At 71.6% G+C, this 181,072-nt stretch carries 182 protein-coding genes, 1 tRNA gene, 2 rRNA genes, 3 pseudogenes and 1 riboswitch (1 of these 189 running past the window's edge); of the genes and pseudogenes, 97 read left to right on the top strand and 91 right to left on the bottom strand.

Features of this window, described 5'->3' with window-relative positions; genetic code table 11:
- The 3 genes from AB0D93_RS08530 to AB0D93_RS08520 form a co-directional block, all read left to right on the top strand.
- Positions 1-1,174, top strand: a 23S ribosomal RNA gene (locus AB0D93_RS08530); the annotation flags it as partial.
- A 70-nt stretch (positions 1,175-1,244) separates the two neighbouring features.
- Positions 1,245-1,361: ribosomal RNA gene (gene rrf / locus AB0D93_RS08525) — 5S ribosomal RNA — on the top strand.
- Positions 1,362-1,499: 138 nt separating this feature from the next.
- Positions 1,500-2,066, top strand: a complete 567-nt coding sequence (locus AB0D93_RS08520; protein ID WP_362115038.1) for a GNAT family N-acetyltransferase — start codon at positions 1,500-1,502, stop codon at positions 2,064-2,066.
- Here AB0D93_RS08520 and AB0D93_RS08515 read toward each other — a convergent pair.
- The 8 genes from AB0D93_RS08515 to AB0D93_RS08480 form a co-directional block, all read right to left on the bottom strand.
- The gene (locus AB0D93_RS08515) at positions 2,063-3,532 is read right to left on the bottom strand and encodes a type IV secretory system conjugative DNA transfer family protein (protein WP_362115035.1); all 1,470 of its coding nucleotides are present in this window, start codon (positions 3,530-3,532) and stop codon (positions 2,063-2,065) included. The genes AB0D93_RS08520 and AB0D93_RS08515 overlap by 4 nt on opposite strands.
- A gap of 23 nt (positions 3,533-3,555) precedes the next feature.
- Entirely contained in the window at positions 3,556-4,968 is a 1,413-nt protein-coding gene (locus AB0D93_RS08510; RefSeq protein ID WP_362115032.1) for an ATP-binding protein, read from the bottom strand.
- A 14-nt stretch (positions 4,969-4,982) separates the two neighbouring features.
- Entirely contained in the window at positions 4,983-6,542 is a 1,560-nt protein-coding gene (locus AB0D93_RS08505; RefSeq protein WP_362115029.1) for an SCO6880 family protein, read from the bottom strand.
- Positions 6,539-7,882: a hypothetical protein gene (locus AB0D93_RS08500; protein WP_362115026.1), complete on the bottom strand. Its 1,344-nt coding sequence runs from the start codon at positions 7,880-7,882 to the stop codon at positions 6,539-6,541. The genes AB0D93_RS08505 and AB0D93_RS08500 overlap by 4 nt, the downstream gene beginning before the upstream one ends.
- A complete protein-coding gene (locus AB0D93_RS08495; protein WP_362115023.1) occupies positions 7,872-8,702 on the bottom strand; it encodes a hypothetical protein in 831 nt (276 codons plus the stop codon). The genes AB0D93_RS08500 and AB0D93_RS08495 overlap by 11 nt, the downstream gene beginning before the upstream one ends.
- A gap of 108 nt (positions 8,703-8,810) precedes the next feature.
- Positions 8,811-9,119 (bottom strand): hypothetical protein, encoded by a 309-nt coding sequence (locus tag AB0D93_RS08490; RefSeq protein WP_014673544.1) that lies wholly within the window; start codon positions 9,117-9,119, stop codon positions 8,811-8,813.
- 748 nt (positions 9,120-9,867) lie between these two features.
- Positions 9,868-11,235, bottom strand: a complete 1,368-nt coding sequence (locus AB0D93_RS08485) for a S53 family peptidase (protein ID WP_362115020.1) — start codon at positions 11,233-11,235, stop codon at positions 9,868-9,870.
- A gap of 241 nt (positions 11,236-11,476) precedes the next feature.
- Complete coding sequence (locus AB0D93_RS08480) at positions 11,477-12,091, bottom strand: TetR/AcrR family transcriptional regulator (RefSeq protein WP_362115017.1); 615 nt, start codon at positions 12,089-12,091, stop codon at positions 11,477-11,479.
- Positions 12,092-12,154: 63 nt separating this feature from the next.
- Here AB0D93_RS08480 and AB0D93_RS08475 point away from each other — a divergent pair, with 63 nt between their 5' ends.
- From AB0D93_RS08475 to AB0D93_RS08455, 5 genes are all read left to right on the top strand, one after another.
- A complete protein-coding gene (locus AB0D93_RS08475) occupies positions 12,155-13,060 on the top strand; it encodes an oxidoreductase (protein ID WP_362115014.1) in 906 nt (301 codons plus the stop codon).
- A gap of 224 nt (positions 13,061-13,284) precedes the next feature.
- A complete protein-coding gene (locus AB0D93_RS08470; RefSeq protein ID WP_362115011.1) occupies positions 13,285-14,055 on the top strand; it encodes a trypsin-like peptidase domain-containing protein in 771 nt (256 codons plus the stop codon).
- Positions 14,056-14,266: 211 nt separating this feature from the next.
- On the top strand, positions 14,267-15,274 hold the full coding sequence (locus AB0D93_RS08465) for a bifunctional lytic transglycosylase/C40 family peptidase (protein ID WP_362115008.1): 1,008 nt from the start codon (positions 14,267-14,269) through the stop codon (positions 15,272-15,274).
- 239 nt (positions 15,275-15,513) lie between these two features.
- Positions 15,514-16,209 (top strand): phosphatase PAP2 family protein, encoded by a 696-nt coding sequence (locus tag AB0D93_RS08460; RefSeq protein WP_362115005.1) that lies wholly within the window; start codon positions 15,514-15,516, stop codon positions 16,207-16,209.
- 76 nt (positions 16,210-16,285) lie between these two features.
- Positions 16,286-16,696 carry a hypothetical protein gene (locus AB0D93_RS08455; protein ID WP_362115002.1) on the top strand — a complete coding sequence of 137 codons (411 nt, stop codon included), beginning with the start codon at positions 16,286-16,288 and terminating at the stop codon, positions 16,694-16,696.
- A gap of 15 nt (positions 16,697-16,711) precedes the next feature.
- On the opposite strand, the gene AB0D93_RS08450 is transcribed toward AB0D93_RS08455, so the two are convergent.
- Positions 16,712-18,268, bottom strand: a complete 1,557-nt coding sequence (locus AB0D93_RS08450) for an FAD-dependent oxidoreductase (protein ID WP_362114999.1) — start codon at positions 18,266-18,268, stop codon at positions 16,712-16,714.
- A gap of 349 nt (positions 18,269-18,617) precedes the next feature.
- Between AB0D93_RS08450 and pstS the strand changes: the two genes are divergently transcribed.
- From pstS to pstB, 4 genes are all read left to right on the top strand, one after another.
- A complete protein-coding gene (gene pstS, locus AB0D93_RS08445; RefSeq protein ID WP_362114996.1) occupies positions 18,618-19,748 on the top strand; it encodes a phosphate ABC transporter substrate-binding protein PstS in 1,131 nt (376 codons plus the stop codon).
- A gap of 115 nt (positions 19,749-19,863) precedes the next feature.
- Positions 19,864-20,871, top strand: coding sequence for a phosphate ABC transporter permease subunit PstC (pstC, locus tag AB0D93_RS08440; protein WP_362114993.1), 1,008 nt, complete (start codon positions 19,864-19,866; stop codon positions 20,869-20,871).
- Positions 20,868-21,929, top strand: coding sequence for a phosphate ABC transporter permease PstA (gene pstA / locus AB0D93_RS08435; RefSeq protein WP_362114990.1), 1,062 nt, complete (start codon positions 20,868-20,870; stop codon positions 21,927-21,929). The genes pstC and pstA overlap by 4 nt, the downstream gene beginning before the upstream one ends.
- 49 nt (positions 21,930-21,978) lie before the next feature.
- Positions 21,979-22,755: a phosphate ABC transporter ATP-binding protein PstB gene (pstB, locus tag AB0D93_RS08430; protein ID WP_362114987.1), complete on the top strand. Its 777-nt coding sequence runs from the start codon at positions 21,979-21,981 to the stop codon at positions 22,753-22,755.
- A gap of 113 nt (positions 22,756-22,868) precedes the next feature.
- On the opposite strand, the gene AB0D93_RS08425 is transcribed toward pstB, so the two are convergent.
- The 4 genes from AB0D93_RS08425 to AB0D93_RS08410 form a co-directional block, all read right to left on the bottom strand.
- Positions 22,869-23,249: a hypothetical protein gene (locus tag AB0D93_RS08425; RefSeq protein ID WP_362114984.1), complete on the bottom strand. Its 381-nt coding sequence runs from the start codon at positions 23,247-23,249 to the stop codon at positions 22,869-22,871.
- Positions 23,246-23,503 (bottom strand): hypothetical protein, encoded by a 258-nt coding sequence (locus tag AB0D93_RS08420; protein ID WP_362114981.1) that lies wholly within the window; start codon positions 23,501-23,503, stop codon positions 23,246-23,248. Before AB0D93_RS08420 ends, AB0D93_RS08425 begins: the two co-directional genes overlap by 4 nt.
- An 88-nt stretch (positions 23,504-23,591) precedes the next feature.
- The gene (locus AB0D93_RS08415) at positions 23,592-24,590 is read right to left on the bottom strand and encodes an inorganic phosphate transporter (protein ID WP_362114978.1); all 999 of its coding nucleotides are present in this window, start codon (positions 24,588-24,590) and stop codon (positions 23,592-23,594) included.
- Positions 24,591-24,597: 7 nt separating this feature from the next.
- Positions 24,598-25,218 (bottom strand): DUF47 family protein, encoded by a 621-nt coding sequence (locus tag AB0D93_RS08410; RefSeq protein WP_031173265.1) that lies wholly within the window; start codon positions 25,216-25,218, stop codon positions 24,598-24,600.
- 243 nt (positions 25,219-25,461) lie between these two features.
- On the opposite strand from AB0D93_RS08410, the gene AB0D93_RS08405 reads away from it, so the two are divergent.
- On the top strand, positions 25,462-25,815 hold the full coding sequence (locus AB0D93_RS08405) for a metal-sensitive transcriptional regulator (RefSeq protein WP_362114974.1): 354 nt from the start codon (positions 25,462-25,464) through the stop codon (positions 25,813-25,815).
- Positions 25,816-25,819: 4 nt separating this feature from the next.
- Here AB0D93_RS08405 and AB0D93_RS08400 read toward each other — a convergent pair whose 3' ends face one another.
- Both AB0D93_RS08400 and AB0D93_RS08395 read right to left on the bottom strand, forming a co-directional pair.
- On the bottom strand, positions 25,820-25,975 hold the full coding sequence (locus AB0D93_RS08400; protein ID WP_362115132.1) for a hypothetical protein: 156 nt from the start codon (positions 25,973-25,975) through the stop codon (positions 25,820-25,822).
- A gap of 101 nt (positions 25,976-26,076) precedes the next feature.
- Entirely contained in the window at positions 26,077-26,925 is an 849-nt protein-coding gene (locus AB0D93_RS08395; RefSeq protein WP_362114970.1) for a hypothetical protein, read from the bottom strand.
- Positions 26,926-27,067: 142 nt separating this feature from the next.
- Here AB0D93_RS08395 and AB0D93_RS08390 point away from each other — a divergent pair, with 142 nt between their 5' ends.
- The gene (locus AB0D93_RS08390; protein ID WP_362114967.1) at positions 27,068-27,253 is read left to right on the top strand and encodes a hypothetical protein; all 186 of its coding nucleotides are present in this window, start codon (positions 27,068-27,070) and stop codon (positions 27,251-27,253) included.
- Positions 27,254-27,274: 21 nt separating this feature from the next.
- Here AB0D93_RS08390 and AB0D93_RS08385 read toward each other — a convergent pair whose 3' ends face one another.
- The 6 genes from AB0D93_RS08385 to mshD form a co-directional block, all read right to left on the bottom strand.
- Complete coding sequence (locus AB0D93_RS08385; protein ID WP_362114964.1) at positions 27,275-28,303, bottom strand: hypothetical protein; 1,029 nt, start codon at positions 28,301-28,303, stop codon at positions 27,275-27,277.
- Entirely contained in the window at positions 28,300-28,710 is a 411-nt protein-coding gene (locus AB0D93_RS08380; RefSeq protein ID WP_362114961.1) for a peptidase inhibitor family I36 protein, read from the bottom strand. Before AB0D93_RS08380 ends, AB0D93_RS08385 begins: the two co-directional genes overlap by 4 nt.
- Before the next feature lie 136 nt (positions 28,711-28,846).
- Positions 28,847-29,260: an NUDIX hydrolase gene (locus AB0D93_RS08375; protein WP_362114958.1), complete on the bottom strand. Its 414-nt coding sequence runs from the start codon at positions 29,258-29,260 to the stop codon at positions 28,847-28,849.
- 19 nt (positions 29,261-29,279) lie between these two features.
- Positions 29,280-30,398, bottom strand: coding sequence for a CHAD domain-containing protein (locus tag AB0D93_RS08370; RefSeq protein WP_362114955.1), 1,119 nt, complete (start codon positions 30,396-30,398; stop codon positions 29,280-29,282).
- The gene (locus AB0D93_RS08365; protein WP_362114952.1) at positions 30,379-32,733 is read right to left on the bottom strand and encodes an RNA degradosome polyphosphate kinase; all 2,355 of its coding nucleotides are present in this window, start codon (positions 32,731-32,733) and stop codon (positions 30,379-30,381) included. Before AB0D93_RS08365 ends, AB0D93_RS08370 begins: the two co-directional genes overlap by 20 nt.
- Before the next feature lie 737 nt (positions 32,734-33,470).
- A complete protein-coding gene (gene mshD, locus AB0D93_RS08360; protein ID WP_362114949.1) occupies positions 33,471-34,397 on the bottom strand; it encodes a mycothiol synthase in 927 nt (308 codons plus the stop codon).
- A 632-nt stretch (positions 34,398-35,029) separates the two neighbouring features.
- Here mshD and AB0D93_RS08355 point away from each other — a divergent pair.
- A pseudogene (locus AB0D93_RS08355) lies at positions 35,030-35,418 on the top strand (ABC transporter transmembrane domain-containing protein); the annotation flags it as partial.
- Between the two features lie 36 nt (positions 35,419-35,454).
- Positions 35,455-35,673, top strand: coding sequence for a hypothetical protein (locus tag AB0D93_RS08350; RefSeq protein WP_362115129.1), 219 nt, complete (start codon positions 35,455-35,457; stop codon positions 35,671-35,673).
- Here the strand turns inward: AB0D93_RS08350 and AB0D93_RS08345 are convergent.
- Complete coding sequence (locus AB0D93_RS08345) at positions 35,663-36,586, bottom strand: NmrA/HSCARG family protein (protein WP_362114946.1); 924 nt, start codon at positions 36,584-36,586, stop codon at positions 35,663-35,665. The genes AB0D93_RS08350 and AB0D93_RS08345 overlap by 11 nt on opposite strands.
- Before the next feature lie 110 nt (positions 36,587-36,696).
- On the opposite strand from AB0D93_RS08345, the gene AB0D93_RS08340 reads away from it, so the two are divergent.
- On the top strand, positions 36,697-37,185 hold the full coding sequence (locus tag AB0D93_RS08340; protein WP_362114943.1) for a MarR family transcriptional regulator: 489 nt from the start codon (positions 36,697-36,699) through the stop codon (positions 37,183-37,185).
- 61 nt (positions 37,186-37,246) lie between these two features.
- Here the strand turns inward: AB0D93_RS08340 and AB0D93_RS08335 are convergent, their stop codons facing one another.
- The 6 genes from AB0D93_RS08335 to AB0D93_RS08310 form a co-directional block, all read right to left on the bottom strand.
- Positions 37,247-38,713, bottom strand: a complete 1,467-nt coding sequence (locus tag AB0D93_RS08335) for a HAMP domain-containing sensor histidine kinase (protein WP_362114940.1) — start codon at positions 38,711-38,713, stop codon at positions 37,247-37,249.
- Positions 38,710-39,444, bottom strand: a complete 735-nt coding sequence (locus AB0D93_RS08330) for a response regulator transcription factor (protein WP_362114937.1) — start codon at positions 39,442-39,444, stop codon at positions 38,710-38,712. The genes AB0D93_RS08335 and AB0D93_RS08330 overlap by 4 nt, the downstream gene beginning before the upstream one ends.
- A gap of 597 nt (positions 39,445-40,041) precedes the next feature.
- Positions 40,042-40,290 carry a hypothetical protein gene (locus AB0D93_RS08325; protein WP_362114934.1) on the bottom strand — a complete coding sequence of 83 codons (249 nt, stop codon included), beginning with the start codon at positions 40,288-40,290 and terminating at the stop codon, positions 40,042-40,044.
- Positions 40,291-40,322: 32 nt separating this feature from the next.
- The gene (locus AB0D93_RS08320) at positions 40,323-41,384 is read right to left on the bottom strand and encodes a trypsin-like peptidase domain-containing protein (protein ID WP_362114931.1); all 1,062 of its coding nucleotides are present in this window, start codon (positions 41,382-41,384) and stop codon (positions 40,323-40,325) included.
- A 113-nt stretch (positions 41,385-41,497) separates the two neighbouring features.
- A complete protein-coding gene (locus tag AB0D93_RS08315; protein WP_362114928.1) occupies positions 41,498-42,523 on the bottom strand; it encodes a LacI family DNA-binding transcriptional regulator in 1,026 nt (341 codons plus the stop codon).
- 127 nt (positions 42,524-42,650) lie between these two features.
- The gene (locus tag AB0D93_RS08310; RefSeq protein WP_362114925.1) at positions 42,651-43,430 is read right to left on the bottom strand and encodes a response regulator transcription factor; all 780 of its coding nucleotides are present in this window, start codon (positions 43,428-43,430) and stop codon (positions 42,651-42,653) included.
- Between the two features lie 170 nt (positions 43,431-43,600).
- Here AB0D93_RS08310 and AB0D93_RS08305 point away from each other — a divergent pair, with 170 nt between their 5' ends.
- From AB0D93_RS08305 to AB0D93_RS08295, 3 genes are read left to right on the top strand one after another with little or no spacing between them, the layout of a single operon-like run.
- Complete coding sequence (locus AB0D93_RS08305) at positions 43,601-44,452, top strand: alpha/beta fold hydrolase (RefSeq protein WP_362114922.1); 852 nt, start codon at positions 43,601-43,603, stop codon at positions 44,450-44,452.
- Between the two features lie 46 nt (positions 44,453-44,498).
- Positions 44,499-44,753, top strand: coding sequence for a MoaD/ThiS family protein (locus AB0D93_RS08300; RefSeq protein ID WP_362114919.1), 255 nt, complete (start codon positions 44,499-44,501; stop codon positions 44,751-44,753).
- 4 nt (positions 44,754-44,757) lie between these two features.
- Positions 44,758-45,909 (top strand): hypothetical protein, encoded by a 1,152-nt coding sequence (locus tag AB0D93_RS08295; protein WP_362114916.1) that lies wholly within the window; start codon positions 44,758-44,760, stop codon positions 45,907-45,909.
- A gap of 266 nt (positions 45,910-46,175) precedes the next feature.
- On the opposite strand, the gene AB0D93_RS08290 is transcribed toward AB0D93_RS08295, so the two are convergent.
- The 5 genes from AB0D93_RS08290 to AB0D93_RS08270 form a co-directional block, all read right to left on the bottom strand.
- Positions 46,176-46,829 (bottom strand): hypothetical protein, encoded by a 654-nt coding sequence (locus tag AB0D93_RS08290; RefSeq protein WP_362114913.1) that lies wholly within the window; start codon positions 46,827-46,829, stop codon positions 46,176-46,178.
- Between the two features lie 419 nt (positions 46,830-47,248).
- The gene (locus AB0D93_RS08285) at positions 47,249-47,536 is read right to left on the bottom strand and encodes a DUF1416 domain-containing protein (protein WP_362114910.1); all 288 of its coding nucleotides are present in this window, start codon (positions 47,534-47,536) and stop codon (positions 47,249-47,251) included.
- A gap of 25 nt (positions 47,537-47,561) precedes the next feature.
- Positions 47,562-48,407, bottom strand: coding sequence for a sulfurtransferase (locus AB0D93_RS08280; protein ID WP_362114908.1), 846 nt, complete (start codon positions 48,405-48,407; stop codon positions 47,562-47,564).
- A gap of 120 nt (positions 48,408-48,527) precedes the next feature.
- On the bottom strand, positions 48,528-48,608 hold the full coding sequence (locus AB0D93_RS08275; protein ID WP_350751515.1) for an Ms5788A family Cys-rich leader peptide: 81 nt from the start codon (positions 48,606-48,608) through the stop codon (positions 48,528-48,530).
- A 219-nt stretch (positions 48,609-48,827) separates the two neighbouring features.
- Positions 48,828-49,565, bottom strand: a complete 738-nt coding sequence (locus AB0D93_RS08270; protein WP_362114905.1) for a DUF2993 domain-containing protein — start codon at positions 49,563-49,565, stop codon at positions 48,828-48,830.
- Between the two features lie 158 nt (positions 49,566-49,723).
- Between AB0D93_RS08270 and AB0D93_RS08265 the strand changes: the two genes are divergently transcribed.
- Positions 49,724-49,987, top strand: a complete 264-nt coding sequence (locus AB0D93_RS08265; protein ID WP_362114902.1) for a DUF3099 domain-containing protein — start codon at positions 49,724-49,726, stop codon at positions 49,985-49,987.
- Positions 49,988-49,993: 6 nt separating this feature from the next.
- Here the strand turns inward: AB0D93_RS08265 and AB0D93_RS08260 are convergent, their stop codons facing one another.
- Complete coding sequence (locus AB0D93_RS08260) at positions 49,994-50,356, bottom strand: DsrE family protein (RefSeq protein WP_362114899.1); 363 nt, start codon at positions 50,354-50,356, stop codon at positions 49,994-49,996.
- A 143-nt stretch (positions 50,357-50,499) separates the two neighbouring features.
- Between AB0D93_RS08260 and AB0D93_RS08255 the strand changes: the two genes are divergently transcribed.
- The 6 genes from AB0D93_RS08255 (at position 50,500) to AB0D93_RS08230 (ending at position 55,153) form a co-directional block, all read left to right on the top strand.
- The gene (locus AB0D93_RS08255) at positions 50,500-51,216 is read left to right on the top strand and encodes a hypothetical protein (protein ID WP_362114896.1); all 717 of its coding nucleotides are present in this window, start codon (positions 50,500-50,502) and stop codon (positions 51,214-51,216) included.
- Positions 51,213-52,079, top strand: coding sequence for a hypothetical protein (locus tag AB0D93_RS08250; protein WP_362114893.1), 867 nt, complete (start codon positions 51,213-51,215; stop codon positions 52,077-52,079). Before AB0D93_RS08255 ends, AB0D93_RS08250 begins: the two co-directional genes overlap by 4 nt.
- Positions 52,076-52,900, top strand: coding sequence for a hypothetical protein (locus AB0D93_RS08245; RefSeq protein WP_362114890.1), 825 nt, complete (start codon positions 52,076-52,078; stop codon positions 52,898-52,900). The genes AB0D93_RS08250 and AB0D93_RS08245 overlap by 4 nt, the downstream gene beginning before the upstream one ends.
- Before the next feature lie 233 nt (positions 52,901-53,133).
- Complete coding sequence (locus AB0D93_RS08240; protein WP_362114887.1) at positions 53,134-53,709, top strand: FABP family protein; 576 nt, start codon at positions 53,134-53,136, stop codon at positions 53,707-53,709.
- A 30-nt stretch (positions 53,710-53,739) separates the two neighbouring features.
- Complete coding sequence (locus tag AB0D93_RS08235; protein ID WP_362114884.1) at positions 53,740-54,177, top strand: Fur family transcriptional regulator; 438 nt, start codon at positions 53,740-53,742, stop codon at positions 54,175-54,177.
- Positions 54,178-54,187: 10 nt separating this feature from the next.
- The gene (locus AB0D93_RS08230; RefSeq protein WP_362114881.1) at positions 54,188-55,153 is read left to right on the top strand and encodes a folate-binding protein; all 966 of its coding nucleotides are present in this window, start codon (positions 54,188-54,190) and stop codon (positions 55,151-55,153) included.
- 17 nt (positions 55,154-55,170) lie between these two features.
- Here AB0D93_RS08230 and AB0D93_RS08225 read toward each other — a convergent pair whose 3' ends face one another.
- Positions 55,171-55,950, bottom strand: a complete 780-nt coding sequence (locus AB0D93_RS08225; protein ID WP_362114878.1) for a maleylpyruvate isomerase N-terminal domain-containing protein — start codon at positions 55,948-55,950, stop codon at positions 55,171-55,173.
- A gap of 56 nt (positions 55,951-56,006) precedes the next feature.
- Positions 56,007-56,432 (bottom strand): D-aminoacyl-tRNA deacylase, encoded by a 426-nt coding sequence (gene dtd / locus AB0D93_RS08220; protein WP_362114875.1) that lies wholly within the window; start codon positions 56,430-56,432, stop codon positions 56,007-56,009.
- A 159-nt stretch (positions 56,433-56,591) separates the two neighbouring features.
- Here dtd and AB0D93_RS08215 point away from each other — a divergent pair, with 159 nt between their 5' ends.
- From AB0D93_RS08215 to AB0D93_RS08205, 3 genes are all read left to right on the top strand, one after another.
- Positions 56,592-57,194, top strand: a complete 603-nt coding sequence (locus AB0D93_RS08215; RefSeq protein WP_362114872.1) for an aerial mycelium formation protein — start codon at positions 56,592-56,594, stop codon at positions 57,192-57,194.
- A gap of 48 nt (positions 57,195-57,242) precedes the next feature.
- Positions 57,243-58,481 carry a GNAT family N-acetyltransferase gene (locus AB0D93_RS08210; protein ID WP_362114869.1) on the top strand — a complete coding sequence of 413 codons (1,239 nt, stop codon included), beginning with the start codon at positions 57,243-57,245 and terminating at the stop codon, positions 58,479-58,481.
- Positions 58,482-58,786: 305 nt separating this feature from the next.
- Positions 58,787-59,698, top strand: coding sequence for a winged helix-turn-helix domain-containing protein (locus AB0D93_RS08205; protein ID WP_362114866.1), 912 nt, complete (start codon positions 58,787-58,789; stop codon positions 59,696-59,698).
- On the opposite strand, the gene AB0D93_RS08200 is transcribed toward AB0D93_RS08205, so the two are convergent.
- Positions 59,693-59,881, bottom strand: coding sequence for a hypothetical protein (locus AB0D93_RS08200; protein ID WP_362114863.1), 189 nt, complete (start codon positions 59,879-59,881; stop codon positions 59,693-59,695). The genes AB0D93_RS08205 and AB0D93_RS08200 overlap by 6 nt on opposite strands.
- A 140-nt stretch (positions 59,882-60,021) precedes the next feature.
- Here AB0D93_RS08200 and AB0D93_RS08195 point away from each other — a divergent pair, with 140 nt between their 5' ends.
- From AB0D93_RS08195 to AB0D93_RS08160, 8 genes are all read left to right on the top strand, one after another.
- A complete protein-coding gene (locus AB0D93_RS08195) occupies positions 60,022-60,903 on the top strand; it encodes a GntR family transcriptional regulator (protein WP_362114860.1) in 882 nt (293 codons plus the stop codon).
- On the top strand, positions 60,903-61,640 hold the full coding sequence (locus tag AB0D93_RS08190; RefSeq protein WP_362114857.1) for an HAD-IA family hydrolase: 738 nt from the start codon (positions 60,903-60,905) through the stop codon (positions 61,638-61,640). The genes AB0D93_RS08195 and AB0D93_RS08190 overlap by 1 nt, the downstream gene beginning before the upstream one ends.
- A 367-nt stretch (positions 61,641-62,007) precedes the next feature.
- Positions 62,008-64,113: an aminoglycoside phosphotransferase family protein gene (locus AB0D93_RS08185; RefSeq protein ID WP_362115123.1), complete on the top strand. Its 2,106-nt coding sequence runs from the start codon at positions 62,008-62,010 to the stop codon at positions 64,111-64,113.
- A gap of 49 nt (positions 64,114-64,162) precedes the next feature.
- Positions 64,163-64,777, top strand: coding sequence for a TetR family transcriptional regulator (locus AB0D93_RS08180; protein ID WP_362114854.1), 615 nt, complete (start codon positions 64,163-64,165; stop codon positions 64,775-64,777).
- Positions 64,778-64,827: 50 nt separating this feature from the next.
- A complete protein-coding gene (locus tag AB0D93_RS08175) occupies positions 64,828-66,858 on the top strand; it encodes an AAA family ATPase (RefSeq protein ID WP_362114851.1) in 2,031 nt (676 codons plus the stop codon).
- 18 nt (positions 66,859-66,876) lie between these two features.
- Complete coding sequence (locus AB0D93_RS08170; RefSeq protein WP_362114848.1) at positions 66,877-67,509, top strand: RraA family protein; 633 nt, start codon at positions 66,877-66,879, stop codon at positions 67,507-67,509.
- 12 nt (positions 67,510-67,521) lie between these two features.
- Positions 67,522-68,004 (top strand): HAD domain-containing protein, encoded by a 483-nt coding sequence (locus AB0D93_RS08165; RefSeq protein ID WP_362114845.1) that lies wholly within the window; start codon positions 67,522-67,524, stop codon positions 68,002-68,004.
- Between the two features lie 127 nt (positions 68,005-68,131).
- Positions 68,132-68,671 carry a DUF6817 domain-containing protein gene (locus tag AB0D93_RS08160; RefSeq protein WP_362114842.1) on the top strand — a complete coding sequence of 180 codons (540 nt, stop codon included), beginning with the start codon at positions 68,132-68,134 and terminating at the stop codon, positions 68,669-68,671.
- Position 68,672: 1 nt separating this feature from the next.
- Here the strand turns inward: AB0D93_RS08160 and AB0D93_RS08155 are convergent, their stop codons facing one another.
- Complete coding sequence (locus AB0D93_RS08155; RefSeq protein WP_362114839.1) at positions 68,673-68,843, bottom strand: hypothetical protein; 171 nt, start codon at positions 68,841-68,843, stop codon at positions 68,673-68,675.
- Positions 68,844-68,873: 30 nt separating this feature from the next.
- Positions 68,874-71,243 (bottom strand): excinuclease ABC subunit UvrA, encoded by a 2,370-nt coding sequence (locus AB0D93_RS08150; RefSeq protein WP_362114836.1) that lies wholly within the window; start codon positions 71,241-71,243, stop codon positions 68,874-68,876.
- A gap of 134 nt (positions 71,244-71,377) precedes the next feature.
- Here AB0D93_RS08150 and AB0D93_RS08145 point away from each other — a divergent pair.
- From AB0D93_RS08145 to AB0D93_RS08130, 4 genes and pseudogenes are all read left to right on the top strand, one after another.
- A pseudogene (locus AB0D93_RS08145) lies at positions 71,378-71,620 on the top strand (carboxymuconolactone decarboxylase family protein); the annotation flags it as partial.
- 157 nt (positions 71,621-71,777) lie between these two features.
- The gene (locus AB0D93_RS08140) at positions 71,778-72,269 is read left to right on the top strand and encodes a helix-turn-helix transcriptional regulator (protein ID WP_362114833.1); all 492 of its coding nucleotides are present in this window, start codon (positions 71,778-71,780) and stop codon (positions 72,267-72,269) included.
- 79 nt (positions 72,270-72,348) lie between these two features.
- Positions 72,349-72,945 (top strand): hypothetical protein, encoded by a 597-nt coding sequence (locus AB0D93_RS08135; RefSeq protein ID WP_362114830.1) that lies wholly within the window; start codon positions 72,349-72,351, stop codon positions 72,943-72,945.
- A gap of 103 nt (positions 72,946-73,048) precedes the next feature.
- Positions 73,049-73,399, top strand: coding sequence for a DUF2516 family protein (locus tag AB0D93_RS08130; RefSeq protein WP_351544255.1), 351 nt, complete (start codon positions 73,049-73,051; stop codon positions 73,397-73,399).
- A 73-nt stretch (positions 73,400-73,472) separates the two neighbouring features.
- Here AB0D93_RS08130 and AB0D93_RS08125 read toward each other — a convergent pair whose 3' ends face one another.
- The 4 genes from AB0D93_RS08125 to AB0D93_RS08110 all read right to left on the bottom strand — a co-directional run bounded on the left by AB0D93_RS08125 (position 73,473) and on the right by AB0D93_RS08110 (position 77,945).
- A complete protein-coding gene (locus AB0D93_RS08125; protein ID WP_362114827.1) occupies positions 73,473-74,771 on the bottom strand; it encodes a fused response regulator/phosphatase in 1,299 nt (432 codons plus the stop codon).
- Between the two features lie 281 nt (positions 74,772-75,052).
- Positions 75,053-76,120, bottom strand: a complete 1,068-nt coding sequence (locus AB0D93_RS08120) for an NlpC/P60 family protein (protein ID WP_362115119.1) — start codon at positions 76,118-76,120, stop codon at positions 75,053-75,055.
- Positions 76,121-76,307: 187 nt separating this feature from the next.
- A complete protein-coding gene (locus AB0D93_RS08115; RefSeq protein ID WP_362115116.1) occupies positions 76,308-77,093 on the bottom strand; it encodes a class I SAM-dependent methyltransferase in 786 nt (261 codons plus the stop codon).
- A 150-nt stretch (positions 77,094-77,243) separates the two neighbouring features.
- Positions 77,244-77,945: an LAETG motif-containing sortase-dependent surface protein gene (locus AB0D93_RS08110; protein WP_362114824.1), complete on the bottom strand. Its 702-nt coding sequence runs from the start codon at positions 77,943-77,945 to the stop codon at positions 77,244-77,246.
- Between the two features lie 255 nt (positions 77,946-78,200).
- On the opposite strand from AB0D93_RS08110, the gene mshA reads away from it, so the two are divergent.
- The 3 genes from mshA to AB0D93_RS08095 all read left to right on the top strand — a co-directional run bounded on the left by mshA (position 78,201) and on the right by AB0D93_RS08095 (position 81,813).
- Entirely contained in the window at positions 78,201-79,538 is a 1,338-nt protein-coding gene (mshA, locus tag AB0D93_RS08105; RefSeq protein ID WP_362114822.1) for a D-inositol-3-phosphate glycosyltransferase, read from the top strand.
- Positions 79,531-80,031, top strand: a complete 501-nt coding sequence (locus AB0D93_RS08100; protein ID WP_362114819.1) for a YbjN domain-containing protein — start codon at positions 79,531-79,533, stop codon at positions 80,029-80,031. Before mshA ends, AB0D93_RS08100 begins: the two co-directional genes overlap by 8 nt.
- Positions 80,032-80,130: 99 nt before the next feature.
- The gene (locus AB0D93_RS08095; RefSeq protein ID WP_362114816.1) at positions 80,131-81,813 is read left to right on the top strand and encodes a glycoside hydrolase family 55 protein; all 1,683 of its coding nucleotides are present in this window, start codon (positions 80,131-80,133) and stop codon (positions 81,811-81,813) included.
- On the opposite strand, the gene AB0D93_RS08090 is transcribed toward AB0D93_RS08095, so the two are convergent.
- A complete protein-coding gene (locus AB0D93_RS08090; RefSeq protein WP_362114813.1) occupies positions 81,792-82,589 on the bottom strand; it encodes an AraC family transcriptional regulator in 798 nt (265 codons plus the stop codon). The two genes, AB0D93_RS08095 and AB0D93_RS08090, sit on opposite strands and share 22 nt — an antisense overlap.
- Positions 82,590-82,638: 49 nt before the next feature.
- Between AB0D93_RS08090 and AB0D93_RS08085 the strand changes: the two genes are divergently transcribed.
- Positions 82,639-83,079, top strand: a complete 441-nt coding sequence (locus tag AB0D93_RS08085; RefSeq protein ID WP_362114810.1) for a DUF2000 domain-containing protein — start codon at positions 82,639-82,641, stop codon at positions 83,077-83,079.
- 10 nt (positions 83,080-83,089) lie between these two features.
- On the opposite strand, the gene AB0D93_RS08080 is transcribed toward AB0D93_RS08085, so the two are convergent.
- Positions 83,090-83,563, bottom strand: a complete 474-nt coding sequence (locus AB0D93_RS08080; RefSeq protein WP_362114807.1) for a carboxymuconolactone decarboxylase family protein — start codon at positions 83,561-83,563, stop codon at positions 83,090-83,092.
- A 485-nt stretch (positions 83,564-84,048) separates the two neighbouring features.
- On the opposite strand from AB0D93_RS08080, the gene AB0D93_RS08075 reads away from it, so the two are divergent.
- The gene (locus AB0D93_RS08075) at positions 84,049-84,258 is read left to right on the top strand and encodes a hypothetical protein (RefSeq protein WP_362114804.1); all 210 of its coding nucleotides are present in this window, start codon (positions 84,049-84,051) and stop codon (positions 84,256-84,258) included.
- 72 nt (positions 84,259-84,330) lie between these two features.
- Here the strand turns inward: AB0D93_RS08075 and AB0D93_RS08070 are convergent, their stop codons facing one another.
- Complete coding sequence (locus tag AB0D93_RS08070) at positions 84,331-85,587, bottom strand: MFS transporter (RefSeq protein ID WP_362114801.1); 1,257 nt, start codon at positions 85,585-85,587, stop codon at positions 84,331-84,333.
- Between the two features lie 178 nt (positions 85,588-85,765).
- Here AB0D93_RS08070 and AB0D93_RS08065 point away from each other — a divergent pair, with 178 nt between their 5' ends.
- Both AB0D93_RS08065 and AB0D93_RS08060 read left to right on the top strand, forming a co-directional pair.
- Entirely contained in the window at positions 85,766-86,527 is a 762-nt protein-coding gene (locus tag AB0D93_RS08065; protein WP_362114798.1) for a phosphoglyceromutase, read from the top strand.
- Positions 86,528-88,112: 1,585 nt separating this feature from the next.
- Positions 88,113-88,544: a hypothetical protein gene (locus AB0D93_RS08060; protein ID WP_362114795.1), complete on the top strand. Its 432-nt coding sequence runs from the start codon at positions 88,113-88,115 to the stop codon at positions 88,542-88,544.
- Positions 88,545-88,681: 137 nt separating this feature from the next.
- Here AB0D93_RS08060 and AB0D93_RS08055 read toward each other — a convergent pair whose 3' ends face one another.
- Positions 88,682-89,029 (bottom strand): hypothetical protein, encoded by a 348-nt coding sequence (locus AB0D93_RS08055; protein WP_362114791.1) that lies wholly within the window; start codon positions 89,027-89,029, stop codon positions 88,682-88,684.
- 238 nt (positions 89,030-89,267) lie between these two features.
- Between AB0D93_RS08055 and AB0D93_RS08050 the strand changes: the two genes are divergently transcribed.
- The gene (locus tag AB0D93_RS08050) at positions 89,268-89,651 is read left to right on the top strand and encodes a hypothetical protein (RefSeq protein ID WP_362114788.1); all 384 of its coding nucleotides are present in this window, start codon (positions 89,268-89,270) and stop codon (positions 89,649-89,651) included.
- A 134-nt stretch (positions 89,652-89,785) separates the two neighbouring features.
- Here the strand turns inward: AB0D93_RS08050 and AB0D93_RS08045 are convergent, their stop codons facing one another.
- The 4 genes from AB0D93_RS08045 to phoU form a co-directional block, all read right to left on the bottom strand.
- Positions 89,786-90,133 (bottom strand): hypothetical protein, encoded by a 348-nt coding sequence (locus AB0D93_RS08045; RefSeq protein ID WP_362114785.1) that lies wholly within the window; start codon positions 90,131-90,133, stop codon positions 89,786-89,788.
- A 374-nt stretch (positions 90,134-90,507) separates the two neighbouring features.
- On the bottom strand, positions 90,508-91,146 hold the full coding sequence (locus AB0D93_RS08040) for a serine hydrolase domain-containing protein (protein ID WP_362114782.1): 639 nt from the start codon (positions 91,144-91,146) through the stop codon (positions 90,508-90,510).
- Between the two features lie 44 nt (positions 91,147-91,190).
- The gene (locus AB0D93_RS08035; RefSeq protein ID WP_362114779.1) at positions 91,191-91,346 is read right to left on the bottom strand and encodes a hypothetical protein; all 156 of its coding nucleotides are present in this window, start codon (positions 91,344-91,346) and stop codon (positions 91,191-91,193) included.
- Positions 91,347-91,610: 264 nt separating this feature from the next.
- Complete coding sequence (gene phoU, locus AB0D93_RS08030; RefSeq protein WP_362114776.1) at positions 91,611-92,300, bottom strand: phosphate signaling complex protein PhoU; 690 nt, start codon at positions 92,298-92,300, stop codon at positions 91,611-91,613.
- A gap of 255 nt (positions 92,301-92,555) precedes the next feature.
- On the opposite strand from phoU, the gene AB0D93_RS08025 reads away from it, so the two are divergent.
- Both AB0D93_RS08025 and AB0D93_RS08020 read left to right on the top strand, forming a co-directional pair.
- Entirely contained in the window at positions 92,556-93,815 is a 1,260-nt protein-coding gene (locus AB0D93_RS08025) for an ATP-binding protein (protein WP_362114772.1), read from the top strand.
- Positions 93,812-94,492 (top strand): response regulator transcription factor, encoded by a 681-nt coding sequence (locus AB0D93_RS08020; protein WP_362114769.1) that lies wholly within the window; start codon positions 93,812-93,814, stop codon positions 94,490-94,492. Before AB0D93_RS08025 ends, AB0D93_RS08020 begins: the two co-directional genes overlap by 4 nt.
- 88 nt (positions 94,493-94,580) lie before the next feature.
- On the opposite strand, the gene AB0D93_RS08015 is transcribed toward AB0D93_RS08020, so the two are convergent.
- Entirely contained in the window at positions 94,581-95,288 is a 708-nt protein-coding gene (locus AB0D93_RS08015; protein WP_362114766.1) for a DUF461 domain-containing protein, read from the bottom strand.
- A gap of 603 nt (positions 95,289-95,891) precedes the next feature.
- On the opposite strand from AB0D93_RS08015, the gene AB0D93_RS08010 reads away from it, so the two are divergent.
- The 7 genes from AB0D93_RS08010 to AB0D93_RS07980 all read left to right on the top strand — a co-directional run bounded on the left by AB0D93_RS08010 (position 95,892) and on the right by AB0D93_RS07980 (position 102,762).
- A complete protein-coding gene (locus AB0D93_RS08010; RefSeq protein WP_003953493.1) occupies positions 95,892-96,374 on the top strand; it encodes a CarD family transcriptional regulator in 483 nt (160 codons plus the stop codon).
- A gap of 357 nt (positions 96,375-96,731) precedes the next feature.
- On the top strand, positions 96,732-97,484 hold the full coding sequence (gene ispD / locus AB0D93_RS08005) for a 2-C-methyl-D-erythritol 4-phosphate cytidylyltransferase (protein WP_362114763.1): 753 nt from the start codon (positions 96,732-96,734) through the stop codon (positions 97,482-97,484).
- Positions 97,474-97,971 carry a 2-C-methyl-D-erythritol 2,4-cyclodiphosphate synthase gene (gene ispF / locus AB0D93_RS08000; protein WP_362114760.1) on the top strand — a complete coding sequence of 166 codons (498 nt, stop codon included), beginning with the start codon at positions 97,474-97,476 and terminating at the stop codon, positions 97,969-97,971. Before ispD ends, ispF begins: the two co-directional genes overlap by 11 nt.
- Positions 97,972-98,025: 54 nt before the next feature.
- The gene (locus tag AB0D93_RS07995) at positions 98,026-98,430 is read left to right on the top strand and encodes a PPOX class F420-dependent oxidoreductase (protein WP_362114757.1); all 405 of its coding nucleotides are present in this window, start codon (positions 98,026-98,028) and stop codon (positions 98,428-98,430) included.
- Positions 98,431-98,488: 58 nt separating this feature from the next.
- Positions 98,489-99,889 carry a cysteine--tRNA ligase gene (gene cysS / locus AB0D93_RS07990; RefSeq protein ID WP_362114754.1) on the top strand — a complete coding sequence of 467 codons (1,401 nt, stop codon included), beginning with the start codon at positions 98,489-98,491 and terminating at the stop codon, positions 99,887-99,889.
- A gap of 86 nt (positions 99,890-99,975) precedes the next feature.
- On the top strand, positions 99,976-100,917 hold the full coding sequence (gene rlmB / locus AB0D93_RS07985) for a 23S rRNA (guanosine(2251)-2'-O)-methyltransferase RlmB (RefSeq protein ID WP_362114751.1): 942 nt from the start codon (positions 99,976-99,978) through the stop codon (positions 100,915-100,917).
- A 153-nt stretch (positions 100,918-101,070) separates the two neighbouring features.
- The gene (locus tag AB0D93_RS07980) at positions 101,071-102,762 is read left to right on the top strand and encodes a DoxX family membrane protein (RefSeq protein ID WP_362114748.1); all 1,692 of its coding nucleotides are present in this window, start codon (positions 101,071-101,073) and stop codon (positions 102,760-102,762) included.
- Between the two features lie 53 nt (positions 102,763-102,815).
- Here AB0D93_RS07980 and AB0D93_RS07975 read toward each other — a convergent pair whose 3' ends face one another.
- From AB0D93_RS07975 to ugpC, 3 genes are all read right to left on the bottom strand, one after another.
- The gene (locus AB0D93_RS07975; RefSeq protein WP_362114745.1) at positions 102,816-103,547 is read right to left on the bottom strand and encodes a nucleotidyltransferase family protein; all 732 of its coding nucleotides are present in this window, start codon (positions 103,545-103,547) and stop codon (positions 102,816-102,818) included.
- 140 nt (positions 103,548-103,687) lie between these two features.
- Positions 103,688-104,149: a hypothetical protein gene (locus AB0D93_RS07970; protein WP_362114742.1), complete on the bottom strand. Its 462-nt coding sequence runs from the start codon at positions 104,147-104,149 to the stop codon at positions 103,688-103,690.
- A gap of 209 nt (positions 104,150-104,358) precedes the next feature.
- Positions 104,359-105,495 (bottom strand): sn-glycerol-3-phosphate ABC transporter ATP-binding protein UgpC, encoded by a 1,137-nt coding sequence (ugpC, locus tag AB0D93_RS07965; protein WP_362114739.1) that lies wholly within the window; start codon positions 105,493-105,495, stop codon positions 104,359-104,361.
- A 206-nt stretch (positions 105,496-105,701) separates the two neighbouring features.
- Between ugpC and AB0D93_RS07960 the strand changes: the two genes are divergently transcribed.
- Positions 105,702-105,775, top strand: a tRNA-Thr gene (locus AB0D93_RS07960).
- Positions 105,776-105,850: 75 nt separating this feature from the next.
- Here AB0D93_RS07960 and AB0D93_RS07955 read toward each other — a convergent pair.
- Positions 105,851-106,102, bottom strand: coding sequence for a hypothetical protein (locus tag AB0D93_RS07955; protein ID WP_362114736.1), 252 nt, complete (start codon positions 106,100-106,102; stop codon positions 105,851-105,853).
- A gap of 30 nt (positions 106,103-106,132) precedes the next feature.
- On the opposite strand from AB0D93_RS07955, the gene AB0D93_RS07950 reads away from it, so the two are divergent.
- Positions 106,133-106,432 carry a hypothetical protein gene (locus AB0D93_RS07950; RefSeq protein WP_362114733.1) on the top strand — a complete coding sequence of 100 codons (300 nt, stop codon included), beginning with the start codon at positions 106,133-106,135 and terminating at the stop codon, positions 106,430-106,432.
- 120 nt (positions 106,433-106,552) lie between these two features.
- Here the strand turns inward: AB0D93_RS07950 and AB0D93_RS07945 are convergent, their stop codons facing one another.
- The 3 genes and pseudogenes from AB0D93_RS07945 to AB0D93_RS07935 form a co-directional block, all read right to left on the bottom strand.
- A complete protein-coding gene (locus AB0D93_RS07945; RefSeq protein ID WP_362114730.1) occupies positions 106,553-109,018 on the bottom strand; it encodes an N-acetylmuramoyl-L-alanine amidase in 2,466 nt (821 codons plus the stop codon).
- Between the two features lie 161 nt (positions 109,019-109,179).
- Entirely contained in the window at positions 109,180-111,090 is a 1,911-nt protein-coding gene (locus AB0D93_RS07940) for a hypothetical protein (protein ID WP_362114727.1), read from the bottom strand.
- Between the two features lie 215 nt (positions 111,091-111,305).
- A pseudogene (locus AB0D93_RS07935) lies at positions 111,306-112,045 on the bottom strand (aminoglycoside phosphotransferase family protein); the annotation flags it as partial.
- Between AB0D93_RS07935 and AB0D93_RS07930 the strand changes: the two are divergent.
- From AB0D93_RS07930 to AB0D93_RS07920, 3 genes are read left to right on the top strand one after another with little or no spacing between them, the layout of a single operon-like run.
- Complete coding sequence (locus tag AB0D93_RS07930) at positions 112,044-112,697, top strand: rhomboid-like protein (protein WP_362114724.1); 654 nt, start codon at positions 112,044-112,046, stop codon at positions 112,695-112,697. The pseudogene AB0D93_RS07935 and the gene AB0D93_RS07930 overlap by 2 nt on opposite strands.
- A 10-nt stretch (positions 112,698-112,707) precedes the next feature.
- The gene (locus AB0D93_RS07925; protein WP_362114721.1) at positions 112,708-114,114 is read left to right on the top strand and encodes an FAD-dependent oxidoreductase; all 1,407 of its coding nucleotides are present in this window, start codon (positions 112,708-112,710) and stop codon (positions 114,112-114,114) included.
- A 42-nt stretch (positions 114,115-114,156) separates the two neighbouring features.
- Complete coding sequence (locus AB0D93_RS07920) at positions 114,157-114,636, top strand: GNAT family N-acetyltransferase (protein ID WP_362114718.1); 480 nt, start codon at positions 114,157-114,159, stop codon at positions 114,634-114,636.
- Here AB0D93_RS07920 and AB0D93_RS07915 read toward each other — a convergent pair.
- The 3 genes from AB0D93_RS07915 to AB0D93_RS07905 form a co-directional block, all read right to left on the bottom strand.
- Positions 114,625-116,139: an MFS transporter gene (locus AB0D93_RS07915; RefSeq protein WP_362114715.1), complete on the bottom strand. Its 1,515-nt coding sequence runs from the start codon at positions 116,137-116,139 to the stop codon at positions 114,625-114,627. The two genes, AB0D93_RS07920 and AB0D93_RS07915, sit on opposite strands and share 12 nt — an antisense overlap.
- A gap of 89 nt (positions 116,140-116,228) precedes the next feature.
- Entirely contained in the window at positions 116,229-117,209 is a 981-nt protein-coding gene (locus tag AB0D93_RS07910; protein ID WP_362114712.1) for a zinc-binding dehydrogenase, read from the bottom strand.
- A gap of 46 nt (positions 117,210-117,255) precedes the next feature.
- Positions 117,256-118,428 carry an FAD-dependent oxidoreductase gene (locus tag AB0D93_RS07905; protein WP_362114709.1) on the bottom strand — a complete coding sequence of 391 codons (1,173 nt, stop codon included), beginning with the start codon at positions 118,426-118,428 and terminating at the stop codon, positions 117,256-117,258.
- A gap of 142 nt (positions 118,429-118,570) precedes the next feature.
- On the opposite strand from AB0D93_RS07905, the gene AB0D93_RS07900 reads away from it, so the two are divergent.
- Positions 118,571-119,260, top strand: coding sequence for a pentapeptide repeat-containing protein (locus AB0D93_RS07900; RefSeq protein ID WP_362114706.1), 690 nt, complete (start codon positions 118,571-118,573; stop codon positions 119,258-119,260).
- Positions 119,261-119,262: 2 nt separating this feature from the next.
- Here the strand turns inward: AB0D93_RS07900 and AB0D93_RS07895 are convergent, their stop codons facing one another.
- Positions 119,263-119,763, bottom strand: coding sequence for a hypothetical protein (locus AB0D93_RS07895; RefSeq protein WP_362114703.1), 501 nt, complete (start codon positions 119,761-119,763; stop codon positions 119,263-119,265).
- A gap of 77 nt (positions 119,764-119,840) precedes the next feature.
- Here AB0D93_RS07895 and AB0D93_RS07890 point away from each other — a divergent pair, with 77 nt between their 5' ends.
- On the top strand, positions 119,841-121,229 hold the full coding sequence (locus tag AB0D93_RS07890) for a M1 family metallopeptidase (RefSeq protein ID WP_362114700.1): 1,389 nt from the start codon (positions 119,841-119,843) through the stop codon (positions 121,227-121,229).
- A gap of 51 nt (positions 121,230-121,280) precedes the next feature.
- Here the strand turns inward: AB0D93_RS07890 and AB0D93_RS07885 are convergent, their stop codons facing one another.
- Entirely contained in the window at positions 121,281-122,237 is a 957-nt protein-coding gene (locus AB0D93_RS07885; RefSeq protein WP_362114697.1) for a GNAT family N-acetyltransferase, read from the bottom strand.
- A 142-nt stretch (positions 122,238-122,379) separates the two neighbouring features.
- Positions 122,380-122,955, bottom strand: coding sequence for a TerD family protein (locus AB0D93_RS07880; protein ID WP_362114694.1), 576 nt, complete (start codon positions 122,953-122,955; stop codon positions 122,380-122,382).
- A 167-nt stretch (positions 122,956-123,122) separates the two neighbouring features.
- Here AB0D93_RS07880 and arfB point away from each other — a divergent pair, with 167 nt between their 5' ends.
- Together arfB and AB0D93_RS07870 are read left to right on the top strand one after the other, a co-directional pair.
- Positions 123,123-123,560, top strand: coding sequence for an alternative ribosome rescue aminoacyl-tRNA hydrolase ArfB (gene arfB / locus AB0D93_RS07875; RefSeq protein ID WP_362114691.1), 438 nt, complete (start codon positions 123,123-123,125; stop codon positions 123,558-123,560).
- Between the two features lie 72 nt (positions 123,561-123,632).
- Positions 123,633-124,487 carry a sigma-70 family RNA polymerase sigma factor gene (locus AB0D93_RS07870; protein WP_362114688.1) on the top strand — a complete coding sequence of 285 codons (855 nt, stop codon included), beginning with the start codon at positions 123,633-123,635 and terminating at the stop codon, positions 124,485-124,487.
- A gap of 41 nt (positions 124,488-124,528) precedes the next feature.
- Here AB0D93_RS07870 and AB0D93_RS07865 read toward each other — a convergent pair whose 3' ends face one another.
- Positions 124,529-124,987: a GNAT family N-acetyltransferase gene (locus AB0D93_RS07865; protein WP_362114685.1), complete on the bottom strand. Its 459-nt coding sequence runs from the start codon at positions 124,985-124,987 to the stop codon at positions 124,529-124,531.
- 49 nt (positions 124,988-125,036) lie between these two features.
- Entirely contained in the window at positions 125,037-125,609 is a 573-nt protein-coding gene (locus AB0D93_RS07860; protein ID WP_362114682.1) for a flavin reductase family protein, read from the bottom strand.
- 313 nt (positions 125,610-125,922) lie between these two features.
- Between AB0D93_RS07860 and cdgB the strand changes: the two genes are divergently transcribed.
- Positions 125,923-127,578: a diguanylate cyclase CdgB gene (gene cdgB, locus AB0D93_RS07855; RefSeq protein ID WP_362114679.1), complete on the top strand. Its 1,656-nt coding sequence runs from the start codon at positions 125,923-125,925 to the stop codon at positions 127,576-127,578.
- Between the two features lie 116 nt (positions 127,579-127,694).
- Positions 127,695-128,636 carry a carbohydrate-binding protein gene (locus tag AB0D93_RS07850; RefSeq protein ID WP_362114676.1) on the top strand — a complete coding sequence of 314 codons (942 nt, stop codon included), beginning with the start codon at positions 127,695-127,697 and terminating at the stop codon, positions 128,634-128,636.
- Here the strand turns inward: AB0D93_RS07850 and AB0D93_RS07845 are convergent.
- The 3 genes from AB0D93_RS07845 to AB0D93_RS07835 all read right to left on the bottom strand — a co-directional run bounded on the left by AB0D93_RS07845 (position 128,633) and on the right by AB0D93_RS07835 (position 131,799).
- Positions 128,633-129,562 carry a 1-phosphofructokinase family hexose kinase gene (locus tag AB0D93_RS07845; protein WP_362114674.1) on the bottom strand — a complete coding sequence of 310 codons (930 nt, stop codon included), beginning with the start codon at positions 129,560-129,562 and terminating at the stop codon, positions 128,633-128,635. The two genes, AB0D93_RS07850 and AB0D93_RS07845, sit on opposite strands and share 4 nt — an antisense overlap.
- Before the next feature lie 135 nt (positions 129,563-129,697).
- Complete coding sequence (gene nagA, locus AB0D93_RS07840; RefSeq protein WP_362114671.1) at positions 129,698-130,843, bottom strand: N-acetylglucosamine-6-phosphate deacetylase; 1,146 nt, start codon at positions 130,841-130,843, stop codon at positions 129,698-129,700.
- On the bottom strand, positions 130,843-131,799 hold the full coding sequence (locus AB0D93_RS07835) for an ROK family protein (protein ID WP_362115113.1): 957 nt from the start codon (positions 131,797-131,799) through the stop codon (positions 130,843-130,845). The genes nagA and AB0D93_RS07835 overlap by 1 nt, the downstream gene beginning before the upstream one ends.
- A gap of 142 nt (positions 131,800-131,941) precedes the next feature.
- Here AB0D93_RS07835 and AB0D93_RS07830 point away from each other — a divergent pair, with 142 nt between their 5' ends.
- From AB0D93_RS07830 to otsB, 3 genes are all read left to right on the top strand, one after another.
- Complete coding sequence (locus AB0D93_RS07830) at positions 131,942-133,204, top strand: extracellular solute-binding protein (protein WP_362114668.1); 1,263 nt, start codon at positions 131,942-131,944, stop codon at positions 133,202-133,204.
- Positions 133,205-133,239: 35 nt separating this feature from the next.
- Positions 133,240-133,464 (top strand): DUF3263 domain-containing protein, encoded by a 225-nt coding sequence (locus tag AB0D93_RS07825; protein ID WP_362114665.1) that lies wholly within the window; start codon positions 133,240-133,242, stop codon positions 133,462-133,464.
- A gap of 143 nt (positions 133,465-133,607) precedes the next feature.
- Entirely contained in the window at positions 133,608-134,441 is an 834-nt protein-coding gene (gene otsB, locus AB0D93_RS07820) for a trehalose-phosphatase (protein WP_362114661.1), read from the top strand.
- Here otsB and AB0D93_RS07815 read toward each other — a convergent pair.
- A complete protein-coding gene (locus AB0D93_RS07815; protein WP_362114658.1) occupies positions 134,429-135,916 on the bottom strand; it encodes a trehalose-6-phosphate synthase in 1,488 nt (495 codons plus the stop codon). The two genes, otsB and AB0D93_RS07815, sit on opposite strands and share 13 nt — an antisense overlap.
- A gap of 72 nt (positions 135,917-135,988) precedes the next feature.
- Positions 135,989-136,933, bottom strand: coding sequence for a glucosyl-3-phosphoglycerate synthase (locus tag AB0D93_RS07810; protein ID WP_362115110.1), 945 nt, complete (start codon positions 136,931-136,933; stop codon positions 135,989-135,991).
- 161 nt (positions 136,934-137,094) lie between these two features.
- Positions 137,095-137,242: riboswitch (SAM riboswitch) on the top strand.
- A gap of 17 nt (positions 137,243-137,259) precedes the next feature.
- On the opposite strand from AB0D93_RS07810, the gene thrC reads away from it, so the two are divergent.
- From thrC to AB0D93_RS07780, 6 genes are all read left to right on the top strand, one after another.
- Positions 137,260-138,543: a threonine synthase gene (gene thrC, locus AB0D93_RS07805; RefSeq protein WP_362114655.1), complete on the top strand. Its 1,284-nt coding sequence runs from the start codon at positions 137,260-137,262 to the stop codon at positions 138,541-138,543.
- A complete protein-coding gene (locus AB0D93_RS07800; RefSeq protein WP_076087077.1) occupies positions 138,540-138,815 on the top strand; it encodes a MoaD/ThiS family protein in 276 nt (91 codons plus the stop codon). Before thrC ends, AB0D93_RS07800 begins: the two co-directional genes overlap by 4 nt.
- A 431-nt stretch (positions 138,816-139,246) precedes the next feature.
- Positions 139,247-139,453 (top strand): cold-shock protein, encoded by a 207-nt coding sequence (locus AB0D93_RS07795; RefSeq protein ID WP_019057200.1) that lies wholly within the window; start codon positions 139,247-139,249, stop codon positions 139,451-139,453.
- 325 nt (positions 139,454-139,778) lie between these two features.
- Positions 139,779-141,401, top strand: a complete 1,623-nt coding sequence (groL, locus tag AB0D93_RS07790) for a chaperonin GroEL (RefSeq protein ID WP_031170937.1) — start codon at positions 139,779-139,781, stop codon at positions 141,399-141,401.
- A 250-nt stretch (positions 141,402-141,651) separates the two neighbouring features.
- Complete coding sequence (locus tag AB0D93_RS07785) at positions 141,652-142,776, top strand: NADH:flavin oxidoreductase (RefSeq protein ID WP_362114650.1); 1,125 nt, start codon at positions 141,652-141,654, stop codon at positions 142,774-142,776.
- Positions 142,777-142,841: 65 nt separating this feature from the next.
- Positions 142,842-144,395, top strand: coding sequence for a carboxylesterase family protein (locus tag AB0D93_RS07780; RefSeq protein WP_362114647.1), 1,554 nt, complete (start codon positions 142,842-142,844; stop codon positions 144,393-144,395).
- On the opposite strand, the gene AB0D93_RS07775 is transcribed toward AB0D93_RS07780, so the two are convergent.
- The gene (locus AB0D93_RS07775; protein WP_362114644.1) at positions 144,392-144,961 is read right to left on the bottom strand and encodes a hypothetical protein; all 570 of its coding nucleotides are present in this window, start codon (positions 144,959-144,961) and stop codon (positions 144,392-144,394) included. The two genes, AB0D93_RS07780 and AB0D93_RS07775, sit on opposite strands and share 4 nt — an antisense overlap.
- Positions 144,962-144,998: 37 nt before the next feature.
- Here AB0D93_RS07775 and AB0D93_RS07770 point away from each other — a divergent pair, with 37 nt between their 5' ends.
- On the top strand, positions 144,999-145,658 hold the full coding sequence (locus AB0D93_RS07770; RefSeq protein ID WP_362114640.1) for a methyltransferase domain-containing protein: 660 nt from the start codon (positions 144,999-145,001) through the stop codon (positions 145,656-145,658).
- Here AB0D93_RS07770 and AB0D93_RS07765 read toward each other — a convergent pair.
- From AB0D93_RS07765 to AB0D93_RS07750, 4 genes are all read right to left on the bottom strand, one after another.
- A complete protein-coding gene (locus tag AB0D93_RS07765) occupies positions 145,631-145,900 on the bottom strand; it encodes a hypothetical protein (protein WP_362114637.1) in 270 nt (89 codons plus the stop codon). The two genes, AB0D93_RS07770 and AB0D93_RS07765, sit on opposite strands and share 28 nt — an antisense overlap.
- Before the next feature lie 389 nt (positions 145,901-146,289).
- Positions 146,290-147,690: a PTS transporter subunit EIIC gene (locus AB0D93_RS07760; RefSeq protein ID WP_362114634.1), complete on the bottom strand. Its 1,401-nt coding sequence runs from the start codon at positions 147,688-147,690 to the stop codon at positions 146,290-146,292.
- A gap of 16 nt (positions 147,691-147,706) precedes the next feature.
- Complete coding sequence (murQ, locus tag AB0D93_RS07755; protein WP_362114631.1) at positions 147,707-148,630, bottom strand: N-acetylmuramic acid 6-phosphate etherase; 924 nt, start codon at positions 148,628-148,630, stop codon at positions 147,707-147,709.
- A 46-nt stretch (positions 148,631-148,676) separates the two neighbouring features.
- A complete protein-coding gene (locus AB0D93_RS07750; protein ID WP_362114628.1) occupies positions 148,677-149,582 on the bottom strand; it encodes a MurR/RpiR family transcriptional regulator in 906 nt (301 codons plus the stop codon).
- 56 nt (positions 149,583-149,638) lie between these two features.
- Between AB0D93_RS07750 and AB0D93_RS07745 the strand changes: the two genes are divergently transcribed.
- Both AB0D93_RS07745 and AB0D93_RS07740 read left to right on the top strand, forming a co-directional pair.
- Positions 149,639-150,022 (top strand): hypothetical protein, encoded by a 384-nt coding sequence (locus AB0D93_RS07745; protein WP_362114625.1) that lies wholly within the window; start codon positions 149,639-149,641, stop codon positions 150,020-150,022.
- Positions 150,019-150,300 (top strand): DUF4031 domain-containing protein, encoded by a 282-nt coding sequence (locus AB0D93_RS07740; RefSeq protein WP_362114622.1) that lies wholly within the window; start codon positions 150,019-150,021, stop codon positions 150,298-150,300. Before AB0D93_RS07745 ends, AB0D93_RS07740 begins: the two co-directional genes overlap by 4 nt.
- Here the strand turns inward: AB0D93_RS07740 and AB0D93_RS07735 are convergent.
- Together AB0D93_RS07735 and AB0D93_RS07730 are read right to left on the bottom strand one after the other, a co-directional pair.
- Positions 150,282-151,388 carry a GNAT family N-acetyltransferase gene (locus AB0D93_RS07735; RefSeq protein ID WP_362114619.1) on the bottom strand — a complete coding sequence of 369 codons (1,107 nt, stop codon included), beginning with the start codon at positions 151,386-151,388 and terminating at the stop codon, positions 150,282-150,284. The genes AB0D93_RS07740 and AB0D93_RS07735 overlap by 19 nt on opposite strands.
- A 27-nt stretch (positions 151,389-151,415) precedes the next feature.
- On the bottom strand, positions 151,416-152,063 hold the full coding sequence (locus tag AB0D93_RS07730; RefSeq protein WP_362114616.1) for a hypothetical protein: 648 nt from the start codon (positions 152,061-152,063) through the stop codon (positions 151,416-151,418).
- A gap of 46 nt (positions 152,064-152,109) precedes the next feature.
- Here AB0D93_RS07730 and AB0D93_RS07725 point away from each other — a divergent pair, with 46 nt between their 5' ends.
- Both AB0D93_RS07725 and AB0D93_RS07720 read left to right on the top strand, forming a co-directional pair.
- Positions 152,110-152,778 (top strand): maleylpyruvate isomerase family mycothiol-dependent enzyme, encoded by a 669-nt coding sequence (locus tag AB0D93_RS07725; protein WP_362114613.1) that lies wholly within the window; start codon positions 152,110-152,112, stop codon positions 152,776-152,778.
- 68 nt (positions 152,779-152,846) lie between these two features.
- A complete protein-coding gene (locus AB0D93_RS07720) occupies positions 152,847-153,539 on the top strand; it encodes a copper homeostasis protein CutC (RefSeq protein ID WP_362114610.1) in 693 nt (230 codons plus the stop codon).
- A 12-nt stretch (positions 153,540-153,551) separates the two neighbouring features.
- On the opposite strand, the gene AB0D93_RS07715 is transcribed toward AB0D93_RS07720, so the two are convergent.
- Entirely contained in the window at positions 153,552-155,597 is a 2,046-nt protein-coding gene (locus AB0D93_RS07715) for a UvrD-helicase domain-containing protein (protein ID WP_362114607.1), read from the bottom strand.
- Positions 155,598-155,897: 300 nt separating this feature from the next.
- Between AB0D93_RS07715 and AB0D93_RS07710 the strand changes: the two genes are divergently transcribed.
- On the top strand, positions 155,898-156,080 hold the full coding sequence (locus AB0D93_RS07710) for a hypothetical protein (RefSeq protein WP_362114604.1): 183 nt from the start codon (positions 155,898-155,900) through the stop codon (positions 156,078-156,080).
- Between the two features lie 41 nt (positions 156,081-156,121).
- Here AB0D93_RS07710 and AB0D93_RS07705 read toward each other — a convergent pair whose 3' ends face one another.
- Positions 156,122-157,765 (bottom strand): DNA repair helicase XPB, encoded by a 1,644-nt coding sequence (locus AB0D93_RS07705; protein WP_362115107.1) that lies wholly within the window; start codon positions 157,763-157,765, stop codon positions 156,122-156,124.
- 65 nt (positions 157,766-157,830) lie between these two features.
- Positions 157,831-160,449 (bottom strand): helicase C-terminal domain-containing protein, encoded by a 2,619-nt coding sequence (locus AB0D93_RS07700; protein WP_362114601.1) that lies wholly within the window; start codon positions 160,447-160,449, stop codon positions 157,831-157,833.
- 133 nt (positions 160,450-160,582) lie between these two features.
- Between AB0D93_RS07700 and AB0D93_RS07695 the strand changes: the two genes are divergently transcribed.
- A complete protein-coding gene (locus tag AB0D93_RS07695; protein ID WP_362114598.1) occupies positions 160,583-161,629 on the top strand; it encodes a hypothetical protein in 1,047 nt (348 codons plus the stop codon).
- Positions 161,630-161,667: 38 nt separating this feature from the next.
- Complete coding sequence (locus AB0D93_RS07690) at positions 161,668-162,291, top strand: HAD family hydrolase (RefSeq protein ID WP_362114595.1); 624 nt, start codon at positions 161,668-161,670, stop codon at positions 162,289-162,291.
- Here the strand turns inward: AB0D93_RS07690 and AB0D93_RS07685 are convergent.
- Positions 162,270-162,518, bottom strand: coding sequence for a hypothetical protein (locus AB0D93_RS07685; protein WP_362114592.1), 249 nt, complete (start codon positions 162,516-162,518; stop codon positions 162,270-162,272). The genes AB0D93_RS07690 and AB0D93_RS07685 overlap by 22 nt on opposite strands.
- A 177-nt stretch (positions 162,519-162,695) precedes the next feature.
- On the opposite strand from AB0D93_RS07685, the gene AB0D93_RS07680 reads away from it, so the two are divergent.
- Entirely contained in the window at positions 162,696-163,079 is a 384-nt protein-coding gene (locus AB0D93_RS07680; RefSeq protein ID WP_362114589.1) for a cold-shock protein, read from the top strand.
- Positions 163,080-163,086: 7 nt separating this feature from the next.
- Here AB0D93_RS07680 and AB0D93_RS07675 read toward each other — a convergent pair whose 3' ends face one another.
- The 4 genes from AB0D93_RS07675 to AB0D93_RS07660 all read right to left on the bottom strand — a co-directional run bounded on the left by AB0D93_RS07675 (position 163,087) and on the right by AB0D93_RS07660 (position 166,694).
- Positions 163,087-163,941, bottom strand: coding sequence for a 1,4-dihydroxy-6-naphthoate synthase (locus tag AB0D93_RS07675; RefSeq protein WP_362114585.1), 855 nt, complete (start codon positions 163,939-163,941; stop codon positions 163,087-163,089).
- Entirely contained in the window at positions 163,931-164,677 is a 747-nt protein-coding gene (locus AB0D93_RS07670) for a futalosine hydrolase (protein WP_362114582.1), read from the bottom strand. Before AB0D93_RS07670 ends, AB0D93_RS07675 begins: the two co-directional genes overlap by 11 nt.
- On the bottom strand, positions 164,650-165,123 hold the full coding sequence (locus tag AB0D93_RS07665) for a DUF2771 domain-containing protein (protein ID WP_362114579.1): 474 nt from the start codon (positions 165,121-165,123) through the stop codon (positions 164,650-164,652). Before AB0D93_RS07665 ends, AB0D93_RS07670 begins: the two co-directional genes overlap by 28 nt.
- Before the next feature lie 164 nt (positions 165,124-165,287).
- Complete coding sequence (locus tag AB0D93_RS07660) at positions 165,288-166,694, bottom strand: MFS transporter (RefSeq protein WP_362114576.1); 1,407 nt, start codon at positions 166,692-166,694, stop codon at positions 165,288-165,290.
- 291 nt (positions 166,695-166,985) lie between these two features.
- On the opposite strand from AB0D93_RS07660, the gene AB0D93_RS07655 reads away from it, so the two are divergent.
- The 4 genes from AB0D93_RS07655 (at position 166,986) to AB0D93_RS07640 (ending at position 172,448) form a co-directional block, all read left to right on the top strand.
- On the top strand, positions 166,986-167,912 hold the full coding sequence (locus AB0D93_RS07655; protein ID WP_362114573.1) for a DUF3027 domain-containing protein: 927 nt from the start codon (positions 166,986-166,988) through the stop codon (positions 167,910-167,912).
- Between the two features lie 92 nt (positions 167,913-168,004).
- Complete coding sequence (locus AB0D93_RS07650) at positions 168,005-171,154, top strand: molecular chaperone Hsp90 (protein ID WP_362114570.1); 3,150 nt, start codon at positions 168,005-168,007, stop codon at positions 171,152-171,154.
- Between the two features lie 108 nt (positions 171,155-171,262).
- On the top strand, positions 171,263-171,445 hold the full coding sequence (locus tag AB0D93_RS07645) for a hypothetical protein (RefSeq protein ID WP_362115126.1): 183 nt from the start codon (positions 171,263-171,265) through the stop codon (positions 171,443-171,445).
- Between the two features lie 67 nt (positions 171,446-171,512).
- Positions 171,513-172,448, top strand: coding sequence for a hypothetical protein (locus AB0D93_RS07640; RefSeq protein WP_362114567.1), 936 nt, complete (start codon positions 171,513-171,515; stop codon positions 172,446-172,448).
- Between the two features lie 78 nt (positions 172,449-172,526).
- Here AB0D93_RS07640 and AB0D93_RS07635 read toward each other — a convergent pair whose 3' ends face one another.
- Together AB0D93_RS07635 and AB0D93_RS07630 are read right to left on the bottom strand one after the other, a co-directional pair.
- Positions 172,527-174,923: an HAD-IC family P-type ATPase gene (locus AB0D93_RS07635; RefSeq protein ID WP_362114564.1), complete on the bottom strand. Its 2,397-nt coding sequence runs from the start codon at positions 174,921-174,923 to the stop codon at positions 172,527-172,529.
- A gap of 94 nt (positions 174,924-175,017) precedes the next feature.
- Complete coding sequence (locus AB0D93_RS07630) at positions 175,018-175,284, bottom strand: DUF2530 domain-containing protein (RefSeq protein ID WP_362114561.1); 267 nt, start codon at positions 175,282-175,284, stop codon at positions 175,018-175,020.
- 170 nt (positions 175,285-175,454) lie between these two features.
- Between AB0D93_RS07630 and AB0D93_RS07625 the strand changes: the two genes are divergently transcribed.
- A complete protein-coding gene (locus tag AB0D93_RS07625) occupies positions 175,455-176,906 on the top strand; it encodes an NCS2 family permease (protein ID WP_362114558.1) in 1,452 nt (483 codons plus the stop codon).
- Positions 176,907-176,925: 19 nt separating this feature from the next.
- Here AB0D93_RS07625 and AB0D93_RS07620 read toward each other — a convergent pair whose 3' ends face one another.
- Complete coding sequence (locus AB0D93_RS07620) at positions 176,926-177,108, bottom strand: ribbon-helix-helix protein, CopG family (protein ID WP_362114555.1); 183 nt, start codon at positions 177,106-177,108, stop codon at positions 176,926-176,928.
- A gap of 155 nt (positions 177,109-177,263) precedes the next feature.
- Here AB0D93_RS07620 and AB0D93_RS07615 point away from each other — a divergent pair, with 155 nt between their 5' ends.
- The 3 genes from AB0D93_RS07615 to AB0D93_RS07605 all read left to right on the top strand — a co-directional run bounded on the left by AB0D93_RS07615 (position 177,264) and on the right by AB0D93_RS07605 (position 180,352).
- Positions 177,264-177,701: a MarR family transcriptional regulator gene (locus AB0D93_RS07615; RefSeq protein WP_076087155.1), complete on the top strand. Its 438-nt coding sequence runs from the start codon at positions 177,264-177,266 to the stop codon at positions 177,699-177,701.
- Between the two features lie 101 nt (positions 177,702-177,802).
- Positions 177,803-179,074: an MFS transporter gene (locus tag AB0D93_RS07610; protein WP_362115104.1), complete on the top strand. Its 1,272-nt coding sequence runs from the start codon at positions 177,803-177,805 to the stop codon at positions 179,072-179,074.
- A gap of 126 nt (positions 179,075-179,200) precedes the next feature.
- On the top strand, positions 179,201-180,352 hold the full coding sequence (locus AB0D93_RS07605) for a TIGR03118 family protein (RefSeq protein WP_362114551.1): 1,152 nt from the start codon (positions 179,201-179,203) through the stop codon (positions 180,350-180,352).
- 34 nt (positions 180,353-180,386) lie between these two features.
- On the opposite strand, the gene AB0D93_RS07600 is transcribed toward AB0D93_RS07605, so the two are convergent.
- Positions 180,387-180,908 (bottom strand): GNAT family N-acetyltransferase, encoded by a 522-nt coding sequence (locus AB0D93_RS07600; RefSeq protein WP_362114548.1) that lies wholly within the window; start codon positions 180,906-180,908, stop codon positions 180,387-180,389.
- 39 nt (positions 180,909-180,947) lie between these two features.
- Between AB0D93_RS07600 and thpR the strand changes: the two genes are divergently transcribed.
- On the top strand, positions 180,948-181,072 hold the start of the coding sequence (gene thpR, locus AB0D93_RS07595) for an RNA 2',3'-cyclic phosphodiesterase (RefSeq protein ID WP_362114545.1). Its footprint extends 448 nt past the window's final position; 125 of the gene's 573 nt are visible here — the first part of the coding sequence; its start codon is at positions 180,948-180,950; its stop codon lies beyond the right edge, outside the window.

Raw genomic sequence — 181,072 nt, 5'->3', positions numbered from 1 at the left:
CTGAGCTGGGGGTGGCCGCAGAGACCAGCGAGAAGCGACTGTTTACTAAAAACACAGGTCCGTGCGAAGCCGTAAGGCGATGTATACGGACTGACGCCTGCCCGGTGCTGGAACGTTAAGGGGACCGGTTAGCTCCATTTCGGTGGGGCGAAGCTGAGAACTTAAGCGCCAGTAAACGGCGGTGGTAACTATAACCATCCTAAGGTAGCGAAATTCCTTGTCGGGTAAGTTCCGACCTGCACGAATGGCGTAACGACTTCTCGACTGTCTCAACCATAGGCCCGGTGAAATTGCACTACGAGTAAAGATGCTCGTTTCGCGCAGCAGGACGGAAAGACCCCGGGACCTTTACTACAGTTTGATATTGGTGTTCGGTTCGGCTTGTGTAGGATAGCTGGGAGACTTTGAAGCAGGCACGCCAGTGTTTGTGGAGTCGTCGTTGAAATACCAGTCTGGTCGTGCTGGATGTCTAACCTGGGTCCGTGATCCGGATCAGGGACAGTGTCTGATGGGTAGTTTAACTGGGGCGGTTGCCTCCTAAAGGGTAACGGAGGCGCCCAAAGGTTCCCTCAGCCTGGTTGGCAATCAGGTGTTGAGTGTAAGTGCACAAGGGAGCTTGACTGTGAGACCGACGGGTCGAGCAGGGACGAAAGTCGGGACTAGTGATCCGGCGGTGGCTTGTGGAAGCGCCGTCGCTCAACGGATAAAAGGTACCCCGGGGATAACAGGCTGATCTTCCCCAAGAGTCCATATCGACGGGATGGTTTGGCACCTCGATGTCGGCTCGTCGCATCCTGGGGCTGGAGTCGGTCCCAAGGGTTGGGCTGTTCGCCCATTAAAGCGGTACGCGAGCTGGGTTTAGAACGTCGTGAGACAGTTCGGTCCCTATCCGCTGTGCGCGTAGGAGTCTTGAGAAGGGCTGTCCCTAGTACGAGAGGACCGGGACGGACGAACCTCTGGTGTGCCAGTTGTTCTGCCAAGGGCATGGCTGGTTGGCTACGTTCGGGAGGGATAACCGCTGAAAGCATCTAAGCGGGAAGCCTGCTTCGAGATGAGGACTCCCACCCACTTGATGGGGTAAGGCTCCCAGTAGACGACTGGGTTGATAGGCCGGATCTGGAAGCCAGGTAACTGGTGGAGGTGACCGGTACTAATAGGCCGAGGGCTTGTCCTCAGTTGCTCGCGTCCACTGTGTTGGTTCTGAAACCACGAACAACCATTGCCGGTTGTCAGTTTCATAGTGTTTCGGTGGTCATAGCGTGAGGGAAACGCCCGGTTACATTCCGAACCCGGAAGCTAAGCCTCACAGCGCCGATGGTACTGCAGGGGGGACCCTGTGGGAGAGTAGGACGCCGCCGAACAATTCTTGGGAAAGGCCCACGCCACACGGCGTGGGCCTTTCTGCGTTTCGGGGACGGTATTCGGCCGATCTGGCAGAGTTGTCATGGCGTCCGCAATATGGGATGCCGTTGCCGGGGGGCCGCACTACGGTGGCCCCCATGAGCAGCTCGACCAGTGATGACTACGTCATCCGCGCCATACGACCCGACGACTGGCCCCGCGTGAAGCAACTGCGGCTGGAAGCGCTGGGAGACCCTGACGCGCACCTCGCCTTCCTGGAGACGTACGAGGAAGGAGCCGCCAGGGCGGACGCCTTCTGGCAGGACCGGGCCGTCGGCTCCGGCGAGGGTTCCACGACGGCCCGGCAGTTCATCGCCGAGGCGCCCGACGGGACCTGGGTCGGCTCGGTCACCGTCCTCATCGAGGAGGCCGGTACGAAGGACTGGGCCGGATATCCGGTGGAGCGCCGGCAGGGACATGCGGTCGGGGTGTACATCCGGCCCGAGCACCGGGGGAACGGGCTGATCAAGGCCCTGTTCGACGCCGGTGTCGGCTGGGCGCGGGAGCGGGGTGCGGAGCGGGTGCGGCTGCTGGTGCACGAGGAGAACGCCCGGGCCCAGGGCGCGTACCGCAAGGCCGGGTTCGTGCCCAGTGGGGTGGTCGTGCCGTTCTTCAAGAACGAGCTGCAGACAGAGGTGGAGTTCGTCCTGGAGTGGCCGTCCTAGACCGGCAGTTCCTGGTGCGGCCAGCGGGAGCGGGCCTGTTCGCGGGAGCGGAGCAGGGCGAGGGTCGGCAGACCCTGGTCGGCTCCGGTGGCGAGCAGGTCCGGGAGCTGAGGGAGCGGGGCCACGGCCGCGACGTCGTCCAGGACCAGGGTGAGTGGTGGGTCGAGCCGACCGGAGGATGACCGTTCGGCCATGCGCCGGCCGCGCTCGACCACGCTGGAGACGAGGGCCGTCAGGAGGGGCATCGCGCCCGGGGCGCTCCTGGGGTCCTCGATGGATTCACCGACCACATAAAGGCTGCCCCCTTCGTGGATGAAGGAATCCAGGGTGAGCGCATCAGTTCGGTTAGGTGTGCAAGCCTCGCGGACGTTCACCGTGAACAGGGCCGACAGGGCGCGGCTGGTCACCTCCTGGGCGATGTCCCGTCGTTCGGGGTGGGCGGTGAGCGCGGCCTCGAGCTCGCCGGCGGCGCCGGGAGCGGCCTTGGGGTGGGTACGGAGGGTGCGTACCGCGTCCTGCACCTGGGTGCCCTGGGACCAGCGGTGGACGTGGCGGATGGTGCGGTTCTCCAGGGCGGCGGCGTGCAGATAGCTCCGTAGGAGTGTCAGGGCGGTGTCGGCGACCGCCTGGTCGATCTTGGCCGTGGGCCGTACGGGGGCGAGGAGCGCGGTGGCCGTGTTCAGCGCGGTCTCCTTGTCCTCGCAGCCGGTGGTGGGCGACCAGTGGAGGCGGGCCGGGGTGTCGCAGAGGTGGGTGGGGTCGTAGAGGAGGGTGGGGCCGAGTTTGGCTCTGGCGTCCTTGGTCTCCGCCCAGAGGGTGGGGTTCGAGGTGACGACCAGGGTGGGGCCCTCCGCGTCGCGTACCGCCTGGGCCGCGGCCGTCTGGCGGGCCGCGGGGGGTGCGTAGAGCACCGGGCCTTCGGTGCGGTTGGTCTCCCACTCGCCCTCCCGTTCGCCGTCGGCCGGGAGGGTGCCCGATGCGTACGGCTGCGGTTCGCTGCGAGGCGCGGGGATCTCGTGCGGGGGTACGGGGAGCGGAAGGTCCGGTGCCGTCCTTGGGATCTCCTCGACCGCTCCTGGCTGCTCCTTCCTCTGGGCCCGCCTCGTGCGCCACCGCGCCACCGCTCCCATCGTGAACATGGTGAGGACGAACAGGACCATCAGCTGGCCGATGAACAGGCCCCAGAACAGCCCCCAGCCGGACAGCTGGGCGGCGGGGGTGTCCGGCCACGCGCCGGTGATGTCGTGGGGTTCACCGATGAGGTGGCGCATGGCCAGGGGGGTGCGGGTGAAGGTGACGCCGTGGGGCCAGGCGCCCTTGGCGAAGAGGGCGGCGAGGCCGGTGGCCGTCCACACCAGCAGGGTCATGCCGAGGAGGAACGCGAGTATGCCGATCAGCAGGCCGTCGGGGATGCCGCCCTGGCCCTCCCGGTGGTCCTCGCGGCGATCACGAGCGTCCGGTCTCACCCGTTCCTCCCCTGCCTCTGCCCCTATGCCACCGTCGACTCGGAGTCGCCCAGGTGCTGTTCCACGAAGGCCGCCGCCCGCTGCTCGGCCTCCAGCTCGGCGGCGTGCAGGGCGTCGTCGGCCGCGAGGTCGCTGGAGGACTCGGTCATCGCGCGGTCGGTGAAGACCAGCGGGCGTTCCGTCTCCGTGACCAGGTGCTTGACCACCTGGACGTTGCCGTTGACGTCCCACACGGCGATGCCGGGCGTCAGTGTCGGGATGATTTCCACGGCCCACCTCGGCAAACCCAGCACCCGGCCGGTGGCCCGTGCCTCGTCCGCCTTCTGGGCGTAGATCGTCCGGGTGGAGGCCATCTTCAGGATGGCCGCCGCCTCCTTCGCCGCCGCGCCGTCGACCACGTCGGACAGGTGGTGGACCACCGCGACGAACGAGAGACCGAGGCGGCGGCCGAACTTCAGCAGGCGCTGGAACAGCTGGGCCACGAACGGGCTGTTGATGATGTGCCAGGCTTCCTCGACCAGGAAGATGCGCTTCTTCCGGTCGGGGCGGATCCAGGTGTGCTCCAGCCACACGCCGACGATCGCCATGAGGATGGGCATGGCGATGGAGTTGCGGTCGATGTGGGAGAGGTCGAAGACGATGAGGGGGGCGTCCAGGTCGATGCCGACCGTGGTCGGGCCGTCGAACATGCCGCGCAGGTCACCGTCGACCAGCCGGTCCAGCACGAGCGCGACGTCCAGGCCCCAGGCGCGTACGTCGTCTATGGCGACGTTCATCGCCTCGGCCGACTCCGGCTCGGGGTGCCGTAGCTGCTCGACGATGTCGGTGAGGACCGGCTGGCGGTCGACGATCGTCTCGTTGACGTAGGAGTGGGCGACCTTGAGGGCGAAGCCTGAGCGCTCGTCGAGCCCGTGCCCCATGGCGACCTCGATGATCGTGCGGAGCAGCGCGAGCTGGCCGGTGGTCGTGATCGCCGGGTCGAGGGGATTGAGCCGGATGCCGTGGTCCAGGGCGGCCGTGGGGTCCAGCCGGATGGGAGTTATCCCCAGTTCCTCCGCGATCAGGTTCCACTCGCCCACGCCGTCCTCGCCCTGGGCGTCCAGGACGACGACCTGGCGGTCCTTGAAGCGCAGCTGGCGCAGGACGTACGTCTTCTCCAGCGCCGACTTGCCGTTGCCGGACTCGCCGAGGACCAGCCAGTGCGGGGCCGGGAGTTGCTGGCCGTAGAGCTGGAAGGGGTCGTAGATGTAGCCCTTGCCGGAGTACACCTCGCGGCCGATGATGACGCCGGAGTCGCCGAGGCCGGGCGCGGCCGTGGGCAGGTAGACGGCCTGGGCCTGGCCCGTGGAGGTGCGCACCGGCAGCCGGGTCGTCTCGACCTTCCCGAAGAGGAAGGAGGTGAAGGCGTCGGTCAGGACGGACAGCGGATCCCGCATCGGCGAATCAGCCCCTACCTTCGGATGCCGGTGGCGAAGGGAAGTGTGTTCACGAAGGCGCGGTGGTGCTCTCGGTCGCACCACTCCAGCTTGAGGTACGACTTGCCGGCGGAGGCTCTTATCGTGCGCTTGTCGCGGGCGAGGGCGTCCGGGGTGCGGGAGGAGACGGTGATGTAACCGACGAGGTTGACGCCCGCCGCGCCGCTCGCGAGGTCCTCGCCCCTCTGGTCGAGCCGGTTGTGGGCGGCGATGTCGCGGGGGTCGACGGTCCGGTTCATCTTGGCGGCGCGGGAGGCCTCGGCCTCGTCGTTGGTCTTCTCGGTCAGCATGCGTTCGATGGCTACCTCGGTGGGTTCGAGATCCATCGTCACGGCGACCGTTCGGATGACGTCGGGGGTGTGCACGAGCAGGGGGGCCAGGAAGTTGACGCCCACCGGGGTCATCGGCCACTCCTTCACCCAGGCCGTGGCGTGGCACCAGGGGGCGCGGGTGTTGGACTCGCGGGTCTTGGCCTGGAGGTAGGTGGGCTCCATGGCGTCGAGCTCGGCCGGCCAGGCGTTGCGCTTGGTCATCGCCTGGATGTGGTCGATGGGGTGGTCGGGGTCGTACATGGAGTGGATGAGGGAGGCCAGCCGCCCTTGCCCCAGCGGTTGCCGGACCCGGATGTCGGCCTCCTGGAGGCGGGAGCAGATGTCGGTCAGCTCGCGGGCCATGACGACGGCCAGTCCGGCGTCCCGGTCGACCTTGCCGCCGCGGGCGCGTACCGCGCGGGCCATGGCGTTGGCCTCGGCGGCCAGCTCGCGGGTGTAGTGCATGCAGGCGACGAGGTAGGCGCGGTGCTGCTCGCTGCTGGTGGACACCATGGACTGCAGCTGGTCGTACGACTGCTGGAGCCAGTCGGGGGAGCGGGAGTCACCGCGCTGGGTGACGTCCTTGGCGTGGGCGTCGGGGTCCGCGGGCAGGGTCCGGGCGAGCATCTGCAGCCGGGTGACGAACCCGTCGCCGTTGGCGACGTGCTTCAGCAGTGTGCCGAAGCGGTCGACCAGGGCCTCCTGGTCCTCGGAGTCGCGCAGGCCGACGCCCGGGCCCTCGATCTCGATGGCGGCGGTGACGGTCTTGCGGTCGGCGTGCAGCAGTACGGCGATCTCGTCCGGCCCGAAGGGCGCGGCGAGCCAGGTGATCCGCCCGATGCCGGGCGGCGGCCCGATCTCGACCTCGCGCCCGTCGAGCGTCGTCCCGGCCTCCATGACGCCGGACCGGTAGACGGCGTTGCCGCCCTTGACGGTGCGCTTGTAGCTGCGGTTGATCTCGAACCACTTGTAGAAGGTGCGGCGCTTGTACGGCACGTAGACCGCGGCGAGCGCGAGCAGCGGGAAGCCCGTCAGCAGCACGATCCGCAGGGACAGGACCGGGACGAGGAGGCCGCACATCATGCCGAGGAACGCGCCCAGGATGATCAGCGCGATCTCGCCGGACTCGCGGTTCCGGCCGACGATCGCGTTCGGCCGGGCGCGGCCGATGAGATACGTACGGCGGGGCGTGACCGGATGGGACAGGTGGGACTCGGTCGTCAACGCCCTTCACCTCCCGTGCGGTTGATGTTGCGGGTGTTGCCTGCGTGCGGGGTGTTGACCGGGCTGGGTGCCCGGGGCGCGGGTGTGGCGGAGGGGACTGCTCCGCCGCCCCCGGTGGGGGTACGGCTGCTGTGGGCGGCGACACCGCCGGTGGCGGGGTTGGCGGGGCGGGGCGTGCTGCTGCCCTGTCCCCCTCCGGCTCCGTTGCTGTCGGCGCGGGTGCTGTGGGTCTTGATGCCCTGGGCGACGAGGGTGGCGGGGGAGCTGATGACGGCGGCTGCCTTGCCCTCGGCGCCCTGCATGATGCGGTTGTTGCGGCCGCTCGCGATGTCGTCGCCGAAGCCGGGGACGAAGCGGTAGATCATCGCGCTGGCGAAGATGGCGAGCAGGATGATGGCGAGGCCGGAGACGACGGCGGAGAAGGCGTCGGGGCCGTTGCCGGAGGACAGGGCGCCGGCGAGCCCGAGCACGATGACGATGACGGGCTTGACGAGGATGACGGCGATCATGATGCCCGCCCAGCGCCGGACGTGCCCCCACAGGTTCTTGTCGACGAGTCCGGCGTAGACGACGGTGCCGAGGAGGGCGCCGACGTAGAGGAGCGCGGCGCGGATGACCAGCTCCAGCCAGAGGACGCCGGCGGCGAGGATGCTGACCAGGGAGACGACGATCAGCATGATGGGGCCGCCGCCGATGTCGGTGCCCTTGCCGAGGGCGCCGGAGAAGGTGCCGAAGAACGTGTCGGCCTGGTCGCCGGTGGCTTTCGCGAGGACGTCGGTGACGCCGTCGGTGGCCGATACGACGGTGTAAAGGATCAGCGGGGTGAAGGCGGAGGCGAGCACGGTCAGCCACAGGAAGCCGACGGCTTCGGAGATGGCGGTGGTGAGCGGCACGCCGCGCACGGCTCGCTTGGCTACGGCGAGGAGCCACAGCAGGAGCGTGAGGATCGTGGACGCGGCGAAGACGATGGCGTACTGCTGCAGGAACTTGGGGTTGGTGAAGTCGACGTTGGCGGTCTCCTTCACGGCTTTACTGAGCTTGCCGATGGTCCAGGAAGCGGCTTCGGCACAGCCTTTGGCCAGGGAGGAGAGCGGGTCCAGCGCAGAGGTGTCCGGGACGTTGGCACCGCCGGACCCGCTGGAGGTGTTGCCGCGTTCGCAGTACTTCTTGGCCTCGCCGGAGATGACGTCGCAGTTGTACTTGCTCTTCGACGGTGAGGGCGAGGGGCCGCCGGTAGGGGAGGGCGCGGCGAAGGCGCGCGTGGCCAGCAGCACGGCCGCTGTCTGTACGGCTGTCACGACTCCGACGAGCTTGAGCGCACGTTGCGGGCTACCGGGCATACGTGAACCCTCCGTACTCTTCGATGGCCTTGCTGATCTCGTCGGAGGTGGCGGCCTTGTCATCGCCGGGGACCGGTGCGGGGCCGTCCTTCTGGGTGTCGGAGGCGATCTTCCATTCGCCGTCGGACCACTTCAGGTCGAACGTCCACGTCTTCCAGGACGATGTGACGGGGTCGGTGGAGGAGCTGCCGGCCATGCCGATGAGACCCACGTACCAGACCGCCACCCTGGCGTCGTTGTCCGTGTAGACCTGCACCGTGGTGCCGATCGGGGTCACTCTGGAGACGAACGTACTGCCCTTCGGTGGGTTACCCGAGGCGTCGAGGCCCATCTTGGCGAGGAAGTCGGTCGAGTAGGCCTGATCCATCGGGCCCTGGAGTCGAGTCGCGGCTTCGGAGGTGTAGAGGAGGTGCAGGAGTGCGTCGCGGTTGTCCTTGTTGAACATGTCCGTCGAGCCCAGCGCCACGGCGTAGTTCGAAGCCGCCGACTGAGCGCCCTGCTCGGTGTGGGAGAAGCCTGTTGGCACGCCGCCGGACTTGGCGTCCACGGGCCGCGTTCCGGTCGCCGCCGTGGGAGCGGCTGCAGGCTTGTCGGACTTCGTGGTCGAGCCGTCGGCAGACGAATGGTCGCCCCTGCTGGCGAATGCGATCGCCGCGATGAGGAGGACCACGACGCCCACCACTGTGACCAGGCTGCGGGGGGAGGAGCGGCGGGGGCCCCGGCGGGGGGCGCCGCCGTAGGGGTCGCCCTCGGGGAGCCGGGTGCGGGTGTGGCCCGTGTCGCCGTAGTCGGTGTATGCCTGTTCGTCTCCGGGATTCATGCCGTGTGCACTCCCTCACCCTCGTAGGCATACGACGGTAGCCGTGCTGGTTCCCGCGCGGGCGCGGTGTGGTGACTCGACATCAGGGAGGCGCAACCTTCAGGGGACTTAGACCGCCATGCCGTACACGATGGTGAACAGAGTGCCGAGGGAGCCGATGATGAAGACCCCGGTCAGGCCGGCGATGATGAGGCCCTTGCCCTGCTCCGCGCTGAAGGTGTCGCGCAGTGCCGTGGCGCCGATGCGCTGCTTGGCCGCGCCCCAGACCGCGATGCCGAGGCAGAGGAGGATGGCTACGGCCATGACCACCTCGATCATCACCTTGGCCTCGTTGCCCAGGCTGCCGAAGGGGCCCCAGTCCGGAGCGATCCCGCCGATGATGGTGTTGATGTCTCCCTTGTCGGCCGCAAAGAGCATGTAAGTCACCGCCCCTGGTGGGTAGTTCCGCAAAGCCTCCGCCGGGTGCGGAGGGCAGGTCTCATTGTCGCCGACAACTTCGCGGTCGTATGTCGACTTGACGTCATTGACTGGCGGGTTTCGTACGAATAGCTCGTACGGTCACTCTGTGTATCACGGCAGGTCACGCCGGGCAACGAGGTCCGACCGGAACCTGTCGTGTGGTTCCGTCGTTGTCCTCCTCTATGACCTGGCGAGGTTTCTGACGGCCGGTCGGGTGAGGCGTCGGGATGATGTTCTCATGGGTGGGGGAGGCGAACCGGACAAGGCCCCGGCGGCAGCACCCGTCGGGGGCCTGTGACGAGCGGGGTTGACGCGGGGGCAGCAGGTGAAGGCCGACGTGGGGCGTAGCGGAACTTGGCCGGGTAGCTGCTGTTCGACGGAGTGCCGGCGAGGGCGTAGGCGCCGGCGTGCTTGTTGCAGCGGGTGTCGGTCTGCCGGTTGGGCCTGGCGTCGTGGGAGGAGCAGCCGGAGCCGGTTCCTTTCGTGCTGCTCGTCTTCCGGGCCGTATCCGTCCAGCCTCGGGTCGTGGAGGGGGACTTCGGCAGGGCGGTGCCGGCGGTCGGCGCCGTGGAGTCGGACGGGGAGAACGGGCCGCGGCCGGCTGCCGTGGCCCGTTCTCCTTTCCGTGCCGCCGAGGGGACCCCACGTCCCCCTCATCCGGCGGCTCCCCGTGACCCGACGGGGTGGTCGTCGCCCGCGCGTGGGCTCAGCTCGCGCCGAAGGCGCCCGTGCCCTGGGGGGTGCCCCAGCCGGTCGGGCCGTCGTAGCCCGACCCGGCGGTGCAGAAGTACGAGGTCGAGCAGCTGCCGTTGCTGCCGCTGGTGACGTCGTTCAGGGCGGAGGTGCCGGCCGCGTTGTACGGGTACTGGGCCGGGTAGTCGCTGCTGCCCGGGGTGCCGGCCAGGGCGTAGACCGAGGCGATGAGCGGCGCGGAGGCGCTGGTGCCGCCGTAGGTGTTCCAGCCGGTGCCGTCGGAGCCGTAGGTGTCGTAGACGGAGACGCCGGTGGCGGGGTCGGCCACGGCGGACACGTCGGCGATCATGCGCTTGGCGCAGCCGCTGTCGGTCTGCCAGCCGGGCTTGGCGTCGTAGGAGGAGCAGCCGGAGCCGGTGCCCTCGGTGCTGGAGGTGTTCCAGACGGACTCGGTCCAGCCGCGGCTGTCGGAGGACGCCGACAGCGAGGTGCCGCCGACCGCGGTGACGTACCGGGAGGCGGCCGGGTACTCGGCGCCGTAGCCCTCGTCGCCCGCGCTCGCGGTGATGGCCACGCCCGGGTGCTTGTAGTACGAGGTGTCGTACGTGGTGTCGGAGGAGGACTCCGAGCCGCCGTAGCTGTTGGAGACGAACTTGGCGCCCAGCTTCACGGCCTCGTTCACCGCGGTGCCCAGGTTGGCGTCGGACGCGGACTTCGCCTCGACGAGCAGGATGTCGCAGTTCGGGCAGGTCGCGCTGACCATGTCGAGGTCGAGGGAGATCTCGCCGGCCCAGCCGCTGTCGGCGGAGGGCAGGGAGGTCGTGGAGCCGGTCTGGCTGACCTTGGTGAAGCAGCCGTTGTCGGTGGTGCAGTCCGGCAGGCCGTAGTACGAGCGGTAGGCCGCGAGGTCGGACTCGGCGTTCGGGTCGTCGTAGGCGTCGACGATGGCGACGGTCTCGCCGGAGCCGTTGGAGGAGGCCGCGTCGGTCAGGCCGTACGCCGACTGGATGTCGCTCGGGCCGTAGCCGGTGGGGGAGTCGGAGGCGGCGTTCGGCCGGACGGTCTTCGGCGCGATGCCCTTCAGCGCGGCCTGCTTCTCCATGAAGGCGGTGGTGCCGCCGGTGACGCGCAGCGCGTCGCAGGCGGCGTAGCCCTTCTTCGGGGTGGCACCGCACGTCTTCTCGTACCGCACATGGGCCTTGGCGACCTGGGCGGTGACGGCCTTGGCGGAGACCTTGTGGCCCCCGGCGGCGGTGTCCGGGGCGGCGTGGGCGGCGGTGCCGAGTCCGGCGAGGACGAGTGCGGCGGCGCCGATGGCGGCTGAGCCGATCCGGGCCCGTCTACCGCGTATGTGGGGGGAGTTGGGGGTGGTCGTACGCAAGGTACAGCCTCCTGGAAGTGGTGGACAGAGGCCTGCGGGTGTGGGGGTGCCACCAGTGGGTGACCGGTGGGGGCGGCGGCCCGCGTCGACCATCGCTTGTTGAGTACGCGACAACAAGCGGCTTTCGGAATTCTGACTTCCGCGTTACTCAAGGCGGTTGGGGGCTTACTTCTCAATGGCAGTGTGCTGGCGCTGTGCTGGGTGGCGCTTGACCAGGTGCACAGGTTGGCTCATCGCGGGCTCATCGGGGTGTGAGGCCGTGCAGCAGCAGGTGGACGTGTTCGTCCAGGCCGCTCATGGCCTCCTCGGCGTCGAGTGCGCAGCTGGCGATGAGGGCGGCGAGGCCGTGCAGGCTCGCCGCGGCGACCGTCGTGATCCGCTCGGGGTCGCCCGCGACGATCTCGCCCCGCTCCTGGGCGTCGGCGATCATCCGGGTGAGGGAGCCGAGGGACTCGTCGACGGCCGCGGCGAGCTGGGCGGAGCTGTCGGGGTCGTGCTTGCGGGCGAACATCAGCTCCAGCAGCTCGGGGTTCTCGACGGCGAAGCCGAGATAGGCGCGCGCGAGCGCCGCCATCCGCTCCTCGAAGGACTGGCCGGGACGGTCGGTCGCGGCGGCCAGGGCCTGGTTCAGGCGCTCGTAACCGTCCAGCGCGAGCGCGTCGACGAGGGCCTGCTTGTCCTTGAAGTGCCGGCCCGGGGCGGCGTGGCTCACGCCGATGTCGCGGGCCAGTTCGCGCAGGGAGAGCGCGCCGGCCCCCTTGGCGCGCAGGGTGCGCTCGGCGCTCTTGAGCAGGGCGGCGCGCAGGTCTCCGTGGTGGTAGGGGCGATTCGCGGGAGAGGGGGACAGGCGCGGCATGCGCCCCATGATATCTGGATGTTGTCGTTGACAGCTTTGTTGTCGCTGCCTACATTCAATGTCATGGCTGATACGAAATGGAATGTGACCCACCTGCCCGACCTGGCCGGCCGTACGGCCGTGATCACCGGCGCCAACAGCGGCCTCGGCCTGATGACCGCCGAGGCGCTGGCCCGGTCCGGAGCGCACGTGGTGTTCGCGGTACGTGACCTCGCGCGGGGCGGCGCCGCCGCGGCGAAGGTCGGCGGCAGCACCGAGGTGCGCCGCCTGGACCTGGCCGACCTGGACTCGGTGCGCGAGTTCGCGGACGCCTGGGACCGCCCGCTGGACCTGCTGATCAACAACGCCGGCGTGATGATGCTGCCGGAGCAGCGGACCAGGCAGGGCTTCGAGATGCAGTTCGGCACCAACCACCTGGGGCACTTCGCGCTGACGAACCTGCTGCTGCCGCATGTCACGGACCGGGTGGTGACGGTCTCCTCCGGCCTGCACCGCGGTGGCGACGGAGTGATCCACTTCGAGGACGTGAACCTGCGCGGCCGTTACACGCCGACCCGCGCCTACGCCCAGTCCAAGCTGGCGAACCTGCTGTTCACCCTGGAGCTCCAGCGCCGCCTCACCGAGTCCGGCTCGCCCGTCCGCGCCCTCGCCGCCCATCCCGGCTACGCGGCCACCAACCTGCAGAGCCACCACGCCAGCCCCGTGGCGCGGGCCGCCATGGCCGTCGCCAACCGGGTGTTCGCGCAGAGCGACCGGGCCGGCGCCCTGCCCACCCTCTACGCCGCCAGCCAGGACCTCCCCGGCGCGTCCTACGTCGGCCCCTCCGGCCTCGGTGAGATGCGCGGCGGCCCCACCCTGGTCGGCCGCAGCGCGGCGGCCAGTGACCCGGCGGCGGCCCGCAGGCTGTGGACGCTGTCGGAGGAGCTGACCGGGGTGGAGTGGCAGCTGAAGCCGGGCGGCCGGGCGTGAGGTGCCGCGTGGACGCGCAGGCGGGACGCGCTGCCGAGACGTGCTGCCGAGACGTGCTGCCGAGACGTGCTGCCGAGATGGGTTGCGCACCGTGATCGGGGCTGGTCGGAGCGCATGGCCGCGCTCGGTCGTGGCGCCGCCCAGCGCCCATCAGGAGGTTTCACAGGAAAATCTCAGCTAAGTCGCAGCGGGTTTCTCACATGCGTGGGGGACAGTGAGCACTGATGAAGCGCATCTCACGCATCACGGCCACCTCGCGTCCCGCGTTACTCGGGGCGGTGGTGATGCTCGCCCTGACCTCGGCGTCCGTGGCGTCCGCCGACGACGGGCCGGGGCCCTTCGGGGTCACGGCCGATGTCGTCGCGACCCGGCGGACGGTCCGGGTCGGCGCGCTGTTCGGCGCCGACCGGGCCCACAAGCTGCCCGGCGGGCACTTCTGCACGGCCTCGGTCGTGCACAGCCGGAAGGGCGACCTGATCGTCACCGCCGCACACTGCGTGGACGGCGTCGACGGCGATCTGGTGTTCCTTCCGGGCTACCGGGACGGGAGGGCGCCGTACGGGGTGTGGAAGGTGAGGAAGCGCTACCTGCCCGACGGATGGGCCAAGCGCCAGGACGAGGACAGCGACCTGGCCTTCGCGACCGTCGAGAACCTGCACGGCAAGCCGGTCGAGGATGTGGTCGGCGCCAACCGGTTCACCACCGGCACGGCCACCGGCGCCACCGCCGTGACCGTCATCGGCTACCCCGACTCCCGCGAGGTGGCCATCAGCTGCACCAACAAGCCGACCCGGCACAGCAGGACCCAGCAGCGCATCGCCTGCCCCGCCTTCACCGGTGGCACCAGCGGCAGCCCCTGGATCAACGGAGACGACCAGGTCGTCGGCATCCTGGGTGGCCATGAGTACGGCGGCTCGACCGACGACGTGTCGTACAGCGTGGTGCTCAGGCGCGAGGCGGCCGAGCTGTACAAGGACGCGGTCGGGGACTCCTGACCCCGAGCACCGGCACGGACGACCGGCCGGACCGACGCGACTGCCCTGGGAGCCAGCTCGTATCCCCACGGCGGCCGCGTCCCCATGCGGACTGACGAACCGTCAATAGTGGATCGCACGAGGGACCTTGTGCGCTGAACCACGGGTTCTCGTGCCGGAAGGCCGTCGCTCATACACTGCTGCGGGTGGACTTACCGGTGGCGAGGGGCGGTTGACGGTGCGTAAGGCGTGGGTCGTCGGTGGTGCCCTCGTGGGGGCCGGGATGGGCTTCGTCATGCTGCTCGTCATCGGGGTGTACGTCGTCGCCGGGAACATCGTGGGCGGCGTGACCTCGGGAAGCCGGGGGCTCGCGAAGGGCGCCGTACCGGCCGCCTACAAGACGCTCGTGCAGAAGTGGGGCAATCTCTGCCCGGCGCTCACCCCGGCCCTGCTCGCCGCCCAGCTGTACCAGGAGAGTGGCTGGAACCCCACGATCGTCAGCCCCGCCGACGCGCGCGGCATCGCCCAGTTCATCCCCGGCACCTGGGCCACGCACGGCATCGACGGCAACGGCGACGGCAAGCGGGACGTCTGGGACCCGGCCGACGCGATCCCGTCGGCCGCCTCGTACGACTGCGAGCTGGCGAAGTACGTGAAGGACGTGCCCGGCAACGTCTCCGACAACATGCTCGCCGCCTACAACGCCGGTGCCTACCGCGTCATAAGGGCCGGCGGGGTCCCGGCCATCAGCGAGACCCAGAACTACGTCAAGCGGATCCGCAGCCTGGAGCAGAGCTTCGCCGCGCCCGTCAGCCGCATCAACCCGACCCAACAGGCCGCCGGCGCCATCGGCTTCGCGCAGAGCAAGCTCGGTACGCCCTATCTGTGGGGTGGGGAGGGGTCGGCGGAGCAGGGTGGGCGGTTCGACTGCTCCGGGCTGACGCAGGCCGCCTACGCGAAGGTCGGGATCACGCTGCCGCGGGTGGCCAACGACCAGTACAACGCCGGCCCGCACCCCTCCCGGGACCAGCTGCTCCCCGGTGACCTGGTGTTCTTCTCCACCGACCTGAGCGACTCGCGGGCCATCCACCACGTGGGGATCTACGTCGGTGGCGGTTACATGATCGACGCGCCGCGCACCGGGGCCGTCATCCGGTTCGACCCCATCGACACCCCCGACTACTTCGGCGCCACCCGCGTCACGGAAGATGGCGCAAAAGCACTCCCCACGACGGTTTGAGGCGGTGTGAACCGAGCGTGAACCCACCCCCTGAGCTGCGGTGATGCGTCTCTCTTCGATAACGTCTGCGTGATCATTCAGTGGAGAGTGGAACGTATTGATGGGGACCGTGCGTTCCTGTTGACGTAGCCGAGCGGACGTGAGTACGGGCAGTGCAGCGGAAGCGGATCTACGAACCACGGGGGTAGGAGCGGCGCACACGAGGTGCGTCCGGTAGACGACGAAGGGGCCGCAGCACCATGGCTGTACTCGCCGAATCCGGATCGAACCCCGACGTCGAACTGCTCTACGACATCAATGGCCTGGCCAAGGACTCCCCGCACTGGTTCGACCGGGTCATGGAGTTCGTCGGTGAGTACGGTCTGCTGCTCGCCATGGTCCTGCTGGTCCTGTGGTGCTGGTGGTCCGTGCGGCGCCGGGGCGGCGAGGACGCCGCGCCTTCGGTCGCCGCGCTGGTGTGGGCGCCGCTCGCGGCCGGCATCGCGCTGGCCGTCAACGTTCCGATCCGGGGCTTCGTGGAACGCCCCCGCCCCTTCGTCGATCACCAGGGGCTGGACGTCCTCGTCTCCGGCAAGACCGACTTCTCCTTCGTCAGCGACCACGCGACCATCACCATGGCGCTGGGCGTGGGCCTCTTCGTCGCCAACCGCCGCTTCGGCGTCGCCGGGATAGGGCTCGCGCTGCTGGAAGGGTTCTGCCGGGTCTACATGGGAGTGCACTACCCGACGGACGTCGTGGGCGGGTTCGCGCTCGGTACGGCCGTCGCACTGCTGCTGTCCCCGCTGGCCATGGCGCTGCTCACACCGCTGATGCGAGCCGTGGAGCGGTCGCCGCGGGCGGGGTGGGTCGTGCGGACACGGTCGGCGCAGGGCGTCCCGGTGCTCCCCGGCGCCCGGCGCTCGGCGGAGACCGGCGAACGGGACCTGGCGGCCTGACGCCCTCTTGAGCAGCCGCGGTGCCCGGCCGCACAGCCGTACCCTCCGCTGCCATGACCACGTTCTCCGCCACCGTGTGCCTGCCGCCCACGCCACCCCGCGAGGTGCCGGCGCCGTCGCGACGGCGCCGGCACCGTACGGCTGGAACCGCCCCGAGGAGGGCAATCCGGCCGGTGAGTGGGACCGGTGGCGGACCGGGGCCGCCGAGGAGGCTCCCTTCCTCGTGCGGCCCGGGCACCACGGTGACCCCGGGCTGCTCACCCCCTCGACCGTCCCGGCCCACAAGGCCGAACTCGCGGTGCTCGGACCGCTGGAGTGCCACGGCGGGCCCCGGGGGCTGCTCGACTTCGACGCCATGCGGCAGCGCGCGGTGCGGGAGAACGACGCCCTCGCCGAGGCGTGGCGCGAAATGAGCGCCCGGCACCCCGTGGCCCGCGAGGGGCTCTGTGCCGACGCCGTCCTCGTCGAGCTCCTCTGCCACGCCTGAGCCGGTGCGCGGCGGCTACAGCCCCTGCGCGTAGGAGAAGAAGCGTTGCGGGTCGTAACTCATCTTCACCTTCCCCAGCCGCGTCACCGCGTCGCCGTAGTACGCCTTCTTCCAGTCCGTCAGCGTCGGGTCGGTGTAGTTCTGGTACGCCGCGCCGGAGGCGTACGGCTTCATCGCGTTGTGCGCCGAGGTCAGCCAGGACTGGGCGGTGCCGCCGGAGGCCCCCGCGCCCCAGGAGGCTATGTACTGGGCCAGCATCCGGGAGCGGCGGTGGACGAAGGCCGTCGCCGTGGGGGAGACCCGGTTGACCGCGCCGCCGAGGGCCGTGAACGCGATGCTGCCCGCGCCGCCCCGCACCGAGGCGATCTGCCGCAGCACCGTCTGGATGCCGGCCGCGGACAGCGAGCGGTCGAAGAAGTCCGAACGGGCCGTGTACGTCTCCCGGCCCAGGCGGCCCTGCGGGGAGCGGCCCGGGGTGGAGCCGGGCAGGTGGCACTGGGCGTCGGCGGAGAAGGAGGAGCAGCCGGCGTAGATCTCCATCGCCTCCTCGTAGCCCCGGCGGCGCAGGGTGACGGAGGAGGCGTTCGCGCCGGCGGCGTGGGCCAGGCGGTCCACCGCGTTCTGCAGCTCGCCGTAGGTGCCGAGGGAGAAGCAGGCCACGGAGACGGCCGGGGTGCGGCCCGGCGAGCACTCCAGGTGCAGCGAGGACCAGATCTCGTCGGGCTGGCTCGGTCCCCACTCCTGCCAGGCCTTGAGGACGGCCGCGGCCTTCGCCCACGGCCACGTCATGTACGCGGTCACCGCCTGCGGCGCCGGGTGGGTCCGGAACTGCAGCTCGGTGACGACACCGAAGTTGCCGTTGCCGGCGCCGCGCAGGGCCCAGAAGAGGTCGGAGTGGGACGACGCGTTCGCCGTCACCTGGGTGCCGTCCGCCGTGATCACGGTCGCCTGGGTGAGGCTGTCGCAGGTCAGGCCGTAGGCGCGGGAGGCGACCCCGTGGCCGCCGCCGAGCACCAGGCCCGAGACGCCGACGGTGGGGCAGGAGCCCGCGGGTATCGTCACGCCCTTCGCGGCCAGCCCCCGGTAGACGTCGATCAGCTTGGCGCCGGCACCGACGACCGCCGTCCCGCCGGAGACGCGTATGCGGTTCAGCCGGGAGACGTCGAGGATGAGGCGGTTGTCGCCGGAGGAGTAGCCCGCGTAGGAGTGGCCGCCGTTGCGTATGGACACCCGGACGCCGTGGGCCTGGGCGTAGGCGAGGGTCGTACGGATGTCGTCGGCGTGTGCCACATAGGCGACCGCGGCGGGCTTCAGCCCGTCGAAGCGGGTGTTGTACAGCTGGTGGGCCGTCGCCCAGGTCGCGTCGCCGGGCCTGACCAGGGTGCCGTCCAGGTCGTGGGCGAGGCCCGTCCAGTTCGCGGCGGCGTGCGCGTTGGTGGTCTTGAGCGACGTGAGCGAGGATGAGCCCGTGCTCGCCGAGCCGCCGGTCCTGCCCGCGCCCGGGCTGCACCCGGTCAGTGCGGTCGCGGCCAGTGCAGCCGTGCCGCCCGCGATGAACGTACGCCGTTCCATGCCCATCGTCCTGTGTCGCCTCTCCGCAGGCCCCCTTGGCCCTTCCTGGGGTGAGACGGCCCGGTGGGCGCGTTGGTTCGTAACAGTTCGCACACAGGGGAACGAGCGCCGAAGACGTGTTCGCTCAACCCGGCGTTCGGAACCTGGGTGTGCCCTCCCCGTAAGCATTCCGTGACCTAACCAGGCCGACGGCAGGGGTTCACCCCGCGTTCACTTCCGGCCATCGGCGGCTTCACCTGTTCTGCCTAATTTCGGCCGTGCACGGTGCGGGGCGCGGCCATATGCGCTCGCGCTCCTCCATACCTCGCACGCCGCCGACAGCGGCGGCTCCTGGAAGGAACTCCCGAAAGTGAAGCTTCAGCGCAAGAACCGGCTGCGCGCCCTGTCGCTCGGTGCGATCGCCGTGACCGGCGCCCTGGCCCTGACGGCGTGCGGCTCCGACGACAACGGTGGCGGTTCCAAGGCCTCGGGCAACCCGTCCGGTGCCACCAACGCCTCCTCGATCAAGTGTGACAACGCCAAGGGTCAGCTGCTCGCAGACGGCTCCTCCGCGCAGAAGAACGCGATCGACGCCTGGGTCAAGGAGTTCTCCCAGGCCTGTGGCGTGCAGATCAACTACAAGGGTGGCGGCTCCGGCGCCGGTGTCACCTCCTTCAACCAGGGTCAGCTCGCCTTCGCCGGTTCCGACTCCGCGCTGAAGCCGGACGAGGTCACCGCCTCCAAGAAGGTCTGCTCCGGCGGTCAGGGCATCGACCTGCCGATGGTCGGCGGCCCCATCGCCCTCGGTTACAACGTCCCGGGTGTCGACAACCTGGTCCTGGACGCCCCGACGATCGCCAAGATCTTCGACAGCAAGATCAAGAACTGGAACGACCCGGCGATCAAGAAGCTGAACCCGTCGGCGAAGCTTCCCGACCTGAAGATCCAGGCCTTCCACCGCTCCGAGGACTCCGGCACCACGGACAACTTCACCAAGTACCTGATCGCCACCACCCCGGACAACTGGAAGTACTCCGGCGGCAAGGCCTGGCAGGCGCAGGGCGGCCAGGCGGCCTCCGGCTCCGCCGGTGTGGCCCAGGGCGTCAAGCAGAACTCCGGCGCGATCGGCTACTTCGAGCTGTCCTACGCCAAGGACATGAACACCGTCGCCATCGCCACCGGCGCCAAGACCCCGGTCAAGCCCTCCGTGGACAGCGCCACCGCCGACATCGCGGCCGCCAAGGTCGTCGGCACCGGCAAGGACCTGTCGCTGAAGCTGGACTACGCCACCAAGGCCGAGAACGCCTACCCGATCACCCTGGTGACGTACGAGATCGTCTGCGACAAGGGCAACAAGGCGGACACCCTGTCCGCCACCAAGGCCTTCCTCGGCTACATCGCCAGTGAGGACGGCCAGAAGGTCCTGTCGAGCAACGACTACGCCCCGATCCCCGACGAGATCATCGCCAAGGTCCGTACCACCATCGACGGCCTGAGCTGACTGATCCGAAAGTGCGGCCCGGCGCCCCTGCGGGCCGGGCCGCACCGTCCGGTGCACCGCCGCCAAGAGCCACCGCCCCCGTGGGGGCGGCCGGCTCCGCAGACCGGAGAACCCGATGGACATATCGACCAAGACGACCGACACGCCTCCACCCCCGCCCCAGCCCAGGCAGGCCGAGCAGAAGCGCAATGCCCGCGGCGCGTCCCGCCCCGGTGACCGCGTCTTCCTCGGCCTCTCCCGCGGCTCGGGCATCCTGCTGCTGGTGATCATGGCCGCGATCGCGGTCTTCCTCACCTACCGTGCCTCCCTCGCGATCAGCAAGGACCACGGGAACTTCCTCACGACCTTCGAGTGGAACACCAACCTCACCCCGCCGGACTTCGGCATCGCGGTGCTGGCCTTCGGAACGATCGTCTCCTCGATCATCGCCATGGTCATCGCGGTCCCGATCGCGGTGGCGATCGCGCTGTTCCTCACCCACTACGCCCCGCGCCGGCTGAGCGGTCCCATCGCCTACGTGATCGACCTGCTCGCCGCCGTGCCGTCCATCGTGTACGGCCTGTGGGGCGCCCTCATCCTCGTCCCGCACATGACCGGCCTGTACAGCTGGCTCAACGACTACTTCGGCTGGACCGGCATCTTCACCTGGGACGGCGGCGCCCCCCGCTCCATGCTCACCGTCGGCATCCTGCTGGCGATCATGATCCTGCCGATCATCACCAACGTCAGCCGTGAGGTCTTCCGGCAGGTCCCGCGGATGCACGAGGAGGCCGCGCTGGCCCTCGGCGCCACCCGCTGGGAGGTCGTCCGCATGGCCGTCCTGCCCTTCGGCCGCTCCGGTGTGATCTCGGCGTCCATGCTCGGCCTCGGCCGCGCCCTCGGCGAGACGATGGCCGTCGCCACCGTGCTCTCCCCGGACTACCTCATCCACGCCAGCCTGCTGAACCCGGGCGGCGGGACCTTCGCCCAGAACATCGCCAGCAAGTTCGGTGAGGCCACCGAGCAGGGCCGGGACGCGCTGATCGCCTCCGGTCTCGTCCTCTTCGTCATCACCCTGCTGGTCAACGGCGCGGCCCGCATGATCATCGCCCGCCGCAAGGAGTACTCGGGGGCCAACGCATGAGCACCGCAGCCGTCACCGACAAGCGCCCCAGCACGCTGCGCGGCGCCAGCCTCCCGAAGTGGTCCGGCTGGGCCATCGCGGCCGGCTCGATCGTCCTGGCCGTGGCCATCGGCCTGATCGGCGGGCTGAGCAGCAAGATCCAGTGGGGTCTGATCGCCGCGATCCTCTTCGTCCTCGGCACCTACGGCATCGCCGCCCGCGTGGAGGGCCGCCGGCAGGCCAAGGACCGGGTCGCCACCTCCTTCGTCTGGGTCGCCTTCCTGCTCGCCGTCATCCCGCTGGTCTCCCTGATCTGGACGACCGTCTCGCGCGGCGTGAAGGTCCTCGACGTCTACTTCCTGACCCACTCCATGGGCGTCGTCGCCGACTCCGAGCCCGGTGGCGGCATCTACCACGCCATCATCGGCAGCCTGGAGCAGGTCGGTCTCGCCACCGTCATCGGTGCGCCGATCGGCATCCTCACGGCGATCTACCTGGTGGAGTACGGGCGGGGCAAGCTCGCCAAGGCCGTCACGTTCTTCGTGGACGTCATGACGGGCATCCCGTCGATCGTCGCCGGCCTCTTCATCCTCTCGCTGATGCTCATCTTCAAGATGCAGCCGTTCGGCTTCGCCGGTTCGCTGGCCCTGGCCATCCTGATGATGCCGGTCGTCGTCCGCTCCACCGAGGAGATGCTCAAGCTCGTCCCGAACGAGCTGCGCGAGGCCTCGCTGGCGCTCGGTGTGCCGAAGTGGCGGACCATCCTGAAGGTGGTCCTGCCGACCTCCATCGGCGGCATCACCACCGGCGTCATGCTGGCCATCGCCCGTATCGCGGGCGAGACCGCTCCGGTGCTGCTGCTGGTGTTCGGCAACCCGTTCATCAACAACAACCCCTTCGAGGGTGCGCAGGCGTCGCTGCCGCTGTTCATCTTCCAGCAGTACCAGCAGAGCGCGGGTGCCAGCGCGGCGTACGACCGCGCGTGGGCGGCCTCCCTCACGCTGATCGCCTTCGTGATGATCCTCAACCTGGTGGCCCGCGGCATCGCCCGCTGGAAGGCCCCCAAGACCGGTCGCTGACGCGGCCAACAGCGACCGAGCTTGAATCTCCGGAAGTGAAGTAGAAGACATGGCCAAGCGAATCGACGTAAGCGGACTGACCGCGTACTACGGCTCCCACAAGGCGATCGAGGACATCTCGATGACCGTCGAACCGCGTTCGGTGACGGCGTTCATCGGCCCCTCCGGCTGCGGCAAGTCGACGTTCCTGCGCACGCTGAACCGTATGCACGAGGTCACCCCCGGTGGCCGCGTCGAGGGCAAGGTGCTCCTGGACGACGAGGACCTCTACGGCACCGGGATCGACCCGGTGTCGGTGCGCCGCGAGGTGGGCATGGTCTTCCAGCGCCCGAACCCCTTCCCCACGATGTCGATCTTCGACAACGTGGCGGCGGGTCTGCGCCTGAACGGCAACTACAAGAAGAGCCGGCTGAACGACATCGTCGAGAAGTCACTCAAGGGCGCGAACCTCTGGAACGAGGTCAAGGACCGCCTGAACAAGCCGGGCTCCGGCCTGTCCGGCGGTCAGCAGCAGCGCCTGTGCATCGCCCGTGCGATCGCGGTCGAACCGAACGTCCTGCTGATGGACGAGCCCTGCTCCGCCCTGGACCCGATCTCCACCCTCGCGATCGAGGACCTGATCGGTGAGCTGAAGGAGCGCTTCACGATCGTCATCGTGACGCACAACATGCAGCAGGCCGCGCGTGTCTCGGACCGTACGGCGTTCTTCAACCTGGCCGCGGTGGGCCAGCCCGGTCGCCTCATCGAGATCGACGACACCGAGCGGATCTTCTCCAACCCGTCGGTGCAGGCGACGGAGGACTACATCTCCGGTCGCTTCGGCTGACCGTCCCTGATCCCCTCGCGGTGCTGCATGGCGGTGCCACCGCGAGGACGCAAGAGGGCCCGCCCCTGGCTCCCGGGGGCGGGCCCATTGCGTTCGGGGACAGCCGTGAGGGCCTACGGACCGAGGTCCAGCACGCGGACCGGCTCGCCGGTCCACCGGTCCGGGGTGGTCGTGGCGATGATCGCTCCGTCGGGACGGTCCGGGGAGGGCTGTGCGGCGTACTGACAGTGCGCCGCGGCCCACGTGTCGTGCCGGGCCACCGCCAGGACGGCGGGCAGGTCCAGGTCCAGGACGGTGATGGCGGGCAGGGCGGCGAGATGCTCTGCCGTGCCGGGACGCGTCCGGTCGGCTTCGACCAGTGCGCACGCCGGGGCGTACAGGTACCAGCCGGCCTCGACGTGAGCGCGGTGGATCAACCGGGAGGCGAGGACGTTGCCCCGGCCGGCCGCGGCCATGGCGGTGGCGTCCAGGACGATGTGCATCGCGTCGCTCACCGGGCCGCTGCCCGGGCCAGCCGCCGGTCGAGTTCGCTGTCGAGGTCCCGCTCCTCGGCGGGAGTGGGGGCGTAGCCGGTCCACTCCCGCAAGGCGGCGCGGGCCTGCTCGGCCCGTTCGGCCCGCTCGGCGGGGGTGAGCAGGGTTTCGGCGAGCCGGGCCAGGTAGGCGCGCAGCGACATCCCTTCGGCTGCCGCTATGGCGGCGAGCCGGTCCCGGGCTGCCTCAGGGATACGGACGTTGGCGTCGGACATCACCGAACTCCTCTGCACACCATGGGTACGGGTACGTACCCATATTCTAGGGGAGGGGTGAGACCCGTCTCCGGTGAAGAGTAGGGAGTTACAGCACCGCCAGCTTCACCACGCCGAAGGCCAGCGCGGCGACCAGCGCGGCGGCCGGCATCGTGATGAACCAGCCCAGGACGATGTTCTTGGCCACGCCCCAGCGCACGGCGTTGAGGCGCTTGGTCGCGCCGACGCCCATGATCGCCGAGGTGATGACGTGGGTCGTGGAGATCGGCGCCTTGAAGAGGAACGCCGTGCCGAACATGATCGAGGCGCCGGTCGCCTCCGCGGCGAAGCCCTGCGGGGGGTCCAGTTCGATGATCTTGCGGCCCAGCGTGCGCATGATGCGCCAGCCGCCGGCGTAGGTGCCGAGCGAGAGCATGACCGCTGAGACGATCTTCACCCAGATCGGGATCGGGTCGCCGTACGTTTCGTGGCCGGAAATCACCAGGGCCATCACGACCACACCCATGGTCTTCTGCGCGTCCTGGAGGCCGTGGCCCAGCGCCATGCCGGCCGCGGAGACCGTCTGCGCCATACGGAAGCCCCGCTTGGCCTTGTGCGGGTTGGCGCGGCGGAACAGCCACATGATGGCCAGCATCACCAGGTAGCCGACGATCAGGCCCACCACCGGGGACAGGAACATCGGGATGATGACCTTGTCCACCACTCCGCTCCAGTGGACGGCCGTGCCGCCCGCCAGGGCCGCGCCGACCAGCCCGCCGAACAAGGCGTGGGAGGAGGACGAGGGCAGGCCGAAGTACCAGGTGATCAGGTTCCAGGTGATCGCGCCGATCAGGGCGGCGAAGAGGATGCCCATCCCGTTCCCGCCCGAGGGCGTCTGGATCAGGCCTTCGCTGACGGTTTTCGCGACGCCCGAGCCGAGGAAGGCACCGGCCAGGTTCATGACCGCCGCCATCGCCAGCGCCGCCCGCGGGGTGAGCGCGCGCGTCGACACCGAGGTGGCGATCGCGTTCGCCGAGTCGTGGAAGCCGTTCGTGTACGTGAAGAAGAGCGCGACCGCGATGGTCACGACCAGGGCGAGGGTGTCCATCGACGCCTCAGGACTCCTTGACGGCGATGGTCTCCACCGTGTTCGCCACGTGCTCGAACGCGTCCGCGGCCTCTTCCAGGACGTCCACGATCTGCTTGAGCTTGAGCACCTCGATCGCGTCGTACTTGCCGTTGAAGAGGTGCGCGAGGAGCTTGCGGTGGATCTGGTCCGCCTGGTTCTCCAGACGGTTCACCTCGATCCAGTACTCGGTGAGGTTGTCCATCGTGCGGAGGTTCGGCATCGCCTCGGCCGTCAGCTCGGCGGCCCGGGCCAGCACCTCGATCTGCTGCTCGACGCCCTTCGGCAGTTCCTCGACGTTGTAGAGGACGACCAGGTCGACGGCCTCCTCCATGAAGTCCATGATGTCGTCGAGGGATCCGGCGAGGGCGTAGATGTCCTCGCGGTCGAACGGCGTGATGAACGAGGAGTTCAGCTGGTGGAAGATCGCGTGCGTGGCGTCGTCACCCGCGTGTTCCGCGGCCCGCATACGCTCTGCGATCTCGGCTCGGGCAGGTGCGTCCGCCCCGAGCAGTTCCATCAGGAGTTTCGAGCCGGTGACGATGTTGTCCGCGGATGCGGCGAACATGTCGTAGAAGCTCGTCTCCCTGGGGGTCAGACGAAAGCGCACGTGGGGTCCTCGGGGTGCTTCGGTTTCGGTCAGGCTGATGCTAGGCGCATCATCCGGCCACGGCTATCGGGCCGCATCCCAGTGTCGCCCATCGGGCAGTGTGATCAGCACGGGGGCGTACCAAGGCCTCCCTACCCCGGAAAGTTCGTTACCATATACCCAGTAGGGGTATCCAGTCGCAATCGTGATCGAAATTCCGTTCAGTAGCCCGTTCAGCAGCTCGTCCCGAGATGGAGGCCCGCGATGACGACGACCGAGGCCGGCGCCACGGCTCCCTCCGAGACCGCGAGTGAGACCGCACACACTCCGCACGTCACGCACGGCTACCACAAGCAGAAGGACGAGCACCTCAAGCGGCTGCGCCGGATCGAGGGGCAGATCCGCGGACTGCAGCGCATGGTCGACGAGGACACGTACTGCATCGACATACTCACCCAGGTCTCCGCCTCCACCAAGGCGCTGCAGTCCTTCGCCCTGCAACTGCTGGAGGAGCACCTGCGGCACTGCGTGGCCGACGCGGCGCTCAAGGGCGGCGACGAGATCGAGGCCAAGGTGGACGAGGCGACGAAGGCGATCGGCCGCCTGCTGCGGTCCTGACCTCTCAGGTCTCGTCCTCGGAGACCCGCAGCACCTCGTCGATGCTCTCCAGGCTGAGCCGTTCCTCGGCCGCGGAGGCCGCGATGATCAGCTCTCCGCACAGCTCGATCTCGGCGAGGGCCACATGGTCCTGCACCGCCGTACCGCCGACCGGAGCCACCCGCCTCACCTCTTCTCTGCCGTCACCGACTTCCTAGAGTAGGCAGCGCCCTACACAACGCGCATGGCACGGACGGGCTACTTCCGGGGTGGCGCCCCGGACTAGTGCCCGTCCTCGGCGATGCGGCCCGCGTAGATGTCCGCCGGGCGCGGCAGCTCGACCGCGGCGGGGGCGCCGAAGTCGTAGAGCAGCGTCGTCGAGGCGACCGCCACGGGCGTCTTCTGCCGGCCGTTGACGAAGCTGAAGCGCTGCCGGAGCTTGCGGATGCGGCCCTGGTCGTCGAGATAGGCGTCGAACGGGACTTCGGCCGTGGCGAACCCTTTCGCCGCCGCGGCCAACGGCTGCCTGTCCTCGGCGGAGGCTTTGCGGGCCGCGCTGCCCAGGTCCGCCGTGCCCCGGTAGTGCCGCACCGCCGTCCCGCCGACCTCGGTCCTGCCGACGTAGGTCGCCGTCCGGGTCCCGCGCAGCATCTCGGCCGCCGCGTACGGATCGGTCGCGCCGCCGGTGACGAGATTGCCGTCGGACAGCGTGGCGGTCTCCACCCGGACCCACTTGTCGGCGGGCACGCCCGCGCCCCGGTTCTTCATGAACAGGGCGCCGGGAGCGAGGAGTTCGGTGATCGGCTGGTGCTCGGAGGTGCCCGCCGGGTCCTCGGGCAGGACGACCGTGAGCCGGCCGAGGCGCCGCCGGTAGTCGTAGACGCCCTGGCCGCGGATGGTCACCCGGGTGCCGCCGGTGGCCATCTCCATGGAGGTGGTGGCCTTGGAACTGCCCGCGCCGCGCAGGGTGTCGGCGGCCCGGCGCAGGACGGCGACCGGATCACCCCCGCCCTTGACGTCCTCGGCGGCGGCCCCCATGCCGGAACAGCCCGTGGCACACGCCCCGAGGCCGAGCATGATGCCGACCGCGACGACCGTCCTGCCCGCGCTCCTGTGCTGCCGCCGTTCCATCGCCTGCCTACCCCCAGCCGGTACGTCCGTCACGGGCCCCCTACTCGTCCGGTTAACGACGAGTAGGGGGCGCCGTCACGCGGTGCCCGAGTGGTGGGACGGCCGTACGAGCCCTTTACCGCGGGTGGGTAACGTTGTCGGGGTGGCAGTCACCTCGGCGCAGCAGGATGGGCCGGAGCAGGCCCGGTCCGGGCAGGAACACTTCACGACGACGACCGAACAGGGGCGCTTCTGCGTGGCCAGCTGCAGCTGCGGCTGGCGCGGACCCGCCCGCAGGGCCCGCAGCCAGGCCCGCACCGACGCGCAGACGCACCGGGCGGGCGGGTGACGCGGAAGGGTGCCGGCCGGCTCAGCGCGCGGCGCCCTCGGTGGTGGCGAGCACCTTGAGCGCGCGCTCCAGCATGCGCTTCTTGCGCGCCGTCTCCGCCGCCAGCGCGGTCTTCTGCCCGGCCATGGCCCGGCGTTCGTGCCGTGCCTCGGCGGCGGACCAGACGGCGATCAGCCGCGTGGAGTCCTTGCAGGTCATGTCGGTGCGGGCGACGGCCTTCTCATGGGCGTCGGCGGCCGGCGCCTGCGCGGTGGGCAGGTCGGTACCGGCGTTCAGCGGGCTGTCGTAGTGGTAGCCGGCGCGGGCCATGCACGCCGACCAGGCGGTCACGGCCCGGCGCACCTCGGGATCCTTCTCCGCCTGCTGGAAGGCCGTGACGTAGATGCCCATGGCGACCGGGTTCCGTTCGCTGCCGCCGTCCCCGATGATCCGGTCGCGGGCCTCCTCGGCGCAGCCGCCGGCGCGGACCGGGCGGTCCTTGTAGGTGCCGATCACCCCGGCGGTGCGCGCCGGGTGCGGTCCGTCGGCGCGCTGCACGTCGGCCTCGGTGAGGGTGCCGGAGGCGGTGCCGTACATCACCAGGTCGCGCACCCGGCGGTCGGCCGCGGACCGGGGCGGACGGGAGGTGACCAGGTCGGTCTGCTTCCGCCGGTTGGCGGGCACGCGCGGGTCGACGTCCGGGGCCATGTGGTAGCCGTAGCGGCGGGCGTCGGCGTCGGTCATCACGCCGTAGGAGCGCTCCGGCAGGGTCGCGTAGAGGCTGCGGCTGAAGCTCACGCGGTCGTCGAAGCCGTAGCGGCGCATGCAGGCGGCGCGTTCGACGAGCTCGGCGCGGCCGACGGCGGCCAGCTCGAGGAGCGACAACCGGGCGTTGTCGACCGGGCGTCGGAGCAGCGGCCTCGGCAGGGAGACCGGAGCGAGGGGGGCGTGGCCGGCGTGTGCCGGGGCGGGGGCCGGCCGGGTCTGGTCGGCGGAGCTGCCGCAGGCCGCGAGCAGGAGGGCGGCCGCGGCCGCGGGGACGGCGATGCGCCCCCGCGGCCGCGCACTCACGGGCATTCCCAGTGGTTGGAGGCGTTGTTGTTGTAGGTCTTGTTCAGCCGGGAGACGGAGGAGTGGGCGTCGATGTAGTCCGCCGGGCCGCTCCAGCCGCTGTTGTAGTAGATGATCGCGGTGCAGTCGGGGTCGAGGTTGGTGGCCGAGGCCGCGTTGTTCTTCACCGGCTGGCCCTGACCGGCGCCGGAGGAGGAGAACACGTAGCCGGCCTCGTCCTTGGTCGGCACGTTGAAGTCGGCGTGCGAGCCGGACAGACCCGAGTTGTAGTACAGGCACAGCTCGCCGAAGAGGTTCGAGCTGACACTGGTGGTGCAGCGGCCGTCGTTCTGGGCGGCGGCCGGGACCACGCTCGCGCCGGTGGCGATGGCGGCGGCGGCCACGACGAGCGCGGCACTCTTCTTCATGTGCATCGTTCTGGCAACTCCCCTGTAGATCCGTCGAGTTGGACGTTCGTGCCAGGTGGTGCACGGCCATCACAACAGGATCAGAGTTCACACAGAAGACACACAGGTGATCATTTCCCCGGCGTTCACCGTTCCGCTACATGTGTTCGAATGGCCGGATGAGGGCGTCCACGAGGTCCCGGTCGCGCGGCTGGGTGAGGCGGCCGCGGGCCGCCGCGGGGGAGAGCCACAGGATCCGGTCGACCTCGTCGTTCGGGGTGAAGCGGCCGGACACCGCCTCGGCCGCCCAGTAACGCACCTGCTTCGGACGGCCGTTGGCGATATACCGCACGGTCGGCAGTGCCACGCCGGGCTCGGCCGTGTACCCGGTCTCCTCCGCGACCTCCCGAAGGGCGCCCGCGAGCGCGTCCTCGCCGCGCTTGAGCTTGCCCTTCGGGTGCGACCAGTCGTCGTACTTCGGCCGGTGGACGAGGCAGATCTCCAGGCCGTCGGCGACCGGCGAGCGCCGCCACAGCACACAGCCCGCCGCTCGCACCAGGGTGTCGCTCACGCCGCCTCCTCGTGGGAACTCAGGGTGCGCTGACCGTCTGCATCTGCCAGGCCTGCTGGAAGGCGTACCTGGCGGCCTCCACCTCGTGCCGCTGGTCGGCGTGGAGCACGCCGAGCGCGTACGCCGTCGCCGGGGCGATCCGGGGGGTACGCGCGGCCTGGGCCGCCGCCGCTGCCGCCTCCGAGGCGTCCCGGTGCCGGTTCAGGGCCTGGCCGGCCGTCAGCAGCCGTGCGTCCACGGGCAGCTTCCCGCCGTGCAGGGTCTCCTGGGCGTAGCGGTGCAGCCGCAGCAGCAGCCGGACCTGGTGCCAGGGACCGTCCTGGGGGTGCGGGGCCGGGTCCGGGGACAGGCCGTGGACCAGGGCCTCCGCGTTGTACGGGTGTCCCGCGACGACCAGCGGGAGCGCCACGATCGCGTCTGTCAGCCGTTCCTCCGCAGCGGCTGCCAGGGGACGCAGGTCGGCCGTCGGGGCGCCGGGAGTGAGCGGCACCTCGCTGGCGAGTACGGCGACCTTGTCCGCGACGGCGTGGAACCGGCTGGAGCCCAGGGCCTGCAGAGCCGTGGAGTGGGCCCTCGTCCGGGCCAGCGTCAACTGCCGTTCCAGCAGGGCACCCGCCTTCGCCGCGCCCACGGTGAGGTTGCCGCGCTCCGGTGCGGCCGTCGCCGGGCCGCTGGTGTTCTTCACCGCCACCGGGGCGCCCGCGGCCACGGCGGCGTCGATCGCCTGCGCCGGGAGCACCGCCGCCCCAGACAGCCGGTGCAGCGCCAGCAGCAGCCGGTCCAGGCGGGCCTCGCAGGCGTGCTCCAGGCCCAACGTGCCGGAGAGCCACGCCAGTTCGGGGCGCATCTCCTCCGACCAGCCGGGATCGAGCAGCGGGCGGAAGGTGTGCAGGCTGCCGCTGATGCGGCGGGCCGAGCGGCGCAGGGCACGCGCCGCGTCGACGGACTCCTTCGCGCCGTTCTCCCCCACGCCCGACCGGTCCCGCGCGGGAGCGCCCCCGCCCGCACCGCCGGTCTCGCGGTGCAGGCGCAGGGCGCGCAGGAACTCCGTGGCCTGGGTGCGCAGGTACGCCGCGAGGGCGTCCCCGGTCACCACCTCGGCCGCGGGGTCCTTCGGGTCAAGGTGTTGCTGTGCCACGCCGGCGCCTCCGGGCGTCTATGAGCATCTCCTGGACGTTGCGCAGGGGCTGGCCGTCCGCGTCGGTCGCGTGTCGCGTCCACTCGCCGTCGGGACCGAGGTGCCAGGAGGAGGTGGAATCGGACATGCCGGTGTCGAGCAGCCGGTTGAGGGCTGCCCGGTGGGCGGGGTCGACGACCCGCACCAGGGCCTCTATCCGGCGGTCGAGGTTGCGGTGCATCATGTCGGCGCTGCCGATCCACACCTCGGGCTCGCCGCCGTTGCCGAAGGCGAACACGCGGGAGTGTTCGAGGAAGCGGCCGAGGACCGAGCGGACCCGGATGTTCTCGGACAGGCCGGCGACGTCGGGCCGGACCGCGCAGATCCCGCGCACCCAGATGTCCACCGGCACGCCCGCCTGGGACGCACGGTAGAGGGCGTCGATGACCGCCTCGTCGACCATCGAGTTGACCTTGAACCGGATGAAGGCCGGACGGCCCGCGCGGTGGTGCTGGACCTCCTTGTCTATCCGCGAGATCAGACCGTCGCGCAGGGACTTGGGGGCCACCAGCAGGCGGCGGTAGGTCTCCCGGCGGGAGTAGCCCGACAGACGGTTGAAGAGGTCGGAGAGGTCCGCGCCAACCTGCTGGTCGGCGGTGAGCAGGCCCAGGTCCTCGTACAGGCGGGCCGTCTTCGGGTGGTAGTTGCCCGTGCCGACGTGGCTGTAGCGGCGCAGGGTGTCGCCCTCCTGGCGGACCACCAGGGACAGCTTGCAGTGCGTCTTCAGGCCGACGAGGCCGTAGACGACGTGGCAGCCGGCCTCCTCCAGCTTGCGCGCCCACTTGATGTTGGCGTGCTCGTCGAAGCGGGCCTTGATCTCGACCAGGACGAGGACCTGCTTGCCGGACTCGGCGGCGTCGATGAGCGCGTCGACTATGGGGGAGTCACCGGAGGTGCGGTACAGGGTCTGCTTGATCGCCAGGACGTCCGGGTCGGCCGCGGCCTGCTCCAGGAAGGCCTGGACCGAGGTGGAGAAGCTGTCGTACGGGTGGTGCAGCAGCACGTCCCGGGTGCGCAGGGCGGCGAAGATGTCCGGTGCGGACGCCGACTCGACCTCGGCGAGGTCGCGGTGGGTGCCGGCGACGAACTTCGGGTACTTCAGCTCGGGCCGGTCCAGGGAGTGGATACGGAACAGACCGGTGAGGTCGAGCGGACCCGGCAGCGGGTACACCTCCGCCTCGGAGATCTTCAGCTCGCGCACCAGCAGGTCCAGCACCTCGCGGTCGATGGACTCCTCGACCTCCAGGCGCACCGGCGGCCCGAAGCGCCGCCGCATGAGTTCCTTCTCCAGGGCCTGGAGCAGGTTCTCGGCGTCGTCCTCCTCCACTTCCAGGTCCTCGTTGCGGGTGAGCCGGAAGGCGTGGGACTCCAGCACCTCCATGCCCGGGAAGAGCTCCTCCAGGTGCGCGGCTATGACGTCCTCGACGGGGACGTACCGGCCGGGGCTGCTCTCCAGGAAGCGGGACAGCAGCGGCGGCACCTTCACGCGCGCGAAGTGCTTGTGGCCGCTGACCGGGTTCCGCACGATCACGGCCAGATTCAGGGACAGGCCGGAGATGTACGGGAAGGGGTGCGCCGGGTCGACCGCCAGCGGGGTGAGCACGGGGAAGATCCGGTGCCGGAAGAGCGTGAACAGGCTGGCCTGCTCCTTGTCGGTCAGCTCGCTCCAGCGGACCAGGTGGATGCCCTCCTCCGCGAGCGCGGGGGCGACGTCCTCCTGGTAGCAGGCGGCGTGCCGGGCCATGAGCTCGCGCGACCGGGCCCAGATCATCTCCAGCACCTCGCGCGGCTGCAGCCCGGAGGCGGACCGCGTCGCCACGCCGGTGGCGATACGGCGCTTCAGACCGGCGACCCGGACCATGAAGAACTCGTCCAGGTTGCTGGCGAAGATCGCGAGGAAGTTCGCGCGCTCCAGCAGCGGGGTGTCCGGGTCCTCGGCGAGCTCCAGGACGCGTTCGTTGAAGGCGAGCCAGCTGCGCTCACGGTCGAGGAAGCGACCCTGGGGCAGTGGCGTGCCGTCGGTCCTGGACTCCTCGTAGGCATCGAGGTCCGCGTCGATGTCGGGTTCCAGGTCGGAGACCGTGGCGGCCACGGTGTGCGGGCGGTGCGCGGCTATGGAGCCCACGGGAGGCTGCGCGTGCTGGACCGGTGCCTGGGCGTCTTGCTGACTCATGACCCCATTCTTCCGCGCTACGGGCGTCACGGGCGCGTCGGAACGTGCGGGCGGGAGCGTCACGGCCCCGTTCTGCGCTGGCCCCTCGGGGGGCGGCGAAGGCTCTGGCACGGCGGGCTTCATTGGCCGAGCGTCGCAAGCTCGGCTGAATCGATGGTTACGGAGACATGACGTCCGGGATAGCGCGGGGCGGCTCCGGGACGTCTTCGTCGCGAGAGCGACGGATTCCTCGCCGCCCGGGTGCCTCGCCCGGAGGGCGCGGGCCCGTGTGGCGGGGCCGCATCGATACGCGGCCGTAGGGCGGCCCCGTCCGTCTCCGGCGTGAGCCGGCGGGCGGGACGCGGTGTGCGTCCAGGCCGGCGGTTCGCCGCTCACACCGGCCGACGCCGATGAGCAGCGCTGGTGGGGGCCGGTCCGGGGGTCCCTGCCGTGGGGGGGTGCGGGTTCCGGCTGGTGCGGTGGGCCGCTGCCGTTCGCGTCCGCCCGGCAGCCGGGCTCCCGGGCCGCTTCGGGAGACGCTCGGCCACGGCCACCGTCCCGTGCGCGGCGGGCGGTCCGTACCCGTGCCGCGGGCCACCCTCGCGGTACCCGTACCCGTCGTGGCCCTGTGCTGGGCGGCCGTAGCGGACCGTAACCCCGCTGGCCGGGACCGCGCCCGCGCTGATCGTCGGGGGGAGCGGTGGTTATGGAGGGCGTACGGCGCGTGGGCGACTTGAACCTGGTCCGGACCCGGACCCGGACCCGGACCCGGGCGTCGGCGTGGCCGGCCCCGCGGTGGTCCCGCGCCCGGTCGGGGCTGTCACCCCGGGAGTCGGCCTCCGGTTCGCGCCGGGCCCGTGAGGCCCGGCGGGCGACGGTGGTCAGGTCTCCGTGCGGTACATCAGGTCCGTCTCGTACGTGCTGAACCCCAGCCGCTCGTACACCGACACCGCGGCCTGGTTGTCGGCGTCGACGTAGAGCATCGCGGCCGGCAACTGCTGGCCGGCCAGGTGGCGCAGGCCGATGGTGGTGAGGGCCTTGCCGAGGCCGCCGCCCTGTTCACCGGGGCGGACCCCGAGGACGTACACCTCGCCGAGCCCCTCCTCGGCGTGCACCTTGGTCCAGTGGAAGCCGATCAACTCCCCGCGTCGCTCGGCGAGGAAGAACCCGGCCGGGTCGAACCACGGCTCGGCCTTGCGGTCGTCGAGGTCCCGCTGGGTCAGTGAGCCCTGCTCGGGGTGGTGGGCGAAGGCGGCCGCGTTGACCGCGAGCCAGGCGGCGTCGTCCTTGCCGGGCACGAACGTGCGCACGCTCACGCCCTCCGGAAGCACCGGGTCGGGCAGCTGAAGGTCGGTCAACGGCCGCCGCATCTGCCGCAGTTCGCGGAACAGGGTCAGACCGAGCACCTGGGCGAGATGCCGGGCGGCGGAATGCCCGCCGTGCGCCCACACCCTGAGCCGCTTTCCGGAGGCGGCGAGCAGCGCCGAGCCGAGCGCCCGGCCGTGCCCCTGCCCGCGGTGCGCGGGGTGGACGACGAGTTCGGCGGCCGGTGCCTCCACCGGGTCGGTGTCCTCCAGCTGGGCGTACCCGACGAGTTCGCCGTCGACGGTCAGCAGCAGATGCGAGACGCCCTCGCGGGCTCCTCCGCGCAACTGCAGCCGGCCCTGCTCCGACACCGGCTGCTGCCCGTCGACCCGGCCGGCCTCGGCGACCAGGGCCAGTACGGCCTCCACCTGGTCCGGGGTGAGCGTGGAGCGGGTCTCGATGGAGCGGGTGGGGAAGGCCCGTACGGTGTCGTCGCTGCTCATGCGTAGAGGGTACGGCAGCCACCCCGTAAAACCCATGTGAATGGCGCCGTGGTTCCCCGAAATGCTTGTGAATTGCACCGGGCTCTTTAATTGAGGTCTCACCGGAATTGGCTTTTTGTGGCTCGCGATTGCCGTAATGTTTTCCGTGTCGAAAGCGAAAGGCGCGGACGGCACCGAAGAGAGACCGAAGGGAGAAGGAAAAGCCATGAGCTTCCACAGGATCGTCCCGGTGAAGAAGGCCCGCAAGCCCGCCCCGGACCCGAAGCACCGCAAGCACGAACCGAAGAAGCGCCAGCCCAGGCGCCCGGTCGGCCACGAGTAGGCATCCCCGTAATCGCGCGGCAAGCGCAAGGCGAGTCATTGCCAGGAATCAGGAGGGAAATTCCATGTCTTTCCACAGGATCGTCCCCGTCAAGAAGCACCGCAAGCCCGCTCCGGAGCCGAGGAAGCGGGCGCCGAAGAAGCCCGCGCCGCGCCGTCGCCCGGTCGGGGACAAGGGCTGAGTCAGGCCGCTGTGAGGCGGGGTCACCGGTTACCGCGTGGTCGTACCGGTGGCCCCGCCTCGGCCGTGTTCGAGGATGCTGGACCCCGGCGGCCCCGGCCGTGTCCACAGCTGTGGAAAGGAGTTGCCGATGCTGAGGGAAGCGCGCGAGGCCTTCCGCCGGTTCTGGCCGCTGACGCGCGGGGACCGCAAGTGGCTCGGGGTGATCGTGGAGTGCGTGGTCGTGTTCGCGCTCGCCGAGACCGCGGCGATCCTGCTGTTCGCCCAGCTGACCGACCACGCCCTGAAGGCGGGCAGGCTCTCCGCCTTCTGGGGACCGGCCGGCGCCTGGCTCGGGGTGGCCGCGCTCGCCGCGTTCGTCGGCTACCTCGGCAACTCCCTGGCCACCTGGACGGCCGAGAGATTCGTACTGCGCCTGCGCGCGGCCGTCTTCCGTCATGTCCAGGACCTGCCCCCGCACTTCAGCGGCACCGCCGGGGCGACCTGGTAGAACGATTCACGTCCGGTCTGGACGCGGTCGCCGCCCGCCAGGTCGTCCAGCCCCTGCGTCGCCTGATGTCGGGCCGTACGACCATCATGATCACCCATGACCTGTCCCTCGCCCCCGACGCCGACCGCATCGTGGTCGTCGACCGGGGCCGGCTCGCGGAGACGGGCACGCACCGGGAACTCCTCGCGCGGGGCGGCGTGTACGCCCGGCTGGCCCGGCCGCTGCCGGAGGCGATGACGGCACCGGCGCCGGGCGGCGACGGCACGATGCTCCTCAGGTGGTGACCACCCGGGCGCCACCCTCTGTTCCACGCGGGGTCCCGTCGGGGCGGGGTTCGGTGAGGAGGGCGGGCCAGTCCTGTGCGGCGGCCCAGGCGCTGAAGGTGTGCCAGCCGATCTCGGGGTGGGCGCGGCGCAGGGCGGCTGTGTCGACGTCGAGGCCGGTGGTGGTGAAGTACGCGAACATCGCCGCCAGGTCGGTGGAGTGGGTGCGGACGATGTCGAGGGCGACCTCGTGGTGGGTGATCGGGCGGCGGGTGACGGTGGTGAGGGTGGCCGCCATCTGCTCGGGGGTGCAGGTGTCCGAGGCGATGTCGACGCGCCGGCCCACGAATGCGGAACGGCGCCCGAAGGCCAGCGCGGCGAACGCGCCGATGTCGGCGGCGGGGATGAGGGCGAAGGGCCGGCCGGCGGGCATGGGCCAGCCGAAGACGCCCTCGCGCAGTCCGGCGAGCGTCCAGCCGTCGGTGTGGTTGTCCATGAACGCGGCCGGGGCGATCACCGTCCAGGGCACGCCGGACGCGCGCAGGTGACGTTCGATGAGGTGCTTGCTCTCGTAGTGGGGGATGCCGGTGCCGCGGTCGGCGTGGGCGGCCGAGGTGAGGACGACGTGTCCGAGGCGGGCGGCCGCCGCGGCGTCGACGAGGGTCCTGCCCTGTCGTGTCTCGGTGGTGGTGTCGGTGCCGAACGGGGTGGTCACGGCGAAGAGCGCGTCCGCGCCGGTGAGGGCCGCGTCGAGGGAGGCGCGGTCGTCGAGGTCGGCGCGGCGGACGTCGGCACCGAGCGCGCGCAGGGCGGTGGCGGCCGGTGCGTCCGGGGTTCGGGTCAGGGCGCGGACGTGGTGGCCGGCGGCGAGGAGGGCGCGGGCGGTGGCCCCGCCCTGCGCGCCTGTGGCGCCGGTGACGGCGACGGTGAGCATGGGTGTCCCCCTGGAAGCTAGGATTCCTGCGTAACGCATTAGCTGCGTCACGCAGGAGAGAGTAGCGCGAGTTTCGCTGCGCCGTGCAGCGATTTTTGGAGGCGAGCCACGTGACGGACGGGACAGACCCGCGCCGCGCCCGGCTGTACGAGGAGTTGTCGACCGAGTCGCGTCGCTATCTCGCGTCGTACGTGCTGTTCAACCAGGCCGTCGCCGACCACCTGGGGCTGCACCCCACCGACGTGCAGGCCCTGAGCCTGCTGACCGCCGAGCCCGAGCCGCTCACGGTCCGGCAGATCGCCGACATGACCGGTCTCACCACGGGCTCGGCCACCCGGCTGGTGGACCGGCTCGAACGGGGTGGCTACGTGGCCCGCACCCCGGACGCGCGGGACCGCCGACGGGTGCTGGTCACCCCGGTCCCGGAGCGCGTCGCGCGGGTCACCGCCGTGTGGGACGAGCTGGGCCGGACCTGGTCGCGCCTGTTCGACGACCACACCGAGGACGAACTGAAGGTGATCACCCGCCACATGCGCCGCGCGAACGAGCTGAGCCGTACCCAGATCGAGCGGCTGCGGGCCCTGCCGAAGCCGGACTGACCCGGCCGGTCCGCTCGGCCGGCCGGCCCGCCCCGGCCGGTCCCACCCCGACCGCTCCCGCTCAGCCCGTCAGCGTCCCGACCGTCTCGGGTGTCTCCGGCGGCGGTGTCGGGGCGCCCGGCAGGCGCACCGTGGCCACCGTGCCGCCGCCCTCCGCCCGGGACAGGGTGACCTCGCCGCCCGCCTGCTGGACCGTGCGGGCCACGATGGACAGGCCGAGGCCGGAGCCGGGCAGGGCGCGGGCGCTGGGGGAACGCCAGAACCGGTCGAAGACGTGCGGGAGTTCGTCCTCGGGGACGCCGGGGCCGTGGTCGCGGACGGTCAGCACACCGGAGGTCAGCCGCACGTTGACCGTGCCGTTCTCGGGGCTGAACTTCACCGCGTTGTCGAGGATGTTGACGACCGCCCGCTCCAGCGCGGCGGGCTCCGCCCGGACGTACCAGGGCTCCAGGTCCGCGGTGATGGTCAGCTCGGGGCCGCGCAGGCGGGCGCGGCGCAGGGCCGCCTCGACGGTGTCCTGGAAGGACACGACCTGAACGCGCTCGCCCCGCTGGCCCTCCGAGCGGGACAGCTCCTGCAGGTCGCCGATCAGCGCGGCCAGTTCCGTCATCTGCGCCTTCACCGAGGCGAGCAGTGCCTTGCGGTCCTCCGGCGGGAGGGGGCGGCCCGTCTCCTCGCTGCGGGTGAGGAGTTCGATGTTCGTGCGCAACGACGTCAGGGGCGTACGCAGTTCATGGCCGGCGTCGGCGATCAGCTGCTGCTGGAGGTCGCGGGAGCTGGCCAGGGAGGCGGTCATCGAGTTGAAGGAACGGGACAGGCGGGCCACCTCGTCCTCGCTGTCGTCCTCCACCGGGATGCGGATGGTCAGGTCCTCGGTCCTGGCCACGTGCTCCACGGCCTCGGTGAGCTTGTCGACCGGGCGCAGGCCCGCACGGGCGACGGCGAGGCCCGCGGCGCCGGCGCCGACGACTCCTATGCCGGAGACGAGGAGCAGGACGAGGGCGAGGTCGTTGAGGGTCTTCTCGGTGTTCTTGAGCGGGATGGCGACCTGTACACCGATGTTGGGCCCGCGTGCGCCGCTCGTGGTGGAGGTGGGCAGGAGGGGGCGGGTGAGCACGCGGAGCTCGTTGCCGTCGGCGTCGGTTCCGTTGCGGAAGTAGATCTTGCTGGCGAGGGCCTTGATCTCCGCCTTGTCGGCCTCGATGACCTTGATCTTGCCCGAGGCACCCCCGATGAGGCAGACCTTGCCATTCTCGGTGACCAGCTGGGAGTACCTGTCCTGGAAGAGCCCGCCGGGAGTCGGTGTGTCGGTGCAGTTGCTGAGGGAGAAGTTCAGCTGGTCGAGCTGGCCGGCGCCGCGCAGCGACTTCTGCAGGTCGTCGTCGAGCTGCCCGTACAGCTTCCCCTGCACGATGAACCAGCACGTCATCGAGACCGCCGCCACCGCGAACGCCACCGCCGCGGCGACCAGCATCGCCAGCCGGGCCCTGATGGGCAGGGACCGGTAGCGCCGTAGCAGCCTGCTCACTCGGCGCCACCCTGACGCAGGACGTACCCAACGCCCCGCACCGTGTGCACGAGGCGCGGCTCGCCGCCGGCCTCGGTCTTGCGGCGCAGATACATGACGTAGACGTCGAGGGAGTTGGAGGAGGGCTCGAAGTCGAAGCCCCAGACCGCCTTCAGGATCTGCTCCCGGGTCAGGACCTGGCGCGGGTGCGCCATGAACATCTCCAGCAGCGTGAACTCCGTGCGGGTCAGTTCGACCTGCCGGCTGCCGCGCGTGACCTCACGGGTCGCGAGGTCCATGCGCAGGTCGGCGAAGGTCAGCGCCTCGTCCTCCTGGGCCTCGGCCGACACCGCGGCCGCGTAGGAGCTGCGGCGCAGGAGCGCCCGGATGCGGGCGAAGAGCTCGTCCAGCTCGAAGGGCTTGACCAGGTAGTCATCCGCCCCGGCGTCCAGACCGGTCACCCGGTCGCCGACGGTGTCGCGGGCGGTGAGCATGAGGATCGGGGTGGTGTCGCCGGCCCCGCGGATGCGGCGGGCCGCCGTCAGGCCGTCCATGCGGGGCATCTGGATGTCCAGGACGACCAGGTCGGGCTTGTAGGCGGTGGCCTTCTCCAGCGCGTCCGCGCCGTCCACGGCCACCTCAGTGTCGTACCCGTCGAACGCGAGGCTGCGCTGGAGCGCCTCGCGTACCGCCGGCTCGTCGTCGACGATCAGGATGCGCTGGGGGTCACGGTCGCCTTCGGCGGGGCTCATCGCTCGCGGTTCCTCGGGGTGCGGTGGGTGGGACGGACGGACGCTTCTCAGCCTGCCACGACCACCTCACTGACCGGCACACCTGCGAGGTCCGGCCGGGCGGTCGGGCCCGGACGGGGGGCTGGTTCGGCGGTGGGCTGTGGGCGGGGACGGGTTCCGGGCGGGGTGGCTGGTACGGGGGCGGCGTCCGGGCGGGGTGGCTGGTACGGCGGTCGGGTCTGTCTGGACGGGGTGGCTGGTACGGGGGCGGGTTCCGGACAGGGTGGGTTCCGGACGGGGCGGCGGGGGTTCGGACGGGTTCGGTTCTGGGCGGGGCGGCCGGTACGGCGATGGGCTCCGGACGGAGGTCGGCTCCGGACGGCGGTCGCGCCCGGCCCCGACGGCGATCAGGGGCTCGACCGGACTCCCCGCCCGGAAGGCGGTCGGACCCCGGCCCGAGGCCGTTCCCGGAGGCGGTCGGTCGGGCCCAGGCCCGAAGCCCGCCCCGGAGGGGAGCCAGACCCGGACCGAACCCGAACCCGGACCCGGCCTCGGGGCCGGGTCCGGGCGGGGCGGGGCTGGGGGCGGCCCGGGAGGGGGCCCCAGCCGGTGGTCGGGTCAGGCGCGGACCGCGGTCAGGCGGTTCAGCGGGACCTTGCGGCGGTGGGTGCGGACCGGAGCGGTGCGCAGGCCCATCAGCTCCGGGAACGTCGTGACGAGCACCTCGGGTGCGCGGGGCGCGCGGGACACCTGCTCGGGCTCGCGGGGCGCCGGGATCGGCGTGTGCAGGGACCGGGTGACCGCGAGGGCCAGGGCGATGTCGGTGGGACCGCGGTCGGCGTTCTGGTGCGAAACCTTGGTGATCATGACGTACTCCCTGCTGACTGAGGGGTGAAGCGTTAGCTGTTGTGGCCCGCCCGCAGCTTGGCGAGGTCGGCCTTGACCGTGTCGATCGGGATCGCGAAGCCGAGGCCGATGCTGCCCGCGTCCGAGGACGAGGAGGACTGCTGGCTCGACGAGTACATCGCGGAGTTGATCCCGATCACGTTGCCGCTGGCGTCGATCAGCGCGCCGCCGGAGTTGCCGGGGTTCAAGGACGCGTCGGTCTGGATGGCCTTGTAGGTCGTCGTGGACGAACCGGTGTCGCCGTTGAACTGACGGCCGCCGAATTGGAACGGCCACTGGTCGTCGCCGCCCTGGCCCTGGCTCTCGTCGGTGGAGACGGTCACGTCCCGGTTGAGGGCCGAGACGATTCCGCTGGTGACGGTGCCGGTCAGGCCCTCGGGGGAGCCGATCGCGACGACCGTGTCGCCGACCTGGACGCCGCTGGAGCTGCCGAGGGACGCGGCCCTCAGACCGGAGGCGCCCTGCAGCTTGATCAGCGCGAGGTCCTTGGAGCTGTCGGTGCCGACGACATCGGCGGTGTAGCTCTTGCCGTCACTGGTGCGCACCTTGATCGACTGCGCGCCGGAGACCACGTGGTTGTTGGTGACGATCTCGCCGTTCGACGAGACGATCACGCCGGAGCCGGTGGAGGAGCCGTTGCTGAGGGTCGCGTTTATCTCGACCACGCTGGGGGTGACGGCGGACGCGATCGCGGCGACGTCGCCCTTCTTGCTCGACGGCACCACGGGGGTGCTCGTCCCGGCGGTGGCGACCGTGTCCTTGCCGGTCAGCTCCTGGAAGCCGTACGCCGTGGCGCCGCCGACCGCCGCCGCCACGATCGCGACGGCCGCGAGGAGGGCGACGGGACCCCGGTTGCGCTTCCCGCGCGGCTCGGGGGCCGGCAGGGCGTCCGTCGCCGTCGGGGGCGCGTACGGCGGCGGGGGCGGCCACTCGGGGTTCACGGGAGCGGAGTGGCCCTGCTGCTGGGCGTACGTGCCCTGGGGGCTGTCGTACGTGCCCGTGCCCTGGGGGGTGCCGTACTCGTACTCGCCGCTGCGGCGGATGCTCTCGGTCATGCCTAGAAGCCTCCCCTGTGACCATGAGAGCTTCCTGAGTGCTCGCTGAGAAGCCCGGCAGAACCTCGTTTGCCCGATATAAAGACGCTCAGGGTACCGCCGAACGGAACGCCTCAGGCCTCGCAGCCGCAGGACGTCCGCACCACCAGCCGGGACGGGAACGTCTTCAGCCGCTCCCGCCGCGACCCCGCCACCCGCAGCCCGTCGTCCAGCACCAGGTCGACCGCCGCGCGGGCCATCGCCGAGCGGTCCGAGGCGACCGTGGTCAGGGGCGGGTCGGTCAGCGCCGCCTCCTTGATGTCGTCGAACCCGGCCACCGCCAGCTCGCCGGGCACGTCGATGCGCAGCTCGCGCGCCGCCCGCAGCAGGCCGATCGCCTGGTCGTCGGTGGAGCAGAAGACCGCCGGCGGCCGGTGGGGGCCGGAGAGGAGGTCCAGGGCGACGCGGTAGGCGTCGTAGCGGTTGTAGGGCGCCTCGAACAGGCGGCCCTCGGTGGACAGGCCCGCCTCGGCCATCGCCCGCTTCCAGCCCTCGACGTGGTCGGAGACCGGGTCGCCGACGGCCGGGGTCTCGGCCGTGCCACCCACACAGGCGACGTACTCGTAGCCGTGTTCCAGCAGGTGGCGTACGGCGAGCTGGGCACCGCCCAGGTCGTCCGTGACCACGGCGACGTCGTCGATGGCCTCGGGGCGCTCGTGCAGCAGCACCACCCGGGCGTCCCAGGCGTCGATCTCGGCGGCGGCCAGGTCGTTCAGCGCGTGGGAGACGAGGATCAGGCCCGAGACGCGCATGCCGAGGAAGGCGCGCAGATAGTGGACCTCGCGTTCACCGATGTAATCGGTGTTGCCGACCAGGACCATCTTTCCGCGCTCGGAGGCGGCCTGCTCGACCGCGTGCGCCATCTCGCCGAAGAAGGGCTGGCGGGCGTCCGGGATGATCAGGCCTATGAGGTCGGTGCGCCGCGAGGCCATCGCCTGGGCGACCCGGTCGGGGCGGTACCCCAGTTCCTTGATCGCCGCGAGGACACGCTCGCGCGTGGCCGGGGCGACCGGCCGGGGTCCGTTGTTGATGACATAACTGACGACGGCGGTGGAGGTTCCAGCCAGCCGTGCCACGTCATCCCGAGTCACCTTCGCCACGCGCGGAGTCTACGCGGATTGACCCGTTCTGGGCAGGGCGTATCACTGCTTGGATATGCGCAGGCGATGCCCCGCCCGAACGGCCGCCACACCTGTCCGGCGAGAACCCGTCGGTAACTGTCCGGAGTCAGGCGTCGGCGTGGACGTCGGAGCCCTCCCGGGCGACGGGCGAGTCCGAGTCCTCCGCCTTTGCCCGGTCCGCCCTGGCCTTGGCCTCCTCGCCGGAGCGGTCGGGCTTCTCGGGCGTAACGAATCGATAACCGACGTTCCGGACGGTGCCGATCAGCGACTCGTGCTCCGGTCCGAGCTTGGCGCGCAGGCGCCGTACGTGCACGTCGACCGTCCGGGTGCCGCCGAAGTAGTCGTAGCCCCACACCTCCTGCAGCAGCTGGGCGCGGGTGAAGACCCGGCCCGGGTGCTGGGCGAGGTACTTCAGCAGCTCGAACTCCTTGAAGGTGAGGTCGAGGACCCGGCCCTTGAGCTTGGCGGAGTAGGTGGCCTCGTCCACGGACAGATCGCCGTTGCGGATCTCCATCGGGGAGTCGTCGTTGACGATCTGCTGCCGTCCCATGGACAGCCGCAGGCGGGCCTCCACCTCAGCGGGACCGGCGGTGTCGAGGAGTACGTCGTCGATGCCCCAGTCGGCGGTGACGGCGGCGAGACCGCCCTCGGTGACGACCAGGATCAGCGGACAGCCCGGCCCCGTGGAGCGCAGCAGCTGACACAGGCTGCGCACCTGGGGCAGGTCGCGGCGGCCGTCGACGAGGATGACGTCGGCGCCCGGGGTGTCGACCAGGGCGGGGCCCTCCGCCGGGGCCACCCGCACGTTGTGCAGGAGCAGGCCGAGGGCGGGGAGCACCTCCGTGGAGGGCTGAAGGGCGTTGGTCAGGAGCAGCAGAGAACTCATACGTCTGGTTCCTCCTCGGTCCCCGCGAGGACTGTGCGGACGGGCACTGCTCTGCGATCCCGAAGGCCCCGTACACCCGCGGTTTCCCGCTTCGTATACAACGCTTCCGAAAGCACAAAAGGACCCGGGGGCTGCGCTGCCCGAGTCCTCTGCCCAGCAGAATAGCCCACATGAGGAACCGTTCGGCAGGTCAAGTGGCGCATTCCACCGTTCGTCCGAATCCCGAGACGGGCAGACGGGGCCCTACCCGGACGTTTCTGCGCACCGCCGACGGAATTCCGATCGATTCCGTATACGATCCGGGCGCGCTCGTATACGAAACCGGCCCGGACGCCTTCCGTTCGCCCTCCCGTGACCTGGTGTTCGTCGTCGCCCACGGGTTCACCGGGGACGTGGACCGACCGCACGTACGACGGGTGGCGGGGGTTCTGCGCGCTCACGGCGCCGTCCTCACCTTCTCCTTCCGCGGCCACGGGCGCTCCGGCGGCCGGTCCACGGTCGGCGACAAGGAGGTCCTGGACCTCGCCGCCGCCGTCGACCGGGCCCGCTGTCTCGGGCACGCGCGCGTGGCGACCGTCGGCTTCTCCATGGGCGGCTCGGTGGTCCTGCGGCACGCGGCCCTGCGCCCCGGTACGGCCGACGCGGTGGTCTCGGTCAGCGCCCCGGCCCGCTGGTACTACCGGGGCACGGCCCCCATGCGCCGGCTGCACTGGCTCGTCACCCGGCCGGAGGGCCGCCTCGTCGGCCGCTACGGCCTGCGCACCCGCATCCACCACCGCGACTGGGACCCGGTGCCGCTCTCCCCGGCGGAGGCGGTCCCCGGGATCGCTCCCACCCCGTTGCTGATCGTGCACGGCGACCGGGACGGCTACTTCCCTCTTGACCATCCCCGGATGCTGGCCGAGGCGGCCGGTGACCACGGGGAACTCTGGGTGGAGCCGGGCATGGGCCACGCGGAGCACGCGGCCGGCGACGGCCTGCTGGGCCGGATCGGGGAATGGGTGGCCGCCAGGGCGGGCTAGCCTGACTGCATTCTTATTTCTTTCTTGCTGTCGATTGAGGAACGAGATGCCCAAGGTCACGGTGCGCTATTGGGCCGCCGCCAAGGCCGCGGCCCAGGTCGCCGAGGAGCCGTACGACGCGGACACGCTCGCCGACGCGCTGGCCGCCGTGCGCGTGCGACACCCCGGTGAACTGACGCGCGTACTGCAGCGATGCTCCTTCCTCGTCGACGGCGACCCCGTCGGGACCCGCGCGCATGAGACGGTACGGCTGGCCGAGGGCGGCACGGTCGAGGTGCTCCCGCCGTTCGCAGGAGGGTGACGCGATGAGCGACCAGCCGTATCAGGGACAGCCCTATCAGGGCGGCCCCTACGAGGGCTACGACCCGTACCAGCAGCAGTGGCCGGGGTACGAGCACCAGCAGCAGGGCTACGACCCCCAGCTCACCCAGCACTGGCAGGGGCAGACCTGGGAGACGCAGACGCACGCGTCGGTGCAGATGCCGGCGCAGGGGCCGGAGGCGGGGTATCCGCCGCAGCAGGCGTACGAGGGGCAGGCGCAGTACCAGCAACAGCACGCGCAGCCGTACGCGGCCGCTCCGCAGCCGGTGCCGCAGCCACAGCCGGCACAGGCGCCGCAACCGGCACCGGCACCGGCACCGGAAGCCGCACCGGAGGCCGAGCCCGCCTACGGCCCCGCCACCCTCGCCGGCAACACCCGGATCACCAACGCCCAGCGGGCCCGCCTGGAGGGCCGTTCGCCGATCATCGAGCCCGGCATGCAGCCGGCGCTGCTGACCGCGGCGCTGGGCCTGCTGCTGGCCGCTGCGGCGCCGATCGCCTCGTACGCGCTCGTCGTGCCGCTCGTGGCGCTCCAGGCGGTGACGGCGGCGGGCTGGTTCCGGCTGAACGGCATGTGGCCGGCCCGGCAGGGCATCGCGCTGGCGTTCCTGGGCGGGCTGGCGGCCGACGCGGCGGTCCTGGTCGCCGGCCGCGACCACGCCCCCGCGGCCATCCTCGGCCCGCTCGGCGTCTGGGTCCTGCTGTCCCTGGTGCTGCAGCTGCGCTCGCACGCCTCGCCGGACGAACGGATGTACGGCCTGATGGCGACGGTCGTCTCGGCGGCGCTGTCGGTCCTCGCCACGGGATACCTGGGCGCCGACCCGCACGCGGTGTCCGTGGGTGCCGCTGCGGTGGCGGTGGCCGTGCTGGCCCGGGCCCTGCCGCTGCCGACGCCGGCGTCCGTCGTGGTGTCCCTGCTGGCCGCCGCCGGCGCGGGGATCGCGGTCGGGGGTGTGACCGGGCTGGGCGCGAAGGGCGCGCTGCTGGGTCTGGCCGCCGCCGTGTGCGCGCTGGTCGGCCATCGTGTGGCCAGCTACGACTATCCGTCGAGGTTCGTGCACTTCACGGCCGGGGTGGCGCTGCCGTTGTCGGCCGCGGCGCCTGTGGTGTGGGTGCTGGGCCGGGCACTGGGCTAGAAGACCGCGACCGTGCGCGCGCCTCACCCGTCCGGGGGTGTGAGGGGCAGGTGGGAACGCGGCGGCGATGGCGCTCGTGCGGCCGTCAACCGGGAGCGGCGGGGCCGGAAGACGACGGAAGGGACGCGACCGGGCGGGTCCGGTCGCGTCCCGTGTCCTGGTGTGCGGGCGCGCGCTGCGCCCGCGTTGTCCGACAATGGCCAAGCCTGGAGCCCCGGCCCGATTCCGGCGGGCCGGGGCTCCATGTTCATGCGGCGACCTCTGGATTACCTCCCGCCGTCGCCACCGTCGCCGCCGCCCCAGCCGCCGTCGCCGCCGCCCCAGCCGCCGTCGCCGCCGCCGAAGCCGCCGCCCCAGCCGCCGCCCCAGCCGCCGCCCCAGCGGTCGCAGACCACGCGGAAGCTGGCGACCACGCCGTGCTTGACGTGGACACCCTCAGGGCTGCGCGAGTGCACGCCGTTGCTGGAGCTGAAGGGTCCGACGGTGGCGATGGGAGCGCCGTTGTCGCACACGGCTCCGCGGAAGACCTCGACGGTCTTGTGGCTTTCGTTGCGGATGTTCAGGCTCTTGGCACCCAGGCCGCTGACCACGGTGATGCAGTCACCGGGCTGGGCGGAGTAGGACCGCTCGTTGACGAGGATCCTGCCGGGGAACCCGAAGCCGCCACGACCACCACCGTGGCCGCCCTCGTTGCCCTTGCCGTTGTTGTTGCCGTTGTTGTTGCCGTTGTTGTTGCCGTTGCCGTTGTTGTTGGCCGTCCCGCCACCGAGGGGGGCGGCGGGGGCGGCCGCGACAGCGGCCGGCGCTGCCTGGGCCGCCTCGGGCGCGGAAGCGGCTGTGGCGTAGGTGACGCCGGTCGCGGCCAGGGCCGCGGCTGCCGCGACTGCGGCGGTGACAACCGTGGTGCGAGTGATCTGCATGGTGCATCTCCAGTCTGTGAGACGCCGACTCATCGGCCGGTCGAAATGGAACGTATAAACCGGCCGCATCCCTGTCATGTCGGGAATGCCGGGAGACTGGGTTTCGCAGAACCAAACGGGGGATTTGTGGCACGTGGTCGCCGGATCCCGCCCTCTCGGGAAACATCAAGTCCCCAACCCTTCAGGGGAGTTGACGGACCGCTAGACCTTTTGGGTGAAGATATGACAATCGGCCACACTGGCGGCAAGCGTGTCGCTACCGGCGCGATGAGGTGAGCCGAGTTAATGGCGGGCCGCCTCGGCGTGACCGCCTGTCAGATCCCGTCGGCCCGTCAGGCGCACGCCGCACATGCCGAAGGGCCGTACCCCCACTGGCGTCCAACCCAGGGGGTACGGCCCTCCGCCGTCACTGAGCCCACTCAGACCGCGATGGCAACCTCCGCCAGGCCACCCTTCTGGGCAACCACCGTGCGGTCGGCGGAGCCGCCCGGCACCAGCGCACGCACGGTCCACGTGCCCTCGGCCGCGTAGAAGCGGAACTGACCGGTCGCGGAGGTGGGCACCTCCGCCGTGAACTCGCCGGTCGAGTCCAGGAGACGGACGTAGCCCGTCACCGGCTCGCCGTCGCGGGTCACCTGACCCTGGATGGTGGTCTCACCGGGCTTGATCGTCGAGGCGTCGGGGCCGCCGGCCTTCGCTCCGCACATGCTGTCTCTCCAGAGGGGTTCGGGATTACTTGTTGGCGCCGAGCTCGATCGGCACGCCGACGAGGGAGCCGTACTCGGTCCAGGAGCCGTCGTAGTTCTTGACGTTCTCGACGCCGAGCAGCTCGTGCAGCACGAACCAGGTCAGGGCCGAGCGCTCACCGATGCGGCAGTAGGCGATCGTGTCCTTGGCGAGGTCCACGCTCTCCTCGGCGTAGAGCTCCTTGAGCTCCTCGTCCGACTTGAAGGTGCCGTCGTCGTTGGCGTTCTTCGACCACGGGATGTTCCGGGCGCTCGGGACGTGGCCCGGGCGCTGCGACTGCTCCTGCGGCAGGTGCGCCGGGGCGAGCAGCTTGCCGGAGAACTCGTCGGGCGAGCGGACGTCGACGAGGTTCTGCGAGCCGATCGCGGCGACGACGTCGTCACGGAAGGCGCGGATGGAGGTGTCCTGGGCCTTGGCCTTGTAGTCGGTGGCCGGGCGCTCGGGGACCTCGTCGCCGGCGACCAGCTCGCGGGCGTCCAGCTCCCACTTCTTGCGGCCGCCGTCGAGGAGCTTGACGTTCTCGTGGCCGTACAGCTTGAAGTACCAGTAGGCGTAGGACGCGAACCAGTTGTTGTTGCCGCCGTAGAGGATCACCAGGGTGTCGTTGGCGATGCCCTTCTTCGACAGGAGCTTCTCGAAGCCCTCCTGGTCGATGAAGTCGCGGCGGACCGGGTCCTGGAGGTCCTTGGTCCAGTCGATGCGGATCGCGTTCTTGATGTGGTTCTTCTCGTAGGCGGACGTGTCCTCGTCCACCTCGACGATGGCGATGGCCGGGTCGTCCAGGTGCTCCTGCAGCCAGTCGGCGTCGACCAGGACGTCGGTGCGGCTCATGCTCTTTCTCCTCCGGGGCAGTTGCGGCGGGGCGTGCGAGTAGAGAGGGGTGTGCGCGAACGGCGCACGGGTGCCCTTCCAGCAGGGCGGCGGTGAGATGCGGAAGTCGGGGACTTTCGCTCAGAAGGGGCGACAGAGCATGGCGGCAACGCGGCACAGGTCCACTGCCCGCCGCTTCGTGAGATCCGCCTGTCGCTTCATGGGCTCGATCGTAGGGACGTCCGGGCGGGCGTGTCACCGGTGTGTCACATGGCGAGACACGATCGTCCGTATGGCGGGACAAGAAGAGCGCCCGATGGTCGTCGTACGACCTCCCGGACGCTCGCGTCGGCCTTCGCATCTACGGTACGGACGACCCCGTCTCGCCAGTCGGACGAGCGGTGTCCGCGGGCCCGTGTCCTGGCCGTGGACGACGGAGGACTACCCCGCCAGCCTGACGCCGGAACCCTTCACCGTGATCTCCACGCCGTTCTTCGCGGCCTGCACCTTGTCCAGCTTGATGCCACCGGGCAGCCGGTCGACGGCCTGCTGGAAGTCGGTGATCTCGCGGATGCGGTTCTCGGCGATCGCGGCGGCACCGAGCCTGGGCAGCGAGTCGGCGTGGACCTGCACCTTGTCGTTCACGACGGTCACCGAGCTGAGCACCGGCACGGTCTGCTTGATCCCGAGGGACGAGACGGTGCCCTCCACCATGACCTTGATCTTGCCGTTGCCGCCGTCGGAGAGGCCCACGATCCGGGCCGTGACCCCGGGGGCGACCTCGGTCGGCTGGGACTCGGCCGTCTTCAGCAGCTCGGCGTAGGAGATCGTCGCGGTGCCGGTGGCGGTGTCCGCGGTGGCGGAGCTGTAGTCGCCGGAGAACGCGACGCCCTTCATGTCGGCCCGCAGATCGTCGATCCGGATCGTCTTCCCGGCGGTCCCGGTCGCGGCCTCGTAGTCCTTGATCCCGACCTGGACGTCGTCGAGCGACCCGCCCGCGACCTGGGTGAGGAACGGGAACCCCTTGATGTTCACGTCCGGCGTCGAGGCCAGGTTCTCCGTCGCCTTCAGCTTGTCGGCGGCCTCACCCTCGGCGAAGTGCACCGCGATCCGGTCCGCGATCACGAAGAGCCCACCCAGGATCACGACGAGGATCAGGATTATTCGCAGGGCGCGCATGTGGTGTTTCCCCCGGAGCGAGAGCGGTCTACGGCTACGCCACGGTAACTCCGCCGGGCCCGCCGCCGGGCGAATTGTGGATCAGTTGTGACAGGGGGCGGGGCCGGCCGCCACCGCCGCTTCGTCCGTGTGCGGCGCTCAGTGCTTACGCTTGAGCTATGTACGCGCGTCGGCGTCACATCTACTTCGCCATGATGGGGACCTGCATCGGGCTCTTCGTCCTGGCCTGGGGAGTAGTGCGTATCTGGTCCGTGCCGGCGGCCGTCGGCATGTGCGTGGTGGCCATGATCATCCCGCCGGTCGCGGCGATGGTCGCCAACCGGCGGGGACCCGAGGACCGCTGGTGGGACGATCCGTCCGGCGACCCCCAGTCGGACGAGTGGTGGGACGAGCTGGACGGCAAGAAACGCCCGCGCCGGTAGCGCGGCTCAGTAGACGAGGGCCTGGGCGCCGTCCGCCAGCGCCTCCTGTACGAAGACCTGCGCGCCGGCGATCCGTACGCCCTCGATGACGTCCTTCTCGGTGATCTCGCGCCGGGCCGCGCACTGTGTGCACAGCGTGACGCGCCCGGCGGCCAGGACCGACTCGATCAGATCCGGGAGCGGGGCCGCGTGCGGCAGCTCGAACTCGGCGGCCCGCCCCGGCAGCGCGAACCAGGACGACTCCCCGGTCAGCCACAGCGACACCTCGACCCCGCTGGCCACGGCCACCGCCGCCACGGTGAACGCCTGCGAGCAGCGCTCGGGCGCGTCGGCCCCGGCCGTCACCTTGATCACGAGCTTCTTGGTCATGTCCGGAAGCGTAGCCGTTGCGGCCGGCGTGAGAGCGGGCGCCGAATCGTGACCAAACTCCGCCACAACTCCCTGCGCCTTCCATGAGTCTCCTGTGCGGCGCGGTGACGGAATCCGTGCTTCCTGTTCCGTAGGGAGACGTCTTGGAATCACCTCAGGGACCGCGCCGCGGCCGGACCGCCGCGCTGGTCGCCGGGGCGGCCGGGCTGGGTGTCGTCGCGGGTGTCTGCACCGGTTACGTCGTGCAGGCCGACCGCGCGCCCACGAAGCTGCCCTCCCTGTCGCAGCCCGTCGTCCGCCGGGCCGAGGGCACCGTCGAGCCTCTGCCGGCGGCGTACGACCGCCGGGTGAAGACCGACGGTGACCTGCGCAAGCTGCTGCTGAAGCGGCCCAGGGGCGCGCGGGCGACCGACTTCGGCAGTGGCGACGGCTGGATGGACCTGGCCGACTACGCGAGCACGTTCGACAAGCCGGACGTGGCCCTCGCGGACGAGCTGAAGAGCGAGTTCCGGCGCGTCGCCCGGACCGGCTGGCGGATCGGCGGCACGTACGACGTCCAGATACAGCTGGCCCAGTACCACCAGGTGTCCGCGCCGGCCGCCGCCGAGCACGTGAAGAACCAGCGGTACTGGGCCGGGCGCGAGCCGGACACCGGCAGCTCGCCGATACCCGGGACCGGCGACGGCATGGTGTACGTGCACCGCTCGCCGAAGACCGAGAGCGGTTACCTGCCGGAGTACTCGGCCGAGGCGGTGGCCTCGCGCGGTGACATCTTCATGGACATCTGGATCACCGACACCAGGCCGGTCCCCAAGGACAGGATCATGGAACTGGCGAAGCGACAGGTGGCCCAGCTGTGAACGAGCCGTTGAACGACTCGCTCCACGAGTCGCCCGGGGAAAACCCCGCTCCCCTGGAAGCCACCGGGCCCCTGGCGGCGGCCGCACCGGCCCCCGCCCGGCGACGGCGGGTGGGCCGGATCGTCGGAGCCGGGCTGCTGACGCTCGCCGTCGTCGGCGGGGTCGGTTTCACCGCCGTGCGGGTCGCCGGCGCCGACCGGGATCCCGGCAGGCCCGTCTGGAAGTTCCCCAAGGCCTCCAAGGGGGACCAGGGCGGCCAGGACGATCCGCAGGGCAAGGACGCCTCGGGGCTGCGCGCCCTGCTGATGCCGTACGAGGGCTTGTCCCATGGCTACGGCCAGGGGCCGGACATCGGCGAGTTCGGCCCCGACGTCGCGCTCAGTGGGCGCGAGGCCACCGCCCTGCGCAAGCAGGAGATCCACGACCTGCCGACGGCGACCCGGCGGGCACTGGACAAGGTGATCGACAAGGAGCACATCCAGGGCCTGGCGATGCGCAGCTACGCCCCGTTCGACAACTACGAGGGTGTCGACAAGCCGTTCACGCTCACCTTCGAGCTGGTCCGGATGGCGAACCGGGACTCCGTACGCGACCTCTCGGCCACCCGGAACGAGGTCTTCAAGGCCCTCCGGATCTTCCCCAGGGGCCCGGTGATCCAGGGCCACCGGGACGCGGGCTGCTTCCGGACGCCCAAGACGGACGACGAGAAGATCGACCGCATGGTCTGCTCCGCCTCCGTGGGCGACGTGCTCGTCACCGTCAACGCCGCCGGGACCCGCCCGCTCGACACCGAAGCCATCGCCGTCCTCATCGGCAGACAGCTCGACCGCATCAAGGACAAGGACCCGGGGATGGCCGTATGAGCGAGCAGCAGGTTCCCGTCGCGTCCGTCACGCCCGTGCCGGAGCCCGCGCCCAAGGACCGCCGGGTCCTGCGGGCCGTTCTGCGCTGGACCGCGGCGGCCGTGGTCTTCGCGGTGGCCGGCACGTCGACGGCGTACGGCATCACCCGCATGGAACGCACCTCGCTCCCCGGCCTCGGCACGCGCCCGGACGGCCGCTGGGACTACCCGCAGATCGTCCGGCCGCCGCTGCCCGCAGGTGGCCCGGCCCCGTTCGCCGACCGCAACAAGGCCTCCGTCCACTACGCCGACCTGCGCAAACTGGTGCTGCCCGCGCCGAAGGGCGCCAAGGCCGACCCGGCGCTCGCCGGTGACCACGGATGGGTGAAGCCGGAGGTGTACCTCGCGGAGTACGCGAGCAAGGCCGACCGGGACGCCCTCCGGGGCGAGCTCACCGACCACGGCCTGCGGCACATCGCCGCGCGCGGCTGGACCATGCCGGACGGCACCCGGACCCGGATCTACCTGCTCCAGTTCGAGACCGGTCTGATCGCCGGCGAGGTCCTGCAGGACGAGTTCACCGGCTACAGGGATCCGACGGTCGCCCTGCGCGGGGCCGCCTCCAACGCGATGGACGAGGGGTACCCCACGGCCGGCAGCAGCGACGGGACCACCACGGTGGAGGAGTTCGCCGAACAGAAGCCGTACGGCGCCGAACAGGTGCGGCAGGCCTACGTCTGCTCCGGCGACGTCATCGCACTCGTGGTGCACTCCCGTGCGGGCGGCGCGAAGGACGTCCCGTTCCAGCAGACGGTGGTCCTGCAGCAGCAGCTGCTCGGCTGAGACCGCCGGGGGTGACGCCGTAAGGGCCCACCTCGCAAGGAGAGCGGGCGCCCGGCCGCGTAAGCTGGGCCCCGGCTCTGTCGTATGCCCGCCCTCGCTCAAGGAGCACCCGTGGAAGCATTCTTCGAAACCCTGCTGGTCCTGGTCTGCGTCGGCGTGCTCGCCTTCGCCGGTCTGACCGTGAAGAAGCTGTACCAGGGCCAGCGCTGACCCCCACCTAGGAAACGCCCCTCATGATCGAGATCCCGTCCGACCTGCACAAGGACCTCGTCCCGCTCGCCTTCCTGCTCGGCAACTGGGCCGGTGCGGGCGTGCACGACTTCCCCGGTTCGCAGAAGTGCAACTTCGGCCAGGAGGTCAGCTTCACCCACGACGGCCGGGACTTCCTGGAGTACCACTCGCACACCTGGGTGCTGGACCAGGACGGCAACAAGGTCCGCCCCCTGGAGTCGGAGTCCGGCTTCTGGCGGATCGACGCCGACCGCAAGGTCGAGGTGACGATGACCCGCGACGACGGCGTCATCGAGATCTGGTACGGCGAGATGGCCGACAAGAAGCCGCAGATCGATCTCGTCACGGACGCCGTCGCGCGCACGGCGGCCTCGCAGCCCTACAGCGGGGGCAAGCGGCTCTACGGGTACGTCAAGAGCGACCTGATGTGGGTCGGCGAGAAGCAGACCCCGGACGTCGAGCTGCGCCCCTACATGTCGGCGCACCTGAAGAAGGTCGTCACCCCCGAGGACGTCGAGCGCTGGGCCAAGGCCCTGCCGGACGACCTGCCGGACGACGGCATCGCCTTCTTCAAGTAGATCTGTTCGAGTGGTCCTAGACTTTCCGGTGTGGTGAGCACCGACTGGAAGAGCGACCTCAGGCAGCGCGGCTACCGGCTGACGCCGCAGCGGCAGCTTGTCCTCGAAGCCGTGGACACCCTTGAGCACGCGACCCCCGACGACATCCTCGTGGAAGTGAGGAAGACCGCGTCGGGGGTCAACATTTCCACGGTCTACCGCACGCTGGAACTGCTGGAGGAGCTGGGCCTGGTCAGCCACGCCCACCTCGGGCACGGTGCCCCGACGTACCACCTCGCCGACCGCCACCACCATCTGCACCTGGTGTGCCGCGACTGCGAGAACGTGATCGAGGCGGACGTGGACGTGGCCGCCGAGTTCACGGCGAGGCTGCGCGCGCAGTTCGGCTTCGACACCGACATGAAGCACTTCGCGATCTTCGGCCGGTGCAAGGACTGTTCGCTGAAGAGCTCAACTACCACGTCGTAGGCTGGCCGGTATGAAGAGCCCTCTGCTGTCCCTGCCCGGCGCCGTCCCCGCCGAGGGCGTGGACGAAGGTGTCGCCGCCCACTACGGCGACCTGTTCCGCGAGCAGCGTGCCCTCGCCGACGGGACCGGATTCGTCGACCTGTCCCATCGCGGTGTCGTCACCGTCACCGGCGAGGACCGGCTGAGCTGGCTGCATCTGCTGCTCACCCAGCACGTCAGCGAGCTGCCGGTCGGTGAGGCCACCGAGGCGCTGATCCTGTCCGCGCACGGGCACATCGAGCACGCGCTGTACCTGGTGGACGACGGCAGCACCGTCTGGGCGCACGTGGAGCCCGGTACGCAGGACGCGCTGATCGCGTACCTGGAGTCGATGAAGTTCTTCTACCGGGTGGAGGTCGCCGACCGGACGGGCGACTTCGCGGTCGTCCACCTGCCCGCCGGCTCCATCGCCGAGGTCCCGGAAGGGGTCGTCGTGCGCGAGACGGCGTACGGCCGCGATCTCTTCCTCCCGCGCGCCGACCTGGAGGAGTTCGCCGCCGCGCACGGGCCCGCCGTGGGCCTGCTCGCCCACGAGGCGCTGCGCGTCGAGCACCACCGGCCCCGGCTGGGCTTCGAGACCGACCACCGGACGATCCCGCACGAGCTGGGCTGGATCGGTACGGCCGTGCACCTGCAGAAGGGCTGCTACCGGGGGCAGGAGACGGTCGCCCGGGTCCAGAACCTGGGCAAGCCGCCGCGTCGGCTGGTCTTCCTGCACCTGGACGGCAGCGAGGTCCATCTGCCGGTGCCGGGCACGGAGATCCGGATCGCGGACGAGGGCCCGGAGGGCCGCAGGATCGGTTTCGTGACGACGTCCGTACGCCACCACGAGCTGGGCCCGGTCGCGCTCGCGCTGGTCAAGCGGAACGTGCCGGTGGACGCGAGGCTGGTGGCCGGGGAGACGGCCGCAGCCCAGGAGGTCGTGGTCGAGCCGTAGCGGCCGTCGGCCGGCCGTCAGTAGCCGCCCAGCAGGTTCCGTACCCGGCGCAGGGCCTCCGGTCCCGCGGAGCTGTGCCAGCGTGAGGGGTCCGCGGGGCGCCGGCCCCACAGCAGCAGGACGCGCGTGGCCGCGTCGCTCTCGATGGTGGCCGGGCCCTCAGGGGCGGCGAACCGGATGCCGGTGCCGTCGGCGTCGGCGCTCACCACGATGTCGTCCCGGCCCGGGGTGCGCAGGCGGCCCTCGACACGCCCGTCGGGTCCCGGGTCCAGACCGGCGCTGCCCCGGGCCAGCAACGGCCGGCCGACCGACACCACGCTGTGCTCGGTCATCCACGGCTCGTCGAGCGCCCGCACCGCGGTCCGGTCGTCGCCGGTCAGGTCCCAGCGGTGCAGGATCAGCTCCTCACGCAGGTGCTCGGCGAAGAAGGGGACCGTCACCGTGCGGCCGGTCCACATCACCTCCGTGTCCTCCGGCAGGTCCTGCGCGGCGGCCGCGGTGACCTCGGTGAGCCGTTCGCAGCGGTTCATGAACGTCGCCCAGAGCTCGGCGTCGGACATCCGCCGGAAGGGAGCCTCGCGGTCGAAGCCCCGGGTCTCCACGGGCGTGCCCGCCAGGAACGCCTGGAGCACCCGGGCCAGTTCCTCGGCGTTGCCGGTCTGGTGGATCAGGACGTCCCGTACCGTCCACGCTTCGCACCACGTGCCGTCGTCGGGCCTCCGTGCCCGCACGGCGTCGACGAAGGGGGCCAGCTCCGGCAGGACGTCATCGACCTTGGACGGGATGGATGGAATCACGTGCCATGGGTATCCCGGCCGGGCCGTCGGCCAAACCCGCCGGCACGGCTGCGGGCCTAGATCTCCAGCAGCACCGTGAAGGGCCCGTCGTTCGTCAGGGACACGCGCATCCTGGCGCCGAAGCGGCCCGTGGCCACCGTCGCCCCCAGCGCCCGCAGCCGGGACACCACCTCGTCCACCAGCGGCTCGGCCACCTCCCCCGGTGCCGCCGCGTTCCAGGTCGGCCGGCGCCCTTTGCGCGCGTCGCCGTACAGCGTGAACTGGCTGATGACCAGCAGCGGGGCGTCGACGTCGCTGCACGACCGCTCGTCCTGCAGCATCCGGATCGTCCAGAGCTTGCGGGCCAGCTGTGCCGCCTTCTCCTTGGTGTCCTCATGGGTCACCCCGACCAGGACGCACAGTCCCTCGCCCTCGATCGCGCCGACCGTCTCGCCGTCCACGACGACGCTCGCGCCGTCCACCCTCTGCACCACCGCACGCATGCGGACCATCATGCCGGGTGCCCGGTACACGGTGACAGGGGGTCCAATATCGATCCCTTACCCCCCATCTAGGGCCGTTCGGGGGCACTCGGTCACATTGTGGCCAGTTGGGGTGGCACGATGCTTCCACACGCCGGTCGAGGGGACGGTCAGAAGCACATGAGCACACCGAGTACCAGCGGGCGGCTGGAGACGCAGGGTACGTACCGGCCGCCCGCGCAGCGCGCCGACGCTCCATCGGGCCCGGCGCTGCCCGCGGAGCCGCCCGAGCTCGATCTGACCCGGCTGAGCCTGCCCGAGCTGCGCACCCTGCGCCGCGACGCCCAGCGCGACGAGGCGGACCTCAGCTATGTGCGGCGGCTGCTGCAGGGCCGTATCGACATCCTGCGGGCGGAGTTGTGCCGGCGCGGCCGGGCCTCCGTACCGGCGCCGGCGGACGGGTCCATGGTCGACCGGCTCCCGGAGATCCTCAAGGACGCCCCGGCCCGGCACCGTTCCTCGGCCCGCCACGTCACGCTCGGCACCCCGCACAACGAGGAGTACCGGCAGTTGGCCGCCGAGATGCTGGCCGAGGTGGAACTGTCGGATCTCCAGGCGCGCACGGACCTCGAACTGACCGCCGCGATGGGGCGTCTGGTCCGGTACGAGCAGGAGGTCTCCCGGCGCCGCCAGCTCCTGCAGAGCACGACCGACGCGTGCAGCGCGGAGATCGCCCGGCGCTACCGGGTGGGCGAGGCGCAGGTGGACGACCTCCTGATCTGAGGGGGAAACCGAGGGACAGACGGGCGGCCGTCCACTTACGGTGGGCGCATGAACGACGTCCGGATCGTCACCGAGGCCGATTTCGAGGACTGGCACCGCGCGCTGGCCACGGGTTTTCTGCAGCCGCCGGTGCTGACACCCGAGGAACTCGAGGCCCGTCGTACGCAGTTCGTGCCCGGGCGGCTGCTCGGCGCGTTCGACGGTGGCCGGTGCGTGGCGACGTTCCGCTCGTTCGCGCAGGAACTGACCGCGGTCGGGGGAGGGCTCGTCCCCGCGGACGCGATCTCCAACGTCACCGTCAGCCCCACCCACCGCCGTCGCGGCCTGCTGACCCGCATGATGAAGCAGGACCTGGCGGCGGCGAAGGAACGCGGTGACGTCGTCGCCACGCTGGTCGCCGCCGAGTACCCGATCTACGGCCGCTACGGCTTCGGCCCGGCCACCTGGTCGACGCGGTGGACCGTCGAGGTGCCCCGGGCGGGCCTCGATCCGCGCTGGTCGGGCCCGGACGACGGCGGCCGGATCGACCTGGTGGACGGCGAGGACGTCCGCAAACTGGGCCCCGAGCTGTTCGAGCGGTTCCGCCGCACCCAGCCCGGCGCGGTCAGCCGAAGCGAGCTGTGGTGGCAGATGCACACCGGGGCCGTCCGGTACCACGCCGACTGGACCGAGCCGTTCTACGCCGTCCACCGCGCGGCCGACGGCGAGGTCCAGGGGCTGGTGACGTACAAGTCCGACGAGACCTGGAACGGCAAGCAGCCGGACCAGACGGCCAGCGTGCTCAGGCTGATCGCGACCACCACGGCGGCCGAGCGCGCCCTGTGGCACTACCTGTGCTCGATCGACTGGATCACGAAGGTCGAGAGCGGCTTCCGCGGCCCCGACGACCTGCTGCCGTTCCATCTCCCCGACCCGCGCGCGGCCCGGATCACCGGGCACGCGGACTGGCTGTGGGTGCGGATCCTGGACGTCGTCCGGGCCCTGGAGGCGCGGACGTACGAGGGGGCGGGGACACTGGTCCTGGACGTGGTGGACGACGCGGGAACGGCCGGCGGCCGGTTCCGGCTGGAGGCCTCGCCCGAGGGGGCGTCCTGTGTCCCGGCCGTCGGCGAGGGTGCCGATCTCACGCTGGGCGTGGGGGAGTTGGCCTCGGTCTGGCTCGGTGGCGAGTCGGTGCTGCGGCTGGCGGCGCTCGGCCGGGTGCGGGAAGAACGAGAGGGCGCCGCCCGGAAGGCCGACGCCCTGTTCCGCTCGCCCGGGCGGCCGTGGTGCCCGGACATCTTCTGACCCGCTCCCTTCTCCCGGTGACGCTGACTGTGCATCCGTAGCGAGCTGTTCAGTTGTGGCTGTGCGGTGCGGTGTTCAGTTGTGGCTGTGCGATGGCGTGTTCAGTTGTGACTGTGCGCTTCGCCGGCCGTCCCCTGTCCGGACTCCCGGCTCCCCTCCGGAAGGGAGCCCGGTCGGCCAACCACTGGGAAGCTTGACCATGTTGTGCAAGTTGGCAGCCAACTTCACTGTACTTATCTCCGCCGGGAAGCGTCTCATAACCAGCTGTCGGCGAACTGCCGCAAGTTGGCGGGAAGTTGTAGTGTTTGTCCGTGGACCCGGAGCACGCCTCCGCCAGTGGACGGACGAGGCCACAGCGGCCCCACACGTCCCATCGCGAGATCGCCGACGTACTGCGCAGCCGGATCAGGGCCGGGCTGCTGCGGGCGGGCCAGCGCATGCCCACCCAGGGTGAGCTGGCCGACGAGTTCGGCGTCGAGCGCGGTGCCGTGCGGCAGGCGTTGCGCATCCTGCAGTCGGAGCAGCTGCTCACCAACGTCTCCCGGGGTGCTCCGGCCACCGTGGCGGCGCCGCCGGGGCCGAGGCGGACCATGGTCGCACCGGCGGGCCCGCAGCCCACCATGGTGGGCCTCGCGCCGCGCATCGCCGACGCCTTCGCCGCTCCCCACGTGCGGATCGACGCGCTCTGCCTGACCTCGGTCTCGCTGACCCTGGCCGTCGGCGAGCCGCTGCGGCAGATCCATGCGGGACGGCTGAAACCGGCCAAGATCGACGTCCGGGTGCTGCTGCCCAGCCGTGACATCGACCTCGCCTTCCCGGCGGCGGTGGCCGCCGACGACGGGGGTCTGCTGCACCGGCGCTGGCTGGCCCAGCGCAACGCCCAGGGCATGGTGCTGCGGCAGAACCTGCTGGCCCTGTACGGCACGCACGGCATCGACGTGCGGGTCTCCTTCCGGGCCCTGCCGTTCACGCCGCCGGTCAAGCTGTATCTGCTGGGCGACTCGGAGGCGTTGTTCGCGTACTACACGCTGCTGCGCCGGGAGCGGGAGATCGAGCACGAGCACCTGGAGCTGTACGACGCCGACGGCACGCGCTCGATGCTGTTCGCCTTCGAGCGCCGTGCCGGGGGGCGGGACGCCGCGTTCGTGCAGCAGTCGCGGCGGTGGTTCGAGGCGTTGTGGGAGACGATCAGCTCGGACCTGCTGCTCAGTTCATAGCGCGGGGCCGGCGAGGAGCACGGCGAGCAGGACGGCGCCGGCGGAGCTGACCGCCGGGCTCTTGGCCTTGATGCCCACCGAGAGCAGGAGCATGCCGACGACGCCGGCGGCACCGTACTTCCACTGGACGAGCTGGTCGAGACCGACGACGAACAAGGCGGAGAGGAGAGCGAGAGCAGGCACGGCGATTCCCCCTTCGGACCGGTAAAGGTTCACCAACTTCCAAAACTTGGCAACCAACTCCATCTAAGTTGTCCCCACTTGGTCCCAGGGTATAAACAACTTCTCTGCAACTCCCCATAGATGGATCAGAGTTGTACCGTTTGGTCGTGACTCAGGAGCATGTGGCAGTGAACGGCAGCAGAAGGCGCACGCCCCAGGAGATCGCCGAGACCCTGCGCGAGCGCATCCACACCGGTGTGCTGCGGCCCGGCGAGCGACTGCCCACCCAGGCCGAGCTGGCCGGGGAGTTCGGGGTCGAGCGCGGTGCCGTACGCCAGGCACTGCGGGTGCTCCAGGACGACGGACTGCTCGCCGACGTCAGCAAGGGCAGCCCGCCGCGGGTGGCCGAGCCCGAGCCCGCGCGCGGGGAGCCCCAGCCGACCATGGTGGCGCTCGCCCCCCGGCTGACCGAGGCGTTCTCGGTGCCGCACGTGCGCATCGACGCGGTCTGCCTGACCGCGCAGAGCCTGATCCCGGCGCTCGGCGAGCCGCTGCGCCTGGTCCACGAGGGCCGGCTGCGCCCCGAGCGGATCGACGCCCGCATCCTGCTGCCGTCCCGCGACATCAACCTCGCCTTCCCGGTCTCCGTCGACGCCGGGAGCGAGGAGGACGACGCCGTCCACCAGCGCTGGCTGGCCATGCGCAACGCCCAGGGCCAGGTGCTCCAGTACAACCTCCAGGCGTTGCGCGGCACCCACGACATCGACGTCCACGTCACCTTCCGGGCGCTGCCGTTCACCCCGCCGGTCAAGCTGTATCTGCTCAACGGGGTGGAGGCGCTGTTCGCGCACTACATGGTCACGCGCCGCGCGGAGCCGACCGAGCGCGGGACGCTGGAGATGTACGACACCCTCGGCTCGGAGTCCCTGCTGTTCTCCTTCGAGCAGCGGGCCGGGCAGCGGGACGCGGCGTTCGTGGAGCAATCGCAGAAGTGGTTCGACGCCCTCTGGGAAACCATCACCACGGACCTGACACTCTCCTAGTGACTTCTGATGCGACGACGCAGACCGAACAGACCGCGAACGAGATCGAGAAGCTCCGGGAACTGATCGAACGCGCCCGGGTGGTCCTGTGGGACTTCGACGGACCGATCTGCCGTCTGTTCGCCCGGCACAAGGCCGAACTGGTGGCGGCCGAACTGGTGGACTGGCTGGCCGGGCGCGGGCTGCACAACCTGCTCGACGAGCCCGAACGCGACTCGCTGGACCCGCACGTGGTGCTGCGCGCCGTGGACCGCCGGCGCCCCGGCAGCGACCTCGTGGCCGAGCTGGAGGAACGTCTCACCCAGGAGGAACTGCGCGCCGCCGGCTCCGCGCTGCCCACCGCCTACGCCGACCCGCTGATACGGACCTGGACCGCGGTCGGCTCCCGCCTGGCCATCACCACCAACAACTCACCCAAGGTGGTCCGCGCCTATCTGAACGACCGCGGCCTCACCGCCTGCTTCGCCCCCCACATCTACGGCCGTACGACCGACCTGCACCTCCTCAAGCCCGATCCGCACTGCCTCAACCGGGCCCTGGCCGCGATGGGCTCCGCCCCCTCGGCGGCCCTGATGATCGGCGACTCCCCCTCCGACCTCGCCGCCGCGAACCTCGCCGGCGTGCCGTTCCTCGGCTACGCGCGTAACGAGCGCAAGGGGAAGCTCCTGCAGGAGGCCGGAGCGGGGCACGTGGTCGCTTCGCTGGAGCCGGTGCTGCGGATGCTGCGGAGCCGCTGACGCCGCGGAGCCGGTGACGGCGGGCCCGCGCTTGAAGGGCCCACCGAGGCGTGTGCTGTAGCATGCGCGCACCGCGTGAGCAACCGCTCCCGTTCGTACGTACGGGATGGCAAACGTGCCGTCCCGTAGGGGACCTGACGCCGACGAGGGCCGAACACACCCGTTGTGGCTACTCGACGACGGTTCCACTCGTGCGGACAGACGCCCGCGTTTACCGTTTGCCATACTTTCCACCAGCGCGAGTACTTCGGAGCGGCCAGTGGGCGCACCTCCTGTTCCCCACCTCTTTCGTGGGGGACGCGCCGAGCCCGGCGCAGTGCATGCGCTGTACGAGAGACTCGTGGGTCTCGCCACGCGCCAGGGCGAGATGAGCAGCGGCCACCACAACGACAACTACCGGATCCCGCTCCCGCCGCCCGTGGCACAGCTCCTGGGCCGCGACGCCGGCACCCCGGTGACCGTGCGGATCCGGCGGGCGAAGGCGTTGCCGGTGGTGATCAGGACCTGGAACGACGAGGCGGGGATCCTCCGGGCGGTCCGCAGTGCCCTGCCGCACGTGCCGGAGTGCCTCGCGGAGGGGGACGGGTTCGCCGTCCACGGCTATGTGGAGGGCGTACCGCTCTCCAGCGTCTGCGGCGACGGCAAGCCCGTCGACACGCTGCTGATCAAGGCCCTCGCCGGGATGCTCGCCCAGCTGGCCCAGGTGCGCCGGAGCGCGCTGCCACCGCTTCCGGCCGGCTGGCCCAGCAACGGCCAGGACAGCCAGGGCTTTCTGCAGACGCTGGCGCACCTGGCCGACCAGCAGATCCGGCGGCCCAACCGCAGGGAGTTCGGCGGACTGTTCGCGGCACTGGGCATCCCGGAGGACGCGCTCGTCCGGCTGGCCGAACGGGTGCCGCCGATGGCACGCCGGCCGTACAGCCTGCTCCACACCGACCTGCACCGCGACAACCTGATCATGACGTACGCCGGGGATCCCCCGCTGGTCTGCGTCGACTGGGAGCTGGCCACGTACGGCGACCCGCTGCACGACCTGGCGACCCACCTCGTGCGCATGCGGTACCCGCGGCATCAGTGGTCCGAGGTGATCGACGCCTGGGCCGAGGCGATGCGGCGGACCCGCCCGGGCGCGGTCAACGGGCTGGCCAAGGACCTGCGCCACTACATCGCCTTCGAACAGGCCCAGTCGGTGTACCCGGACGTCATGCGCGCCGCGGTCTCCCTGGACGAGGCGTTCGACCAGAAGGGGCTGGACCACGCCACGGGGAGGGTGCGCCGCGCCCTGGAAGCGGCCCAGGCCCCGCTGAACCTGCGCAGTCTGCCCGGCGAGGCGGAGATCGAGCGGGTCCTGTTCCGCTGGCGCATTTCCCGCGGGGAGGCGCGCGAGGGCCTCTTCTCCGCCTTCGTCTCCCCCTCCTGGCACCCGGACCGAAGGGTGCCCGAGCACCGGGACTTCCCCTACTCGGCCGTGCACGCGGCGCTGCACGCCGAAGGTGCCGCACCGGCCGGACGGGTGTTCAAGGGGACGGCCCATCTGAACTCCGTGGTGCGGGTCCCCGGCATCGCGTTCCCGGTCGTGGTGCGGCGGAAAGTGGCGAAGGTCTGCCGGCGTGAGCGCAGCTTCCTCAGTGAGCACGCGGTGCTGCGGGCCATCGAGGATTCGGGGGTCGCGGTGGCGGCGCCGCGGATCCTCGCCCTGGGCGAGAGCCATCCCGGGAAGTTCCGGAAGGACAGTTTCGCCATCCACACCTACGAGGGGCCGCTCGACACCGGGCGGCCGCCCGACCATCCGGTGGACGGGCTGCTGCCGCACGAGGCGGACCGGCTCGTCGACCAGCTCTGTGCGCTGAAGGACGTGGACTACACGAAGCTCGACCCAGCGGCCGGCGAGCGGGACTTCCGTTTCTACGGCTGGCTGGCGGACCAGCTCGTCGCGCTGGTCGGGAGCCTGCCCAAGGAGTCCCAGCACCTGGCCCGGATCCTCGGCCTGCCCGGGGCCGACCGGCTCCGGCAGATGCTGACCCGGCACGACGTCAGCCACCGGAAGCCGACGCTGCTGCACGGCGACCTGAATCCGTGGAACCTGGTGCGCCGCGACGACGACCTGGCGCTGACCCTCATCGACTGGGAGATGGCGGCCGTCGGGGATCCCCTGTACGACCTGGTCAGGCACATGCACCTGACGCCTACCCGGCCGGAGATCCGGGACCGCATGTTCCGCCGCTGGGAGTCCGCGATGCCCGCGGAGTACACCCGCGACTGGCAGCGGGACTGGCGGGTCTACCGGTGGATCGAGATCGTCCGCTCGGCCTACGTGGACCTCGACCGGCTGGTCACCGGCGCAGGCCTGGACGCTCCCAACGTGCGCCGCGCCGTGGACTCGTACGCCATGACCCTGGCGGCTGCCAAGGGCTCACTGGGGCTGCCCGCCCGTCCGACGGCGAACCCCTGTCTCGCTCGCGCCCTGGCGTAGGCTCCGGCCGGACGGCCCGGGTGGCGTCGCGGTGCGTAGGCTCGGCGGCATGGGAGAGATGGGCCTGCGCGAGCGCAAGAGACAGCGGATGTACCAGGACGTCTCGGACATCGCCGTGCGGCTGTTCCTGGACCGTGGTTTCGACGCGGTGTCCGTGGCCGAGGTCGCGGCGGCGGCCGGGATCTCCAAGCCGACCCTCTTCCGGTACTTCCCGGCCAAGGAGGACCTGGTCCTGCACCGGATCGCCGACCACGAGGCGGAGGCCGCGCGGGTGGTGGCCGGTGCGGCCGACCCGGTGGACGCGCTGCGGCTCCACTTCCTCGCCGGGCTGGAGCGGCGTGATCCGGTCACCGGGCTGAACGATCACCCCGACGTGCTCGCCTTCCACACCCTGCTCTACGGCACCCCGGCCCTGGTGGCGCGGGCGTACGCGCATCTGGAGCGGTCGGAGGCGGCGCTCGCCGAGTCGCTCGGGGGCGGTCTGGACGCGCGGCTGGCGGCGGGGCAGATCATCGCCGTCCAGCGGATCCTCGCCCAGGACAACTGGCGGCGGATCGCGGCGGGGGAGCCGGTCGCGGAGGTGGCGCCGGATGCCGTACGGGCGGCCGAGCGGGCGTTCCAGCGGCTGGGGGAGGGGCTGCCGGAGCTTCGGCGCGACCGATGAGACCGGGTTAAAAATGTAACCGAGTAACGCTATGGCGGTACCCTGGCGCCATGACGTCGACGGACCCCACCCTCACCGACACCCTCCACTCCGAGCGCGCCTACCACGACACCTGCCGTGCCGCCCTCGCCGCGATGGTCGAGGGCGCCGCCGAACAGGTCGTCATCGGCGAGGACGTCTCGGCCTCCGGCGCCGACGCGGAGGTCCTCGGACGCCGGCTGCGCAGCCAGGCCAAGGCCCTGCGCGAACTCCCGCCGGGCCCGCTGTTCTTCGGTCGCCTGGACTTCGCCGCGGGCGACCCCCGGCACGGCGGGCAGAACTACCACCTCGGCCGGCTCCGGATCACCGAGGACCCGGCCGCCCCGCCCCTCGTGGTCGACTGGCGGGCCCCCGTCTCCCGGGCCTTCTACCAGGCGAGTGCGAGCGACCCGCGGGGCGTCGAGGTACGGCGCCGGTTCGGCTGGGCGCCGGGCAGCCGGGGCGAGTCCGCCGACCTCACCGGTCTCGAGGACGAGCACCTCGGCCGGGGCGAGGCACGGACCAGCGGCATCCTCGCCCGCGAGATCGAGCGGCCGCGCGTCGGACCCATGCGGGACATCGCCGCCACCATCCAGCCCGAGCAGGACGACCTCGTCCGCGCCGCCCTCACCGACTCGGTGTGCGTCCAGGGCGCGCCCGGCACCGGCAAGACGGCGGTGGGCCTGCACCGGGCCGCGTACCTGCTGTACACCCACCCCGGGCGGCTCCAGCGCGCCGGGCTGCTGATCCTCGGCCCCAACCGCACGTTCCTGCACTACATCGCCGAGGTGCTGCCCTCGCTCGGCGAGAGCGGCGTGCGCCAGTCCACCCTGCTGGAGGAGATCGCCCGGCACCCGGTCACCGGCACCGACCCGGCGGACACGGCGGCGCTCAAGCACGACGCCCGCATGGCCGAGGTGCTGCGCCGGGCGCTGTACGGCAGGATCACCACCGACGGCGTGACTGACCTGGCCGTGAAGGACGGCTCCAGCTGGTGGCGCGTCCCCGCCGGTGAACTGGCCGCCGTCGTCGACGCGGTGCGCGCCGAGGAGCCGCCGTACGCCGTCGGCCGCGAGCGGGTGCGGGCCCGGGTGGTACGGCGGCTGCGCGAGCGGGCCGAACGGCGCTCCGGGGTACTGCCCGCCTCCTGGGTGCGCCGCGTCGAGCGGGCCCGGCCGCTCACCGAGCACCTCGACCTGGTCTGGCCCAAGGTCCGCCCCGAGGAGGTGCTGGCGCAACTCCTCGCCGATCCGCGCGAGTTGGCCCGGTGGGCCGACGGTCTGCTGGACCCCGGCGAACAGGCGGCGCTGCTGTGGCCGCGCCCGCCGCGCTCGTACAAGTCGGCCCGCTGGTCGGCCGCCGACCAGGTGCTCCTGGACGAACTGGCCGGCCTGGTCGAACACCCCGAGGGGTACGGGCACATCGTCGTGGACGAGGCGCAGGACCTCTCGCCCATGGAGTGCCGGGCCATCGCCCGCCGGGCCGTCTTCGGCTCGCTCACCGTCCTCGGCGACCTCGCCCAGGGCACCACCGCGTGGGCCGCCCGCGACTGGTCCGTCCAGCTGCGCCACCTCGGCCGGCCGGACGCGGCCGTGGTCCCGCTGACCACCGGCTTCCGGGTGCCGGCGGCCGTCGTGGAACTGGCCAACCGGCTGCTGACCCGCCTGGACGTGTCGGTACCCCCGGCCGACTCCCTGCGCGCGGACGGCGAGCTGACCCTGCGCCCCACCGACGACGTGCCCGGCACGACCGTGACCGCCGTACGCGAGGCCCTCACCCACGAGGGCTCCGTCGGCGTCGTGGCGGCCGACGCCGACGTGGAGGGGGTGCGGCAGGCGCTCAACGCGGCCGGACTCGGCCCCGCCGGCCCCGACACGCTCGGCGCCCGGCTGACCCTCGTGCCCGCGAGCCTGGCCAAGGGCCTGGAGTACGACCACGTCGTCGCCGTGGAACCGGCCGCCGTCGTGGAGGCGGAGGAGCGGGGCGCGCACCGGCTGTACGTCGTCCTGACCCGTGCCGTCTCCCGCCTGGACGTCGTCCACGCCCGGCCGTTGCCGCTGTGACGGCGGTAGCGTGCGGCCATGACCGACACCGAGATCTCCGCCGCTCTCCGGGAAGTCCCCACCACCACCCTCGCCGACCTGCTGGGCCGCGAGCGGGTCATGGACATCGGCATACGGCCCCTGTGGCAGCCCGTACCCCGCGTCGCCGGACCGGCGTTCACCGTCAGCTGCCCGCCCGGCGACAACCTCATGCTGCACGCGGCCGTCCACCGTGCCGCGCCCGGCTCGGTGATCGTGGTCGAGTCCGGTGACCTCGACCACGCGCTGGCCGGCGGGAACGTGTGCGCGGTCGCGCAGCGGCGAGGCGTGGCGGCGTTCGTCGCCGACGGGCTGATCCGCGACCTGGGTGAGGTCCGGGACCTGGCCTTCCCCGTCTTCGCCCGCGGGATCATCCCGATCCCCGGTGCCAAGAAGGCGGTCCGGCCGCTGAACGGGCCCGTGCGCTGCGGGGGCGTACGGGTGGGGTCCGGGGACGTGGTCGTGGCGGACGAGGAGGGAGTCGTCGTCGTACCGGCGTCCCGGGCGGCGGAGATCCTGCGGGCCGCCCTGGCCAGGCTGGCCAAGGAGGCCGAGCAGACCCTGGACGACTGGGAGAAGGCCCACCGGGCGCGGATCGACGACATCCTGGCCGAGGGGGGCTTCCAGGACTGATCCTGGACGGTGATGCTGCTCTTCCTCGACGTCGACGGCCCGCTCGTCCCCTTCGGGGCCACGGACCGCGACTACCCCCTGTACGAAGGTCCCGCGGCCGTCGCCGGCGGGCATCCGCTGCTGCGGCGGGTCGATCCGGCGCTGGGCCGGCGGCTGGCCGCGCTGGGCTGCGAGCTGGTGTGGGCCACGACCTGGACGGACGAGGCCAACGCCGTCCTCGCGCCCTGGCTGGGGCTGCCGCCGCTGCCGGTCGTGGAGTGGCCGGACGAGGACGGGCCGCCGGGGCCGCTGCACTGGAAGACCCGGCCACTGGTGGCCCGGGCGGCCGGGCGCCCCTTCGTCTGGGTGGACGACGAGATCACCGAGGCCGACCGGGCCTGGACCGCCGTCCACCACCCCGGCTCCGCCTTGCTCCACCGGGTGGACCACCGTCACGGGCTGACGGAGGCCGACTTCGGGGCGCTGGAGAACTGGCTGTCGGCGGCCCGGCGCTGAGCGCCCCGGAGGGGCCCGGGTGAAGCCACGGCTTGGACCGACGGAGAAGAACCGAGGATTGACCGGCCCACCCCGCCACCGGACGATCGACGGGACGATGCCCTTCGGGCCGACGGACGGAGGACCCGTGCCGGATGCCACCACCACCGCGGTCGCGTTCCTGCGCGACCTGGGAGCCGCCGGTCTCGCGCATCCGGGCGGCACCCTCCTCTCGCATCTCCAGCGCGTCGAGCGGCAGCTCGCCGAGTGGGGCGCGCGCCCGGCACTGCGGCTCGCGGGCCTGTGCCACGCCTGCTACGGCACCGACGGCTTCCCCGGGGCCCTGCTGCCGCCCGGCCGCCGGGCCGAACTGGCCGCGGTCATCGGCACCGAGGCCGAGGCCCTCGTGTACCTGTACGGCTCCTGCGACCGCACGGCCACCTATCCCGCGCTCGCCGAGGACGACGGGGTCTTCCAGGACCGGTTCACCGGCCGCGTCCACGTCCCCGGGGCCGGCCCGCGCCGCGACTTCGCCGAGCTGACCGCCGCCAACGAACTCGACCTGGCCCGCCTGGACCCCGCCTTCCGCAGCCGTTGGGGACCGGCCCTCCTCGGCCTCTTCACCCGCGTGCGCCCCCTGCTGAGCCCCGCCGCGTGGTCGGCGTGCGAGACGGTGCTGGCCGGATAGCTCAGCCCGCGAGGAAGTCCCGCACGCCCGCCGCGGGGGACGCCGTCCGCTCACCGGCCCCGAGCCGGGTCCGCTCGCCGTCCCAGCCCCCGTGGCCCGCGGCCGGCCGGTCCGGGAGACGGTCGCCGCGGCGCACACCGGCGGCACGGTTGGCCGGGCAGCGGGCGGTCACCGTCCCGGACTTGCTCCCGCACCCGTCCCCTCAGCCGCCGACGTACGCCGCCAGGTGCTCGCCGGTGAGGGTGGAGCGGGCCTTGACCAGGTCGGCCGGGGTGCCCTCGAAGACGACCTGGCCGCCGTCGTGGCCGGCGCCGGGGCCGAGGTCGACGATCCAGTCGGCGTGGGCCATGACCGCCTGGTGGTGTTCCACCACGATGACCGACTTGCCGGAGTCGACCAGGCGGTCGAGGAGCGCGAGGAGTTGTTCGACGTCGGCCAGGTGGAGGCCCGTCGTCGGCTCGTCGAGGATGTAGACGCCGCCCTTGTCGCCCATGTGCGTGGCCAGCTTCAGGCGCTGGCGCTCGCCGCCGGAGAGGGTGGTGAGGGGCTGGCCCAGCGTGAGGTAGCCGAGGCCGACGTCGGACATCCGCTCCAGGATCTTGTGGGCGGCCGGGACGCGTGCCTCGCCCGCGCCGAAGAAGTCCTCCGCCTCGGTCACCGACATCGCCAGCACCTCCGCGATGTCCCGCCCGCCGAGGGTGTACTCCAACACCGAGGCCTGGAAGCGTTTGCCCTCGCACTCCTCGCACGTCGTGGCGACACCGGCCATCATCGCCAGATCGGTGTAGACGACACCGGCGCCGTTGCAGGTGGGGCAGGCGCCCTCGGAGTTGGCGCTGAACAGCGCCGGCTTCACGTCGTTGGCCTTGGCGAACGCCTTGCGGATCGGCTCCAGCAGCCCGGTGTACGTCGCCGGGTTGCTGCGCCGCGAGCCGCGGATGGGGGTCTGGTCGATGGACACGACGTCCGCGCCGGGCGGGATCGAGCCGTGCACGAGCGAGCTCTTGCCGGAGCCGGCCACCCCGGTGACGACGCAGAGCACGCCCAGTGGGATGTCCACGTCGACGTTCCGCAGGTTGTGCGTCGTCGCGCCCCTGATCTCCAACGCCCCCGTCGGCTTGCGCACGGTGTCCTTGACCGCCGCCCGGTCGTCCAGGTGACGACCGGTCAGCGTGCCGCTGGCCCGCAGGCCCTCCACGGTGCCCTCGAAGCACACGGTGCCGCCCGCCGTACCCGCGCCGGGACCGAGGTCGACGACATGGTCGGCGATCGCGATCGCCTCCGGCTTGTGCTCCACGACCAGCACGGTGTTGCCCTTGTCCCGCAGGCGCAGCAGCAGCTCGTTCATCCGCTGGATGTCGTGCGGGTGCAGGCCGATGGTGGGCTCATCGAAGACGTACGTGACGTCGGTGAGCGACGAGCCGAGGTGGCGGATCATCTTCACCCGCTGGGCCTCGCCGCCGGAGAGCGTGCCCGCCGGCCGGTCGAGGGACAGGTAGCCGAGGCCGATCTCCACGAAGGAGTCGAGGGTGTGCCGCAGGGAGGCCAGGAGCGGCGCCACCGTCGGCTCGGCCAGCCCGCGTACCCACTCCGCCAGGTCGCTGATCTGCATCGCGCAGGCGTCGGCGATGCTCACGCCGTCGATCTTCGAGGAGCGGGCCGCCTCGGTGAGCCGGGTGCCCTCGCAGTCGGGGCAGACGGTGAAGGTGACCGCACGGTCGACGAACGCCCGGATGTGCGGCTGCATGCCCTCCTTGTCCTTGGCGAGCATCGACTTCTGGATCCGCGGGATCAGACCCTCGTAGGTCATGTTGATGCCCGCGATCTTCATCCGGGTCGGTTCCTTGTACAGGAAGGCCTGCAGCTCCCGCTTGGTGAATGCGCGGATCGGCTTGTCCGGGTCGTACAGGCCGGACTCGGTGTAGAGACGGTAGTTCCAGCCGCCCGTCTTGTAGCCGGGGATGGTGAGCGCGCCCCCGTTGAGGGACAGGGAGTCGTCGAAGAGCTGGGCGAGGTCGAGGTCGGTGACCGTGCCCCGGCCCTCGCAGCGCGGGCACATGCCGCCGGTGACGCTGAAGCTGCGCCGCTCCTTGACCTGCTGTCCGCCGCGCTCCACGGTGACCGCGCCGGCACCGCTGATCGAGGCGACGTTGAAGGAGTACGCCTTGGGGGAGCCGATGTGCGGCCGTCCGAGCCGGCTGAACAGGATGCGCAGCATGGCGTTGGCGTCGGTGGCGGTGCCGACGGTGGAGCGGGGGTCGGCGCCCATCCGCTGCTGGTCCACGATGATCGCGGTCGTGAGCCCGTCGAGCACGTCGACCTCGGGCCGGGCCAGCGTGGGCATGAAGCCCTGTACGAACGCGCTGTACGTCTCGTTGATCAGCCGCTGCGACTCCGCGGCGATCGTGTCGAACACCAGCGAGCTCTTGCCGGAGCCGGACACGCCGGTGAACACGGTCAGCCGGCGCTTGGGGAGCTCCACGCTGACGTCCTTGAGGTTGTTCTCCCGGGCGCCGTGCACACGGATCAGGTCGTGGCTGTCGGCTGCGTGCGGTGCGGTGGCGTCGTCCATGGCGGTCACGGTAGCCGGGGCCGTCCGCCCGGCGCTTCTCGAATCCTGACGACCGTCCCGGCGAGCCGGGTGTCGCACCGGGGAGCCCGGTGGTGTCTTCATGCCGAACCGCTGATCCCATGAGGAGGACACCGATGACACCGCGCGTTCCGAAGGCGGAGCTGCCCGCCGAGTCGCGGGAGACCCTGCTGAGGCAGCTCGGTTCCGTGCCCGAGCCCGACGAGGTGCTGTGGAACCACCCCGAACTCGCCGGGGCCAACCGGGAGTTCGCCGCGAAGGTCGGCATGTGGAACGCGGCCGACGCGGACCTCAAGACCTTCGCCCACATGGCCGTCGCGGCCCAGGCCGGCTGCAGCTGGTGCCTCGACGTCACCTACTCGTCACCCGGCAGGCGCTCAACCGGCTGCGCGACCCGCACAAGCTGACGCGCCTGGACGAGCCCGCCGATCTCGTCCGCTAGGCCCCCCGCCCCTGCAACACACTTTTGCAAGCGGGTGCTTGCAATTGTTAGCGAGGGTGGGGCAAGGTGGAGGCATGGCATCACTGAACGTCGGCAATCTCGGTGACTATCTGCGCGAGCAGCGGCGGAACGCCCAGCTGTCGCTGCGGCAGCTCGCCGACGCCGCCGGCGTGTCCAATCCCTACCTGAGCCAGATCGAGCGCGGGCTGCGCAAGCCCAGCGCGGAGGTGCTGCAGCAGGTCGCCAAGGCCCTGCGCATCTCCGCCGAGACGCTGTACGTCCGCGCCGGGATCCTCGACGCCGAGCGGGACCGGGACGAAGTGGAGACGCGCGCCGTCATCCTCGCCGATCCCTCGCTCAACGAGCGGCAGAAGCAGGTGCTGCTCCAGATCTACGAGTCCTTCCGGAAAGAGAACGGATTCGGGGTCGGCGAACCCGCCGCGCACGAGGCGGCCGAGGACATGGCACAGGGCGTGGAGGCGGACACCGGCGACACCGCCGTGCCCGGCCCGGGCGCGGCCGGCGGACACGATGCCGATGCCGGTCCGCGGCGGACGGCCGGGTAACCGGACCAGGGCGCCGGCCGCTCCGCCGCGGACCACCAACAACCTCAGCCGAACGCGAATCCGGGAGGACCAGATCACCATGGCCATCACCGACGACCTGCGCAAGACCCTCAGCGACCCGACTCCGCTCTACTTCGCCGCCGGCACCGCCGACCTCGCCCTCCAGCAGGCCAAGAAGGTGCCCGCCCTGGTCGAGCAGCTGCGCGCCGAGGCCCCGGCCCGCATCGACGCCGTGCGCAACACGGACCCGAAGGCCGTGCAGGAGCGGGCCGCCGCCCGGGCCAAGGAGGCCCAGGAGACCCTCCAGACCAGGGTCAACGAATTCCTCGGCACCCTCGACGTCGACCTGAAGAAGATCGGCGAGCAGGCCCAGGACTTCGCCCTGCGCGGTGTCGGCGTCGCCGCCGAGTACGCCGTCAAGGCGCGCGAGACCTACGAGAGGGTCGCCGAGCACGGCGAGCAGGCGGTGCGGAACTGGCGCGGTGAGGCCGCCGAGGACATCGAGGAGCTGGCCATCGCCGTCGAGGGCAAGCCCGAGCCGGTCGAGGTCAACGACGAGCCGAAGCCGGCCGAGGCCAGGACCGAGCCCGCCGAGGAGAAGAAGCCGGCCGCGAAGAAGGCGCCGGCCCCCCGCAGGACGACCACCGCGAAGAAGACGACGCCTCCGGCCAAGTGACCGGGGCAGGGGAAGCGACAACGGGCCGGGCACCTTGGGGGTGCCCGGCCCGTTGTACGGGTACGGTGGCTGTACGGACGACTCGACCCGGGCGGTGGGCATTGTGCTGATGACGGCAGTGGGCGGAGTGATGTGGCTGATCTTCACCGCCATGCTGGCGCTCGCCATCGTGGCGTTCGTGATGGCCGCGATCTTCCGCGAGGACGCTTACCGCGCCGCGGACAAGCAGAACAAGGGCTTCTGGCTGATCATCCTGGGCATCGCGGTCGCCGTGAACCTGTTCGTCCCGATGCTGTTCCTGCAGCTCGCGGGCCTGGTCGCGACGATCGTCTTTTTCGTGGACGTACGGCCGGCGCTGCAGCAGGTCTCCGGCGGCAGGGGCGGCCGGGGATTCCGGCGCGGCCGGGGAAGCAGCAGCGACGGTCCGTACGGGCCCTGGAACGGCGGCCGCTAGCCGGTACCGGGCGCGGGCCACGACGGGCCCGCGCGCCGCGACGGCGAAAGCACCCCCTACGGCGAGACCCGGCTCACGGCGTCCGGTCCAGCAGGACCACCGCCACGTCGTCCGTCAGCTCGCCCCCGTTGAGGTCCCGCACCTCACTCACCGCGGCCCGCAGCAGACCCTCCCCGCGCAGCCCCTCGGAGAGCTGGCGGCGGATCATCGACACCATCCCGTCCTGCCCGAGCCGCTCCCCGCCCTCGCCGACCCGGCCCTCGATCAGGCCGTCGGTGTAGAGCATCAGGCTCCACTCGGCGCCCAGCTCCACCTGCATCCGCGGCCAGCGGGCACCGGGGAGCAGGCCGAGGGCGGGGCCGTTGTTGTCGTAGGGGAGCAGCCGGGCCGGCCGGCCCGGGCGGGCGAGCAGCGGGGCCGGGTGGCCCGCCAGGCACAGGCCCGCACGGCGGCCGTCGGGAGCGATGTCCACCGTGCACAGCGTCGCGAAGATCTCCTCGTCGGCCCGCTCGTGCTCCAGCACCTCCTGCAGCGTGCTCAGCAGCTCGTCGCCGCACAGCCCGGCGAGCGTCAGCGCCCGCCAGGCGATGCGCAGCTCGACGCCGAGCGCGGCCTCGTCCGGGCCGTGGCCGCAGACGTCGCCGATCATGGCGTGCACGGTGCCGTCGGGGGTGCGGACGGCGTCGTAGAAGTCGCCGCCGAGCAGCGCCCGGGAGCGGCCGGGGCGGTAGCGGGCGGCGAAGCGCAGCGAGGAACCCTCCAGCAGGGGCGTGGGCAGCAGCCCGCGCTCCAGACGGCGGTTCTCCTGCGCGCGCAGCCGGCCCTCCGCGAGCCGCCGCTCGGCCGTGTCGGAACGTTTCCGCTCCACCGCGTAACGGATGGCGCGGCTGAGCAGCCGACCGTCCAGCTCGTCCCGGAAGAGGTAGTCCTGCGCGCCGACGCGCACGGCCTCGGCGCCGCGCTCGGCGTCGCCGGAGGCGGTCAGCGCGAGCACGGCATGGCGGGGCGCGAGCCGGAGCACGTGCCTGAGCACGGCCAGCTCGTCGTCGGTGCCGCCACCCGGCGCCGAGAGCGCCAGGTCCAGCAGGATGCAGTGGACGTCGTCGGTGAGCAGCCGCTCGGCCTCGGTGAGGTTGCGGGCGGTGCGCACGCGGATCGGCTTGCCGGCCGAGTCCAGCAGGTCGGGCACGATCGGCGAACCGGCCGGATCGTCCTCGATCAGCAGCAGGGTGAGAGTGGCGCCGGTGCCGCTCGTGGGCGTGGCGTCGCGGTGGGCCTCTTCCTTGAGGGGGCCGCCGACTGCGGAGGCGGCCTGCCCCTGACCACTCTCCACGGCCGGGATCGCTCTCTGCCGCGGTACGGGTACGGGCATCGTCCTGGTTCCTTCCCTCCCCCCGAGGGCACGGCGGCGTCGAGGGTCTCGAGGCCACCGACGGGTGACCATAGCGGCATTGCCCACTCCGATGGAATGGTGTGAGCCGCGTCGCCCCCGCGCAGACCGCTGTCATATGCCGCGTTCCGTACGACAGTTGGACAGGGTGCCCCGGCACGGGGAATGACGAAGCTCACGTCCGGCCGGGGTTTGGGCGGGGATTGGCGGTGGACTGGGTCACATGGCCCACGCCACAGGCGCGCACGAGGACATGACCTGCCTCACGCGTCCGGCCGTACGACCCCCAGGATCGGCATCGAGCCGGCGCCCGCGACCGTCACGTCCCGCCCCGGGCGCGGGGCCTGGATGATCGCGCCGTCGCCCACGTAGATGGCGACATGGCTGGCGTCGTCGAAGTAGATGACGAGGTCGCCGGGGCGCATGTCCTTGACGTCGACGTGCTTGAGCTGCTTCCACTGCTCCTGCGAGGTGCGCGGGATGGGGTGGCCGGCCGCCGCCCAGGCCTGGGAGGTCAGGCCGGAGCAGTCGTAGGACTTGGGGCCCTCGGCGCCCCACACGTACGGCTTGCCGAGCTGGGCGGTGGCGAACGCGACCGCCTTCTCACCCTGCGCGGAGGCTTTGCCATGGATCCTCTTGAGGATGCCGGTGTCCAGCCATGCCGTCTGCGCCTTCAGCGCGGCCTGCGCCTCCAGTTCGGCCAGCCGCTCCTTGTCCTTCTTCTCCAGGTCGGACTCGAGCTTCTCGGCGGCGGAGATCTGCTGCTGGATCCGCTTCTTGGCGGCGGCCTTGGTCCTGCGCTCGGCGTCCAGCTTCTTCCACTGGTCGGCGGCGTCGTCGGCGTACGCCCGCAACTGCTCCTGGGTGCTGCTCACTTCGCTGATCAGGGATTTCGTCGCCCGCTGACTCTGGAGCAGCAGTCCGGCACCGTCCAGGACCTGTCCGGGGTCGTCGCTGAGCAGGAACTGGGCGGTGGGCGGGACGCCGCCGGTGCGGTACTGGGCACGGGCGGCCGCGCCCGCCTGGTCGTTGAGCCGGGCGAGCTTCTGCTGCCCCTCGTCGATCTTCCTGGCCAGCACGACGATCCGGGCGGACTGCTGCTTGGCCTTCTCCTCGGCCGCGTTGTAGGCGTCGGTGGCGACGGCCGCGTCGTGGTAGAGCCCGTCGAGCTTCTCGCGGACCTTCTCGAGGTCCTTGTTCGGGGGCGGCGTCGGGGACGCGCTCGGGCCGGGGGACGGGTCGGCGAAGGCCGTGCCGGGTGCGCCCAGCACGGTCACCGCGCAGACCACGGTCACGGCGGCCGACAGGATGCTGCGCTTGCCCCAGCCCATCACGGATGCCCCCAAAGCTGATTTACCGTCAGTAACTTACGGTGCCGGGGGGATGGTGTCACGTCACGACACAAAGCGACAGAGGCTGGTGTCCCCCCTGTACCCGGCCGGGCATGACGATCTCCCCGCCGGTGTGACGTACGGCGTACGAGGATCGTTCCGTCCCGCACTCCCCGAACGGGTGATGTCAGCTCCGGGGCGCCAACGCCTCCCACGCCACCGTCACTTCACCCTGCCGCCAGCGGACGGGGGAGTCGGTCACCGGCCAGTCGGCCGTCAGGTCCCGGACCGAGCGCAGCCAGCGCTGGCGGGCGCCGTAGGAGGCGTAGGGCGCGGCGGCGGCCCAGGCGCGGTCGAAGTCGCGCAGGAAGGCATGCACCGGCTCGCCCGGGACGTTCCGGTGGATCAGCGCCTTCGGCAGCCGTTCGGCCAGGTCGGAGGGGCGGTCCAGGGAGCCCAGCCGGGTGGCGAAGGTGACCGTGCGGGGGCCTTCGGGGCCGAGCGCCACCCATACGTGCCGCCGCCCGATCTCGTCGCAGGTCCCCTCGACCAGCAACCCGCCGCGCGAGCCGCCGCCGGCCGGGGCGAGCCGCGTGCACAGCCGCTCCCAGACGGCGGCGACCTCGGCCTCCCCGTACTGGCGCAGCACGTTGGCGGCCCGGATGAGTACCGGCCGCCCGGGCACGGGGATCTCGAAACCGCCGTGCCGGAAGGCCAGGCCCTGCCGCTCGTACGGCCGCGCGGCCGCGACCCGCTCCGGTTCGATCTCGACGCCGACCACGCGCGCGTGTGGCGCGACCGTCCGCAGCCGGCCGAGCAGTTCGACGGCGGTCCAGGGGGCGGCGCCGTAGCCGAGGTCGACGGTCAGCGGGTCGGCGGCGCGGCGCAGTTCGACGCCGTGCGTCGCCGCGATCCAGCGGTCCATGCGGCGGAGCCGGTTGGGGTTGGTCGTCCCGCGCGTCACCGTGCCCACGACGGGGCTCCCCGCGCTCGAGCGGAGCCGGGAGCGGGGCGGGGATGCGGTGCGCGCTGCCATGCCTACGAGGGTAAGCGGGGCGGCGGGGCGCACCGGCCCGGCCGATCGGCGCCGGCCGGGCGGGGCCGGCCGGGCGGGGCCGCCGCGTCAGCGCGAGCGGTGTGCGCTCCTGCGGCGCAGGGTGAGGACGATGCCACCGCCGATCACGACCAGCGCCGCCGCCGCGCCGATCAGCGGGGTGTTGCCAAAGGCACCGGTCTCGGCGAGGTGGGTGCCGCCACCCGCCGGTGACGGGGCGCTGCTCACCACGGGGGAGGCGGCCGGGCTGCCGCTGTCCGCCGGGCCCGGGGTGGCGGAGGACGTGGCGGTGGGCTTCGCGGAGGGGTGGGCGGTCGGCGTCGGCGTCGGGGAGGCCGAGGGGGTGGAGCCGCCGGTGGACGCGCAGGTGAAGTCGTCCGGTACGACCACGGCGGGCTGGAGGTCCTCGTCGACCCGGTCACCCGCCTTGACGTGGACCACGAAGGTTTCGCCGGCGTACCAGTCCAGCGGGTGCAGGTCGACGCCGGCGCCCTCGGCGGTCGGGTGGTCGATCGTCCCGGTGTCGACGTCGCGCTCCCCGCCCGGCATGCTCAGCTCCACCTTCAGGGTGAGCGTGGCCGGGGTGCCGGAGGCGTCCTTGTCGGTGACGCGGATGACGGGCTTGCCCGAGCTGTCACAGGCGGGGGCGGCCGAGAAGTCGCCGATGCTGCAGGCGAGCGCGGTGTGGGCGGCGGCGACGGACAGCGCGGCGGCGGCGGCCGAGGTGCCGATGACACGGGCCGCCCGGGTGGCGCGGCGGGAGAGGGGCATGGGCGTCCTTGGGTTCGGTGAGACAGGCGACGACGAAGCGTCTACCGCTCTTGTGCGTGACCTGTCAAAGGTTGTATCGCCGCAGGTCAAAGCTCGATGAAAGGCTGGTCATCACCCTCTCGGCCAGCCGCTCGAAGGTCATGATTGAGTAAAGCCGCGTGTTCGGGAAATGGCAGGCGCCCGGTCGCTGTTGGACTCCTCGGAGGGCGAGGTCGGTCCTCCGTCCGGCATGCCCGCAGCAAGGAGGACGGCCAGGTGAGCCAGTACGTCAGCAGGCTCGGGCGACGCTCCCCGTCGGCCGCGTCACGGCTCCGGCTGCACCGCAGACCCCGCCGGGTCGCCATGCTCTCCGTGCACACCTCCCCGCTCCACCAGCCCGGCACCGGTGACGCCGGCGGCATGAACGTCTACATCGTGGAGCTGGCCCAGCGGCTCGCCGCCCAGGGCATCGAGGTGGAGATCTTCACCCGGTCCACGGCCGGCGGACTGCCCCCGGCCGTCGACCTGGCCCCCGGCGTGCTCGTCCGGCACGTCGACGCCGGTCCCTACGAGGGCCTCGCCAAGGAGGACCTCCCGGCCCAGCTGTGCGCCTTCACGCACGGCGTGATGCAGGCCTGGGCCGGTCACCGCCCCGGCCACTACGACCTCGTCCACTCCCACTACTGGCTCTCCGGCCACGTCGGCTGGCTCGCCGCCCAGCGCTGGGGCGTGCCCCTGGTGCACGCCATGCACACCATGGCCAAGGTCAAGAACGCCAACCTGGCCGACGGTGACACCCCCGAGCCCGCCGCCCGGGTCATCGGCGAGACCCAGATCGTGGCCGCCGCCGACCGGCTCATCGCCAACACGGCGGAGGAGGCCGACGAGCTGGTACGGCACTACGTCGCGGACCCCGCGAAGGTCGCCGTCGTCCACCCCGGCGTGAACCTCGACCGCTTCCGCCCCTCCGACGGCCGCGCCGCCGCCCGCGCCCGCCTCGGTCTCCCGCAGGACGCCCTGATCCCGCTCTTCGCGGGCCGCATACAGCCCCTGAAGGCTCCGGACGTCCTGTTGCGCGCGGTGGGGGTGCTGCTGGACGAACGCCCCGAACTCCGCTCACGCATCCTCGTCCCGATCGTCGGCGGCCCGAGCGGCAGCGGGCTCGCCAAGCCGGAGGGGCTGCAGAAGCTCGCCGCCCGGCTCGGCATCGCCGACGTCGTACGGTTCCGCCCGCCGGTCGGGCAGGAGCAGCTCGCGGACTGGTTCCGGGCCGCGTCCGTGCTGGTCATGCCGTCCTACAGCGAGTCCTTCGGGCTGGTCGCGATCGAGGCGCAGGCGGCCGGCACGCCGGTGCTCGCGGCCTCGGTCGGCGGGCTGCCGGTGGCCGTGCGCGACGGCGAGACCGGTTTCCTCGTGGACGGTCACCGTCCCGCCGACTACGCGCGCGTGCTGCGCCGTTTCGCCGACGAGCCGTCCCTGTCCGCCGCCATGGGCCGGGCCGCCGCCCGCCACGCGCAGTCCTTCGGCTGGGACCGGGCGGCCGCCGAGACCGCCGACGTCTACACGGCCGCGACCCAGTCGCACCGCCGTCGCGTACGCTCCCACCATGGGTGACGTCGAGAAGGCAGGGCAGGTCCTGGAAGGTGTCCTGAAGGACGCCGAACTGGAGTGGGAGAGCCCCGAACCCGGGAACTACGTGGTCAAGCTGCCCGGCACGCGCAAGCTGTCCACGACGGTCTCCTTCCTCGTCGGCCGCCACTCGCTGTCGCTCAACGCCTTCGTCGTCCGGCACCCCGACGAGAACGAGGCGGGCGTCCACCGCTGGCTGCTGGAGCGCAACCTCAAGCTCTACGGCGTGAGTTACGCCGTGGACCACCTCGGCGACATCTACGTCACCGCCCGGCTGCCCCTCGCCGCCGTCACCCCTGACGGGATCGACGGCCTCCTCGGCCAGGTCCTGGAAGCGGCCGACGGCGCCTTCAACACCCTCCTGGAGCTGGGCTTCGCCTCCTCGATCCGCAAGGAGTACGCCTGGCGGGTGTCCCGGGGCGAGTCCACGCGCAACCTGGACGCGTTCAGGCATCTGATCGAACGCCCCGCCGACTGACTTACGGTACGCCCCCTTCCCTCTGCTCCCTCGGAAGTGGCATGCTCACCGCCGACGCGTTCCTGAACGTCGTTCATATAGATGAATATGAAGGGGCGGATGGGCATGAGTGGTACGCACCTCACGAGACGGACCCTGCTGGCCGGCGCCACGGCCGTGGCACTCGGCGCGACGACGGCCAGGGCGGCGGCGGCCCCACCGGCCGAAGCCCCGCGGGCCGGGGAAGTCCCGGAGATCTGGCGCGAGTTCACCCGCGCGCCCTTCACCCACCCGCAGATCCCCTACGTCGGCCGAGTCGGCCGGCACGGCGGAGCCCCCCGCTTCCCCCGTCCCCGGGTCGTCGCCGACGTCACCGACTACGGCGCGGTGCCCGACGGAACCACCGACTGCGCCCCCGCGATCAACCGTGCCATCGCCGATGCCGGACGGGCCGGCGGTGGCACGGTCACCATCCCGCCCGGCACCTTCCGCGTCGACGACGTGATCCGCATCGGTGACCCGGGCGTCGTCCTGCGCGGCGCGGGCAGCGGCCGTACGACCCTGTACGCGACGAAGAGCCTCACCGAGCTGATCGGCGTCTACGGCTCCCGCTACGGCGGCGACAAGTCGGCCTGGTCCTGGGCGGGCGGTCTCATCTGGCTCGCGCCGAGGGCGCGTTGGGACTCCCTCGTCGCCGCCATCAGGTCCCGCGCCTGGCCCTTCGAGGGCTGGACCGGCAACAGGCGGGACGAGTGGACCGCCCTGACGTCGGTGGAACCGGCCCGGCAGGGTTCCTGGACGGTCACCGTCGCCGACGCCTCCGCCCTGCACCCCGGCCGGCTCGTCCTCCTCCGCCTCGCGGACGACCCCGGGCACACCCTCCTGCAGCACATGGCGGGCGGTGGCCCGGGCCCGGCGTCGTACTCGTGGGACGACAAGACCAAACTGCTGTCCTACGTCCCCTACGAGTGGCCGGTCCGCATCACCCGGGTCCGGGGCCGCGAGGTCACCCTCGAACGTCCCCTGCCGCTCGACGTACGCCCCGAGTGGGACGCACGACTGACCACTCACGTACCGGAGTTGACCGACTCGGGAGTCGAGGGGCTCACGCTGCGCGCGGCGGAGACCCCGCAGTCCCCGCACCTGCTCGACAAGGGCTACAACGGTGTGGTCCTGCAGTGCGCCTACGACTGCTGGGTGGACGACGTCACGGTGACCGACGTCGACAACGGCTTCGGCCTGGTCGCCGCCTCCGCCTGCACCCTGCGCCGCACCCGGGTGGCCGGCCGCGGCTCGCACCACCCGTACTTCTGCCGTGAGGGCTCCCACGACAACCTGATCGAGGACTTCACGATCGAGCAGCGCACGGTGCCGGCCCCGCCGAACACGCAGTTGCACGGCATCAACGTCGAGGGGCTGTCGTCGTACAACGTCTGGTCGCGCGGCGAGATGCTGATGGGAACCTTCGACAGCCACCGCGGCCTGCCGTTCGCGAACGTCCGCACGGACATCACGGTGAACAACAACGGCCGGCACGGCGGGGACGCCAACGCGGGCCCCCTCTTCGGCGCCCGCTTCACCCACTGGAACGTCCGCGTCACCAACGGCCGGGCGGGCCTGATGAGGATCGACGGCCTGGCCCCGTACTCGGCGACCGTCGGCCTCAACACGGTGAGCGAGTTCGACCAGACCGACGTCCCCGACTTCACCGGCGACCTGCACTCCCGCCTGGAGCTGTACGGCACCACGGACGCCGTGCGCCCGCGCAACCTGTACGAGGCTCAGCGCGAGCTGCCGCGGTAACGCCCCGGCGTCACCCCGACCAGCTTCTTGAAGTGCCGGGTGAGATGGGCCTGGTCGTAGAACCCGGTGGCCGGGGCCACCTCGCCCGGCGCCAGGCCGTCCAGCAGCAGCCGCCGCGCCCGCCCGACCCGGCGGGACATCAGGTACTGGTGCGGGGCGATGCCGTACGCGCCGCTGAACGCCCGTACCAGATGGGCGGGATGGGCGTGCAGCAGCCGCGCGGCCTCCTCCAGCGGGACGCCGTCGACGACCCGGGCGTCGAGCAGCTCGCGCAGCGAACGGGCGAGCGCCGGATCCGGGCGGTGCGCCGAGCCGTCCGTCCCCCGCAGATGCTCCCGCAGCCGCTCCCCGACGAGGGTCAGCCTGCTCTCCGCCTCCAGCTCGTCGCCGGGCCGGGCGAGGGCCGAGTGCAACTGCCCGACGCGCCGGCGCAGCACCGGATCACGCAGGTCGGGCGTGTCGACGGCGTGGCCGATGAGATCGTCGCCGAGCCGGCTGCCGTCGAGGTAGACGACCCGCTTGCGGAAGCCGTCCGGGGTGGCCGGCGAGCCGTTGTGCGGCACGTGCGGCGGCAGCAGCGTGACGGTGTCGTGCGGGGTGCCGTGCTCGTGCCGGTCGAGGTCGTACCGTACGGCCCCGTCGTCCACGATGAGCAGCGTCCAGGCGTCGTGGACGTGCATCGGGTAGGCGTACTCGGTGAAGTGGGCGTGGAAGACCTCCACGACACCCGGTACGCGCGGGCGCCACGCGGAGACTTCCGGCTGGTCGGCGGCCACGCAAAGAACGTACAAGACCCGCCGGCCGGGCGCCCGGCAGTCTCACTGCATGAACACCGAACCGATCCCCGCCGGGCCCGTCCGCTTCGACACCAAGATCGCCGTGCTGCTGCGCGAGGACCTGGAGCCCTGGCAGCGACTCAACGTCACCGCCTTCCTGGTCAGCGGTCTCGGCAGCCAGGTCCCCGAGGTGGTCGGCGAGCCGTACGAGGACGCGGACGGCGTCGGCTACCTCCCCATGTTCCGCCAGCCGGTGCTGGTCTTCGAGGGGTCGAAGGAGATGCTGAAGGCGGCTCACGGCAGGGCGCTGAGCCGCGCCCTGCCCCGCGCCGTCTTCACCTCGGACCTGTTCGCGACGGGCAACGACCGCGACAACCGCGCGGCGGTGCGGGCCGTACCGACGGCGGAGCTGGACGTGGTGGGGCTGGCCGTGTACGGGCCGCGCAACGGGGTGGACAAGGTCCTCAAGGGTGCGCGGATGCACCCCTGAGAACCTGGCCTCAGGCGAACATGCCGGGCTGGTAGTCGCCGGCGGGCTGCTGGACGATGACGTTGACGCGGTTGTACGCGTTGATCAGGGCGATCAGCGAGACGAGCGCGGCGAGCTGGTCCTCGTCGTAGTGCTTGGCGGCGTTCGCCCAGACCGCGTCCGGGACGCCGCCGGCCGCGTCGGCGATGCGGGTGCCCTGCTCCGTCAGCTCCAGCGCGGCCCGCTCGGCCTCGCTGAACACCTTGGCCTCCCTCCAGGCCGCGATCATGTTCAGCCGCTGCGCGGTCTCACCGGCGGCGGCCGCGTCCTTGGTGTGCATGTCGGTGCAGAACCCGCAGCCGTTGATCTGGCTGGCCCGGATCTTCACCAGCTCCTGAGTCGCGGCCGGCAGGGTGGAGTCCGAGACGGCCTTCCCCGCCGAGTTGACGTACTTGAGGAACTTGCCGGCGACAGGGTTGGCGAAGAGGTTCAGACGAGCGTCCATGGTGTGCTCCCGTGTGGTCTTCGGTGGCTGGTGGCTGCACCTCCCTGACGGACCGCCCCGCGGAGATGTGACACGGCTGGATGTGACCCACGTCACCGGATCGGGCCCGGACGTGCCCGTGAACGGAATCTGCACAGCGCGTGCGCAACCCCCGGCCGAGGGGGTGCCGTTGGTCCGGAGTTGTCCTGCTCGGCGCGGCGGTGGCAAGAGCTGGGCCGTGCCTGTGCGGCACGGCATGTGGAGACTCTGCCCCCAACGCGTGACCGGGCGGGCACGGATGGGTCGAACGACGTGGCCAACCGGCCGGAGGAGCACCGCGGTTGACTGGCTGCCCGGCGCGCTCCGTGGTTTGATCGCTCGCACCGCCGGGATCGCGCCGCAGCGGCTTGAAAAGGCCGGCGCACCCCCGCGCGGCCGCGGCCGTCGTCTGTCCCCCTGCGGCGCCGCATTCCCCGAGGACCACCCAAGCGAAGGACAGTCTCCCCATGAACTCCGCTCACCAGGTTCAGACCGTCGCGCTCTCCGACACCGAGCTCGACACCGTCTCCGGCGGTCTGCTGCCCCAGGCCAGCCTGACCGCCGACTCCACGACCCTGAGCAGCGCCGACGCGCTGTCCCAGCTCGGCGCCGTCCAGGGCGAGCTGCTGGGCGCCCTCAGCCAGCCCCACCAGCTCGGCCTCAACCTCTCCTTCTGAGCCCCACACCGATCCCCTGCCGGCTCCGGCCCACGGAGCACCCCGGCGGGGGATCGGCCGTCTCCCGGGCCGTCAGCCGGCGGTGCTGACCTCCGGCTCGGCGTCCGTTCTCGGGGTGGCCGCGGCCGGGTTCTCCTTCGGCAGCCCCCGCATGAGCAGCCCGTACCCCAGGCCCGCGACCGTGCCCACCGCGGCGCACGTCCCCCACAGCCACTCCGCCCCCCAGTGGTCGATCACCGCGCCGGACATCAGCGGAGCGACCAGCGCGGCGACGGACCAGGACAGCGTGTACACGCCCTGGTAGCGCCCGCGCCCGTGCACCGGGGACAGTCGTACGACGAGCCCGGTCTGGGTCGGGGCGTTGACGATCTCGGCGAGGGTCCAGACGCACACGGTGACCGCGAAGACGCCGACGGACCCGGCGAAGGCGGTGAGCCCGAAGCCGTAGCCGGCGAGCAGTGAGGACATCACCAGCAGGGTGCGCGGATCGCGGTGCTCGATGAAACGGGTGACCGGGATCTGAAGGGCGACGATCAGGATGCCGTTGACGGCGATGGCGAGACCGTAGTCGGCGGGCGAGAACCCGGCCCGTCCCATGGCCACCGGCAGACCCACGGACCCCTGCTGGAAGATCAGCGCGACCAGGAAGGACAGCCCGACGACGGCCATGTACCGCCCGTCGCGCAGCACGGTGCCGAGGCTGACGGCGCTGTCCTTCTCCTTCACCTGGGCCGTGGGCCGCGACTCGGGCAGCTTCAGGAAGACGACGAGTGCGCAGGCCAGGGTCATCCCGGCCTCGATCAGGAACCCGGCGAGATAGCTGAACTCGGCGATGAACCCGGCGCCCATGGAGGAGACGGCGAACCCGAGGTTGATGGCCCAGTAGTTCAGCGAGAACGCCCGCACCCGGTCCTCGGGCCGCACGATGTCGGCCATCATCGCCTGCACGGCCGGCCGGGAGGCGTTGGAGGCCATGCCGACGAGGAAGGCGACGGCGGCGATGGCGACGGGCGCCGTCATGAAGCCGAGCAGCGCGACGGAGGCGGCGGTGGCCGACTGGGCGATGAGGAGGGTCGGCCGCCTGCCGAGCCGGTCGGCCATGACCCCGCCCCCCAGCGAGGACACGACCCCGCCCAGCCCGTGCAGCGAGGCGACGAGACCGGCGTACGAGGCCGAGTAGCCGCGGTCGAGGGTGAGGTAGAGGGCCATGAAGGTGGCCACGAAGGCGCCGAGCCGGTTGACGAGGGTGCTGGTCCACAGCCACCAGAACTCCCGGGGTAGCCCGGAGACGCTCTCCCGGGCGGCACGTCGGAGACGAGCGGCGGACATGACAAGACCCCCCATGGATCGAAGCACGCCCCGCAGGGGGCGCTGTAAGAAGCTCAACCGGCAAGCACAACTTACATAGAGGGTCCGACGGTGGCCACTCGTTTAACAGATGCCGTCAACCGTCCACCCACTGGCCGGGCCGGGCAGCGGCCGGAACCCTTGGATTACGCTCTTTCCCATGGCCGACGCACCGTACAAGCTGATCCTCCTCCGCCACGGCGAGAGCGAGTGGAACGCGAAGAACCTGTTCACCGGCTGGGTGGACGTCAACCTCAACGAGAAGGGCGAGAAGGAGGCAGTCCGCGGTGGCGAGCTCCTGAAGGACGCCGACCTCCTCCCCGACGTGGTCCACACGTCCCTGCAGAAGCGCGCGATCCGCACGGCCCAGCTGGCCCTCGAGGCCGCCGACCGCCACTGGATCCCGGTCCACCGCACCTGGCGCCTGAACGAGCGCCACTACGGCGCCCTCCAGGGCAAGGACAAGGCGGCCACCCTGGCCGAGTTCGGCGAGGAGCAGTTCATGCTCTGGCGCCGCTCGTACGACACCCCGCCGCCCCCGCTCGCCGACGACTCCGAGTTCTCCCAGGCGCACGACGCCCGCTACGCGACGATCCCGCCGGAGCTGCGCCCGAACACGGAGTGCCTGAAGGACGTCGTCATCCGGATGCTCCCCTACTGGTACGACGGCATCGTCCCCGACCTCCTGGCCGGCCGCACGGTCCTGGTCGCCGCCCACGGCAACTCCCTGCGCGCCCTGGTCAAGCACCTCGACGGCATCTCCGACGCCGACATCGCGGGCCTGAACATCCCGACGGGCATCCCGCTGTACTACGAGCTCGACGAGAACTTCAAGCCGATCACCCCCGGCGGCAAGTACCTCGACCCCGAGGCGGCCGCGGCGGCGATCGAGGCGGTCAAGAACCAGGGCAAGAAGAAGTAAGCAGTAACGATCAAGCCCCCTACCTGCAGTTTCCTCGCTCGTAGGGGGCTCGTTGCTGTGCTGGGGCCGTCTCTGGGCCGTGAGCTGCTCGACCGGGCCGTCAGGAGACAGGACCGGGGGAGTGTGGTTCCGGCCGCTGCCTCAGCTCTGCTCGTCCTCCCGCATCGCGCAGGGCCGCGACCGCTTTCTTGGAGGCTCAGTCCAGTAATCCGGCGTATGACCTGGGCTACGTCGAGTGGACAGGCACCGGCGTGGACGAGCACCACCTCCGGGATCACATGGATCACCTTGCCCAACTTGCCCACTCGTCTATACGAGTAAGCGTGTTGGGCGTATGAGTTCGGAGAAGAGCTGATAGCGGCCAACGGCCGTGGCTACGAACTGAAGCGCCCCACGAAGCCGGCAGTAGGGACCATGCTCGCCAACCTGCGGCGCGGCAACGAGTACTTGATCCTTGAGTGCCAGGACGAGGAACGCGAGGGCGACTGGTACATCCAGGTCTGGTTCCGCGAGAACAACACCTACCAGCTGGAATACCGCTGTATCGGATACGGTGCGCCCTGCCCACCGAGGGGCGGCGCGCCGCCGGTCTGTCTGAGTCGTTGCGACTCATCGACCCGGGTGTTCAGAGCAGGCCTACTGACAGGAGCACGTAAGCGGTACAAGCAGTACCGATCACAACCCCTGCAAGCCCAAACACCCCCTCGGTAGTTTTCCAGTACGAGCGCTGCAACTCGTGGGCGATTGGGCTCTTCTAGGGTTCTTCGGGTCGTAAACAACCTCGATCGATCCTCTGCCGATGTCGGGGGCGTCGCCGGGGCTCAGGCTCAGCCGGTGCCTCCGGCCTTCGGCATCCTTGTAGATGTAGTCCGCTGACCAGATGCCACCAGCCCAGCTCTCACCTCCCCGATGAGCCCTGACACGAACTCCGCGCCTGCTCAGCCTGACCCGCCTCGAAAGTCCCACCGTGCCCATCGCCAGAAAGATCAGCGCCAGAAAGAACCCAGCAGCCGCCACCGCTTTCTCCCCCCTTGGCAGACAAGTCGGCGCAGTTTAACCGCGAACCACCGCGGCCAGGGCGGTGACCACGGGCTCAGGCATCGTGGTCACGGGCCGGCCGTCGTGGCTTGCTCTGGTCGACGTGATCGGCAGCGTGGCCGAGGCCGATGGCGTTCCGCGAGATGGTGTAGTCGATCATTCCCGGTGGTGCTGGGGAGTGCGCGGGTGGTGTTCCCGGCGTAGATGGCGGCCCATGCTGCCTTCGGGCAGATAGCGGCGGGGGAAGGCGATCCATTCGTCGTGCATCTCGCCCGCTCTCCGAGGCCCAGCGGACGTTGAGCGATCTGAAGGTGGGACGCTTCGACGGGGTGACCGTGCTGCTCAACGATCTGTGAACCCCGAAGGAACCAAACCGGTGCACACGGCGGTGTGGCGCATTCCGTACTGTCTCGGCGCCGATCCAGCCCCATAGGGTCCCGGTCGTGGCCCACGCCATCTGCGCGGGGCAGCCGGTTGTGCATCCCGACCGAAGCGGTATCCGCACGCGGAACGTCGGCTTCCGGCCACGATTCCCGAAGGAGACACCTTGAAGCTCCGCCTTGCCGCCTCGGCGCTGACGCTGGCGATGGCCGCGTCCACGAGTGTCCTCACAGCCAGCAACGCCTCGGCCGCCAACACAGTCACCGCCTGCCGTACCCCCGACCTCTACGCGGACGGCCTGTACGTCCAGACCTGCATCAACACCCCCCAGTACGACGGTCACAACGTCTGGGGCACCGTCAAGACCTACGGCAGCAACAACACCTCGATCAACCTCTGCGTCGAAGTGCTGGACGAAAACCTCAACGTCATCCCCGGTAGCCTCACCTGCAAAGTTGTGCGGGGCCCGTCCGGCACCGTCGTCACGACCCCGGTGGTCTGGCAGGGCACCCACGGCGTCTTCGCCCAGTCGTTCTTCACCAGCCCCACCTACTACTACGGAGGCATGAGCGAAGGGATCTGCGTCGACAACTGCTGAGACAGCTCATACAGCAGGGTTACCCCAGGCGCGATTCGGCAGGGCAAGAAGAAGTAAGCAGTAACGATCAAGCTCCCTGCCTGCGGGTTCTCCGCTGGGAGGGGGCTTTTCGCTGCCTATGGGCCGTCTCTGGGTCGTCAGGGGGCCGGAGCCTGACGCTCGTACCCGAGGATGTCGTGGACCCAACGATCGAAGTACCGGACCTCGGCCTGTTGGTCACCCTCGACGGTCAGCCACTCGCCGGCCGCCGTGATCATATGTGCCTCAGCTTGATCCGTTTCCGTGGGCCGGAGCTCGACCCAATCTGTCAGCGCGCCCCAGATGAGATGCAGTGAAACACACGCTTCGTCACCGTCACTCCCAGGCCACTCACCCATAGCGAGACGCCAGATCTCCAACGCCAGGTCGTACGGTGAAGCATCGCCGTTCAGCATGGCCGCCGCTTGCGCTCTGACCGCTGCGCGAAACGCCTCGGATCCCTCCATGATCTAGAGAGTAAGCGACGCGACCCCCTTGGTTTGCACGGCAGAAGATCGCGTAGAGGCCACACCGTTACACCTCGGCCCGGGAACGCTGACAACCGGACGGCGAGCAGGCTTCATCCAGGTACGCGATCTTCCGATCTGCGGCCTACCAGCGAAACCACAAAGCGTGCATGCTGTCGGTGTGACCGGGCGGTGGTCAGGTTCCTTACGTTCCAGTCTCGCTCAGGAGGAACTGTTGATGCCGCGAACCTTCAGAGGCTTCAACGGCAAAGCCGTGCTCCATGACGATCGAGTCGAAATCAAGCGAGCGCTCGGCGCGAGGATTGGCGGCGCGAAAAGCAGCGTCATTCCGTTGCCTCAACTCGTCAAGGTCATATCGAAGCCGCCCACACGCTGGCTCAACGGTTGGGTCTACCTCGCCACGGATGCGGACCCGGCGCATCTCCGCTACTGGGCCGATCCCCCGAAGACCAAGATTGGCGGCAACCCGCAGGCGATTCTGTACACGTGGTGGCAGCGTGACATCCAGTCTGATTTCATCGCCGCAGTGAGCGAGGTATGGCAGGAGCCCTCCCAAAGGCCGACAGGGACGCCGTCCGAGGACAGCCGGCAGGGTTCCTGAGCCTGAGTGGTACAGCAGCGGAGTACGGCAACCCTTCCACGCCCATGGTTCGCATCGAGGAGGCAGGCGCAGCCTCAAGACCGTGCCAAGCCAGGGAAGTCGCAGCTCGGGCACGTGATCGCCCAACCTCGCTGCTATAGCGGTGGCTTCGTGGCAACCAGCGGCAGTGGCCAGCTGACGCAGGCCACGAGTGCGCTGCCGTCCTCGGTGAGGAAGAGCAGGGTGAACCGTGTCCGATTGTCGGGATCGATCAGCGCTGCGCGCACAGGCCGGCCATATTCCCTGATGAGCTGCACTGCTTCCGCCAGGCCAGGGGGTTCGAATCCGCGCATCCGCATGCGCTGAAGTCGGCGACTGAAGACTCCGGCATGCGCACCAGTGGGTTGTACCCGTTCCTCCACCGAGTAGGGGGCGCCGCTGCGGAGGGCGGCCAGAGCTGTCACGGACGCCTCGTCATCACCGATCAACAGCGATTCCAGCACATGCCGTTCCATGGTCACCCCGTTTGGATCGTGCGGTACAGCAGCCGGGTACCGCAACCCTAGTAACCACCCCCGCACGGTGGCGTCCCTCCGGGCCCGCTCAGCGGCCGGTACGACCCCCGCGTCCATGAGTGCACGATGCTTAGGTATGGCCCCTGAACCCAGCGCCGCACCGTCGATGACCACTCAGGTGAGTGCGGTGACCGACGGAACCACCAGGGTCTTCACGGCCTTTCCGGGACCTCAGCCCGTGTGGTCTCGCGGCCTGAGCGCCCCTGGCCGGTGTCCAGGTGATGGACGGGCCGCGCAGAGTGCCGTCTGGACGGCGGCCGTCATGTCTTTGTCCTGGGCGTCCGTCTCGCCCGGGAAGAGGTTCACCATGGCCGTGGCCTGCCTGCCGTCGACCGTGACCGCGCTCGTCGTCTGGTAGCCGACGATTCCGCCGTCGTGCCCCAGGCGAGGCCGCCGCACGGCAGCGGGTGGCTCTCCAGGCCGAGGCCGTAGGCACCGCCGTCCGGGGAGCCGGTCGGCCGGGTCCTCATCATCTCCCGGAGCTGGGCAGGCCGGAGCAGCCGGCCGCTGACGAGCGCGCTCAGGAAGCGGTTCATGTCGTCGCCACTGGAGATCATGGCGCCGCTCGCGCCCGCGACCGTGGGGTTGAGCGCGGTGGTGTCCTTGAGCGGCGCGTCCTTGTCCATCCGCGCATAGCCGCGGGGGTGCGGGCCCGGGATCTCCGAGGCGTCGACCGGGACGGACGTCCGGCGCAGGTGGAGCGGTTCGATGATGCGTCGGCGGATCTCGTGGCCGTAGCTGTGCCCGGTCACCCGCTCAATGAGCATGCCGGCCACCAGGTAGCCCGTGTTGGAGTAGCGCCAGCCGGTGGTGGCCGGGGTGTGCGAGGCGACGTAATGGGGCCACCGTCCGGACCGGCGGTGGGGGCAGCCCCAGGGACGCGCCGGTGGCGGACCGAAACCCGAAGGGCATGGAGAAGGGCCGGTGCGAACCTGGTTCACACCGGCCCTTCGGCAGACAACGACAGGAAAGGCTGCTCAGCCCGTCAGCCGCACTGGCAGGGGCCGCCGGACTGGCACCCGCAGCCGCAGCCCGAACCGCAGCCGCACGCACCGATCAGCGGAAGGCTCCGGGTCTCGGCGGTCTGGGCGGTCTCGCGCTCCTGCGTGGGGTCGGGAGTGGTGCTGGCGGATTCGGCCATGGGTCCCTCCTAGAAGCTGGGGCAGGGATGCCCTCGCCCAATTCATGCCCGTTTCCGTGGGCGCATCAACGGCGCACGGATGCGCCCACGCGCCCCCAGCAAGGCCCCGGAAGCCCTCCAGGGCCCTGGTGCGAGCCTCCAGTGCCCTGGCGCGAGCCTCCGGTACCGCTGCGCGAGCCCCACGCAGGCCGCTGGTGCCGGCCTGCGAAGATCCCCGCGTCGCCCGAAAGCCTCAGCCCGCCAGGACCTGGGCCCCCGAAGGGGTCACGCCCCCTCGGCCCCCGTGACCGGCTGGATGTCCGGCTGGAGCTCGTCGGCGTGTTCGCCCGTGACCAGGAAGACGACGCGCTTGGCGACGGCCACGGCGTGGTCGGCGTAGCGCTCGTAGTAGCGGCCGAGCAGGGTGACGTCCACCGCCGTCTCGATGCCGTGCTTCCAGCGCTCGTCGATCAGGTGCTGGAACAGCGTGCGGTGCAGCAGGTCCATCTCGTCGTCGTCCTGCTCCAGCTGCATGGCGAGGTCGATGTCCTTCGTGATGATCACCTCGGCCGCCTTCGCCATCAGGCGCTGCGCGAGCTGGCCCATCTCCAGGATCGTGGCGTGCAGGTCCTGCGGGACCGCGCGCTCGGGGAAGCGCAGCCGGGCCAGCTTGGCCACGTGCTGGGCGAGGTCGCCGGAGCGCTCCAGGTCCGCGGACATGCGCAGGGAGGTGACGACGATACGGAGGTCGGTCGCCACCGGCTGCTGCCGGGCCAGCAGGGCTATCGCGCGCGCCTCCAGGTCGTGCTGGAGCTCGTCGACCTTCTGGTCCGCCTCGATCACGCTCTCGGCCAGCTTCAGATCGGCGTCCAGAATGGCGGTCGTGGCGCGCCCGATCGCCGAGCCGACCAGCCGGGTCATCTCCACCAGACCGTCGCCGATCGAGTCAAGTTCCTCGTGGTACGCGTCCCGCATCAGGGTTACCTCTCCTACGTGCGTGTCTTTGTGGGTTCCGGGGGCTGTGGCACCAAACGACACCAAACGACACCATCGCCCCGTGGCGAAACCGGCGGTGCGAACCCCACGCTCCCACGCTGTGGCCCGTACGCGTCCGTTTCTGCCATCCCAAATGAACCAATACTGGCTCCAAGGTGAACTCTGGGCGACGAGTGTTCGAGGTCCCACCTCCACGGCTGTGGTCATGTCGTACGCCCTGCTTAACCTGGAGGCATGGACGTGAACGCGGCGGTCGCCGCAGCGGCAGCGATCGCCGGAGTGCTCACCGGTGTCATCGCCATGCTGGCGTTCCGTTGGAGCGAACGCGACCAGAAGCGACCGACCAGGACTTCTTTGCACACCGATCCCGTACTCCCGCCCGGCGTGGACACCGTGCTGTCCGTGCTCCGTTCCTCGGCCGTCGTCCTCGACGAGGCCGACGCCGTGGTCAAGGCCAGCTCGGCCGCCTACGCCCTCGGCCTGGTCCGCGGCGGCAAGCTCGCCGTGGATCCCATGCTCCAGATGGCCAGGGACACGAGACGCGACGGCGAGATACGCCAGGTCGAGCTGGACCTGCCCCGGCGCGGTACCGGCCGCGGCGAGGCCCTCGCCGTCTCCGCGCGCGTGGCCCCGCTCGGCTCCCGCCTGGTCCTGCTGCTGGTCGAGGACCTGACCGAGGCCAGGCGGATCGAGGCCGTACGACGAGACTTCGTGGCCAACGTGAGTCACGAGCTGAAGACGCCGGTCGGCGCCCTCTCCCTCCTCTCCGAGGCCGTCATGGACGCCTCGGACGACCCCGAGGCCGTGCAGCGCTTCGCGGGCCGCATGCAGATCGAGGCGACCCGGCTGACCAACCTGGTCCAGGAACTGATCGACCTCTCCCGGGTGCAGAACGACGACCCGCTGGAGGACGCCGAGCCCGTCCGCGTGGACGAGCTGGTCGCGGAGGCCGTCGACCGCTGCCGCCACCAGGCCGGCACCAAGCAGATCACCATGGCCGCCGGCGGCACGGCCGACCTGCATGTCTGGGGCAACCGCGGCCAGCTGGCCGCAGCCCTCGGCAACCTGGTCGAGAACGCCGTCAACTACTCCCCGGCCCGCACCCGCGTCGGCATAGCCGCCCGCCGGGTCAACGCACCCGGCGGCGACATGATCGAGCTCGCCGTGACGGACCAGGGCATCGGCATCTCCGACAAGGACAAGGAGCGCATCTTCGAGCGCTTCTACCGCGTCGACCCGGCCCGCTCCCGGCAGACCGGAGGCACCGGACTGGGTCTCGCGATCGTCAAGCACGTGGTCGCCTCGCACGGCGGGGAGGTCACGGTGTGGAGTGCCGAAGGCCAGGGCTCCACGTTCACCCTCAGGCTGCCGGAGGCGGGTGCGGCCCGCGACCGCGCGACGCAGCACCCCGACCCCGACCTCGACGACGAGGCCGGCGGACCCACTGAGTCATCCCCGTACGAACCGCTTCCCGCCCCGGAGGTCCTTCCGTGACCCGAGTGCTCGTCGTCGAGGACGAGGAGTCCTTCTCCGACGCCCTGTCGTACATGCTCCGCAAGGAGGGCTTCGAGGTCGCCATCGCGGCCACGGGCCCCGACGGACTCGACGAGTTCGAGCGCAACGGCGCCGACCTCGTTCTCCTCGACCTGATGCTGCCGGGTCTGCCCGGCACGGAGGTGTGCCGCCAGCTGCGCGGCCGCTCCAACGTCCCCGTGATCATGGTGACGGCCAAGGACAGCGAGATCGACAAGGTGGTCGGCCTCGAGATAGGAGCCGACGACTACGTCACCAAGCCGTTCTCCTCGCGCGAGCTGGTGGCCCGCATCCGCGCCGTCCTGCGCCGCCGCGGCGAGCCGGAGGAGGTCGCCCCGGCCGCGCTGGAGGCGGGCCCGGTCCGCATGGACGTCGACCGCCACGTGGTGACGGTCGCCGGTTCCAAGGTGGACCTCCCGCTGAAGGAGTTCGACCTGCTGGAGATGCTCCTGCGCAACGCCGGCCGCGTCCTGACCCGCATGCAGCTCATCGACCGCGTCTGGGGCGCCGACTACGTGGGCGACACCAAGACCCTCGACGTCCACGTCAAGCGCCTGCGCGCCAAGATCGAGCCGGACCCGGGTGCGCCGCGCTACCTGGTGACGGTGCGCGGCCTGGGCTACAAGTTCGAGCCGTAGGCCGGCCCGGCCACGTGGTGGTCACACCGGATGTACGACGAAGGGCGGCACCCCGTCACAGGGGTGCCGCCCTTCGTGCGCGCGGAGCTCAGTGGCCGGCGGCCGACTGCGACGCGGAGTCGCTCGGGGTCGCGCCCGCGCCCGTGCCCGTGCCCGTCCCCGTGCCCGCGGTCGCGGTGTCGCTCGCGGTCGCCGACGGGGTGGCCTTGCCGTGCTTGCCCGGCTTGGCGCTGCCGGAGGCTGTGGCGCCCGGGGCGCCGCTGACGGGCGGCGTGGCGGACGGGATCTGGCTCGGGCCCCACTTGTCGAAGTAGCTGGCGGCCGGCACCACGAAGGCGCGCAGGCTCACGTCACCGGTCTTGCTGAAGGTGAAGGTGATCTTCTGGGCGTTGCCGTCCTGGACGGACGCGCGGCCGTTGCTGATCTCGGCGGAGGCGTTGCCCTTGCCGCCGAGGATCAGGGAGCCGTGCGCCGGAACGGTGAGGCTGCCGCCCTTGGTGGGCGTCAGGTTCACGGTCCCGGTGCTGCCCGGGATGGCGATCGACTGCAGGGTCTCGTCCGAGGCGCCCTGGTTGAACAGGGTCGCGGAGACCACGGCCGGACCCGTCGACTTCAGGTCGGGCTGGGTGATGATCGTGGCGTTCTGGACCTTGATGTTGCCGACCGTGGTCGCGGCGTTGTCCGGCTTGATCCCGAGAGTCTGCGAGTCGTTGCCGGCGCCACACGCGGCGAGCGAGGCGATCGAGAAGGCGATGGCGGAGGCGGCGAGGGCGCCGCGTCGAAGGCTGCTGCTCACGGCGGCGGCAACTCCTTGAACGCGCGGGCGGCTCCCCTTATAAAGCCACCCTAAGTGTCTGTCAGCGGCCTTAGGTTACCGAGCCGTTCCCGAGCCGCCGCACCCGACCCTCCCCAAGCCCCCGGCTTGCCTCCGGCTGGGGGTACCGCGGGACGTACGTCCCTCCAGTCACACGAGGCACTCCAGTCACTTTGCCTAGCGCTCGTCCGCCATTCACATAACCGCGCGCAAAATTTCCGTGAAGGAATGCGTGGCCGCCCCGATATTGATCACGCACCACCCTCCCCGCAGCCGTTGATCAATTCCGGAATCGGTCCGGATCGCCACCGGGTCACCGAACGGAGTAGCGGAAGTCGCACGCTTGGAACCGGACAAAACGGGACGTTCATCCACTTGGAGACAGGGCCAGGAGTGTGTAACGTACGCGTTTCACCCTGCCTGGAGAGCCCCTCCGACCTGCGAATTCCCGCTTCGCGAGGCCCCTCGCAGCACGTTCCTGTCGCAGTTGTCAAGCCCCGAGATATGCCCTGACCTGCGAAAACGCCATTCAGAAGACGCCGTATCCGTGTTACCCTGGATAGCCACGGAAGGGGTACCTGTCACATGACGTTCAAGGTTGGCGACACCGTGGTCTATCCCCATCACGGGGCCGCGCTGATCGAGGCCATCGAAACTCGCCAGATCAAAGGCGTGGACAAGACCTACTTGGTGCTGAAGGTCGCCCAGGGTGACCTGACGGTACGTGTGCCAGCGGACAATGCTGAGTTCGTGGGCGTGCGTGATGTGGTCGGTCAGGACGGGCTGGACCGGGTCTTCGAGGTGCTGCGCGCGCCGTATGCCGAGGAGCCCACGAACTGGTCCCGTCGTTACAAGGCAAACCTGGAGAAGCTCGCCTCCGGCGATGTCATCAAGGTCGCGGAAGTCGTGCGTGACCTGTGGCGTCGCGAGCGCGAGCGAGGGCTCTCCGCAGGTGAGAAGCGCATGCTCGCCAAGGCCCGCCAGATCCTGGTGAGCGAGCTGGCTCTCGCGGAGAACACGAACGAGGACAAGGCCGAGGCCCTGCTCGACGAGGTGCTCGCCTCCTGACGCGCCACGGTGGCGATCTCTCGTATCCGCCACGCACAGCACGTTCAGCACAGTGAAATGCCGCGGTGCCCGATGACACTGACCCTGTCGCCGGGCGCTGCGGCATGTTCGTGCCCGCGCCGGATCTCCGGAAAAAGGCTCCGCTCTTCGGCTCCGTTCTTCGCCGTCTTCCGGTGTTCTGCCGTCTTCCGGTGTTCTTCGGAAAGCCCCCGAGAAGCAAGCCCCCGATACTTGTCGTGCCGGGCCCGGGCAGATGGCTCGACCAGGGTCACGGAAAGGGTCCGGTCAAGGCGTCGCGCCCGGCACTCCTCCAGGCCATACCCACCTAGGTCGAGCACACAAACCTGACAGGAACCGATGTCTGACGAATCGCGCCCTTCGCCCGCACCGACCCCCGTCGCCGCCGTGATTCCCGCCGCCGGCCGGGGCGTACGCCTCGGTCCGGGCGCCCCCAAGGCGCTGCGCGCGCTGAACGGCACGCCCATGCTCATCCACGCGGTCCGCGCGCTCGCCGCATCCCGCCATGTCTCCCTGGTGATCGTCGTGGCCCCGCCGGACGGCGCCGGCGAGGTCAAGTCCCTGCTCGACGCGCACGCCCTCCCGGAGCGGACCGACTTCCTGGTCGTCCCCGGCGGGGACAGCCGTCAGGAATCGGTCGGGCTCGGCCTGGACGCCCTTCCCCCCGAGTACGGCGTCGTCCTCGTCCACGACGCGGCCCGCCCGCTGGTCCCCGTCGACACCGTCGACGCGGTCATCGAGGCCGTACGCGAGGGCGCCCCCGCCGTCGTCCCCGCGCTCCCGCTCGCCGACACCGTCAAGGAGGTCGAGCCCGCCACCGGGCCCGGCGAGCCCGAACCCGTCGTCGCCACGCCCGAGCGGGCCCGCCTGCGCGCCGTCCAGACGCCGCAGGGCTTCGACCGCGCGACCCTGGTCCGCGCCCACGAGACCGTCACCGACAACGTCACCGACGACGCGAGCATGGTCGAGCAGCTGGGGCTGACGGTCGTGGCCGTACCCGGGCACGAGGAGGCCTTCAAGGTCACCCGTCCTCTCGACCTGGTCCTCGCCGAGGCCGTCCTGGCCCGCAGGAGGCTGAACGATGGCTTCTGAGCAGTTCCCCGTGCTGCCCCGGGTCGGCATCGGCACCGACATCCACGCCTTCGAGGAGGGCCGCGAGCTGTGGTGCGCGGGCCTGAAGTGGGAGGGCGAGGGGACGGGTCTGGCCGGGCACTCCGACGCGGACGTCGTCGCCCATGCCGCCTGCAACGCCCTGTTCTCCGCGGCCGGGCTCGGTGACCTCGGACAGCACTTCGGCACCGGCCGCCCCGAGTGGTCCGGCGCCTCCGGGGTGACCCTGCTCACCGAGGCCGCCCGGATCGTCCGCGAGGCGGGCTTCACCGTCGGCAACATCGCCGTCCAGGTGGTCGGGCCCCGCCCGAAGATCGGCAAGCGCCGGGACGAGGCCCAGAAGATCCTCTCCGAGGCGGCCGGAGCGCCCGTCTCCGTCTCCGGTGCCACGACGGACGGCCTGGGTTTCCCGGGACGCGAGGAGGGCCTGATGGCGATCGCGACGGCACTCGTGGTGCGGGTGAACTGAGGGCGTGCGAGGGTACCCACACGACCAGTGATCCCTGGACTCCGGAGGGTGCCCATGTCCGCCGTACTGTCCGACCAGCTGAAGTCCGTGCTCGACGGCAAGGTGTTCATCGTCGTCGGCACCGTCCAGCCCGACGGCAGCCCGCAGCTGTCCCCGGTCTGGGTGAAGCGCGACGGGGACGACCTCCTCTTCTCCACCACGGTCGACCGCCGCAAATACCTGAACCTGGACCGCGACCCCCGTGTGACGGCCGTCGTCCTGAACCCGGAGGAGCCCTACGAGTACGCCGAGATCCGCGGCACGGCCTCGCTGACCACGGAGGGCGGCCCCCAACTCATCGACGAACTGAGCGAGAAGTACACCGGTAAGAAGTACGCCGACTTCAACCCGGCCGCGGGCCAGGACGCCCAGCGGGTCGTCGTGCGGATCACGCCGCGGAAGGTCGTCGGGAGGCTCTGAGGCGTGGCAAGGGCAGAAGGGGCATGAGGCACCCCCTCGCGCCCACTACTCTGGAGTGGTGACTATTCGCCTGTACGACACCGGTGCCCGGCAGATCCGTGACTTCGTCCCGCTCAGGCCGGGTTGTGTCTCGATCTACCTGTGTGGTGCCACGGTGCAGGCGGCGCCGCACATCGGGCACATCCGCTCGGGTCTGAACTTCGACATCATGCGTCGCTGGTTCGCCTACCGGGGTTATGAGGTGACGTTCATCCGGAACGTCACGGACATCGACGACAAGATCATCGCGAAGGCGGCTGAACAGGGCCGGCCGTGGTGGTCGATCGGGTACGACAACGAGCGGGCCTTCAACGACGGCTACACCGCGCTGGGCTGCCTGCCGCCGACCTACGAGCCGCGTGCCACGGGTCATGTCACCGAGATGGTCGAGATGATGCGGCGTCTCATCGAGCGGGGGCATGCCTACGCCGCCGACGGCAACGTGTACTTCGACGTGCGTTCCTTCCCCGACTACCTGCAGCTGTCGAGGCAGGAGCTGGACAATCTGCTGCAGCCGGCCGGTGAGGGGGAGACCGGTAAGCGGGATCCGCGGGACTTCGCGATGTGGAAGGCGGCCAAGCCGGGGGAGCCGACCTGGCCGACGCCGTGGGGTGAGGGCCGTCCGGGCTGGCATCTGGAGTGCTCGGCGATGGCGCACAAGTATCTCGGCTCCGCCTTCGACATCCATGGCGGCGGCCTGGACCTGATCTTCCCGCATCACGAGAACGAGATCGCTCAGGCCCGGGCCTTTGGTGACGAGTTCGCCCGGTACTGGGTGCACAACGCCTGGGTGACGATGGCCGGCGACAAGATGTCCAAGTCGCTGGGCAACAGTGTGCTGGTGTCGGAGATGGTCAGGGCGTGGCGGCCGGTCGTGCTGCGTTACTACCTGGGTACTCCGCATTACCGGTCGATGATCGAGTACAGCGAGGAGGCGCTGCGCGAGGCGGAGTCGGCGTTCGCGCGGATCGAGGGCTTCGTGCAGCGGGTGACGGAGCTGGCGGGCAGGAGGGTGGAGCCGTCGGCGGAGGTGCCGCCGGCGTTCGCGGAGGCGATGGACGACGATCTGGGTGTGCCGCAGGCCCTGGCGGTGGTGCACACGACGGTCCGGCAGGGCAACAGTGCGCTGTCCGCGGACGACAAGGACGCGGCGGTGGCCCGGCTGGCCGAGGTACGGGCCATGCTGGGGGTCCTGGGTCTGGATCCGCTGGATGAGCAGTGGGCGGGTGAGTCCGGCCGGGGTGAGGACCTGCACGGTGTGGTCGACGGTCTGGTCCGGCTGGTCCTGGACCAGCGGGAGGCGGCCCGTGCCCGCAAGGACTGGGCCACCGCCGACGCCATCCGTGACCAGCTGGGGCAGTCCGGCCTGGTCGTCGAGGACAGCCCGCAGGGCCCCCGCTGGACTCTCGGCCGGCGCTGACCCCACTTGATCGAGTGTGCCGCCCGGTCCCCCGGGCGGCACACTGCATAAGACGTACGTACGAAGCTCACGGAGACGAGTGACTCATGGCCGCGAACAACCGCCGCATGTCCGGCAAGAAGGGCGCGCAGGTCGGCAGCGGCGGCAAGCGGCGCCGGGGCCTGGAGGGCAAGGGCCCGACCCCGCCCGCCGAGATGCGCAAGGGCCACGCCAAGCAGCGCGCCGCGGCGGCCAAGGTCCGCCGCTCCCAGGGCCGACCGCAGCAGCGCCGGGGCGGCGGCAAGTCGGCCTCCGAGCTGGTCGTGGGCCGTAACCCGGTCGTCGAGGCACTCCGTGAGGGAGTCCCCGCCTCGACCCTCTACGTCCAGCAGTTCATCGACAACGACGAGCGCGTCCGCGAGGCCCTCCAGCTCGCCGCCGAGCGCGGCGGCATCAACCTCATGGAGGCCCCGCGCCCCGAGCTGGACCGCATGACGAACGGTCTCAACCACCAGGGCCTCGTCCTGCAGGTCCCGCCGTACGAGTACGCGCACCCCGAGGACCTCGCCGACGCGGCCTACGACGAGGGCGTCGACCCGCTGATCGTCGCGCTGGACGGCGTCACCGACCCGCGCAACCTCGGCGCGGTCGTCCGCTCCGTCTCCGCCTTCGGCGGCCACGGCGTGGTCGTGCCCGAGCGCCGCTCGGCCGGCATGACCGCCGGCGCCTGGAAGACCTCCGCCGGCACGGCCGCCCGTACGCCGGTCGCGCGTGCCACCAACCTCACGCGCGCCCTGGAGGCCTACAAGAAGGCCGGCATCACGGTCGTGGGCCTGGCGGCGGACGGCGAGGTGGAACTCGGCGACCTGGAGGCGCTGGACGGCCCGGTCGTCATCGTCGTCGGCAGCGAGGGCAAGGGCCTGTCCCGCCTGGTCGGCGAGACCTGTGACTTCAGGGTCAGCATCCCGATGCCGGGCGGCGCGGAGTCCCTCAACGCCGGTGTGGCGGCGGGCATCGTGCTGTACGAGGCGGCGCGCCGGCGCAGCTGACACGAGGGCGCGCCGACGGGACTGAACACGCGTCCGGAACTTCACCCTTCCGGGGTAATTCCGGCGTCCATGTGGTGTTCGGGGCGGCTTTGACGGGGTCCGGACACATCCGCCCGGTCAAAGCAGTGTCCTAACTCCACGTCACTCGGTTAGATGAGTGTGGACACCAGAACACCCCGCACACCCACGGGGGACCGCTCGTCGGGCTTCCAGTCCGGGCCCGACGACGCTCCCGCGCTGAGCATGGTGAAGGTGCCGAGCGATCCGGCGCAGGTCATCGTCAATCACGCCAGCTTCCGCGTGCAGCTGGGCGCGTCGGCGAAACGCACCCAATCCCCGCGGATCGCCCGGCATCTGAGTGCCGCCCAGGACCCCACCCGGATGCCCGTCGTGGGCACGGCCGGCCGGGCGGGCGCCGCCGCCGTCGGCCGCCGCCGTCCCGTCGTGTGGAGCGGCAGGTCGGCCCCCGACGACACCGGCGCCCACCGGCTCCTCCAGGCGGTGCGGGGCAGCAGCGTCCGCCACGCCGAGGAGTCCGAGCCCGGCGCCACCCGGGTCATCCCGCGCGTGGGGACCGGGTACGCCGACGGCTACGACGCACTGGACCAGACGGTCGAGACCCCGGTCGTGGGCCACCAGCGCACCGCCCCCGACGCCACCAGCCTCCTGCCGCCCATGGGCACCGCGGCCGGCGCCTACGACGAACACCCCTACGCGGACCCCGACTTCGACTCGTACAACGGCTACGACGACTACAACGGCTACGACGACTACGACGAGTACGCCGACCCGGCCGACCCCGACGCCCCGCGCCCCTCCCGTCGTCACGGAGACGACCCGGCCCGGCACGCCTACTACCCCGGCCGCCGGATGAACCTGGGGGTGGTCCTCCTCCCCCTGCGCATCTTCCTGGGCTTCATCTCCATCTACGCCGGCATGGGCAAGCTGTGCGACCCCGTCTACTTCGACGGCGGCAAGCGCGGCTCGATGGTCAAGTGGCTCAACACTCTGCACCCGTGGGACGTGGCCGAGCCGCTGCGCCAGCTCGCCCTGCACCACCCCGTCGGCTCCGGCCTGGTCATCGCCTTCCTCCAGGTGGTCGTCGGCGTCCTCACCATCCTGGGCTGCTGGCAGCGCGTGGCCGCGGTGGTCGGCGCCCTGCTCTCCGCCGCGCTCATCGTCACCGTCAGCTGGAAGACGGTGCCCGCCTACGACGCCCCCGACATCATCTACCTCGCCGCCTGGTCGCCGCTGATCATCGCCGGCGCCCCCGTCTACTCCGTGGACGGCCGCCTCGCCGCCGGCGCCTGGCGTCGTCTCGGCCCCCGCGCCGACATCTGGGACCTGCGCCGCTACGTCCTGCGCCGTGGCGCCCTGATCACGGTCGTCACCGTCGGCCTCACCCTCCTCGTCGGCTCCCTGCTCGGGGGCGCCGTACGCGACTCCAGCCGGGTCGTCGTGCCCGGGCCGGGCGAGGCTCCCCGCAACAACCTCCCGGGCTCCGCACTGCCGCAGCAGCCCGGCAAGCGGCACGGGCACAGCCCGGCGGCCTCCACCTCGCCCTCGGGCGGCGCCACGGCCGGAGCGAGCCCGTCCGGCGCCGCCACGACCCCGGGCGCCACCCGCTCCGCCGGCGGTACGGTCACGACGCCCAGCCAGACCCAGGGCACCACGGGCCAGACCGCGCCCCGCCAGTCCGCCCCGACGGGCGGCGCCCCGAGCACGACAGCGGGCCCGACCAGCGCCGGCGGCACCTCGACCGGTGGCCCGTCGTCCTCGGGCGGCACCTCGGGCGGCTCGTCGTCCTCGGGCCAGCCGGGCCTGGTGGGCGGCCTGCTGGGCTGACGGCACGAGAGAAGAGAGGCCCCGTACCGACGCGGTACGGGGCCTTCTCGACGCTAGCGGCCCAGGGCCGCCAGTTCCTTGGCCGCCTCCGTCAGATCCTTCGCGGTGTCGATGGCCCTCCAGTACGCCCCCTGCGGAATGGGGAACCCGAAGAGCCTCCGCTCCCGGGCCAGCCCCGGAAACGTGGTCCGCTCATGGTCCCCCCGCTCCGGCAGCAGCGAGGCGAACTCGGGCGAGAACACGTACACACCGGCGTTGATCTCGGACGTCGACGGCGGAGCCTCGATGAAGTCGGTGATGTGCCCGAAGCCGTCGGTCTCCACCGCGCCCCAGGGGATGCGCGGGCGGGCCAGCGCCAGCGTCGCCGTGGCGTCCCGCTCGGTGTGGAAGTCGGCCATGTCCCGCAGGGAGAAGCGGGTCCAGATATCGCCGTTGGTGGCGTACCAGGGCCGGTCGGGGCGGGGGAGATGGGCGGCGGCGTACTTGAGGCCGCCGCCGCGGCCGAGGGGTTCGGTCTCCACCACGGTGGTGACGGAGACGGGAAGGTCGGCGGAGTCCAGCCACTTCTGCAGGACGTCGGCGAGGTGGCCGCAGGAGACCACCACGTCGGTCACGCCTTCTTCGGCGAGCCAGGTCAGCTGGTGGCCGATGATCGGGGTGCCCGTGCCGGGGATCTCGACCATCGGCTTGGGCCGGTCGTCGGTGTACGGACGCAGCCGGGAGCCCTGGCCACCGGCCAGGACCACGGCCTGAGTGGGGCGCAACGCGGCGTTGGGATGGGTCATGACGGCACTGTACGTGGCGCCCCGCGCGGGCCGGTCCGCGGCGGCGCGCTCCTCGGCGAGCCGTTACCCGGAGGAGCGGCCGCCGGCTACCCGGCGCGGCCCCGGTCCCGGCCGTGCGGTGAGCGCGCCGTGGGCGGCGGTCAGCTGTGTGCGGCGAGCACGCCGGAGGCGAACGCCGTGTCGCACACCGGGCGGGCGTAGGACTGGGCGCGCGGGGCGCCGTAGATGCGCACCGCGGCCTGGCCCAGGGCACGGGCGATGGAGGAGCAGTGCCGGGCCAGCGCGGGGTGTCCGTTGACCGCCTGCTGCAGGTGGGTGAGGACGTCACCCGGGTTCTTGTCCTGCAGCTCGCCGATCAGCTGGTCGCGGAGCACGTCCTGCGGGGCGTGGGAGACCGTCTTGGTGGAGACCTCCGCCGGGGAGACGTCCGAGGCGGCCAGCGCCGAGCTGGAGGGGCTTCCCGTCCAGTTGACCCGGGTGACCGCGAGGGTTCCCGAGAGCACCAGGACGACGGGCAGGACGAGGGCGAGAGTGCGGCCGATCCGGCGGGCAGGGCCGCCCCGGTGGCCGCGTCGCGTCTGAGGGATGGTGGAGTGCTTCACGCGTGTGAGGGTAGCGCGGGGTGATGATTTGGCGACATTTAGTCACCCCTTCGGGGGATGAAGTGGCCCCTCTTTCTGGGTAAGGGGTTGACGTGCCCCGCCCGGAACGCTCGCTGTGCCGGGGTATGTCCGAGGGAACGACTCACACGAAAGGGGCCCCGCGGCACTCCGCGGGGCCCCTTTCGTCAACTTCGGTGCGAACGCGCTGCTCAGTCGGAGAGGCGCTCACCCGAGGACGTCGAGAACACGTGGGTCTCGCCCGGGCGCGGCACGACGTGCAGCGTGGAGCCCTTCTCCGGGACCTGGCGGCCGTTGACGCGCACGACCAGGTCCTTGACCTCGCCGCCGACCTCGGCGGTGCCGTACACGTAGCCGTCGGCGCCCAGCTCCTCCACGACGTTCACGGAGACGGCGAGACCGGCCGGGGCGTCGGCGCTGTCCTTGGTGAGGGAGGCCGCGGCACCGCCGCCCAGCTCGACCACGTCGAAGTGCTCGGGCCGGACGCCGACCGTCACCGTGCGGTCGCCCTTGTCCGAGGCGGCCTTCAGGGCCTCCCGGTTGACCGGGACGACGCTGTTGCCGAACTTCACGCCGCCGTCGGTGATCGGGACCTCGACCAGGTTCATGGCCGGGGAGCCGATGAAGCCGGCGACGAAGAGGTTCGCGGGCCTGTCGTACATGTTGCGCGGCGAGTCCACCTGCTGCAGGAGGCCGTCCTTGAGCACGGCCACCCGGTCGCCCATCGTCATGGCCTCGACCTGGTCGTGGGTGACGTACACGGTGGTGATGCCGAGGCGGCGCTGCAGGGACGCGATCTGCGTACGGGTGCTCACCCGGAGCTTGGCGTCCAGGTTGGACAGCGGCTCGTCCATGAGGAAGACCTGCGGCTCACGCACGATCGCGCGGCCCATGGCGACACGCTGGCGCTGACCGCCGGAGAGCGCCTTCGGCTTGCGGTCCAGGTACTCGGTGAGGTCGAGGATCTTCGCGGCCTCCTCGACCTTCTGCCGGATCTCCGCCTTGTTGACGCCGGCGATCTTGAGCGCGAAGCCCATGTTGTCGGCGACCGTCATGTGCGGGTACAGCGCGTAGTTCTGGAACACCATGGCGATGTCCCGGTCCTTGGGCGGCAGGTGCGTGACGTCGCGGTCACCGATGCGGATGGCGCCGCCGTTGACGTCCTCCAGGCCCGCGAGCATCCGCAGCGAGGTGGACTTTCCGCAACCCGACGGGCCGACCAGGACGAGGAACTCGCCGTCCTCGATCGCGATGTCGAGACCGTCGACGGCGGGCTTGGTGGAACCCGGGTAGATCCGGGTCGCCTTGTCGAACGTGACAGTGGCCATGGTGAATGGGCCCCCTTCTACCGGCAGGAACGTGCCGGACGATCCGTTGTAGGAAGGTGGTGGTGTAGTCCACGCGGGTGAACTGGCTCACGACGGTACCTGCCGGTCACGCGCTCTGTCAGCACCTCAGGGACTGTGAACTTCGCGGGAATTTTCGACAGGAGGCGCCCGAGAGGTGGGTACACTGCACGGGCGCCCATGCGCAGGCCTCCTTAGCTCAGCTGGTCAGAGCACCGCTCTTGTAAAGCGAAGGTCGTCGGTTCGAATCCGACAGGGGGCTCTCATCCTGAGCAGCACAAACGCCCCGGCCGAAGATCGGTCCGGGGCGTTCGGCATCCACGGGTGGGATCGGTTCCTACCCGACGCTGCCTTCGGCCACGAGCTGCTTCGCGGCGGCCAGCACGCAGTCGCGCGGCACGATGACGGCCAGCTCGTCGGTGCCGATGGAAGCACCGAGCCGGCGCAGCTCCTCGGCGTCCGGCGCCTGGTCCGCCCTGACGACCTTGCCGATGACGAAGAAGTCGCCGTCCTCCATCTCGAAGACGTCGGGGCAGTTGTTCGCTCCGACTGACCCGCGCTCGGCGGGCGTCGATCCGATGCGGCGCATGAGGCTCCTTGCGGTGACAGGATCGGTGTTATGAACACCAATACGGACTGGGCGTACCGGGTGTTCGAGCCGCACGGCTCCGAGGGCTGGCGCCCCTACGGCAGCGATCCCGAGCGGTGGCAGGGCGCGATCACCGCCCCCGACTCGGCCGAGGGAGCCAAGCACGCCATCGGCCGCATCGTCGCCGACCTGATGTCCGAGTGGGAGAGGACCGGCCTCCACCACGCGATGCACGTGCGGGTCTTCCTCTGGCACGACGAGGAGGGCGACCTCGGGAACGCGGACTTCGTCGTGGAGGTGCGGCCCCGGTCGGACTTCGACGCGGCGTGACGGTCCGGGCGGCTCGCATTCGGCAGGGGGCTCTGGGTCCCCCTGCGCCAACGCCCTCACGGTTCGTGACCGTGAGGGCGTTGGCGGTAGGGGTTGACGGCTCCCGGGCCGGCGGCGCCGTCAGCTGATGGTCGTGATGCCGTCGGTGGTGACGGTCGGGCGGCCCGAGGTGCCGACCACCACGATCTTCAGGGTGTGTGTGGCGGAGCTGGACCAGCTCTTGGTCCAGATCGCCTGGCGGTAGAGCGTGGTGGCGGACTTCAGGTCCACCGTGGTGACCTTGGTGCCGTCGACGTAGACGTACGCCTGGCCCGAGGTGGAGGCCCGCGAGACGACCCAGGCCACCGAGCGTCCGGTGAAGGTCCAGCTGATCGAGGCCTTGGCGGACGAGGAGCTGTAGGAGTAGCCGCCCAGGTAGCTGGTGCTGCTCCGGCGGGTCCAGGTGCCGGTCCGGGTGGTGGACGTCTCCTGGACGATGTTCGGCGTCCGGTGGACGGAGGCGCCGCCGGTGTTCCCGGCCACGTCGTACGCCGTCAGCGCGAACAGGTCCGAGCCGGCGGGCTTGGCGCTGGTCTGCCAGGAGGTCACCGTCGGGCCGAAGGTGGCCGAGGCCGGCGAGGTGCCCATGACCTTGGCGAGCGCCGCGTTGTCGGCGGCCTTCCAGGTCACCGTGACCGGGACCGCGCCGGTGCTCACCGTGCCGGTGCGCAGCTGCACGCCGGGCGCGGTCGGGAAGGTGGGCGCGGTCGTGTCGCCGACCAGGGTGACCGAGCCGGACAGCGTGGTCGCCCCACGGACGTGGGTGGCGCGCACCTGGACGGTGTGGCTGCCGGAAGCGACCGGGACCGAGGCGGAGCGGGCGGAGCCGGAGGTGTGCGCCACGGCCTTGCCGTCGACCAGGACGTCGAAGCCGGAGATCACCGCGGACGGCGTGGCGGTCGTCCAGCTCACCGTGGCCGCGCCCTTGGTGTAGTAGCTCGTCCCGGACTTGGTCGCCCCGCCGGACATCCCGGTGACGGAGACCGTGCCGACCGGGCCGGCCGCGTAGGAGCGGATCGTGCTCAGGGCGTTGTAGAGCTGGTTGCCGGGGCAGTCGGTGGCGAAGCCGTTGCGGTGCCCGGAGATGGCGTTGAAGTTGTAGCTGTTGCTCAGGGTGAAGCCGTAACTGTCGGAGGCGCCCTCGGGCAGCGACGCGGTGGCGGTGCCGGGGTTCACGCCGGTCATGCCGAACTTCCAGGCCGCGATGCGGGCGATGGAGGCCAGCATCGCCTGGCTCGGCGTGGCCCCGGCGAAGGTGCTGGCCGTGGAGTCGCCGCCGCTGAGGTCGGTGTACGTGCCGATGGCGGCCACGCCCATGCTGTTGGTGTTGAACCCGTAGGTCTGGGCGCCCACGACCGGCAGCGCCGTCCCGCCGAAGCGGCCCTCGAAGATGGTGCCGCACTTGTCGACGAGGAAGTTGTAACCGAGGTCGCGCCAGCCCTGGTTGAGGTGCTCGGCGTAGATGCCGCGCACGATCGCCGGGGAGTCGGCGCAGGAGTAGTTGTTGGTGGTGTCCGTGTGGTGGACGAACATCACCTTCACCGCGGAGCCGTACGTCGGGTAACCCGATTCCCGCGCGCACTCGTCCGCGCCCCAGCCGGCCCGGGTGACCACGGTGGGCGGCGCCACCGTCGAGGTGGTCGCGGCCGGCATCGGGTCCGGTGGGGCCTGCGACGCCGACGCGGAGGGGCTGCCGGAGGAGGTCGTGCAGGACGGGTACGCCTCGGACAGCGACGGAAGCTGGCTGGGCCACGACGTCGGGGACGCGCTCGGCGAGGTGGAGGCGGAGGCGGAGGCAGAGGTCCCGGTGGACGGCGTGCCGGACGCGGTGTCCGTGGCCGTGGGGGTGTCGGTGGCCGGCGGGGTGTCCGGGGGCGGGGTGGTCGAGGCGTCGCCGCCCGCCGTGGCCGTCGCGGTGTCGCCCGGGGTGACGCTGTCCGCCGGTGTCGCCGTGGTCGCGTCCATGGCGTATGCCGCCGGGGCCATGCCGGAGGCCTGCGTCCCGTCCGTGCCGGGCTTGCCCGGGTCGACCAGGTCCACCCGCAGCCCGGCGGGCAGCGCGGTCTTCCGGCCCGCGCCGGTCGCGCGGACCTGGACTCCGTTCGACGGCCCCGACCACATGGGCGACATCCCGCCGCGCACGCCGGGCCGGTTCAGCTCGGCGGCGTCGGGGAGGTCGTCCGGCTGCTGCATCTTCAGCCAGGGTGTCCAGTGGCCGTCGGCGGCGGAACGGGTCCGTACCTCCACGGTGCCGCGCAGCTTGGCGTGCGCGCCGTTCCAGGTGACACCCACCATGCTGAACGGAGCCGTGGACCGGGCCCCCAGCGTCTTGACCGACGCGGTGGCCCCGGCCAGGGACAGGGAGTGGACATGCGTCTTGATCGGTCCGTGCGCGGCCGGCGCTCCCGCGTGGCCTCCCGAACCGGCCATCGCGACGGTCGCCACGGCGACGCCGCCGCCGGCGACGACCGCCCCCAGAGCCAGCCACGCGCGCTTCTTCAGACCGGCTCGGCGACGACCGTGCCGAACCCCGTGTTCAGTTCTCAATGCCCCACCCGGAAGCCCCGTAGTAGTTGTCTCGCAGCCATTGCGGGGCCACAGCTGTCACAGGAGTGCCCGGGAGTACCAGCGCACTCGGACGGTGAAGCGTCACACGGAGCGCCGGCCCGGGGTTTCCCCCAGGCCGGCGGGTGCTTTCGGCATGCGGGTCAGGGCAGGTACGAGCGGGTGTTGCTCGCCCACAGGGCGCCGCCCTTGCCCGTTCCGCCGGTGGATGTGTAGACGACGAAGTTGCCGTCGTTCTGCATCACCGCGTAGGCGCCGGAGTGCCCGTTGGTGTGGGTGGACCACAGGGCGGTGCCGGTGCTGGAGTAGACGACCAGGTTGCCGTCGGTCTGCATGGAGGCGTAGGCGCCGGAGTGGCCGGAGGTGCCGGTGGACCAGATCGCCTTGCCGTCGCGCCTGCGGTACATCACGAGGTTGCCGTCGGGCTGCATCACCAGGCGGGTGTACGTGGACTGGGTCCACCAGCCGCCCTTGAGCTTCTGGCCGGAGCCGATCGTCGCCGCGTGCACGTTGGTGCCGTCCGACCACAGGGAACCGCCGGTGCCCGGGCCGCCGCCGGCGCCGTAGACCACCAGGTTGCCGTCGTCCTGCACCAGGAGGTAGGCGCCGCTGTGGCCGTTGGTGTGGGTGGACCACAGGGCGGTGCCGCCGCTTGTGTAGACGACCAGGTTGCCGTCGGTCTGCATGTACGCGTACGCGCCGGAGTGGCCGGAGGTGTGGCTGGACCAGATCGCCGGGCCGCTGCCGCTCGTGCCGTTCGTCTTGAGGTAGGCGACCAGGTTGCCGTCGCTGCCCATGGTCAGCGTGATGTTCCCGCTGCTCAGCTTGTGGCCGGAGGTCAGCTTCCGGCCGGGCTGGAGCGAGTTGACGGTGTTCGCGCCGGCGGCGAAGGCGGTGGTGCCGTTCGGGGTGCCGAGGCCGGTCGGGCCGTCGTAGCCGGTGCCCGCGGTGCACAGGTAGCCCGGGGAGCAGCTGCCGTCGCTGCCCGTGGTGACGTCGTTCAGCGCCGACGTGTGGCCGTACGGGTAGGAGGACGGGTAGCTGTTCGCGGCCGGCGCGCCGGCGAGGGCGTAGGTGGCCGCGATGATCGGCGAGGAGGCGCTGGTGCCGCCGTAGACGTCCCAGCCGCCGGCGCCGTAGGTGTCGTAGACGGCGACGCCGGTGGCCGGGTCGGCGACGGCGGAGACGTCCGCGACCGTGCGGTGGGCGCAGCCGGTGTCGGTCTGCCAGGTGGGCTTGGCCTCGTCGGCGGAGCAGCCGGAGCCCGTGCCGTCGGCCGAGTCGGTGGACCACACCGACTCGCTCCAGCCGCGGGTGTTGCCCGAGCGGCTGAGCGAGGTGCCGCCGACCGCGGTGACGTAGGGGGAGGAGGCCGGGAACTCGGCACCGTAGCCGCTGTCGCCCGCGCTGACCGTGAAGGCGACGCCGGGGTGGTTGAAGTACTGGACGTCGGCGGTGGTCTCGGTCGGGTCCTCGGTGCCGCCGAAGGAGTTGGAGACGTACTTGGCGCCGAGGGCGACGGCCTCGTTCTCGGCGGTGCCGATGTCGCTCGTGCTCGCGGAGGAGGCCTCGACGAGCGTGATGTGGCACTGCGGGCAGACGGCGCTGACCATGTCGAGGTCGAGGGAGATCTCGCCGGCCCAGCCCGCGTCGGCGCTCGGGTAGGTGGTGCCGCCGGTCTGGTTCACCTTGTGGAAGCAGCCGTTGGCGGTGGTGCAGGCGGGGAGGCCGTACTGGGACCGGTAGGCGGCCAGGTCGGACTCGGCGGCGGGGTCGTCCATGGCGTCGACGATCGCGACCGTCCGGCCCGAACCGGCACTGCCGGACGGCAGGTTGTAGGCGCTCTGCAGGTCCGCGGGGCCGTAGCCGGGCGGTGTGGTGGCCGGGCTGACGGCCAGGCGCTGGACGATGTCGGTGCGGGCCTCGGCGAGGCACGCCACATGGCCCGGTGTGGTGGCGTGGGCGCACAGGTGCTTGATGTGGGCCGCCGCGTGGGGCGGCGGCGCCGCGAAGGCGGGTGCGGTGAGCCATGTGGCGGACAGTCCGGCGGACATGAGCGCCGTGGTGGACAGCAGGGCGGCGGTGGATGCCGCCCGACGTCTCCCTGGGAGCAAGGAAGTGTCCTTCTGGTGTGGTGGTGTTGGAGACCGAACGGTCTGCCGGTGACAGTCGAATGCTGCCGAGCCACGTCGACCACGAACAATGAGGAACGAGTAAAGGCTTGATCGGAATCAGGTACGGAGCCGGCGCGCCGGCGGACCCCGGCCGCCTCGAAGCGGTTGACCAGCGCGGGCCACAGCTCGGAGCCGGGGTCGCCGGCCGGCGGCTCGGGGTCGATGGCGAGCCGGTCGGCGCGCTCGGCGGCGAGGACGTTGTCGAAGTGCGGGTCCCAGTGGAGGAGCCGGTCGCCGGGCTCGGCGACGACCTCGCGCACGGCGGCCGCGCGGTCGGCGACCGTCCGGCGGGCCGCGAGGTCGGGGACGCGCTCCAGCGCCCACGGGGTCTGCTCCAGCATGGCGTGGGCGATGCCCCCGAGCCGGCGCATGCCTGGTGGCGCAGGGAAGGACGTGAGACGGGCCGGCAGCCGGGCGATGACCTCGACGGCCTCGCGGGTGTCGGCCGGCGCGGAGAGCGTCCGGGACTCGTCCAGGCGCTCCAGGAGCATGGTGCCGGTGGCCGGGTCGTGGTCGAGGAGCCGTACGGCCCGTCGCCGTCCCAGGTCCGCAGCGCGACCGGGTCGCCCTCGCTCTCCTCGTCCTGCGGCTGGAGCTTGAGGACGGCGCGCGAGCCGTCGGCGCGGACGACCGGCAGGGCCGGCGCGCTGACGCCGTTCATGGCGGGCCCGTCGAGCCGCAGCCGCCGGCGGTCCAGGAAGGCGGTCGCGAGATCCGGCAGCCCGGCGATGAAGGCCCGGCCCGCCGCGCAGTAGTACATCTCCTGGGCCTCCGCGAGATCACCGGGAATGTCGATCACGCGCCGGACGATACTGGCGTGCGTGAATCGGCTCATGCGAAATATCCGGGGCCTCGGCGGCGTGTGGGCGTACATCCGCAGCGCTCCCGGCACGTACGTGTGGCTGGCGGTGCTGTTCGTGACCACTGTCGCGCTGCACCAGATGTCGCCGGAGTTCGAGCAGCACTTCCTGCGGCAGCGCTCGACCAACATCCATGAGTTGTCGCGCAATCCGGTACGGGTGCTCGTCGCGAGCGCGATGTGGATCGACAGCGGCCGCTGGCTGCCGTACATCCTGATGTACACGGTGTTCCACGCGCCGGTCGAGCGCTGGCTGGGCACGGCCCGCTGGCTCGCGGTGTGCGCGCTGGCGCACGTGCTGGCCACGCTGATCAGCGAGGGCGCCCTGCTGAAGGCGATCCGGGACGGCATCGTGCCGCACTCGGCGGTCAACACCCTGGACGTCGGTGTGAGTTACGCGCTGGCCGGGGTGATCGGCGTGCTCGCCTTCCGGATGGCGCCGCCCTGGCGGTACGCGTACCTGGTGGTGGTGCTGCTGGTGTTCGGGCTGCCGCTGACCTCGGGGCCGACCTTCACCGACCTCGGTCATTTCGTGTCCGTACTGATCGGTCTCGCCTGTTATCCGCTGACCCGGGGCCGCGGAAAAGCATGGAATCCGAAGGAGACACTGGCGGCCCTGAGGGGTTAACGTCCCGGCCATGAGCAGCTCGGCAAGCAGCGTCGTCAACGGCGGGATCTCCTTCTGGTACACGGACGACGGCCTTCCGGCGGTGCGGGAGCCGCTGTCCGGGGACGCGTCCGCCGACGTCGTGATCATCGGCGGCGGCTACACGGGCCTGTGGACGGCGTACTACCTGAAGAAGGCCGCCCCCTTCCTGCGGATCACCGTCCTGGAGCAGAAGTTCTGCGGGTACGGCGCCTCCGGCCGCAACGGCGGCTGGCTGTACAACGGCGTCGCGGGCCGCGACCGGTACGCGAGGCTGCACGGCCACGAGGCCGCCGTACGGCTGCAGAAGGCGATGAACGACACCGTCGCCGAGGTGATCGCGGTCGCCGGGGCCGAGGGCATCGAGGCGGACGTGCACCGCGGCGGTGTCCTCGAAGTGGCCACCACACCCGCCCAGTTGGCCCGCCTCAAGGCCTTCCACGAGCACGAGCTGGCGTACGGCGAGAAGGACCGGGAGCTGTACGGCGCCCGGGAGACCGCCGAGCGGATCCGGATCGCGGACGCGGTCGGCTCCACCTGGACCCCGCACGGTGCCCGGCTGCACCCGGTGAAGCTGGTCAAGGGCCTGGCGGCCGTGGTGGAGGCCCTCGGCGTCACCATCCACGAGTCGACCCCGGTGACCGAGATCCGCCCCAAGCACGCGGTCACCCCGTACGGCACGGTCCGCGCGCCCTACGTCCTGCGCTGCACCGAGGGCTTCACGGCCTCCCTCAGGGGCCAGAAGCGCACCTGGCTGCCGATGAACTCCTCGATGATCGCGACCGAGCCGCTGACCGAGGAGCAGTGGGAGTCGATCGGCTGGGCGGGCCGCGAGACCCTCGGCGACATGGCGCACGCCTACATGTACGCCCAGCGCACCGCCGACGGCCGGATCGCGCTCGGCGGCCGCGGGGTGCCGTACCGCTTCGGCTCGCGCACCGACAACGACGGCCGCACCCAGGCGGCGACCGTGGAGGCGCTGCGGGAGATCCTGACCCGCTTCTTCCCGTCCCTGGCCGGGGTCCGGGTGGCCCACGCCTGGTCGGGCGTCCTCGGCGTGCCGCGCGACTGGTGCGCCACCGTCACCCTGGACCGCTCGACGGGCCTCGGCTGGGCCGGCGGCTACGTCGGCTCGGGTGTCGCCACCACCAACCTGGCCGCCCGCACCCTGCGCGACCTGGTCCAGCAGGACTCCGGCCAGGGCGGCCGCACCGAGCTCACCGACCTGCCGTGGGTCGGCCACAAGGTCCGCAAGTGGGAGCCGGAACCCTTCCGCTGGCTCGGCGTCCACGGCATGTACGCCACCTACCGCACCGCCGACCGGCGTGAACGCCTCCGCCCCGGCACGGCTTCCTCCCGCCTGGCGAGGATCGCGGACCGGGTGGCGGGACGGCACTGAGGGGTGTGCCGGGGGTGCGAGGGGCTCGGTTAGCCTCCCTGCATGATTCGTACCGCGACCCCCGACGACATCCCCGTCATCCACGCCCTGATCCGTGAGCTGGCCGAGTACGAGAAGGCACCGGAGGAGGCGCGGGCGACCGAGGAGCAGCTGCGGGAGGCGCTGTTCGGCCTGCGGCCGGCCGCGTTCGCGCACCTGGCCGTGGACGACGCGACCGGCGAGGCCGTGGGGTTCGCGCTGTGGTTCCTGAACTTCTCGACCTGGCGCGGGGTGCACGGGATCTACCTGGAGGACCTGTACGTCCGGCCCGTCGCCCGCGGCGGCGGGCACGGGCGGGCGCTGCTGACCGAGCTGGCGCGGATCTGCGTGGAGCGCGGGTACGAGCGCCTGGAGTGGTCGGTGCTGGACTGGAACCGGCCGGCGATCGGCTTCTACGAGGCGCTGGGCGCCCGTCCGCAGGACGAGTGGACGGTGTACCGGCTCACGGACGGGGCGCTCGCGGCGCTGGGTTCAGCTCACTGACTCCACCAGCGGTGCCTGCGCCGGTGCCCCGCGTCCGGGCGCCTTGGCGGTGACCATCAGGCCGGCCACCAGGCCCGCCAGGAGCATCACGCCGGCCGCCCACCAGATGGCGACGGTGTAGCCGTGGACCACGCCGGCCGGGACCACGAGGGCCTTCGGGGCACCGGTGCGCAGACGGGCGGTGATGTAGGTGGCGCTGCTCGTGGTGGCGACGGTGTTGAGCAGTGCCGTGCCGATCGAACCGCCCACCTGCTGCGCGGTGTTGACCGTGGCGGAGGTGACGCCGGAGTCGCGCGGGGCGACACCGGAGGTCGCGGTGGCGAACACCGGCATGAAGGTCAGGCCCATGCCGACGCCCATCAGCAGCAGGGCGGGCAGGATCTCGCCGGTGTAGGAGGAGTGGACCGTCATCCGGGTCAGCAGGAGCAGGCCGCCCGCCGCCAGGACCGTGCCCGGCACCATCAGCAGGCGCGGCGGCACGTGGGGCAGCAGGCGTGCGGAGATCTGCGTGGAGCCGGTGATGATCGCGGCGGTCAGCGGCAGGAAGGCCAGCCCCGCCTTGAGCGGCGAGTAACCGAGGATGACCTGCAGGTAGTAGGTCATGAACAGGAACAGGCCGAACATGCCGATCACGGCGAGCATCATGGTGAGGAAGCAGCCCGCCCGGTTGCGGTCCTTGATGATGTGCAGCGGCAGGAGCGGGCTGGGCGCCTTGGTCTGCCACCGGACGAACAGGCCGAGCAGCAGCACGCCGCCCGCGAACAGGGCGAGGACCAGTGGATCGGACCAGCCGCGCGGCTCGGCCTCGCTGAAGCCGTAGACGATCGCCACCAGGCCGCCGCAGCCGAGCAGGACACCGGGCACGTCGAGGCGGGCCTCGCGGTGGCCGGGGCGGTCGTGCAGGAGGGTGGAGGCGCCGACGACCGCGAGGACGGCGATGGGCACGTTGACGTACAGGCACCAGCGCCAGTTCAGGTACTCGGTGAGCAGGCCGCCGACGATGAACCCGATCGCCGAGCCGCTGCCGGCGAGGGCGCCGTAGATGCCGAAGGCCTTGCCGCGTTCGCGCGGGTCGGTGAAGGTCGTGGTCAGCAGGGACAGCGCGGACGGCGCGAGCAGGGCGGCGAAGGCGCCCTGGAGCGCGCGGGCGCCGAAGAGCATGGTGGAGCCGGTGGCGGCGCCGCCGATCGCGGAGGCGACGGCGAAGCCGACGAGCCCGACGACGAAGGTGCGCTTGCGTCCGGCGAGGTCGGCGATCCGGCCGCCGAGCAGGAGCAGTCCGCCGAAGGCGAGGGTGTAGGCGGTGATGACCCACTGCCGGTTGCCGTCGGACATGTGCAGGGCGTGCTGCGCGGAGGGGAGCGCGATGTTCACGATCGTCGCGTCCAGGACGACCATCAGCTGGGCGAGGGCGATGACGACCAGCCCCCACCAGCGGTGCGGATCCGTCCCCTCCGGGGCCTCTGCGAGGGCTCCGGGTTCACCCGTTCGGCCGATACCCATCTGGCCAGAAGACCACGAATCCGGGCGTATTGCATCTATGGGAGCGTTCCTGTTGTTCCGGGCTGTCCTCATGGTTTTCGGCGGGCGCCTCATGGCTCCAGCACCACCTTTCCGATCGTGCCTCGGTTCTCCAGCGCGCGGTGGGCGGCGGCCGCCCGCGCGAGCGGGAAACGGGTGACGGCCGGACGCAGCCGGCCCTGGGCGGCCTCGGCGAGCGCGCGCAGTTCGAGCGCGCGCAGGCCGCCCGCCTTGTGGAGCATCGCCGGGCCGAGCACCGGCTCGGAGACGCCCTCGACGAGGTGGCCCCCGCCCTCGCCGATCCCCTCCGCCGACCAGCCGAAGACCAGATGCCGCCCGCCGGGTCCGAGCAGGGCGACGGACTGCCGGGCCACCTCGCCGCCGACCCCGTCGTAGACGATCGTGGCGGGGCCCCGCCCGGGACTGCCGAAGTGGGCGCGGACCCTGGCCGGCCAGGCGGTGTCGGTGTAGTCGACGGCGAGATCGGCGCCGTTGGCGCGGACCCGTGCGGTCTTCGCGGCGCCGCCCGCGAGACCGATCACGGTGGCGCCGGCGTTCCGGGCGTACTGCACGAGCAGTGTGCCGATGCCTCCGGCGGCGGCCGGTACGACGACCACGTCGTCCGGTCCCGGCTCGGCGAACCGCACGATCCCCAGCGCCGTACGGCCCGTGCCGATCATGGCGACGGCCTCGGCGAAGTCCAGGTTCCCGGGGATCTCGTGGACCCGGTCGACATCGGTGACGGCGAGCTCGGCGTAGCCCCCGGGCGCGAAGCCGAGGTGGGCCACGACCCGCCTGCCGAGCCACGGCCCGGCGACGCCGTCACCGAGCGCGTCCACGACCCCGGCGACCTCCCGGCCGGGCACCGTCGGCAGGGCGGGCCGCTCGGGCAGCGGGCCCCGGTGCCCGGCGCGCAGGGCGGCGTCGAGCAGGTGCACCCCCGCGGCCGCGACCGCGATCCGCACCTGCCCGGGGCCGGGCGCCGGGTCCTCGGCCGGTTCGTAGGTCAGGTTCTCGGCGGGACCGAAGGCGTACAGACGGACGGCGTGCATGGCGACCCCCAGGAGCGACTGTCTCGTGCGGGCCCACCCTGCGACCTCAAGCATGCTTGAGGTCAAGGGCGGGCCGGCCGAGGATCAAGGACACTGCGGTGACCGCGCTGTTGAAGGACACCTCCGACAGCACACCCGGCGCCGCCACCTGGTCCCCGGCGAGGTACACCCCTTCGCCCCGGTCCACCGCGGGCCGGTCCCGCCAGCTGCTCCCCGGCAGGTCCACGGCCCCGGTACGGCCGTCCGCCACGGCCTCCCGCCGCCAGGTCACCCGCTCCCGCCAGCCCCGGAACCCCAGGTCGAGCAGTTCCTCGGCGCGGGCGAGGCCCTCGGCACGGGACTCGCCCGGACCGATGGGGAACTGACCCTGGATCAGCTGCTCCCCGGCCGGGGCGAGGGACGGGTCCGGCGCGGTGCACCGTTCGAACCAGCCGGGCGCGTCGAGGTCCGACAGGACGAAGGGGTCGCCGCGCCGGGTCCGTACGGCGAGGTCGAGCAGGGCGGTACGGCCGCTCGGCCAGGTCAGCGAGTCGTCGCCGAGCAGCCGCCGGGCGGCGGGCAGGGAGGTGGCGACGACGACGGGGGCGCCGGTGGGCAGCGCGTCGACGCGGGACAGCGTCTCCACCCGTACGCCCAGGTTCCAGGCCCGCGCGGCCATCCGGTCGATCAGGCGGGCCCAGCCGCCGACCGGGTAGTGCGCCTCCGGTGGCAGCCTGGTGGCCCGGCGCAGGCGCTCCTGCACGAACGCGGCGGACAGGGCGCCCGGGTCGTGGTGGAAGAGGGCGACGGCCGCGTAGTTCGCCGCGGCGCGGGCGCCCTCCTCGCCGGCGACGGTGGTCGCCCAGCTCAGGAAGTCGGTGTCGACCGGGGCCTGCCGGACACGCGGGCGCAGCAGCTTCAGCATCCCGAAGGGCGGGGTGCGGCGCAGCGCTCCCTGGTGGCGCAGCCGCAGCCGGGCCGCGTCCAGCGCCGGGACCGGGGCGAGCGGGCCGATCAGGTGCCGCTGCCTGAGCCAGGTCCAGTGCGGGCCGCCGTCGTAGAGGGCGTGCGGGCCCTCGTTGGTGCGGTACGGCCCATCGGCGGTGCGGGCCCGGCCGCCCAGCGTGTGATGGGCCTCGTACACGGTGACCCGGGCGCCTGCCTCGGCGGCGGTGATGGCCGCGGTGAGTCCGGCGAAGCCGCCGCCGACGACGGTGATGCGGCGCTGGGGGCGGTGCATGGGGTGGAGCATGGGGCGGGCCCTCCCTCGGATCGGTTCACCTGGTCCGTGACTACGACGACGGAGCGGGGCGGGAATGTGACATTGCCGCTGTGTGCCCAGGTCAGGCTGATTGTCAGTGGCGGGGTGCAGCATGGGGGGCATGGCGAGGAGAGCGACGGGCGGCCGTGCGGCGGGCCGGACAGGAGTGCAGGGCGCGCGACGGCCGGAGCTGCGGCTGCCCCCTTTGGAGCCGTGGTCCGACGGCGAGTTGACGCCGGACGGGGACTACGACGGGCTGGACTTCCGGGACGCCGACCTGACCGGCCAGGACGGCGTGGGCGCCCGCTTCATGGACTGCGCGCTGACGGGCTGCGCGGTGGACGGTACAGCGCTCGGGCGGGCCAGAGTGCTGGACTCGGTCCTGACCGGCCTGCGCGGGGTGGGCACGCACCTCGCCGAGTCCACGTTCCGGGACGTCGAGCTGGTCGACGCCCGCCTGGGCGGCACGCAGTTGCACGGCGCCGTCCTGGAGCGGGTCGTCGTCCGGGGCGGCAAGATCGACTACCTGAACCTCCGCGAGGCCCGCCTCAAGGACGTCGTCTTCGAGTCCTGCGTCCTGGTCGAGCCGGACTTCGCGGGCGCGAGCCTGGAGCGGGTGGAGTTCGTCGACTGCGCGCTGAGAGAGGCCGACTTCGGCAGCGCGGCACTGAAGGACGTGGACCTGCGCGGGGCCGCCCCGCTGGAGATCGTCCGGGGCCTCGACCGGCTGTCCGGGGCGGTGATCAGCACGGGACAACTGCTCGATCTGGCACCGGCGTTGGCGGCCGAGATGGGGATCCGGGTGGAGTAGGCCTACGGCACGCGCGGGAAGCGGGCCTGGAGCGTCCAGATCGCCGGGTTCTCCGCCAGGTCCTCGTGGAGGTCGGTCAGGTCCGCGACCAGGTCGTGCAGGAAGTCGCGGGCCTCGCGGCGCAGTTCGGTGTGGGAGAAGGAGAGCGGGGACTCCTCGGCCGGCACCCAGTCGGCGGTCACGTCCACCCAGCCGAAACGGCGCTCGAAGAGCATCCGGTCGGTGGACTCGGTGAAGTCCAGCTCCGCCCGCTGCGGCCGGGCGGCGCGGGAGCCCATCGGGTCCCGGTCCAGCCGTTCCACGATGTCGCACAGCGCCCACGCGAAGTCCAGCACCGGCACCCATCCCCAGGCCGTGGACAGCTCCCGGTCCGACTTCGTGTCCGCGAGATACACGTCACCGCAGAACAGGTCGTGCCGCAGCGCGTGGACGTCCGCGCGGCGGTAGTCGGTCTGCGGGGGGTCCGGGAACCGGTTGGAGAGGGCGTAGCCGATGTCGAGCACGCAGAGATGGTGTCACGCCTCGGCGGCAGCTCCGGCATCGCGGAGCACGCGGACCCCGGGCACTTAGGATCACTGACATGTCCAGATCCGTACGCCGTGCCCCGGCGGTCGCGGTCCTGCTTGTCCTCGCCCTCACCGCGTGCGACGGCGGGGTCCGCGGCACCCCGGGCGGCTCCGGCGTACGCGACCCGTACTTCCCGAAGGCCGGCAACGGCGGCTACGACGTCGGGCACTACGACCTCACCCTCGACTACACCCCCGCCACCCGCCACCTCACGGGCACGGCCGTGATCACCGCCCGCGCCACCCAGGACCTGTCCGCCTTCGACCTCGACCTCGCCGGGCTGCACGTCGACTCGGTCACCGTCGAGGGTAGACCCGCCCTCTTCGCCCGGGCCGGCCAGGAACTCACCGTCCGCCCGCACGACGACCTGAGCGAGGGCGAGACCTTCCGCACCACCGTCCGCTACTCGGGCACTCCGCGCACCCTCACCGACCCCGACGGCTCGAAGGAGGGCTGGCTGCCCACCGCCGACGGCGCCCTGGGCCTCGGTGAACCGGTCGGCTCCATGGCCTGGTTCCCCGGCAACGACCACCCCTCCGACAAGGCCTCCTACGACCTCACCGTCACCGTCCCCCAGGGACTGCAGGCCGTCTCCAACGGCGAGTTGGCCGACCGGTCCACCAAGGGCGGCCGCACGACCTACCACTGGCACACCGCCGAGCCCATGGCGAGCTACCTCGCCACGGTCGCCATCGGCCACTTCGACATCACCCGCACCACCGGCCCGCACGGGCTGCCGATCCTCACCGCTGTCGACCCCACCCAGGCCAAGGCGAGGGCGAAGGTGCTCGCGCAGCTTCCCGGGATCATCAAGTGGGAGGAGCTCAACTTCGGTCCGTACCCCTTCTCCTCCACCGGCGCCGTCGTCGACCGCCCGGGTGACGCCGGCTACGCCCTGGAGACCCAGAACCGGCCGGTCTTCCCCGCCGACCAGTTCGAGACCGGCACCCTCGTGCACGAACTCGCCCACCAGTGGTACGGCGACTCGGTCACTCCGAAGTCCTGGCAGGACATGTGGCTCAACGAGGGCTTCGCCACCTACGCCGAGTGGCTGTGGCAAGAGGACCACGGCGGCGACAGCGCCCAGCAGACCTTCATGGACCTCTACAAGGGCGACAACGAGGCCATCTGGGCCTACCCGCCCGCGAAACCGTCGAGCGCCGCCCACATCTCGGACAGCCCCGTCTACCAGCGCGGCGCGATGGTCCTGCAGAAGATCCGGCAGAAGGTCGGCGACGACACCTTCTACGACATCATCCAGGGCTGGGCCGCCACCCACCGCCACGGCAGCGCGAGCACCGCCGACTTCACCGCGTACGTGGAGAGGAAGGCCCCGGACAAGGACTTCACCGGGATCTGGAAGGACTGGCTGTACGGCGACGCCAAGCCGGCCCACCCCTGACGGGTGCGGTGCCCGGGCTCCGCTCCACGGCCGCCCTTCGTCGCCGCCCGTTCAGCCCTCCCACGCGTCCAGCAGCCCCGCGAGTCCCGGTGGCCACACCGGCTCGGCTTCCTCGGCCAGCTCGGACCTGGTCCACCATCGCCAGGTGAGGATGCCGTCGGCGGTGTGGGTGGCGGCGACCTCGGGTCCGGACGGGGCGCGGCGGGGGCCGCGGGTGACGTAGACGTGCTCGTGCTGGCGGACCGGGACGCCCGTGTGGGTGAAGTCGTGTTCCCAGGTGCACAGCACCGGGCCCGGCTCCAGGTCCGTCCAGCCGGTCTCCTCGGCCAGCTCCCGCAGCGCGCCCTCGCGCGGGGACTCCCCCTCCTCCAGACCACCGCCGGGCAGGGCCCAGTGGACACCGACCTCGACGTTGTCGTACCGCAACAGGAGCACCGCGCCCGAGGGGTCCACGACGGCGATCCGGGCCGCCCGCCTCGGCCTGCGCGCCCCGTCGCCCAGTTCCTTGCGCAGCACGGCGCAGGGGCGGCCGAGGCCCCGGTCGGGGCGGTGGCCGATCACCTCGTAGCCGAGGGCGGTCCAGAAGGCCAGGGCCTTGGGGTTGTTGGCGAGGACGGCCAGCCGTACGGCACTGCGGCGGCCCCGCGCGCGCAAGCGGTCCTCGACGAGGCCGGCGAGGGCGCGGCCGTGGCCCTTGCCGTGTTCTTCCGCGTGCACCATCAGCAGCCCGATCCACGGGTCCGGGTCGGCCGGGTCGGGGTGGTGGGCGCGTGTGCCCGCGAGTCCGACGAGGCGTCCGTCCTGCGCGCGGGCGAGCAGCACCTCGGTGCCCGGCACGGCCAGGTCCTCGGCCAGCGTGGCCGCGACCTGCTCGGGACGGACGTCGTCCGGGTCGGGAAAGTCGCCGCTGAGCCGGTGGAAGGCGCGGTTGGACGCGTACAGCGCGGTGAGTTCGGCCAGCAGGGGAGCCGGGACGTCCTGGCCGGGGGAGAGGGGCTCGAGAATCACGGGGGCAAGCTATCCCCGGGGAGCCGGGGCACACCTCCCGTTTTCCGCCGCCGCGGACCGACCCCGGGCGCCGGCCGTGGGAGCCCGCAGCCGGAGGCCGGCGCTCACCACGGCCGGGGCCCTGTGCCCCGCACGGAGTCCGTCAGACGTTCACGCCGAAGTCCTGGGCGATGCCGACCAGGCCCGAGGCGTAACCCTGGCCGACCGCGCGGAACTTCCACTCCGCACCGTTGCGGTACAGCTCGCCGAAGACCATGGCCGTCTCGGTGGCGGCGTCCTCGGAGAGGTCGTAGCGGGCGATCTCGGCGCCGCCGGCCTGGTTGACGATGCGGATGTAGGCGTTGCGGACCTGGCCGAAGTTCTGGCCGCGGTTCTCGGCGTCGTAGATGGAGACCGGGAAGACGATCTTGTCGACGTCGGCCGGGAGGGCGGCCAGGTTGACGTTGATCGCCTCGTCGTCGCCCGCGCCCTCACCCGTGCGGTTGTCGCCCGTGTGGACGATGGAGTTGTCAGGGGTCTGCTTGTTGTTGAAGAAGACGAAGTGCGCGTCGGAGTAGACCTTGCCCTGACCGTTGACCGCGATGGCCGAGGCGTCCAGGTCGAAGTCCGTGCCGGTGGTGGTGCGGACGTCCCAGCCGAGGCCCACGGTGACGGCGGTCAGGCCCGGAGCCTCCTTGGTGAGCGAGACGTTGCCGCCCTTGGACAGGCTTACAGCCATGTTGGGAGTCCCTTCCCTTGGATATCCGTTGGATATCTGTGTATCTGTGCCGATGAAGCTACCGTCACCGGGAAGAACGTCGAGGGGGGTCCCGGTGGTTCCGGATGCCTTTACCTTTTTTACCGAACCGGAAATCCAGGTGACGTGAGCCGGGCGGGACCGGGAACATGGAGCACATGTCCGGTCCTTACGTCATCCGCGGCTCCGTCTCCCTTCCCGAGGCCGAGCTGATGTGGCGTTTCTCCAGGTCGTCCGGGCCCGGCGGGCAGCACGTCAACACCAGTGACTCGCAGGTGGAGCTGCGCTTCGACCTCGCCCGCACCGAGGCGCTGCCCCCGGTGTGGAAGGAGCGGGCGCTGCAGCGGCTCGCCGGCCGGCTCGTGGACGGCGTGGTGTCGGTGCGGGCCTCCGAGCACCGCTCCCAGTGGCGCAACCGCGAGGCCGCCGCCGTACGCCTCGCCTCGCTCCTCGCCGAGGCCAGCGCGCCCCCGCCCAGGCCGCGCAGGCCGACCCGGATCCCGCGCGGCATCAACGAACGCCGGCTGCGGGAGAAGAAGCAGCGCTCGGACACCAAGCGGGGCCGATCCGGCCGGGACTGGTCGTAGGGACGTCACATCCACGGCCGGTTCTTCGTCAGTGAGACGGAGGACCACCGATACGGAGAGGCCGGCACCCCGATGAGCGACAACGAGCGGCACCACGACGACCTTCTCGCCGAGCGGTTCGAGGCGTACCGGGGACATCTGCGGGCCGTCGCCTACCGGATGCTCGGCTCGGCCGCGGAGGCCGAGGACGCGGTGCAGGAGGCGTGGTTCCGGCTGAGCCGGTCCGACACCCGGGAGGTGAGCAACCTCGGGGGATGGCTGACGACCGTCGTCGGCCGGGTCTGCCTCGACATGCTCCGGTCCCGCCGCTCCCGCGGCGAGGAGCCCCTGGAGACCTGGAGTCCGGCACCCTCGGCGGAGCCGGACCCGGCCCAGGACGCCGTGCTCGCCGACTCGGTCGGGGTGGCTCTGCTGGTCGTCCTCGACACGCTCTCGCCGGCCGAGCGGCTGGCGTTCGTGCTGCACGACTTGTTCGGGGTGCCGTTCGACGAGATCGGCGGCGTCCTCGGGCGCACCCCGGCCTCGGCGCGGCAGCTGGCCAGCCGCGCGCGGCGCCGGGTGCGCGGAGCAGATGCGCCGGAGGCCGACCTGGTACGGCAGCGGGAGGTGGTCGACGCCTTCCTCGCGGCCGCGCGGGACGGTGATTTCGAAGGGCTGCTGGCCGTGCTCGACCCGGACGTGGTGGCGCGCAGCGAGGCGGGTGTGACCGCCGGGGCGCTGGGGGTCGCCTCCGGTGCGAAGAGCTTCGCGCATCTGGCCCGTGTGGCGCACCCCGTGCTGGTCGACGGGGCGACGGGACTGGTCGTGTACGCAGAGGGCCGGATCGAGCGTGCCCTGACGTTCGCCTTCGCCGCCGACCGCATCACATCCGTCGACATCGTGACGGACCCGGCCCGGCTGTCGGAACTGGTCATCGAGCCCGCGTGATCGGCGCCGGCGGCCGGACCCGGGCGGGGTGACCCGGACGGTCACAGCTGCAGGACGCCCACCGTCTGGCCGCCGTCCGTCTCCCCGTTCTTCCGGAAGCCGAGGCGGAGATAGAAGTCCTCGGGCCCGTCCGGGCCGGGATGCCAGGTGACGTACATGTCCTTGCCGTCCCTGCGGCGGACGAGACCGGCGACGGCGTCGACGGCGAAGCGGCCGTAGCCCCGACCCTGGGCGTCCGCCGCGATGTTGAGGCGCCACAGGCCCGAGCGGCGCACGCTGCCGTCGCCGTACCAGTCGATGTCGAGGAAGGCCATCAGGAAGCCGACCGGGCGGCCGCCGTCGACGATCAGCCGGGGCCAGGCGACGCCGGCCGGGTGGACGTACGCCTCGGCCAGGGACTTCACCACCGGCTCGACCGCGTGTTCCTGGTCGGGACGGAGCCGGATGCCGATCGCGGCGTCGAGGTTGGCGGGAGTGACTTCTTCCAGGCGAGGGGTCATGAGCGCACCGTAGGCACGCGGTTCGGCCCCCGGCCACGCGATATCCGGCTCAGCCCAACTGCCGGTAGCGGCCGCGGAAGTACAGCAGCGGCCCGCCCTCCGCGCTCGGGACGTGCGCGGTCAGGACACGGCCGATGACGAGTGTGTGGTCGCCGGCCGTCACCCGCTGCTCGGTGCGGCACTCCAGCGTGGCCAGCGCGCCGCCCACCAGCGGGGCGCCGGTGGCCTCGCCGCGGACGTAGGGGATGTCGTCGAAGAGCAGGCGGTCGCTGATGCGGCCCTTCATGGCGAAGCGGCCCGCGATGTGCCGCTGGCTCTCGGTGAGCACCGACACCGCCCACAGCGGCTGTTCGTCGAGCAGGTCGTCCATGCGTGAGCCCTCGCGCAGGCTGACGAGGACCAGCGGCGGGTCGAGGGAGACCGACATGAAGGCGGTGGCGGTCATGCCGACGTCCTCCACGTCTGGCGCGTCCGGGTCGTCGGGGTCCAGCGGCGGCTCCTGCGCGGTCACCAGGACCACCCCGGCGGCCAGTCGGGACATCGCGGCCCGGAACTCGTCGTTGCTCACCCCCTCAGCATGCCCGGAAGCGGCGGTGGCGGTGGGTGAGGGAGTCTTCAGCACGCCGGAAACGCTAATCGCCGCTCCGCGCGAGCCGCATCGGGCCTCCGCCCGAGCCGGGTCCTAGGACCAGCGGACGAGAACGGATGCGGTCCCGGTGCTGCATCCGTGTGCATGAGGTGAACGCAAGCGCGAAGATTGTGTTCAGTAAACGCACAGGCGAAACGCAGAAACTCCACTCAATTGTTCACGTTCTTCTGTGACTTGAGTCACAAGGGGCAGGAATTGTTGACCCTGTGTACCGAGTGGGCAGCGCGCTGTGATTCAGTGGCGGGGAACCCTTGATTCGCTGCGAGGTCTCGGGGGGAGGGCGAGCATGGAGACCGAGTCGGAACCGTATGTCCGTCTTGCGTCCTTGCGGCAGCTGCATCAGGTCATGGCCGACATGAACACGGCACGAAGCCTGGCGGACACGCTGCAGACGGTCGCCGACGGCGCCGTGAACGCCCTCGGGTACGAGATGGCGTGCGTGAACCTGGTACGCCCCGACGGCGACCTCGTCGTGGCCGCGTTCTCCGGGAACTCCGCCGCCGAGGCCCTCATCACCGGCCGGGTCGGCTCCCGCGAGTCCTGGGAGCGGCGGCTGAACATGGGCGAGCGCTGGGGCGACCTGGTCTTCATACCGCACACCGAGGGCTGGGTGCTCGACGACGACGACGTGCCCCAGTGGTTCACCGACGGGCCCGCGCCCCGCTTCGAGGACGAGTGGCATCCCTCGGACCGCCTCTTCGCCCCGATGTACACGCCGGGCGTGCAGGGCGGCGCCTGCGGCGAGCTGCTCGGCGTCATCTCCGTCGACCGGCCGCGCAACGGCCGCCGGCCCGGCGCCTGGGGCCGCGAGGCCCTGCAGATGTACGCCTTCCAGGCCGCCATCGCGATCAGCAACGCGCGGCTGCGGGCCAACATGCAGCGCGCCCTGGTCCGCCTGGAGCGCGAGCAGCAGGCCCTGCGGGCCAGCGAGGAAAGCTTCAGGCAGGCCTTCGAGTACGCCCCCTCCGGCATGGCCATCGCCGAGATGGGCGGCGACCAGCACGGCCGCATCCTGCGCACCAACGACGCCCTGTGCCGCCTGCTGGGCCGCCCCGCCTCCGCGATGCGCCGCTACTCCTTCTCCGACCTCGTCCACCCCGAGGACATCGGCACGCTGCTGCGGACCTCGGCGGAGGGTGGCCGGGCGGAACTCCGGCTCGGCCGCCGGGACGGCACGTACGTCTGGGTGAGCCTGCGCAACAGTGTCGTCGCGGACGCCGCCGACGGCCCCCGGTTCCTCCTCACCCACGTGGAGGACATAGAGGAACGCAAGCGCCGGGAGCTGCAGCTCGCCCACCGCGCCTCCCACGACTCCCTCACCGGCCTGCCGAACTCCGCGGAACTGCGCTCGCGCCTCGCCGCCCGGCTGTGCCGGCGCCCGGCCCAGGCCGGCGACCTGGAGTCCCTGGACGCGGCCTACGGCCACCCCGCCTTCGACGCCCCGGCGAGCCACGGCTTCGACTTCCGGCCGGGTGCGGAGGGGTACGACAGCTTCGACCACCACGTCCACACGGCCGCCCCCGAGGACGGCCGCGACGACGGCACCAAGGGCCTCGCGGTGCTCTTCTGCGACCTCGACGGCTTCAAGTCGATCAACGACCGCTTCGGTCACAACGCGGGAGACGCGGTCCTGATCGAGGTGGCCCGGCGCCTGTCCCGCGGGGTCCGCGACGGCGACACGGTCGCCCGCCTCGGCGGCGACGAGTTCGTGATCCTCGCCGACGGCCTCGGCCGGGCCGACGCCCAGGACCTCGCCGTACGGCTGCGCAACGAGATCATCCAGCCGATCCGCGCCGAGGGACGGGCCGTCCGGGTGGGCGCGAGCTTCGGCATCGGATGGGCACACTGTGGGATGACGGCGGACGAAGTGTTGAAGTCCGCTGACGAGCGGATGTACGTAGAGAAACGATCTCGTCCCAAACAGCACCGACGCGCCGGGTGAATCCCAGGTCAGTGGAGTGGTGCGGTGTGAGTCACCTGTTTGGCTCAGTCAGAGCGGGTAGGCTCGCCATTCAGACCTGTACCGCATCCACCCGCACCCGCTGAGGAGACCAAGGGATGACGCCCGGCGAAAACGGCCCGAGCACGCCCGAGGACGACGACCCGTTCGGCTATCTGTACGCCGACGGCCAGGCCAGAGGGGCCCAGCCGCCGTCCGGCGGTTACGGCTACCCGAACTCGGTCAGCAGGGTGCGTACGGTCGGCGAGCGTCAGTACGGCGGCGGCCCGCAGCAGCCGCAGTACGGCCAGCCGACGGTGCCGCAGCAGCAGGTGCCGTACGGCCAGCCGAACGCCCACTACCAGGCCCCCGAGACCCTGCCCGGCGGCGCCCCGCCGAACGGCCCCCGTTCCGCGCCGCCCGCCCCCGGCCGCCGCGGCCCGAACACCAAGGGCCTGCTGATCGGCGCGATCGCGGTGGTCGCCGCGGTCGTGATCGGCATCGGCATCGCCATGCTCAACGGCCCGGACGACAAGAAGAACAACAACCAGGCGGGCGGCACCCCGAGCCAGTCCCAGAGCCAGGGGCCCAGCCCTTCGGGGAGCAGCTCGGCGGCGAGTGGTGAGCTGAAGACCGACGCGACGGGGAGCGGCGTCCAGCTGGCAGGCGGCGCGACGAAGACTTCGGACGTCCAGGGCGCACAGAGCTCCGACGGCTCGTACGTGGGTAGTCTCAACCAGGTCGGTGCCTCGATGACCTGGACCGTCGACAACGTCCCCTCGGGCGGCACCTACACCCTCTTCGCACACTTCAGCGTGGTCGGCGATGACCAGGGGATGACCGTCACCGTCAACGGCAAGCCGTTCGGCACCAAGCTGCCCCTGAGGAACTACACGCACACGCCCGCCGACCTCACCAAGGGCTGGACCACGACCTACATCTGGCCGACCTTGAAGCAGGGCACCAACACCATCTCCATCTCCTGCCAGGCCGGCGACAAGTGCAACGCGCTGATCGACCAGCTCTGGCTCAAGCAGGGCCAGCACACGCTGCACAGCTAAGCCGCGCTGACCACCCCGGTCACCGTCACCCGCCCCCGCAGCTCCTCGTACACCGCGGGGTCGAACTCGCCGGCGGCCGGGGCCCGTACCGTCGCCGCCGACAACGCGACCGCGCGGGCCAGCCGGTCGGGCCAGGGGAGTTGCTCGACGAGGCCCGACAGCAGGCCCGCGACCGCCGAGTCGCCCGCGCCCGTCGGGTTGCCGTGGATGCGGGTGGGCGGGGTGGCGTGCCAGCGGCCCTCGGGGGTGACGGCGAGCAGACCCTCGGCGCCCAGGGACGCGACCACCGCGTGGGCGCCGCGGCGACGGGCGTCCTGGGTGGCGCGCAACGGCTCGTGGGAGCCGGTCAGTTCGGCCAGTTCGTCGGCGTTCGGCTTGATGAGGTCGGGGCGGGCGGCCACCCCTCGGCGGAGCGGTTCGCCGCTCGTGTCGAGGAGGACCGGGACGCCCGCGGTACGGGCCGCGCGGACCAGGTTCGCGTACGCCCCCACCGGTACTCCCGGCGGCAGGCTGCCGCACAGGGCCACCGCCGAGGCGGACGGCAGGAGTTCGTCGTAGCGGTCGAGGAAGGCGCCCCACTCGCCGGGCGCTATCTGCGGGCCCGGCTCGTTCAACTGGGTCGTGTCTCCCGACTGTTCGTCCACGACCGCGACCGTACGCCGGGTCGCGCCGGCCACCGGGACCAGCGCGTCCGTCAGGCCGGGCGTGTCCGACAGCCGTTCGCGCACCTCACGGCCGGTCCCGCCGCCCGCGAAGCCCGTGACCGTCACCTCGTGCCCGAGCGCCGCCAGCACCCGGGCCACGTTCACGCCCTTGCCGCCGGGGCGCTCGACGACGTCCGACACCCGGTGTGAGGCGTGCGGTCGCAGCGACCGCACGCGATAGGTGAGGTCGAGAGCGGTGTTGAGCGTGACCGTGAGGATCACCCGGTCCGACCTCCCTCGAAGTCCCTGCGGCACGCCGTCGTGCCTGTCATCGGTTTCCGGGGGCACGATCATGCCAAAGAGACGGCGGCCGGCCCAGTCACGAGTCGGCCGCCGTCGAGGGAAAAGACGGGCAGATCAGGCCAGTTGGGGCGGTACGACCACCCACTCGCCCTGCCGCATCACGCCCTTGAGGTCGAAGTCCGCGTCCAGGAGGAGCAGGTCGGCGTCCTTGCCGGGTTCGAGGGAGCCGATGCGGTCGGAGAGGCCGAGGAGGCGGGCGGGGTTCGCCGACAGGGCCGTCACCGCGTCCCGCACCGACAGCTTGTCGACCGTCACCGCCCGCTTGAACGCGCGGTCCAGGGTGAGCGTCGAGCCCGCGATCGAGCCGCCCTCCACCAGCCGGGCCACGCCCTCGCTGACCTCGACCTCCAGCGGGCCGAGCATGTAACGCCCGTCACCGATGCCGGCCGCGTCCATCGCGTCCGTGATGAAGGCGACGCGGGAGGCGCCCGCGCGGTGGAAGGCCAGCTCCAGGGCGGCGGGGTGGAGGTGCACGCCGTCGTTGATCAGCTCGACCGTGACCCGCTCGTCCTCCAGCAGGGCCGCGATCGGGCCGGGCGCGCGGTGGCCCAGCGCGGGCATCGCGTTGAACAGGTGGGTGGCGACCGTGGCGCCCGCGTCGATGGCCTCGACCGTCTGCTCGTACGTGGCGTCCGTGTGCCCGATCGCCGCGATCACGCCGTGCTCGGCCAGCAGCCGCACGGAGTCGATGCCACCCGGCAGCTCGGCCGCGAGCGTGACCATCTTCGCCCTGCCGCGTGCCGCGTCGATCAGCTTGCGGACCTCGGCCGGCTCCGGGTCGCGCAGCAGCTCCTCGGAGTGCGCGCCCTTGCGGCACGGCGAGATGAACGGTCCCTCGAAGTGGATGCCGGCGATCTCCCCCTGCTCGGCGAGCTCGCTCAGCAGCCCGGCCTGCCGCGCGAGCAGGTCCATCTCGTCGGTGACGGTGGAGGCGACGAGGGTGGTGGTGCCGTGCGCGCGGTGGGTGCGGACGGCCGTCATGATCTCGTCCGCGGTGCCGGAGAAGGAGGCGCCGCCGCCGCCGTGGTTGTGGATGTCCACGAAGCCGGGGATCAGCCAGTGGCCGGTCACGTCGATCACGTCGGCGTTCCCGGGAGCGGCGGCCGAGATCCTCGTACCCTCGACGACCACGCGTCCGTCGTCCACCACCCCGCCGGGCAGCACCACCCGAGCACCTGCGAGAACCAAGCTGGGAGCCATCAGGCGGTTACCTCCGAGGGGTCGGTGGGGTCGGGGTCGGTGGAGTCGAACAGGTCGCGGGCGAGGAGGCCCGCGCCCAGGCAGCCGGCGGTGTCACCGAGCGCGGCGGGCACGATGGCCGGCAGTTTCTGGAAGGTGACCCGCCGCCGGACGGCCTCCCGCAGTGGCTGGAACAACACTTCCCCCGCCTCGGCGAGACCGCCACCGATGATCAGGGTGCGCGGGTCCAGCAGGGTGAGCGCGGTGACCAGGCCGTCGGCGAGTGCGTCGACCGCCTCCCGCCAGACCCGGACGGCGTTCGGGTCACCGGACGCGACGGCCTTGGCGCAGTCGGCGGCGTCCGCGTCCGGGTCCCCGCAGGCCGCCGCCCAGGCCTCGCTGACGGCGGACGCGGAGGCGTACCGCTCCAGGCAGCCGTGCTGCCCGCAGGGGCACGGGGTTCCTCCGGGCCGTACGACCACATGGCCGATCTCGCCCGCGAAGCCGTGCGCGCCCGCCTCCACCCTGCCGTCGATGCCGATGGCCCCGGCGATCCCGGTGCCGAGCGGCACGAACAGGAACCGGTCGGCGCCCTTGCCCGCGCCGATCCGGCCCTCGGCGAGGCCGCCGGTCCGCACGTCGTGGCCGAGCGCGACGGGGATGCCGAGCCGCTCGGTGAGCAGCGCGCGCAGCGGTACGTCCCGCCAGCCGAGGTTGGCCGCGTAGGCGGCGACGCCCCGCTGCTCGTCGACGATGCCGGGGACCGCGATGCCGGCGGCGACGGCCGGTGTGCCGTGGTGCTCGGCGCCGTACGCCTGCAGCTCGGCGGCGAAGCCGAGGATCGTCTCGACCACCGCGTCCGGTCCGCGCTCACGCCCGGTGGCGCGGCGGGCACGGTGGAGCAGCTCGCCGTCGTCGCCGACGAGGGCGGCCTTCATCCCGGTACCGCCCACGTCGAGGGCGATGACATGTCTCACCACGGCCCCTAGTGTGACCCTCACACCCGCGAGAGGTCTAGTCCACTCGCGTGGTGTAGACCTTATGCGTCCATATATTGAACGGTCAGACAGCAGGGTTGGGGCTTTGACGGTGCGTCGGCGTACGGCAGGAACGATCGCGGTGGTGTCCGCACTGGGCATGACGGCGGTTCTCGGCGGCTGCGGGAGTACGGGCTCCTCCGACGTCACGCTCAGACTCGTCGCCGCCGACTACGGCGACTCCCCCGCCAACAGCTCCCAGAAGTACTGGGACAGCCTGGCCAAGGACTACGAGTCCCAGCACCCCGGTGTGAAGATCGACGTCAGCGTCTACTCCTGGAACGACGTCGACGCCAAGGTCAAGGAGATGGTCGACGCCGGGCACGCCCCGGACCTGGCCCAGATCGGCGCCTACGCCGACTACGCGGCCGCCGGCAAGCTCTACCCGGCCTCGGACCTGCTCTCCATACGCACCCAGGCCGACTTCCTCTCCCAGCTCTCCGACGCCGGCCAGTGGAACCACACGCAGTACGGCATCCCCTTCGCCGTCTCCACGCGCGTGCTCTTCTACAACAAGACCCTGTTCGCCAAGGCGGGCATCACCCCGCCCACCACCTGGGACGAGCTGGCCGCCGACGCGAGGGCGCTCAAGGACAGGGGCGTGAAGTACCCCTACGCGCTGCCGCTCGGCCCCGAGGAGGCCCAGGCCGAGACCATGCAGTGGCTGCTCAGCGGCGCCTCCGGCAGCGACGGCGGCAGCGGCTACACCGACGACATCGGCACCTACACCATCGACTCCGCGCAGAACGTCGAGACCTTCACGTGGCTGAAGGACGACCTGGTCGACAAGGGCCTGACCGGCCCGGTCGCCCCCGGAAAGCTCAACCGCGCGACCGCCTTCGCCGCCTTCGCCGACGGCCAGGTCGGCATGCTCAACGGGCACCCCACGCTGATCCAGCAGGCCCAGAAGAAGGGCGTGAAGTTCGGCATGGTGCCGATGCCGGGCCGCACCGGCAAGGCCAGGGCCGCCATGGGCGTGGCCGACTGGATGATGGCCTTCAAGCAGAACGGCCACCGCGACCAGATCGGCGACTTCCTCAACTTCGTCTACAGCGAGAAGAACGTCCTCGCCTTCTCCCGCGAGTACGGTCTGCTGCCGGTCACCGGCTCCGCCTCCACCACCATGGGCGACTCGGACTCCGCCCCCGACGCCGCCCTGCACCCGTTCCTCGAGCAGTTGCCCACCTCGGAGCTGTATCCCGTCGGCAAGACCTCGTGGGCCTCGGTCAGCGCGGCCGTGAAGCAGGACATAGGCCAGGCCGTCGCCCCCGGCGGCGACCCCGCCGGCGTGCTGACCCGCCTCCAGGCGACGGCGACCGCGGCCGACAGCAGCAACAGCAACTGAGCAGCCTGTCAGTACCCGGCGCTACGGTGACCCCCATGGAACTCGCCCCCCGCGAACAGGCCATCCTCGCCCTGGAGCGCCGCGGCTTCCCCGGCCCCGGCGCGAAGGAGCGCGCGATACGCGAGGAGCTGGGCCTGTCCCCGGTGCGCTACTACCAGCTGCTGAACGCGTTGCTGGACGACGAGAGGGCACTGGCGGCGGACCCGGTGACGGTGAACCGCCTGCGCCGGGTGCGGGAATCCAGACGAAGGGACCGCTGAGCCGGCCGCCCGCCCGCCGGTGCCCGCAAGCCGGGCGCCGGCCGGGCTTGCGCGGATGGTCGGATGGTCGAGCGGAGTCCTCTCGCGGGGTCCTGGGCGGAGCCGCGGGAGTGGATCCGGCCGAGCCTGGATAGTGTCGGTGCATGGACCCTCTGCCGACCCCGCAGACCCAGCCCGGCCGTGACGGACTCGCCGCCCTCCTCGCGAAGCCGAGCGCAGCGATCGTCGGCCTCGACTTCGACGGCACGCTGGCCCCCATCGTCGCCGACCCCGAGCAGGCCCGCGCCCACCCCGAGGCCGTACCGGCCCTCGCCGCCCTCGCCCCCAAGGTGGCCTCCGTCGCCGTGATCACCGGCCGCCCCGCCGGCGTCGCGGTCCGCTACGGCGGATTCGCCGGCGTCCTCGGCCTGGAGCACCTGACCGTCCTCGGCCACTACGGCGCCGAGCGCTGGGACGCGGTCACCGGAGCCGTCACCGCCCCGCCCCCGCACCCCGGCGTGGCGGCGGCCCGCGCCGAGCTGCCGGGCGTCCTGGACCGCGCGGGCGCCTGGCACGGCACGTGGATCGAGGAGAAGGGCCGGGCGGTCGCGGTGCACACCCGCCGCGCCGACGACCCGCAGGCCGCGTTCGAGGCCCTGCGCGGCCCCCTCGCCGACCTCGCCACCCGGCACGGCCTGATCGTGGAACCGGGCCGTATGGTCCTGGAACTGCGCCCGCCGGGCATGGACAAGGGCGTGGCCCTCGCCGACCACGTCCGCGCGACCGGCGCCGAGGCGGTGCTCTACGCCGGCGACGACCTCGGCGACCTCCCCGCCTTCGCCGCCGTCGACGAACTCCGCGCCGACGGCGTACCCGGCCTCCTGGTCTGCAGCGGCAGCACGGAGGTCACGGAGCTGGCGGAACGGGCCGACGTGGTGGTCGACGGCCCCGGAGGCGTCGTACAGCTGTTGCGGGCACTGGCGGCTCAGCTCGACTGAAGCTCCCTGAGCGCCTGCAGCTGCTCCAGGAACCACTGGGCCGGAGCGAGCGCGGTGGCCGCCGCCGCCAGCCTCTTGGTGCGGTCCGCCCGCTCCTCCGGCCGCAGGGACAGCGCCTCGTGCAGGGCCCGCGCGGTCTCCAGCACGTCGTAGGGGTTCACCACGAACGCGTCGGCGCGCAGCTCCTCGTACGCCCCCGCCTCCCGCGACAGCACCAGCGCACACCCCTGGTCGGAGACGACGGGGATCTCCTTCGCGACCAGGTTCATGCCGTCCCGGATGGGGTTGACCAGGGCCACGTCGGCGAGCCGGTACGCGGCCAGGGAGCGGGCGAAGTCGTCCTTGACGTGCAGCACGACCGGGGTCCAACCGGGCGTGCCGTAGGCCGAGTTGATCTCCTCGGCCACCCGCTGCACGGTGTCCGTGTAGTCCCGGTACACGGCGAGGTCCTGCCGTGACGGATACGCGAACGCGACGTGCACCACCCGCTCCCGCCACTCGGGGCGTTCCTCCAGCAGCTGCCGGTACGCCAGCAGCCCGCGCACGATGTTCTTGGACAACTCCGTGCGGTCCACGCGGACGACGGCCTTGCGCCCCGCGCCGATCTCCTCCCGCAGGGCCGCCATCCGGTCCTCGACGTCCGGCTCGTGCGAGCGGGCCCGCAGGAAGTCGCCGTCGGCACCGAGGGAGTGCACACCGATCCGGGTCTCCCGGCCCTCGCGCGGCTGCTCGATCGTCCTCGGGCCGCCCGACGGCCAGGTGACGCGGTAACGCTCGGGGTCCAGGCCCTCCGCGCACTTCTGGAAGGCCGTCGCCCACCGCCAGGTCAGGAACGCCACCCGGTCCGCGCCGAGCATGCCCGCCATCAGCTGCTCGCGGATGTCCCCGGGAAGCAGTTCGAAGTACTCCCGGGGCGCCCACGGGGTGTGCGAGAAGTGGCCGATGCGCAGGTCGGGGCGGAGTTCGCGGAGCATCCCCGGCACCAGGCACAGGTGGTAGTCCTGGACGAGGACCGCCGCCCCGCGCTCCGCCTCCTCGGAGAGCGCCTCGGCGAACGCCCGGTTGTAGGCCTCGTACGACGCCCACTGCCGCCGGAACTCCGCGTCGAAGACCGGCTCCAGCGGGGTCTGGTACAGCATGTGGTGGACGAACCAGAGCACCGAGTTGGCGATGCCGTTGTAGGCGTCCGCGTGCACGTCCGCGTCGATGTCGAGCATCCGCACCCGCTGCCCGCCGGTGTCCCCGGCCGGCAGCAGTCCGCCGCCCGCACGCCGTACGGCCTCCCGGTCGCCGTCGCCGAGCGCCGCGCACACCCACACCGAGTCCGCGTCCGGCCCGATGGCCGACAGCCCCGACACCAGCCCGCCGCCACCCCGCCTGGCGTGCAGCGAGCCGCTCTCGTTCACCTGGTACGACACCGGGCCGCGATTCGACGCGACCAGCACCTCAGCACCGCTCGTGGAGGAGGAAGCCATGGTCCTCAACCTAGCCCGGCCCGGAAACGCTCAAACGTGCGGCCACACCGGGCATCGCGGCCGTATACGAACTCACGCCACCCTGCGCTCGGCGTACTCCGCGATCTCCACCATCGGCGGCCGCTCCTCGGTGTCCACCGAGTAGGTGCGCGGTTCGAAGCCGTCCTCGCCCCGCTCGAACTGGGTCAGCGCGGGGCGGACGAGGTGACCGCGGGCCAGCCGGAGCTGGGCCGTGCGGTAGATCGCCGCGGCCATCCGGCCCAGCGCCTGCCCGTCCTGGTGCCGGTGCCTGCGCACCCCCACGTCCACCTGCGCGAGCGCGTCCAGACCCACCAGGTGCAGGGCGTCCACCAGCATGCCCAGCTCGACGCCGTACCCGACCGGGAACGGCAGCTGCTCCAGCAGTGAGCGCCGGGCCGCGTACTCGCCGCCGAGCGGCTGCACGAACCCGGCGAGCTGCGGCCAGTGCATGTTCAGCAGCGGGCGGGCCATCAGCTCCGTGACCCGGCCGCCCTGACCGGCCGTCCCGGCGAGCGGGCGGTCGTACATGGCCTTGACCAGGTGGACGTCCGGCTCGGTGAGCAGGGGGCCGACGATCCCGGTGACGAAGTCGGAGGAGAACTCCCTCAGGTCGGCGTCGACGAAACAGATGACGTCGCCCGTGGTGACGAGGAGGGAGCGCCACAGCACCTCACCCTTTCCGGGGACGGCCGGAACGCGGGGCAGGATCTCGTCCCGGTGGACGACCCGGGCGCCCGCGGCGGCGGCGACCTCGGAGGTGCGGTCGGTGGAGCCGGAGTCGACGACGACGATCTCGTCGACGAGCGGGGCCTGCTCGACGAGGTCGTGCCGGATCGCGGCGACGATGTCGCCGACCGTCTCCTCCTCGTTGAGGGCGGGCAGCACGACGCTGATGGTCCGGCCCGTGCGCTGCTTGGCGCACAGGACCCGGTGGAGCGGACGATCGGCCACGGACCAGGAGCGGGTGGCCAGCCAGCGCTCGACTTCTTCCAGCACGGTCTGCGGCTCCTCACTGTTCGTGATCACATACAGGCGATCGTGTGATCCATCTCGCGGTTCGGACGACTATCTCAACTGTCCTGGCCTTCGGTTACAGTCTTGAACAACGCCGATGACCATCGCATGTCGGGGGTCGCCGCGCGTTCACAACCGCATACCGCTCATCCAGAGGGGCAGAGGGACACGGCCCGATGAAGCCCCGGCAACCCTCCAGTCGGTTCTTGTCACGTTGACGTGGCGAGGCTCCCGGCTAGGGAAGGTGCCAAATCCGTCTCACGGCGAGATGCGTCGTGAGGAAGATGAGGAGAAAGGGCCTCGCCTCCATGGCTGTGCAGACAGTTGCAAGCTCCAGCACCTCCACCGTCGACCTCGGTCCCGCAGCGGCCCTGAGCTGTCGCGAGTGCGGTCACCGCGTCCCGCTCGGCCCGGTGTTCGCCTGCGAGGAGTGTTTCGGCCCGCTGGAGATCGCCTACGACTTCTCCGCCTACGACACCGAAGAGCTGCGCCGTCGCATCGAGGCCGGCCCCGCCAACATCTGGCGGTACGCACCGCTGCTGCCGGTCCCGGCGGACGTCGCCGACAAGCCGAACCTGAACCCGGGCTGGACCAAGCTCGTCAAGGCCGACAACCTCGCCCGCGAACTCGGCGTCACCGGCGGCCTGTTCGTCAAGGACGACTCCGGCAACCCGACGCACTCCTTCAAGGACCGCGTGGTCGCCCAGGCCCTGGAGGCCGCCCGCGCCTTCGGCTTCACCACCCTGTCCTGCTCCTCCACGGGCAACCTGGCCGGTGCCGTCGGCGCCGCCGCGGCCCGGGCCGGCTTCCGCTCCTGCGTGTTCATCCCGCACGACCTGGAGCAGGGCAAGGTCGTCATGGCCGCGGTCTACGGCGGCGAACTCGTCGGCATCGAGGGCAACTACGACGACGTGAACCGTTTCTGCTCCGAGCTGATCGGTGACCCGGCCGGCGAGGGCTGGGGCTTCGTCAACGTCAACCTGCGGCCGTACTACGCGGAGGGCTCCAAGACCCTGGCGTACGAGATCTGCGAGCAGCTCGGCTGGCGGCTCCCGGACCAGATCGTGGTCCCGATCGCCTCCGGCTCCCAGCTCACGAAGATCGACAAGGGCCTGCAGGAGCTGGTCAAGCTCGGTCTCGTCGAGGACAAGCCGTACAAGATCTTCGGCGCGCAGGCCGAGGGCTGCTCGCCGGTGTCGACCGCCTTCAAGGCCGGGCACGACGTGGTCCGCCCGCAGAAGCCGAACACCATCGCCAAGTCCCTCGCCATCGGCAACCCGGCCGACGGGCCGTACGTCCTGGACATCGCGCGCCGCACCGGCGGCGCCGTGGAGGACGTGACGGACGAGGAAGTCGTCGACGCCATCAAGCTGCTGGCCCGTACCGAGGGCATCTTCGCGGAGACGGCGGGCGGCGTGACCGTCGGTGTCACCCGCAAGCTGGTCAAGGACGGCGTCCTGGACCCGACGAAGACCACGGTCGTCCTCAACACCGGCGACGGCCTGAAGACCCTCGACGCGGTGGCCGGGACCGGCCTCACCGCCACCATCCGACCGACCCTGGACTCCTTCCGAGAGGCTGGCCTCGCATGAGCGTGACCGTTCGCATCCCGACCATCCTGCGCACCTACACGGGCGGCCAGGCCGAAGTGGCCGCCGAGGGCGCCACCCTCGCCGAGGTCATCGAGGACCTGGAGAAGAACCACACCGGGATCGCCGCCCGCGTCCTGGACGACCAGGGCAAGCTGCGCCGGTTCGTCAATGTCTACGTCAACGACGACGACGTCCGCTTCGAGCAGGGCCTCGAGACGGCGACCCCGGACGGCGCCGGGGTTTCGATCATTCCGGCGGTCGCCGGCGGCTGATCGTTACCTTAGGTAACTCCAGTTACGCATTGTTCATCGAATTGCCCCCTCCGTGAGAGAAGTGGAGGGGGCAATTCTGTGTGGTTGAGCGCGGTAGAGTTGGGGAACGCGTTCCCGGACCGACGGGTCGGGAGCCCTGTATTCATGCTGCGTGCCCGACAAGAAGTAGCCAAAGTGCGTGGGTTTCATGCGGCTTTTGTGCCCTTTGCGGGGCCCGACTTGCCCGGAATTCGGGCGAATTCTCACCACATTCCGGACCGTTCCCGTCCAGAATTCTCGTCCGATTGACCTGTTGCAGACGGCAGTTGGACAGATACATTCAGCCGCGGTCGACGCGTTCCGGCGCACGCCCCCGACCAATGGGGGGTGAGGTCTGACCCGGATCCGCGAAGTGTGGATCTGTGCAAGGGCCAGTAATAGGGGAGTTAGGCATGGCTCAGGGCACCGTCAAGTGGTTCAACGCGGAGAAGGGGTACGGCTTCATCGCGGTCGACGGTGGTGCGGATGTTTTCGTCCACTACAGCGCGATCCAGATGGACGGTTACCGCACCCTGGAAGAGGGGCAGCGGGTCGACTTCGAGATCTCGCAGGGCCAGAAGGGCCCGCAGGCGGACATGGTCCGGCTGGCGACCAGCTGAAGCACGCGTCGGCTGACAGCGACGTTCTTCTGTTTCATCTTCGAAGGGCCCGTACCCATGGGTACGGGCCCTTCGGCATGCCTGGCGCCCCCCTGTTCGCGCGCGGCTGAGCGCCCCTCCGGCAGGCCCGGGGCGCTTGCACTCGGGGGTGCCGAGTGCTAATCATTGGCGTTAGCACTCTGAAGGTGAGAGTGACAGTGATGGACCGGGTCGGTGAGGCCCGCGGGCCAAGTGGGGCAAGGAACCACGCGGCCGGCGAGCCGTCCGTCGCGGGCGCGGGCGCGGTCCGAAGGAATCACCCCCAGTCCTGGAGGGACCACTTCACATGGCCAAGATCATCGCGTTCGACGAGGAGGCGCGGCGCGGCCTCGAGCGCGGCATGAACCAGCTCGCGGACGCCGTGAAGGTGACGCTCGGCCCCAAGGGCCGCAACGTCGTCCTCGAGAAGAAGTGGGGCGCCCCCACGATCACCAACGATGGTGTCTCCATCGCCAAGGAGATCGAGCTCGAGGACCCGTACGAGAAGATCGGCGCCGAGCTGGTCAAGGAAGTCGCCAAGAAGACGGACGACGTCGCCGGTGACGGTACGACCACCGCGACCGTGCTCGCCCAGGCCCTGGTCAAGGAAGGCCTGCGCAACGTAGCCGCCGGCGCCAACCCGATGGCCCTCAAGCGCGGTATCGAGAAGGCCGTCGAGGCTGTCTCCGCCGCCCTGCTGGAGCAGGCGAAGGACGTCGAGACCAAGGAGCAGATCGCCTCCACCGCGTCCATCTCCGCCGCCGACACCCAGATCGGCGAGCTGATCGCCGAGGCCATGGACAAGGTCGGCAAGGAAGGCGTCATCACCGTCGAGGAGAGCAACACCTTCGGCCTGGAGCTCGAGCTCACCGAGGGCATGCGCTTCGACAAGGGCTACATCTCCGCCTACTTCGCGACCGACATGGAGCGCATGGAGGCGTCGCTCGAGGACCCGTACATCCTCATCGCCAACTCCAAGATCGGCTCCGTCAAGGACCTGCTCCCGCTGCTGGAGAAGGTCATGCAGTCGGGCAAGCCGCTGCTGATCATCGCCGAGGACGTCGAGGGCGAGGCCCTGTCGACCCTGGTCGTCAACAAGATCCGCGGCACCTTCAAGTCCGTCGCCGTCAAGGCCCCGGGCTTCGGCGACCGCCGCAAGGCCATGCTCGGCGACATCGCCATCCTCACGGGTGGCGAGGTCATCTCCGAGGAGGTCGGCCTCAAGCTGGAGAACGCGACCCTGGACCTCCTGGGCCGCGCCCGCAAGGTCGTCATCACCAAGGACGAGACCACCATCGTCGACGGTGCCGGCTCCTCGGAGCAGGTCAACGGCCGGGTGAACCAGATCCGCGCCGAGATCGAGAACAGCGACTCCGACTACGACCGCGAGAAGCTGCAGGAGCGCCTGGCGAAGCTCGCCGGCGGTGTCGCGGTCATCAAGGCCGGTGCCGCCACCGAGGTGGAGCTCAAGGAGCGCAAGCACCGCATCGAGGACGCCGTCCGCAACGCCAAGGCGGCCGTCGAGGAGGGCATCGTCGCCGGTGGTGGCGTGGCCCTGCTGCAGGCCTCCCAGGTCTTCGAGAAGCTGGAGCTCGAGGGTGACGAGGCGACCGGCGCCAACGCCGTGCGCATCGCGCTCGAGGCCCCGCTGAAGCAGATCGCCGTCAACGCCGGCCTCGAGGGCGGTGTCGTGGTGGAGAAGGTGCGCAACCTGACCCCGGGCCACGGCCTGAACGCCGCGACCGGCGAGTACGTCGACCTGGTCGCCGAGGGCATCATCGACCCGGCGAAGGTGACCCGTTCCGCGCTGCAGAACGCCGCCTCCATCGCCGCGCTGTTCCTCACCACCGAGGCCGTCATCGCCGACAAGCCGGAGAAGGCCGCCGCGCCGGCCGGCGGCGGCATGCCGGGCGGTGACATGGACTTCTGATCGACCTGACGGTTGATCGCCTGTCCTACGGACGAGGGCGGTGCCCCCAGCCACTGGCTGGGGGCACCGCCCTCGGGCGTTTCACGGTCATGGAGTGACGGCCGGACCGGCACGGTGTGAGCGGCGTCACGTAAGAGGCTTCCCTCGGGTCGGGAATGTGGGGCAGCGCATAGGCGATTACTTAAGCAGCTGCAACAATGCGTGCACACATACCGCCCGGTTTACAGATCCATCCCCGAGGAGCCCCCACGTGACCGTCACGACGCCCGCCTCCCGCGCGGCCCAGCTGCTGTCCCGCCCGATCGCGCTCAACGGTCTCACCGTCCCGAACCGGATCGTGATGGCGCCGATGACCCGCATGTTCTCCCCGGGCGGCATCCCCGGCGAGGACGTGCGCTCGTACTACGCCCGCCGTGCCGCCGCCGGTGTCGGCCTGATCGTCACCGAGGGCACCTACGTGGGCCACGACTCGGCAGGCCAGAGCGACCGCGTGCCGCGGTTCCACGGGGAGGAGCAGCTGGCGGGCTGGGCGAAGGTCGCCGAGGACGTGCACGCGGCCGGCGGCACCGTCGTCCCGCAGCTGTGGCACATCGGCATGGTCCGCAAGGACGGCGACGCCCCCTTCCCGGACGCCCCGGCGATGGGCCCGTCGGGCCTGGTCACGGCGGGCGCCGAGCCCACCGGCAAGGCGATGACGCAGGCCGACCTGGACGCCGTCATCGGCGCGTTCGCCGAGGCCGCGGCCGCGGCCGAGCGCATCGGCTTCGACGGTGTGGAGCTCCACGGCGCCCACGGCTACCTCGTCGACCAGTTCCTGTGGGAGGGCACCAACCGCCGCACCGACGCCTACGGCGGCGACCCGGTGGCCCGCACCCAGTTCGCCGCGGAGATCGTCGCCGCGGTCCGCGAGGCGGTCTCGGCCGACTTCCCGGTCATCTTCCGCTACTCGCAGTGGAAGCAGCAGGACTACACCGCCCGGCTCGCCGAGACCCCCGAGGAGCTGGAGGCCATCCTGACCCCGCTCGCCGCGGCCGGCGTCGACGTCTTCCACGCCTCCACCCGCCGCTACTGGGTGCCGGAGTTCGACGGCTCGGACCTGAACCTGGCGGGCTGGACGAAGAAGATCACCGGCAAGCAGGTCATCACCGTCGGCTCGGTCGGCCTGGACGGCGAGTTCCTGGCCGCCTTCCAGGGCCAGGGCTCCGAGGTCAAGGGCATCGACAACCTCCTCGACCGGCTGGAGGCCGACGAGTTCGACATGGTCGCCGTGGGCCGTGCGCTGCTCCAGGACCCCGAGTGGGCCGCCAAGGTGCTCGCCGACCGCTTCGACGAGCTGAAGCCGTACGACGCTGCCGCGGTGAAGACCCTCAGCTGACCTGGTTTCCCGGGCACTTGTGATCGTCCCCGCCCGTTTCCCTGATGACCAGTGAGGGAGCGAGCATGACGACGAGTGAGTCACAGGCCCGGCCGGCGGGGACCGCCGGACCCGTGGTGCGCACCGCCTCCGGCGCGGTGCGCGGCCGCCACGAGGAGGGTCTGGCGGTCTTCCGGGGCATACCCTTCGCCGAACCCCCGGTCGGCGAGGCCCGGTTCCAGGCCCCCCGCCCGGCCCGTCCCTGGGGCGGCACCCGGGAGGCGTACGCCTTCGGGCCGCCTCCCCCGCAGGACCTCGGCCTGCAGGGCCGGCCGGGCGCGGAGACCGGCCCCACGGGCGACGACTGGCTGACCGTGAACGTATGGACGCCCGAGGCGGACCCGTCCGCCCGCCGCCCGGTCATGGTGTGGATCTACGGCGGCTCCTACAAGATGGGTCACGCCGGCCAGCCGGCCTACGACGCACAGCGCATCGCCCGGGAGCGCCACGTCGTCGTGGTCACCTTCAACTACCGGGTGGGCGTGGAGGGTTTCACCCGCCTGGACGGCGCACCGGCCAACCGGGGCCTGCTGGACCAGGTGGCCGCGCTGGAGTGGGTGCGGGAGAACATCGCGGGGTTCGGCGGCGACCCCGACCTGGTTACCGTCTTCGGCGAGTCGGCCGGAGCGGGTTCGATCGCCTCGCTGCTGGCGATGCCGGGGGCCCGCGGCCTGTTCCGGCGGGCGGTGGCCCAGAGCGTGCCCGGCACGTTCTTCTCCGACGAGTTGGCGCGGGACATGGCCCGGGCGCTCGCGGCGGAGGCGGGCCGCAAGCCCACGGCGGCCGACCTGACCGATGTGGACCCACGTCAACTCATCGCGGCCGGGCAGGCCTTGGGCGCCAGGATGGCCCAGTACACGGACCGCTGGGGTCAGGCGGCACCGACGGTCACGCCCTTCTCGCCGGTGGTCGACGGCGATGTCCTGCCCACCACGCCCTGGCGGGCCCTGGCGGCGGGCGCGGCCCGGGAGGTGGACCTCCTCGTCGGCCACAACCGCGACGAGGCACGGCTGTTCCTCGTCCTGGGCGGCATGCTGGGCAGGGTCACGGACGAGCAGGTGACCGGGGTCCTGCGGCTGCTGGCCCCGGGCGGCGAGGCGGGCGAGCGGGCCTACCGATCGGCCTTCCCCGACGTCTCCCCGACCGCGCTGTGGGAACGCGTCCAGACGGACTGGCTGTTCGCCATGCCGACCCTGCGACTGGCCGAGGCCCAGCTGGCGGGCGGCGGCGGAGCCCATGTCTACGAGCTGACCTGGCCGGCCCCCGGCAGTGGCGGCGTCCTGGGCGCCTGCCACACCCTGGACGTCACCCTGCTCTTCGGCGGCTACGGCGCCGACCTGGGGAGGCTGCTCTTCGCCGGGGCGGACGTACCGGCCGAGGCGAAGCAGCTGTCGTCCCGCTTCCGCCGTGCGTGGACGTCCTTCGCCCGGACGGGAGACCCGGGCTGGCCGGCGTACGACACCGAGGCACGCCTGGTGCAGGTACTCGACGCGGACCCGACGGTCACGGCCTACCCGGAGGAGCGCAGCAGACGCCTGTGGGAGGGGCACGAGTTCCTCCCCCTGCCGCTGCTCGGCTAGAGGTTGCCCATGGGCTCGATGTCGACGTGCACGGGTGTGCCCCACACCCGCAGCACCTCGTAGTCGGTGAACTCGTGCACGAGCCGGTAGGCCATCGCGGGCCGTGATCCGCGCCGCTGGGCGGCGAGATAGGCCTCCGCCTCACGCCGGTCCCGCCGCGGTGTCCCGCACAGCTGCCACTCCTGCCCGTTCCACGCCTCCGGCAGCCAGCGCTGCTGCGGCTGCGGACGGTCGGCGCGGACGCCGTAGCGGGACGGCGCGCCGGTCACCGGCCCGGCCGGACTCGGCCGGCTCCCGTACTCCGACCGCCGGGCGGCCCGGCGCCGGGTCTCGCAGAGCAGGCACAGATCGGGCGCGCTCTCGTCGACGGGCCCCTGCGGATGCTCGGGGCACCGGGTGCTGGGCGCGCCGCTCCCGACGCCCTCGTCCACCAGGTCGAGCGCCCGGCGCAGATCGGCCTTGATCTCGTGCAGCCGGGCGTCCGGGGTGTCGGCGCCCAGCGCCTCCCCGTGTTCCCCGAGGAGCCGAAGCGCCCGTCCTAGGGCGGCGAGCTGGGTGTGGTTCATGGTGTCCGACGGTAGCGCGTCCGTGTAGAACGGGGGCGTGCCCGTCCTGCCGAACCGGCTCGTAGCCGCCCTGCACCGCTTCAACGCCGCGTACCCCTGGGATCACAACGCGCACTATCACCGCTGGCTGCTGCGGCAGCTGCCGCGCCGGTTCGGTGCGGCGCTGGACGTCGGGTGCGGCAGTGGCGATCTGGTCCGGGCGCTGGCCGCGCGTGCGGAGGCGGTCCTCGGGGTGGACGCCGATCCCCGGATCCTGGCCGGCGCCCGGGAGCTGACCGGGCAGGACGCCCCTGTCACCTACACCCTGGCCTGCGCCCCGGACGGTCTTCCGCCCGGCCGCTACGACGTCATCACCTGTGTCGCCGTGCTCCATCACCTGCCCTTCGCCGACACCCTCACCCGGCTGCGGCGGGAGCTGGCGCCGGGCGGCACCCTGGTGGTCGTCGGCTGTGCCCGGGCCGCGAGGCCGCGCGATCACTGGCTCGGCCTGGCCGCGATACCGCTCAACGCGCTGACCGGGTGGGTGAAGAACCGCGGGCGGCCGGCCCCCCACAGGCCGGTGTCCATGACCGCGCCCGTCCGGGAGCCCGGGATGACCTACGACGAGGTCGGGCGGGAGGCCCGCCGGCTGCTGCCCGGGGCCCGGTTCCGGCGGCGGCTCTTCTGGCGTTACACGCTGGTCTGGCGGGCTCCCTGAAGGCCCTGGTGGATCAGGCTGCCGTCGCGGCACGGGACCGCGGTGTCGCTCAGCGGCACCGGGGCCACGGCGTTGACCAAGGGGATGACGACGATGTCGGTGGCACAGGCGGCGGTGTCGGTGAGGGTCCAGCCGCCTTCGGTGTACGAGTCGCCGACGGCCGGGGCGGCGGCGTGCGCGGGGGCGGCAAGGGCGGCGGCGGAGACCGTGAGGGCGGCGGTGGCCAGGAGCTTCTTCATCATGCCCGGGGAAACGACCCGCCCTGCGCTGCGTCACGCGGATGCGCCCGACCGGGGCCGCGAGGATCCGGCGGGCCGCAGGCGCCCGGTCCTGAGGCGTCCGGGGGCAACTCCCGTCGGGGGCGTGCCCTTGCCGGGGGTTTCTTCGTCGTGCCCGGGGAAACGGCCCGCCCCTGCGGTGCGTCATGCGGATGTGTCCGGCCGGGGCTGCCACGGTCCGGTGGGCCGGAGGCGCCCGGTCCTGAGGCGTCCGGGGCAACTCCCGTCGGGGGCGTGCCCTTGCCGGGGGTTTCTTCGTCGTGCCCGGGGAGACATTCGTCCCCACGGTGCGTCACGCGGATGCGTCCGGCCGGGGCGGTGGCACAGGGGCGGCCGGTGCCTGGTCGTCGGTGTCAAGTCGGTTCGGTCGTCCCGGCTTTGCTCGGACGGTGCATGGCGTCCGGCAGGCCGAAGAAATACGTCGCCGTGAAACCGACCGCGTACCCCGTGAGCAGGCCGCCCGCGTAGATCGCCGTCGCCGTCCCCGCGCCCCGGTTCCCCGTCAGCAGCGGGAACAGGGCCCAGCCCGAGGGGCCGATCGCCGTCGCGCCCACCCGGGTTCCGAGCATCGCGAAGAAACCGACGAAGGCCCCGCCCGCCGCCCCGCCCGCGCAGGCGGTCAGGAACGGCCGGCCGAGGGGGAGCGAGACGCCGTAGACGAGCGGCTCGCCGATGCCCAGCAGCCCGGCCGGGAGGGCCGAGCGGATCGTCGTCCGCAGGGAGACGTCGTGGTGCAGGCGGACGTACAGCGCGAGCGCGGCGCCGACCTGGCCCGCGCCCGCCATGGCCAGCAGGGGGAGCAGGACGGTGTAGCCCTGCTGTTCGATGAGGGTGGTGTGGATGGGGATGAGGGCCTGGTGCAGGCCCAGCATGACCAGCGGCAGGAAGAGCCCGCCGAGGACGAGCCCGGCCACGGCTCCGGCGGTCGCGAGGAGCCAGTTCGCCGCCGTGCCGATCGCGGAGGCCAGCGCGCCCGCCGCGTACATCAGGCCGTACAGCGTCACCAGGCCGGAGACCAGCACGGTGACCGCGGGGGTCAGCAGCACGTCCAGCGCGCCCGGCACCCGGCCCCGGACCCACTTCTCCACCCGGGTCGCGAGCAGCGCCGCCGCGAGCGCGCCGAGCACCCCGCCCTGGCCGGGGGCGAGGTGCGTCCCGAACACCGTCACCTTCGTCACGCCCGGGTAGACGACGACGGCCGCGACCGCGCCGCCCAGTACGGGCGTCCCGCCGAACTCCTTGGCCGTGTTGTGGCCGACGAACACCGCGATCAGCGCCAGGAAGGCGGAGGCGATCGAGGAGAGGGCCGGGGTCAGGGCGGACAGCCAACCGCTGTTCACCAGCAGCCCGTTGAGCCCGGCGAGGATGCCGCAGCCGATCAGGGCGGGGATCAGCGGGACGAAGACGTTCGCGACCCGGCGCAGGGCGGCCTTGACCGGGGTGGCGTTGCGCTGCCGCAGCTCCTCCTTCAGCCGGGCCCCGCGGTCCTCCGGCCGCCCCGCGGCGACCCGCGCCGCCACCTCCGCCGTGACCTTCTCGACCACCCCGGGTCCGAGCACGAGCTGGCGGCCGGAGCCGTCGGACACCACCCCGAGCACACCGGGCAGGGCCCGCAGCCCCTCCTCGTCGGCGGCCGTCGGGTCGGCGAGGGTCAGGCGGAGACGGGTCATGCAGTGGGCCACGGAGGTGACGTTGGCCGGACCGCCGACCAGGGTGAGGACGGCGGCCGCGGTGGAGGCGGGGTCGTTGCGCACGCCCCGAGCGTGCGGGTCAGCGGGGCGCGTGCGCCAGCGCGGCACGCAGATGACCGCCGGACTCCTCCAGAAGGCGGGCGGCCGTCGGGCCGTCGACACCGGAGAGGAGGGCCAGGATGGCGTTCTTCACCTCGCCGCCGGACTCGGTCAGGGCCCGCTCGATCTCGTCGTCGCCCGCTCCGGTGGCCAGCGCGACGATACGGCGGGAGCGGGCCCGCAGCTTGTCGTTGGAGGCCCGGACGTCGACCATCAGGTTCCCGTACGTCTTGCCGAGCCGGATCATCGTGATGGTCGAGAGCATGTTCAGGACCAGCTTCTGGGCCGTGCCGGCCTTCAGCCGGGTGGAGCCGGTGATCAGCTCCGGCCCGACGACGACCTCGATGCCGTGCTCGGCGGCGGCCGCGAGAGCGCTGTGCTCGTTGCAGGCCAGGCCGACGGTCAGCGCGCCCAGGGCGCGGGCGTGTTCGACGGCGCCGATCGCGTAGGGGGTGCGGCCGGAGGCGGAGACGCCGACCACGGTGTCGTCGGCGGTGAGCTTCAGCGCGTCCAGATCCCTGCGGGCCAGCTCCCGGGAGTCCTCGGCGCCCTCGACGGAGGTCACCATCGCCTCCGGCCCGCCCGCGATCAGCCCGACGACCTGCGCGGGATCGGTGTTGAAGGTGGGCGGGCACTCGGAGGCGTCCAGCACCCCGAGCCGGCCGGCGGTGCCCGCACCGGCGTAGACCAGCCGGCCGCCGCGGGCCATGCGCTCGGCGACGGCGTCGATGGCGGCGGCGATCCGGGGAAGCTGGGTGCCGACGGCGGCGGGCACACCGCTGTCCTCGGCGTTCATCAGGCGGGCGATGTCGAGGGTGGGCAGACGGTCGATGTCGGCGAGCTCGGGCCGGAAGGCCTCGGTGGTCAGGGAAGCCAGCTGGCTGCGCAGATCAGGGGAGGTCATGGGGGGCGGCTCTCTCAGGTCTGGGTGCCGTTGCGCGTGCTGTCGGTCACCTGGGGCTGGTGCGGTGCCGATGCGCCAGCGCCTCGTACGACGCGGCCAGCGCGGGCGCCGCCGTCTCGTACGTGCGCTGGGCCACTCCCACGAACAAGCAGTCCACCACGAGCAGTTGACTGGTCCGCGAGGACATCGCGGCCGGTCGCAGCTCGCTCTCCCGTGAGGTGGACGTGGTCAGTACGTGGTCGGCGTACTGCGTGACCGGCGAGTCCGGCCGGCCGGTGATGGCCACGGTCGTGGCCCCGTGCTCGAAGGCGACCCGCAGCGGCTCGATGACGTCCCCCGTCGAGCCGGAGTGGGTGATCGCGATCGCCACGTCACCCGGGCGGAGCTGCACCGCGTTGGTCACCGCGAGGTGCGGATCGCTGTGGGCGTGGGCTATGAGGCCTATGCGCAGGAGCTTCTGGGTCAGGTCCTGGGCGACGAGCCCCGAGGCCCCTATGCCGTACACGTCGGTACGGCGGGCCCCGGCCAGCGCGCCGACAGCGGCTCCGAGCTGGGCGGTGTCGAGCCCGGCGGCCGTGTCGGCGAGGGTCTGCTGCTCCTCGTAGGCGAGCTTGGTGACGACGTCGGCGATGGGGTCGTCCACCGCGATGTCGGTCGTGATCGCGGGCGCGCGGCCCGACTGCTGCTGCGCGGCCAGCCCGGCGAGGGCGAGCCGCAGGTCCCGGTAACCCGGGTAGCCGAGCAGGCGGGCGGTGCGCACGACGGTGGCCTCGCTGGTGCCGGTCAGTTCGGCGAGGCCGGTGACCGTCAGGGCGGCGCAGCCGGCCGGGTCGCTCGCGACGGCCTCCGCGACCCGGTGCATGGACCGGGTCATGGAAGGGGCGAGGGTGCGCACCTTGGCGGCGAGGGAACCGCCCGGACTGCCGAAAATTTCCTTCACGTCCTGGGTCACGAATGAAAGATATTTTCGGCACGGCGCCGTGGTCAAGAGTGCGCACAATGGGTTCCATGGAACCCGTCACTCCCCTTGAGCAGGCCCTGCATGCCGCCCGAGCCCTGGTGCTCGCCGATCTGGTCGCGGGCCAGGTCGCGGAGGCGGACGTGGTCTCGCTGGTCGAGGACTCCGTCGCCGAGCGGCGCTGGTGGGTCGAGCAGTGGCCGGACGGCGCGGTCTATGTCGCCGGGCTGGTCGCGCAGGACGTGCAGGACGCCCTGCTGGACCGGTACGGCCGCTGGCCGCTGTGCCCGGTGTGCGGCACCGGCGATCCGCACGCGCTGGACGTGGAGCCCGAACTGGGCCCCGACCCGCACTGGGTGTGCCACAAGGCGGGCGTGAAGGTCGCGGCGGTGGGTTCGCTGGGCTCGGCCACGGGCGGAATGGCCTCTTCGTGACCCTGTACATCGACCCGCCGGCCTGGCCGGGACACGGCCGCATGTGGTCACACCTGGTCAGTGACGTGTCCTACGACGAACTCCACGCGTTCGCCGAGCGGCTGGGCGTGCCGAGGCGCGCCTTCGAGCGCGACCACTACGACCTGCCCTCGCACCGGTACGCGGACGCGGTGGCGGCCGGCGCGGTGCAGGTCGGCAGCCGCGAGGTGGTGCGGCTGCTGCACTCCTCGGGCCTGCGCCGGCGCAAGGGCAGGGGGGCTCAGGCCCGGCGGATGTAGAGCTGGAGCCCGTCGTCCAGGCCGTGCTCGTCGTGGGCGCGGCGCTCCTCCTCCACGGTCGCCCGGGTGAACCCGGCCCGGGACGCCACGCGCTGGGAGGCGGCGTTGGCGTGCTCGATGGTCGCGAACACCATCTCGACGTCGTCGCGGGCCAGCGCCCAGTCCGTCAGCACGCGCAGCGCCTCGGAGGCGTACCCCTGGCCGCGGGCGCCCTCGACGAGGTCGTAGCCGACCTCCACCCAGCCGTGCTCGTCCGGTGCGCCGTGGAAGCCCATCCCGCCGACCGCGCGGCCGTCCTCGTGCCGGACGAGGGCGAAGACCCCGAACTCCGGCCGGTGCACGCCGGCTTCGTATGCCTTGACCAGGGAGCCGGACGCCGCCCGGGTGCCCTCGTAGGGGCCGCCCTCGATCCAGTCCAGGCCGCCGTCGCCGCCGAGGGACAGATCACGGGCGGCGGCCGGACGCAGGCCGGTGAGCGTGATGCGCTCGGCCGGGATGACGAGGTTGTTGTTCCAGCGCCACTCGGTGACCGGGGCGCGGCCGGGCAGCTCGCCGCGGCCGGTGGCCCACAGCAGGGTCGGCCAGGGGGCGGGGCCGGGCTGGACGTGCGGGAAGAGGCAGGCCAGGAGGGAGGTGACGAGCTCGGCGGGCGGCTCGTAGCCGATCCCGAGGCCCTCGGCCATGTCGTGCGTGTGCAGCAGCACCTCGGCGACGCCCATCGCGGCGAATCCCTGGGCGTCGGCGCTGCGGAAGGGGTAGGGGTGGAAGGCGCGCACGCCGGGCGGGGCGGTGCGGACGGCGGCGGCGAGCAGGGCGCCGGTCGTCTCGACGACGTGCAGCAGGCCCGCGTTGCCGGTGCCCTCGTCCAGGAAGGTCAGCTCGAAGGGGACGTAGGCGTCCTGCGCCCGTCCGGCCAGGTTGCCGGCGTAGGCGATGAGGTCGTCGGCCACATGGACGGCGGTGGCATGGCAGTCCCACTCCAGCCGCCCGGCCCGTACGGCCTTCCAGTCCCGGTCGACCGCCGCCCGCAGCGCCGCCGTGCAGCCCGCCACGGCCTCGGTCACATCGTCCCCGCTCATCGGTCGCATGGGGCGAACCCTAGGGTGCCGACTCCCTCAGGTCGACAGCATTTCCAGCTCGGCGGAGATGTTGTAGCGGGCGGTGGCCTCCCAGTGCTCCTGCCCGTAGGGGGTGCGGAACAGCCGTGGCAGGCCCAGGAGTTGGCGCAGAACCGCCGAACGTCCCTGCCGGAAGGCGTCGTTCGGCACGAAGTGGTACTCCTCGCGCACCTCGGCGGCGTAGGCGGCGTACGCCGACGGCGGCGCGGCCAGGATCGCGAGGTCGGCGTCGCACAGCACCTGGCCGTCCCGGTCGTCGTCGGCCGGGTCGTGCGTGGCGGTGAGCCGGACCAGTCGGGCCACCTCGGCGGTCTTGTCCCGCGCCACCCCGGCCTCGGGTAGGGCGCGTTCGGCGAGGCGGGCGGAGCGCTCCTCGTTCGTCGACCGCTCGGGCAGATAGACCGCGTCGTGGAACCAGGCGGCCAGACGTACGACGTCCGGGTCGTCCGCGTAGGTCTCCAGCACGTCGACGCGGTCCAGGACCGCCGCCAGATGCTCGACGGTGTGGTAGCGGCGCTGCGGTTCCTGCCAGCGGCGCAGCAGGGCATCCGCGTACCGGTACGGGTCCGGGGCGCAGGAGTCGTCGTCCCGTGTCGCGAGCAGGGCGCGCAGCCAGCGGGAACGCAGGTCGTCGAGATCGGCCATGCCGTCATTCTCCCGCCCGGCGACCCGGTGCACCTAGCGTGGCCCCATGACTGACGTACAGGAACCACGGGATCCCGCACTGCCCGGCCGGCTGCTCGCCATCGAGCGGGACGCGCTGATACCGCTGCTGCGGTCGCGGCCGGACGCGGACTTCGCGCTGCCGGTCGCCGCGTGTCCGGGGTGGTCGGTGCGGGATGTGCTGGCGCACTGTTCGGCCGCGTTGCTGCGGGTGGTGGAGGGCCGCTTCGAGAAGGGCGTGTTCTCGCCCGAGTCCAACGACCGGGACATCGCCGAGCGGGCCGCGTGGCCGAACGCGCGGGTCGTGGACGAGCTGGAGCGCGGGATGACCGAGGCCGGGCCGGTGATCGCCGAGGCCGGCGGGGTGCTCGACATGATCGCGCTGGGGGAGTGGGTGCACGCGGGTGACGTGCGCGACGTCTTCGGTGCGCCGGGGGCGTACGCGGGGGCCGGGCTGCCGGACGCCCTGACGCTGCTCGTCCGGGTCACGCGTGAGAAGGAACACCTGCCCCTGCACGCCGACCTCGACGACGTGGACGAGCCGCTGCGGCTCGGGGCGGCGGCCGCGGCGGGCCCGCCCGCGCGCTACATCGGCGAGGCGGCCACGCTCGTCCGGCTGTACTCGGGGCGGCCGGTGAACGGGGCCGGGTACGAGCTGGCCGGTGCGCGGGAGGGGGAACTCAACATCTTCGGGTGAAGGGCGCTCCCGCACAGGCGTAGTCTTGGAATTGGACTAGACCTGTAGCCGCCGATGAATGGGGTGCCATGAGCAAGCGTGCAGTCCTGGAGGTGATCGCGCTCGACGTCGAGGACGCGGTCGCCGCCCAGGCCGGAGGCGCGGACCGGCTGGAGCTGGTCACCGACATGGCGGCCGACGGGCTCAGCCCGGCGCCCGCCACCGTCGCCGGGATCCGGGCGGCCGTCGACATCGACCTGCGCGTGATGCTCCGCCTCGCGGACGGCTTCGCCGCCGGGGACGTCCCGCGGCTCGTGGCGGTGGCCGGCGAGCTGCGCGAGGCCGGTGCCGACCAGTTCGTCCTCGGCTTCCTCGGCCCGGACGGCGGGGTCGACCTGGCCGCCGTGGAGCGGGTGGCCGGCGCGCTGGACGACTGCTCCTGGACCTTCCACCGGGCGATCGACCGCGCCGCCGACCGCGACGCCCTGCGCAAGCAGCTCGCCGACCTGCCCGGCCTGGACACCTACCTCACGGCGGGCGCCGCCGGCGGGGTGGACGACGGGCTGCCGACGCTGGTCGCGGAGGCGGCCCGGCGCGGGGAGCCGGGGTACGACCGGACACTCCTGGTCGGCGGCGGCCTGCGCCTGGAGCACGTCCCGCGGCTGCGGGCCGCCGGCATCGACGCCTTCCACATCGGCGGCGCGGCGCGGCCCTCCGGGTGGCAGGGGCCGGTCTCCGCGGCGGCCGTGGGCGAGTGGCGCAGGGTGCTGGACGGGCGGTAGGGGCTCGGGCCGTCAGGCCAACTGGGCCGGCAGCGGGGCCGCGTGGGTCACGATCAGACCCGACACCGCTCGCGTGAGCGCCACGTACAGCCGGCGCAGACCCGTCCGTTCGTCCGGCTCGCCGTCCACCACCGCCCGGGGCTCGTCCAGGACCACGTAGTCGTACTCCAGACCCTTGGCGAGGGACGCCGGGACCAGGGTGAGGCGGGTCTCCCGGGTGGTCTCCTCGCCGGGGGCGAGGTGGCCGATCCCCGCCGCCGTCAGGGCCTCGGCCAGCGCCGGGACGCGGGCGTCGGCGGCGATCAGACCCGTAGAGCCCTCGTTGCGCAGCAACTCCTCGCACGCGGCGACCACTTCGGAGGTCTCCGTGACCGTACGGATCTCGAAGAAGCCGGGGTTCTCACGGACCGAGGCGACCGGGGTGAGGCCGGGCGCGATGTGCGGGAGGAGGCGGGAGGCGTACGTGATGACGTCCGTGGGCACGCGGAAACCGGCCGTCAGCTCCTCGATGACGCCCTCGCGCTTGCCGAGGTGGGCCAGCGCCTCGTCCCAGCTGCGGGTCGCCCAGGGGGTCGTGCCCTGCGCCAGGTCGCCGAGGACGGTCGCGCTGCCGGTGGTGCAGCGGCGGCCGACGGCCCGGTACTGCATGGGGGAGAGGTCCTGCGCCTCGTCGAGGACGACATGGCCGAGCGAGTGCGTGCGCTGGATCTGGTCCGCCGCCTCGTCGATCAGCACCGCGTCCGCCGGCGCCCACCTGGCCGACTTCACACTGCGCACCGGCCTGGCCCACAGGATCGTCTTCTGCTCGTCCTCGTCCAGGATCCCGGCGGCGTGCTCGGCCAGGAAGTCCGCGTCCGTCAGCAGGCGCAGCACCAGCTTGGCCGGGTCCACCACCGGCCAGACCGCCTTCACCGCCGCCTTCACCGCGCTGTTGCGGGCCACGGCGTCCTGCACACGGTCGTCCGGTGCCTCCCCGGACCGCTCCATCTGCACCAGCACCGCGTGCGCGATCCGCTGCGGCAGGGCCTCGCGGGCGGCGCCGTAGCGGATGTCCCGCGCCAGCAACTCCCGGACGATCTCCTCCAGTTCGTACGACGGAAGCCGCCAGCGCCGCGAGCCGCGCACCACCACGACCGGCTCCGTCGGCAGGGTCACATGCGAGTACAGGGCCCGGCGCAGCACCTCGGCCATCCTGGCGTCGCCCTTGATCACGGCGGCGGCCGCGTCGTCCGTGCCGCGCACCTCCACATGCGCGACCAGGTCGTCGACGGTGGCCTGCTGCACCGTCAACTCGCCCAGCGCGGGCAGGACCTGCTCGATGTAGTGCAGGAAGGACCGGTTCGGCCCGATCACCAGGGTGCCGGTGCGGGCCAGCCGCTCCCGGTGCGCGTAGAGGAGGTAGGCGACCCGGTGCAGGCCGACGGCGGTCTTCCCGGTGCCGGGGCCGCCCTGGACACAGACCGTCCCGGACAGACCGGAGCGGACGATCTCGTCCTGCTCGGGCTGGATGGTGGCGACGATGTCCCGCATGGGGCCGACGCGCGGCCGCTCGATCTCCTGCTGGAGCAGCTTGCTGGTCTTCGCCCGCTCCTCCGGGTCGGACAGGTGCTCGTCCTCGTAGGCCGTGAGGTCACCGCCGGTGTAGCCGAAGCGGCGGCGCAGCCCGACGTCCATCGGGTCCTTCTTGGACGCCCGGTAGAAGGGCTGCGAGACCGGAGCTCGCCAGTCGATGACCATCGGGTCGCCGCCCGCGTCGTGCACGTGCCGGCGCCCGATGTAGAACTGCTCGCCCTCCGCGCCCTCGGCCCGGTCCGCGCCCGGTGAGTGCAGGTAGTCCAGCCGGCCGAAGAACAGCGGGGTGTCGCTGAGGTCGGCCAGCGCCTTGATCCGCTCGTCGATCTGGTGGGCCAGCACTTCGGCGTTGACCCAGTTCGCGGTGACGTCCCGGATGTCCAGCGCCTCCACGTCCTCGCGCATGGCGCGCAGCGCGGCACGGGAGGAGGCGAGGTGGGAGCGCTCTCGGGCGAGGGGATCGTCGGCGGGCACGGGCGTGGACACGGGGATGCCTCCGGTGGACCTGCTGGGTGGCTACGACGGTGCCGCCCGGTTTCCGACCGGGCGACGGCACTCCGCGGAGGGGAGGCGGGCAAGAGCGGAGATTTTAGGTGAACGGCCGGGGAGGAGACCAATGGTTTTCCCGGCCGCTTGTCCCCGCCCCGTCCCGCGCCGCCCGACCCCTAGGGGACACGGGCCCCTTGTAGTAGGGGGCGGAGTCCACCCGGAGAGCTACGCGGAGCGGTCCCGGATTGGCTCCGGAGACCGATGCCGTTCGGGTGTCCGGCGATCCACCATGGAGACATGAGCGCAGCAACCATCTCCCCCTCTCCCGGCCGCCCACCGGCCGGCGCCACGGCCGTGGACGGCCCGCACCACCACCCGCTCGGCAACGCCCTGCGCGCCGTCAAGGTGTTCCTCGAGGCCGCGTTCAGCGTGGTCATCCTCGGCGAGTACGGCGAGGAAGCGGGCATACGCCGTAAGTGACGGCACCGGCCGGGCGGCAGTGCCCGCGGCGGGCCGCCGGCTCAGCCCTCCGCCAGGATCTCGTCCGCGTCCACGATCCGGTAGGCGTAGCCCTGTTCGGCCAGGAAGCGCTGGCGGTGGGCGGCGAAGTCCTGGTCGATGGTGTCGCGGGCGACGACCGAGTAGAAGTGCGCCTGGTGGCCGTCGGCCTTGGGACGCAGGACGCGGCCGAGGCGCTGGGCCTCCTCCTGACGGGAGCCGAAGGTGCCGGACACCTGGACGGCGACCGTGGCCTCGGGCAGGTCGATGGAGAAGTTGGCGACCTTGGAGACGACGAGCACGCTGATCTCGCCCTCACGGAAGGCGTCGAAGAGCTTCTCGCGCTGGGCGTTGGAGGTCTCGCCCTTGATGACGGGGGCGTTCAAGTGCTCGCCCAGTTCGTCCAGTTGGTCGATGTACTGGCCGATGACGAGGATCTGCTGCCCGGCGAACCGGCGCACGATCGCCTCCGTCACCTTCCGCTTGGTGTCCGTCGTCGCGCAGAAGCGGTACTTCTCCTCCGTCTCGGCGGTGGCGTACGCCAGGCGCTCGGAGTCCGTCAGGTTCACCCGGACCTCGACACAGTCGGCCGGCGCGATGTACCCCTGCGCCTCGATCTCCTTCCAGGGCGCGTCGAACCGTTTCGGCCCGATGAGGGAGAACACGTCCGACTCGCGGCCGTCCTCACGGACGAGGGTGGCCGTGAGACCGAGCCGCCGCCGCGCCTGCAGGTCGGCGGTGAACTTGAAGACGGGAGCGGGCAGCAGATGGACCTCGTCGTAGACGATCAGGCCCCAGTCCCGGGAGTCGAAGAGTTCCAGGTGCGGGTAGACGCCCTTCCGCCTGGTCGTCAGTACCTGGTAGGTGGCGATGGTGACCGGGCGGATCTCCTTCCTCGTGCCGCTGTACTCGCCGATCTCGTCCTCGGTCAGCGAGGTCCGCTTCACCAGCTCGTGCTTCCACTGCCGGGCGGAGACGGTGTTCGTGACGAGGATGAGCGTGGTCGACTTGGCCTGCGCCATCGACCCCGCCCCGACCAGCGTCTTTCCGGCACCACAGGGCAGGACCACGACGCCGCTGCCGCCGTGCCAGAAGTTCTCCACGGCCTGCTTCTGGTACGGCCTGAGCGCCCAGCCGTCCTCCAGCAGCTCGATCGGGTGCGCCTCACCGTCGACGTACCCGGCGAGATCCTCGGCCGGCCAGCCCAGCTTCAGCAGCACCTGCTTGATCTGCCCGCGCTCGGACGGGTGCACGACGACCGTGTCCGGGTCGATCCGCGCCCCGACCAGCGGGGTGATCCGCTTGGACCTCAGCACCTCCTCCAGCACCGGCCGGTCGGTGCTGGTCAGCACGAGCCCGTGCGCGGGGTGCTTGCTCAGCGTCAGCCGCCCGTAGCGGTCCATGGTCTCGGCGATGTCCACGAGCAGCGCGTGCGGCACCGGATACCGGCTGTACTGCACCAGCGCGTCCACCACCTGCTCGGCGTCGTGCCCGGCGGCGCGCGCGTTCCACAGCCCGAGCGGGGTCACCCGGTAGGTGTGGATGTGCTCGGGTGCCCGCTCCAGCTCGGCGAACGGCGCGATGGCCCGACGGCAGTCGTCGGCCCGCTCGTGGTCGACCTCCAGGAGCAGGGTCTTGTCCGACTGGACGATCAGCGGTCCGTTCACGTACAGCACACACCCTTTCCACAACGGCCAAACGTCCAGTGTGCCGCATCCGCCGCGGAACCGGGTCAGTCCTCCGCCAGCTCCGCCACGCCCGTGATCCGGTGCAGCGGATAGGTGCGCACCTCGTCCGCCGTGTGGTCGTACGCCGTGACGAAACCGCCCTCCACCTTGACCGGGGCGATGACGCGCTGGCTGGCCGCGCCCTCGGCGTTCACGTAGCCGATCCAGAGCGACTCGCCGGTCAGGACGGCGGCCTGCATGGTGGCCAAGGTCTCGGCGGAGGACGTACGGGGCAGCTCCCCGCCCGCCAGGGGCGCGTCGCCGGCGGGCTTGCGCGGGGCGGTGGCCGCAAGGTCGCCCGCCCGGATCGCGCGGATCGCCGCCCCGAGCAGCGTGGCGTCGGGCGCCGGCGGGCCGTCCGGGACCGGCTCGGGAGCGGTGCGCGGCGGGGTGCGGTGGGCGTGGGCGCGGGCGATCAGGACGTCACCCTCGGCGGACTCGGCGGCCGGGGCGTAGCCCATCGCCCGCAGACCCTCCAGCAGCGTCGCCGGGTCCGACTGGGCGGCCAGCACGGTCGGGGCGAGGCGACGCAGACCCAGGGCGGCGCCCCGCCTGTCGGCCAGGATCTCGTTCAGCAGGGTGTCGTCGTCGCAGCGCACGTACGCCGAGGCCGCGCCGACCCGGAGGTGACCGTGCCTGCGGGCCACGTCGTCGATCAGATAGGCGAGCGGCTGCGGCACCGGGGTGCGGGAGTGCTCGGTGAGGAAGGCGTGCAGATCGGCGGCGGTACGGCCGGCGTCCAGGGCGCGCCGTACCGAGGCCGGGGTGAAGCGGTACACGGTCGCACCGCCCTTGGACTCCACGTCCGCGAGCACGCCGAGGAGATCGGCGAGCGGCCGCTGCAGCGGCCCCGGCGCCACCGCCGTCAGGTCGGCCTGGAGCAGCACGTGGTCCAGCGGCTCGGGCAGGAGCGGCGCGAGCAGGCGGGCTGCGGCGGCCGTCGCCACGGCCTGCTCCGCGGGCGAGAGCGCGGCGGGTGCGGCGGCCGGACGGTGGTGATGGTGCACGGGCAGCTTGTCCCCGGGGCCGACGGGCTCGGCGGAGCCGGTGGCGGCGGACGAGGAGGCGGCGAAGGCCGGGGAACCGGCCGGCGCGGCGGCACCCCGGGCGCCCGATCCGGCGCGCGAGCCGGTTCCCGCAGGCAGGCCCAGCAGCGCCCGCCCGTGTGCCGACAGCGCGCCCCGCCCCGTGATGCCCAGCAGCTCCGCCTCGGACAGCGTCCAGCGGGCCAGCCGGGAGCGCAGGTCCTCCTCGCCGTCCCTCAGGGGGGTACGCAGGGGCCGCTCCCAGCGCAGCCGGGCCAGCACCGACTCGGCGTCGGGGGCCGCGCCCGCCGGCAGCCCGGCCAGCAGGGTCAGCACCCGGTGCCGTACCTCGGGCGCGGCCGAGCGGTCCAGGCCCGGGCCGAGCGCGGCGAGCGTACGGTCCTTCATGTCCCGCCCGCCGACCAGCCCCGCCGTCCGGGTGGCCGCCAGCCAGGCCTCGGCCAGCCGGGCCCAGCGCTCGGCGGCGGGCCGCTCCAGCCACTCGTCGTAGGCGGGCGTGGCCGCGTACCGCTCGTCGGCCTCGCCGTCGGAGGCGATCAGTCCGGCCGCGTACGCCAGCTCCACCCAGAACGCGGCGACCGGTTCGGACACGTCCAGGGCGACGGCGGTCCGCTTCAGATCACGCACGCTCAGGCCGCCGGCCCGCAGCACGGCCGGGCCGCCCTCGTCCCAGTCCTTCAGCAGTTCCTCGACCGTGGCGAGCGTGGTGTACGCCTGTCCGGCGGCCGTCGCGTCCACCACCTGCGGGCCGTGGGCCGTGGCCGGTTCCACGGCGGGCGGCAGCGGCTCGGGCGCGCGGTGGGCCCGGCCCTCGCGCAGGTGCAGGGCCACCTCGCGGGGCAGGACGACCGTGCCCGGCGCGGTCGGCAGCAGCAGGCCCCGGTCGAGCAGCCAGCGCAGATGGGCGGCCGGGTCAGGGGTGACCTGCCCGTACGGCGGCCCCCACACCAGCCGCGACAGCACCTCGCGGGCCGCCTCGGGGGCGCCGGAGAGCAGCTCGGCCATGGCCTTCCGGTCGCCGAACAGCCCGCTGAGCGCGGCCACGGCGGACACCGAGTCGTGCGTCGAGGGCAGCCCGACCGCCGCGACGAGCTCCTGGATGCGGCCCGGCGACATGCCCGAGGTGGCTTCCTGCACGGTGGGCCCGAGCCCGGTCGGAGAGGGGTGCTGCGGGGACGGCGCGAGGAGTTCGCGGGCCGTGCGCACCAGCCGCAGCCGCTCGTCGTCACCCCACACCAGTGCCTGTTCGCGCAGGCCGGCGAGGGCGTGCGGCAGCGCGGCGGCGACCGTCTCGTCCCCGGCGTCCCCGGCCATCAGGGAGAGCAGGGTGTCGTACGACGCCGGGTCCGGGGCCACGGCCAGTGCCTCCGCCGTCTGCAACGCGAACCGGTCCAGCCGCTCCAGGGCGCGCAGCACCGAGGCACGGGTGCCGGCGCGGGTGGCCAGCTGGGTGAGGTCGGTCGGGACGGGCGTGATGAGGTCGGGACGGCTGCGCAGCAGCGCGGCCAGGGAGACGTCGTCCCGCGCGCGGAGCGCTTCCGCGAGGGAACGGGGGGCTGGGCGGGCCGCTTGGCTCATCTGACCCACGGTAGCGGCTGCCGCCCCCGGCGGGGTGCCCCCGGACGCCCCGCACCCCGGGGGCGGTTCGCCGCCGCGACACTGCGCTACCGTCCTCACGGGGTTTCATCACCGTCACCCCGGAGGGGTTCCGTTGGGAATCGAGAGCGACCAGGTCGTCTACGAGTACCTGAGCCGTGTCGGAGACATCGCTCAGCAGCGGCAGTTGCCGTCGGCCACGCGGATGCGGCTGGTCTCGGAGCTGCGCGGCGAGATCGACCGGCACCGGGCCGGGGTGACCGTCGACAGCCCCGCCGCGGTCCGCCGCATCCTGGACCGCCTGGGCACCCCGGACGAGGTCGTCCGGGCGGCGGGCGGCACGTCCGGCACCGGCGGGGCGGACCGGTCGTCCGCCGCCGCCGTGCCGGTGCAGCCCGCGCCGCGCAAGCCGCCGTCGCCGTCGAGGCCGGAGCCGGCGGACGGGCCCGGGGAACGGCGCAGGGGCCTGCGCCGGGTCGTCCCCCGCCCGCGCCCCGCCGAGCGGCCCGGGCCCTCCGCGCCGGGCGACGCCCCGTCCCCGCCGCACCTCGCCGCCGCGCACGAGCTCGGGGACAGCGCCGTGCGGCCGGACTGGTGGCGGGTCGGCGGCAACCCGTTCGCCGCCGCGGCCGAGACCGACTCGGTGCCGGGGTTCGTGGGCGGGGTGGAGATCCCGGAGCTGCTCAAGCGGCCGCGCGGGCCGGCGGAGGAGACGCCGGAGCCGGAAGCGGTGACGGGGGCCGGAACAACCGGGGCCGGGACGGAAGCCGGGGCGGCCGGGCCCGAACCGGCCACGCGCCGCCGCCTGTTCCCCCGCCCCGCCGCCGGCTGGACCAACCCCTTCCTGCTGCTGGCCGCCGCCGCACTGGTCGCCGGGGCGGTGCTCGGAAACTGGTTCGCCCTGCTCCTCGGATGGGTGATGGCCTACGGCTCCCGCCGGCTCACCCCCACGGAGACCAAGGTGGCCGTGATGGTGCTGCCCGGCACGGCGATCGCGGCCGGTCTGGTCTGGCTGTGGGGCCGGGACAACGGACGCTGGGGCGCCCCGATCGCCCAGGGCCACATGAACGACGCGATCGCCGGGACGTGGCCGTGGGTGGTGCGGGGAGCCGCGATCGCGTCGGCGCTGTATCTGGTGTGGCGCTCACAGAGGAGAAGGTGAACGCGGCCGCGGACGGCCACTTCCACGGCGCTGACACAATGGCCGATATGACATTCACCGTCGGATTCGACCTCGACATGACGCTCATAGACTCCCGCCCCGGCATCCACGCCTGCTACACGGCGCTGGCCGAGCGGACCGGGACGTACATCGACGCCGATCTGGCGGTGACCCGGCTCGGTCCGCCGCTCGCGGAGGAGCTGGTCAACTGGTTCCCGGTGGAGCAGGTGCCCGCGATGGCCGACCTGTACCGGGAGATGTACGCGTCGATCGCCATCGCCGCGACCCCCGCGATGGACGGCGCCCGTGAGGCGATGGCCGCGGTGCGCGCGGCCGGCGGACGGACGATGGTGGTCACGGCGAAGTACGAGCCCAACGCCAAGCTGCACCTGAGCCACCTGGGCATCGAGCCGGACGTCGTCGTGGGCGACCTGTGGGCCGAGCGGAAGGCGGAGGCGCTGCGCGAGTACGACGCCGGTGTGTACGTCGGCGACCACGTCGGGGACGTGCGCGGTGCCCGTACCGCGCGAGCGCTGTCCGTCGCCGTGGCGACCGGCCCCTGCTCCGCCGACGAACTGCGCACGGCCGGTGCGGACGTCGTCCTCGACGACCTGTCCGCCTTCCCGGACTGGCTGACCGGCTACCGGGCGGCGCGCGCCTGACGGCGGCCCGCGGCCACCGAGCGCAGCACCCCCGCGCCGGCCAGCAGGAAACCGACGCCCATGAGCATGCTCATGCAGTACATATACGTCGGAAAAGGCTTTGCGCCGAGGAACAGCGGGGCCACCGTGACCAGCGTGGCCGCGGCCCCGATGAAGAACACGATGGCACCGGCACGGATCAGCCGGTCACCGGGCGCGGCGGAATTCGTTTGGGTTTTGTCACGCACCGCACCAGGGTAGTTCCCAGCGCGAGAGAACATCCGGGAGACGTCTTGTCACCCGCTCCGAGACCATTACGCTTGGTAGCGGCGGGTCACTGTCGACCCGCTCTAGTGCTGTCAAGAGCACTTTCCGTAGCAGCAGAAGCAGCAGTACCCCAACTAGCACGAGGACGAGGACAGACGGTGCCGACCGGGCGTGTCAAATGGTTCAACAGTGAGAAGGGCTTCGGCTTTCTCTCCCGCGACGACGGCGGTGACGTCTTCGTCCATTCCTCTGTTCTCCCCGCCGGAGTCGACGTACTCAAGCCGGGACAGCGCGTCGAGTTCGGCGTCGTCGCCGGTCAGCGCGGTGACCAGGCCCTGTCGGTGACCGTGCTGGATCCGACGCCGTCGGTCGCCGCCGCCCAGCGCAAGAAGCCGGACGAGCTGGCCTCGATCGTGCAGGACCTGACGACCCTTCTCGAGAACATCACGCCGATGCTCGAGAAGGGCCGGTACCCGGACAAGGCGTCCGGCAAGAAGATCGCCGGCCTGCTGCGGGCGGTCGCCGACCAGTTGGACGTGTAGGAACCCGTCAGGGGAACGCGAGCGCATCCGGGCCGAGGGGCGGCACCAGCCCCTCGGCCGCCGCACGTGTGAGCAGTCCGCGGACCGCGGCGTAACCGTCCTCCCCGAGACCGGCGGTGAACTCGTTGACGTACAGCCCGATGTGCTGGTCGGCGACGGCCGGGTCCATCTCCTGGGCGTGCGCCATGACGTACGGCCGGGAGGCCTCGGGGTCGTCCCAGGCGGCCCGCACGGAGGCCCGGACGGAGTCGGCGAGCCGGGTGAGGGCCTCGGCCCCCAGTGAGCGCTTGGCGACGATCGCGCCCAGCGGGATCGGCAGGCCGGTCGTCCGCTCCCAGTGCTCGCCCATGTCGGCGAGCTTGTGCAGTCCGTAGTTCCGGTAGGTGAACCGGGCCTCGTGGATGACGAGCCCGGCGTCCACCTTGCCGTCCCGCACGGCCGGCATGATCTCGTGGAACGGCATGACGACGATCTCGCCCACCCCGCCGGGGAGGGTGTCGGCCGCCCAGAGCCGGAACAGCAGGTACGCCGTCGACCGCTCGCTCGGCACCGCGACCGTACGCCCCGTCAGGTCCAGCCCGGCCTCGCGGGTCAGCACCAGCGGCCCGCAGCCCCGCCCCAGCGCCCCGCCGCACGGCAGCAGCGCGTACTCGCCGAGGACGTACGGCAGGACGGCGTACGACACCTTCAGAACGTCGAACTCGCCGCGCTCGGCCATGCCGTTGGTGACGTCGATGTCGGCGAAGGTCACGTCCAGCGCGGGGGCGCCGGGGACCCTGCCGTGGGCGAGGGCGTCGAAGACGAAGGTGTCGTTCGGGCAGGGGGAGTACGCGATCTGCAGCGGTCGGCTCTCAGGACTCATGTGGGTTCCAACTCTCCAGTGCGGGCGGGAGCTTCCCGAACGCCGCGGTGAGGGCGGTCAGGGCGTCGCCGATGCGCCAGGCGGCGCGGTCGCGCGGGCCCACCGGATTGGAGACCGCGCGCAGTTCCAGCACCGGCACCCCGTGCGCGGCGGCCGCCTCCGCCACCCCGAAGCCCTCCATGCCCTCGGCGAGCGCGCCGGGGTGCCGGGCGCGCAGGGCGGCGGCGCGGGCGGCGGTGCCGGTGACGGTGGAGACGGTGAGGATGGTGCCGGTACGGGCGCCGGTGGCCTCGGACACGGCGCGTACGGCCGGTTGGGGCGGGCGGTGGGTGACGGTGCCGAAGCCCAGTTCGGTGACCGCGAGGAAGCCGTCGGTGGTCTCGGCGCCCAGGTCGGCGACGGTGATCGCGTCGGCGACGACGAGGGAGCCGACGGGGGCCTCGGGCTGGAAGCCGCCACCGATACCGGCGCAGACGACCAGGTCGTAGGGGGCGCCTTCGAGGGCGGCGGCGGTCAGGGCGCCGGCGGTGGAGGCGGCGGCGAGGGCCGGGCCGACACCGGCGGCGAGCAGGTCCCAGCCCGTGGCGGTACGGCACAGCAGGGCGCCGGGCAGCCGTGTCTCGGTCACGGCCGGGGGGAAGGCCCGTGCCACCGCGTCCCGTTCGACCGGGACGGCGGTGGCCACGAGGACGCGTGCGGAAGCCGTGGTCAGGCCTTCTTCAGCTTGAACGACCACATGCCCTGGTTGGCCTTCGCGCCCATGCGGATCGTGAGCGTGTTGGTGTTGCCCTGGGTGCCGTACTGCTGGTTGAAGAACGCGCTGCCCGGGATGGTGCGGTAGGTCTTGTTGCTGACGTCGGTGAACTGCTGGCCGTTCACCAGGAGGACCCAGCCGGCGTCCGCGATCTTCGGGTCGACACCGACGCGGACCGTCTCGTCCTGGTCCACCGAGATCGACTTGGCCTTGTCGACGTTCTTGACGCACTGGGCGAGCGACTTGGCGTCCAGGGCCTTGCCGTCGTTGTAGCACATGGCTTCGGAGTTGACCGAGCTTCGGCCGACGGTGACCGTCGCGACGGGCGTCGGCTTCTCACAGGCCGAAAGCAGGAGCAGTCCGGCGGAAACGGCGCCGGCGGCGGCGACGGCGCGGCGGCGTCGCACAGCGGATTGCAGCGTGGTCATGGCCGAAGGCTATCGGGCGCCCGGAGCCGTCCGCCCACGTGGGGTGCGGCGTGCCCGGTTCGTTACGCCAGCCGTGCCCTGGGCCGGGGGCACGGTGTCCGGTTCGTTACGCCGGCCGTGCCCGCGGCCGGGGTCGGAGTGTCCGGTTCGTCGGCCGGCGGCGGTCACGACACGCGGGGCCGTTGGCGGCCGCCCTGGCGCGCCGAGGCGAGGAGGCCCTTCAGCGTGGCCAGCCAGCCGACCGCCACGAACGCCGCGCCGACCAGCAGGCCCACGGTCCCGTTCAGCGGCAGCACGATGCCGACGGCCCCGCCGAACACCCACGCCATCTGCAGCAGCGTCTCCGAGCGGGCGAACGCCGAGGTGCGCACCAGCTCCGGCACGTCCCGCTGGATCAGCGCGTCCAGGGCCAGCTTGGCCAGCGCCTGGGCGAACCCGGCGACGGCGGCGAGGCAGGCCACCAGGAACGTCCCGAAGAACAGGGCGGCCACGACCGCCGTACCGAGGACCACGGCGACGACGGTCACGATGATGATCTCCGGGGCGCGTGACCTCAGCCAGGCCCCGACGGCCGTACCCAGGGCGTTGCCCGCCCCGGCCGCGACACCGACGATCCCCAGCGAGACCGCCGCGCTCTCGCCGGTCAGCGGATGCTCGCGCAGCAGGAAGGCGAGGAAGAAGATCAGGAAGCCGGACAGGCAGCGCAGGCCGGCGTTGGCGCCGAGGGCGTGGGTGACGGCGGGCCCCACGGTCCGCAGTCCCGGCCGTTTCGCCTGCTCCCTGCGGCGCTGCGGCCCGTGCAGATGCCGCTCGTCGGCCGCCAGCAGTGCCACGGCCTCGCCCCTGGCCGAGTCCACCGTGGGCGGCAGGGTGAACGACAGGAACATTCCCGCGACGAAGATCACGAAGGCGCCGTACAGCGGCCAGGGGTCGCCGACCTGGTGCAGCCCCGCCGCGACCGGCGCGGCGACCCCGGTGGCCAGCAGGCCGGCGAGGGTGACCCGGGAGTTCGCCTTCACCAGCGAGAACCGGGGCGGCAGCAGTCGCGGCACGACCGCGCTGCGGACCACCCCGTACGCCTTCGACGCGACCAGCACCGCCAGCGCGGCCGGGTACAGCTCCAGGCTGCCGCTCGCCACGGCTCCGGAGATCACCAGCGCGAGCAGGGCACGGACCAGCATCGACCCGGCCATCGCGGCCCGCCGGCCGTGCGGCAGCCGGTCCAGGAGGGGGCCGATGACCGGGGCCAGGACGGTGAACGGCGCCATGGTGATGGCGAGGTACAGCGCGACGCGCCCCCGCGCCTCGTCCGTCGGCACGGAGAAGAACACGGTGGAGGCCAGCGCCACGGTGATCATGACATCGCCGGCGCCGTTCACCGCGTGCAGCTCGATCAGCTTGCCGAGCCCCGACTCGCCCGCACCGTGCGCGTGCGTGGCCTTGCGGATGCCCCGCGCGGCACCGGTGACAGGAAAGTGCAGGGCACGCCCGACGGAGCGGACGGCGCCACCGGCCCGGCTCGCGCCGCCACCCCGAACACCACGCCTGTCCGCGGTCGCCACGTGCTTCATAGTGCCCCGAGAAGGCGGCCGGTAGTGCGGTACGGCACGGCCGAGATGGGCGGGGGCTCCGGGCGCGAGGACGGCCGGGTGTGGGAGAGGATGGGAAAAGATGCCGCGTAGCAGCGACGAATCTCGTTCGGTGTAGCGTGCGTATCTCAGCCATAACGCAGAATGGATGGCAGAGGTGCGCCCGAGCGCGCGGATGCATGACGTCGATGCGGTCCCCAGGTCCGCTCCGTCGGCAGGCCCGCCTTCAGGCAGCCGCACTCGACGAGACGGCGTAGGAGAGAAGCGATACCTGTGAGCGCAGCGACAACGCGAAGCCGCACCCCCGACCGTCTGTGCGCCGAGGCGGTCGATCTCGCCCGCGCCGCCGCCGAAGAGGCCGCCGCGCCCGGCGTGGTCGGCGAGCACGCCGGCCTCGTCTCCGAGGGCGACCGCGTTGTCACGCACTTCTTCGAGTGCAAGGAACTGGGCTACCGCGGCTGGCGCTGGGCGGTCACCGTGGCCCGCGCCTCCCGCGCCAAGGTGGTCACCCTCGACGAGGTGGTCCTCCTCCCCGGCCCCGACGCCCTGCTCGCCCCCGAGTGGGTCCCGTGGAGCGAGCGCCTGCGCCCTGGCGACCTCGGCCCCGGCGACCTGCTCCCCACCGACCAGGACGACCTGCGCCTGGAACCCGGCTACTCCGGTGAGGAGGAGCCGCTGCCGAACTCGGCGGTCTCGCACGAGATGGCGGAACTGGCGGAGGCCGAGGACGCCGACGTGACGCCCGGCGCACCGGCCGTCCAGCCCACGACCCCCTCCCGGGGCTCGATCGCCGCGGTCGCCGAGGAACTGGGCATGCGCCGCGCCCGGGTCCTCTCCCGCTACGGCCTGCACGTCGCCGCCGACCGCTGGGAGGAGTCGTACGGCCCCAAGACCGCGATGGCCCAGGCGGCCCCGGCGACCTGCCAGACCTGTGGCTTCCTCACGCCCATCGGCGGCTCCCTCGGCCAGGCCTTCGGCGTCTGCGCCAACGAGTTCTCCCCGGCCGACGGCCGGGTGGTCTCCCTGTCCTACGGCTGCGGCGGCCACTCGGAGGCCGCGGTCATGCCCAAGCCCCCGCAGCCGGCCCCGCCGGTCATCGACGAGACCCGGGTGGACCCCTTCCCGCTCCGCCCGGCCCGCGACTCGGGCTCGGTCCCGGAGGCCGGCGACGAGGAGACGGCGGAACTGGGCCACTCCTGAGCACCGGCCGCCGCCGCGAGACCGCCGCGTCCCGGGCCTGACCTCTCCCTTCGGTCGGCTGCCGGTGCGGGCGGTACCTTCTCCTCACGCCGATGAGGAGTGTGAACGTGAGCAGCAAGTACGTGCGGCCGGCGGCCGAGGGTGCCGATCCCTTCGGGACGGCCCGGCTGCGCCGTGGTGTTCTCGACGCCTGGGCCACCAGCCCCGCCCGGTTCCGCGAGGACGCCAACGCCGAGGAGGACCTGGTCCTCGGCGGCTACCGGGACCGGCTCGTCGTCGAGCTGGCGCAGAACGCCGCCGACGCCGCCGCCCGGGCACGCGTGCCGGGGCGGCTCAGGCTCACCCTCCGGGACGGCGTCCTCGTCGCCGCCAACACCGGTGCCCCGCTGGACGCCGCCGGAGTGGAGTCGCTCTCCACCCTGCGGGCCTCCGCCAAGCGGGACACCGAGGTGACCCAGGGCGCCGTCGGGCGGTTCGGCGTCGGCTTCGCCGCCGTACTCGCGGTGACCGACGAACCCGCGATCGTGGGGCGGCACGGGGGTGTCCGCTGGTCCCTCGCCGAGGCGCGGGAGCAGTCCGCCGAGACCGCCCGGCACAGTCCCGGGCTCGGGGACGAGGTCCGGCGCCGGGACGGGCATGTGCCGCTGCTCCGGCTGCCCTTCGCCGCCGAGGGCACGGCCCCGGACCCGTACGACACCGCGGTCATCCTGCCCCTGCGCGACACGGCCGCCGGCGATCTCGCCGAGCGGCTGCTGAACGCCGTCGACGATGCCCTGCTCCTCGCCCTGCCGGGTCTGGAGGAAGTCGTGGTGGAGGCCGGGGGCGAGGAGCGGCGGGTGCTGCGGCGCCGTACCGAGGGCGCCGTCGTCGTCGTGGAGGACTCGCGCGAGGGCACCACCCGGTGGCGTACCGCGTCCGCCCACGGGCCGCTCACCCCGGACCTGCTCGCCGACCGGCCCGTGGAGGAGCGGCTGCGCCCCCACTGGTCGGTGACCTGGGCCGTGCCCGAGGACGCGGAAGGGCGCCCGGTGCGGCCCCGTACGTCCCCCGTCGTGCACGCGCCGACCCCCAGTGACGAGCCCCTCGGCGTTCCCGCCCTCCTCATCGCCTCCTTCCCCCTCGACACCACCCGCCGGCGCACGGCCCCCGGCCCGCTCACCGACTTCCTGGTGCAGCGCGCCGCCGACGCCTACGCCGAACTGCTCGCCGACTGGCGGCCGGTGACCGACGGGATCATCGACCTCGTACCGGGACCGCTCGGCAAGGGCGAGCTGGACGGGGCGCTGCGGCAGGCCGTGCTGGAGCGGTTGCCGCGTACCGCCTTCCTGCCCCCGGCCGTCGTCGCGAAGGGGGACGACGAGTTGCCGGAGGCGCTGCGGCCGCGGGACGCCGAGGTCGTGGAGGGCGCCGGGGCGGCCACCGTGCGGGTGCTCGCCGAGGTGCTGCCCACGCTCCTTCCCGCCGGTCTGGAGCGGCGGGCCGAGCTGCGCACCCTCGGGGTCGCCCGGCTGCGGCTCGCCGACGCCGTCGACCGGCTCGCCGGGCTGGAGAAGGACCCGGACTGGTGGTGGCGGCTCTACGACAGCCTCGCCGGGGTCGACCCCGACCGGCTGTCCGGCCTTCCCGTGCCGCTTGCCGACGGGCGGACCACCATCGGGCCCCGGCAGGTGCTGCTGCCCACCCCGGACGGCGCCCGCCTCGACGCGGACGTGCTCGGGCGGCTCGGTCTGAAGGTGGCCCACGAGGACGCCGTGCACCCGCTGCTGGAGAAGCTGGGCGCGCTGCCCGCGACCCCGCGCGCGGTGCTCACCACCCCGCAGGTGCGGGCCGCGGTGGCCGCCTCGCTGGACGAGGAGGGCGCGGCCGGCGGATGGGAGGACGACGCTCCGGACGCCGAGGAACTGGCCGACACCGTCCTGTCGTTGGTCCGGGACGCGGCGCTGGAACCGGGTGACGAGCCCTGGCTGGGGGCGCTCGCGCTCCCCGACGAGGACGGTGAGCCGGCCCCCGCGGGTGAGCTGGTCCTTCCCGGCAGCGCCTTCGCCCGCGTGATCCGCGAGGGCGAACTGGCCGCGGTCGACCGTGACCTGGCCGACAAGTGGGGCGAGCAGCCGCTGACCGCCTGCGGGGTGCTCGCGAACTTCGCGCTGGTCCGCGCCACCGACGTCGTCCTCGACCCGGACGAACTGGAGCCCCGGGAGAGCGACTTCGCCGAACCCGACGACGCCGGGCTGCTGGACGCCGTCGACGTGTGGAGCGAGGACATCCTCGACCGCTTCCCGGACAGCCCGGTGCCTCCGGTCGCCACCGAGCTGATCGCCGTACGCGACCTGGACCTGGTGGACGACGAGCACTGGCCCGAGGCGCTCGCGCTGCTCGCCCAGCCCCCGCTGCGGGACGCCCTCACCCAGCCGGTCCGCGTGCTGCTGCACGACGGCACCCACGAGATCGTACGGCCGTACACGGCGTGGTGGCTGCGCGGGCATCCGGTGCTCGACGGTCGCCGGCCCGCCGGTCTGCTCGCGGCCGGCGGGGATCCGCTGCTGCGCGGCCTGTACGACGAGGCCGACGCGGCCGGGTTCGAGGACGAGCAGGTGCTGCGGGCCCTGGGCGTGCGCACCTCGGTGGGCGCCCTGCTGGACGAGCCCGGCGGCGCCGCCGAGCTGCTGGACCGCCTGGCCGATCCGGAAAGGCCGGTCACCCCGGCCCAACTGCACGGACTGTACGGGGCGTTGGCCGAGCTGGACCCCGATCAGGTGACGCTGCCGGACGAGTTGCGGGCGGTGGTCGACGGCCGGGTGGAGGTCGTGGACGCGGGGGAGGCGGTCGTGGTCGACTCGCCCGACCTGCTGCCGTTCACCTCCGGGGTGCCGCTGCTGCCCGTCCGGCCGGCCCGGGCGGCCGAGCTGGCGGAGCTGTTCCAGGTGCGGCGGCTGAGCGAGTCCGTCACCGGTGAGGTGCACTCCGAGGGCACCGAGCACGACGTGCCGGAGCCGGTGCGGGTGCTGCTCGGCCCGCGGACACCGCGGACGTACGTCGAGCACGAGGAACTCGTCGTGGACGGCGTGGAGATCGACTGGCGGCTCACCGACGACGGCGTGCTGCACGCGGCCACGCTGGAGGGCGTCGCGGCCGGACTGGCGTGGGCGGCGGGGCAGTGGCCGCGGCGCTTCGAGGTGGCGGCCCTGCTGGAGGACCCCTCACGGACGGAGGAACTGGCCCGGGACCGCTGGTTCGACTGACGACGCCGCGGCGGACCTGGCTTCACAGCTCCCCACCGTTCCCCTGTGTGCCGGGTCTGACCACCGGAGCCGACCGGCTCACCAGTCACTACGCACGCAGGGGAACACATGCGTATCCGCGCCTCTGTCGCCGTCGCCGACGGCTACCACCGCTTCTCCTTCGCGGGTAACTCGACCACCTCCGCGGTCAGCGCCGCCGGCGACTTCGTGGACGTGCAGTGGACGCCCGGTGCATCCGCCGGAAACTCATGGCTTCAGTCGTACAACCACTCCATTGCCTCACCGGTCTGATCACGCGAGTCGACTGACTCCACGATCACTTGGACCTCGTGTCCACCTTCTCCCTACAGGGGAACGCATGCGTATTCGTGCCACCGTGGCCGCCGTCTCCGGCGCCCTGGCCCTCTCCGCCTTCGTCGTGCCGGCCGCCCACGCCGCCGACGGCTCCGCGACGCCGTCCAAGGCCGACATCCTCAAGCTCCGCGAGGCCGCCCACGGCGCCTCCTCCGGCAAGACCGCGTTCGCCGCCTCGGACGACAGCGGCTCGCCGTACGCGATGGACGTCACCTTCTCCAACTTCAAGATCGCCGGCGCGGTCAAGGTCGGGACGACGAACCACGTCTCCACCACGGTCACCTACACGTTGACCCACGGGTCGGACGTCGACATCACCGCCGACGACTTCGTCACCGGCCCCTACCTCTACAAGGGCTCGTACGACACGCCGGACAACATGCTGTTCGGCAACGCCCCGGCCACCTGCAAGATCACCTCGTCGACCACGGCCAGCTGCACGGGCCTGATCGACATCTACCCCGGCCCGGACGACGAGGAGCTCGTGAACTCCGACGCCGGTACGTGGCACGGTGCGGCCCTCGCCATCGCGTACAACGGCCAGGACCCGAACAGCGCCGACTTCGACATCACCAAGGTCGGTTACGCCGACCAGGGCGGCCTCGGCACGACGCTGGTCCAGCGCAACTCCACGCTGACGGTCAACGCCTCCCCGGAGCCGGTGACGAAGGGCCGGACCATCACGGTCACCGGCAAGCTCGCCCGGGCCAACTGGGAGGACCACCACTACCACGGCTACACCGGTCAGTCGGTGAAGCTGCAGTTCCGCAAGAAGGGCTCCAGCACCTACACCACGCTGAAGACCATCAAGACGGACTCCACGGGCAACCTGAAGACCACGACCACGGCGTCGGTCGACGGCTACTACCGCTACTCCTTCGCGGGCACCACGACCACCCCGGCGGTCAACGCCGCGGGTGACTTCGTCGACGTGCAGTAAGCAGGACGGTTCCGGCTCCGGGAGCGCGTGCCGCTCCCGGAGCCGGAACGTTTCCTCGCACGTCTTCTCCGCGGGCCCCTAGTCGGGGAAGCGGCGGGCGACCCACTTCCACAGGAACTCCAGGGCGGCCGCCGCCACCACCGCGATGCCGACGGCGGTCCACGGCATGGTGACGCCCACCAGCTTCAGCGCGAAGAACCCCTGCAGTGCCGGCACGGCCAGGACCAGCAGGAACGCCGCTCCCATCGCGACCACCAGGGTCACCCGCCACCAGGTGTAGGGGCGGGCGACGATCGCCAGGATCCACAGGGAGACCAGGAAGAGGGTCAGCGTCGCCGCGCTCGTCTCGGCACCCAACTGACCGCTCCCGGTGTAGTGATGGCGGGCGATCAGATACGTGACGAAGGTCGCCGACCCGGCCACCACGCCACCCGGCACCGAGTACCGCATGACCCTGCGCACGAAGTGCGGTTTCGCGCGTTCCCTGTTCGGCGCCAGGGCCAGGAAGAACGCCGGGACGCCGATGGTCAGGGTGGACAGCATGGTCAGGTGCCTGGGCAGGAAGGGGTACTCGACCTGCGAGCACACCACCAGGACGGCCAGCAGCACCGAGTACACGGTCTTCACCAGGAACAACGTCGCGACCCGGGTGATGTTGCCGATCACCCGGCGCCCCTCGCCGACCACCGACGGCAGGCTCGCGAAGCTGTTGTCCAGCAGCACGATCTGCGCCACCGCCCGCGTCGCCTCCGAGCCGGAGCCCATGGCCACCCCGATGTCGGCGTCCTTCAGCGCGAGCACGTCGTTCACGCCGTCGCCGGTCATCGCGACCGTGTGCCCGCGCGACTGCAGCGCCCCGACCATGTCCCGCTTCTGTTGCGGGGTGACCCGCCCGAAGATCGTCCCCTTGTCCAGCGCGTCCGCCGTCCCGGCCCGGTCCCCGGGCAGGTGCCGCGCGTCCACGGTCGTCCCCTCGAGACCCAGCTTGGCGGCCACCGCGCCGACCGAGACCGCGTTGTCGCCGGAGATGACCTTGGCGCGGACGTTCTGGTCCGCGAAGTAGCGCAGGGTGTCGGCCGCGTCGGGCCGCAGCCGCTGCTCCAGGACGACGAGGGCGGTGGGACGGGCGCCGCGGGCCGGCTCGGGGTCGTCCAGATCGCGGCGGGCCCGGGCCAGCAGCAGCACCCGCAGCCCCTGCTCGTTGAGGCGCCCGGTCTCGGCCAGGGCCGGGTCGTCGTCGGCGAGCAGCACGTCCGGGGCGCCGAGCAGCCAGGTGCTGGTCTCCCCGTCGCCCTCGCTGAACGCGGCCCCGCTGTACTTGCGGGCCGAGGAGAAGGGCAGCGACTCCACGCAGCGCCATTCCTCGCTGTCCGGGTAGGCGTCGATGATCGCCTGGAGGGAGGCGTTGGGGCGCGGGTCGGACTCGCCGAGGGCGCCGAGCACCCTGCGCACGTACCCCTCGTCGGCCCCGTCGAGCGGGCGCAGCTCGGTGACGTCCATGCCGCCCTCGGTGAGGGTGCCGGTCTTGTCCAGGCAGACGGTGTCGACGCGGGCCAGGCCCTCGATCGCCGGCAGCTCCTGCACCAGGCACTGCTTGCGGCCCAGCCGGATGACGCCGATCGCGAAGGCGACGGAGGTGAGCAGGACCAGTCCCTCCGGGACCATCGGGACGATGCCGCCGACCGTGCGGGCGACCGCGTCCTTGAAGTCGTCGCTCTTGACCACGAGCTGGGTGATGACCAGGCCGATCGCGGCCGGGACCATCATCCAGGTGACGTACTTGAGGATCGTGGAGATGCCGGTGCGCAGCTCGGAGTGGACCAGGGTGAAGCGGGAGGCCTCCTCGGCGAGCCGGGCCGCGTAGGCCTCGCGGCCGACCTCGGTCGCGGTGAAGGCGCCGCCGCCCGCGACCACGAAGCTGCCGGACATGACCGGGTCGCCGGGGCGTTTGACGACGGGGTCGGCCTCGCCGGTGAGCAGCGACTCGTCGATCTCCAGCCCGTCGGCCTCGGCGCACACCCCGTCCACGACGATCTTGTCGCCGGGCCCGATCTCGATCAGGTCGTCGAGGACGATCTCGTTTGTGGCGACTTCGACGGCGGTCCCGGCTCTGCGTACGGTCGGCCGGGCCTCCCCGATCACCGCGAGCGAGTCGAGGGTCTGTTTGGCCCGCCACTCCTGGACGATGCCGATGCCGGTGTTGGCGAGGATGACGAAGCCGAAGAGGCTGTCCTGGACGGGCGCGGCGAACAGCGTGATCAACCAGAGCACGCCGATGATCGCGTTGAACCGGGTGAAGACGTTGGCCCGGACGATCGCGCCGAGCGAACGGCTGCTGCGCACGGGTACGTCGTTGACCTGGCCGCGGGCGACGCGTTCCGCGACCTGGGCGGCGGTCAACCCGGCCGACGGGCTCCTGGGCAGGGCCACGGGGTGCACGGGGTCGAGTTCGGCACCCGCGTCCATATGGCTCATGTCATCGACGGTACGTGCGGATCTGTCCGTTCACCTGCCGAGCAGTGCCGATTTCCGACCTGGGGAGGAGCGGAGTCCTGCGCAGGTCGTACGGCTACTTCGCGCCCGTCGCCCGCAGTGCCGCGTCCCGCTTGATCGCGGCGTCCCGCCTGCGCACGTACCAGATGCCGATCAGCCCCAGGCCGCCGCCGGCCAGGCAGGTCCACAGCCACCACAGATGGCCGTGGTCGTGGAACCAGCCGTAGAACGGCAGCTGGACCAGGAAGAGCACGAACCACACGATCGTGCCGCCGGTGATGGTGGCGACCACGGGCCCCTCCAGGGGCTCCGGCGCCTCGTGCTTCGGGGTCCACTTCGCCATGCGCACAGCTTAGAGCGCCCCGGATCTCCCCTTGCGCCGCCGTTGTCTACGCGCGGAGATAGCGATCTAGCACTCATACGTTCATACTGAAACCGTTTGTCTTTGACCACTTCTGATCGTATGAAACTCCAAAGAGGCTCGGGGGAACCGCTTTGGTGATGGAGTCCCGCATGCCCACCTCGGCACCGGCCAAGGCCCCCACCCCCGAAAAGCCGGGGGGCGCACCGGCCCACGGCGCCCTCGACCGCTACTTCAGGATCTCCGAGCGCGGCAGTTCCGTCGCCCGCGAGGTCCGCGGCGGTTTCGCCACCTTCTTCGCGATGGCGTACATCATCGTGCTGAACCCGATCATCCTCGGCAGCGCGAAGGACATGTACGGGCATCACCTGGACAACGGCCAGCTGGTGACGGCGACCGCGCTGACGGCCGCGTTCACCACCCTGCTCATGGGTGTCATCGGCAACGTCCCGATCGCGCTCGCCGCCGGGCTCGGCGTGAACTCGGTCGTCGCCCTGCAGCTCGCGCCCCGGATGTCCTGGCCGGACGCCATGGGCATGGTCGTGCTGGCCGGTTTCGTGGTCATGCTGCTGGTCGCCACGGGCCTGCGCGAGCGCGTGATGAACGCCGTGCCCTTCGGTCTGCGCAAGGCGATCTCGATCGGTATCGGTCTGTTCATCATGCTGATCGGCCTGGTCGACTCCGGCTTCGTCACCCGTATGCCGGACGCCGCCCAGACGACCGTCCCGCTGCAGCTCGGTGTCGGCGGCCATCTGCACGGCTGGCCGGTGCTGGTCTTCATCCTGGGCGCGCTGCTGACCTTCGCGCTGATCGTCCGCAAGGTGCCGGGCGCGATCCTGATCTCGATCGTCGGCATGACCGTCCTCGCGGTGATCCTCAACGCGGTCACCACGATCCCGTCCTGGGGTCTGACGGTCCCGAAGTGGCCGGGCAACCCGGTCGCCAGCCCCGACTTCGGCCTGGTCGGCCACGTCAGCCTGTTCGGCGGTTTCTCCAAGGTCGGCGTGCTGACCGGCGTCCTCTTCGTCTTCACGGTCCTGCTGTCGTGCTTCTTCGACGCGATGGGCACGATCATGGGCGTCAGCGACGAGGCCAAGCTGACCGACGCCGAGGGCTACATGCCGGGCATCAACAAGGTCCTCTTCATCGACGGCCTCGCGGTCGCGGCGGGCGGCGCCAGCTCCTCCTCGGCCACCACCGCGTTCGTGGAGTCCACGGCCGGTGTCGGCGAGGGTGCCCGCACGGGCCTCGCGAACGTCGTCACGGGCGGTCTCTTCGCCGTCGCGCTGTTCCTCACCCCCGTCGCCACGATGGTCCCGTCCCAGGCGGCGACCCCGGCGCTGATCGCGGTCGGCTTCCTGATCCTGTCGAACTCCATCAAGGAGATCGACTGGGCCGACTACACGATCGCGATCCCGGCGTTCGTGACGATGCTGATGATGCCGTTCACCTACTCGATCACCAACGGCATCGGCATGGGCTTCATCACCTTCACGGTGCTGCGCCTGGCGGCCGGGCGGGCCCGGGAGATCCCGGTCGCGATGTACGTCGTCTCGGCGGTCTTCGCCTTCTACTACCTGATGCCGGCCCTGGGGCTGACCTGAGCCCCGGCACCGCGGGGCGTCAGGTGACGCCGTAGAACCGCTCCGTCTCCTCGACGGCGGCCTGGAACCGCTCGTCGAAGTCATCGCGAATGAGCGTCCGGACGACATAGTCCTGGACGCTCATTCCTCTTTTCGCCGCGTGCTGCCGGAGCCGTTCGAGCAGCTCCCCGTCTATCCGCAGGCTGAGCACAGTGGTCCCCATGGGTACGAGGGTCGCCACATCCGGCGGTCCGGCGCGTCACTTTACGGAACCGACTCACTCATATGGGTGATCGAAAGGTTCAGTGGCCAGGGTCACGGGCATCGAGGGCGTGTCGCGGTGGTCTTTAGGGAGGGTAATGAGTTACTCTAAAGAACATGCCGGACCTCACCCATGGCGACGACGCTGCCGCCGTGAACTCCCTCCGCTCCGCCGTGATGCGGCTGTCCCGTCGGCTCAAGCACCAGCGGGTCGACGAGTCGCTGAGCCCCACCGAGATGTCGGTGCTCGGCACCCTCTTCCGCTGCGGCTCGGCCACACCGGGCGAGCTCGCCCGCAAGGAGCACGTCCAGCCGCCGTCGATGACCCGCATCGTCGCGCTGCTCGAGGCCAAGGGGCTGGTCCGGCTGGAGCCGCATCCCGAGGACCGGCGCCAGAAGGTCGTCACCCAGACCGAGCAGGCCGAGGCGATGCTCGAGGAGAGCCGCCGCAAGCGCAACGCCTTCCTGGCCGGCCTGGTCGAGGGCCTCGACGAGGACGAGTGGGCCGCACTGCGCGCCGCCGCCCCCGTGCTGGAGAAGCTCGCACACCTGTAAACCGCTGATCGAGGAGGCGAACTCGTTTGAGTACGGGATCCGGAACACCTTCCGCCCCCGCACCGACCGCCACTACCACCCCCACCGCCCGCAAGTCCTCGATGTTCAGCTCGTTGAAGATCAGGAACTACCGTCTGTTCTTCATCGGCCAGGTCGTCTCCAACACCGGCACCTGGATGCAGCGCATCGCCCAGGACTGGCTCGTCCTCAGCCTCACCGGCTCCTCCGCGGCCGTGGGCATCACGACCGCCCTGCAGTTCCTGCCGATGCTCCTCTTCGGCCTCTACGGCGGTGTCCTGGTCGACCGTCTGCCCAAGCGCCCCACGCTGCTGGTGACCCAGTCGTCGATGGCCCTGGCCGGTCTCGCACTCGCCGCGCTGACCCTCACCGGCCACGTCCAGGTCTGGCACGTCTACCTCGCCGCCTTCGCCGTCGGCCTCGCGACCGTGGTCGACAACCCGGCCCGCCAGTCCTTCGTCTCGGAGCTGGTCGGTGCCGACCAGCTGCAGAACGCGGTCAGCCTGAACTCGGCGAACTTCCAGTCCGCCCGCCTGGTCGGGCCGGCCGTCGCCGGTCTGATGATCACCGGCGTGGGTACCGGCTGGGCGTTCCTCGCCAACGGCCTGTCCTTCGCGGCCCCCATCGCCGGCCTGCTGCTGATGCGCGCCCGTGAGCTGCACGTGGTCCGGCGCGCGCCCAGGGGGAAGGGGCAGCTGCGCGAGGGCCTGCGGTACGTGGCCGACCGCCCTGAGCTGATCTGGCCGATCGTGCTGGTCGGGTTCATCGGCACCTTCGGCTTCAACTTCCCGGTGTGGCTGTCGGCCTACGCGGACGACGTCTTCCACTCCGGTGCCGGCTCCTACAGCCTCTTCAACACCCTGATGGCCGTCGGTTCCCTGGCCGGCGCCCTGCTGGCCGCCCGGCGCGGCACGGCCCGGCTGCGCATCCTGACCGCGGCCGCGCTGGCCTTCGGCACGCTGGAGACCGTGGCCGCACTGGCCCCGTCGTACTGGCTGTTCGCGCTGCTCATGGTCCCGATCGGGATCTTCGGCCTGACCGTCAACGTCACGGCGAACACCGCCGTGCAGATGGCCACCGACCCGGCCATGCGCGGCCGGGTGATGTCCCTGTTCATGATGGTGTTCATGGGCGGTACGCCCCTGGGCGCGCCGCTCGTCGGCTGGATCACCGACACCTACGGCGCCCGGGTCGGCTTCGCCCTCGGCGGCATCGTCTCCGCCGCCGCGGCCGGCACGGTCGGCCTGCTCCTGGCCCGCATCGGCGGGCTGCGGCTGACGGTGGGCTGGCATCACGGCCACCCGCGGGTCCGGTTCGTGCCGAGGGAGCGGGAGGAGCTGGCCACGGCGGCGTAGGAACCGCCGTGGCGCGTCCCCGTACCGAGTGCGGCTGCGTGTCGATGGCCGGTGCGATTGCCATCCCATGAGATGACTTCTGCCAGTACGCCCCATTGGTACGGGTATGGGAACAGGAGCATCCGCATGGCAACACTGGCTTCGCCCCCGAGGCACCGCTCCCGCTTGCGGCGGCTGACCGCGGTCGCGCTGGCCCTGGGCACGGTCGGCGCGCTCGCCGCCGCCCTGCCAGCCGGGGCCGTCGGGGACGCGCCGCGCACGAGCGGCCACGGTTTCCAGGAGCGCGACCTCGTCTCCGACCTCCCGGGCACAGCGGAGACGCAGGACCCGAACCTCGTGAACCCCTGGGGGCTGGTGCGCACCCCCAACGGTGCGATCCGGGTCTCCAACAACGGCACCAGCACGTCCACCGTGTACGCGGGCGCCCAGGACGACCGGCCGGTCGACTTCCTCTCTCCCGTCGTCCACCTCCCCGAGTCCGCCGACCCGACCGGGATCGTGCGCAACGACACCCCCGGTTTCCGCTTCGGCGCGGCCGGGCACTCCGCTCCCGCGCGGTACGTGTTCGCCGGGGAGCACGGCGGCCTCTTCGCCTTCGACCCGGACGTGCTCCCGGCGGAGGGCGTGCAGGTCGCGCAGGAGGACGACGCCGTCTTCAAGGGCCTGACGCTCGTGGACCACGTGTGGAAGGCCGCGGAGGGCGACCGGCACCAGCCGCGCATCCTCGTCGCCAACTTCCGCGACGCGCGCATCGACGCCTTCGACACCGACTTCCGCCAGGTCGAGCAGCCCGACGGCGCCTTCCAGGACCCGGACCTCCCCGACGGCTTCGCGCCCTTCGACGTCAAGAACATCCACGGCAGGGTCTTCGTCACCTACGCCAAGCAGGACGCGGACAAGGAGGACGACGTCCCCGGGCCGGGCAACGGCTTCATCGACGTGTTCAGCACCAGGGGCAAGCTCCTCCAGCACTTCGCCGGCGGGGGCGTGCTCAACTCGCCCTGGGGCCTGGAAACGGCTCCCGCGGGGTTCGGGAGGTTCGCCGGGGACCTGCTCGTCGGCAACTTCGGGGACGGCCGCATCCACGCCTTCGACCTGAGAAGCGGCCGCTTCGAGGGAACCCTGAAGGACCCCGGCGGGCGGCCCATCGAGATCGAGGGCCTGTGGGGCCTGCAACGGGGCACCGCCCGGTCCGGCGGCCAGGACAGCGTCTGGTTCGCCGCGGGGATCGAGGACGAGGCGCACGGGCTGCTCGGCACCCTGCGCGCCGAGCCCTGACCCGTCGGCCGCACCCGGGGTGCTCGCCGGGTGGTCACACCCTCCGGGCGAGCACCTGCCCCGGCCAGTCGTTCTCACCGGCGGTGTACGTCTGTGTCGGGGTGAAGCCGTTGGCCTCGTAGTAGGCGACCAGCTTGCCGTCGGCACCCGCGTAGCAGTCCACCCGCAGCAGGGAGACCCCGGCCCGCCGGGTCACCTCGGCCGCGTGGGCGAGCAGGGCGGCACCGGCACCGCGCCCCTTGAAACGGCGGTCGGAGGCGAGCCAGTGGATGTACCGCTCGGGCTCGCCGGGCGACGGGAGACGGGACAGATAGGCGCCGGGCGCGTCGGTGAGGATGAGCGTGGCGGCCGGCACACCGTCGATCTCGGCGAGGTACGCGGTGCCCTCGTCCATGTACCCGACGACCGACTCCACGGTCCTCGGGCGCTGCGACAGCGGCTCGGTGCCCCACTGCTCGGTGCGTCCCTGTGAGACCAGCCACTCCACACTGCTGTCGAGCATGGCGAGTATCACGGGGAGGTCGTCGGGGCCGCCTTCGCGGATGGTGATCGGCATGGGCTCATCTTGCCGACCGCCGTCTGCCAAGGTGAAGGCATGAGACTCTTCGCCGCGGTGCTCCCGCCGGAGCGCGTCGTCCATGAACTCGCCGTCGAGGTCGACCGGTTGAGGGCACTGCCCGGCGCGGACCGGCTGCGCTGGACGGGCCGCCCGGGCTGGCA

The sequence above is a fragment of the Streptomyces sp. NPDC048191 genome (genome assembly GCF_040652655.1).
Taxonomy (GTDB): domain Bacteria; phylum Actinomycetota; class Actinomycetes; order Streptomycetales; family Streptomycetaceae; genus Streptomyces.
The sequence above is the reverse complement of the archived record's forward strand: the minus strand, read 5'-3'. Positions and strand labels throughout refer to the sequence as shown.

What these genes read in the sequence shown, in the direction of transcription:
- AB0D93_RS08520 (WP_362115038.1), top strand. Translation starts at nt 1,500, where the DNA reads ATGAGCAGCTCGACCAGTGATGACTACGTCATCCGCGCCATACGACCC.
- AB0D93_RS08510 (WP_362115032.1), bottom strand. Translation starts at nt 4,968, where the DNA reads ATGCGGGATCCGCTGTCCGTCCTGACCGACGCCTTCACCTCCTTCCTC.
- AB0D93_RS08500 (WP_362115026.1), bottom strand. Translation starts at nt 7,882, where the DNA reads ATGCCCGGTAGCCCGCAACGTGCGCTCAAGCTCGTCGGAGTCGTGACA.
- AB0D93_RS08495 (WP_362115023.1), bottom strand. Translation starts at nt 8,702, where the DNA reads ATGAATCCCGGAGACGAACAGGCATACACCGACTACGGCGACACGGGC.
- AB0D93_RS08490 (WP_014673544.1), bottom strand. Translation starts at nt 9,119, where the DNA reads ATGCTCTTTGCGGCCGACAAGGGAGACATCAACACCATCATCGGCGGG.
- AB0D93_RS08480 (WP_362115017.1), bottom strand. Translation starts at nt 12,091, where the DNA reads ATGCCGCGCCTGTCCCCCTCTCCCGCGAATCGCCCCTACCACCACGGA.
- AB0D93_RS08475 (WP_362115014.1), top strand. Translation starts at nt 12,155, where the DNA reads ATGGCTGATACGAAATGGAATGTGACCCACCTGCCCGACCTGGCCGGC.
- AB0D93_RS08470 (WP_362115011.1), top strand. Translation starts at nt 13,285, where the DNA reads ATGAAGCGCATCTCACGCATCACGGCCACCTCGCGTCCCGCGTTACTC.
- AB0D93_RS08460 (WP_362115005.1), top strand. Translation starts at nt 15,514, where the DNA reads ATGGCTGTACTCGCCGAATCCGGATCGAACCCCGACGTCGAACTGCTC.
- AB0D93_RS08450 (WP_362114999.1), bottom strand. Translation starts at nt 18,268, where the DNA reads ATGGAACGGCGTACGTTCATCGCGGGCGGCACGGCTGCACTGGCCGCG.
- pstC (WP_362114993.1), top strand. Translation starts at nt 19,864, where the DNA reads ATGGACATATCGACCAAGACGACCGACACGCCTCCACCCCCGCCCCAG.
- pstA (WP_362114990.1), top strand. Translation starts at nt 20,868, where the DNA reads ATGAGCACCGCAGCCGTCACCGACAAGCGCCCCAGCACGCTGCGCGGC.
- pstB (WP_362114987.1), top strand. Translation starts at nt 21,979, where the DNA reads ATGGCCAAGCGAATCGACGTAAGCGGACTGACCGCGTACTACGGCTCC.
- AB0D93_RS08420 (WP_362114981.1), bottom strand. Translation starts at nt 23,503, where the DNA reads ATGTCCGACGCCAACGTCCGTATCCCTGAGGCAGCCCGGGACCGGCTC.
- AB0D93_RS08415 (WP_362114978.1), bottom strand. Translation starts at nt 24,590, where the DNA reads ATGGACACCCTCGCCCTGGTCGTGACCATCGCGGTCGCGCTCTTCTTC.
- AB0D93_RS08405 (WP_362114974.1), top strand. Translation starts at nt 25,462, where the DNA reads ATGACGACGACCGAGGCCGGCGCCACGGCTCCCTCCGAGACCGCGAGT.
- AB0D93_RS08395 (WP_362114970.1), bottom strand. Translation starts at nt 26,925, where the DNA reads ATGGAACGGCGGCAGCACAGGAGCGCGGGCAGGACGGTCGTCGCGGTC.
- AB0D93_RS08380 (WP_362114961.1), bottom strand. Translation starts at nt 28,710, where the DNA reads ATGAAGAAGAGTGCCGCGCTCGTCGTGGCCGCCGCCGCCATCGCCACC.
- AB0D93_RS08365 (WP_362114952.1), bottom strand. Translation starts at nt 32,733, where the DNA reads ATGAAGCCCGCCGTGCCAGAGCCTTCGCCGCCCCCCGAGGGGCCAGCG.
- mshD (WP_362114949.1), bottom strand. Translation starts at nt 34,397, where the DNA reads ATGAGCAGCGACGACACCGTACGGGCCTTCCCCACCCGCTCCATCGAG.
- AB0D93_RS08350 (WP_362115129.1), top strand. Translation starts at nt 35,455, where the DNA reads ATGTCGGGCCGTACGACCATCATGATCACCCATGACCTGTCCCTCGCC.
- AB0D93_RS08345 (WP_362114946.1), bottom strand. Translation starts at nt 36,586, where the DNA reads ATGCTCACCGTCGCCGTCACCGGCGCCACAGGCGCGCAGGGCGGGGCC.
- AB0D93_RS08330 (WP_362114937.1), bottom strand. Translation starts at nt 39,444, where the DNA reads ATGAGCCCCGCCGAAGGCGACCGTGACCCCCAGCGCATCCTGATCGTC.
- AB0D93_RS08325 (WP_362114934.1), bottom strand. Translation starts at nt 40,290, where the DNA reads ATGATCACCAAGGTTTCGCACCAGAACGCCGACCGCGGTCCCACCGAC.
- AB0D93_RS08320 (WP_362114931.1), bottom strand. Translation starts at nt 41,384, where the DNA reads ATGACCGAGAGCATCCGCCGCAGCGGCGAGTACGAGTACGGCACCCCC.
- AB0D93_RS08310 (WP_362114925.1), bottom strand. Translation starts at nt 43,430, where the DNA reads ATGAGTTCTCTGCTGCTCCTGACCAACGCCCTTCAGCCCTCCACGGAG.
- AB0D93_RS08305 (WP_362114922.1), top strand. Translation starts at nt 43,601, where the DNA reads ATGAGGAACCGTTCGGCAGGTCAAGTGGCGCATTCCACCGTTCGTCCG.
- AB0D93_RS08300 (WP_362114919.1), top strand. Translation starts at nt 44,499, where the DNA reads ATGCCCAAGGTCACGGTGCGCTATTGGGCCGCCGCCAAGGCCGCGGCC.
- AB0D93_RS08295 (WP_362114916.1), top strand. Translation starts at nt 44,758, where the DNA reads ATGAGCGACCAGCCGTATCAGGGACAGCCCTATCAGGGCGGCCCCTAC.
- AB0D93_RS08290 (WP_362114913.1), bottom strand. Translation starts at nt 46,829, where the DNA reads ATGCAGATCACTCGCACCACGGTTGTCACCGCCGCAGTCGCGGCAGCC.
- AB0D93_RS08285 (WP_362114910.1), bottom strand. Translation starts at nt 47,536, where the DNA reads ATGTGCGGAGCGAAGGCCGGCGGCCCCGACGCCTCGACGATCAAGCCC.
- AB0D93_RS08280 (WP_362114908.1), bottom strand. Translation starts at nt 48,407, where the DNA reads ATGAGCCGCACCGACGTCCTGGTCGACGCCGACTGGCTGCAGGAGCAC.
- AB0D93_RS08275 (WP_350751515.1), bottom strand. Translation starts at nt 48,608, where the DNA reads ATGAAGCGACAGGCGGATCTCACGAAGCGGCGGGCAGTGGACCTGTGC.
- AB0D93_RS08270 (WP_362114905.1), bottom strand. Translation starts at nt 49,565, where the DNA reads ATGCGCGCCCTGCGAATAATCCTGATCCTCGTCGTGATCCTGGGTGGG.
- AB0D93_RS08265 (WP_362114902.1), top strand. Translation starts at nt 49,724, where the DNA reads ATGTACGCGCGTCGGCGTCACATCTACTTCGCCATGATGGGGACCTGC.
- AB0D93_RS08260 (WP_362114899.1), bottom strand. Translation starts at nt 50,356, where the DNA reads ATGACCAAGAAGCTCGTGATCAAGGTGACGGCCGGGGCCGACGCGCCC.
- AB0D93_RS08245 (WP_362114890.1), top strand. Translation starts at nt 52,076, where the DNA reads ATGAGCGAGCAGCAGGTTCCCGTCGCGTCCGTCACGCCCGTGCCGGAG.
- AB0D93_RS08240 (WP_362114887.1), top strand. Translation starts at nt 53,134, where the DNA reads ATGATCGAGATCCCGTCCGACCTGCACAAGGACCTCGTCCCGCTCGCC.
- AB0D93_RS08230 (WP_362114881.1), top strand. Translation starts at nt 54,188, where the DNA reads ATGAAGAGCCCTCTGCTGTCCCTGCCCGGCGCCGTCCCCGCCGAGGGC.
- dtd (WP_362114875.1), bottom strand. Translation starts at nt 56,432, where the DNA reads ATGCGTGCGGTGGTGCAGAGGGTGGACGGCGCGAGCGTCGTCGTGGAC.
- AB0D93_RS08215 (WP_362114872.1), top strand. Translation starts at nt 56,592, where the DNA reads ATGAGCACACCGAGTACCAGCGGGCGGCTGGAGACGCAGGGTACGTAC.
- AB0D93_RS08210 (WP_362114869.1), top strand. Translation starts at nt 57,243, where the DNA reads ATGAACGACGTCCGGATCGTCACCGAGGCCGATTTCGAGGACTGGCAC.
- AB0D93_RS08185 (WP_362115123.1), top strand. Translation starts at nt 62,008, where the DNA reads ATGAGCAGCGGCCACCACAACGACAACTACCGGATCCCGCTCCCGCCG.
- AB0D93_RS08180 (WP_362114854.1), top strand. Translation starts at nt 64,163, where the DNA reads ATGGGAGAGATGGGCCTGCGCGAGCGCAAGAGACAGCGGATGTACCAG.
- AB0D93_RS08175 (WP_362114851.1), top strand. Translation starts at nt 64,828, where the DNA reads ATGACGTCGACGGACCCCACCCTCACCGACACCCTCCACTCCGAGCGC.
- AB0D93_RS08170 (WP_362114848.1), top strand. Translation starts at nt 66,877, where the DNA reads ATGACCGACACCGAGATCTCCGCCGCTCTCCGGGAAGTCCCCACCACC.
- AB0D93_RS08165 (WP_362114845.1), top strand. Translation starts at nt 67,522, where the DNA reads ATGCTGCTCTTCCTCGACGTCGACGGCCCGCTCGTCCCCTTCGGGGCC.
- AB0D93_RS08150 (WP_362114836.1), bottom strand. Translation starts at nt 71,243, where the DNA reads ATGGACGACGCCACCGCACCGCACGCAGCCGACAGCCACGACCTGATC.
- AB0D93_RS08140 (WP_362114833.1), top strand. Translation starts at nt 71,778, where the DNA reads ATGGCATCACTGAACGTCGGCAATCTCGGTGACTATCTGCGCGAGCAG.
- AB0D93_RS08135 (WP_362114830.1), top strand. Translation starts at nt 72,349, where the DNA reads ATGGCCATCACCGACGACCTGCGCAAGACCCTCAGCGACCCGACTCCG.
- AB0D93_RS08125 (WP_362114827.1), bottom strand. Translation starts at nt 74,771, where the DNA reads ATGCCCGTACCCGTACCGCGGCAGAGAGCGATCCCGGCCGTGGAGAGT.
- AB0D93_RS08120 (WP_362115119.1), bottom strand. Translation starts at nt 76,120, where the DNA reads ATGGGCTGGGGCAAGCGCAGCATCCTGTCGGCCGCCGTGACCGTGGTC.
- AB0D93_RS08110 (WP_362114824.1), bottom strand. Translation starts at nt 77,945, where the DNA reads ATGCCCCTCTCCCGCCGCGCCACCCGGGCGGCCCGTGTCATCGGCACC.
- AB0D93_RS08100 (WP_362114819.1), top strand. Translation starts at nt 79,531, where the DNA reads ATGGGTGACGTCGAGAAGGCAGGGCAGGTCCTGGAAGGTGTCCTGAAG.
- AB0D93_RS08095 (WP_362114816.1), top strand. Translation starts at nt 80,131, where the DNA reads ATGGGCATGAGTGGTACGCACCTCACGAGACGGACCCTGCTGGCCGGC.
- AB0D93_RS08085 (WP_362114810.1), top strand. Translation starts at nt 82,639, where the DNA reads ATGAACACCGAACCGATCCCCGCCGGGCCCGTCCGCTTCGACACCAAG.
- AB0D93_RS08080 (WP_362114807.1), bottom strand. Translation starts at nt 83,563, where the DNA reads ATGGACGCTCGTCTGAACCTCTTCGCCAACCCTGTCGCCGGCAAGTTC.
- AB0D93_RS08075 (WP_362114804.1), top strand. Translation starts at nt 84,049, where the DNA reads ATGAACTCCGCTCACCAGGTTCAGACCGTCGCGCTCTCCGACACCGAG.
- AB0D93_RS08070 (WP_362114801.1), bottom strand. Translation starts at nt 85,587, where the DNA reads ATGTCCGCCGCTCGTCTCCGACGTGCCGCCCGGGAGAGCGTCTCCGGG.
- AB0D93_RS08065 (WP_362114798.1), top strand. Translation starts at nt 85,766, where the DNA reads ATGGCCGACGCACCGTACAAGCTGATCCTCCTCCGCCACGGCGAGAGC.
- AB0D93_RS08055 (WP_362114791.1), bottom strand. Translation starts at nt 89,029, where the DNA reads ATGGAGGGATCCGAGGCGTTTCGCGCAGCGGTCAGAGCGCAAGCGGCG.
- AB0D93_RS08050 (WP_362114788.1), top strand. Translation starts at nt 89,268, where the DNA reads ATGCCGCGAACCTTCAGAGGCTTCAACGGCAAAGCCGTGCTCCATGAC.
- AB0D93_RS08035 (WP_362114779.1), bottom strand. Translation starts at nt 91,346, where the DNA reads ATGGCCGAATCCGCCAGCACCACTCCCGACCCCACGCAGGAGCGCGAG.
- phoU (WP_362114776.1), bottom strand. Translation starts at nt 92,300, where the DNA reads ATGCGGGACGCGTACCACGAGGAACTTGACTCGATCGGCGACGGTCTG.
- AB0D93_RS08025 (WP_362114772.1), top strand. Translation starts at nt 92,556, where the DNA reads ATGGACGTGAACGCGGCGGTCGCCGCAGCGGCAGCGATCGCCGGAGTG.
- AB0D93_RS08010 (WP_003953493.1), top strand. Translation starts at nt 95,892, where the DNA reads ATGACGTTCAAGGTTGGCGACACCGTGGTCTATCCCCATCACGGGGCC.
- ispD (WP_362114763.1), top strand. Translation starts at nt 96,732, where the DNA reads ATGTCTGACGAATCGCGCCCTTCGCCCGCACCGACCCCCGTCGCCGCC.
- ispF (WP_362114760.1), top strand. Translation starts at nt 97,474, where the DNA reads ATGGCTTCTGAGCAGTTCCCCGTGCTGCCCCGGGTCGGCATCGGCACC.
- AB0D93_RS07995 (WP_362114757.1), top strand. Translation starts at nt 98,026, where the DNA reads ATGTCCGCCGTACTGTCCGACCAGCTGAAGTCCGTGCTCGACGGCAAG.
- rlmB (WP_362114751.1), top strand. Translation starts at nt 99,976, where the DNA reads ATGGCCGCGAACAACCGCCGCATGTCCGGCAAGAAGGGCGCGCAGGTC.
- AB0D93_RS07980 (WP_362114748.1), top strand. Translation starts at nt 101,071, where the DNA reads ATGAGTGTGGACACCAGAACACCCCGCACACCCACGGGGGACCGCTCG.
- AB0D93_RS07975 (WP_362114745.1), bottom strand. Translation starts at nt 103,547, where the DNA reads ATGACCCATCCCAACGCCGCGTTGCGCCCCACTCAGGCCGTGGTCCTG.
- ugpC (WP_362114739.1), bottom strand. Translation starts at nt 105,495, where the DNA reads ATGGCCACTGTCACGTTCGACAAGGCGACCCGGATCTACCCGGGTTCC.
- AB0D93_RS07955 (WP_362114736.1), bottom strand. Translation starts at nt 106,102, where the DNA reads ATGCGCCGCATCGGATCGACGCCCGCCGAGCGCGGGTCAGTCGGAGCG.
- AB0D93_RS07950 (WP_362114733.1), top strand. Translation starts at nt 106,133, where the DNA reads ATGAACACCAATACGGACTGGGCGTACCGGGTGTTCGAGCCGCACGGC.
- AB0D93_RS07940 (WP_362114727.1), bottom strand. Translation starts at nt 111,090, where the DNA reads ATGTCCGCCGGACTGTCCGCCACATGGCTCACCGCACCCGCCTTCGCG.
- AB0D93_RS07930 (WP_362114724.1), top strand. Translation starts at nt 112,044, where the DNA reads ATGCGAAATATCCGGGGCCTCGGCGGCGTGTGGGCGTACATCCGCAGC.
- AB0D93_RS07925 (WP_362114721.1), top strand. Translation starts at nt 112,708, where the DNA reads ATGAGCAGCTCGGCAAGCAGCGTCGTCAACGGCGGGATCTCCTTCTGG.
- AB0D93_RS07920 (WP_362114718.1), top strand. Translation starts at nt 114,157, where the DNA reads ATGATTCGTACCGCGACCCCCGACGACATCCCCGTCATCCACGCCCTG.
- AB0D93_RS07915 (WP_362114715.1), bottom strand. Translation starts at nt 116,139, where the DNA reads ATGGGTATCGGCCGAACGGGTGAACCCGGAGCCCTCGCAGAGGCCCCG.
- AB0D93_RS07910 (WP_362114712.1), bottom strand. Translation starts at nt 117,209, where the DNA reads ATGCACGCCGTCCGTCTGTACGCCTTCGGTCCCGCCGAGAACCTGACC.
- AB0D93_RS07905 (WP_362114709.1), bottom strand. Translation starts at nt 118,428, where the DNA reads ATGCACCGCCCCCAGCGCCGCATCACCGTCGTCGGCGGCGGCTTCGCC.
- AB0D93_RS07900 (WP_362114706.1), top strand. Translation starts at nt 118,571, where the DNA reads ATGGCGAGGAGAGCGACGGGCGGCCGTGCGGCGGGCCGGACAGGAGTG.
- AB0D93_RS07890 (WP_362114700.1), top strand. Translation starts at nt 119,841, where the DNA reads ATGTCCAGATCCGTACGCCGTGCCCCGGCGGTCGCGGTCCTGCTTGTC.
- AB0D93_RS07880 (WP_362114694.1), bottom strand. Translation starts at nt 122,955, where the DNA reads ATGGCTGTAAGCCTGTCCAAGGGCGGCAACGTCTCGCTCACCAAGGAG.
- arfB (WP_362114691.1), top strand. Translation starts at nt 123,123, where the DNA reads ATGGAGCACATGTCCGGTCCTTACGTCATCCGCGGCTCCGTCTCCCTT.
- AB0D93_RS07870 (WP_362114688.1), top strand. Translation starts at nt 123,633, where the DNA reads ATGAGCGACAACGAGCGGCACCACGACGACCTTCTCGCCGAGCGGTTC.
- AB0D93_RS07865 (WP_362114685.1), bottom strand. Translation starts at nt 124,987, where the DNA reads ATGACCCCTCGCCTGGAAGAAGTCACTCCCGCCAACCTCGACGCCGCG.
- cdgB (WP_362114679.1), top strand. Translation starts at nt 125,923, where the DNA reads ATGGAGACCGAGTCGGAACCGTATGTCCGTCTTGCGTCCTTGCGGCAG.
- AB0D93_RS07850 (WP_362114676.1), top strand. Translation starts at nt 127,695, where the DNA reads ATGACGCCCGGCGAAAACGGCCCGAGCACGCCCGAGGACGACGACCCG.
- nagA (WP_362114671.1), bottom strand. Translation starts at nt 130,843, where the DNA reads ATGGCTCCCAGCTTGGTTCTCGCAGGTGCTCGGGTGGTGCTGCCCGGC.
- AB0D93_RS07825 (WP_362114665.1), top strand. Translation starts at nt 133,240, where the DNA reads ATGGAACTCGCCCCCCGCGAACAGGCCATCCTCGCCCTGGAGCGCCGC.
- otsB (WP_362114661.1), top strand. Translation starts at nt 133,608, where the DNA reads ATGGACCCTCTGCCGACCCCGCAGACCCAGCCCGGCCGTGACGGACTC.
- AB0D93_RS07815 (WP_362114658.1), bottom strand. Translation starts at nt 135,916, where the DNA reads ATGGCTTCCTCCTCCACGAGCGGTGCTGAGGTGCTGGTCGCGTCGAAT.
- thrC (WP_362114655.1), top strand. Translation starts at nt 137,260, where the DNA reads ATGGCTGTGCAGACAGTTGCAAGCTCCAGCACCTCCACCGTCGACCTC.
- AB0D93_RS07800 (WP_076087077.1), top strand. Translation starts at nt 138,540, where the DNA reads ATGAGCGTGACCGTTCGCATCCCGACCATCCTGCGCACCTACACGGGC.
- AB0D93_RS07795 (WP_019057200.1), top strand. Translation starts at nt 139,247, where the DNA reads ATGGCTCAGGGCACCGTCAAGTGGTTCAACGCGGAGAAGGGGTACGGC.
- groL (WP_031170937.1), top strand. Translation starts at nt 139,779, where the DNA reads ATGGCCAAGATCATCGCGTTCGACGAGGAGGCGCGGCGCGGCCTCGAG.
- AB0D93_RS07780 (WP_362114647.1), top strand. Translation starts at nt 142,842, where the DNA reads ATGACGACGAGTGAGTCACAGGCCCGGCCGGCGGGGACCGCCGGACCC.
- AB0D93_RS07775 (WP_362114644.1), bottom strand. Translation starts at nt 144,961, where the DNA reads ATGAACCACACCCAGCTCGCCGCCCTAGGACGGGCGCTTCGGCTCCTC.
- AB0D93_RS07765 (WP_362114637.1), bottom strand. Translation starts at nt 145,900, where the DNA reads ATGATGAAGAAGCTCCTGGCCACCGCCGCCCTCACGGTCTCCGCCGCC.
- murQ (WP_362114631.1), bottom strand. Translation starts at nt 148,630, where the DNA reads ATGACCTCCCCTGATCTGCGCAGCCAGCTGGCTTCCCTGACCACCGAG.
- AB0D93_RS07745 (WP_362114625.1), top strand. Translation starts at nt 149,639, where the DNA reads ATGGAACCCGTCACTCCCCTTGAGCAGGCCCTGCATGCCGCCCGAGCC.
- AB0D93_RS07735 (WP_362114619.1), bottom strand. Translation starts at nt 151,388, where the DNA reads ATGCGACCGATGAGCGGGGACGATGTGACCGAGGCCGTGGCGGGCTGC.
- AB0D93_RS07730 (WP_362114616.1), bottom strand. Translation starts at nt 152,063, where the DNA reads ATGGCCGATCTCGACGACCTGCGTTCCCGCTGGCTGCGCGCCCTGCTC.
- AB0D93_RS07725 (WP_362114613.1), top strand. Translation starts at nt 152,110, where the DNA reads ATGACTGACGTACAGGAACCACGGGATCCCGCACTGCCCGGCCGGCTG.
- AB0D93_RS07720 (WP_362114610.1), top strand. Translation starts at nt 152,847, where the DNA reads ATGAGCAAGCGTGCAGTCCTGGAGGTGATCGCGCTCGACGTCGAGGAC.
- AB0D93_RS07710 (WP_362114604.1), top strand. Translation starts at nt 155,898, where the DNA reads ATGAGCGCAGCAACCATCTCCCCCTCTCCCGGCCGCCCACCGGCCGGC.
- AB0D93_RS07700 (WP_362114601.1), bottom strand. Translation starts at nt 160,449, where the DNA reads ATGAGCCAAGCGGCCCGCCCAGCCCCCCGTTCCCTCGCGGAAGCGCTC.
- AB0D93_RS07690 (WP_362114595.1), top strand. Translation starts at nt 161,668, where the DNA reads ATGGCCGATATGACATTCACCGTCGGATTCGACCTCGACATGACGCTC.
- AB0D93_RS07675 (WP_362114585.1), bottom strand. Translation starts at nt 163,941, where the DNA reads ATGAGTCCTGAGAGCCGACCGCTGCAGATCGCGTACTCCCCCTGCCCG.
- AB0D93_RS07665 (WP_362114579.1), bottom strand. Translation starts at nt 165,123, where the DNA reads ATGACCACGCTGCAATCCGCTGTGCGACGCCGCCGCGCCGTCGCCGCC.
- AB0D93_RS07660 (WP_362114576.1), bottom strand. Translation starts at nt 166,694, where the DNA reads ATGAAGCACGTGGCGACCGCGGACAGGCGTGGTGTTCGGGGTGGCGGC.
- AB0D93_RS07650 (WP_362114570.1), top strand. Translation starts at nt 168,005, where the DNA reads ATGAGGAGTGTGAACGTGAGCAGCAAGTACGTGCGGCCGGCGGCCGAG.
- AB0D93_RS07645 (WP_362115126.1), top strand. Translation starts at nt 171,263, where the DNA reads ATGCGTATCCGCGCCTCTGTCGCCGTCGCCGACGGCTACCACCGCTTC.
- AB0D93_RS07640 (WP_362114567.1), top strand. Translation starts at nt 171,513, where the DNA reads ATGCGTATTCGTGCCACCGTGGCCGCCGTCTCCGGCGCCCTGGCCCTC.
- AB0D93_RS07635 (WP_362114564.1), bottom strand. Translation starts at nt 174,923, where the DNA reads ATGAGCCATATGGACGCGGGTGCCGAACTCGACCCCGTGCACCCCGTG.
- AB0D93_RS07630 (WP_362114561.1), bottom strand. Translation starts at nt 175,284, where the DNA reads ATGGCGAAGTGGACCCCGAAGCACGAGGCGCCGGAGCCCCTGGAGGGG.
- AB0D93_RS07625 (WP_362114558.1), top strand. Translation starts at nt 175,455, where the DNA reads ATGCCCACCTCGGCACCGGCCAAGGCCCCCACCCCCGAAAAGCCGGGG.
- AB0D93_RS07620 (WP_362114555.1), bottom strand. Translation starts at nt 177,108, where the DNA reads ATGGGGACCACTGTGCTCAGCCTGCGGATAGACGGGGAGCTGCTCGAA.
- AB0D93_RS07615 (WP_076087155.1), top strand. Translation starts at nt 177,264, where the DNA reads ATGCCGGACCTCACCCATGGCGACGACGCTGCCGCCGTGAACTCCCTC.
- AB0D93_RS07610 (WP_362115104.1), top strand. Translation starts at nt 177,803, where the DNA reads ATGTTCAGCTCGTTGAAGATCAGGAACTACCGTCTGTTCTTCATCGGC.
- AB0D93_RS07605 (WP_362114551.1), top strand. Translation starts at nt 179,201, where the DNA reads ATGGCAACACTGGCTTCGCCCCCGAGGCACCGCTCCCGCTTGCGGCGG.
- AB0D93_RS07600 (WP_362114548.1), bottom strand. Translation starts at nt 180,908, where the DNA reads ATGCCGATCACCATCCGCGAAGGCGGCCCCGACGACCTCCCCGTGATA.